We start from the raw sequence: 230,686 nt of genomic DNA on the forward strand, positions 1-230,686 counted from the left end.
CGTCGACGGCGAAGGGCGAGCCGATGTCCCGGGCCGTGAAGTCGGTGAACGACATCGCGAGCGAGCCGACGATCGGCACGATCATGAAGACCGCGAAGACGAGCACGAACGGCAGGGCGAAGCCCCACGCGATGAGGGCTCGGCGGCGACGGGCCGCGGCGAACATGCCGTCGCCGCGCCGCCCGTTCCCGCCGCCGGAGCCCGCGCGGGCTCCGGCGGCGGAGAGGACGGTGGCCGTCATCTCACTTCAGTCCGATCGTGTCGGCGTCCGACTGCAGCTTCTCGAGGGCGTCGGCGACCGAGACGCCGCCGCGGCGGATCGACTCGAGCGCCTGATCGCCCTTGGCCGCCACCTGCACCCAGGAGGTCGACACGGGCGGAGCCTTCGCCGTCTCCAGCTGGGTCCCGAAGGTCGCGAGGCTCGCGTCGGAGGAGACGGCCTTCTCCTCCCAGGCGGCCTTCGCCGCGGGCAGATCTCCCGTCGCCGCGTAGAACTCCGCCTGGATCTTCGGCTCGGCGAGCCAGCGCGCGAGCTTCCATGCCGAGGACGCGTTCTTGCTGCCGTCGAACACCACGAGGTTCGCGCCGCCGCTGAACGACACCGACGCCTTGTCCGCGGGGAGCACGGCCGTGGCGTACTTGTCCGCGAAGTCCGCTCCGCCGACCGAGGCGAGCTGACCCCGCAGGAACGGGCCCTCGACGACCATCGGCGTCGTGCCGGCGACGAACTCCGACTCGACGGCGCCGGCCGAGGTGTCGGCGTTCGGATCCGCGAGCTTCTTGTCGAAGAAGCTCTTGTAGTACTCGATGCCCTTGGTCATCTCCGGAGTGTCGAGCGTCCACTTCTTGCCGTCGGAGACCTCGGCGCCCGCCGACCACGGCATCCACAACGCACCCTGGAACGAGTCGTTGCCCGCGGGCATGCGGATGCCCCACTTCGTCCCGGCCTTGGCCTGCATGTCCCCCGCCATCTGCTGCAGCTCGTCCCAGGAGGTCGGAGCCTTGGTCCAGCCGGCCTTCGCGGCGAGGTCGGTGCGGTAGTACAGCACGCGGGTGTCGACGTACCAGGGGATCCCGGCGGCACGGTCGCCGATCTTGGTCGAGCTCACCGCGCCGTCGAAGAACCCGGACGTGTCGATCCCGTCCGGAACGGTTCCGAAGGCGTCGCCGAAGTCGGCCATCCAGGTCGTGCCCATCATCGCGATGTCGGGGGTGTTGCCGCCGGCGATCGCGGTCTGGATCTTGTTGTGCGCGGCGTCCCACGGGATCGCGGTCACCTTGACCGTGACTCCGGGGTTCGCCTTCTCGAAGGTCTTGACGAAGTCGGGCAGGGCCTCCCCCTCCGCGCCCATCGCCCACATCGTGATCGTCCCGGTGGCCGGCGCATCGTCGAGCTTCACCGCTGTCGCGCTCGGCCCGGACGAGCCGCCCTCCGCACGCCCGCACCCCGTGAGTGCGAGGCCGATCGCTGCGAGAGCCGCGATCCCGGCCAGAGCTGTCCTGCTTTTCACGTCTTCCTCCTTGAAGCGTCCATCGATCTGAATCTAAGCGCATAGATTCTCGCTCTTCCTCGATCTAAGCGCATAGATCTCAGGAAGGCAAGGATCGGAGACGACGAACGGCCCGCCACTCGCAGAAGTGGCGGGCCGTTCAGGCTTCCGGGCGGATCAGACCGCGGCGTCGAGGTCCTTCACGGGGATCACCGGGATCGCCGCCGTGATCGTCTCGAGGCCCGACAGGCGCGCGGGCGACAGCTGCTTGGTGACCTCTTCGCGGGACATCAGGCCCGCCTCGACCACGAGGTCGGCGACGTTGCGGTTCGTCAGCAGCGCGGTCTTGGCGAGCGCGGCCGACGCGGCGTAGCCGATGAACGGCGTGAGCGCGGTGATCACGCCGACCGAGGAGCCCACCATCGCACCCAGGCGGTCCCGGTTGGCGGTGATGCCGTCGACGCAGTTCACGCGCAGGGTCCACATGGCCTGGCGCATCCAGGTGATCGACTGGAAGATCGAGTGCGCGATGACGGGCTCGAAGGCGTTGAGCTGCAGCTGGCCGGCCTCGGACGCCATCGTGACCGTCACGTCCGCGCCCGCGACGGCGAAGGCCACCTGGTTCACGACCTCGGGGATCACCGGGTTCACCTTGCCCGGCATGATGCTGGATCCGGCCTGCATGGCGGGCAGGTTGATCTCGCCGAGACCGGCCTGGGGACCCGAGGAGAGCAGACGCAGGTCGTTGCAGATCTTGGAGAGCTTCATCGCGTTGCGCTTGAGCGAGGAGGAGAACGACATGAAGGATCCGGTGTCGCTCGTCGCCTCGACGAGGTCGCTCGCCGTGGCGAGGTCGAGGCCCGAGATCTCGCGCAGGTGCTTCAGCACGGCCGGGGCGTAGCTCGGGTGGGTCGTGATGCCCGTGCCGATCGCCGTCGCGCCCATGTTGATCTCGTACATGAGCCAGGCGTTCTCGGTGAGACGCGTGTGGTCGTAGCCCAGGGTCGAGGCGAAGCCGTGGAACTCCTGACCGAGCGTCATCGGCACGGCGTCCTGCAGCTGGGTGCGGCCGACCTTGAGCACGTCGTGGAACTCGCGCGCCTTGTTCAGGAAGGAAAGGCGCAGCAGGTCGAGCTCGTCCAGCAGGGAGCGCAGGTTGAGCGACAGGCCGATCTTGACGGCCGTGGGGTAGACGTCGTTGGTGGACTGGCTGCGGTTGGTGTGGTCGATCGGCGAGAGGAACGCGTAGTCGCCCTTCTCCCGGCCGGCGAGCTCGAGGGCGATGTTGGTGATGACCTCGTTCGCGTTCATGTTGGTCGAGGTGCCGGCCCCGCCCTGGATGACGCCCACGATGAACTGGTCGTGGAACTCGCCGTCGATCACCTTCTGCGCGGCGGCGTCGATGAGGTCGGCCTTGGCCGGGTCGAGGGCGCCGATCTCCTTGTTCGCACGCGCGCTGGCCTGCTTGACCATGGCGAGCGCCTCGATCAGCTCCGGGTAGACGGAGATCGGGCGCTTCGTGATCGGGAAGTTCTCAGCAGCGCGGAGCGTATGGATCCCCCAGTACGCGTCGGCAGGGATCTCCTTGCTTCCCAGGGAGTCGGTTTCGGTTCGGGTGGCAGGCGCAACGGCGGCCATGGACACATCCTCGTGGGTGATGGCGAACAGGGAAGGGGGATGCCTCCATCCTACCCATGGCGGCTCACCGTCCCGGCTTGCGCGAGAACGCCTCCAGGCGCTGCTCAGGAGTCAGCTGCGCCATCCGCTCCACCCATTCGGGGCCGAAAGTGTCGACGGGTGTCGCCTCCACCACCGGCACCACGGTGTGCGTGATCGTCTCCGGGCGCACGTGCACGAGCTGGAACGACTGCGCCGCATCCATGCCGTTCACCCGGTCCGCAGGACTCGCGACATCCATCGTGTAGCAGGTGGCGCCGGCGACGCTCACCGGGATGTCCGCGAACGTCGCGTGCAGGGAGTAGTGCAGATGCCCGGCGAGGATCCCGCGGACATCGGATCCGCGCAGGATGTCGGCCAGTTCGTCCTGGTGGCGGAGTTCGAGGATGTCGAAGAACGGGATGTGGCTCGGCACGGGCGGGTGGTGCATCGCGAGCAGCGTGCCGTGCGGGGCCGGTGTGCGCAGGAGGTCGGCGAGCCAGTCGCGCTGCCCCGCGTCGATGTCGCCGTGGTGCCACCCCGGGACGGTGGAGTCGAGGGCGATCACGCGCAGCCCGTGCAGATCCCACACGCCCGTCACCGGGTCCTCGCTGGGCGGGCCGTCGAGCAGGTGCTCGCGCAGCACGGGGCGCTCGTCATGGTTGCCCGCGACCCAGATCACGGGAGCGTCCAGGCGCTCCGAGACCGGTTCCACCGCGGCCCGGAGCCGCCGGTACGCGTCGGGCTCGCCGAGATCGGCGAGGTCCCCGGTCACGACGATCGCATCGGGACGCTCGACGGCGCTCTCGATCGCGGCGAGCGTGCGATCCAGGGTGCGATCGACGTCGAATCGTCCGCCGAGCGCCGCGCCCCCGGCGAGGAGGTGCGGGTCGCTCAGGTGCACGAGGGTGTGCGTGGGCGGCGCATAGCGGCCGAACTGCACTGTCATGCCCTCAGGCTAGCGGCGCGGCGCTCCTTCACGACCGCGGCGCTCCTTCACGACCGCGGCGCTACTTCACGACGATGAGCAGGATGCCGCCGAGCACGGCCGCCGCGCAGACGGCGAAGCACGCGTACGCCGCGATCTGGGCGAGCGTCTTCTGCCCTTCGCTGAGCGGGCTCTTGCGCGCGGCCTTCGCCGCGGCCTTGGCGGCACGCTTGGCCTCCTTCTCGCTGATCACCGTGATCGCGTCGGTGAACTCCGCGGGCGTGACCACGGGCACGCGACCGGCGCGGACCAGCATCCGCAGCCCCAGGGCGTAGAACCCCACGACGAGCAGCGTGCCGACCAGTGCGGCGCCGAGGACCTGGAAGAACGCCTCCCAGTGAATCGCGACGGTCATCGTCCCGCCCCCTTCTCACGCGCCTTGGCCCGCTCGCGCGCTCGCTGCGCCCTCGCCTGACGCGGGGTGAGCGGCGGCTCCTCGGGCACCTCGACGGCGAGACCGGAGTCGGCGACCTCGCTGAACGCGTTGTTGGCGGTGACCGCGTTGCGACGCGAGCGCAGGAACAGTCCGATGATCACGGCGAGCGCGAGGATCGCATCGATGAGCACGCCCCAGCCGCCGCCGATCACCACGATGAGCGCCGCGACCGCACCGACGGCTCCGGCCGCCGGGAGCGTGAGCACCCAGCCGATGGCGATGCGGCCCGCCGTACGCCAGCGCACGGCGGAACCCCGCCTGCCGAGTCCGGATCCGATCACGGATCCGGAGGCGACCTGCGTGGTGGACAGAGCGAAGCCGAGCGCGCTGGAGGCGAGGATCGTGGCGGCCGTGGACGTCTCCGCCGCGAAGCCCTGCGCGGGCTTGACGTCGGTGAGGCCCTTGCCGAGCGTGCGGATGATGCGCCATCCGCCGAGGTAGGTGCCGAGCGCGATCGTGCAGGCGCAGGCGATGATGACCCACAGCTGCGGCTCATGGTGCGCCCCCGACTGCCATCCGACCGTGATGAGGGCGAGGGTGATGACGCCCATCGTCTTCTGCGCGTCGTTCGTGCCGTGCGCGAGCGCGACCAGCGACGACGTGAAGATCTGGCCCCAGCGGAAGCCGCTGCGCCCGTCCGGCCTGCCGTCGTAGCGGCGGGTGACGAGGTACGCGAGCTTGGTGGCGAGGAACGCGATCAGCCCTGCGGTGACCGGGGCGATGAGGGCCGGCAGCACGACCTTCGACAGCACCGCGCCGAAGTCGATCCCGTTCATGCCGATGCCGACGAGCGTCGCACCGATCAGGCCGCCGAACAGCGCGTGCGAGGAGCTGGAGGGGAGACCGAGCAGCCAGGTGAGCATGTTCCAGGTGATCGCGCCGATGAGTCCGGCGAAGATCAGCGCCGGGAAGAGATCCCCGTGGATCTGGTCCTCCCGGACGATCCCGCCGGAGATGGTCTTGGAGACCTCCGTGGACAGGAACGCGCCGACCAGGTTCAGACCGGCCGCGAGCATGACCGCCGTGCGGGGCTTGAGGGCTCCCGTCGCGATGGGGGTCGCCATGGCGTTCGCCGTGTCGTGAAACCCGTTGGTGAAGTCGAAGAAGAGTGCCAGCAGGATCACCAGCACGACGATGAGGGCTGCGGTTTCCACCGTTCGCTTTCGTGAAGTGGAGGGACGTGACGAACGAAGAGTTCACCGGGGATTCAGCATCCGTTAACGGGCCGAGTGAATCCTCCCACCCCGACCCATGCCGGTCAACTCGAAGGCCGCTCCCCCGCATCCGGAGATCGGCCGCCCCGCCTCGGCTAGCGTGGTGACGTGACCTCCGTCTCCGCACCTTCCTCCCCCTCCCCGATCGCCCCGCCGCGCGCCGCGCGCCGGTCCCATCCGCGCACCCACCACGGCGACGTCTTCGACGACCCCTACGACTGGCTGCGGGCGAAGGAGGATCCCGAGGTGATCGCCCACCTCGAGGCGGAGAACGCGTACACCGACGCCCGTCTGGCGCACCTCGAGCCGCTGCGCGAGACGCTGTTCCAGGAGATCAAGAGCCGCGTGCAGGAGACCGACCTCTCCGTGCCGACCCGCCGCGGCGACTGGTGGTACTACGGCCGCACCGTCGAGGGGCAGCAGTACGGCCTGCAGTGCCGCGCGGCGGTGTCCGCCCCGGACGACTGGACGCCTCCGGTGCTGGACGCCGCCGCGCCCGTGCCCGGCGAGCAGATCCTGCTCGACGGCAACGCCGAGGCGGAGGGGCACGAGTTCTTCGCGATGGGCGCCTTCGACGTGTCGGACGACGCCACGAGGCTGCTCTGGTCCACCGACTTCGAGGGCGACGAGCGCTACACCGTGCGGGTGCGCGACCTCGGCACCGGCGAGACGCTTCCCGACGAGATCCCCGGCACGTCGGGGGCGTTCTTCACCCCCGACGGCACCGCCGTGCTCTACACGACCGTCGACGACTCGTGGCGACCGGACACCCTCTGGCTGCACCGGATCGGCACGCCGGTCTCCGAGGACGTGCAGCTGTTCCACGAGCCCGACGAGCGGTTCTGGCTCGGCGCCGGGATCACCCGCAGCCGCAAGTACCTGGTGATCGGCGTCGGCTCCTCGATCACGAGCGAGGAGCTGCTCGTCGACCTGGACGACCTCACCGCCCCGCCTCGCGTCGTGTGGCCTCGCCGCGAAGGCGTGGAGTACTCGGTCGAGCATGCGGTCGTGGCGGGGCGCGACGAGCTGCTCGTGCTGCACAACGACGACGCGCTCGACTTCGAGCTGGTCGCCGTTTCCGCCGACGACCCGCAGGGACCGCGCCGCGTCGTGCTCCCGCACACGCCCGGACGCCGCCTGCTGGACGTGGACGCCTTCCGGGACGTCACCGTCGTCGCGTACCGGTTCGAGGGACTCGAGCGGATCGCGCTGATGGATCCGGCGACCGGCGACCTCGAGGAGCTCGGCTTCGACGAGCCGCTGTTCTCGGCGGGTTTCGGCGGCAATCCGGAATGGGCTCCGCCGTTCCTGCGCCTCGGCTACGGCTCCTTCGTGACGCCGTCGACCGTGTACGACCTCGAGCTGGCGACGCGGACCCTGCATCTGCGCAAGCGCCAGCCGGTGCTCGGCGGCTACGATCCGTCCGCGTACGGGCAACGCCGCGACTGGGCCGTCGCGGAGGACGGCACGCTCGTGCCGATCTCGCTGGTGTGGAAGCGCTCGTTCGGCGAGCCGGGCGCCGCACCGCGCCCGGTGCACCTGTACGGCTACGGCTCCTATGAGCACTCGATCGACCCCGGCTTCTCGGTCATGCGCCTGAGCGCACTCGACCGCGGCGTGGTGTTCGCGGTGGCGCACGTGCGCGGCGGCGGCGAGATGGGCCGGCAGTGGTACGAGGACGGCAAGCTCGGGCAGAAGGTCAACTCCTTCACCGACTTCGTCGCCGCGGCCCGCCACCTCGTCTCCTCGGGCGTGACCGAGCCCGCCCGGTTGGTGGCCGAGGGCGGCAGCGCCGGCGGACTGCTCATGGGCGCTGTCGTGAACCTGGCGCCCGAGCTGTTCGGCGGCGTGCTCGCCTCGGTCCCCTTCGTCGACGCCCTCACCACGATCCTGGATCCCTCGCTCCCGCTCACCGTCATCGAATGGGACGAGTGGGGCGACCCGCTGCACGACGCCGAGGTGTACGCCTACATGAAGTCGTACACGCCCTACGAGAACGTGCGGGACGGCGTCGCCTACCCCTCGATCCTCGCCGTCACCTCGCTCAACGACACGCGCGTGCTCTACGTCGAGCCCGCGAAGTGGGTGGCCCGCCTGCGTGACGCGGGGGCCGAGGACGTGCTGCTGAAATGCGAGATGGTCGCGGGACACGGCGGCGTCAGCGGACGCTACAACTCCTGGCGCGAGCGCGCGTTCGAGCTCGCCTGGATCCTGGACCGGCTGGGAGCGACCGCGGCCTGACCACGCGACGTGCGCGTCGGGCTGCTCCGCCCCGGGCGAGGCGCTTCGACCGAGATCAGGCGGATCCGATTCGGATCCGCCTGATCTCGGTCGATCCACCTGTCCTCGGGAGGCGACACGTTCGTCCTCCACAATCGGAATCCCTCGATTCGCCTGTGGACAACCCCGAATCCGGGCGTCCGAGGGGTCACGCTGTCCCCATGGACCTGCTCTCCTGGCTCGCCGCGCACGACGGCGTCGCACACACCTCGGACCTGTACCGCGCCGGGTTCAGCAAGCACCTCATCGGCGCCGCGGCCGCCCAGGGGCTCGTCACCCGCGTCCGGCGATCGTGGATCCTGGGCCCGGGCGTCGATCAGGCGTCTGCGCACGCGGTCCGCTTCAGCGGACGGGTGACCTGCGTCACGCAGGCGAAGGCGCTGCAGCTCTGGGTGCCCGACGCGCCGGAGTCCCACATCGCCGTGCCTCCGAAGACCGCCGGCGCTCAGGATCCGGCCGTGCGGCTGCACTGGGCGAAAGGTCCCGCACCCTTCGCGCCGCGCGCGATCGCCGACCCTCTGATCAACGTGCTCTTCCAGGTGGCGCGCTGCCAGCCGACGGCGGATGCCCTGGCCATCTGGGAATCCGCGGTACGCAAGAACCTCATCAGCGCGGAGGTGCTCCAGCGCGTCGGGTGGCATTCCACACGCGCACACCTGCTCGCCTGATCGGTTGGCGCCCTCTCCGACTCCGGGCTGGAGACGCACTTCGTCGAGCTCATGCGTCAGATCGGCGTCCGGGTGCGCCAGCAGGTGTGGATCGACGGCCATCCCGTGGACATCCTCATCGGCGATCGCCTCATCGTGCAGCTCGACGGCTTCGAGCACCACCGCACGGCCGCGGATCGGAGGCGCGACATCCGCGCCGACGCGCGTCTCGCCGTGCGCGGATACACCGTGCTGCGGTTCGACTACGCGCAGGTCCTGTTCGAGAAGGCGTTCGTCCAGGAGAGCGTGCGGGCGGCCATGGCACAGGGCCTCCACCTCGCACGCTGACGGCCCGCCGCGACTCCCGAACCATGGCGGATCGACTGAGATCAGGCGGATCCGAGCGGATCCGCCTGATCTCGGGACATCGACCTGTTCTCGGGAGAAGCGCCGGTCGGCTCAGCCGAAGAGGGTCGCCGCCGCGTCGTAGCGGTTGCGGGGAACGGTGTTCAGCTCGCCGAGCGCATCGGCGAACGGCACGCGGACGATCTCGGTGCCGTGCAGCGCCACCATCTGGCCCCACGCCCCGTCGACGACCGCATCGGCGGCGTGCATGCCGAGGCGTGTCGCGAGGACGCGGTCGAAGGCCGACGGTGCGCCGCCTCGCTGGATGTGCCCCAGGATGGTCGCGCGGGTCTCGATGCCCGTGAGCCGCTCGATCTCCGGGGCGAGCAGATCGCCGATGCCGCCGAGGCGCGGACGGTTGAACGCGTCCAGCCCCTTGTCGCTGTACGCCTCCTCCATGTCCTTGAGCTTGAACCCCTCGGAGACGACGACGAGAGGCGCACGTCCGCGATCGTTCGCGCTGGTCACGAGGGCGGCGATCTCGTCGAGCGACATCGGCACCTCGGGAATGCAGATGACGTGCGCCCCGGCCGCCATGCCCGCGTGCAGAGCGATCCAGCCGACGTGACGGCCCATCACCTCGGCGACCATGCAGCGCCGGTGCGAATCACCGGTGGTGCGCAGACGGTCCATCGCCTCGGTGGCGATGTTGACGGCCGTGTCGAAGCCGAACGAGTAGTCCGTGGCCCGCAGATCGTTGTCGATGGTCTTGGGCACCCCGACGACGTTGATCCCCTCCTTGAACAGGCGGTCCGCCGCCGCGAGCGTGCCCTCGCCGCCGATCGCGATGATGCCGTCGATCCGGTGCCCGAACAGGGTCTTGGCGATGTTCTCGGCACCGCCGCGCGCCCCCTCGTAGGGGTTGGTGCGGCTCGTGCCGAGGATCGTTCCGCCGACCTTCGACAGGCCCTTGACCTCATGCCGGGTGAGCGGGAAGAAGTCGCCGTCGACGACGCCGCGCCAGCCGTCGCGGATGCCGACGAACTCGAGGTCGTACGCCTCGGTGCCCTTGAGCACGATGGCGCGGATGACCGCGTTCAGGCCGGGGCAGTCGCCGCCGCTGGTCAGGATGCCGATCTTCATAGGACGTCCTCGGGAGGGAAGGGAGAGGGAAGCGCGGCGCCGTTGCCACGTTCGACCCTAGTGCCGATTCCCGCTCCGACGCCATTCGACACCGCCGAAAACCCGGCTTCTTACACACCCACTCACCGAGTTCTCGCGTTCTTGACGAAGAACGGCACTCCATCGCCGAAAACCAGGCGAAGAAGTGCCGTTCTTTTCAGTTCCGGCGGGACTCGTGTCAGTTGCCGCCGAGCGCTTCCCGGAGCAGATGCATGAGCGCCGCCAGCTGCACCGACTCGCTCGCCCCCTCCTCCACGGCCTCGCCGTCGAGCGCCCGGGCCGCGAGGCCCTGCTTCTGGTCGATGAGCTCCGCGATCTTCGTGTCGAGGGTGTGCGCGGCGATGATCCGCCATGCGGTGACCGGCTCGTCCTGGCCGATGCGGTGGACGCGGTCGATCGCCTGGGTCTGCTCCGCGGCCGTCCAGCTGAGCTCGGCGAGCACCACGTTGGAGGCGGTCTGCAGGTTGACGCCGACTCCGGCGGCGGTCAGCGAGCAGACGGCGATGCCGACCTCGGGATCGCCGTTGAAGGCGTCGACCGCCTGCTGCCGGGCCACGGCGGTCTGGTCCCCGCGCAGCGACACCGAGCGGATCCCGGCCGCCGCGAAGTGCGCCTCGGCCTGATCCATCACGTCGACGTGCTTCGCGAAGAACACGACCTTGCCCACCGAACGCTGCAGCTGTGCCGCGTAGTCCGCCGCGAGCAGCGCCTTGGCCTGCCCGATCTTGCGCACCATCGTGAAGACGTTGTCGCCCCCGGTTCCGGCCGCCTTCGACTCCTCCAGCTCGCCGTGCGCGACGAGCCGGACGATGTCCTCGTCGATCTCGCCGTGCGCGAGGCCGCGCTCACCGCGTGCCTCGATGATCCGGCGGTACTTCGCCGCCATCCTCGCGCCCAGCTCGGCCTCCGCCTGCCTGATGCTGCGGCCGAACTCGTCGTCGAGCTGCACGGGCAGGTCGGCGATGAGCTTGTCCGGCAGATCGGCCGCGACGTCCTTCTTCTTGCGGCGCACGATGCCCATCGAGATGACCGCGTCCCTGGCCTCGCCGTAGAAGGCCTTGTCGGCCGGCGTGAGCCCGGTGGCGTCGAGCTTGTCCGCCAGCGCCGGAGAAGGCCGCTCGCCGTTCGTCCAGCCGAGGAAGCGCCAGATCGCGTCGAAGTCCTCGACGTCGTTGATCAGCGGCGTACCGGTCAGCGCCATGAGCAGCGGGCGCCCGTTCGGCGACTGCTCCCGGATCCGCGTCGCGAGGGCCAGGACGTTCTGCGAGCGCTGCGAGGACAGGTTCTTGATGAAGTGCGCCTCGTCGACGACCATGCCGCGCAGGCCGATCTCGCCGAGCCAGGACAGGTGACGGTCCAGGATCTCGTAGTTCACGATGAAGACGTCGGCGAAGGCGTCGACGTCCTGCCCGTCGCCCTGGATCACCGCGGCGCGGCGCTGCGGCGTCCACCGCTCCACCTCGCGCGCCCAGTTCATCTTCACGACGTTCGGCACCACGACGAGCAGCGGATACGCGTCCGCCACCGAGGCGGCGAGCACCGATTGCGCGGTCTTTCCGAGGCCCGGCTCGTCGGCGAGCAGGAACGAGCGGTGGCCTGCCCGCACGGATTCGAGGAACCGGGACTGGTGCACCATCACCTCCAGGCCCTTCGGCGAGATGTGGTCGTACTCGGGCAGCGGGGGCAGCTCCATCGACGCGGCGGATCCGCCCGCTCCCGACTCGAACGCCTTGTACAGCGGCCCCATCAGCTCCCAGCCGTCCAGGCGGCGGCGCGGGGTCACCGCAGGGCGGGGCGTGAGGTCGGGCGCCAGGAACGGGTTCGCCAGCATCCGCGACTCCACCGACGGCGGAGCGACCTGGCGCTCGGCCAGCGCGGCCGGGACGACCGGCGCCTGCTGCACGCGGGCGACGTCGGCGATCACGAGTTCCTCGGGCGCCAGCTCGGCGCCGGACTCCAGCAGCCAGTCGCGGCGCATGCGCTTCGCGACGGGGCTGGTCGCCTGATCCGCCTCGAGCAGCTGGATCAGCGAGGTGTCGCGGGCCGCGGTCTTCGCCAGGATCGTGGCCACGCCGTCCAGCCGCTTGAGCTGCTCGGCGCGCGCGGAGTCGCCGAGCTCCGCATCGCCCTTGACCCTGGCGCGCTCCTCGCGCACCAGGAAGGCGATCACCTGGAACTTGACGCGGTTGGTGGGCCCCAGCTTCCCGTGCTGGGCCTTCGCCTCGATCTCGCGGACCTTGCGCGCGAGAATCGGGATCAGCGGCGCGTCCTCGTCTCGGCGCGACGTCTTCTTCCGCCGGGTGGCGGTCGCCGTGGTCGGCATGCTCCTCCTGAGCGTGGATGCCGTCCCCTTGCGGACGGCGACTGATCCGAACAATGACCGTCCGGACGGCAGGACCTGCGGACGATGCGGTGTCCGCGGACGGCGGCTGTCGGTCGGCAGCGCGCGGACCGGGCGGACGGCGAACCCCGTAGGCGTGCATCGCGCACGTCGATCACAACGGGTTCGCGCTCAGCTTACGCCACTCCCGCCGTGGTGCGGTCACTCGGTGCGCGAGTCCGGGACGTCGGACGTGCCGAGCACCCCGGGCTTCGCCGGGACGCCCAGCAGCAGGCGCGCCTGCACGACGTCCGAGTCGATGCCCGCGATGAGCGACTCCAGGCTGTCGAACGCGGTCATGCCGCGCAGCCGATGGGTGAACTCCACCGTCACGTCGTGACCGTACAGGTCGAGTCCCGGGCTGTCGATCGCGTGCGCCTCCACCTGACGCTGCGCGACGTCGTCGAATGTGGGATTCGTCCCGACGGAGATGGCCGCAGGATGCACGATCCCCGTGGTGTGGTCCACGAGCCGTCCCGCGTAGACGCCGTCCGCCGGGACCATCTCGTCGAGAAGCGCCGGAAGGTTCGCCGTCGGGAAGCCCAGCTCACGCCCCCGCTTGAGCCCGTGCACCACTTCCCCGCGCACCGAGACGGGGCGCCCCAGCACCGCACCGGCCAGGGCGACGTCGCCGACCGACAGCAGTTCGCGCACCCATGACGAGGAGACGCGGCGGTCGGTGCCGTCGAGGAAGACGTCCTCGATCTCGTCGACCGTGAAGTCGTGCTGTGCACCGAGCTCGGCGAGCAGCGCGGGCGTTCCGCTGCCGCCGCGGCCGAAGCGGAAGTCCCGGCCGACGAGCACGGTGGCCACGTGCAGCGCGTCGACGAGGATCGACGTGACGAAGTCCGAGGCTTCGCGCGCCGCCAGCTGCTCGTCGAAGGTGAGCACCAGCACCGCATCCAGCCCGCAGTCCGCGAGCAGTTCGATCTTGCGCTGCACCGACACCAGGTCGTCGGGGCAGCGGTCGGGCCGCAGCACGCTGAGCGGATTGCGGTCGAACGTCACCGCGACGGTCTTCGCGCCGAGGCGCGCCGCATCCAGCTGCGCCCGTCGGAACACCGCGCGGTGGCCGGAGTGCACGCCGTCGAACTTGCCGATCGCGGCGACCGTGCGCCCGAAGTCTGCAGGGATCTCGGCCGGATCACGGAACACGATCATGCCGCGGCCTCCTCGGGTGCAGCCGCGGGTACTCGGCCCGACGGACGATGCACGACCAGCCACCACAATCCCGCCATGGGCAGGAACAGCGGGATCAGCACATACCCGAGGCCGAACTGCGACCACACGGTCTGATGCTGGAAGAGCGCGGGGTGCGTGAGGCTCAGGGTGCCGACGATCAGCACGCCGGCCAGCTCGAAGACGATGGCGACCCAGGCGACGCGGTACCAGCCGGGTCGGCCGGACCAGATCAGCGCGAGCGTCGCGACGATGTAGACCACCGCCGACACGGCGGACAGCGTGTAGGCGAGCGGAGCCTGGTCGAAGGCACGGGCGATCTGCACGAACGAGCGCCCGGTGGCGCCGAGCGCCATCACCGCGTACACGATCACGAGCACGCGGCCGATGCCCCGCATCCGGGGTCGGGTCGGTGCGGCGGACGATCCCTCGGGCTGAGAGGAGTCGGACGGGGTCGTGGGTCGCGCGGTGCTCATGGCGCTCCCCATTCTACGGACCCGGACGGACACGGCGTCCGCGCCTCGGCGCGGCGCTCAGCCGCCGACGGGCGTCGTCCAGATGACCTGCATCCGCCAGATCATCACGGCGAGCGAGAGCGCGACCACGCCCAGGATCACGGTGCTCCACCGCGACCGCTCGAGCAGCGCCCAGACCACCCCGCCGATCGGCAGCAGCACGGCGGACACGAGATACACCCCGTACTCCAGCGGATCGCCCAGCGCGGGGTTCCCGGCGAACGGCGACACGACCGCCATGACCACCTGCACGACGAGGAGCAGTTCGACGAGCGCCAGGGATCCGACCGTCCAGTCGTTCGGACGCTTCCCCGCGAAGCCCATGATGAGGCAGAAGAGCCCGGCCGCGACCGCGACCGCGAGCTGGACGACGGTGAACCACAGGATCATGACGCTCCCTCCGGCATGTTCATGGCGCTCTTCAGGTCGTCGCCGCGTCGCTCCACGATCCCGATCAGCACGCCGTCCGGATCGATCGCAGCGGCGCGCGCGCCTTCGAGCCGAGCCCGCTGGCCGACCAGGCGCTTGCCGTGCCGCAGATCGACGGCCTCCTGCGCGGAGACGGGGAGGACGGGGAGGATCCGCGCCGCCGCAGCGGCCGCTGTCAGCGGCTGCGCCCCGGCGAGATCGTCGAGCGCCACCGCCTCAGCCACGTCGAACGCACCGACCCTCGTGCGACGCAGCGCGGTGAGGTGCGCGCCGACGCCGAGAGCCGAGCCGAGGTCGCGGGCGAGGGCGCGGATATAGGTGCCGGAGGAGCAGTCGACGATCACGTCGAGATCGCGGGTCCCCCCATCGGCCGGGGAGTCGGAGAGCACCTCGAACCGTGAGACGAGCACGTCTCTGGCCGCGAGCACGACCTCCTCGCCCGCACGCACCCGGTCGTACGCCCTGCGCCCGTCGACCTTGATCGCCGAGACGGCGCTGGGCACCTGCGAGAGCTCTCCGGTCAGGGCGGCCACACCCTCGGCGATCTCAGCCGAGGTGATCGCGGCCACGCGCTCCGGGTCGGCGGTCGCGACGATCTCGCCGTCTGCGTCGTCCGTGCCGGTGCTCTGTCCGAGGCGGATGGTCGCCCGATACGTCTTGTCGGCGCCGACCACGAAGGTCAGCAGCCGCGTGGCCGCCTCGATGCCCACGACGAGCAGGCCGGTGGCCATCGGGTCGAGGGTGCCCGCGTGTCCGACCTTCCGGGTGCCGAACGCCCGGCGGGTGCGGGCGACGACGTCGTGACTCGTCATCCCGCCCGGCTTGTCGACGAGCAGGATGCCGCTGGTTGCCATCCTCCCAGCCTAGGGCGTGCGCGAGCCAGGCCCGGAACGGGGAGGTAGCGTGGAGTCCCGTGCCCGACTCCCCCGCCGCAGCATCCGTCGCGTCCGCGCTGATCCCGTGGTTCCGCGCGCACGCCAGGGATCTGCCCTGGCGCAGGGCCGACTACCTCAAGCGCTACGGCGCCTGGGGCGTGCTGGTGAGCGAGTTCATGCTCCAGCAGACCCCGGTGACGCGGGTGATCCCGCACCTGGAGGCCTGGCTCGCACGCTGGCCGGATCCGTCCTCGCTCGCATCCGCGACCGGCGCCGAGGTGCTCCAGCAGTGGGCGAACCTGGGGTACCCGCGGCGTGCGCTCTGGTTGCACGGCGCGGCGATCGCGATCCGCGATCAGCACGGCGGCTTCACGCCGCGCGAGGTGACGGAGCTGCTCGCACTGCCCGGCATCGGCGACTACACGGCGCGTGCCGTCGCGGCGTTCGCCTTCGGGGATCGCCATCCGGTCGTCGACACGAACACGCGCCGGGTGATCGCCCGCGCCGTGCACGGCAGGGCCCAGCCCGACGCGCCCGCACGGCGCGACCTGGACGACATGCTCGCGCTGCTCCCGTCCGAGCGCGACGGGGCGGCCGTCGTGAACGCCGCGACGATGGAGCTCGGCGCGACGGTGTGCACGGCCCGGAGTCCCGGCTGCGAACGCTGCCCTCTTGCGGCGCTCTGCGCCTGGCGCGCGGCCGGCTATCCCCCGAGTGAGGACCGGCGGCGCAAGCAGGCCCGCTACGAGGGCTCGGATCGGCAGGCGCGCGGCGGAGTGCTGCGCGCGCTCCGGCACGCCGACGATCATCGTCTGCCTGCGGAGGCGGTGCTCTCCGACTGGCCGGATCCGGCTCAGCGCGACCGTGCGATCGACTCGCTCATCGCGGACGGCCTGCTCGAGGCGACCGACGGCATGCTCCTGCTCCCGCGCTGACCCCCGCGCCGGACGCCCTGATGCGCCGCCGGGCGACCGGGATCGACGCGCCGCAGATCGGCGCCGCGACGGGAGGGCGCCGGACGATCAGAGGTGCTGGTCGGTGCGATGCGCGAGCACCGTCAGCTCATGCCGCGTGCGGACGTCGAGCTTGGCGAAGATCCGTCCGCCGTGCACTTCCACGGTCCGCACCGAGACGTGGAGCGTGTGGGCGATCTCCCGGTTGGGGCGCCCGTCCGCCATCAGCAGCGCGACCTCCATCTCCCGGGCGGTGAGGATCGGATCCCAGACGGCACGGCACACCTCCAGCGCGGGCTGCGCGCTGGAGGCCGCAGCGCCCCCGCCGACCGGGGCCCGCTCCCCCATCGCCCGCAGCCGCCGCTCGACCAGTCCGCGCCAGGCGTGCGCGCCGGCCTCCTCGAAGAGGCTCTGCGCCGCCCGCAGGTGCCGTACGCCGCGGCCGAGGTCACCGCGCGCGGCGCACGTCGATCCCAGCAGCGCCTCGACCCTCGCGCGTTCGAACGGCGAGCGGACCCCGCGGCTCTCTTCGGCGACGGTCTCGAGGTCGGCGCGCCAGGACGCCTCCCGTGCCGCCCGCACGCGCTCGCGCAGGTGGCGTGCCGTCGTGGTCTCCGGGGGCTCCAGGCCGCCCGAGACGCTCAGCGGACCGACCTCGTCGAGACCAGGCAGACCGAACCGCTCGGCGGGACGACCCCGGTCGTCCCAGAGCCGGAGGTGCACGGCGGCCTCGTCGCTGCGTCCCTGCAGATAGGCGCCGATGGCACGGTCCACGAAGCCGCCCGGCTCGCGTGCCCAGGGCGCTGCGGCCTCGAGGCTCTTCGACCACGCTCCGATCCGACCGTCGACCGCCAGATCGAGCCGGCGCGACAGCGACACCGCGAGACCGCCGAACGGGAACGCGACCGGCAGCCGATCGGCGGCGGAGCGCAGCAGGTCGCGCGCGATGCCGATCCTTCCGGCCCAGACGTGCAGCAGCGCCTCGGCGACGGCCCGGCGGGCACGGAGCAGCGGCCCCCGCACCGGAAGCCCCACGGCGACCTCCGGCGCGTCGCGGGGCTCCGGCTCGGCGAGAGCGCGCAGCCCGGCATCGGGGTCGCCCTGCAGCCCGGCGCACAGAGCGCGCGCGACCCGCCGGATCTCGTCGCCGTCACCGATGGCCGTCGCCCCCGTGCCCTCGCCCGCCAGGAGTTCGCACCAGGCCCGCAGCGCGATCTGGTCCTGAGAGGCGTGCTCGGCGCGGGCGCCCGCCGCGAGCCAGGCGATGGTGCGCTCATGGTCGCCGCGCTCGGCGCTGAGGGACGCCCCCAGCACCGCCGCATGGTGGAAGCCCGACACGGCCGGGTCGCCGGGGAGCAGTCTCTCGGGACCGGGAACGGTCCCGTGCCGCAGCGCATGCGCGAGCACGAACGTCGCCCGTGCCGCATCGCGATGCCCGCCGTCGAGTCGCAGCGCCCTCTCCGCGCACTCCAGGGCGTCGACGACGCAGCCTCCGGCCAGCGCCGCGTGCGCCGCGCAGAGCAGCGCCTCGGGGAGCGCGTCCGTGCCGGACTGCGCATGCTCCACGGCCTCCGTCGCGAACGCCCAGGCGCAATCCGCCGAACCGGCTCGCAGGGCGGCGCCGGCGCGGTCCAGGAGGGGCTCGACGAGCCGCGGGTCACCGCACACCGCGCCGCGGGCACGATGCCACAGCGCGGCGAGCGGGTCGCCGGTCTCCTCGAACGCGGACGCGAGCAGCCGGTGGGCGCCGATCCGTTCGCCCGTGGTCGATGCGGCGAGCACCGAAGCCCGCAGCGCCGGATCGGAGAGACGGAACGCGCCGCCGCGCAGGCGCACGAGACGACCGAGCGGGGACGCCGCGATCCGATCCGACGATGATCCGGTGAGCAGCCCCAGCACCGGCAGCCCTCCGACGCCGCACAGCGCGAGGGCGAGCAGCAGTCCCGCGTCGATGTCCTGCGGGACCGCCTGTCGGCGATAGGCGTCGAACGCGGGCACGTGCGGCAACGGGTCGGGCAGTGCGCGCCACCCTCGGCGCTGCTCAGGACTCAGCGCGGCCAGCACCTCCGCGGTCAGCGCAGGCTCGCCTCCGCACGCGGCGCGGACGGCGCTGTGCACATGCGGTGCGGTCTCGGCGCCGCCCCAATCGGACCCGCGCGGAGCCGGCTCCGGCGGCGGCACGGCAGGATCGGGTGCGACGCCCATCGGCGATCTCGACGGGTGAAGCGCCCCCAGGCGCGCTCGCGCCGTGCCATCCATCTCGTACAGCCCCCCGCTGTCGTCGATCGCGCGCGACACCGCGCGCGTCGTCGGATGCTAGCAAGGCGCGTTCCCCGCGCCAAAGTTCTTGAACCCTGTTGAGAATGCGGGTGCGGGTGCGTGAGATGGAACCGGGGCGCAACGCTGAAGGCCCCGGAAGCCATGCTCCCGGGGCCTTCAGCGAATGCGGTGCGCCGCACGGCGACCGGAGTCGCGGATGACGCGGCCTAGTCCTGAGGCTCTTCCTCCTCGACCCGGTACGGGTCGGCATCGCCGGCGTAGCTGCCTGAGGCCGCGAGCTTCGCGACCTCCTCATCGCGTTCCCGCGCCTGGCGGAGCAGATCGCTGATGTGGTCGGCGTTCTCGGGCAGCGCGTCCGGGATGAACTCGAGCGTGGGCACGAGCCGCACGCCGAGCTGAGCGCCGACCTCCTTGCGAAGGAGTCCGGTCGCGGAGGTCAGCGCAGCGCCCGAGGCCACGCGCTCCTCCTCCGAGCCGAGCACGGTGTAGAACACGGAGGCGTGCTGCAGATCGCCCGTCACGCGCACGTCCGTGATCGTCACGAAGCCGAGGCGCGGATCCCGCAGCCCCTTCTCCAGCCGCTCGGCGAGGATGACGCGGATCCGGTCCGCGAGTCGTGCCTGTCGTTCTCCGGCCATGTCCCTACCCTCTCACTTCTGTTCGTCCGACGCTGATCGACGGGCGGAGCAGGATGGCATCGTGTGGCGCCTGCCGGGGCGCCCGCGAAGCGGGCCGGGCCCCCGGCCAAGGCGACACACGATGCCATCCTGCGAAACCACGAGCCGATCAGGCGCGCGGCTTCTCCACCATCTCGGTCGTCTCGATCTCGTCGCCGACCTGGATGTCGTTGTACTTGCCGAGGCCGATACCGGCCTCGAAGTCCGTGCGGACCTCGGTGACGTCGTCCTTGAAGCGGCGCAGCGACTCGATGGCGAGGCCATCGGCGATGACCACGCCGTCGCGGATGACGCGCGCCTTGGCGTTGCGCGTGATCGTGCCGGAGCGGACGATGACACCCGCGATGTTGCCGAACTTGGAGGAGCGGAACACCTCGCGGATCTCGGCGACACCCGACTGGACCTCTTCGAACTCCGGCTTGAGCATGCCCTTGAGGGAGTTCTCGATCTCGTCGATCGCGTTGTAGATGACCGAGTAGAACCGCACGTCCACGCCCTCGCGGGACGCGGCCTCGCGGGCCTTGGTGTCGGGACGGACGTTGAAGCCCACGATGATCGCGTTGTCGATCGTCGCGAGGTTCACATCGGACTCGGTGATCGCGCCCACGCCGCGGTGGATGATGCGCAGCTGCACCGAGTCGTCGACCTCGATCTTGAGCAGTGACTCCTCCAGCGCCTCGACGGCACCGGACACGTCGCCCTTGATAATGAGGTTGAGCGTCTCGACCTTGCCCTCTTCGAGTGCACGGGTGAAGTCCTCGAGCGAGATGCGCTTGCGGGCCTTGGCCAGCTGTGCGTTGCGCTCGACGGCCTCGCGCTTCTCCGCGATCTGGCGCGCCATGCGGTCTTCCTCGGTGACGATGAAGACGTCGCCGGCACGCGGGACCGAGTTCAGACCCTGCACCTGGACCGGACGGGACGGAGCCGCGGCCTCGACCGCATCGCCGTTCTCGTCGATCATGGCGCGGACGCGTCCGTACGCGGTGCCCGCGACGATCGCGTCGCCGACGCGGAGCGTTCCGGACTGGATCAGCACCGTGGCGACCGAACCGCGGCCCTTGTCGAGCTTCGCCTCGATGGCGATGCCTCGTGCGGCCTTGTTCGGGTTGGCGGTGAGGTCCAGGCCGGCGTCCGCGGTGAGCAGCACGGCGTCCAGGAGCTCCTGGATGCCCGTGTTGGCCCGTGCCGAGACGTCGACGAACATGACGTCGCCGCCGTACTCCTCGGCGACCAGACCGTACTCGGTGAGCTGCTGGCGCACCTTGGCCGGGTTGGCCTCGGGCTTGTCGACCTTGTTGACCGCGACCACGATCGGCACGTTCGCCGCCTGGGCGTGGTTGAGGGCCTCCACCGTCTGCGGCATGATGCCGTCGTCGGCGGCGACCACGAGGATGGCGATGTCGGTCACCTGGGCGCCACGGGCACGCATGGCGGTGAACGCCTCGTGACCCGGGGTGTCGATGAAGGTGATCGCACGCTCGATGCCCTCGTGCTCGGTCCACACCTGGTACGCACCGATGTGCTGCGTGATGCCGCCGGCCTCGCCCTCGATGACGTTGGTCTGGCGGATCGCGTCGAGCAGTCGGGTCTTACCGTGGTCGACGTGGCCCATGACGGTGACCACCGGAGGACGGATCTCGAGGTCGTCCTCGCTCTCCGCCTCCAGCTCGGCCTCGAGGTCGAGACCGAAGCCCTCGAGGAGCTCTTTGTCCTCGTCCTCGGGCGAGACCATCTGGATCGTGTAGCCGAGCTCGGCGCCGAGCACCTCGAACGTCGCCTCGTCCAGCGACTCGGTGGCCGTGGCCATCTCGCCGAGGTTGAAGAGGATCGTCACGAGCGTGCCGGGCTGCACGGTGTAGCCGCGCAGGGCCTCGAGCTTGTCCGCGAAGTCGGCGATCGATGCGCCACGACGCAGGCGGATGATCTCGCCGTTGCCCTTGGAGACGTTGACGCCGCCGACGACCGGCGCCGACCGCATCTCGAACTCCTGCCGCTTCGCCCGCCGCGACTTGCGCTGCTTGCTCTTGCCGCCGCCCTTGCCGAACGCGCCGGCGGTACCCCCGCCGGGGCCGCGGCCGCGACCGCCACCGCCGCCGGGACGACCGGCGAAGCCGCCGGCCGGAGCGCCGCCGGGGCGCTGGAAGCCACCCGCACCGGCACCGGCGCCGCCGGGACGGCCGGGACCGCCGGTGCGCTGCTGGAACGGAGCGCCGGGACGACCGGCACCGCCCTGACCGGGACGGCCGGGACGACCGGCACCCTGGCCGGGACGAGGCGCGCCGACGCGCGGCGAACCGGGACGCGGAGCCTGCGGACGAGGAATGTTGCCCGGGGTCGGACGCTGACCCATCCCCTGCTGGGAGGCGAACGGGTTGTTGCCCGGTCGCGGACCGGCGGGACGCTGCCCCATGCCCTGCGACGAGGCGAACGGGTTGTTGCCGGGGCGCGGGGCTCCGGGCTTGGGCGCGGCGGATCCGCCGGGCTTGGGCGCAGACGACTTCTCGGCCGCCGGAGCAGCCGGAGCCGCGGGAGCCGCCGGTGCGGCGGGAGCCGCGGGCTTCTCCGCAGCCGGCGCCGGAGCAGCCTCGGCAGGCTTGGCGGGACCCGGCTTGGGACCGGGGGTCGGCGCCTTCGGACCGGGCTTGGGCGCGCCGGCGGTCGCCGGAGTCGCCGACGCGGAGCCGCCGGGCTTGGCCGCCGGAGACGGCGCGGGTGCGCCGCCGGCGGGCTTGTCGGCCTCGATCGCAGCACGCAGCTTGCGCGCCACCGGAGGCTCGATGGTCGATGAGGGGGACTTCACGAACTCTCCGAGCTCCTTGAGCTTCGCGAGAGCGAACTTGCTGTCGACGCCGAGTTCAGCGGCGATCTCGTGCACGCGTGGTTTACCAGCCACAATTCTCCTGTCAGGGTCGGTCCGCCCTGACGGGGCAGACCACTAGTCGCGGACGGGTCTCATTTCGAGCCGTTCACTTTGTTTCCATAGCCGTTCAGCCGTTTCTCGAGGGTCTGCATGTTCTCTGCTTCCGGGAATTCCAGCACAGGGGACACACGGAGCGCACGGGCGAAGGCGCGACGCCGCTGAGCGACCTCCACGCACTCCGGAGTCGGATGCACCCACGCACCCCGCCCCGGCAGCACGGCCTGCTCGTCGAAGACGAGCTGACCATTCCGGATGACCACCCTGAGCAGAGCGGCGCGAGATGCACGAGCGCGGCAACCGACACACGTTCGTACGGGTTCCATCTTACACCTCGGATCTGGACCGCCGGTGCGCGACCCGGCCGGGACGCGCTCAGGAAGCGAGCAGCGAGTCCGGCTGGATGTCGATCTTGGCGCCGGTGAGCTTCGCGGCCAGGCGGGCGTTCTGCCCTTCCTTGCCGATCGCGAGCGACAGCTGATAGTCGGGGACCAGGGCGCGGACGGCCTTCGTCCCCGCGTCCAGCACGAACGCGCTCGTCACCTTGGCCGGCGACAGCGCATGGGCGACGAAGGTCGCCAGATCCTGGTGGTAGTCGACGATGTCGATCTTCTCCCCCGCCAGCTCCTCGGTGACCGCACGGACACGCCGGCCCATCTCGCCGATGCAGGCGCCCTTGGCGTTGATCGCGGGATCGTTCGCCTTCACCGCGATCTTGCTGCGGTGCCCCGCCTCGCGCGCGAGCGCGACGATCTCCACCAGACCCGCGGCGATCTCCGGCACCTCGAGTGCGAAGAGCTTGCGGACGAGCCCGGGGTGCGTGCGAGAGACGGTGATCGCCGGGCCCTTCAGCCCCTTGGCGACCGACGTCACGTAGACGCGGATGCGGGTTCCGTGCGTGTACTCCTCACCGGGCACTTGCTCCTCGGGAGGGAGGATCGCCTCGACGGATCCGAGGTCCACGTGGATCATGCGCGGGTTCGGGCCCTGCTGGATGACGCCGGCGACGATGTCGCCCTCCTTGCCGCGGAACTCGCCGAGCACGGCGTCGTCGGCGATGTCGCGCAGGCGCTGGCCGATGACCTGCTTCGCGGCGAAAGCGGCGATGCGACCGAAGTCGTCGGGCGTCGAGTCCTCTTCGCCGATCACGGCTCCGTCGTCGTCGAGGACGGGCACCATCACGGCGACGTGGCCGGTCTTGCGGTCGAGCTCGACGCGCGTTCCGTCCGTGAGGGAGCCGTCGTGGGAGTCGTGCTTCGCGTACGCGGTCAGGACGGCCTGTTCGATGATCGCGATCAGCTCGTCGAAGGGGATCTCCTTCTCCCGCTCGATCGTGCGCAGCAATCCGAGATCGATATCCATGGCGGCCTCCCTGTTCAGCTCTCGTCGGCGCGCATCCGCACGCACGACATCCGTACAACGATACCCTGGCCCGGCTCCCGGCGCGATCGACGGCCGCCCGCGCGCGCCTTCGCCGCGGGGATCCGGAACCCCTGGCGCCGAAGTGCGCTCGCGGAGCGAAGCGCAGGTCTCAACCGCGCGACGCGGAGTCGAGCCCGTTGATGGCGTCGATGAGCCGGAACAGCCCTCCGACGGCTCGCTGGTCGAGGTGCAGCGTGAGCCGAGGGAGCTCGAGCGCGTCCTTGTCGGCCAGCTCCACCGGCAGCGGCCCGCTCGCCTCGATCCGCCCTGCCGCGAGCATCCATCCGAACTGCTCGTCGAGTCGAGCGATCTCCTCGGCCGTGGGGGCGTTCCGCAGCCGCAGCACCAGGACGTCCCCGACCCAGCGCAGCGAGTCGTAGTTGCGCCAGAAACCGGTGATCGCCGCGGTCGCCTCGGCGATGGAGTCGGTGATCCGCACCCGGTCGAAGTCGCCCGGCGAGATCACGCCGGTCGGCGCCAGATCCTCCTGTACGAAGCGCTCCAGACCGCGCCAGAACGTACCGCCGGTCGCGTCCAGCAGTACGATCGGCATCGGCTCCGCCTTGCCGGTCTGCTGCAGCGTGAGCAGCTCGAACATCTCGTCCAGGGTGCCGAAGCCGCCGGGCAGGCAGATGAACCCGCGCGACTCCTTCATGAGCATCAGCTTGCGCGTGAAGAAGTACTTCATCGCGACGATGTGCTCCTGGTCGGCGACGATCGCGTTCGCCTTCTCCTCGAACGGGAGGCGGATGGACACCCCGAGCGAGCGCTCGGGGCCGGCGCCCTCCGCGGCAGCCTGCATGATCCCGGGGCCGGCCCCGGTGACGACCATCCAGCCCTCTGCGGCGAGCGCGGCCGCGACGTCCCGCGCCTGCCGGTAGAGCGGATCGTCCTGCGCCGTGCGGGCCGATCCGAACACGGTCACCTTAGGCACGCCGCGGAACGGGGCGAACAGCCGGAACGCCTCGCGCATCTCGCTGAGCGCGGCGGACGCGATCTTCAGATCGAGCCGATCCGTGCGATCCTCGCCGAGCAGCACCGCGGTCTGCAGCAGCCGCAGCACGAGGCGGCGGTCGGCATGCACCCCGGCATCGTCGAGGACGGCGTTGATCTCGGCGCGCAGCGCCGGCGGGAGGATCTCCTCAGTCATGCCCCCAGCGTGTCACGGACGCGTGAACGCCCGGTGCTGCCGCGCCCGTCGATCGGATCCGGATCCGCATCCGCATCAGGCCCAGGGCATCGGCCGTTCCGGCAGGCGCGCGCTGTCGTCGGGCAGGTGCGGCAGCGCCTCGCCGCCGGCACGGATGCACAGCCAGCGCAGCTCGCCGGGGCTGTCCGGACGCGCACGCCAGGTCCGCGGCACGCCCTGGCCGACACGCACCACGGTGCCGGGCCCGACCTCGACGAGCTCGTCGCCGACGCCCATCTGGCCCTGTCCGGAGAGGAACACGTAGAGCTCCTCGATCCGCGAATGGGTGTGCCAGTACCCCGCCTCCTCCCCGGGGAGCAGGGCGTTGGCGGTCATCCCGATGTACTGCATCGTGAGTTCGTGGTCGACGACCCGCCGGCCGTCGCGCGACCGAGTCTCGTCGAACCCGCCGTGGAAGGCCCGCCACTCGTCCGGCCCCCCGATGTTCGTGATCTCGTAGTCGCTCATGCGCCCTTCCCCTCGTCCGCGCCGTCACGACCGCCCTCGCCGTCGCTCCAGGTTCGCAGCCAGCCGTTCCCGTGGCGGGCGTACACGATGCGGGTGTGCCGGCGATCCACCGCTCCCTGCCAGAACTCGATCCGGCTCGGCACGATCCGCCAGAGCACCCACTCCCCCTCCGCCACTCCGGTCCGTGCGGAAGCCGGACGCGCGGCGAGGTCCGCCGCACTCTCGCCCGCGGGGGCCTCCTGCACCGGGCCGCGCACGCGGACGGCGCGCATCACGGGCTGCCACCAGAAGTTCAGCGCGGCCGCGGGAGTCGCCTCGAGCTGGCGGCCCTTGGCCGAGGAGCGCGTTCCCGCGAACGCCCAGCCGCGCTCGTCGACGTCCTTGAGGATGAGCGTGCGCGCGTCGGGGACGCCGTCGGCATCGACCGTCGCCAGCGTCGCCGCGTGCGGCTCGGCGACACCCGCCTCGGCGGCCCCGGTGATCCAGTTCAGGAACAGGGCGAGCGGATCGCCCGTCACCGATTCGGGATGGAGCGCGGGCGGGGAGCCGGTCAGCGACGGGCGCGACCGCAACCAGGCGGCGGGCGTGGTGTGCATGCCCCCATCCTGCAGGATCCGCGCCCCGGGGCGCCTCAGCGCGCCGCGATCCGCGCCGCCGTCGCCCGGATCTCGTCGTGCGGGAGCGCGAAGCTCTCGTGGCCGTCCCGCCCCGTCATGTCCTCGGCGGCGACGAGGGCGTTCCAGACCGCCTCGTCGACGGCCTGCACCGCGGCCGTGAGGAACGGATCCATCCGCCCCCAGGGCACGAAGCGCAGCTCCTCGTACCCGGCCGGCTCGTCCGCGGGGAACGCCGAGCTCAGCGCACCGGAGTTGGCCGTCGACAGCGCCAGCACGATGTCGCCGGAGAAATGGCTGCCCGCGGTTCCGCTGCGACCGAGTCCCAGTGCGCCGCGGCGGGCGAGCGCCGCGCACTGCCCCGGCAGCAGCGGTGCATTCGTGACGATCACGACGATCGCGGACCCGGCTCCGCTCGCGGCACGCCCTCGGGCGCGGTCCTCGGCGAACCAGTCGGTGTCGTCCATCGGGTTCGGTGCCGCGGTCCGCTGCCCGAGCGGGATGCCGCCCAGGCGCAGTTCCGATCGGGAGCCGAAGTTCGCCTGGACCAGCGCGGCGACGACGTACTCGTCCTCCCCGTGCCGGACGACGCGGGAGGCCGTGCCCGTGCCGCCCTTGAAGCCGTAGCAGTTCATCCCGGTTCCGCCGCCGACGCTCCCCTCCTGGACCGGTCCGGCCTTCGCCGCATCCAGCGCCTCGGCCGCGTGCTCGGGACGCACGTGACCGCCGTTGATGTCGTTGAGGTACCCGTCCCAGGTCTCCCCCACGACCGGCAGCAGCCACTGCGCCGCGAGGTCGGGACGGGTCGCGGCGAGCCAGGCGTCGACACCGGCGTGCACGGCTCCCACCGCGTGCGAGTTGGTGATCGCGATCGGCAGGGCGAGGGATCCGGATTCGTCGATCCAGCTGCGCCCCGTGAGCTCCCCGTTGCCGTTGAACGAGTGCACCGCGGCCGCGCACGCGTCGCCCACGCCGGCGCGTCCGCGCGGCAGGATCGCGGTCACCCCGGAGCGCACGGCGTGGGCGCCCTCCCCCGTCACGAGCGTCGTGAAGCCGACCTCGAGGCCGGGGACATCGGTGATCGCGTCGAGCGCACCGGGTTCGCCGTCGAAGACGATGCCGAGGTCGCGGGCGCGCGGGCGCCGTTCCCGCTGCTGCGAGGAGGGACGTGACGTCATCATGGTTCCGATCTACTTTGAACGATTGTTCAGAAGTTTACGACAGATCCTCCTCATTTGCTTGACAGTATCGAGTTAACCCTCTTGAATCACTGTTCAAGCGCCGCGGCTGTCCCGATGCCACGGCGGATCCCACCAGGAGCCGATGATGTCTCGACCGTCCCCCGCCGATTCTTCGACCGCCGCCCCGCCGGACCCCGCGCTGACCGGCGGCACCGCACTCGCCCGCCGCCGCCTCGGCGTCTGGGCGATCGTCTTCTTCGTGATCTCCGCCGCGGCTCCGCTCACGGTGGTCGCCAGTGCCGCCCCCACCGACTTCCGCCTCGCCGGGATCGGCGGCCCCGGCGCGATGCTCGCCTCGGGCGTCGTCCTGATGCTGTTCGCGGTCGGCTTCACCGCGATGTCCCGGTACGTGCGCAACGCGGGAGCGTTCTACATCTACGGGGCGAAGGGTCTCGGCAAGCCGGTGGGGATCGGGATCGTGTTCGTCACGATCTTCTCCTATGCCGCCCTCTGCATCTGCTTCTACGGCTTCGTCGGGTTCTTCGGCGAGATGACCTTCGACGCGCTTTTCGGGATCAAGCTGCCCTGGACCGTATACGCGCTCATCGCCTTCCTCGCCGTCGGCATCCTCGGCTACCGCAAGATCGACGTGGGGGCGAAGGTGCTCGCCGTGCTGCTCACCGCCGAGGTCGCGATCCTGCTGGTCCTCGCCATCGGCGTGCTCGCCCAGGGCGGGCCCGAGCCGATCTCGTTCGCCGCCTTCGCCCCGCAGAACGTGTTCTTCGCCGCGGGCAGCGGCGCGCTGTTCGTGTTCGGATTCGGCGCCTACCTGGGCTTCGAGAGCACGGCGATCTACACGGAGGAGGCGATCCGGCCGGCCCGTGCGGTGCCGATGGCGACCTACATCGCGATCGCGTTCCTGGGCGTCTTCTACGCCTTCACGTTCTGGATCCTCACAGTCGCCTTCGGCGTCGACGGCGTGCTCAAGCTCGCTCAGCAGGACACCTTCCAGGACATGGTCTTCGATGCGGGCGAGCAGTACCTGGGTCTCTGGGCGTCGATCACGATGCGGATCCTCATCGTGACGAGCTTCTTCGCCTGCCTGCTCGCATTCCACAACGCCTGCACGCGCTATCTGTTCTCGATCGGACGCGAGCGCCTGCTGCCCGGCTGGCTCGCCCGCACCCAGATCAAGACCCAGGCGCCGCACCATGCCAGCCTCGTGATGAGCATCATCTCGCTCGCCGCGATCGTCATCACGCTCGCCACCGGCGCCGACCCGTTCCTCGGCTTCGCCCTGCCCGTCTACTCCGTCGGCGTGGCCGGCCTCGTGTTCGCGCAGGCGGTCGCCGCGATCGCCGTCGTGGGCTTCTTCCTGCGCGACCGTCGAGGACACAGCGTCTGGCGCGTGCTCGTCGCCCCGGCCCTCGGCGCGCTCGGCCTCATCGTCGGATGGATCCTCATCGCGACGAACTTCCGCCTCGTCTCCGGGGTGGAGGGGCCGATCAACCTGGCACTGCTCGCCCCGACACCCGTCCTGTTCCTCGCGGGGATCGTGATCGGGTTCGTGCTCAGGGTCCGCAACCCCCGGCACTATGCTGAGCTGACCACCGTGGTCGTCGACGACGAGAGCTGAGCCCACGGCCGCCGCATCCGGACACGGCGACCCGGTCACCACGCAGGAAGGGGTCGCCGTGCCGGCACCGCACAAGCACAGCGCACGGCGCGCCGAGCTGATCTCCGCGACCCGCCGCGTCGCGGGACGCAGCGGGTTGAACGCCACCAATGTGCGCGCCGTTGCCGCCGAGGCCTCGGTGAGCGCCGGCAGCGTGCTCTACTACTTCCCGAGCTTCGACGACCTCATGTATGCGACCGTCGAGGGCGTGCTCGAGGAGATGTACGAGCATCGCCGCACGATCGCCGAGCAGGAGCCGGATCCGATCCGGCGGCTCGCGAAGCTCGTCGAGGCCGGCGTTCCCGACGAGATCAGCGACCACCTGCGCATGGCCTACGAGAGCATCCCGCTGCTGCGGGAGCAGCCGCAGTACCGACCGCTGCATCGCTCGATCGTGGAGCGCCAGGTGGGCCTGTACCGGTCCACGATCGAGATCGGGGCGGCGCTCGGCGTCTTCCGGCCCGCCGCGGACCTCACGGTGATCGCACGCAACATCGTCGCGCTCGAGGACGCCTACGATCTGTATCCGCTGATCGGGCTCGACCTCGGCGCCCCGACCTACCGCGCGAACATCCTGTCCTACGCCTCCCTCGCGCTCGGCTGCGCCTTCGACGCGCAGGAGTGACCCGCACGGACGCCGAAGGCCCCGCGACCTTGGCGGGTCCCGGGGCCTTCGCGGTGCCGGTGCGTGGGTCAGCGCGCGGTGAGCGTCTGCAGTGCGTCGGCGAGGGAGATCGTGTCGCGATCGCCGCTGCGGCGGTCCCACAGCTCCACCTGGCCCTCGGCGGCACCGCGGCCGACGACGAGAACACGCGGGACGCCCACGAGCTCGGCGTCGCCGAACTTGACCCCGGGCGAGACCTTGGGGCGGTCGTCGTAGAGCACGTCGAGCCCCGCGGCCTCGAGCTGGGCCGCGGCGTCCGCGGCGACGTCGAAGGCGACCTGGTCGCGACCCGCGGCCACCACGTGCACGTCGAACGGCGCCACGGAGGCGGGCCAGATGAGCCCCTTCTCGTCGTTGTTGAGCTCGGCGATGATCGCGAGGATGCGCGTCACGCCGATGCCGTAGGAGCCCATGGTGACGGTCACGAGCTTGCCGTTCTCGTCGAGCACCTTGAGGCCCAGCGCTTCGGCGTACTTGCGGCCGAGCTGGAAGACGTGGCCGATCTCCATGCCCCGGGCGAGATGCACGGGACCGGATCCGTCCGGCGCGGGGTCGCCCTCGCGCACGTTCGCGATCTCCACCACGCCGTCGGAGGCGAAGTCGCGCCCGGCGACCACGGAGTGGGCGTGCTTCTGATCGATGTTCGCGCCGGTGATCCAGCTCGTGCCCTCGACGACGCGGGGGTCGAGGAGGTACCGGATCCCGGTCGCGGACTCCTCGCCCAGGATCGCGCCGGTGGGCGACCACGGGCCGATGTAGCCCTTGACCAGCAGCGGGTGCTTCTCGAAGTCATCTGCCGTCGCCGGCTCCACTTCGGCCGGAGCGAAGGCCACCTCGGCGCGCTTCTCGTCGACCTCGCGGTCGCCGGGGAGGCCGACCACGACGAGCTCGCGAGTGCCGTCGAGGTGGGTGAGCGCGAGCACGACGTTCTTCAGCGTGTCCGCCGCGGTGTATTCGCCGTCCAGCGCCGCATTCGCGTGCGCCACCAGGGTCTCGATGGTGGGAGTGTTCGGCGAATCGAAGATCACCGGGGTGCCGTCGACGTCGAACGGCACGGGAGCGGGGACCGCCGTCGTGTACGCCTCCACGTTGGCCGCGTAACCGCCCGCGGAGCGCACGAACGTGTCCTCGCCGACGGGAGTCGGGTGCAGGAACTCCTCGCTGCGGGACCCGCCCATCGCGCCGGCGTCGGCCTGCACGATGACGTATTCGAGTCCGAGGCGCTGGAAGATGCGCTCGTAGGCCTCCCGCTGCGCCTGATAGCTCGCGTCGAGTCCGGCGTCGGACGAGTCGAAGGAGTAGGCGTCCTTCATCGTGAACTCGCGACCGCGCAGCAGGCCGGCGCGGGGGCGCGCCTCGTCACGGTACTTGTCCTGGATCTGGTAGATCGTCAGCGGCAGGTCCTTGTACGAGGAGTACAGGTCCTTCACGAGCAGGGTGAACGCCTCCTCGTGCGTCGGCGCGAGCAGATAGTCGCCGCCCTTGCGGTCGTTCAGGCGGAACAGCAGGTCGCCGTATTCCTCCCAGCGGCCGGTCGCCTCGTATGCCTCGCGGGGCATGAGAGCCGGGAAGTGCACCTCCTGTGCGCCCGCGGCGGACATCTCCTCGCGGACGATGGTCTCGATCCTCGCCTTCACCCGCAACCCGAGCGGCAGCCAGGCGAAGATGCCTGCGGCCTGCGGTCGGATGTACCCGGCGCGGATCAGCAGCTTGTGGCTCGCGACCTCGGCGCCGGCCGGGTCTTCGCGGAGCGTGCGGAGGAAGAAGTTCGAGAGACGAGTCACCACGCCCACAAGTCTAGTGACGGCGATCGCCCCGCCCGTGCGGGGTGCGCGGGCGGGGCGATCGGAGGGGACGCGCTGTCGAGCGGCGCGCGCTGGTCAGTTCAGGGCGCGGGTGCTCGCCGGGATGACGCCTCCGGCGTAGATCTCGGCGGCGTTGTCCTGCAGCGCCGTCAGAGCCACGCGCTGCGGCAGCGGCCCGTAGGAGATGCGGGCGGCGCCCAGCGCCTCGTACTCGGTCGAGGTGAGCGCTCCGGGCAGGCCGATCACGCTGACCTTCCCGTGCCCGATCCCCTCGACGAGCGCGCGGGTGGTGTCGGCATCGAGGATGCCCGGCACGAAGACCGCGGTCGCGCCGGCGTCGAGGAAGGCCCGGCCGCGCTCGATCGCGTCGGCGAGGGACTCCTCCACCGGACGACCGCCGCCGCGGACGAAGGCGTCGGTGCGCGCGTTGAGCACGAACGGCACGCCCTCCGCCTCACCGGCGCGGATCATCGCCTCGACGTTCGCAGCGGCCTCGGTGAGGGGACGCAGCCGGTCCTCGACGTTGGCGCCGACGACGCCCGCGCCGATCGCGAGGCGCACGGTCTCCCCCGCGTCGCCGTAACCGTCGTCGAGATCGGCGGTCACGGGGAGCTCGACGGCGGCGGCGATGCGACCGACCATGTCGAGCATGAGCTCGCGCGGGATCGCGCCGTCGGCGTAGCCGTAGGACGAGGCGATGGAATGGCCGGCCGTGGCGATGGCCGTGGTCTCGGGCAGGGCGGCGATCGCCTGCGCGGACACGACGTCCCATACGTTCACGACGCGGAGGATCTCGGGTGCCGCGTAGAGCGCGGCGAGGGTGCGGGCCTTGTCAGCGGTGCTGGTCATGGACACCACGCTAACGCCCGTCTCGGCCGCACAGGGCGGCTTAGGCTGAACCCATGCCTCAGCGCCGATCGCACGTCGCCCCCTCCGCCGCGCAGTCGGAACTCGCCACGGCGCTCGCGGCCCTGCGCACCGAGATCGACGCGCCGGCCGAGTTCTCGCCCGAGGCGCTTGCGGAGGCCGCCTCTGCGACGGCACCGACGCCCGACCTGGATCTGCGCGACATCGCCTTCGCGACGCTGGATCCGGCGGGATCCATGGACCTCGACCAGGCGTTCCAGCTGGAGCGGAACGGGTCCGGATACACCGTGCGCTACGCGATCGCCGACGTGCCGTCGTTCGTCGCGCCCGGCGGCGCCCTCGATCTCGCCGCGCGTGCCCGCGGCGAGACCCTGTACGCGGCGGACGGCACGATCCCGCTGCACCCGCCCGTGCTCAGCGAAGACCATGCCTCGTTGCTGCCCGACCAGGACCGGCCGGCGCTGGTGTGGACCTTCACCCTGGACGCGGACGGATCCGCCACCGGCACGCGCCTCGAGCGTGCTCTCATCCGCTCGCGGGCGAAGCTCGACTACGCCTCGGTGCAGTCCGACCTCGACGCCGGACGGGACTCTCCGGCGGCGCTGCTGCCGGAGATCGGGCGCCTGCGCCTGGAGCAGGAGGCGCATCGGGGAGGCGCGAGCCTGAATCTGCCCGACGAGGAGGTCGTGCGCCACGACGACGGCTCCTACGCGATCGAGCGCCGCACGCCGCTGCCCGTGGAGGACTGGAACGCGCAGCTCTCGCTCCTGACCGGGATGGCCGCGGCGCAGCTCATGCTCGAGGCTAAGGTCGGGATCCTGCGCACGATGCCGCAGCCCGAAGACGCCGCCTTCGAGACCTTCCGCCGGCAGACGACGGTGCTCGGCACGCCGTGGACGACGGGCCGCTACGGCGACTATCTGCGCGGCCTCGACCGGGACGATCCGCGCACCCTGCCGATCCTGGAGGCGGCTTCCGCCCTCTTCCGCGGCGCCGGGTACGTCGCCTTCGACGGAGCGGCCCCCGCGGAGACCATGCAGGCGGCCATCGGCGCCCCCTACGCGCATGCCACTGCTCCGCTGCGGCGACTCGTCGACCGGTGGTCGCTGACGATCTCGCTCGCCGTGAGCCGCGGCGAGGAGATTCCGGGGTGGGTGCGGGAGAGCCTGCCGCTCGTGCCGGATCTCATGAGGGCCTCGGCGCAGCGCTCGTCAACGCTGAACGCGCGCACCCTCGACCTCGTGGAGGCGGCGCTGCTCGCCTCCCACGTCGGGGAGACGTTCGACGCGGTGGTGATCCGCCGCAACGGCGCACGCGGGACGGTGCAGATCGAGGAGCCGCCCGTCACGGCCTCGGTGACGCTGCCCGAGACGGCCGCTGCGGGGTCGACCGTCCGGCTCTCGCTCGGTGCGGTCGATGTCGCGAAGGGGCAGGTCTCCTTTGCCGTCGTCTGACCGCCCCGCCGACGCCCTCTCCGCGTGGATCCGCGACCGCGCGCGCCCGCTGCGCACGCTCGATCCGGACGACGTCGACGATTCCGACCTCGAACCGCTGCTCGAGATCGTCGGGGATGCGCGCGTCGTCGCGCTCGGCGAGTCGATGCACCGCGTGCACGAGTTCTTCGCTCTGCGCGACCGGATGTTCCGCTTCCTGCACCGGCGCGCCGGCTTCACGGCGTTCGTGACGGAGAGCGGGCTCCCGGAAGGGCGTCACGTCGACGACTGGATCCGCACAGGTCGCGGCGGCCTTCGGGACGCGCTGCGGGACGGGGTCTCCTACCGCTTCGGCGCCTGTCAGGAGATGCTGGATCAGCTCACCTGGATGCGCGAGCGCGCCGCGACCGCGCGTTCGATCCCGCGCTGGTACGGCATGGACCTGCCCGACTCCTCGGCGAGCGCGCTGCCCGGCGTGCAGGCCGCGCTGGAGCTGCTCGACGTCGTCGATGCGCACTATGCGGCGCATGTGCGGGCGACTCTGCTCCCCCGGTTCGGATATCTCCCCGCCGACCGCACCGGGCTGGCGCAGGCGGCGCCGACGATCCAGGCGTATCTGGCGCTGCCCGCAGCCGAGCGCGCCGCCCTCACCGTCGGCATCGCCGATCTCGCGGCTCGGATCCGCGCTCGCCGTCGTGAGCAGGTCGCCGCGCTGGGCGGCGGTGCCGAGGCCGAGGCGCGGGTGGACTTCGCGATCCACGCGGCGGAGAGCGCCCGCGCGGCCGATGCGTTCCTGCAGGCCATGACCGCCGGCCCCACCCGCACCTGGCCCGCCGCGAACATCCGCGACGCATGGATGGCCGACGCCGTGGAGGGGATCCTGCAGCGCGAGCCCCGCATCCTCGTCACTGCCGCCAACGGGCACGTTCAGCGCACGGCGTTCTCCGCTCCCCCGTTCGTCCCGGACCCGATGACGACGATGGGCGGGCACCTCGCCGACCGGCTCGGCGGCGACCTCGTCGTGATCGGCACCCTGTTCGGCGGCGGAGAGCAGTGGCTGCACCGCCCCGCTCCCGCCGACCCACCGGGCCACTCCCGCCCGTTCGTGTCCGCGCTCGCTCCCCTGGATCCTGCGAGTCTCGACGCCGCCGTCGAGCGCTCCGGGATCGGCGACGCGATCGTGGACCTGCGAAGTGCGCCGCCGACGGTGTCCGCGGCGCTCGATGCCACGACGGGGTGGCACAACGGCGACGTGGTCCAGCCGGGCCGAGCCCGCGACGCCTTCGACGCGGTGGCCTTCGTCCGCTCGGTATCGCCGTGGCAGACCTGGATCGACGAGCGGGGTCTGGATCGGCGGTGAGGACGTCTCACCCTGTCGTTCCGCGCGGAGCGGGGGGCGGAGAGGTTCTGCACAGATTCCGCAGCTCTCGTTCGACCGGCCGGTGCCGCTGCGAGGATCAGGCATGGAGATTTTCACCGAGGTCGACGCGCAGGTTCAGAACCTGCGCGCGCTCCTCGGCGATGCGCTCGAATCGGCCGATCTCGTCGCCGTCATCGAGGGGCTCGACGACATGCATGCCGTCGACACGATCACCGCGGCGACGGCGCTGATCCACTGCGGCGAGAGGATCCGCGCCGCGGCCACCGGAGTGATCGCGGCACGTTCCGCCCGGGACGCGGGGCAGGCCGGGCTCGCGCAGTCCCTCGGGCACAGGAATGTCGCCTCCCTCGTGCAGGAGATCACGGGATCGACGAGAGCAGAGGCGAAGCGGCAGGTGCGGATCGGTGAGTCGCTCCGCGCCTCGGCGACCACGACCGCTTCACCGGGCACGGCGGCGGACGGCGGATCGGCTGACGAGTCGGAGCCGGTCGCGCTCTGGCACGCCGGACTCGATCGCGCCCTGCTGCAGGGTCGACTCACGACCGCGCAGCACGACGCGATCCGCCAGGGACTCGCCGACCCTCCCCTGTCCGACGAGACGACGGAACGGCACGAAGAGAACGACGCGCTCATGCGAGACCTCTGGGAGATCGCCGCCGATCAGCTCATCGCCGCGGCGGCGCACGATACCCCGGAGACGCTGAGCGCCGCTGCGCGCTCCATCCGCGATCGGCTCGATTCCGAGGGCGCCGCGCGACGCTTCGAAGAACGGTACGCACGGCGCTCCTTCCGCGTCTGGACGACCCTCGACCGTCACAAGCGCGGTGCGATCGACTTCGACGACGAGGGCTACGCCTGGGCGGCGACGATCATCGCCAACGCCCTGCGCCCGCGCACCGGCGGCCCTCGGTTCGTCGACGCCGAGGAGAAGGCTCGCGCGAGATCGCTGGCAGATGACCCGCGCACGAACGATCAGCTCACCTACGACCTCCTCCGGGCCGGATCCCTCGCCGATGCCCCGGCCGTCTTCGGGACGCGGCGCGCCGGCGTCCGCGTCGTCCGGGTCGTGGGCGCCGACGACATCGCGGATCCGATCGCGCACACGGAGGATCACCTCCACACCTTCCCGGCCGCGGTCGCCGAGCAGCAGTCATGCGATGCCGGATCCGTATCCGTCACCGTCGACTCCCGAGGGAACCCGCTCGACGTCGGTCGGGAGCACCGGCTGTTCACCGCGAAGCAACGCGTCGCACTCGCGGTCCGAGACGGCGGATGCCGATGGGTCGGCTGCGACCGCCCCGCGTCCTTCTGCGAGGCTCACCACATCGACGAATGGGCTCGCGACGACGGGCACACCCACATCGACCGCGGAGTCCTGCTCTGCCGCTTCCATCACATGCAGCTGCATCACGGCGGCTGGCGCATCACACGCCACGGCAAGGACGACTTCGTCCTCCATCATCCGCGCGGCCAGACGTCTGCGCTCCCGCCCCGGCCAGCCCTCAAGTACGCCTGGACGGGGTTCGAACCGCCACCGAAGAGGTTCCGTCCGGTGGCGTGAGCCCCGGCCGCCCCGCCCCCGATCGGGAGAGGGCGACTACGCCGGAACCGAAGTCGTCGTCATCACGAGCAGCTGCGGATCCGACAGATCCAGTGACACCCGGATCGAAGCGAACTCCGCGAGCGACGACACGTGCGTGCCGCCGCACAGGATCGACGCCGTGCCCTCGGGCAGTCCGCACACCCAGCGACGACGGTCCACGATCGTCTCACCGTCGACCTCGATCCGGCTCGACGCTGCGGAGGCAACCCAGGCCGCGAGCTGCGTGTTGATGCGCTCCTCGCGTTCGGCCAGAGTTGCCGCGAAGCCCTCGGTGTCGAATCCCGCCTTGCGCAGGCTTTTGCCGAGACGGTATTCGTCCACCGAACCGCCCTCGTCGATGAAGCTCGTCTGGTTCGCACGCCCCTCGAAGTCGGGCGAGCCGAGCGCGTCGGATCCGGGATCCTTGCGCCAGAGGTCGGCGACCGCGAGATCCAGAGCCAGCGATGCCAGGTGGCAGGCCGTGTGCCCACGGCTCAGCCCCGCGCGACGCTCCGCATCCACCGTCGCCTCGGCGGAAGCTCCTGCGGCGAGCGCCGAGGGAACGGCCTCGACCCGGTGCCCGACGAGCCAGGTCCAGCCCGCGGCTCCCCGCTTGACCGGGATGTCCGAGCCGACCGCGACCACGCCCTCGTCGCTCACCGCCGCCATGACCGCCTCGGACACGGCGACCTCGACGTCGTCCACGCGCAGCGACCCCCGGTCTCCCGGCTGATCCGGCCAGGTGTGGTCGACGGGATGGAAAGGAGTCCGGTCCAGCACGACGACCGCACCGGTGTCCGACGGATGCACGCCCACGACGCGGGCGGACTCGACGAGGGATCCCGAAGGGAAGGTGACGACGGTGCTGGACGACACGGAGGCTCCTGACAGAGTGACGAGGGAAGGATCCCAACGTCAGTGCGACGGCGGGATGGTGAAGCTCGCGAGGCGATCGCCGGAGACCACGAAGATCCCGTCCGACTCGCCGGTGAAGACGCTGCTGCGCCAGTCGAAGCGGATCCTGGTCGTGTCGCCCTCGGTCTCCGCGGTCAGGACCGTCATGCGTGCGCCGGCGCCGATCGCGTCGGATGCGGCCCATGCCCGCACTCCCTCGGGACCCGTCTTGACGGTGCCCCAGTCGCTGACGAAGCCCTCCGGCGTGAAGGCGGCGACGAACGCCTCGGTGTCGGCCGCGTTGATGGCGTCGACCATGCGCTGCACGGCAGCGGGAAGCGCGAAGCCGCTCATCAGCTGGTGACGACCTGTGCGGTGCCGAGGGGGGCGTTCGGCCCCATCTCGTCGGCGATGCGGTTCGCCTCCTCGATGAGCGTCGCCACGATGTCCTCCTCCGGCACGGTCTTGATGACCTCGCCCTTGACGAAGATCTGACCCTTGCCGTTTCCGGAGGCGACGCCGAGGTCGGCCTCGCGGGCCTCCCCCGGGCCGTTCACGACACAGCCCATGACGGCCACGCGCAGGGGAACCGTCATGTCCTTGAGCCCTTCGGTGACGTTCTCCGCGAGGGTGTAGACGTCGACCTGGGCCCGACCGCACGAGGGGCAGGACACGATCTCGAGCTTGCGCTCGCGCAGGTTCAGCGACTGCAGGATCTGATGCCCGACCTTGACCTCCTCGGCCGGCGGGGCCGAGAGGGAGACGCGGATCGTGTCTCCGATGCCCTCGCCGAGCAGGATCCCGAAGGCCGTGGCGGACTTGATCGTGCCCTGGAACGCGGGGCCCGCCTCGGTCACGCCGAGGTGCAGCGGCCAGTCGCCCATCGCGGCGAGGAGGCGGTACGCCTTCACCATCACGACCGGGTCGTTGTGCTTGACGGAGATCTTGAAGTCGTGGAAGTCGTGCTCCTCGAACAGCGACGCCTCCCAGCGTGCGCTCTCGGCGAGTGCTTCCGGAGTGGCCTTGCCGTACTTCTCGAGCAGCCGGGGGTCGAGGGACCCGGCGTTCACGCCGATGCGCAGCGACACGCCGGCATCCTTCGCCGCCTTCGCGATGGCGCCGACCTGGTCGTCGAACTTGCGGATGTTGCCCGGATTCACGCGCACCGCGGCGCAGCCCGCGTCGATCGCCTGGAACACGTACTTCGGCTGGAAGTGGATGTCGGCGATGACCGGGATCTGGCTCTTCTTCGCGATGATGTGCAGCACATCGGCGTCGTCCTGCGACGGCACGGCGACGCGCACGATCTCGCATCCCGAGGCGGTGAGCTCGGCGATCTGCTGCAGCGTCCCGTTGATGTCGGTGGTCTTGGTCGTCGTCATCGACTGGACGCTGACGGGGGCTCCTCCCCCGACGAGCACCTTGCCGACCTTGATCTGGCGGCTCTTGCGACGCGGGGCGAGGACATCGGGGATCTTGGGCATCCCCAGGTTCACGGCTGGCACAGATCCAGGTTACCGGTGCGGGGCTGGACGGGATCCGCGTGCCGCCTGAGCAGACGCCGTGTCCGCGCCGTCACGAGGCGCACCCCTGCCGCGACGGTGTGATAGTTTCGGCGCATGTCCGCGAACCGCACCTGGTGGCCCGCCTCCTAGGCGGTGAGTTCGCGTACCACGATCCAGACCGCCTTCCGGGGCGGTCTTGTCGTTTCTGCCGCGTCGGATCCCCTGCTCAGGAGCCCCTTTGATGACCACCGCCGACCGGATCCATTCGCTCGATTCGTCCTTCGTGCTGCTCGCCCGTGAGGGCTCGGACAGCGTCGAGCTGCTCACCGGCACGATCGTCGACGTCGATCTCCTCGCCGACATCCCGCTCGACGCCGACGGAGCGCGCCGGGAGGTGTTCGCCCTGGTGCCGTTCCGCCAGGTGCGCGAGCGCGGCTTCGAGGCGCAGGACGACGGAGCGCCCCTGCGCTGCCTGCTGGTCGACGAGCATCTGCATCTGCCCGCGGCCGAGGTGCTCGCGGCTCTCCCGGCGACGCCCGTCCCGCTCCACGACGGCGGCTTCGACCTCAGCGACGATGAGTACGCCGCGATCGTGGAGCGGGTGATCGCCGACGAGATCGGCCGGGGCGAGGGTGCGAACTTCGTGATCCGACGCGACTACACGGCACGGATCGACGCCACGGACTCCGCCGCGGAGCGCACCGCGGCCCTCACCTGGTTCCGCGCGCTCCTCGAGCACGAGCGCGGTGCGTACTGGACTTTCGCGGTCGTCACCCCGGGGGTCATCGCGGTCGGCGCGAGCCCGGAGGCGCACGTCGTCGCGCAGGGCGGCGTGGTGACCATGAACCCCATCTCCGGCACCTTCCGCCACCCGGCGGGCGGCTCCACCACCGCGGCTCTCGGCGAGTTCCTCTCGTCCACGAAGGAGACCGAGGAGCTGTTCATGGTGGTGGACGAGGAGCTCAAGATGATGAGCGCGGTCTGCTCCGACGGCGGGCGGATCACCGGACCCCACCTCAAGCAGATGTCGCGGCTCACTCACACCGAGTACATGCTGCGCGGCAGCAGCCGGCTCGATCCACGCGACATCCTGCGCGAGACGATGTTCGCCCCCACCGTCACCGGGTCCCCGATGCAGAACGCCTGCACGGTGATCCGCCGGCACGAGCGCAAGCCGCGCGGCTACTACTCCGGTGTGGCGGCGCTCTTCACGCCCAACGACGCCGGGGGGCACGACCTGGACGCGCCGATCCTCATCCGGACCGTGTACCTCGACGACGGCAAGGTGAGCGTCCCGGTCGGCGCCACTCTCGTGCGCCACTCCGACCCCGCCGGCGAGGTCGGCGAGACGCACGGCAAGGCCGCGGGCGTGCTGGGTGCGATCGGCGCCGTGGCGCGGGACACCGCCGCCGAAGCCCGAGAGGATGCGGACGAGCCCGGAACGGGGACGACCCCCGCGGAGGATCCGGAGATCCAGGCGCTGCTCGCCTCCCGCAACGCCCGGCTCGCCGAGTTCTGGATCAACCCGCAGGACGGTGCCACCGAGACCACGGCGGCGGCGCCCTTCGCAGGACGCACGGCCGTGGTCGTCGATGCGGAGGACCGGTTCACGACGATGCTCGCGCACCAGCTGCGCCACCTCGGGCTCGACGTGCGGATCCTGCCGTGGGCCGAAGCCGACGACGCGGAGATCGACGCCGCCGACCTGCTCGTCGCGGGCCCCGGGCCCGGCGACCCGCGGGACGGATCCTCGCCGCGCATCGCCCGGATGCGCGCACTCGTCGCGCGGCGTCTCGCCGGTGGGCGCCCGCTGCTCGCCGTATGCCTCAGCCACCAGATCCTCGCGGACTCCCTCGGGATCGCGCTCGCACCGCTCGCCAGCCCGCATCAGGGACTGCAGAAGTCCGTGCCGGTGTTCGGCGAGAGCGCCTCGATCGGCTTCTACAACACGTTCACCGCGCGCGTCACGCCCGGCACGAGCGCCGTCGGCGTCGCCGAGGTCTCCGCGGATCCGACGTCGGGCGACGTCTACGCGCTGCGCGGACCGGGTTTCGCCTCGGTGCAGGGGCACCTCGAGTCGATCCTGTCCCGCGACGGGATGACGACGCTGCAGAGGCTGGTGGCGCACGCCCTCGACGGGCACTGAGCGCCGTCAGCCGATCGTCACCGGCCGGACGAGGTCGGCGACGATCAGCAGCGCCCCCATCGCGATGAGCAGACCGGCGACGACGATCGTCAGCGGCACGAGCCTCGTGGCGTCCACCGGCGCCGGCGGCGGCCGGCGGAACAGCTTCGCCCACGCCCGCTTCAGGCCGTCCCAGAGCGCGACCACGATGTGCCCCCCGTCCAAGGGCAGGAGCGGGATGAGGTTGAAGACGAAGAGCGCGATGTTCAGCGAGCCCATGAGGCTCAGCAGCACGGCGAAGCGGTTCAGCACCGGCGCATCGGCCGCGGCGACCTCGCCGGCGATCCGGCCCACCCCGACCACGCTCAGCGGGCCGTTGGGGTCACGCGGCGTACCGGTGACCAGCGAGACTCCGACGTCCCAGAGGCGCACCGGAAGAGTGCCGATGAGCTGCACCACGGATCCGGCGTTGGTCATGGCCTGCTCGAAACCGGCGCCCATGGGCTGCTGCACATAGGCGAGCTGCGCGGAGATCCCGGCATAGCCGACGGTGCGCACGACGGTGTGGCCCTTGTCGTCGACCACCGGCCGGCCGTTGCCGTCCACCTGCTGGCGCTGCGCCGCCACCGGGGTCAGCTGGAGCGTCACGTCGGCACCGCCACGCTCGACGACCAGCGGAAGGGTCTTCCCCGGCGAGGCCTGGATGATCGCGCTCGCCTCAGCGAAGGTCGACACGGCGGTGCCGCCGACCGAGACGATCCGGTCGCCCGGCTTGACGCCTGCCTCGGCCGCGGGCGCGACCGGATCCGAGGAGGTGCAGGAGGTCTGGGTGGATCCGGCCGGCAGCACGCACTCCGACAGCGAGGCGATCGTCGTGGTGCCCTGCTGCACCCCGATGCCGCTGAGGAGGATCGTCAACACGACGATGGCGAGCACCAGGTTCATGAACGGACCGCCGAACATGACGATGATCCGTTTCCACACCGGCAACAGGTAGAAGACGCGACCCGCACGCTGCGGATCGATGGTCTCGTCGTTGGCGGCCCTCGCATCCTGGATCAGCGAGCGGAACGCACCGCGCGATCGACTCTCCGAGGCGGCGCCGTCCGTGTCTTCGGCCGACGGCGGGTACATGCCCGACATCGAGATGAAGCCGCCGATCGGCAGCGCCTTCACGCCGTACTCCGTCTCGCCGATCTTCTTCGAGAACAGTCGCGGGCCGAAGCCGATCATGTACTGGCCGACGTGCACGCCGAACAGCTTCGCGGGCACCAGGTGTCCGAGCTCGTGCAGGGCGATCGAGACGCCGAGTCCGACCAGCACGAACAGCAGGCCGCCGACGTATAGCAGGATCTCCACCCCGCCACGCTACCGGTGCGGGGCTAGGAAACGGCCGTGCCGCGGCTGTGCGCGCCCGGTGCGCGCGGGCCTCAGGACGCCGCGGCGATCAACCGGTCGGCCGTTGCCCGCGCCCACGCCTCCGCGTCGGCGAGCGACGCGACCGCGAGGTCGTCCGGAGGCTCGTGCGCATCGACCACGCGCTGGATGATCTCGACGATCCCGAGGAACGAGAGGCGCCCCTCGTGGAACGCATCGACGGCCTGCTCGTTCGCGGCGTTGTAGACGGCGGGGAACGTGCGTCCGGCGCGTCCGACCTGCTTCGCCAGCGCCACCGACGGGAAGGCGGCGTTGTCGAGCGGCTCGAACGTCCAGCTCGCGGCCTTCGTCCAGTCGAGCGGGCGTCCGACCCCGCCGACCCGGTTCGGCCAGTCCAAGCCCAGCGAGATCGGGAGCCGCATGTCCGGCGGGGAGGCCTGCGCGATCGTCGAGCCGTCGACGAACTCGACCATGGAGTGGACGATCGACTGCGGATGAACGACCACGTCGATCCGTTCGTAGTCGACGTCGAACAGCAGGTGGGCCTCGATGACCTCGAGTCCCTTGTTCACGAGCGTGGCCGAGTTCGTCGTCACCATCCGTCCCATGTCCCAGGTCGGGTGGGCGAGCGCCTCGGCCGGCGTGACCGACGCCATCTCGTCGCGCGACCGGCCTCGGAACGGGCCGCCCGAAGCCGTGACGACCAGGCGGCGCACCTCCTGCGGGGTTCCGGAGCGGAGCGCCTGCGCCAGCGCCGAATGCTCGGAGTCCACCGGGACGATCTGCCCCGGTGCGGCGAGCGCCGTGACGAGGGCACCGCCCACGATCAGCGACTCCTTGTTCGCGAGCGCGAGCGTGCGACCGGCCCGGAGCGCGGCGAGCGTGGAGCCGAGGCCGATGGATCCCGTGATCGCGTTCAGCACCACGTCTGCCTCGACGTCGCGGACGAGCTGCTCCGCCTCGGCGGCGCCCAGCGCGGTGTCGTCGACGCCGAACTCCTCCGCCTGCTGCTCGAGAAGTTCTGCCTGCGTGCCCGCGGCGAGTCCCACGAGCTCGAATCGTTCGGGATTCGCCCGGATGACGTCGAGGGCCTGGGTGCCGATCGAGCCGGTGGATCCGAGGATGAGGACGCGACGCATGACCTCAGCCTAGGGTCACTGCGCCGGCGCCGCCGAAGGAACCGTGCCGAGGATGTCGATCACGAACACCAGCGTCGAGTTGGCGGGGATCCCGGACTGGGCCTGCGCGCCGTACCCCTCGGCGGGCGGGATCACGGCGAGCACCTGGGAGCCCACCTTCTGCCCCTCGAGCGCCTTCTTGAAACCCGTCACCACGCCGGTGGTCTGGAACTGCGCGGGCGTCCCGCGCTTCCAGCTGGAGTCGAACTCCTTGCCGTCGGCCCAGGTCACCCCGCGGTACTGCACGATCACGTAATCGCCGCTGGCCACGGTCGCGCCGTCGCCCTGCTTCAGCACGGAGATCTTCGTCTCGGTGGGCGGGTCGGTCTTGGGAATGGTGATCTCGGGCGCGCCGTCCTTGGCGAGCTTCACCGTCGGCATGCCCTCGACCGGGGCGACCGCGGTGCCGTCGGCGACCGTGGGGAGCTTCTTCGTCGCCTCGGCGTAGACGACGACAGACTTCCCGCCCTCGCCGAACATCTTCCCGGGGATCGCGGCGACGACCGCCGAGCCGAGCGGCTTGCACTCCAGAGCCGCCACGAACAGCGACTGCTGCTGCGGATCCAGCAGCACGGGGATCTGGTCGTCGGAGCCGCGCGAGCTGGAATCGAGGACGGCGCTGTCGGCGGCGTTCACGATCCGGTAGCGGACGGAGACGAGGTCTCCGGCCTTGACGTCCTTGCCGTCGCCCTTCTTCACGACCGTCCGCTCCACCGCGGTGGCCTTGTCGATGTCCGCACCGGAGGGCACGGTGACCTTCAGGTCCTTGCCCTCGCCTTCGACCTTGATCGCGTCCGATGCCTTGCCCGGCTTCGCATCGAGCAGGCACGACGAGGACGCGGAAGGGCTCGGCGACGCCGAAGGGCTCCCGGCGCCGGCGCAGCCGGAGAGCAGGAGAGCCGTCGCTGCGACGGCGGACAGGGCAGCGGCAATGCGGATGCGCACGAAGGACCTCGAGACGTAGAGACGAACCCGCCCATCCTGCCCTATCGGGCTTTGCCGCCGCTGGGAAGCACCGTCGCGCCACGCATTCCGATCGCGGAATGGATCCTGATCTAGCCTTGTCTGGTGACTCCGGAACACGAACCCGCGGCGTCTGCGGACCGCGACGATGCCGTCGCCGTGCAGCATCATCCCGAGGACGAGGTACGACGCGCGGGCGCGACGTACCTGCTCGGCCGGATGATCCTGATCCCGCTCACGCGGCTCATCTACCGCCCCCGCATCGAGGGGCGCGCGAACGTGCCGAAGGACGGACCGATCATCGTCGCGTCCAACCATCTCTCGTTCATCGACTCGATCGCGATCCCGGTGGCCGCTCCCCGGCGCGTCCACTTCCTCGCGAAGTCCAGCTACTTCGAGGGCACGAGTCTCAAGGGCCGGTTCGTCGCGAACTTCATGCGGGCCGTAGGCGCGATCCCGGTGCGCCGGGGTGCGGGCCAGGCGGCGCTCGACGCCCTGGACGAGCAGCGGAAGCTGCTGGACCAGGGCCTCGCCGTCGCGCTCTACCCCGAGGGCACGCGATCGACCGACGGTCGTCTCTACAAGGGCCGCACCGGTGTCGCGTTCCTCGCCCTCCAGACCGGCGCGAAGGTCGTGCCGGTCGGCGTGATCGGCACGGACAAGGCGATGCCCGTCGGAGCGAGCATGCCCAAGATCGGATCGAAGGTCACGATCCGCTTCGGCGAGCCCCTCGACCTCGCACACCACGGCCCTGCGACCTCCGGACGGGCCCGCCGCGGCGCCACGGACGAGATCATGGCGGCGATCCACGCCCTCAGCGAGCAGGAGCTCGCCGGCGTCTACAACGAGGTGCCCGCGCAGGGCGCGATCGAGAAGATCAAGCAGGCGCTGCCGCACGAACGGCGCTGATCCTTCGAGGATCCCTGCGGCGACCGCTCAGCGGGCGGGTGAGGCGACGAGGATCGTCGCCTCGTGGTGCACCGGGAAGGCGACGGAGTTGGCGATGAAGCACCAGGCGTTCGCCTGTGCGTGAGCCGCCTCGGCTGCCGCGCGCATCGACTCGTCGGCGATCGTGACGACCGGGTGCAGCGTCACCTCGGTGAACGCTCCCCCGCCGCGTCCGTCCTCCTCCATCGTGCCGGTCGCCTCGTCGCGATAGTCGAGCACCACGACGCCCGCGGTCACGCAGGCGTGCAGGTAGCTCAGCAGGTGGCATTCGCTCAGCGCCGCGAGCAGCATGTCCTCCGGGTTCCACCGCGTCGGATCCCCGCGGAACGGCTTGTCGGACGAGGCGAGCAGATCCGGTTTGCCCGCGATGCCGATCGTGCTCGCCCGGTCGTAGTCGCGGTACCCCGAGGTGCCGGTGCCGCGGTTGCCGGTCCAGGTCGTGGTGAGTGCGTAGTGGTGCGTGCCGAGGCCCATGGGTCCATCGTGCCAGGCCGGCGCGGCATGCGGCCAGGACGCGGCGCCCCAGGACCGACGCACACCCACGACGTCGCCGGATCAGCTACTAGGCTTGCCCTCGTGGTGCAGACTCTGACCGTCCAGGATGCCGTGGAACTCGCCGTCGTCGAACGGAATGGATTCATCGAATCCCGCCACATCGGAGCAGCCGTCGTGCTCTCGCCGGAGGGCGACGTCGTCGTGCGTCACGGCAATCCCGAGGCCCTCGTGCTGCCCCGCTCGAGCCTCAAGCCGCTGCAGGCCGTCGCCTGCCTCACCGCCGGTGCGCCCCTGGAGGGCGAGCAGCTGGGGCTCGCCACGGCGAGCCATGTCGGCACCGACCGGCACGTGGTCGTGGTGCGCGAGGTGCTCACCGCCGGCGGGCTCACCGAGGACGACCTGGGGTGCCCCGCGGACTGGCCGGGCGACTCGGCGACGCGCGACGAGCTCGTGCGCGACCATGCCGGCAAGGCGCGCATCCGGATGAACTGCTCGGGCAAGCACGCGACGATGCTGCGCGCCTGCGTCGCGAACGGCTGGCCGACCGCCGGCTACCTGGACGTGGACCATCCGCTCCAGGTGCACATCAAGGAGACGGTCGAGCGGCTCAGCGGCGAACGCGTGGCGGCCACCGCGATCGACGGCTGCGGCGCGCCGGTGCACGCCATCACCCTGCTGGGTCTCGCGCGCGCCCTGCATCGCATCGGGAGCGCGTCGGAGCGCTCCCCGTTCGCCCTGCATCGGGTCGCGGGCGCTCTGGTGCGCACGGTGCGGGAGAACCCGTGGACCATCGAGGGGCCCGGGCGCCCCGACACCGTCGCGATCGAGAAGCTGGGCGTGTTCGCCAAGCATGGCGCCGAGGGCGTGATGGTGATGATCGCCCCGGACGGCACCACGGTAGCCCTGAAGATGCTCGACGGATCCGGCCGTGCGGCCACGATCGTCGCAGCGACGCTGCTCGCCCGTGCGGGCGCGCTGACCGACGCGCAGGTGGACAGCCTCGCCTCGGCCCTCCCTCTTGCCGTCCTCGGTGGCGGCAGCGGCGTGGGGGCCATCCGCCCCGGCGCCGGAATCTGAACGCCCCCAGAAAGGGCCAGGACCCCGAGCCGGAAGGCTCGTCAGGGAAAGAAAGGAGCCACGATGAGGATCTCGGTCCCCAGCGAGGTGAAGAACAACGAGTTCCGCGTCGCGCTCACCCCCGCGGGGGTGCATGACCTCGTGCTCGCCGGTCATGACGTCTTCGTGCAGTCCGGCGCCGGTGCCGGCTCCTCGATGTCGGACGAGGACTACCGCGAAGCCGGCGCGACGCTGATCGACGACGCCGATGAGGTCTGGGCCCGCGCCGAGCTCGTCCTGAAGGTCAAGGAGCCGATCGCCAGCGAGTACCACCGCTTCCGCAGCGATCTGGTGCTGTTCACGTACCTGCATCTCGCGGCCGATCGCGCACTGACCGACCGGCTGGCCGAGTCCGGCATGACCGCGATCGCCTACGAGACCGTGCAGCTGGCCTCGGGAGCCCTCCCGCTGCTCGCCCCGATGAGCGAGGTCGCGGGACGTCTCGCCCCTCTCGTCGGAGCGAACACGCTGATGCGTTCGCACGGCGGCCTCGGCCTGCTGATGTCGGGCGTGCCTGGCACGCGTCCCGCGACCGTCACGGTGATCGGCGGCGGCGTCGCCGGCGCGAACGCCGCGGTGATCGCGGCCGGCATGGGCGCGGACGTGACGATCTTCGACACGAACATCGCCCGCCTGCGCTACCTGGACGACTTCTTCGGCGGACGCGTCAAGACCGCGGCATCGAACCCGCTGGACCTGCGCCGCGCCGTGGTCGGGTCGGACCTCGTCATCGGATCGGTGCTGATCCCGGGTGCGAAGGCTCCGAAGCTCGTCACGAACGACATGGTCGCCGAGATGCGTCCGGGCAGCGTGCTGGTCGACATCGCGGTGGATCAGGGCGGCTGCTTCGCGGACACGCACCCGACGACGCACGACGACCCGACGTTCCGCGTGCACGACACGGTGTTCTACTGCGTGGCCAACATGCCGGGCGCCGTGCCGAACACGTCGACCTCTGCGCTGACGAACGCGACGCTGCCCTACGTGCGGCAGATCGCGGCGCGCGGCTGGCAGGCGGCCCTGCGCGCCGACGCCGCCCTTGCCGGCGGCCTCAACGTCACCGGCGGGAAGATCGCCAACGCCGGGGTGGCCACCGCGCACGAGCTGCCGCTCACGCCGCTCGAGGAGCTGCTGGGCTGACCCCGCTCCGCGGGGCGGGCAGGATCACCCTGGACGGCCTTCCGTCCTCGTCCACGGTCCATGCCCGCCCCGCGAACGGGAGCGCGTACGGAGGGAGCTCGCGCACGCCGGCGAGCGTGCGCAGTTCCCGGGCCGCCTCCGCGAGCACCACGATCTCCCCCGTCCGTGCGATGCGCTGCCACAGCGTGAACTGGCGCTGCCAGGAGTCTGCATCGCCCACGAGCAGCTGAAGCTCCGCGCGATCCCTCACCCCCTCGTCGAGGACCGTCGGCGTCCCCTCCGAGATCACCTGGACAGCACCGCGTCCGAACCGGTCGGCGAGCATCTCGGCGGTGCGCACCGGCGCGGTGCTCACCAGACCGACCAGGCTCGTCCTCGGCTGCCAGACCGGGTGGGGAGCCTCATCGCCGGCGCCGGTGCGCCCCTCGGGCAGCACGAACTGCACCTCGGTTCCGTCGAGCAGGCCTCGCCCCGGCGGTCGCGACGGATCAAAAGTGCGGGGATCCCCGCCTGCTGCCAGGTGCTCGGTGCGGCTCGCCGATCGCAGCAGCGCCCGCGCGGGCAGCAGATCGGCGAGCAGCGCGAGCTGCGCCGTGCACCGCGACGCGCTGAGCAGCACCGTCGCCCCGCGCTCTCCGGCGTCGCGTATGACGCGCTGCAGCCGCTCCGCCCAGGCCGAGGCGTATTCCAGCGGCAGCGCGGCCAGCTGACGGTCCGCGTCGTCGACGGCCAGCAGACGAGGCAGCCTGCGGCCTCCGTCGGCCAGCTCGTCGATCACCTCCCAGGAGCGTTCGGGATCGGCCGGGAGCAGCAGCGCCCCGCTCGTCTGCTCGACGGCGTTCCGCAGCAGCGCGGTCTTGCCGGATGCCGGCCCTCCGAACACCACGAGCCCGCGGTCCTCCCCCGCGCGCAGCGTGCGCGGCACCTGACGCTGACGTTCGGGCTCGTCCGCGAGGCCGAGCACGATCTCACCCGGCATCGACGGAGGCAGATCGGCGCGATGCAGCCGCGGGGGCAGAACAGGCAGCCAGGGGCTGCGGGCTCGCTCCTCACCCCGCCGCCGCGCGGCGATGACTCCGAGGTCGCTCTCGCCCGTCCGCGCCACGCGGAACGCCGCCGGCGCTGCATCCTGCGCGCGCCGGACAAAGGCCAGTCCGCGTCCGGCGACATCCCCGGCCAGCAGCGCGGCGTCGTCGGTGCCGATCATGGCCCGACTGTCGGCGGCGTCGGTGACGCGCAGCGCGATCCGCAGCGGGCAGTTGGCGGCCAGAGCGTCACGGATCACGCCGGTCGCCCGTTGGGTGCCGAGGATGAGATGCATGCCCAGCGCACGGCCACGCGCGGCGATGTCGGTGAACACGAGCGCGAGGTCGGGGTGCTGCTGCACGAGCGCCGCGAACTCGTCGACCACGATCACGAGGCGGCCGAGCGCCCCGTCGGCCTCCGCGATGCTGCGCGCCCCGTGCTCGGAGAGCACCCCCTCCCGGCGCCGCAGTTCGGCGCGGAGACTGCGCACACCGCGCTCGGCACCGTCCGCGTCGAGATCGGTGATCACCGCTGCGACGTGGGGCAGGATCCGCAGCGGCTCGAACGCGGTGCCGCCCTTGAAGTCGGCGAGCACGAACGCGACCTCCGTCGCCGAGTGCGCCGCGGCCAGCGCGGAGACCCAGCTCACCAGCAGTTCGCTCTTGCCCGCGCCGGTGACGCCCGTCACGAGCGCGTGGGGGCCGTCGGCCACGAGATCGACGGCGACCGGCCCCTCGGCGTCCCGGCCCAGCGCGGCGATCAGTCGACCGAGAGACGCGCCGCGCTCGTGACTGTCGGACGATACCGTCGCCAGGACCTCCGCGATCCCGACCGCTGCGGGGATGACCGCCGCCTTATCGTGCTCGAGCATCTGTGCGCGCACGATCTCCTCCGCCTGCTCCCGGGAGATCCCCTCCACGGAGCACGCCCGGTCCCCCTCCGGCGTACGCAGGCGTGCGGCCGAGGGCTCCGTCACATCGAGGACTGCGCGATATCCCGCCGGGGGTGCGGCTCCCTGCCTCCGCACGCACAGACGAGGGCCCGTGAGCGCCGTTCGCCCCACGCCGACATGCACCGGGACTCCGGGGTGGTCCCTGCGCGCCTGCGGGAGGGCATCCAGTCCCACGACCGCGACGCCGTCGCCCTCGAAGCGGATCGCGCCGCTCGCGTGCCGTACGCAGAGCTGCAGCAGCAGGGCGCGCGTCACGGCCGCCGCCACGGGAAGAGGACCGCGTATGCAGAGGCCGTCCGCAAGCGACGTCGTCACGGGCACGGCGGGCAGAGTGCGGTGCCGCGCACGGAACGCCTCGGCTGCCGGTCCCGTGCCGGTGAATCGCAGCGGCGACGCGCCGTCGCCGCTGCCGACGGCGAGCTCGACGCCTTCCTCGAACGCGAGCGACCGCGTCGGGGGTTCCCCGAGGCATGCGGCGAGATCGGGAACGGCCCGCCGCCGGCGCGCCTGTTCCTCCGCCTCTCGCGCCGCCACGGTCTCCTCCACGCGCGCCCAGGCCTGCGTCTCCTCCGCCTTCGCGATGCGCAGGGCGCGACGACGCTGCCGCAGACCGTCCAGGAACGCCGCGAGGATCATGACCGGTCCCAGCGCGGCGAAGCAGAGCGAGAGCGCGGAGCCCGTCACGGCGAACAGCACCGCTCCCGATACGACCGGGACGATCGCGGCCACGAGCGGGAGCGACCCGCGTGCGGGCGTCACGGGAGCAGCGGGCAGGGAGATCGTCTCGACGGCGTGCATGCCGTCATCCCATCGCAGCCCGCACGCCTGCGGGCCGGCGTGCGCGGGATCGGTGCGCTAGACGACGGGAAGCGGGGCTGTGGAGGACGAGGCGTCGGCGGCGGGGATGCGGCGCACGTCCACCACGATGATGGTGACGTTGTCCCGTCCCCCGTTCTCCAGGGCTGCGCCGAGCATCGCGTCGACCGCAGCGTCCGGAGTCGGGTTGAGACCGAGGAAGTGCTGGATGCCGTAGTCGGTGAGCTCCTTCGTGAGCCCGTCCGAGCAGATCACGAAGCGGTCGCCGTCGCGCACGGAGAACTCGCGATAGTCCGGCGGCAGCGCCTCGCTCACGCCGACGGCACGGGTGATCACGTTGCTGTAGGGATGCCCCTCGGCCTCCTCGGGGCTCAGACGTCCCGCCGTGATGAGCTCCTGCACGACGGAGTGATCCGTCGTCACCTGGCTGAGCGCTCCGTCACGGAGCAGATACACCCGGGAATCGCCGATGTTGAGCGACACCCAGTGCGCGTCCCCGTCGATCAGCGCGAAGAACACGCCTGTGAGCGTGGTTCCGGTTCCCTCGTCCGTGGTGTCGGGATGGGCGGTGATGTCCTGCACCGCCGCAGTGAGCGCGGTCTCGATGGTGGCCGGGGAGATCTCACCCGCCCCGACCGCTTCCTGCAGACGGGCGACCGTGCGCTGGCTCGCGATCTCACCGCCCGCGTGACCGCCCATGCCGTCGGCGACGACGAAGAGCGGGTACTCGGTCAGCAGCGAATCCTGGTTGCTCTCGCGCCGACGACCGGTGTCGGTCGCCCCCGCCCAGCTCAGGATGACCGTGTCGCCGGACGCCAGCGCGACCTCGCGCGTGTGGGCCGTAGAACCCTGGCTCATCGCGATCCTCCCTCTCCTCGGGCGGTCGGAACGACCGCTGAAATCTCACACATCGTAATGGATCCGCACCGTCGACACGCGGCTCAGGCCGCCGGATCCGCCGGGAGCGGAAGCAGCGCGTCGATCGCGGCGACGTCCTCCGCTGTCGGAGTCCACGCCGCGCCGGCGCGGGCGTTCGCCTCGATCTGCGCCGCCGAGGTCGCTCCGGCGATCACCGACGCCACGCCGGGCTGCGCCAGCAGCCACCCGAAGGTCGCCTCGAGCATCGTCACACCCCGCTCGTCGCAGAACGCCCGGTATGCCTCGAGCGCATCCCACGGTGCGTCTTCCCAGAGGTGCGCCCTGGTCCGCATGATGCGGCTCTGCGCGGGCCCTCCCTCCCGGGTGAACTTCCCGGTGAGCAGGCCGTTGTGCAGCGGGAAGAACGGGAAGAAGCCGAGCCCGAAGCGGTTCACCGCCGGGAGGACCTCGCGCTCCGCGGCACGGGACAGCAGCGAGTACTGGTTCTGCGAGGAGATGAAGCACGCGCTGCGGGAGGCGCTCAGCTGCGCCTCCGCGATCTGCCAGCCGGTGAAGTTCGAGTGTCCGAAGTAGCGGATCTTGCCTTCGCGGACGAGCTCGTCGAGCGCGTCGAGCGTCTCCTCGATGGGCGTCTGCGGATCCGGCCAGTGCAGCTGGTAGAGGTCGATCCAGTCCGTGCGCAGGCGACGCAGCGACTCCGTGACCGCCCTGCGGATGTAGCGACGCGACCCGCGCGCGGCGGGGAAGTCGTAGCCCATGTCGAATCCGGCATAGCCGAACTTGGTCGCCAGCACGACGCGATCGCGGCGCCCCTCGAGCGCCTCGCCCATGAGGGTCTCGCTGAGGCCGGGAACCTTGCCGTAGATGTCCGCCGTGTCGAGGAAGGTGACCCCGTGGTCGATCGCGGCGTCGAGGACCTCGCGCGTACCCTGCAGGGTCTCGGTCGCGGTGCCCGCCCGTCCGAAGTTGTTGCATCCGAGTCCCACGGCGGAGACCAGGAGCCCGGACGATCCGACACGTCGTTCAGCGCTCATGCCTTCCAAACTACAGGGCGTGATCGCGCCCCGCGCCCGCACCCGGGAACGCCGGAGGCCCCGGTCCGAGGACCGGGGCCTCCGTGAGGAGCGTCAGGCCGGGGGCTGCTCACCCGTCTGCGGAGCGTCCGGGTTCGCCGCCGGCGGGGCCGGAGGAGCCGGAGGGGTCACCGGCGGCTGCGGCGCGGCCGGAGCCGGCGGAGCTGCCGGCGGCTGGAACGTCGGAGCCTGCGGCGCGGCGGGGGCCTGCGGCGCAGCCGGCTGGCCGTAGCCCGGCTGCTGCGGCGCTGCGTAGCCCTGGGCGGCCGGCGGCTGGTACCCCTGCGGGGCACCGTAACCGGGAGCCGGAGCCTGTGCCGACGGCTGCACGGGGATGCCCTGCCAGACCGTGCGGTCGGCGAGGAAGCCGTTGCCGGCCCAGGAGGCGGGGACGATGTTCGGGTTCCAGCGCGACTTGTCGAACGCGTTGATGCCGAGCCACACGATGCTGAGGAAGATGTAGAGCACGACCCAGGCACCGCTCTTCTGCAGCTTGAGGCCGACACGCCAGGCAGCCAGCACCATCAGCACGGCCATCGCGATACCCACGAGCCATCCGAGGAAGGGCACCCAGGTGAGCAGGAAGCCGAACGCGAGCCACGGGCTCAGGTCACCGAGCTTCAGGAAGATCATCACGTTGTAGAACGGCACCCACGCGCGCCACTTGCCTTCGACGCCGGCCTTCTCGAAGATCTTCATGAGGAAGAGCGAGCCGAGCACGTAGAAGACGACGGCGAAGATGAACCAGGTCAGGGCCGCGATCAGATAGGCAGCCGCGAGCGCGGTGCTGTCTCCGTAAGAGTCCATGTTTCCCTCCGGGATCGGTTGATGATGCATTTCGCATCGAGGAGCCCCAACTGAGAATTAGCTGGGTGCTTCGACGCGAAACACCCTACCGTGTCCGGACGTCGCACTCACGAACTATTTGCGGGCCGTCGCCTGATCCGTCACCAGTTCCACGACGCGGATCTCGTCCGCGACCCGGAGTTCGACCCCCGCGCGCGACGCCCAGTTCCGCAGGGTGCGCAGGGAGGTGATGTTCGGCCGCTCCTGCGCGAGGCGACGGACCAGCTCGCCCTTCGCGTGCTTGTTGAAGTGATTCAGCGCCTTGCCCTGCGCTGTCACGACCCTGACGTACGCCGACGGCAGCGCCTCCGGCACCGGTCCCAGCCCGACGTACGCCTCGGAGCGCAGGTCCAGCACGAAGCGGGGAGCCGCCGCCACGAGCTCCGCCGACACGGCGTCCGCCCACAGCCGCCGCAGAGCCGGGATCCCCGGCACGGATGCTCCGGCGCCGAGCCGATAGGACGGGATCGGATCCAGGGCTCCCACAGGCCCGAACGGAGCCGAGTGGATCCGGACATGAGCGCCGAGCCAGCGGCGTGCATACCCGTCCAGCGACCCGGCGTCCAGAGCATCGAACAGCACCCCGGTGTAGCGGTCCACGGCCGGCAGGATCGGGCCGTCAGCGAGGGCGGCGTTGTCCCGCACCGCCTCGGCGAGCTGGGCGTCGCTGAGCTTGAGCACGCGGCGCGTCGTCTCCGCATCCGCGGCCAGTGCCGTGAGCGCATCGCGCACCTGTTGGCGCTGCGAAAGGAGGCCCGGCAGCGCCCAGGCCAACGGATCCGCGGGCCCGCGCTTCCCGCCCGGGCGCTTGGTCTCGCTCGGCGGCAGCAGGATCATCATCGGCAGGACTCCTCGGACGACGGATGGGGACGCGCAAGCGCCGGACCCCCGCGGGGATCCGGCGCTTGCGTGAACGGTTCGATCAGGCGACGAGCGCCGCGTTGCCCGCGACGATGGTCAGGGCGTCACCCTCCATCGACACGAAGCCGTCGCGCGCGCTGGCCAGCACCTTGGTGCCGTCGAGCTGGGTGATGCGGACCTGACCCTCGGCGAGGATCGCCAGCACGGGCTCGTGCCCGGCCATGAAGCCCAGCTCGCCCTCGACGGTCTTCGCGACCACGAGGCTGGCCTCGCCGGTCCAGACCTCCGCGTCCGCGGAGACGAGGCTGACGTGCAGAGCCATGATCAGGCGTTCTCCTTCTGGATGCGTGCCCAGTTCTCCTCGACGTCCGAGATCGGGCCGACGTTGAAGAAGGCCTGCTCGGCGACGTGGTCGAAGTCACCGCGGCAGATCGCGTCGAACGACTCGATCGTGTCCTTGAGCGGAACCGTGGAGCCCTCGACACCGGTGAACTTCTTCGCCATGTAGGTGTTCTGGGAGAGGAACTGCTGGATGCGGCGGGCGCGGGCGACGACGATCTTGTCCTCTTCCGAGAGCTCGTCGACACCGAGGATCGCGATGATCTCCTGCAGTTCCTTGTTCTTCTGGAGGATCTGCTTGACCGTCGTGGCCACGCGGTAGTGGTCCTCGCCCAGGTAGCGGGGGTCCATGATCCGCGAGGTCGAGGTCAGCGGGTCGATCGCGGGGTACAGACCCTTCGAGGCGATCTCGCGCGAGAGCTCGGTCGTCGCATCGAGGTGCGCGAAGGTCGTCGCCGGGGCCGGGTCGGTGTAGTCGTCGGCCGGGACGTAGATCGCCTGCAGCGAGGTGATCGAGTGACCACGGGTCGAGGTGATGCGCTCCTGGAGCACACCCATCTCGTCGGCGAGGTTCGGCTGGTAGCCCACCGCGGACGGCATGCGGCCGAGCAGCGTGGAGACCTCGGAACCGGCCTGCGTGAAGCGGAAGATGTTGTCGATGAAGAGCAGCACGTCCTGCTTCTGCACATCGCGGAAGTACTCCGCCATGGTCAGGGCCGACAGGGCGACGCGCAGACGCGTCCCCGGCGGCTCGTCCATCTGGCCGAAGACGAGCGCGGTCTTGTCGAAGACGCCCGCCTCCTCCATCTCGCCGATGAGGTCGTTGCCCTCACGGGTGCGCTCGCCGACGCCCGCGAACACCGACACACCACCGTGGTCCTGCGCGACGCGCTGGATCATCTCCTGGATGAGGACGGTCTTGCCGACGCCCGCGCCGCCGAACAGGCCGATCTTGCCACCCTGCACGTACGGGGTGAGCAGGTCGATCGACTTGATGCCGGTTTCGAACATGCTGGTCTTCGACTCGAGCTGGTCGAAGTTCGGGGCCTTGCGGTGGATCGGCCAGCGCTCGGTGATCTCGATCTGCTCGCCGGGCTCGGCGTTGAGGACCTCGCCGATGACGTTGAAGACCTTGCCCTTGGTGACGTCGCCGACCGGGACCGAGATGGCCTCACCGGTGTCGCGCACCTCCTGGCCGCGGACCACGCCGTCGGTGGACTTCAGCGCGATGGCGCGCACCAGGTCGTCGCCGAGGTGCTGGGCGACCTCGAGGGTGATCTCGGTCGACTCTTCGCCGATCACGATCGTGGTCTTCAGGGCGTTGTAGATCTCGGGGATCGCGTCGTGCGGGAACTCGATGTCGACGACCGGGCCGTTGACGCGAGCAACGCGCCCGACGACCGTCGTAGCGGTGGCAGTCATAATTGGTCTCTCTCCTGAGGGGCTTATTTGCTCGACGCCAGAGCGTCGGCGCCGCCGACGATCTCGGCGATCTGCTGCGTGATCTCGGCCTGGCGCGCGTTGTTGCGCAGGCGGGTGTAGTCGGTGATGAGCTTGTCGGCGTTGTCGCTGGCCGACTTCATCGCCTTCTGCGTCGCGGCCTGCTTGGCGGCGGACGACTGCAGGAGGGCGTTGAAGACCCGGCTCTGGATGTACACCGGCAGGATCGCGTCGAGCACCGTCTCCGCATCCGGCTCGAACTCGTACAGCGGGTAGACCGCGGTCGAGGTGTCGGCCTCGTCGGCCTCGGCGATCTCCAGCGGAAGCAGCCGGACCGTCTCCGGCGACTGCGTCATCATGCTGACGAAGCGGTTGAAGACGAGGTGGATCTCGTCCACGCCGCCCTGGTCCCCGCCCCGATCGAACGCCTCGAGCAGCGTCGCCGAGATGGCCTCCGCCGTGTGGAACGACGGGGTGTCCGTGTCGCCGGTCCACTCCGCCGCCGCGTCGAGGCCGCGGAACTGGAAGTAGCCCACCGCCTTGCGTCCCACGAGGTAGAACACCGGCTCGCGGCCCTCGGAGCGCAGGAGCTCTGCGAGCTCCATGCCCTCACGGAGGATCTGCGAGTTGAAGGCGCCCGCGAGACCGCGATCCGACGAGAAGATCACGACCGCGGAGCGGCGGATGTTCTCGGGCTCACGGGTGAGCGGGTGGTCGACGTTGGAGTGCGTGGCCACGGCGGAGACGGCCCTCGTCACGGCCCGCGCGAAGGGCGAGGACGCGTTGACGCGCGCCATCGCCTTCTGGATGCGCGAAGCCGCGATGAGTTCCATCGCCTTCGTGATCTTCTTGGTCGTCTGAGCAGAAGAGATCTTCTGCTTGTAGACCCGGAGTTGTGCGCCCATAGCTCAGACTCCCCCGCGCTTACGCGCGACGGCCCTTGACGATCTTCTCCTGGTTCACGTCGTCGACGTCCGCGGCGCTGTGCTCCTCGTGGCCGGGAGCGCCGATGCCGTGACCGGTGCCGCCCTGGAACTCGAGGATGAAGGCGTCGGTGGCCTTGTCGAGCTCGGCGACCGTGTCGTCGTCGAGGACGTTGGTCTCACGCAGGCGATCGAGCACCGTGGTGTGACGACGGAGGTGGTCGAGCAGCTCCCGCTCGAAGCGCAGCACGTCCTCGACCTCGATGGTGTCGAGCTTGCCGTTGGTGCCGGCCCAGATCGACACGACCTGGTCCTCCACCGGGTACGGCGAGTACTGCGGCTGCTTGAGCAGCTCGGTCAGACGCGCGCCGCGCGCCAGCTGGCGCCGCGAGGCCTGGTCGAGGTCGGACGCGAACATCGCGAAGGCCTCGAGCGAGCGGTACTGCGCGAGCTCGAGCTTCAGCGTTCCCGACACCTTCTTGATCGACTTCACCTGGGCGTCACCACCGACGCGGGACACCGAGATGCCCACGTCGACAGCCGGACGCTGGTTCGCGTTGAACAGGTCGGACTGCAGGAAGATCTGGCCGTCGGTGATCGAGATCACGTTGGTCGGGATGTACGCCGAGACGTCGTTGGCCTTGGTCTCGATGATGGGCAGACCCGTCATCGAACCGGCGCCGAGCTCGTCGGACAGCTTCGCGCAGCGCTCCAGCAGGCGGGAGTGCAGGTAGAAGACGTCGCCGGGGTACGCCTCGCGGCCCGGCGGACGGCGCAGCAGCAGCGACACGGCGCGGTAGGCCTCGGCCTGCTTCGACAGGTCGTCGAAGATGATCAGGACGTGCTTGCCGCCGTACATCCAGTGCTGGCCGATGGCCGAACCGGTGTAGGGGGCGAGGTACTTGAAGCCGGCCGGGTCGGAGGCCGGGGCCGCGACGATGGTCGTGTACTCCAGGGCGCCGGCCTCTTCCAGCGCACCCTTGACGGAGGCGATGGTCGAGCCCTTCTGGCCGATGGCGACGTAGATGCAGCGGACCTGCTTGTTGACGTCGCCCGACTCCCAGTTGGCCTTCTGGTTGATGATCGTGTCGATCGCGATCGCCGTCTTGCCGGTCTGGCGGTCGCCGATGATGAGCTGGCGCTGGCCGCGGCCGACGGGGATCATCGCGTCGATGGCCTTGATGCCGGTCTGCATCGGCTCGTGCACGCTCTTGCGCTGCATGACGCCGGGCGCCTGCAGCTCGAGGGCGCGGACGCCGTCCGTCGCGATCTCGCCGAGACCGTCGATCGGGTTGCCGAGCGGGTCCACGACGCGGCCGAGGTAGCCGTCGCCGACCGGCACGGAGAGGACCTCACCGGTGCGGGTGACTTCCTGGCCGGCCTCGATGCCGGCGAAGTCGCCGAGGACGACGACGCCGATCTCGTGCTCGTCCAGGTTCAGCGCGAGTCCCTTGGTGCCGTCGGCGAAGGTCACGAGCTCGTTCGCCATGACGCCGGGCAGTCCCTCGACGTGCGCGATGCCGTCCGCTGCGTCGATGACGGTGCCGACCTCGGTCGCCGTGCCGGACGTCGGCTCGTACGCGGCGACGAAGTCCTTCAGCGCGTCACGGATGACGTCGGGGCTGATCGAAAGTTCTGCCATTGTCTTCCCTTTGTATCTGGTAGCGCGGCCTTACCGCGCGAAGTTCGTTTGTCAGCCCGCGAGCTTCTGCCGGAGATCGGCGAGGCGGGCGGCGATGCTGCCGTCGATGACATCGTCCGCGACCTGCACGCGCAGGCCTCCGACGACGGCGGAGTCGAGCACCTCGTTCAGCGCGATCTGACGGCCGTAACGGCCCGTCAGCACGGCGCGGAGACGGTCGCGCTGCGGCGCGCTGAGCGGAGCAGCCGTGTGCACGGTCGCGACGATCCGGTCGCGCTGCGCCGAGACGATCCGCATGGCGCGGCTCAGCAGACGGCGCACGCGGCGGCCGCGCGGCTCGCGCACCAGCGACGTGACGATGAGCGATGTCGCGGGGTGCAGGCTCGATCCGACCAGCTTCTGCACGAGCGCGGCCTTGCCCTCGCCGCCACCGAGGCGACCGCCCAGGGCCAGCTCGAGATCGGCGTTGTCCGCGACGAGACGCGAGACCGAGAACAGCTCGCCCTCGATGTCGGCGTCCGGCGAGGAGATCGCCGCCGCGCGCACCGCGAGCTCCTCCACACCGTCGACGAGGTCGGCGGCGGAGGACCAGCGCTGGGAGACGGCCGTGGTGAGCAGGCTCACCGTGATCGGAGACGCTCCGGCGAACACGCGCGACACCAGGGCGGCGCGGGCCTCGACGGGGGCGGACGGGTCGGCGAGCGCGCCGCTCAGCGCGGTGGACTCACCGATCAGGCGCGTGGCGGAGAACAGCTCTCCGGCGACGTCGAGGGTGATCCCCTGGGCGGCGGTCAGAGCACTGCTCGACGCCGTGAGGGCCTGAGCGGTCGCGCTGCCCATTACTTCGCCGCCTCGGAGGCCTCGAGGTCCGCCAGGAAGCGGTCCACGACGGCCGTCGCGCGTGCGTCGTCGGAGAGGGTCTCGCCGACCACGCCACCGGCGAGGTCGAGAGCGAGGCCGCCGACCTCGTTGCGCAGCGAGACGAACGCCGTCTGGCGCTCCGCCTCGATCTGCGAGTGGGCGGCGGCGGTCAGACGCGCAGCCTCGGCGACAGCGGTCTCCTTGGCCTCGGCGACGATCTTCTTGCCGTCCTCACGGGCGGTCTCGCGGATCGTGCCGGCCTCGGTGCGCGCCTCGGCGAGCTGACGGGTGTACTCCTCCAGCGCCGCCTCGGCCTGCTTCTGGGCCTCGTCCGCCTTGGCGATGTTGCCCTCGATGGCAGCGGAGCGCTCGTCGAGCATCTTCGTGAACCGCGGAAGGGCGTAGAACCACACCACGGCGAGGATCACGACGAACCACAGCGCCGACCAGACCAGGTCGTACCACGCCGGCAGGAGCGGGTTGTGAGCCGCCTCGCCCTCTGCCGCGAGGTTCGTGACAAGAGCGTTCAGCATCCTGTCTCCTTCGGGATTCGGGTGCGGATTACGGGAAGGGGATGAAGCCGACGGCGATGCCGACGAACGCGAGCGCCTCGGTGAAGGCGATGCCGATCCACATCAGAACCTGCAGGCGACCGGCCAGCTCGGGCTGACGGGCGACACCCTCGATCGTCTTGCCGACGACGATGCCCACGCCGATGGCCGGGCCGATGGCGGCGAGGCCGTAGCCGATCGCCGCGAGGTTGCCGTTGACTGCTGCGAGAACCGTAGTAGCGTCCACGGGTTTTTCCTTTCGTTGTGGGCGGCAGGTTCGCCGCCCGCAGGGGTTGTCAGTGCTCTTCTGCGACCGCGAGCTGGATGTAGACCGCGGTGAGGACGGTGAAGACGTAGGCCTGGAGGACGGCGACGAGGATCTCGAAGACCGAGAAGGCGCCGCCGAAGGCGAGGGTACCGACGCCGAGCGCAGCCCAGCCGCCGCCCGCCGTGAAGAAGAAGAACGCGGTGGCCGAGTAGCACAGCACGAGCAGCATGTGGCCGACGACCATGTTCATCAGAAGACGAAGGGTCAGGGTCACCGGGCGGATGATGAAGGTCGAGATGAACTCGATCGGCGTCACGATGATGTAGACCGGCCACGGCACACCGGCCGGGAAGAGCGCGTTCTTGAAGAAGTTCTTCGGGCTCTTCTTGATACCGGCGTAGATGAAGGTGATGTAGCTGATGACCGCGAGCAGCAGGGGAACGCCGATGATGCTCGTACCGGCGATGTTCAGGCCGGGGATGATGCCCGTGATGTTCATGAACAGCGTCATGAAGAAGATCGTGGTGAGGATCGGCAGGAACCGGTCGCCGTCCTTACGGCCGAGCAGGTCGTGCGCGATGCCGCCGCGGACGAAGCCGAGGCCCATCTCGACGACGCTCTGGAAGCGGCCGGGGACGATCTTCATCCGGCGGGTTCCGAGCACCAGGATCAGCACCACGGCCACGACCGAGACGAACTGAACGAGGTGGATCCTGTGGATCGGGACGCCGAAGACGTTGAACAGGATCTCGGGGAAGAACTCGTCCATCGACGGGCCGTGGAAACCGCTGTCGTCGGCCAGTCGAGGAATCATGGTCGCAGCAAGATTAAACAGCGCGGGCTCCAACTTCGGGGCACCGGGGGCTACCGGGGCGTCGGTCGATGTGCTTCACAGCGCAGCGCTCGCGGGACGAGCGGGCTCGGGTTCCAGCCTATCAGACGTGTGAGTTCCCTGAATCCGCGTCATGATCCCGCCCAGAGGGACTACGCTCCCCTGCCGACGGCGCCACGTCCTCGGGGGCGACGGTCGGCAGCGAGGTGTCGCTGACGACGGGCAGTCGCATCTTCAGGAACACGACGGCATCGATGCCGAGCGAGACCAGCACCCCCGCGAGCAGCGCCCAGAAGAAGACGACCGGCTCCAGCCAGGGCTGCCCGCGCAGCACGAGGATCAGCACGAAGAAGAGCGCGAGCTTCAGGAACCAGCCGCCCATCACGATCGCGAAGAAGAGCTGCACGTAGAGCTCCTGACCGAACCAGCGGTTCGCGATGAGGATGCTGCCGGCCGTGATCGCGCCGAACACCACCGCGATGAGGGCGCCGATCAGACCGCTCCACACGCCGGGGGCGCCCTTGACCGCTCCCCCGACGACTGCGGCGACCACGCCGAGCACGACGGCGGCGACGCCGGACGCGATCAGCGCGGTGCGCAGGATCGGGGTGCTGGTGACGGGATGGGGGCTCGCGGAGCTCATTTCGATTCCTTCTGCGGGGCGCGCGGGCGCGACGGGATGAGGGTGACAACGAGGCAGGCTCCCGCGCCGACGATGCCGAAGACCACGCCGGCGGCGTACTCGCCGAACCAGCCCTCCCGCGAGCCGATGTACATCAGTAGCACGGCGATCGAGATGACCGCGGTCCAGGCGTAGAAGATGAGCACCGCGTCGCGGCCCCGATGACCGAGGTCGAGCATGCGGTGGTGCAGGTGCTTGCGGTCGGGCGAGAACGGCGACTTGCCCGCGCGCATGCGGCGCAGCACCGCCAGCCCGAAGTCGAGCAGCGGCAGCAGCACCACGACGACCGGGAGCAGGATCGGGATGAACGCGCCGAGCAGCTGCGAACGGCCGATCTGCGCGTTGGTCAGCACCGCCGGGTTCAGCTGCCCCGTGATGGCGACGGCGCTGGTCGCCATGAGCAGACCGATCACGAGGGCCCCGGAGTCGCCCATGAACAGCTTCGCCGGGCTCCAGTTCAAGGGCAGGAAGCCGATGCAGGCGCCGATCAGCACGGCGGCGATGAACGGCGCGAGGCTGAAGTAGCTGGACTGCCCGATGTCCCGGGCGATGATGTACGAGTACGCGAAGAACACGCCGTTCGCGATGAGGCAGACGCCCGCGACGAGGCCGTCCAGGCCGTCGATGAAGTTGACCGCGTTCATCACGATGACGATCGCGAACATCGTGATGACGATGCTCAGCGCATTCGAGGCGATCACCGGCTCGGGCAGCGGGAGCGAGGCGATCTGCAGTCCGCCGACGATCGTGACCAGGCCCGCGGCGAGGAACTGGGCGCCGAGCTTGATCATCCAGTCCAGATCCCACAGGTCGTCGATGACGCCCACGACCGCGATGAGCAGCACGGCGCCGAGCACCGACCACATCGTCTGCGGCTGCGCCCAGATGATGTGGAAGAACGGGCTCGCGGCGCTTGCGGCGAACGCCGCGAGGATGCCGCAGAGCATCGCCACCCCGCCGAGCCGCGGCGTCGGAGTCGTGTGCACGTCGCGCTCGCGGATGCCGGGGTACAGCTTGAAGCGCAGGCTCAGCTGCCACACCGCCCAGGAGCAGGCGAGGGTGACGGCGGCCGTGAGGATCACGGTGAACAGGTACTGCTTCACGTCGTCGCTCTCATCCGAAGACCGTCAGGACGGCTCTTCGAGCAGATCCCCGAGCACGCGGGCGAGGTCGTCGCGGGACACGGCGCCTTCGCGGAGCACGCGGACCTTCGCATCGTCGCCGCCCGGGCGCACGAGGGAGGTGGCGTCGACGATCGTCGATGCGACGCCGCCGGTCGCGGGCCCCGCATCGAGGTAGACCGCGACGCTGTCGCCGAGCATGTCCTGCGCGCCCTGCGCCTCGACCGCGGCGGGCCGGCCGGTGAGGTTCGCGCTGGAGACGGCGAGCGGCCCGGTCTCCTCGAGCAGCGCCAGCGCGACCTTGTGGTCGGGCATCCGCACGGCGACCGTGCCGTGGGTCTCGCCGAGGTCCCAGACGAGCGAGGGCTGCGAGGGCAGCACGATCGTCAGGCCGCCCGGCCAGAACGCGTCCACGAGACGCTGCACCGGCTCCGGCACGCTCTCGACGAGAGCGGCGAGGGTGGCGGTGCTGCCGACGAGCACGGGAGGCGGCTGCTGGCGACCTCTCCCCTTCGCGTCGAGCAGGCGCTGGACGGCGGCGGGGCTGAACGCATCGGCGCCCACGCCGTAGACGGTGTCGGTGGGGAGCACGACCAGCTCGCCGCGGCCGATCGCCAGACGGGCCTGGCGCATGCCGGTGAGGATCTGATCCGCGTCGCGGCTATCGAAGAGGGAGGACATGACCGGCCCAGTCTACGGGGCGGAGCGTCCCGCCCTGCTGTGGGCGCGATGGGAGCCGGCTCGACGGCGGCGCGGAACGGGTTACGGACGTATCGCCGTCGTGGCCCGGTCGCGCCGGGTGAGGTCCTGATGCGTCGCGGTCGCGCGCCAGCCGTCCGCCGCGAGCAGCTCCCGGATCGCGGCTCCCTGCACCTCGGCATGCTCGAGCACCAGCGTGCCCCCGGGATGCAGCAGCGCCCAGGCTCGGCGGCTGATCGCCCGCACCACATCGAGTCCGTCCGGGCCGCCGTAGAGCGCGAGCGCCGGGTCGAACAGGCGCACCTCGGGGTCGCGAGGGATCGCGTCGTCCGGGACGTACGGCGGATTGGAGATGACGACGTCCACCGTGCCGTCCAGCTCGCCCAGAGCCTCGCGGAGGTCCCCGAGCACGAGCGCGAGGTTGCCCTGCATCGCGGTGTTGCGCTGCGCCCACGCGTGCGCCTCGGGCGACAGCTCCACCGCGTGCACCCGCGCATGCGGCACCTCGGTCGCGAGTGCGAGCGCGATCGCGCCGGATCCCGTGCACAGGTCGACGCCGACCGGCTCGGGCGATGCGGAGGCCAGCAGCGCGTCGATCGCGAACTGCGCGACGATCTCGGTCTCCGGCCGTGGCACGAAGACGCCAGGACCGACGGCGAGCTCGAGGTGGCGGAACGGAGCCGTTCCGGTGAGGTGCTGGAGCGGCTCGCGCGCCGCCCGCCGGGCGACCAGCGCCTCCAGCGCGTCGGTCTGGGTCTCGTCGAGCGCATCACCGCGGATCGTCGCCGCCTGCACCGCGCCGCGCCCCATTCCCAGGACGTGTCCCGCGAGCAGCTCGGCGTCGACGACGGGGTCGGGCACGCCGGCCTCGCCGAGGACGGTCGCGGCACGGCGGAGGGCTTCGGCGAGGGGCGCGGACATAGACCTCCAGCGTAATGCGGCCGTCACATTCACCGTGCGCACACGACCCCGGCCTAGGCTGTGCACGATCGTGTCCTCGTCGACTAGCGGGACGGGACCCGTCGCTCCACCCGACGCAGTGCGCCCATCGAAAGGTCCGTCATGGCAGGCATCCACTCCGACATCACCAGCACGTTCGGCAACACCCCGCTCGTCCGGCTGAACCACGTCACCGAGGGCCTCGACGCCACGGTTCTCGTCAAGCTCGAGTCGTTCAACCCGGCGTCCAGCGTCAAGGACCGCATCGGCATCGCCATCGTCGACGCCGCCGAGGCGTCGGGCGAGCTGAAGCCGGGCGGCACCATCGTCGAGGCCACCAGCGGCAACACCGGCATCGCGCTGGCGATGGTCGGCGCGGCCCGCGGCTACCGCGTGATCCTCACCATGCCCGCGTCCATGTCGAAGGAGCGGCGCGTGCTGCTCAAGGCGTTCGGCGCCGAGCTCGTGCTCACCGACCCCACGCTCGGCATGAAGGGCGCGATCGAGGAGCTCCAGAAGATCATCGCCGAGACCCCGGGCGCCGTGTGGGCCCGCCAGTTCGAGAACGCCGCGAACCCCCAGATCCACCGGGAGACCACCGCGCAGGAGATCCTGCGCGACACCGAGGGCAAGGTCGACGTCTTCGTCGCCGGCATCGGCACCGGTGGCACGATCACGGGCACGGGTCAGGCGCTCAAGGCGGTCAACCCCGAGGTGACCGTGATCGCCGTCGAGCCGACCGACTCCCCGCTGCTCAGCCAGGGCCACCCCGGACCGGCGAAGATCCAGGGCATCGGCCCCAACTTCGTCCCCGCGATCCTGGACCGCGACGTCATCGACGAGATCATCACGGCCGGCTTCGAGGAGTCCCTCGCCACCGCGCGCGACCTCGCCGCGAAGGAGGGACTGCTCGTCGGGATCTCCGCCGGCGCCGCCGTCGCCCAGGCGCTGAAGGTCGCGGCGCGCCCCGAGAGCGCCGGCAAGACCATCGTCGTGATCGCCCCGGACACCGGCGAGCGCTACCTGTCGACCGCCCTCTTCGAGGACCTGCGCGAAGACTGATGACCGTCTCCGAGACTCCCCGGGGGTCCGACATGTCGTGGGCCGGGCGGATGCGCGAGGACGTCGCGTCCGCCCGGCTGCGCGACCCCGCGGCGCGCGGCGGGCTCGAGATCGCGCTGCTCTATCCCGGCCTGCACGCCATCTGGGCGCACCGGCTCAACCACGCGCTGTGGAAGCGCGGACTGCGCTTCCCGGCACGGATGGGCTCGCAGGTCGCGCGCTGGCTCACCGGCATCGAGATCCACCCGGGCGCGCAGATCGGGCGGCGCTTCTTCATCGACCACGGCATGGGCGTCGTGATCGGAGAGACGGCCGAGGTCGGCGACGACGTGATGCTCTACCACGGGGTCACGCTCGGCGGCCGCACGCGCGACGCCGGCAAGCGCCACCCCACCCTCGAGGACGGCGTCGTCGTCGGCGCCGGCGCGAAGATCCTGGGACCCGTCGTGATCGGGGCGCGATCCGCGATCGGCGCCAATGCGGTCGTGACGAAGGACGCCCCCGCCGACTCCGTGCTCACCGGCGTGCCCGCGCGCGCCCGGCCCCGCATCGAGGGCGAGAGCACGGCACGGATCCTCTCCGTGCCGGACTACTCGATCTGACGCGCGCTCGCGGATCTCGCAAACGGGATCCGCGAGCGGGTTCAGCGCTTCTTCGCCGCGGCCTTCAGCGCCGCGGCCTCGCGCACCTCGCGCTTGATGAGCAGCAGCGGCAGCACGACCGTGCACAGCGCCGTGATGATCCAGACGACCACGGGACCGAGGATCCAGGCCAGCGCGTCGGTGATCCGCAGGCCCCCGATCGGCAGCAGGACGACGATGAGCAGCGCGACGAAGGTGGAGATGATCCCGATGCCGCCCAGGAGCGCGGGCGCGTAGCGGTTCGCCATCGAGGTGATCCATGGGGCGAGCAGGCTCTGCAGCACCGTGAAGATCAGCACGCACAGCACGAACCCCCACCACTTGCTCCATTCGATCGTGAAGCCCGGGAGCAGCAGGTCGGCCACGATGAGGCCGACGGCCGAGGAAGCCAGGAAGATCAGGGTGCGCGTGAAGAAGAGGCCCATGGCCGGAGCATAGCGCGGGACAGGTGCCGCCCTGCATGCGCCCCGCGTAGTGTCGAGGGCATGCACTGGGTGCTCCATGTGGACCTCGACCAGTTCATCGCGGCCGTCGAGGTGCTGCGTCGTCCCGAACTCGCCGGACTGCCGGTCATCGTGGGCGGCCGCGGGGATCCGGGCGAGCGCGCCGTCGTGTCCACGGCGTCCTACGAGGCGCGCGCGTTCGGCGTGGGCTCCGGCATGCCGCTGCGCATCGCGGCGCGCAAGGCGCCCGAGGCGGTGATCCTGCCGGTCGACGCCCCGGCGTACCTGGAGGCGTCGGCCGAGGTGATGGCGGAGCTGCGCGCCCAGCCCGGGGCCGTGGTGCAGGTGCTGGGCTGGGACGAGGCCTTCGTCGGCGTGGACACGGACTCCCCCGAGGCGTATGCGCGCCGTCTGCAGCAGGCGGTCCTGGCCCGCACGCGGCTGCACTGCAGCGTCGGCATCGGCGACACGCTCGTCCGCGCGAAGATCGCGACGGGGTTCGGCAAGCCGCGGGGCGTGTTCCGCCTCACCGCGGCGAACTGGGACGCGGTGATGGGCGAGCACGCGGTCGTCGACCTGTGGGGCGTCGGCCCGAAGGTCTCGAAGCGGCTGCTCGCCCTGGGCATCCGCACGGTGGCGGAGCTCGCCGCCGCGCCCGCGGATGCGCTCACCGCCGAGTTCGGTCCGCGGATGGGTCTCTGGTATCGCGAGCTCGGACAGGGCGGGAGCTCCGCGGTCGTCGACGATACGCCCTGGGTTCCGCGCGGACACAGCCGCGAGACCACGTATCAGACCGATCTCGCCGACCCCGCGGAGATCGAGCGGGCCGCTCTGGCGCTGCTGGACCAGGTGCTCGATGATGTGGCCGAAGACGGACGCGGCGTGATCGGCCTCGGCCTGAAGGTCCGCTACGCGCCCTTCACGACGAAGACGTTCACCAAGCGGATCCCGGAGACCGCCGATCGCGCCGTGATCGTCGAGAGGGCGCGGGAGCTCATCGCGCGGATCGCGCCGGACCGCGCCGTGCGGCTGCTCGGCGTGCGGGCGGAGATGACGCTGCCCGAGGACGCCCGGGACGGACGCACGCCGACCCGCGGGGCGTGGTGATCAGTCCGCGTTCGCGTCGGCGGTCTCCTGCGGATGCAGCACGAGGTTGCCCACCTTCCGGCCCGCGTCGACGCGCGCATGCGCCTCGGCGAGACGATCCAGCGCGAGCGCGCCGTCCCGGACGACGCGGAGCGCCCCGGAGCCGACCAGCTCGAGCAGGGTGGTGAAGTCCTCGGTGCGCTGCGGGGCCGTGCCCGTCTTGACCGGGCCGCGGGCGGTGACGATCTCGCCGAGGGTCGCGGCCGCGAGCAGCAGCCTGCCGCCCTCGGCGAGAAGCGGTCGTCCGGTCGCGGGACTCAGCGCGCCGACCGTGTCGAAGACGACGTCGAAGCGCTCACCGCGGTCCGCGAGGGCAGCGATCGGATCGACCCGGTAATCGATGACCCGGTCGGCCCCCAGCTCCCTGGAGAGCTCGGCGTTGCCCGCGCTGGTCACGGCGGTCACCGTGGCTCCGAGGTGCTTCGCGAGCTGCACCGCGTTCGTGCCCACCGCGCCAGAGGCGCCCACGACGAGCACCCGTTCGCCGGAGCGCACCGCGGCTCTGTCCCGCAGGAAGTACAGGGCCGTCGTGCCGCCGAAGAGCACCCCCGCGGCATCATCGAAGGAGACCTCGTCGGCGATGCGCACGAGCCGCGAGGCGGACACCGCGACGAGCTCGGCGTGCGCGCCCATGCGCGCCCCGGTCATCCCGCAGACGCGGTCGCCCACGGCGACGCCGTCCGCTTCCGCACCCGTCGCCTCGACGACACCGGCGAAGACCACCCCGAGCACCGACGCCCGCGGGCCCCGCAGCCCGAGGGCGAGCCTTCCCGGCAGTGCGAACCCGCGCGGAAAGCGGGCGCCCCGGATGCGCGCGTCGCCCGAGTTGACGGTCGACGCCATCACGCGCACGAGCACTTCGCCGCGTCCCGCGACCGGATCGGCCACCGTCTCGATCCGCACGACGGACGGAGGTCCGTATCGCTCGACCACACCTGCACGCATCCTGTCCCCTTACGCCCGTAAGTCTTTGTGCCGCTACGATAGCCTTACACCGGTAAGGGCGCAACCCGCGCCCGGAAGGGAGGCCGCGTGGCCCGGAGGACCCCGCTCAGCCGCGAGCGCATCGTCACCGCGGCGATGCAGGTCGCCGATGACGGCGGTCTGGGCGCGGTGAGCATGCGCAACGTCGGCAAGGAGCTCGGCGCCGAGGCGATGTCGCTCTACCACCACGTCTCCGGCAAGGAGGAGCTGCTCGACCTGCTCGCCGACGCGGCTTTCACGCAGATCCCGCTGCCCGAGATCGGCGCACCGTGGCGCGCCGCGATGACCTCGCGCGCCCACGCCATGCGTGCCGTGCTCAAGAGGCACTCCTGGGCTCTGACCCTGCTCGAGTCACGCGCGAACCCCGGCGAGGCCGTGATGCGGCACCACGACCGCGTGCTCGGGCTGCTCCGCGGGGACGGGTTCGACCTCGTGCTCGCCGCCCACGCGTACTCCGCGCTCGATGCGTACATCTACGGCTTCGTGCTCACGGAGCTGAGCCTCCCGTTCACCCCCGACACGGGTCCGGAGGAGTTCGCCGAGGGGCTGGAGCTCACCGCCTCCGAGTACCCGCATCTCGCCGAGATGCTCGAGCAGATGGTCGTCGGGCACGACTACGACTACGGGGACGAGTTCGGCTACGGCCTCGATCTCGTGCTCGATCAGCTCGAGCAGCGCAGAGCCGCCCTGGCCTGAGCCGCCGGCGCCTCCGGGAGTGCGCTCAGCCCTCGGAGCCGAGGGCCGCCAGCCGCGCCTCCTCGTCCGCATGGATCGCGGACTCGATGAGCGGCTCGAGGGCGCCGTCCATCACGGCGTCGAGGTTGTACGCCTTGAACCCGGTGCGGTGATCCGCGATGCGGTTCTCCGGGAAGTTGTAGGTGCGGATCCGCTCCGAGCGGTCCATGCCGCGGATCTGCGAGCGCCGGGCGTCGGAAGCCGCCGCATCGAGCTCCTCCTGCTGCTTCGCGAGCAGCCGGGCCCGCAGCACGCGCATGGCGGCCTCGCGGTTCTGCAGCTGCGACTTCTCGTTCTGCATCGACACGACGATCCCGCTCGGCAGGTGCGTGATGCGCACGGCCGAGTCGGTCGTGTTCACGGACTGCCCGCCCGGGCCGGAGGAGCGGAACACGTCGATCTTGAGGTCGTTCTGGTTGATCGCGATCTCATCGGGCTCGTCGACCTCGGGGAACACCAGGACCCCGGTCGTGGACGTGTGGATGCGCCCCTGCGACTCGGTCGCGGGGACCCGCTGCACCCGGTGCACGCCGCCCTCGTACTTGAGGTGGGCCCAGACGCCCTGCGAGGGATCCGTGGAGGATCCCTTGATCGCGACCTGCACGTCCTTGTACCCGCCGAGATCCGACTCGGTGCGCTCCAGGAGCTCGGTCTTCCAGCCCTTCGACGCGGCGTACTGCACGTACATGCGCAGCAGATCGGCGGCGAAGAGGGCGGATTCGGCTCCGCCCTCCCCCGCCTTGATCTCCATGATCACGTCGCGCGCGTCGTCGGGGTCCCGAGGGATCAACAGGCGCCGGAGCTTCTCCTGCGCGGCCTGCAGACCCTCCTCCATGCCGGGGATCTCGGCCGCGATCGACTCGTCCTCGCGGGCGAACTCGCGCGCGGTCTCGAGATCCTCCCCGGCGGCGATCCAGTCGTCATGCGCCTTCACGATGCGGCTGAGCTCGGCGTAGCGGCGGTTGACCCGCTTCGCGCGCGCGGCGTCGGCGTGCACCTCGGGGTCGGAGAGCTCCTTCTCCACCCTGCGATGCTCGTCGCGCAGCGCCTCGACCTGTTCGAACATGACGACCGGATCCCGGAGCAGTGGCTGTCCCGCAGAAGCGGGTCAGCGGATGCTGTTCTCGGAGGCGTGGCTGTGACCCGTGCCCGCGGTCGGCTTGCCCAGCTGCGCGTTCTGCATCTGCAGCAGGAACTCGACGTTGGAGTCGGTCTCCTTGAGCTTGCCCAGCACGACCTCGAGGGCCTGCTGCGGGTCGAGCCCGGCGAGGGCGCGGCGCAGCTTCCAGGTGATCTTGACCTCGTCGGGGCTCAGCAGCATCTCCTCGCGGCGGGTCGAGGACGCGTTGACGTCGACCGCCGGGAAGATCCGCTTGTCGGCCAGCGCACGGCTCAGGCGCAGCTCGCTGTTGCCGGTGCCCTTGAACTCCTCGAAGATGACCTCGTCCATCTTGGATCCGGTCTCGACCAGCGCGGTCGCGAGGATCGTGAGGGATCCGCCGTTCTCGATGTTGCGCGCGGCGCCGAAGAAGCGCTTCGGCGGGTAGAGCGCCGACGCGTCGACGCCACCCGTGAGCACGCGGCCCGAGGCGGGAGCGGCGATGTTGTACGCGCGGCCGAGGCGGGTGATCGAGTCGAGCAGCACGACGACGTCGCGGCCCAGCTCGACGAGGCGCTTGGCGCGCTCGATCGCGAGCTCGGCGACCGTGGTGTGGTCCTCCGCCGGACGGTCGAAGGTCGAGGCGATGACCTCGCCCTTGACCGTGCGCTGCATGTCGGTGACCTCTTCGGGGCGCTCGTCGACGAGCACGACCATGAGGTGCACCTCGGGGTTGTTCTGCGCGATCGCGTTGGCGATCTGCTGCAGGACGATGGTCTTGCCGGCCTTCGGAGGCGCGACGATGAGGCCGCGCTGGCCCTTGCCGATCGGTGCGACCAGGTCGATGATGCGCTGCGTCAGCTTCTCGGGAGCCGTCTCGAGGCGCAGGCGCTCCTGCGGGTACAGCGGGGTCAGCGCGGAGAACTCGACGCGAGCGGCGGCGTCCTCGGTGCTCAGGCCGTTGATGGAGTCGACCTTGACCAGCGCGTTGTACTTCTGGCGCCCCTGCTGCTCGCCCTCGCGAGGCTGCTTGATCGCGCCGACGACGGCGTCGCCCTTGCGCAGGTTGTACTTCTTGACCTGACCGAGCGAGACGTAGACGTCGCTCGGGCCGGAGAGGTAACCGGTGGTGCGCACGAAGGCGTAGTTGTCGAGCACGTCGAGGATGCCCGCGATCGGGATGAGGACGTCGTCCTCGCCGATCTCGGTCTCGAACTCGTCGACGTTCTGGTTGCCGCCACCGCGGCGCTTGTTGCGCTGACGGCTGCGGCTGCTGCCGCCGTCCTCGTCGGCGTCCGGCGCGGCACCGCCGCGGCCGGCCTGGCCGCCATTGCCGTTCTGACCGTTGCTCTGGTTGCCGCCGTTGCTCTGGTTGCCGCCGTTGTTCTGGTTGCCGGCCTGGCCGTCCTGGCCGTTGCGGTTGCGGCTGCGCGAGCGGGAACGGCTGCGGCTGCGGCCGGTCGGCTCCTCGCCGCCCTCCGCGGGTGCCTCGGCGGGCTGCTCGGAGGGAGCCGCGTCGGCCGGAGCCTCCTTGGCCGCCGGCTCCGCGGGCGCCGCGGCAGGCTGCTCGGAGGGAGCCGCGTCGGCCGGAGCCTCCTCGGTCTTCTTGGCGCGGCTGCGCCGGGGCGCCTTCGCCTTCGGCGCCTCCTCGGCCGGGGCGTCCGCCGCAGGTGCGGCATCGGCCGGAGCCGCCGCCTCGGCGGGGGCCGCGGCCTCGACGGGGGCCTCCTCGGTCTTCTTGGCACGGCTGCGCCGGGGCGCCTTCGCCTTCGGCGCCTCCTCCGCGGGAGCGTCGGCCGGAGCCGCCTCTGCGGGAGCCGCGACAGCAGCGCCCGCCTCGGCGGCCTGGGCGGCGCTCGCGGTGGTCGCGCGACGCGGGGCGCGCTTGCGCGGCGCCTTCGGGGCGTCCGCTGCGGACGCGGTCTCGGCCGGGGCCGAGGTCTCGATCTGGGTCTCGGAGATGGTCTCCACGAGTACTCCTCTTGTAAGTCGTGGGTGTTTCGACGCGCACACGGCAGATGCCGGGGCGCGACCGCACGATCATGCCGAGAACAGGCTGTCCCCTGCATGCCACCCGGAGAACACGCTCTCGACGAGCTCGATGACCGGCTCGCGGTGCGGTTTCGGATGCTGTGCGGCTGACGCAGGAAGTGCGTCGCGGGCCGGGATCACGATTGTGACGAAGAACCCTCCGCTCGTTCCCTCACTGTACCACCTCGCACATCGACGGCGACCATCTGCGGGATCCACGGAGTGTCCGTCGCGGCCTCGGCGATCCGGACCGCGTCGAGACGGCTGCCGGGTCCATCGCAGAGCACGAGCACGCTGGGGCCCGCCCCCGAGACGACCGCCGCGAAGCCCTCGGCCCGCAGGGCGCGCACCAGCCGGTTCGTCTCCGGCATCGCCGGTGCGCGGTAGTCCTGGTGCAGCCGGTCGTCGGTCGCGTCCAGCAGCACATCGGGGCTCTGGGTGAGGGCGGCGATGAGCAGGGCGGAGCGGGAGACGTTGAAGACCGCGTCCTCGCTGGGCACCTGATCCGGCTGCAGGCTGCGCGCCGCCTTCGTCGACATCGTGTACCCGGGCACGAGCACGAGCGGCGACACACCGCGGTGCACGAGCAGCTTCTTGTGCTGCGGGCCCCGCTCCCCTGTCCAGGCGATCGTGAGGCCGCCGAACAGGGCCGGAGCCACGTTGTCGGGGTGTCCCTCCAGCTCGGTGGCCAGGCGCAGGAGCGCGGCGTCGTCGAGCTCGACGATGCCCTCGAGCAGTCCCTGCGCGGCGAGGACGCCCGCCGCCACCGCGGCCCCGGACGACCCGAGTCCGCGTCCGTGGGGCACGCCGTTGCGCGCCACGAGGCGGATGCCGGGCATCGCGACCTCCGCATCGGCGAACACGTGCGCGATCGACCGGACGACGAGGTTCGATGCGTCGCGGGCGATCTCCTCCGCACCGGATCCGCTGACCTCGATCTCGTAGACCCCCGGCTCCAGGGCCGTCACCTCGAGCTCGTCGTACATGCTCAGCGCGAGCCCGAGGGTGTCGAACCCGGGACCGAGATTGGCGCTGGTGGCCGGGACGCGCACCTCGACGGTGCGCCCTTCGAGTGCCTCAGGGCCCGGCATCGGGCCTGCCGCAGCGCTCACGTCACTCCCCCTCGACGCGCAGCACCGACACCACGCGGGTGACGGCCTCGCTGTCGGCGAGCCGGGCGACGGTGTCGCTGAGCGCCTGCTCGGTCGCGCGATGCGTGCCGATCACGATGCGCGCGGTCGTACTGTCCTCGCCGCGCTCGATCGTCTGCAACGCGGTGGCGATGGAGACGCCGTGGTCGCTCAGCGTTCCGGCCACGGTCGCGAGAACGCCCGTGACGTCGGCGACCTCGATGGTGATCTGGTAGCGCGTGGTGATGTGACCGAACGGCGCGATCGGCAGGCTCTGCCGGGCCGACTCGCCCACGCCCACGCCGCCCGCGATGTGCCGGCGCGCCGCGGAGACGACGTCCCCGAGCACGGCGGACGCGGTCTGCACGCCGCCGGCGCCCGCTCCGTAGAACATGAGCGGCCCCGCCGCCTCCGCCTCGACGAACACGGCGTTGTTGCCGCCGTGCACGCTGGCCAGCGGATGCTCGCGATCGATGAGCGCCGGGTAGACGCGCACCGAGACCGCGTCGCCCTCCGGCTCCGAGAGGCGCTCGCACACGGCGAGCAGCTTGATCACGTACCCGGCGCGCCGGGCGTCGTCGATCATGTCGGCGGTCACCGACGAGATGCCGTCGCGGTGCACGTCGTCGATCGAGACCTGGGTGTGGAACGCGAGGCTCGCGAGGATCGCGGCCTTCTGCGCGGCGTCGTAGCCCTCGAGGTCCAGCGTCGGGTCGGCCTCGAGGTAGCCGAGCTCGGTCGCGATCCGCTGCGCCTCCTCGGCGCTCAGGCCCTGACGGTCCATCGAGTCGAGGATGAAGTTCGTGCTGCCGTTGACGATGCCGAAGATCCGCTCGATGCGATCGCCGGCGAGGGAGTCGCGCAGCGGCCGGATGATCGGGATCGCGGCGGCGACGGCCGCCTCGTACGAGACGGAAGCACCCACCTGGTCGGCGGCCTCGAAGATCTCGGCGCCGTGCGTCGCGAGCAGCGCCTTGTTGCCGGTCACGACGTCGGCGCCGCTCTGCAGCGCCTGGAGGACATAGCCGCGTGCCGGCTCGATCCCGCCCATGAGCTCGATCACGATGTCGGCGCCGAGGATCAGCGCATCGGCGTCGGTGGTGAGCAGCTCGCGCGGCAGCTCCGCGTCGCGCGGCGCGTCCACGTCGCGGACGAGGATCCCGGCGAGCTCGAGCGTCGCCCCGCTGCGCTCGGCGAGGTCGGCCTGGTGCTCGAGCAGCAGGCGCGCGACCTGGGATCCCACGGATCCGGCGCCGAGCAGGGCGACGCGGAGGGTGCGGCGGTGGCCGGCGAGTTCCGTCATGCTTCTCCTTCTCCGGTGCGGGCACCGGTGCGCTCCGCCCCCGACGCGGCGATGCCGGCGTCCCGGGACAGGAGGTCGGCGAGGGTCTCCCCCCGCACGATCACCCGCGCCTGGCCGTCGCGCACGGCGACGACCGCGGGGCGCGGGGTGTGGTTGTAGTTGCTGGACAGCGCGTAGCAGTATGCGCCGGTCGCCGGCACCGCGAGCAGGTCGCCCGGGGTGACGTCGGAGGGGAGGTACTCGTGATCGACGACGATGTCCCCCGATTCGCAGTGCGAGCCCACGACGCGGGCGAGCACGGGAGCGCCCGTGCCCTCGCGCGAGGCGATGCGTGCCGAGTACTGGGATCCGTAGAGGGCCGGCCGTGCGTTGTCGCTCATGCCGCCGTCCACGCTCACGTAGAGCCGCTCGCCGCGGTCGCCGAGCGAGACCTCCTTGGTCGTGCCGACCTCGTAGACCGTCACTCCGGCCTGGCCCACCACGGCACGGCCGGGCTCGAAGGCCAGCGTCGGGACCGGGATGCCGCGCACTTCGCACTCGCGCGCGACCGCGTCGACGATCGCGTCCGCGAGCTCTTCGATCGGGGTCGGGTCGTCGGCCGACGTATAGGCGATGCCGAAGCCTCCGCCGAGGTTGAGCAGGGGCAGCTCGCCGCCCTCCCGCAACGCCGCGTGCAGCTCGATCATCCGGGAGGCCGACTCGGCGAAGCCGCGGGATCCGAAGATCTGGGATCCGATGTGGCAGTGCAGGCCGCGCAGCTTGAGGCTGGGGATCTCGCGGATCCGCTCGACGAGCGCGGGCGCCGCCTCCAGCGGAGTCCCGAATTTCTGGTCCTCGTGCGCCGTGGCGAGGAAGTCGTGCGTCTCCGCGTGCACGCCGCTGTTGACGCGCAGCAGCACGCGCTGCACGGCGCCGCGGCGCTCCGCGATCGCTCCGAGGCGCTCGATCTCGATCGCGGAGTCGAGGATGATCGTGCCGACGCCCACCTCGACCGCGCGCTCCAGCTCGGACACGCTCTTGTTGTTGCCGTGGAAGCCGATCCGCGAAGGCTTGACGCCCGCGGCGAGGGCCGTCTCCAGCTCGCCGCGGCTGCAGACGTCGACCCGGAGCCCTTCCTGCGTCACCCAGCGCGCGACCTCGGTGCTGAGGAACGCCTTGCCCGCGTAGTACACGCGAGCCTTCGTCCCGTGGGCGGCCGCCGCGGCGTCGAACGCGCTCCTGATCCGGAGGGCGTGCGCGCGGACCTCGGCCTCGTCCAGCACGTAGAGGGGGGTGCCGAAACGGGCCCGGAGCTCCGCGACGCCGACGCCGCCGAGCTCCAGCTCTCCGTCGGCGTCCCGCCGGGCGGAAGCCGGCCACACCCCCGGGGCGAGATCGTTCGGATCGGCCGGTTCCTGCAGCCAGTCCGGGGCGAGCGCGTCGTCGGGCGATGCGGGAAGCACAGGGCACCAATCGTCGTGGGGGACTCGGGTTTCGAGCCCGACCCAGAGCGGGCCGGGTTCTGAGAATTCTAAGGCACCGCACCGCCTCGCCCCGACGGGTGTGACGGTGCGGTGCGCGCCTGCGGGTCGTCTGATTGGATGACGGGATGCGCGGCTTCCATCATGTCGAACTCTGGGTCGTCGACCTGGTACGCGCCGGCGCCGAGTGGGGCTGGCTGCTCGAGCAGATCGGGTTCGAGGCCGACGACGCCTGGGCCGACGGCTGTTCCTGGCGGGCGGGCGAGGCGTACCTCACGATCTGCTCCGCCCCCGCGCTGCATGGCGCGAGTCACGACCGGCGGCTCCCCGGCCTGAACCACCTGGCGTTCCACGGAGGCTCCCGCACCCAGGTCGATGCGCTGATGGCCGCCGCCGAGGCGCATGGATGGCGGACGTTGTACGGCGACCGCTACCCGCACGCCGGCGGGCCTGACCACTACGCCGGATGGCTCGAGAACAGCGACGGCTTCAAGGCGGAAGTCGTCGCGGGCCCCTGAGGTCCGTCGGCGCGCGCGGTGCGCTTCCGCCGGAGATGTGCACCTTCGACGGAGGGATCCGGCGATTTCCTCCGAAGCAGATGCACGACTCCGTGCGAAGCGCACGCCTCTCCGCGCGGGCCGGTGGTGCGCCCCGCCCTGCACCGCGCTTCTGCGGGCTGAGCTGACACGGAGCGGCCCCCGCGTCAAGCGCCTCCGTCCCGGCACTCTCCTCTCGCTACGCTCGACGCATGGGTACCCGCACCGACTCCGAGCACGCACCGGCCGAGAAGACGCGGATCCAGAAGGGGATCGAGGCCGTGCTCGGCCGCGTGCTGAGCTGGCGTGTCGCACGCGCCTGGCTGCTCTACTCCGAGAAGCACGGCCCCGCCCTGGCGGACGGGATCACCTACCGGGCCCTCTTCAGCGTGTTCGCCGCGGTGCTGCTCGGCTTCTCGGCCGCGGGACTGTGGCTGGCCGGGAACCCCGAGGCTCTCGCCGCGCTCGCCCGAGCGGTCGACGCCGCGGTGCCGGGGCTCGTCGGATCCGGCGGACTCATCGACCCGGCGAAGATCACCGCACCCACCGGTCTCTCGATCGCGGGGATCGTGTCGCTCGCCGGGCTCATCGGCGCGGCGCTGGGCGCGATCGGGTCGCTGCGCATCGCCCTGCGCACGCTCGCCGGCGCCCTCGCCGACGACGTGCAGTGGTACTGGGTGATCGCACGCAACCTCGGACTCGCGCTCGGGATCGGGATCGGCTTCGCGCTGAGCGCCGCGGCCACCGTGATCGGATCTGTGGGGCTGGACCAGATCGCCGACCTGCTCGGCTTCCGGCACTCCCCCGCGACGGCCTGGATCGAGCGGCTGCTGTCGCTGCTCATCGTGTTCGCGCTGGACACCGCGCTCATCGCGGGACTCTTCTCCGTGCTCTCCGGAGTGCGCGCCCGAGCGCGCACCCTCTGGGCGGGATCCCTCCTCGGCGGCCTCGGCCTGCTCGTGCTGCAGCAGCTGTCGACCCTGTTCGTCGGAGGCGCTGCGTCGAATCCCCTGCTCGCGTCGTTCGCCGCGCTCATCGCGCTGCTGCTGTGGCTGAACCTGTCCGCGCAGGTCGTGCTGCTGGCCGGCGCCTGGATCATCACGGGGGTGGAGGACGACGAGGACCGCACGTCCGGGCGACCGCGAACGTTCGAGGAGCGGCGGCTGGATCGGGCGGAGCGACTGCTCGCGGCGACCACCGCCGAACGCGATGCCGCGCGCGAGGCGGTCTCCGCGCAGCAGCGCCCGTCGCGCTGAGTCAGCTCGCCGGGCAGGTGCCGTTCTCGAGCAGCTTCGGGTCGGTCGTGATCGCGCTGTCCGCAGAGAACGTCGCGACCAGGGCGTCGCCGTCCACCCGGAGTCCGCTGAGGTGCACGCCCGCCGGCAGCCGGTCGGCGATGCACAGCTTCTGCGTGGCGAACAGCGGCTTGAGGGCGCTCGCGAAGGGCGAGGAGGTGTCGGAGGCATCGAGCGTCATGGCGCCGATCGTCGCCGAGGTGGGCGTGAAGGTGAGCTCGCCGTCCACCGCCCCCGGAGTGAGCGCGAGGGAGAGCGGGACGCTCGCACCGAACAGCGTCACGGATCCGGTCGCCTTCACGTCGGCGCCGACGAGTGTCACGGACTCGATCGGGGTGGATCCGGCGGCGGCCGTGATCGCCTTCTCGAGCTGATCCGCGGTGATCCGGAAGGTGCCCTTCGCGCTGCCCAGCTCGCCTCCGCGGATGGGCACGCCCGTCGCGTCGACCTGCACAGCGCTCGTGATCGGCCCGAGCGCGACGCTCTTCGAGGAGAGCCGGACGTCGTCCAGCCGCCCTGCCACCAGCTGCGGCAGCACGATCCCGCCCACGTTGACGTCCAGCTGCTGATCGGCGGGCAGCTTCAGCGCCGTGATCACCTGCGAGCGGATCTGCTGCGCGACGACCGCGCGCGCCACGAACTCCCCGCCGACGGCGAGCGCCGCGAGCACGACCACGACGATCCCCACCGCCCACGGCCAGCGAGCCCGTCGTCGCGGCGGCGGAACGGCGATGGGCGCGGACGGCAGCGGCCCGCCGGCGCGAGCCGGCGGAACGACGACGGGGTGCTCGGACCCGAGGTTCCGCGGATACGGCTCGGTCGGGTGCATGCCCTCCTCCGCGCCGCTCACGTCACATCCGCTCCGGAGCGGACACCCCGAGCAGGCCGAGCCCGTTGCGCAGCACCTGGCCGGTCGCGTCGTTCAGCCACAGGCGGGTGCGGTGCACGTCCTCGATCGGCTCGTCGCCCTGCGGGATCACCCGGCAGGTGTCGTACCAGCGGTGGTAGAGCCCGGCGAGCTCCTCCAGGTAGCGCGCGACGCGGTGCGGCTCGCGCACCTCGGCGGCGAAGGCCACGATCCGCGGGAACTCCTGCAGCGCGCCGAGCAGCGCGGACTCGGTCTCGTGGGTGAGCAGCTCCGGGGCGAACGCCGAGCGGTCCACGCCGGAGTCGGCCGCGTTGCGCGCCACGTTGTGCGTGCGGGCGTGCGCGTACTGCACGTAGAACACCGGGTTGTCGTTCGTCCGCTTCTGCAGGAGCTCGGGGTCCAGCGACAGCGGCGAGTCGGCCGGGAAGCGCCCGAGCGAGTACCGCAGCGCATCGGTGCCGAGCCACTCGCGCAGGTCGTCCATCTCGATGATGTTGCCCGCGCGCTTGCTGAGCCGCGCGCCGCCCACGGAGACGAGCTGGCCGATCAGCACCTCGACGTCCTTGTCCGGGTCGTCGCCGGCCGCGCCGGCGAGCGCCTTCAGGCGATGGACGTAGCCGTGGTGATCGGCGCCGAGCAGGTAGATCTTGTGCTCGAAGCCGCGATCGCCCTTGTTCAGGTAGTAGGCGGCATCCGCGGCGAAGTAGGTGTACTCGCCGTTGGAACGGCGGATGACGCGGTCCTTGTCGTCCCCGAAGTCCGTGGTGCGCACCCACACCGCGTCCTCCTGGTCGAAGACGTGCCCCTGCGCGCGCAGGCGGTCGACGGCCTGATCGACGAGGCTCGGCCCGCCGTCCTCGCCCTTGGCGTGCAGGATCCGCTCCGAGAACCACACGTCGAAGACGACGTTGAACTTCGCGAGCGACTCCTTCTGCTCCGCGAGCTGGTACCGGTAGCCGAGCTCGCGGGCGACGAGCTGCTGCTCGGCGTCATCGAGGGAGAGGAAGTCCGGTCGGTCCGCGAGCACGCGCTGCGCGATGTCGGCGATGTAACTGCCGGCGTAGCCGCCCTCCGGGGTCGGCTCCCCCTTCGCCGAGGCGACGATCGACCCGGCGAAGCGCTCCATCTGCGCGCCGGCGTCGTTGATGTAGAACTCGCGGGCGACGTTCGCGCCGCTCGCGTCCAGGAGCCGCGCGATGGCGTCGCCGAGGGCCGCCCAGCGGGTGTGCCCGATGTGCAGCGGCCCGGTGGGGTTCGCCGACACGAACTCGACGTTGATCGAGCGCCCGGCCTGCGAGTCGTTGCGCCCGTACGCCTCTCCCGCGTCGACGATGACCTTCGCCAGGGCGCCGGCGGCGCCGGCCTCGAGACGCACGTTCAGGAAACCGGGGCCGGCCACCTCGGCGGAGGCGATGCCGTCCACCGCGACGAGACCGTCGGCGATCTGCTGTGCGAGCTCACGCGGGTTCGCGCCGAGCTGCTTGGCCAGTCGCATGGCGACGTTGGTCGCCCAGTCGCCGTGATCCCGGTTGCGGGGGCGCTCGAGCACGATGTCGGTGGCGTCGAGCGCCAGCGGCTCCCCCGGTCGTCGCTCGTCCGCGATCGGGGCGAGGACGGACAGGATCGCTGCGGCGAGGGCTTCGGGGTTCATAGGACTCCGATTCTACGGCGTGCGCCTCGCTGCCACCGCCGTCCCCGCGCCCGGCGGGCCGACCGTCCGGTGCCCGATCCGGATGCGCCGCCGGGCTCCCGCCGTCAGGCGGGGATCCCGGCCCTGACCCGGCGCAGCGTCTCCTCGTCGACCTCGACGCCCGCGTGGCGCAGCGCGAGCATCGTCGCCCCGGCCGCGCCGCTGTCGACGAGCACGAACGACTGCCTGCCGAAAGCCGCGTCGAGGTGCGCGCGCAGCCGGTCCTGCGGGATCCCGCCGCGGGAGACGATGCTGCCGCCAGCGACGATCGGTCCCGGCGTCCCGCTCACGAGCTCGAGCGTCCGCACCAGCTGGTCTCCGGCTTCGGTGAGGATCCGCCTGGCCACGGGATCCTCCGCATCGGCCGCGTCGAACACGAGCGGGGCGAAGGCCGCGAGCTGCACCGGGCGCCGGGCGTAGAGCGCGCGGACGAGCTGCTCGAGGGCGACGGATCGTCCGTCCTCGCCGCCGTCCGCGTCGCGCGCCCCGGTCGCGCCGGTCGCCTGCAGCACGAGCGGCGTCAGCGCGGTCGCCGGTCCGAGCCCGTCGAGCTCGTCGACCGCCGCCGCGGCCGCGGCGCGTCCGATCCAGAAGCCGCTGCCGCGGTCGCCGAGCAGCCAGCCCAGGCCGTCCGCCGTGGCCACGATCCGGCCGCCCTCCACGCGCACCGCGCTCGCCCCGGTGCCGCACACCAGTCCATAGCCCACGGGGGCGACGGCGCCGCTCGCGTACATCGCGAGCAGATCGGACTCGAAGGTCAGCGTTCCCGCGAAGCCGTCCTGCGTGAGCGGATCCAGGATCCAGTCCGACGCGCCGCCGCGCGCATCGTGACCCGCCATGGCGACGACGATCCACGACACGTCGGCGAGAGTGGCTCCTGCCTCGTCCAGCGCGCCGGCGATCGCACGGCGGACCTCGGCGAGCGCCACGGGAATTCCCGATGACGTCGGATTTCCGCTGGCTCCGCGACCGAACCCGACGCACTCACCCCGGTCCGTCGCGAGCACCGCCCTGGTCGACGTCCCACCCGCGTCCACACCCATCACGAGCATGTTGAACCCCAATTTGTTATCTGTCCTACTTGATTTTTCATCCGCGACCTGATGAGAATGTTTTTCACCCGAACCATGTCGATCCACGACGCGTTTTCACCGGAGGCAATGGTGCCACTCATGCAGGACGTCGGCAACGAGTTGTCGATCACGCAGCGCATCTCGCTGCGGCGTCCGGCGATGCCCAGGGCCATGGCCAAGATCGCCGACGTGATCTCCGCCCACCCCACCGCCCCCGTCGAGCTCACCATCACCGAGCTGGCCGACCAGGCCGGCACCTCCGCCGCGACCGTCACCCGGTTCTGCCGGGCGATCGGCTTCGAGGGCTACACGCAGTTCCGCGTCGGAGTGGCCGCCGAGTCCGGGCGCGGCGACGCGGGCACCACCTGGCGCACCGACATCGCCGAGGACATCGGCCAGGATGACCCGGCGGACCGGGTGCTGCTGACGCTGCTCGGCCTGCACACGCGCAGCATGGAGGTCACCACCAGCCTGCTGGACCTCGACGACGTCCAGCTCGTGGCCGGCGCGATCGCCGAGGCCCGGCACGTCGACATCTACGGCGTCGGCGGCAGCGGCGTGATCGCCGACGAGTTCCGGGGCAGGCTCTACCGCATCGGCGTGAACGCGCACTCCTGGTCGGACGTGCACGACGGCCTCACCAGCGCGGTCCTGCAGGACGCCTCCTCCGTCGCCGTCGGCATCTCGAACACCGGCCGCACCGAGGAGACCATCGAGATGCTGTCCCACGCGCGAGCGGCGGGCGCACTCACGGTCGCGATCACCACCGACGCGGATTCCTGGCTCGCCTCCAGCGCCGACGTCGCCCTGATCACGGCCTCGGAGAACCCCGCCCAGCGCCCCGACGACCTCTCGATCAAGCACGCCCAGCTGCTCGTCATCGACCTGCTCTACGTGCTCGTCGCGCAGCGCACGCTCGGCGAGGCCGCCACCCGACTCGCGGCCAGCGCCATGGCCGTGTCCGCCCACCGCCGCGGACTGTCCGCCCAGGACAAGCACGGCACGAACCGTCAGAAGGAGTCACACCGATGAGCGCCTCCCCCCAGGATCTGCTCCGCGAAGCCGAGACCCGCCTCGAGCGACTCGCCGCCGACGCGCAGGACGGACGGCTGGATCCCGCGATCGAGCTGCTCGTCGCCGCGCTCCGCGACGGAGGCGTGATCCAGGCGTTCGGCACCGGGCACTCCGAGGCCTTCGCGATGGAGATCGCCGGCCGCGCGGGCGGGCTCATCCCCACCAACCGCATCGCCCTGCGCGACATCGTGCTGCACGGCGAGCGCAGCGCCGACGTGCTGACGGGCTCGCTCGAGCGCGAGCCGTGGGTCGTCGACGAGCTCATGGCCGTCTCCCCCGTGACGGAGAACGACGTGTTCGTGATCGCCTCCAACTCCGGCGTGAACGGATCCATCGTCGGCGTCGCCCTGTGGGCGAAGGAGCACGGCCACAAGGTCATCGCCGTCACCAGCCTCGAGCACACCGCACGGGTCGAGCCGAAGCACCCGAGCGGCAAGCGCCTCAGCGAGATCGCCGACGTCGTGATCGACAACCTGGCTCCCTACGGAGACTCCACGCTGCAGGTCACCGACACGATCTCGGCCGGGGCCATCTCGTCGATCACCGCCGCGTTCATCGCGCAGCTGCTCACGCTCGGCGTCGCCCGCACCCTCGCGGAGGCCGGCGAGGTTCCGCCGATGTACATCTCCGCCAACATCCCCGGCGGCGACGAGCACAACTCCGCGCTCGAAGCGCGCTACCTCGACCGGCTCCGCCGCGGCGCCTGAGCGCCCACAGACTCATCCTCACCCTCACCACCCACTAGGAAGGCAACAATCACATGGAAACCAAGGACGCTTCCATCATCAGCCGGCGTTCGCTGCTTCGCGGTGCGGCGCTCGCGGCGGTCATGGTGCCGCTCGGCGTCAGCCTGGCATCCTGCGCCGGTCCGAGCGGCGGCTCCGGCAGCGGCAGCGCCGGAGGCACGAAGTCGGCGGACAACCCGTTCGGCGTCGCGGCGAACTCCAAGGTCGACGCGGTGATCTTCGACGGCGGCTACGGCGTGGACTACGTCGAGAACGCGGCGAAGATCATGGGCGGCAACAAGAAGCTGGACGGCGCGACCGCCAAGATCTCCCCCTCCACCAAGATCGCCCAGGAGCTGCAGCCGCGGTTCGTCGGCGGCAACCCGCCGGACCTCATCGACAACTCCGGTGCGAACTCGATCGGCTGGAACACGATCCTCGACCAGCTCGAGGACCTGACCGACGTGCTCGAGTCGAACAACCTCGAGGGCACCAAGATCAGCGACACGCTCTACGGCGGCGTCAAGGATCCGGGCACCTTCGGCGGCAAGTTCGTGGCGATCAACTACTTCATGACCGTGTTCGGACTGTGGTACTCGTCGAGCCTGTTCGAGAAGGACGGCTACAAGGTCCCGACCAGCTGGCAGGACCTCAAGGACCTGGGCGCAGCGGCCAAGGCGAAGGGCAAGTACCTCTTCGTCTGGGGCAAGGAGGCGGCGACGTACTACCAGACGCTCGTCATCGACTCCGCGGTGATCCAGTCCGGCGACGACGTGCGCCTGCCGCTGGAGAACCTGAAGGAGAACTGCTGGTCGCACCCGACCCTGCAGTCGATCCTGACGATCCTGTACGACCTGATCCAGGCGGGCTACATGAAGCCCGGCGGATCCGGCACGCAGTTCACGCAGGCGCAGTCGCAGTGGAGCCTCGACGAGGCCGCCCTGCTCTACCCCTCGGGCTCGTGGATCGAGAACGAGATGAAGAAGCAGACCGCGGACGGCTTCAAGATGATGGGCATCCCGGAGCTCCCCCTCGACGACAAGCAGACCACGCCGAAGGGCACCATGCGCGCCGAGGCCGGCGAGCCGTTCGTCGTCCCGACCAAGGCGAAGAACGCCGCCGGCGGCAAGGAGCTGCTGCGCACGATGCTGTCGAAGGAGGCCGCGACCTGGACCGCCAAGTCGAAGTTCGCGCCGACCATCGTCAAGGGCACCGTCCCGGACGACGCCTTCGGCTCGACGGCGCTGGCCTCGCAGATCAAGATGCTGGACGCTGCGGGTGAGAACGTCTTCACCATCAAGTCGACCAACCTCTACGGCATGAACTCCGACCAGCTGCCGATCTGGAACTCGTTCCTGGACGGCAAGATGACGGTGGCCGAGATCACCAAGGCGCTGCAGGACCTGGTCGACAAGGTCCGTAACGACAGCTCTGTCACGAAGATCGAGATCAAGTAATGACCATAAGCGGTCCGGGAGTGTCCGGCGCGGAGTTGGACACCGCAGCCGTGACCGCTCCCCGCACGGGGCGCCGCAAGGCGCCCCGTGCGGGGCTTCCCCGGAAGCTCACCCCCGATTACATCTCGTTCCTCGCGGTCTTCTTCGTCCTCCCGGTCGCGCTCTTCCTGGTGTTCGTCATCTGGCCGTTCATCCAGGCGGTCTATGTCTCGCTCACGAACTGGACCGGCTTCTCGCCCAACATGTCTTTCGTGGGGCTCGACAACTTCGTCCGGCTGTTCCAGGACTCGGCGTTCATGCAGGCCATGGCGAACAACGCGCTGCTCGCCGTCGTCGTCCCGCTCGTCACGATCGTGATCGCGCTCCTGTTCGCCAGCCTGATCACCGTCGGCGGCCCGAGCCACGGCCAGGTCCGGGGGCTGAGGGGCTCGACCTTCTACCGCGTGGTGTCGTTCTTCCCGTACGTCATCCCCGCGATCGTCATCGCGATCCTGTGGAACATGATCTACGCCCCCAGTGGACTGCTCAACGGCGTCCTGGGCGTCTTCGGCATCGACACGAACCAGTTCGCGTGGCTGGGCGATCAGCGCACGGCGATGGCCGCCTCGATCTTCGTCATGGTCTGGGGAATGGTCGGCTTCTACATGGTGCTCTTCATCGCGGCCATCAAGGGGATCCCCGCGGAGACCCTCGAGGCCGCGCGCATCGACGGCGCCGGACGGTTCCGTACGGTGACGTCGATCATGCTGCCGCAGATCCGCGACAACGTGCAGACCTCGTACATCTACCTGGGCATCGCCGCACTGGATGCCTTCGTCTACATGGCCGGCCTGAACTCGACAGGCGGTCCCAACAACTCGACCCTGGTGATGAGCCAGTACCTGTTCCGCACGGCCTTCGAGAAGGGCCAGTTCGGTCTGGCGACCGCGATGGGCGTCGTGCTCGCCGTGCTCTCGCTGGCCTTCGCCGGAATCGTCATGCTGGTGTTCCGCCTCATCGGCGGCAAGGATGAAGGGGGACGCTCATGAGCCTCGACACGCGCGCCGCGGTCACGGTCGGACGCAAGACGAACGACGTCCACATCACGAAGTCGACGACGAGCGACAAGGTGGTCGGCGGCGTCTCGCACGTCGTGCTGGCGCTCTGGTCGCTGGTCGTGATCCTTCCCCTGGTGTGGACGATCATCGGCTCGTTCAAGACCACGAAAGAGATCTTCAAGTCGCCGTTCGGCCTGCCTGCGCAGTGGAACTTCGACAACTACGTCACCGCCTGGGTCGGGAACAACTTCGGCGGGATGTTCCTGAACACGGTCATCGTCGTCGGCTTCTCGCTCTTCTTCGTGATGCTGCTGGGCGCGATGTGCGCCTACGTGCTCGCGAGGTTCGAGGTGCCGGGCAGCCGGGTCGTCTACTACCTGATGCTCGCGGGGCTCACCTTCCCGGTGTTCCTCGCGATCGTGCCCCTGTTCGGGATCCTGCAGAACATCGGGCTGCTCGGGACCCTGCCCGGCCTGATCGTCGTGTACGTGGCCTACGCGCTGCCGTTCACCGTGTTCTTCCTGTACTCGTTCTTCAAGTCGCTGTCGTATGAGATCCAGGAGGCGGCCTACCTGGACGGCGCCAGCGAGTGGCGCACCTTCTTCCAGGTGATGCTGCCGATGGCCAAGCCCGGCCTCGCCGCGATCGCGATCATGAACTTCCTCGGCCTGTGGAACCAGTTCCTGCTCCCGATCGCGTTGAACCCGAACAAGGACAACTACGTGCTCAGCCAGGGCATGGCGTCGTTCGCCTCGTCGGCGGGCTACTCCCTCGACTTCGGCGCGATGTTCGCCGCGGTGATCATCACCATCATCCCGGTGCTGATCATCTACATCCTGTTCCAGCGCCAGCTGCAGGGATCCGTCTCGCAGGGCACCTCGAAGTAGTCCGTGGGACGGATGGCCTGGAGCCATCCGTCCCACCCCCTCGTCCGCAGCGCCGAGCGCTCGCACCCGCCGCGCCGCCGCCGGCGCACCCACTGGAGAACGATGTCGATTTCCGCAGACACCGCTGCACACCACCCGACCCCCGCACAGCTGCGCTGGCAGCGCGGCGGCATCGGGGTCTTCCTGCATTTCGGGCTGAACACCTTCGCCGGTGTGGAGTGGAGCGACGGAACGCTGTCCCCGGCGAGTTTCGACCCGCGACGGCTCGACGCCCGGCAGTGGGTCGCGGCAGCGCGGGTGGCGGGCGCGACCTACGTCGTGCTGACGGCCAAGCATCACGACGGCTTCTGCCTGTGGCCCACGTCCACGACCGACTACTCCGTGGCTTCGAGCCCCTGGCGCGACGGGGCGGGCGACGTCGTCCGGGAGCTCGCCGATGCGTGCGCCGAGGCGGGGATGGGCCTCGGGCTCTATCTCTCGCCGTGGGACCGTCACGAGCCCCGCTACTCCGACGCTGCGGCCTATGACGACTTCTACTGCGCGCAGCTCACCGAGCTGTGCACGCAGTACGGAGATCTCGTCGAGATCTGGTTCGACGGCGCAGGCTCCGCCGGCCGGAGCTACGACTGGAAGAAGATCATCGAGGTGGTCCGCACCCACCAGCCCGGCGCCGTGGTCTTCAACATGGGCGATCCCGACATCCGATGGGTCGGCAACGAAGACGGCCTCGCCGCGGATCCCGTCGAGTACGTCGTCGACGTGACGCGCAACGATGTCCACACCGACGAGGTCCTCGACTTCGGCGAGCGCTATCTGCCTCCCGAGTGCGACGTCTCGCTGCGCCACGGCTGGTTCTGGCACCCCGACGACGCCCCCAAGACCCTGGAGCACCTGCTGGCGATCCACTACCGGTCCGTGGGGCTGGGCGCCAACCTGCTGCTGAACGTTCCCCCGAACCGGGACGGACTCATCGACGATGCGGACCTGACCCGCCTGCAGGAGTATTCGGACGAGCTCGAACGCCGCTTCGCGGCACCGCGCACGGCCGCTCTCACGGCTGTCGCGCCCGGTCGGTGGCGGGCGGACTTCGGCTCCGAGGTCACGCTCGATCACCTCGAGCTCGTCGAGGATCTCGAGGGCGGTCAACGCGTCGCCGCGCACCGCATCGTGGCGTCCGGCGCGGAGATCGCCGCGGGTCAGACCATCGGCGCCGGACGACTGCACGCGTTCCCCGCGCTCACGCTGTCCGAGGTCGAGATCGAGCTGACCGGGCCCGATCCCGTCCTCACCTCGGTACGCGGTTTCCGCACCGGGAGCGAGAGCATCCCCGTTCCGCCCTCCGTCGAGGAGTACCGCGCGGCCGACGGGGACATGATCCTCATGTGACCCTCGTCACGAAAGCTCCCGCAGGGCGTTCGAAGCAGCGCTCTTCGACGAAGGAGGGCCGTCCCCTGGGGACGGCCCTCCTTCGTCGTCTCGGCCCGGACCCCGCTCAGCGGCGCGCGGGCTGGTGCGCCGCGAAGTAGGCGAGCACCTCGTCGGGCAGCGCAGGGATCTCCTGCGGACGGGATCCGGATCGGATCGAGATCGCGCCGGCGATCCCCGCGGCGACCGCGTCGCGCGCGGCCACCGGGCTGGTGTCGGTCGGGCTGCCGTGGCGCACGAAGGCGACGAACTCGGCGACCGTGAGCGGATCCGCTCCCCCGTGCCCTCCCTCGCCGCCGTCCTCGATCGGATAGCGCACGTGCCCCTTCTCGAGGTAGTCGCTGCGCGCGTTCCAGAGGCGGATCTCGCCGCCCGTGCCGTCGTCGAAGTTCTCGATGCGCCCCTCGGTGCCGATCACCGTGTAGTTGCGCCAATAGTCCGGCGTGAAGTGGCACTGCTGGTAGCTCAGGAGGACACCGGAGTCCGTCCGCATCATGATCATCGAGATGTCCTCGACGTCGATGACCGGATTCAGATCCTGCTGCGCACGCGGTGGCCAGCTGTCCATCGAGAACCAGTCCCCCATGCGCCGGTCGGAGTTGTCCCGCCGGGACTCGACATCCCCGTACACCGCGAGGTCGCCGACTCCGACCACCGTGCGGGACGACGTCCCCGCGAGCCAGTGCATGACGTCGATGTCGTGGGCGCCCTTCTGCAGCAGCAGGCTCATGGCCTTGTCCCGCTCGGCGTGCCAGTCCTTGAAGTAGTAATCGCCCCCGTGACCGACGAAGTGGCGGCACCAGATCGCCTTGACCTCGCCGACCTCGCCCCGGTCGACGATGTCCTTCATCATGCGCACCACTCGCATGTGCCGCATGTTGTGCCCCACGTAGAGCTTGGATCCCGTCCGATACGCGGTCTGCAGGATCCGATCGGCGTCCTCGATCGAGATCGCGAGGGGCTTCTCCAGGTAGACGGGGACGCCGCCCTCCAGAAGCTCGACAGAGATGTCGGCATGCGTGAAGTCGGGCGTCGTGACGAAGGCTCCGTCGAGCACGACGCCGGAGGCGAGCAGCTCGGTCACGGAGGCGAACACCGGCACGTCGCCGAACAGCTGCGCCGCCCGCGCACCGGACTGCGGTGCGGGGTCGACCGCAGCGACCACACGGCCGTCCACGGCCTCGACGTGCCGGGCGACCCCGGCCCGGGCCCCCACGCCGACCACCGCCGCGCGGAACGGCTCGGCCGACGGGGTCTGGTCGGGTTCTGTCATGTCTTTCCTTTCGGATCTGGTTCGGCGAGGCCGGACCGGCGGTCCCGGTCCGGCCTCCCGCGAGGGGACTATCGCACGGTCAGCGTCACGTACTGCGTCGTGTCACCCTGTGCCTGCTGCTCCAGCCGCATCCGCTCGTTGACGTACTGCAGAGCGAGGCCGCTGTTGCGGTTGACCAGGCGATAGGTGGTGGAGCCGTCGAGCGAGGTGCCGTCGGTCGCCACCCGCTGCAGGTACCACTGGTCGCTGCCGCCCGGGGTGCCGAGGCCCGCCGAGGTCAGCGGCTGGGCGTCGGCCTCCCGCGCCCCCACGGTGACGACGGCGTCGACCGCGCGCTTCGCGGCCGGGGTGCTGCCGGCGACCTGCAGGGTGCGGCCGGTGGACGAGTCGACGAGCCGGTAGAACCCGCTGTTCCCGCCGTCGCCCCTGGTGTCCTCGACCGGCTGGAGCTTCCAGGTGGAGACACCCGTCGCCGCACCGTTTCCGCCGTCCAGACCGGGCCCGCGGTTCGCGGTCACCGCCTTGCCTCCGACGCGCAGCACGTAGGCCGAGTCCGCGGTCACGGCATCGCCGGCAGTGTCCCGCGGCGCGTACTCCGTGCTCACGGCGGCGCTCCCGTCGCCGGCCGTCTGCGCGATGTCCACGACCTTGCCGTTCAGATCCGAGATCGTCAGGAAGGAGCGCCCCGTGACGTTCTGGTTCGTCAGGCTGCCGTTGTCGAGAGAGGTGAGATAGCCGCCGTTGGAGCCGGCGGGCATGAGCCCGACGACCTTCCAGGAGTTCGGATCGCCCAGATCCGCCGTCTCGTACACGTTTCCGTCGTACCCCACGATCCGGTAGAGCCCCGAGAACGCGTTGTAGGAGATCGCCGACTCGTTGTTCGCCGACGGCAGGTACAGATGCTTCGAGATCGGATCCTTGTAGTACGCGCTGTTCGTGATGAGGTCGACGGTCTGCGCGGCGCCGGAGGACGGGTCCGTCTGGGTGACGTAGATGCCGCCCGTGACGACCTTGACGCCGTTCTCGTACTTGTCGTCGACGGCCTTGAGGGTCATGTCCTGCCCCGTCACCGGGTCGCGGTAGGAGACCGTGCGATCCGGCGCGGACTGCCCCGTCGCGTCGTTCACGATCGTGTGCGCCAGGGTGTTCGCCGTGTACGTCGCGCCGGAGGCGTCGGCGAACGCGATCAGATGGTCGGCGCCGACCTTCGCCGCCTGGTACGAGGCGTCGGCGTGCTCCCCCGAGCCGCGCCAGGCGATGACGTCGGTCGTGGGGTCGTACGACACGTTCAGGCCGCCGATGGAGTTGACGTTCCCGTCGATGCCGCCGATCCCCGGCTGCGACCACGACCCGTCGTGCCACTTCTGCCAGGTGCCGCTGGCCATTCCGCCGCTGATCGGCGCGCGCGCCATCTCGGTCCAGCTGGCCAGGGTCGACGACGCCGGCTTCTTGTAGATCTTCACGTTGTAGGTGATGTAGAAGTAGCCGGTGGAGTAGTCGATGAACAGCCGGCACCCGGAGTTCCCGAACGGGTAGGACTGTCCCGGTGAGGCGGTGGCGTCGATGACCTGGTCGTCATCCCACGCCGACGTGAGCGCCGGCCCGGCGTACTGCCAGGTGCCGCCCTCGTCCTTGGAGGTCGCGAGCAGGATCCGGTTGTTGTGGTGGCCGGTGGAGACCTTGTCGGCGATCGTGGCGTTCGCGCCCTTGGTCTGCCAGGGGTCGAACTGGTACTCGTCGTTGAGCAGCGCATGCCAGGTGCCCTGGGGATCCACCCACACGCCGATGACGTCGCAGTGGTCGTCCTGCTGCGGCGACGGGATGGGGAACACCGGGTCCTTGTCGAGCTGGTAGCAGATCGTGCCCGCGTCGGCGTAGTACGCGGGCGCCTCCGCCTTCTGCGTCGTGGTGCCCATGCCGGCGGACACCGCGCTCATGTCGGTGTTCGTGAAGGTGCGGGCCCACGCACTGGCGGGGTTCGTGCTGTACGCCGTGAGCGCGTTGGTCCAGTGGAACCGTCCGTCTCTGCCGAGGTAGGCGGATCCGGCGATGTCGCTGGTCAGGCCGCCCTTCATCGTCGTGCTGCCCGCAGCGACGTACTGCGGCGGGGACGGGACGGTGTCGGCCTGCGCGGCGGCGGGCAGAGCGAGCGCGAGGACGGCGCCGGCGGCGAGAGCCGGGGTCATCCGCCACCAGCGGGCTTTGCGATGTGCGGTGCGGTGCGGTTTCATGGTGATGCCCTTTCCTTTTCCTCTTCGAAGCGGAGGGTTGGGGTGTGTCCTTCCCGTTCCCCACGTCGCAAGCGCGGAACGGGAAGGCGCCCGCTCATGCGTTCACACGAGCGCGACGTCGGGGTTGGGCTCGATCGGGCCGCTCGCCGGGGCCGCAGGCGCCGTCTCGAGCACGAGCACGGACGGCATGCCGGTCGATGCCGGTGCCGGGAGCTGGACGGTGTGGCCGTCCAGCGGGGTGAAGGGCAGCTCTGCGCCGTCGGCCAGGGCGCGCACGGCGCGGAGGGCGATGCCGGCGGGCAGCGCGATGGTGAGCAGACCGGACACCGGGATGCGGACGACGATCGCATGCACGACGCCCGCCGGTCCTCGTTCCGGGGTCCCCGTCCCGAGGGGCGCCGTGTAGAAGCCCCATCCGGGGTAGGCCCACCCGTCCGCGGGGCCGCTGTCGTGGACGGCCGCCCCGTTCGCCGCCATCCACGCGCCGACCTCGTCGGCCAGGGCGACCTCGACGGGGGCGAGGGAGCCGTCGCCGCGCGGCCCGAAGTTCAGCAGCAGGTTCCCGCCGAGGCTCACGGTCTGCGCGAGCTGCTCCACGACCTGCGCCGGGGTCTTGCGCCCGTGCTCGGCCCAGGCGGAGTCGTGGAAGCCCCAGCTCGCCTGCGTGAGCGTGGCGCAGGCCTCCCAGTCGTGCGCGGTCACGGACAGGTCCCAGGGTGCGGGGAGGCGCCGCTCGTAGCCGCTCTCGTAGTCGCCCATGAGGACGCCGTTCGAGTCGAAGTGCCGCGCTCCGCGATCGTCGGCGCGCAGGCGGCTGTTCACGATCGCCCCCGGGATCCGCTCCTTGAGCAGCCGCTCGATCTCGTGCGTCCAGCCGCCGCTCGCCTTGACCGACTCGTCCCAGGTGCCGTCGAACCAGAAGCCGCGCACGTGGGGATACCTCTCTGCGAGCTCGAGGAGCTGATCGGTCGCGAAGCGGAGGTAGCGCTCGAAGGCCTCGCGGTCCTCGTCGGACTCGAGGGCGGAGCGCCAGTCGGGGTGATGCCAGTCCAGCACCGAGTAGTAGAGGTGCGTGGAGAGTCCCTCGGCGCGATAGGCGTCGAGGATCTCGCCGAGCACATCTCGACCGGAGGGCGTGGCGGCGACGGAGAAGTCGGTGTAGGCGCTCGGCCACAGGCAGAAGCCGTCGTGGTGCTTGGTCGTGACGGTCACGTAGCGCGCGCCCATCCGCTTCGCCGTGCGCGCCCACTCACCGGGATCGAACCCCTCGAGGGTGAAGTCCGCGGTGAGCACCGCCCAGTCCTCGCGGCTCACGTCGGCGGACTGCATGAGGAACTCGGAGGCGAACTCGATCGTGCGCCCCCGCCAGGTGCCGGCGGGGAGCGCGTAGAGGCCCCAGTGCACGAACTGACCGAGCCGATCGGCGCGGAAGGCCCGCATCGTCGGATCCTCGCGGCGCCCGAGGCCGTCCGCGCCGTATTGCAGCGGGATCACCGCGCCTCCCCTCTCGGACCGGTGAGCCCGGGATGACCGTCCCAGGGGACGAAGGTCGCGAGGTCGAACTCCGCGCGGCGGCCCGAGGCCCAGTCGACGCGGACGTGCGTGCGGTCGACATGGACGCGGACCCGGTCGCGCCAGCCCTGCGGATCGACGGCGCCGCCCCGCTCCAGCACGTGAAGCGTCACGACGACGGTGTCGCCGGTGCCGGTCCGGCCCCGCAGCGCGGGGGTCGCGGAGTGCGAACCCATCGCGTTCGCGTCGCGGTAGGCGAACACCTGAGCGCGCTCCGGAGCCTCTCCCCCGGCAGCACCCGGTTCGGGGGCGTCCCAGCCGTGCAGCCCGATGACCGCGGCGAGCAGACCGTCGCGGCCCTGGGCCCATGCCCCGTCCTCGAAGACGCCGGCCGGGAGTCCGCGGTCATCCGCGACCATCCAGCCCCCCTCGCGCATCGGCCACGGCCGATCGGTCTGCACGAGATGCGCGCGCACCTCCGCCGTGCCGTCGCCCGCGGTCACCGTCGTCACGGCCGTCCCCGGCAGGGCGCGGCGGTGCAGCTGGGGCACGTGGACGGATCCGGCGAGCTCTCCCTCGACCCGCATGGCGCGCAGCGCACTGCGCCGGCTGCCGGCTCCCTCGTCGTCGAGGAGCGCGAGATGGGAGTCGATCGCGTCCTCCCAGGCCGCTCCCGTCCCCGGCGCCGTGTGCGTCGAGTAGGCGAACTTCGCGTAGTGCGGGTCGTCGCGGTCCTCGTCCTCGCCGACGGGCAGCGTGGCGTGGTCCGACCCGTGGTTCGCCATCCGCACGATGCCGTCCTCCGCGGCGCGGAGCACCCAGCCGACGGGCTCGACGGGCACGGTGAACGCGCCGCGATCGGCGGGCAGCGCCTCCTCCACCGCGGTCCAGACGGATGCGGTCGCGGGCTGCGCGAGCCCGAGGAACCCGATTCCCGCCAGGTACGGGGATCCGAAGCCGCTGTAGTCCTGGCACATCGGCTCGAACGCGTCGTACCACCCGAGGGTCAGCGGCGCGTCGACGCCGACCCCGTGGGCGGTGAAGCGCGCGAGCGCGCCGGAGGCGAGCCGCCGGGTCTGCCCGGGGGTGAGCGCGCTCGCCCCCGACGCGTCCGCGCACCAGAAGGCGGCGAGCGCGGCCGTGCGGTAGGTCAGCGACCGGCCCTGATGAAGGAGCGAGCCGTCGGCGGCGACCATGTGCGCCTGGGACGCGGTGAAGTCGTGCAGCCGCTCGAGGTGCCGCTGCCCCTCGGGCGTGTGCACGGCATCGGTCATGCGGTACCAGGCCCACAGGTAGGGATGGATCGCCCAGGCGTTGTAGTAGTCGACCGCGTGCTCGGGGCCGTCGGTGTACCAGCCGTCGCCGAGGTACCAGCTCTCCACCCGGGCCACGTTGCGGGGCGTCTGCAGACCGCGCACGTCTTCGCCGACCGAGCGCAGGAACCCCTCGGCCATCGCGGGGAACAGCTGCCAGTTGTTCTGCCACACCTCGCAGCGGGCGTGATGACGCAGCCACTCCGCGATCTGGAGTTGCTCAGGACGCGTGAGCCCCGCCCACAGCCGTTCCCGGCTGACGTGCAGGGAGAACGCGATGTTCGCGGCCTCGACGATCGAGTTCGTGATCCCGGTCAGCGGCAGCCGGCAGCTGACGCCCCGGGGCCACTCCTCCCCACCGCCGGGCCTGGTGCCGGCGAGGAGCGCCCGGGAGTAGTACTCCAGGTGCTCCTGGACCGCGGGCTCCGCGGGGTCGGCGGCACCGGCGATCCGCGGGGCGGCGAGCAGGAACGACCGGCCGACGGCCTCCATCCCCTCGCGGCGCACCCCGTCGCCCGTGATGCGTCCCGGCAGGCGCGGCAGGGCGCCCTCCGCGCTGGCGTGCCGGCGCACCTGGCCCAGCCAGTCGTCCGCCACCGCCTCCCAGCGCGCCCTGCCCCAGCCCGTGAACGGGGAGAGGACCGGATCCATCGCGATCGTCGTCGAGATGTCTTCCCTCACGGTTCCCACTCCTCTGTCGCCCTCTCCCGCGTCCACGGATCCTCTGCGTCTCAGGCGCTCGGGGACGGGCTGGCCGTCGCGCCGCTCAGCGCCTTCTGGAACTCGGAGCGGATGGTGTCGCCGCCCGCGCTCTTCCACGTGGAGATCGCGCTCTTCACATCGTTCAGCGAACCACGCCCGGCGATGAAGTTGGTCACCGCGTCCGAGACGGGCTTCGCGATCGTGAGGCCCTGCTTCGCGTTCGTCGGGCTGAACAGGCCCAGGGTCGGATCCGCGACGCCGATCGGCACGAGCTTCGCATACGCGTCGTGGAGCACCTTGATGGCGTCCGGGAACTGCGGCGAGTACAGCGTGTTCGGGCCCGCCGCGAGGTACTTCCACGGCACGGCGGTGTTCAGGGCCGCCGCGGGAGTCGGGATCGGGTTGCCCTTATCGTCGCGGGTGTAGTCGGTGCCCTCGGCGCCGTAGTTCATGAGGAGATACTCCTCGCTGCCGAACGGCGCCGCGAGGAAGTTCGCGACCTGCAGCACCTGCCTGATGTGGTCGGCGCTGCCCTTCTTCACCATCGTCCAGGCGAAGTCGATGTTGTCGAGCCAGACCGTGGCCTTGCCGCCCGTGGCGCTGAACGGGATGAACGGGACGACCTTGTTCGCGGGGTTCGCCGCGGGCACGGTCTGCTGATAGCCGCCCGGCTTTCCGAACGCCGGCAGCCCGTCGTAGATCTGCGCGACCTGGCCGGAGATGAACGCGTTCGACATCTGCGACTTCGTCCAGCCCTCGCTGCCGGGGGCGAAGCAGCCGGCAGCGTAGAGCTTCTGCACGAAGGACACCATCTCCAGGTACTCCGGCGTCTCGATGTCCTTCACCAGCTTGCCGTTCTTCATCGTCCAGTTGAACGGGACGTGGAAGATGTGCTCGAACGGGACGAGCCCGAACTTCGTGCTGCCGAGCGCCCAGCGGTTGGCGCCGGTGAGCTGCTTCGCGAGGGAGAGGTAGTCGTCCGCGTTCTTGATGGCCGACGTGTCCGTGACGCCCGCGGCCTCGAAGAACGTCTGGTTGATGAAACCGGATCCGCCGGTCATTCCGCGCGGGATCGGGATGCCGTAGAGCTTTCCGTTCTGCACCGCCGGCTTCCAGAACGCCTGCGGGATGTTGGCGAGGTTCGGGTAGTCCTTGGACTTGTCGCCTGCGAGGAACGGGGTGAGGTCCTGACAGGCCGACTCCAGGAAGCCGATGATGTCGGCGATCGCGGCGCCGTCGTTGAGCATGAGATCGGGCATGTCGCCACCCGCGATCACGGTGTTGAGCTTGGTGTCGTAGTCGTCGCTCGACACCGCGGTGATGTCGACCGTCCCGCCGAGGCGCTTGTCGATCTCCTGCCAGGCCGGGTTCGACGCCATCGGGGTCGGCGGCGGCCCGAAGATGTTCGTGATCGCGGTGATCTTCTGCCCCTTCAGGAACGGCGCCGGCACCGAGCGGAAGGGCTTCGCCGGGTAGTTGAAGAAGGCCGCGGGGACGCCCTCCGCGGTCCCGGCGAGGTCGGGCGTGGCGCCGTTCAGCGGGATGTACTTCGGCAGCACGGAGGCCGAGGCGGCGGACGCGTTCAGTGCGCCCTTCGTGCCGCAGCCGGCGAGCGAGCCCGCGGTGGCGACGCCGAGGACGCTGAGGGCGGCGAAGGACAGGAAGGTCCGCCGGTTCGTTTCGAGAGCCACGAGGGGCTCCTTTCTGTACAGGGTGGATCGATCGGGTGGAGCGGGCCTCAGCCCTTGACGGCGCCGGTGAGGACGCCCTTGGTGAAGTACTTCTGCAGAAACGGGTAGACGAGCAGGATCGGGATGACGCTGATCACGACGACGGCCATCTGGATCGCCTGGGACGGCGCGGAGATCTCGCCGACCGAGGCGGTGTCGAGCGGGGATCCCAGCAGCACGTACTGGCGCAGGATCATCGACAGCGGCCACATGTCGCTGTCGAGGTAGAGCATCGCGTTGAAGAACGCGTTCCAGTAGGCGACCGCGTAGAACAGGCCGACGACCGCGAGGACGCCCTTCGACAGCGGCAGCACGATCCTCACGAGGATGCGGAAGTCGCCGGCGCCGTCGATCCTCGCCGCTTCGAAGAGCTCCTGCGGAAGCCCCATGAAGAACGAGCGGACGACGACGAGGTTGAACGCCGAGATCAGCGTCGGCAGCACGAGCGCCGCATAGCTGCCGAGCAGTCCGAGCTGCTTGACCATGAGGAAGCTCGGGATGATGCCCGGCGTGAAGAGCATCGTGAACAGCGCCGTCAGCAGGATGAACCGGCCGAAGGCGAGATCGCGGCGGGAGAGCCCGTAGGCCATGCCGACCGTCGCGGCGAGCGAGCACAGCGTGCCGATCACGGTGATGAGCATGCTGCGCACGAGCGCGGCGGTGACGATGCCGCCCGAGAAGATCGTCTCGTAGGCCGCGAGCGTCGGGTGCAGCGGGAAGAGCACCAGGCCGTTGGCGTTCGCGATGTCGGTGCTGTCCGAGAGGCTCGTCGAGATCACCGTGAGGAACGGGTAGATGGTCGCGATGCAGATGAGCACGACGACGAGTGCTTTGCCCGCGGTCCCGAGGCGGCTGGGCTTCTCCATCCAGGCGGGCCGCGCGGACTCGGTCCTGCGCCGCCCGCGTCGCGTGCGGGGCATGACGACCGCCCTGGTCGTGAGCTGAGCGTCACTTGCCACGGGAGTACACCCCTTCCTGGCCGAACAGATGCGCGACCTTGTTGGCGCCGAGCACGAGCGCGAGGCCCACGACGCCCTTCACGAGACCGACGGCGGCCGCCGGGCCCCACTGCCCGTTCTGGATGCCGTGGTAGTAGACCCAGGTGTCGAGCACCTCGCCCGCGCCCGCGCCGACGTTGTCGCGCTGCAGGACGATCTGCTCGAAGCCGACGGAGAGGATGCTCCCCAGGTTCAGGATGAGCAGCAGGATGATGACCGGCATGATCCCGGGGATCGTGATCGTCTTCATGCGCTGCCAGGGACCCGCGCCGTCCACGGCGGCCGCCTCGTACAGCTCCTGGTCGATGTTCATGAGGGCGGCGAGGAAGATGATCGTGCCCCAGCCGGCGTCCTTCCAGGCGGACTGGATCGACACCAGGAACGGGAAGAACCAGGGCGTGGTCATCGCCTCGAACGGCTGCAGGCCCATCGCCTGCATGAGATGCGGCACGACCCCGGTCGCACCGAGCACCTGTCCGAAGATCGACACGATGATGACCCAGCCGAGGAAGTGCGGCAGGTAGACGACGCTCTGCACGAACTTGCGGATCCGGTTCGACATGATGCTGTTCAGCAGTAGCGCCAGCATGATCGGGATCGGGAAGAACAGCACGAGCTGGAGACCGGTGATCACCAGCGTGTTGCGCAGCGCCTGCCAGAACGTGGGATCCCCGAAGATCTTCACGAAGTTGTCGAATCCGACCCATGCGCTGTCGATGAAGCCGAGGTAGGGCTGGTAGTCCTCGAACGCGATGATGTTGCCCGGCAGCGGCAGCCAGTGGAACACGACGAAGTACAGGAATCCCGGGGCGATGAGCAGGAGCATCACCCGGTCGCGCTTGATCCGTTCCCAGAGGCTGCGCTTGCGGTGCGCCGGCACGCCGGCCGTCGCGGCGGTACGGCGGCGGCCCTTCGACGCGGGACGTGCGGGGTGCGCGGGGCGCATGTCCGCGGCGCCTTCGCCCGGAGTCGTCGTGCTCTGCACGAGCGGCTCGCTGTAACTGCTCATCTTCGACCTCGACCTGCGACGGGAAACTTCATCGTTGTCCGCAAGAGCTAGAAAGCGCTTGCTGTGTTGCGAACGTACCCGACGGGATCCGGGCTGTCAACGATCACGCGAGTTTTCGTCGAAACGTTGATTTTCAGAGCATCGGATCCCGCAAGTTCCACAACTGCGGTGGACGCACGGCATAGTATGCGCTTACTATCTGGATGCAGAAAGAAAGGATCGCCGTGGATCACACCGCCCCGTCCTCCCGTCCTTCCGCCGTGATCGTCATGGCGGAGCAGTCGTTCCGGGAGGTCTTCTCCGAGACCGCGCTCGCCCGGCTGAGCGCGGTCGTCGAGCTCGTGGGACCTCTGCCGATCACCGACCTCGACTCCCCCGCGAGCAGGGACGCCCTGCGCGCCGCGCGGGTCATGCTGACAGGCTGGGGAGCCCCCCGCATCGACGCCGCCGTGCTCGACGCCGCCCCGCGCCTGGAGGCCGTCGTGCACACCGCCGGCACGGTCAAGACCTTCCTCGACGCGGAGGCGTTCCGCCGCGGCATCCGGGTGAGCACGGCCGCCGCGGCGAACGCCACGCCCGTCGCGGAGTTCACGCTCGCCGCCATCGTGTTCGGTCTCAAGCGCGCGAGCCGGTTCGCCCACCAGCTGCGCACCACGCGACGTCATCGCTCCGTGGACGGCATGCCGCCGGTCGGCGCGAACGGCGTCACGATCGGCATCCTCGGCGCCTCCCGGGTGGGACGCGAGGTGATCCGGCTCGTCTCGCGCCTCGACGCCCGCATCCTCGTCTGCGATCCGTACCTGTCCGCCGCGGATGCCTCGCGGCTCGGCGTCGAAGCCGTCCCGCTCGACGAACTGTGCCGGCGCAGCGACGTCCTCACCCTCCACGCCCCGAGCACGCCGGACACCCGGCACATCATCGGAGCGGCGGAGCTGGCGCTGCTGCACGACGGCGCCGTCGTGGTGAACACCGCCCGCGGCGCCCTCATCGACACCGAGGCGCTCACCGCCGAGCTCGTCCGCGGCCGTCTGGACGCTTACCTGGATGTGACGGATCCCGAGCCGCTGCCGGGGGACTCCCCCCTCTATGCGCTGCCGAACGTCGTGCTCACGCCGCACATCGCGGGCGCGCTGGGCAACGAGATCCACCGGCTGGGCGACTCGGCCGTGCGCGAGGTCGAGCAGTACGTTGGTCGAGGGATCCTCGCGCACGAACTCCGTGCCGACGAGCTGGCGTACACCGCCTGACCGGTAGAACGCGCGATGAGACGGAGCGGACCTCGGGTCCACGAACGGAGGCTGGGATGAGGGCGCAGGAGGACCGCTCGGGAGCGGGCTCGGGGCACACCGTGACGATGTCCGACGTCGCCGAACGGGCCGGCGTCTCCTCGGCGACGGTCTCCCGGGTGCTCAACGGCAACTACCCCGTGGCGCAGGCCACGCGGGACGCGGTGAACCGGGCGATCGACGACCTCGGCTACACCGCGAACGCGCACGCGCGGGCGCTCGCCAGCTCGGCCACGCACAGCGTCGGCATCATCGTCAACGACCTCGTCGACCCGTTCTTCTCCTACATCGTGCGCGGTGTGGAGCAGGAGGCATCGACCACCGGCCGGCTGTGCATCGTGGCGGCATCGCAGGGCGACGTCGATCGTGAGATCGAGCTCATCGATCGCATGATCAGCCAGCGCACCGACGCGGTGATCGTGGTGGGCGGCGGCTACGACGATCCGCGCGCCCGCCGCCGCATGGCGGAGCGCGCCCGCACGCTCGCCGGCATCGGCTCCACCCTCGTGCTCTGCGGCCGCCCCTCCGTCGGGGAGCAGGCGCCGACGAAGATCGTGGGCTACGACAACGAGGGCGGCGCCTTCGCGGTCACCCAGCACCTCATCGCCCAGGGGCATCGCCGGATCCTCTATCTCGGCGGCCCGGTCGGCCTGTCCACGAGCGTCGCGCGGCTCGCCGGCTTCCGTCATGCGATGCAGTCCCACGGCTTCGAGGTGCCGCCGGAGCTCGTGCACCAGGGCGCCTTCGGACGCCGGTTCGGGCACGCGGCGATGAGCGAGATCCTGGACGGGCAGCCCGACTTCACGGCCGTGTTCGCCGCGAACGACCTCGTCGCCGCCGGCGCCCTCGACGCGATGACCGCGCGCGGGATCCGCGTGCCCGAGGACATGTCCCTCGTGGGCTACGACGACATCCCGCAGTCCAGCGAGCTCACGCCGAAGCTCACCACCGTGCACGTCCCGCTGGAGGACATGGGGCGGGAGAGCGTCCGCCTGGCGCTCAGCCGCACCGACGACGCCTTCGGACGTCACGCCGAGGGCGAGATCATCGTCGGCACCCGGCTCATCGTGCGGGACTCGGTCGCCGCTCCCCCCGCGACGCCGTGGCGTCCGGAGCGTTGAGGGAACGCGACTTGCCGGCAGGGCCAAGAGACGAAGAAGGCCGCCCGGATGGGCGGCCTTCTCTCTTCGTGCCCCCGACAGGAATCGAACCTGCGACCTACGGTACCGGAAACCGGCGCTCTATCCGCTGAGCTACGGAGGCGTACCGGACGAGCCTAGCATCGGATCCGCCTCCTCTCCGACCGTGGCGGATCCCGGTAGTGTCGCGAGGAGCCGACCGATCGATGAGGACCCGATGAGCGCTTCCGTTCCCCCTTCTCCCTGGCCTCCCGCCGTCGCCGCGGAGCCCCGTGTCCCCCACGGAACGCCGGTCTACACCGCTTGGGGATGGGTGACCGCCTGGACAACGGTGGCGGCGGTCGTCGCCTCGGCCCTCATGATGTGGCTGATGTCCGGGCCGACGCTCGACTACGTGCGACGCATCGTCGAGCTGAGCACCCTGTCTGCCACGGGAACGAGGGTGCCACCCGGCGTGGTCCTCTCGATCATGTCCGATGTGATGCCGGGTCTCGTGATGGCGTCGCTGGTCGGCACTCTCCTGAGCTGGGCCCTCTATGCGCTCGCCATCGTCGCCGGGTACCGTGACTACGTCGAACTCGGCCGTCTCGGCTATCCGAAGCGCTTCCACTGGGCGTGGAGCTTCCTCTCCCCGGTGTATCCGATCGGCCGCGCCGTCGTCGTGCGCCGGCAGGCGGGGGCGGGCTCGGCCACGATGTGGATCGCTCTCGCGGCGACCGCGGCGAGCCTCCTGGTCAGCTTCGGCTGGACGTTCTGGCTCATGTTCGCGATGTTCGACGTCATGCGCGCGGGACTGGGCACGATCGCCTGACCGCCGAGCGCCCTCCGTCCCGCCGCGCGCCGGTCAGACGAGCGCGAGGACCAGCAGCACCACCGCGATCAGGGGGAACAGTCCCTGCACGGCCGCCGCGCGCGCCTTGGACCGATCGGAGAGGATCAGCACGAGGGCGGCCGCGAGCATCGACCCCGTGGCGGCCAGCATCAGCACGAGGCCGGCGGTGGCGGAGCCGGCCGCGGCGAGCACGATGCCGATCACCGCGATGACGGCGAGGAACAGGTTGTAGAAGCCCTGGTTGAACGCCAGCGGCCGGGTGATCTCCGCGTCCTCGGCGGAGGTGCCGAAGACGCGCCGCGTGGAGGGATGCGTCCAGCGCACCGACTCCAGCACGAAGATGTAGACGTGGACCAGGGCGGCGAGCCCCGCGAAGACGGATCCGATCAGCAGGAACATGGTGCGATTGTCCCGCACCCGGCGCCTCAGGCCCGCGCGACGCGGCGGTACGCGAGGTCGCGGATGTCGCGTCCCTTCGCGATGCCCTTGCGCTCGAACGCGGTCATCACCCGCCCGTCGAAGCGCTCGGCCCACTCCCCCTCGAAGGCGCGCTCGAACTCGGGCGCCTCGTCGAGCACCTCGCGCATCTGCAGGGCGTAGTCCTCCCAGTCGGTCGCGAGGCGCAGCAGCCCGCCGTCGCGGAGCGCGGCGCCCGCGGTGGCGCCGAAGCCGGGGCGCACGAGGCGGCGCTTCGTGTGCCGCTTCTTGTGCCACGGGTCGGGGAAGAAGATCCACGCCTCGTCGGCCGCGCCCGCGGGAAGGTACGTCGCGAGCACCTCCGGGGCGTTGGCCTCGATCAGCCGGAGGTTGCGCACACCGTCGCGATCCGCATCGAGCATCGTCCGGGCGAGGCCGGCGCGGAACACCTCGACCGCGAGGAAGTCCCGCTCCGGATGCGCTGCGGCGGCGGAGACGATCGCGTGCCCCTGCCCCGAGCCGATCTCCACGGTCAACGGAGCCTCGCGTCCATACGCGGCGGCCGGATCGAGCCGCGCCTCCGGGTGCACCGAGGTCCAGGCGACGTCGCGGGGCACGTCCAGCACGTAGAACTCCGCGAGCTCGGCGAAGGCCCGCTCCTGTGCCTCGGACATGCGGCCGCTGCGGCGCACGAAGGAGACGGGCTCGTCGCGGAAGGTACGGGGTTCGGGCATCCCTCCAGGATATCCGCCGTCCCTCGCGTTCCCGGCTCTCCCGGCGCCCCGGGCCGACCGGCCGCTCATCGTCCTGCCCCCGGGGCGGCGGCGATCGGTTCCGTCACGAAGTCGATGAGCTCCTCCACGCGGCCCAGCAGCGACGGCTCCAGGTCGCGGTAGCTCGACACGCGGGACAGGATGCGCTTCCAGGCGTGCGCGATGTCGGCCTGCGAGTCCGCGGGCCAGCCGAACGCGCGGCAGATCCCGGTCTTCCAGTCGGTGCCGCGCGGGATCTGCGGCCACGCGCGGATGCCCATCGCCGCCGGCGTGACGCACTGCCACACGTCGATATAGGGGTGACCGACGATGCGCAGGTGCGCCCCGTGCGGTCCGCGCAGGATCTGCTCCACGATCCGGGTCTCCTTCGATCCCGGGACGAGGTGGTCCACGAGCACGCCGTACCGGCGATCGCGCCGCGGCGGAGCCTCGGCGAGGAGTTCCTCGAGCAGGTCGACCCCCTGCAGGTACTCGACGACCACGCCTTCGACCCGCAGGTCGTCCCCCCACACCTTCTCGACGAGCTCGGCGTCGTGCCGGCCCTCGACGAGGATCCGGCTCGGCAGAGCGGTGCGCGCGCGGGAGTCCGCGACGGCGAACGATCCCGAGGCGGTCCGCCGGGAGCCGCCGCCCGAGGCCTTGGACGGATGCACGAGCCGCACCGGCTCGCCGTCGATCATGAAACCCGCGCCGAGAGGGAAGAGCCGCCGACGGCCCTTGTAGTCCTCGAGCTCGACCTGGCCCGATTCGATGCGCGTCACCGCCCCGCAGAACCCGTCGACGGCGACCTCGACCACGAGATCGCGTTCGGCGGGGACGTCCACGGCGACCTTGGCGCCGCGCTCCCGCCATCCGGCTGCGAGCACATCGGATCCGTACCTGTCGTCCATCGGCTTCAGCCTACCGAGCGGACGCCCCGGCCCCGATGAGCTCCGGTCCGCGGCAGGGGAAACACAGGAAGACACGCCCTAGACTCGCTCCCAGGGGCTTTCCGGGCCCCGGGAGGAGCGAAGATGCGGGCGCGCTGGGCTGTCGTCGTGGGTGTGATCCTGGGTGTGCTGGGCCTGTCGCTCGCCGTCTCCCCCGCATCCGCCGCCCCTCGTGCGCCACTGACGACCTCCGTCCCCGCCACCGCTCCGGTGACCCTGGGCTCGGACTTCGTCACGGACCTCGTGGGCGCGCTCGGATCCTCGGAGACCGAGGAGCTGAACGGCCGGCTCGAAGAGCTGAGCCGCACGCAGAACATCCAGCTCTTCGTCGTCTTCGTCGACACGTTCACGACCCCCGCCAACAGCCAGGAGTGGACCAACCAGGTCGCGATCGACAACGGCCTCGGCCAGCAGCAGTACCTCCTGGCCGTCGCGACGCAGTCGCGGCAGTTCTATCTTTCCGCCGACAAGGCCGGCCCGGTCCCGCTGTCGCGCGTCGACCAGATCTCGCAGTCGCTCGTGAACGACCTGCGCACGAAAGACTGGGCGGGCGCCGTCCGCACCGCCGCCGACGGGTTCTCCGGATCCGGCTCCTCGGACATCGGCGGCATCCTGCTCATCGTCCTCTGCGTGCTCGCGGTGATCGGGGCGATCATCGTCCTGGTCGTGATGCGCCGCCGGGCGGCCGCCCGCGTCAGGCGGGCGACACCGACCCCGACGGGCGATCCCCTCGACGCCATCAGCGATGAGGAGCTGACCCGCCGGGCCGGTCTGGCCCTCGTGCACACCGACGACGCCATCACCTCGTCGACCGAGGACCTCGGCTTCGCGACGGCCCAGTTCGGCGAGACCGCGACGAGCTCGTTCACCGAGGTGGTGAACAAGGCGAAGGCCAAGCTCGACGAGGCGTTCTCGCTCAAGCAGAAGCTCGACGACGAGATCCCCGACACCGATCAGCAGCGCCGCGACTGGCTTCTCCAGATCATCCGGCTGTGCGAGAGCGCCGACACCGCGCTGGACGCGAACGTCACCGCCTTCGACGAGCTCCGCAAGCTGGAGCAGGACGCCGAGCAGGCCCTGACGCAGCTGAAGGCCCATCGGGAGGCCGCGGCCACCGCCGTCGCCGCCGCCCCCGCGGCCCTCCAGACGCTGTCGGCGGTTTACGACCCCACCGCCCTGCAGACCGTCGCGGGCAACCCCGCCGAAGCCGCGAGCCGGCTCGAGCTCGCCGACGCGAACATCGCCTCCGCCGGCGACCTCATCGCTCAGGGGAAGCGCGGCGAGGCGGCCTTCGCGATCCGCACCGGAGAGGAGGGCGTGCTGCAGGCCGCCCAGCTGGCCGGCGCCATCACGACGCTGCAGGCCGACCTCGCGGCGGCCGAGGCGCAGTCTCAGGCGCTCATCGCGAACCTGGAACAGGATCTCGCAGGCGCCGCGGCGCTGCCGGCCTCCCCCGAGCTGAACGCCGCGGTCGCCGCGACGCGCACCGCCCTCGACCAGGCCCGCACCGACGCGACCGGCACCGGCCGTCGCCCGCAGGCGGTGCTGGAGTCGCTCACGGCGGCGAACTCGCGCATCGACAGCACGGTGGATGCGATCCGCAACGCCCGGCAGCAGGCCGAGCGCGCGCAGCAGGTGCTGGAGCAGACGCTCACCCAGGCCCGCGCCGAGATCTCGACGGCGAACAGCTACATCACGACCCACCGAGGCGCGATCGGCCCCGACGCCCGTACCAGGGCCGCGCAGGCGTCCGCCGAGTACGACCAGGCCGAGGCAGCCCGCGTCGCGGATCCGAACGCGGCGCTGCAGCACGCGCAGCGCGCGATCGCGCTCGCCCGCGAGGCCACGCAGCTCGCCGCGGGCTCCATCGACTCGTGGGGCTCGGGCGGCGGCTGGGGCGGCGGAGGCGGCTGGAGCGGCGGAAACCGCAGCGGCATGGGCGACGCGATCCTCGGCGGCATCATCGGCGGCATCCTGTCCGGCGGAGGCGGAGGCAGGAGCAGCGGAGGCTGGGGCGGTGGAGGCGGCGGCTGGCGCTCCAGCGGCGGAGGCGGCGGATTCCGTCCCTCCAGCTTCGGAGGCGGCAGCCGCGGCGGATCGGGCGGTCGCTTCTGACAGCCGGATCCTGATCCCTTACACGTGCACGACCCATCGACCGGACATCTGGAAAGGACATCCCATGACCAAGCAGTCCATCTTCGGCCGCATCTCCACCCTGGTGAAGGCCAACGTCAACGCGCTCATCGATTCCGCGGAGGACCCGCAGAAGATGATCGATCAGCTGGTTCGCGACTACACCAACAACGTCGCGGACGCCGAGTCGGCCATCGCCGAGACCATCGGAAACCTGCGCCTCCTCGAGCGCGACCACCAGGAGGACGTGCAGTCCGCCGCGGAGTGGGGCAACAAGGCCCTCGCCGCCAGCCGCAAGGCCGACGAGCTGCGCGGGGCCGGCAACACCGCCGATGCCGACAAGTTCGACAACCTCGCCAAGGTCGCACTGCAGCGTCAGATCAGCTCCGAGCAGGAGGCGCGGACGGCCGAGCCGCAGATCGCGGCCCAGACCGAGATCGTCGACAAGCTCAAGACCGGCCTGAACGGCATGAAGGACAAGCTCGGCGAGCTCAAGAACAAGCGCAGCGAGCTGCTCGCCCGCGCCAAGGTCGCCGAGGCGCAGACCAAGGTGCAGGACGCGGTCTCGTCGATCAACGTGCTCGACCCGACCAGCGAGCTGGGGCGTTTCGAGGACAAGGTGCGCCGCCAGGAGGCCCTCGCCCAGGGCAAGGCGGAGCTTGCGGCGTCGAGCCTGGACGCGCAGTTCGAGAGCCTCGAGGACATCGGCCAGCTGACCGAGGTCGAAGCCCGCCTGGCGGAGCTGAAGGCCGGATCCACGAAGCCCCAGGAAGCCCTCGAGGGCTGAGATGACCCGCTTCCTCGTCGTCCCGCAGTGGCAGGGCTCCCCTGCCCCGCGGGCGATGCTGCTCACCGAGGGGGCCGCCGCCATCGCCGGCGACCTCCCCAGCGCGCGGACCACCGTGCTGGAGGTCCCGCTCGAGGCCGGAGACGCGGAGGGCACCGGCGTGCACAGGCTCAGCAGCCTGCGGCGCACCCGGGAGCTCATCGAGGAAGCGATCACGGCGCATGCCGAGCCCACGCTCGTGGTGGGCGGTGACTGCGGAGTCAGCGTGGCCGCGGTCGCCGCCCTCCCGGGCGCCCTGCACGACGTCGCGATCGTCTGGTTCGACGCGCACCCGGATCTGCACACCCCGGAGTCGTCGGTCTCCGGCGCCTATGCGGGCATGGCCCTGCGCGCCCTGCTCGGCCACGACTCGTTCCCGCTCGAGGGGCCGCCGGGCCTCAGCGCCGAGCGCACGGTGCTCGTCGGCGCGCGTTCGGAGGACGACGCGGAGACCGAGTACCTCGGCTCGTCGGAGATCGTGCGCATCGACGGGCTCGACGACGTCGAAGCGCTCGCCGAGGCGGTCGCCGCGACCGGCGCCACGCGGGTGTACGTGCACATCGACGTCGACGTGCTGGATCCGTCGGAGCTCGCCGGCGTCTCCTCCGCCGTGCCCTTCGGCCTGCGCACGGCCGACGTCGTCGGCGCGGTGAAGGCGCTGCGCGAGCGGCTGCCGCTCGCCGGAGCGACCATCGCGGGCTTCGCCCCGCGCTCCCCCGGCGATGCCGTGCAGGACCTGGGCGCCATCCTGCGCCTGATCGGCGCCCTCGCGTGACGGCGGGCGACGCCGCCCGCATCGCCGCGATCGAGGCCGAGGCCGCCGAGATCCTGGAGCGCGGACGTCGGCAGGACCTGCGCCTGCCGACGGTGCTGCTGCGCTCGCCGGTCAGCCGGATCGGCTACGCCTGGGGAATGGCCGTGGGCTGGATCTGGGGCGGCCTGTGGAGCACCGGTCCCGTGGAACGACGCGAGGGCCTGTGGATCTTCCGGGGCATGCCCGCGTGGACCTTCGCCCGGGGCGGCGTCTGCGTGGCGGGCTGCTACCTGACCGGCGACCACGTGCCGGACGACCGGGTGCTGCGGCACGAAGCCGTGCACAAGCGGCAATGGCTGCGCTACGGCTTCCTCATGCCGTTCCTGTACCTGTTCGCGGGGCGGGATCCGCTGCGCAACCGCTTCGAGATCGAAGCCGGCCTGGAGGACGGGCACTACCTGCCGCGCCGGTGACCCGCGCCCCGGACGCGGACCGCGGAGTCTTCCGACGCGCGCCGGGACGGGTGGACTCAGAGCAGGCCGACGCGCGCCGGGACGGATGGACTCAGAGCAGGCCGAAGCGCTCCGGGGCGGTGATGCGCTCGGGAGCCATGCCGAGGCGCTCGGTGAGGTGCTCGGCGATGTCGGCCGTGCCGAGGAAGCCGCCGAGCAGCGTGACCGTGGTGTGATCCTCGGCCCCGTCGCAGAGCATCTCGTCGGCCCAGGCGATCGCGGCGCGCGATGCCGCCGCCCCCGGGGTGCAGCGGCGTCCGGTCCCGGGCGCACCGCTGCGCGTCGCACGCGGCAGCCAGGTGACCGTCATCCGGGGCGGGACCGAGACCGCGGAGATCGAGGCGGCATCGGGCACCTCGATGAACACGCGGCCGGTCGCGCACAGCGGCAGGGTGGCCAGCACCGCCTCTAGCTCGGCGAAGGAGGCCTCGTCGGCGACGACGAGGTGCTGGGCCTTCGACGAGCGGCGCTGGGCGCGGCGTCCTGCGCGCGCTGTGGTGCGGATCGCGGTGGTCATGATGCCTCCAGGATACCACCGGATGAAGGGTTGCCTAACCTACCCCCGCACGGCCCGAGGGCCGCTCACCGTGATCATCCGACGAGCGCGGTCCCCAGCGCCTCGAGCTCCGCCCTCGTCAGGCCGGATGCCAGCAGGTAGTCGGCGGCGGATCCGTGCTCGGCGTCGATGGTCTCGAGCAGCTCGCGCATGACCGGCGCCGGAGACTGGGTCGCCACGGCGATGGCGTCGTGCGCGATCGGCAGGCGCTCCTCCAGCCACTTGGCGATCGCCCGATTGCGCGACTCCGGCAGCTGCGACGCGGTCAGCGCGTAGTCCTCCACGATCGCATCGCGATCGGCGCCGACCGCGGCGAGCGCGAGTGCGACGCTCACGCCGGTGCGGTCCTTGCCGAGCGTGCAGTGGACGAGCGTGGACTCCCCCTCGGAGAGGATCCGGACGACCTGCACGATGCGATCCGCGCCGCCGGTGACGATGTGGCGGTACAGCCCGGTCAGGCTCACGTCGCCGAGGAGGAAGGAGGCCACCGAACCCGAGAAGAGCGGCACGCGGTCGATCCGCAGTCCCGGCAGCGCACACGGCTCGGCGCCGACCTCGCTGTCGTCGCGGAGGTCGATGACCCGCGCGACCCGGGCGGCGAGGAACTCCTCCGCCTCCGCGCCGGCGTGCGCGAGGTTGCCGGAGCGGAACAGCACGCCCTCCCGGACGCGCGAGGAGCCGACGGGGATGCCTCCGACGTCGCGCAGGTTCGTGATCCCCGGCACCGTCAGGACCGTCATCCGCGCACCTCGGCTCCTTGCATCCGGATCATGGCTCCAGCCTAGGGTGTGCCCACCGGCGCCTGGGTCGCCCGCGGGACGCGTGCACGGGCGGGTGCGGAATCCTCTCGGGATCGATATGTCCACTCATCAATGTCAGATCATCGGGAAAGCGTCAGCTCTGGATGGCAACAGTTGGTCATATTGATCTCGCGAGTCGCGTCGGCAGCGCGACGGGAGCACAATGAAGGCGTGTCCCCCCTCGCATCAGAAGAGACCTCCGAGTTCTCCTTCCTCGCCGGTCAGGCCCGCGCCCTGCACGTCGAGGTGCCGCCCGTGCGCCGCGTGTCGCTGCCCCTCCCGGACGGCCGCACGCTGAGCGCGCTGCGCTACGGCGACGACCCCGTCGAGGTCACCCTGCTGCACGGCGCGGGACTGAACGCGCACACCTGGGACACCACCGTGCTCGCGCTCGGCCGTCCTGCCCTCTCGATCGACCTCGCCGGGCACGGCGACTCCTCGTGGCGCGAGGACGCCGACTACACCGGGCGGACGCTCGCCGCCGATGTCATCGAGGCGCTGCGCATCTGGACCGACCGACCGCAGGTGCTCGTCGGTCAGTCGCTCGGCGGCCTCACGGCCGCAGCCGTCGCCGCACACGCTCCGGAGCTCGTACGGGATCTCATCGTCGTCGACATCACGCCGGGTGTCGATCAGAGCGTCGGCCCCGCCGCGCTCCGGGAGTTCTACCGTGTGGTCGACGGCGCCTCCCGCGACGAGCTCGTCGACCGCGCCCAGCAGTTCGGGTTCGGCGGCTCCCGGGACGACACCGCCCGCGGCGTGTTCCTGAACACTCGGGTGCGCCCCGACGGCCGCGTGGAGTGGAAGCACCACTTCGCGCACATCGCCGCGCAACTGCTGACGGCGGCTCCCTCCGACGTCGCCTCGCCCGCCGCCACGACGGGCATCCTCGGCGAGCACGGCTGGTCGGATCTCGGGGCGGCCGCCGCTCCGATCGCCCTGGTGCGCGCTTCGCACGGCTTCGTCTCGGAGGATGCCGAGGCCGAGTTCCGCACCCGGGTGCCCTCCGCGCAGGTACTGCACCTCGACGGCAGCCACAACCTGCAGGAGACCGCCCCCACAGCTCTCGCCGAGATCATCCGCACCGCCGTCGACGCCCGTCCCTGAACGGTTTGTGACGCCGCGTTCCGCACCCGCGTCGACGAGGCACAGGCCCCGCCTAGGCTCGACCGCACAGCACCCACCGCACCACACAGCCCCCGCCCGAGAGGATCCCCTCATGCACCGCACCCGCGCTGCTCTCACCCCGCGCCGCCGCACCGTCGGCGCCGTGCTCGCCGGCCTCACCGCGGCCGCCCTGCTGTTCACCGCCTGCTCCGGATCCGCCTCGCCCTCGAAGAGCGGCGCGACCGGCGCCGCGGACGAGAACGCCACCCTCACCGTGGGTCTCGTGCTCGAGCCGTCGAGCCTCGACCTTCGGCACACCGCCGGGGCGGCGCTCGAGCAGGTGCTCGTCGACAACATCTACGAAGGCCTGGTCACCCGCACGCAGGACAACAAGATCGTCGACCGCCTCGCGAAGAGCCACGAGATCTCCGCGGACGGACTCACCTACACGTTCGTGCTGAACGACGGCATCACCTTCCACGACGGCGCGAAGCTCACTTCCGCAGACGTCGTCTCGTCGCTGCAGACGGCGAAGGACGACCCGACTGTGCAGGGTCACGCCGACCTCGCCGGCGTCGCATCGATCACCGCGACCGATGACAAGACCGTCACCATCACGCTCATCCAGCCGAGCCAGAACTTCCTGTTCAGCCTCACGGGCACCGCGGGTCTGGTGTTCCAGAAGGGCGACACCACCGACCTGCAGGCCGCGGAGAACGGCACCGGGCCGTTCACGCTCACCCAGTGGAAGAAGGGCGACTCGCTCACCTTCGCCCGCAACGACCAGTACTGGGGCACGAAGGCGGGTGTGAAGAGCATCGTGTTCGACTACATCCCCGACTTCACCGCGGGGGTCAACGCCGCGCAGAGCGGCACCCTGGACGTGCTCACCGCCGTCGACGCGAACCTCGCCCCGCAGCTGGAGAAGAAGTTCACCCTCACCAAGGGACGCACCACCGACAAGGGGACGCTCGCGTTCAACAACGCGAAGGCGCCGCTCGACGATCAGCGCGTGCGCGAGGCGCTGCGCCTCGCGATCGACCACAAGGCGATCATCGAGGCCCGCGGCATCGGCACGACGCTGTACGGCCCGATCCCCCAGCTCGACCCCGGCTACCAGGATCTCTCCGGCACCGCGCCGTACGACCCGGACAAGGCGAAGGCGCTGCTGAAGGAGGCCGGCCAGGAGAACCTCGCCCTCACCCTCACGATCCCGTCGTTCTACGGATCCACCGTCCCGCAGCTGCTCACCAGCGACTTCAAGAAGGTCGGCGTCAAGCTCACGGTGAACTCGGTCGAGTTCCCCGCCTGGCTCGACTCGGTGTACACGAAGCACGACTACGACCTCAGTTTCGTGCTGCACGTCGAGCCGCGCGACTTCGGCAACTTCGCCAACCCCGACTACTACTTCGGCTACGACAACCCCGAGGTGCAGAAGCTGTACGCGCAGTCGCAGACCGAGCTCGACGCGAAGAAGTCGGCGCAGCTGCTCTCCCAGGCGGCCGAGATCGTCGCGAAGGACGCCGCCGCCGACTGGCTGTACGAGGACGAGACCCTGACCGCGGTGCGCCCCGGGGTGCACGGCTTCCCGAAGGAGTCGATCAACTCGCGGCTGGATCTGCGCGGCGTGACCGTCACGAAGTAACCTCGGCCCTGTGCTCCGCTACGCGCTCACCCGGGGAGCCCTGCTCATCGTGGGGCTCCTCGTCGCGAGCGTGCTGATCTTCCTCGCGCTGCGGGTGTTCCCCGGCGACGTGGCGCAGCTGCTCGCCGGGGACAAGGCCACGCCGGCGCAGGTCGAGGCGATCCGTCAGGGACTCGGTCTGGATCAGCCCCTGGTGCTGCAGTACCTGGGCTGGATCGGCGGGGTGCTGCGCGGCGATCTCGGCACGTCGCAGCTCAACGGCGCCTCCGTCGCCGCCGAGCTCGCGCAGAAGGCGCAGGTGACCGTGCCGCTCGCCGCGCTCGCGCTGATCATCGCCCTGCTCATCGCGGTGCCTTCGGGCATCGGATCCGCGATGCTGCGCGGCCGGGCCGCCGGCACCGCGCTGAACGTCGCGGCGCAGGCCGTCGCGGCGGTGCCGGTCGTCTGGGCCGGCATGATGCTCGTCGTGGTGTTCGCGGTCTGGCTGGGCTGGCTGCCCGCCCAGGGCTTCCCGCGGGACGGCTGGGCGGATCCCGGCGCGGCGTTCCAGGCGCTCCTCCTGCCGGCGCTCACCATCGGCGTCGTCGAGGGCGCCCTGCTGCTGCGCTTCGTGCGCAGCGCGACCCTGCAGGCCGCCTCCCAGGACTTCGTGCGCACCGCGGCGGCGAAGGGCCTCACCCGCAACCGTGCCCTGCTGCTGCACGGGCTGCCCGCCGTCGGGCTCTCCGTCATCACCGTGCTCGGCATCCAGGTCGCGGGCATCATCGTCGGCTCGGTCGTCGTGGAGCAGCTGTTCACCCTGCCGGGCATCGGGCGCATGCTCGTCGCGGACGTCGGCACGCGCGACCTCGTGAAGGTGCAGGGCGAGCTGCTGGTGCTGACCGGCATGGTGCTGATCATCGGCTTCGTGGTCGACCTGGTGCACCGCGCCCTCGACCCGAGGCAGCGGGAGGCCGACGAATGACCGCGCTGCGACGGCTCTGCTCCTCTGCCGCGGGACTGTTCGGTCTGATCGTGGTGGCGCTCATCCTCGTCACGGCCCTGGTGTCGCTGTTCTGGACGCCGTTCGACCCCCGCGCGACGGATGTCACGTCCCGCTGGCTGCCGCCCGACTGGCCGCATCTGCTCGGCACCGATCTGACCGGCCGCGACATCCTGAGCCTGCTCATGGCGGGCGCACGCACGACCGTGCTCGTCTCGGCCGGGGCGGGCCTGGTGGCCACCCTGATCGGCATCGCGCTCGGCGCGCTGGGCGCCCTCACGGCACGCTGGGTGCGCGAAACGATCGCCGTGTTCGTCGACATCCTCATCGCCTTCCCCGTGCTGATCATCGCCATGCTCATCTCCACCGTGCAGGGAGGCTCCCTGTGGGTCGTCGTATGGGCGGTCGGGATCGGCTTCGGCGTCAACGTCGCCCGGGTGACCCGTCCGGAGCTGCGTCGCGTGCAGCACAGCGACTTCGTCGTCGCCGGACGGGCCTCCGGGCTGACCCCCGCGCAGAACCTCGTGCAGCACCTGCTGCCCAACGTCGCACCGGTGTTCATCGTGCAGCTGAGCTGGGCGATGGCGACCGCCGTGCTCGCCGAGGCCGGGCTCTCCTACCTCGGATTCGGCGCCTCCGTCGTGGATCCGTCCTGGGGGATCCTGCTGGCCGACCTGCAGCGCTACATCCAGGTGCGTCCGCTCTCGGTCGTGTGGCCCGGTCTCACGATCACGGTCACGGTGCTCGCCTTCAACCTGCTCGGCGACGCCCTGCGCGACGCCACGGATCCGACCCTGCGCACGGGGAAGCGCTCGGCCCGGCAAGGGCGTCGCGGCCCCGCGCCGCTCCCGGAGGTGACCGCATGAGCCTGGAGGTGACCGACCTGGTCGTCGAGATCGACGGCCGCCGGGTCGTCGACGGGGTGTCCTTCGCCGTTCCCGACGGCGCCCGCGTGGGGCTCATCGGCGAGTCCGGGTCGGGCAAGTCGCTCACCGCCCTCGCCGTCATGGGACTGCTTCCCGACGGCGCCACCGCATCCGGCAGCGTGCGCTGGAACGGCCGCGAGATCCTGGGGATGCCGGACCGCGAGCTCGCGGGCATCCGCGGCGACGAGATCGGGATGGTGTTCCAGGAGCCGCGCACCGCCCTCAACCCGATCCGCACGATCGGCCGTCAGATCGCGGAGACGATCCGGATCCACGAGCGGGTCGACCGGCGCGCGGCCCGCGCCCGCGCCGTCGCCGAGGCCGCGCGCGTCGCGCTGCCCGACCCCGAGCGGATCGTCGACCGCTACCCGCACCAGCTCAGCGGCGGTCAGCGCCAGCGGGCGGCGATCGCGATCGCGCTCGCGGCCCGTCCGCGGCTGCTCATCGCGGACGAGCCCACCACCGCCCTGGACGTCACGATCCAGGCGGGGGTGCTGCGGCTGCTGCTGTCGCTCGTGGAGTCGGACGGCATGTCGCTGGTGTTCATCACGCACGATCTCGCGGTGCTGGCCCAGGTCGCGACGCACGCGGTCGTGCTCGCACACGGCCGCGTGGTCGAGTCCGGGCCCCTCGAGGCGCTGCTCACCGCGCCGACCTCGCCGATCACGCAAGGGCTGCTGCGCGACGCCACCGCCACGCTGTGGCGCGGCGAGGAGGAGGCATGAGCGACGTGACGACGAACCCCGACGAGGCCTCCGCCCCGCCGCTGATCCGCGCCCGCGGGCTGCGCCGGGAGTATCTGGCCGCACGGAAGGAGCCGTTCGCCCGGCGCACACGCACGGTCGCGCTCGACGATGTCGACCTCGACGTCGCCGCGGGCCGCGCGCTCGGCATCATCGGCGAGTCCGGATCCGGCAAGTCCACGCTGATCCGGCTGCTGCTCGGCCTCGACCGGCCCACCGCGGGCACCGTGAGCGTCGGCGGCCGCCCGGTCGAGGCCTCGGCCTCGGCGCGGGCGCTGCACTGGCTGCGCCGCGAGACCGGGCTGGTGTTCCAGGATCCCTATGCATCGCTGGATCCGCGGCAGTCGGTGGGCCGCATCGTGTCCGAGCCGCTGCGCGCGCTCGGCATCGCGGGCGATCATCGCGCGCGCGTCGCCGAGGTGCTCGGGCGCGTGGGGCTGGACCCGGCGATGGCCGACCGCTACCCGCACGAGTTCTCCGGCGGCCAGCGTCAGCGCGTCGCCCTGGCCCGCGCGATCGCGCACCGGCCGCGCATCCTCGTCGGCGACGAGCCCATGTCGGCGCTCGACGTCACCGTGCGCGCGCAGATCCTCGATCTGCTCCGTGAGCTGAGCGCGGACGGCATGACGCTGGTGCTCGTCTCCCACGACATCGGCGTGGTGCAGAACCTCTGCGACGACGTCGCCGTGATGACCGAGGGCCGCATCGTCGAGCACGGGCCGACCGCGCGGGTGCTGCACCACCCCGCGCATGAGTACACCCAGCGGCTGCTCGCGGCGATCCCGGTCATCCCCGGGCGCTGAGCCGGGCGGACCGGAGCGCGGTCATCCCGCCGCGGCCCGCAGCGCCGCGGCGACGTGCAGGGCCGTGCTGGGGAACACACGCACCGAGACGTCCGTAGCCTTCACGAGCAGTTCGATCTCGGTGCAGCCCAGGACGATCCCCTCAGCACCCCGGCCCACGAGGTCCGCGATGACCTCCCGATAGCGATGCCGCGACTGCTCGAGGACCACGCCCTGAACGAGTTCGTCGTAGATGATCCGGTGCACGTCGCGACGGCCCTCCGCATCGGGGACGAGCACGTCGAAGCCGTGCTGGGCCAGCCGGTCACGATAGAACGGCTGCTCCATCGTGAAGGCGGTGCCGAGCAGGCCGATCGTACGGATGCCGCCGGCTCCCGCGATCGCCGTGGCCACGACGTCGGCGATGTGCAGGAAGGGCACGCCGAGCGCCGCCTCGATCTCGTCGGCGACGATGTGCATCGTGTTCGTGCAGAGCACGACGAGCTCCGCCCCTGCCTGTTCCAGTCGGACGGCGTGCGCTGCGAGGATTCGTCCCGCCGCTTCCCAGTCCCCTTCGGCCTGGAGCGCTTCGATCTCGGCGAAGTCGAGGGAGTCGAGCAGAATCGGAGCGGAGTGATATCCCCCGTGCTCCGCCCTCACCTGCTCGTTGGCCAGGCGGTACCACTCCAGGGAAGACTCCCAGCTCATGCCGCCGAGAACGCCGATCGTCTTCACTCCGGGTTCCCTGCGGCGTCGTCCCCCGTGCGCGGCAGCGATTTCTGCAGGAACAGCACGTCGAGCGAGCGCCCGAACTTGACGCCGACGTTCTTCAGGTGCCCGGCGTCCACGAAGCCGTAGCGGCGGTGCAGGGCGATGGACGCTCCGGCCGCCGTGGGCTCGATCATCGCGATGAGCTCGCGGAGCCCGGCCGCGGCGCTCGCGTCCAGCAGCGCCTCGAGCAGGGCCTTGCCGAGCCCGCGCCCCGCCGCCTCGGGGCTCAGGTAGATCGTGTTCTCGGCGCTGAACCGATAGGCCGACTTCGCACGCCAGTGCTGCGCGTACGCGAAGCCGAGCACGGCGCCGTCCGCGTCCTCGGCGGTGAGGAACGGCAGCCCGGTTTCCGCGAGCAGCTCGTGCTTGTGCTCCCAGACCGCCTGCTCCGTCTCCTCCTCGTCGAAGGTCACGGTGCTGGTGCGCACGTAGTGGTTGTAGATGTCGCGGATCGCGGCGAGATCGTCGGATCGGGTGGGCCGGATCCGGACCCCCTGACCCCCCTCGGCGGACGGCGCGGTCCCGGTGTCGCTCATGCGATCCTCCAGTCGACGGGCGCGGCGCCCTGCTCCTCGAGCAGCGCGTTCGCACGGGAGAACGGACGGGATCCGAAGAAGCCCCGGCTCGCCGACAGCGGCGACGGGTGGGCCGAGGAAATCACCGGCGTGTCGCCGAGCATCGGGCGCAGCCCCTCGGCGTCCCTCCCCCAGAGCACCGCGACGAGCGGCGCGTCCCGGGCGACGAGCGCGCGGATCGCGAGCTCGGTGACCTTCTCCCACCCCCAGCCGCGGTGCGAGGCGGGCGCGCCCGGTCGCACCGTGAGCACCCGGTTCAGCAGCAGCACGCCCTGATCGCTCCAGCTCGACAGGTCCCCGTGCGCGGCGGGCGGGATCCCGAGATCGCTCTCCAGCTCGCGGTAGATGTTGCCGAGACTGCGCGGCAGCGGCCGCACCTCGCGATCGACGGCGAAGGACAGGCCGATCGGATGCCCCGGCGTCGGATAGGGATCCTGGCCGACGATGAGCACCTTCACGTCGGCGAGCGGCCGGGAGAAGGCGCGCAGCACGTTCGCTCCGGCGGGGAGATAGCCGCGGCCCGCGGCGGTCTCGGCGCGCAGCCGGTCGCCGAGCTCCGCCACCAGCGGGGCGACCGGATCCAGTGCCTCCGCCCAGCCCGGATCGAGCTGTCCCTCGGCCGCGAGCGCGGCCAGCGACTTCGGCATCAGCGTGCGGCCCGGTCGCTCGAGACGGTCACGCCGTCGGATCCGGCGAAGACCCGCCACACGCTGCCCGCACCGGCGATGCGCAGCCCCTCGGCGTCCGCGATGAGGGCGGTGCTCTCATCGATGCCGACGCCGCCGTCCACGGCCGCGGACTCGGTCGCCGCGATGAGGCGGGTGAGCGTGCCCCACTGGGCGACGTGCACGTCGACCGAGACGTCGACGAGGCCGATGCCGGGCACAACGGTGATCTCGTCGAGGTCCTCCGCGGTCTCCTCGGGCGCGACGGCGACGCCGCCGATCCGCCAGCCGCCGAGGATCGCATGCTCGGCGGCGATCATCGCGCCCGCCGAGAAGCCGAGGTACGGGACTCCGCCCTGCACCGCGGCGCGGATGACGTCGTAGCCGCCCTCCAGCGCCGCATGGTAGGCCGGGGTGAGTCCGCCGCCGATGACGATGCCGTCGGCGCCGGCGAAGACGCCCGGATCGACGAAGTCGCTCTCCCCCACGGCGACGACCTTCGCGTCGACGGGGATCGCGCCGTCGTCGGTCAGCGCGTCGACGAGATCGCCGGCGTGCTTCGCCGACGCGTCCTCGCGCACCGTCACCACCACGACCGACGGCCGCTGCCGCCCGTCCGCCGCGGCGAGGGCGACGACCTCCGCCGTGAACGCGGCGAAAGCGGCACGGCCGAACCCGCCGCCGACCAGGTGCACCCCCACGGTCAGTCCTCCCCGCGCGGACGCAGCGGACCGCGCGCGAGCAGGTGCGCCGCGGCCTGCGCCACGGGCCGGATCACGACGAGATCGAGATTCACGTGGCCCGGCGCGTTGAGCGCGTACGCGATCACATCGGCCACGTCCTCGGCCAGGAGTGGAGCCTCGACGCCCGCGTAGACGGCCTCGGCGGCGACCGCATCGCCGCCGAGGCGGCGCAGGGCGAACTCCTCGGTGCGCACGAGACCCGGCGCGATCTCGGTCACCCGGATCGGCTCGCCGCTGAGCTCCTGGCGCAGCACCTGCGGGATCATCGCCTCGGCGGCCTTCGCGGCGTTGTAGCCCGCTCCGCCGGGGTACGCCTGACGCGCCGCAGTCGAAGTCAGGAACAGCAGATCGGCATGACCGCCGCCGCCCGCCGCCGCCCGCAGCTGCGGCAGCAGGGCCGCGGTGAGCTGCTGCACCGCGAGCACGTTCGCCTCGAACATCCAGCGCCAGGTCGAGGCGGAGCCGTCCTCCACGCGGTCCGTGCCGCGGGCGCCGCCGGCGACGTGCACGACGGCGTGCACGGGTCCCGTCTCGGCCAGGTGCGCGGCAAGTCCGGCGATCTGCTCCGGGTCGGTGAGGTCGGCGGCGTAGGCGGTGGATCCGGTCTCCGCGGCCAGCGCCTGCAGGCGGTCCTCGCGACGGGCGACGCCGACGACGTCCCAGCCACCGGCCCGGAGGGCCCGCACCGTCGCCTCGCCGATCCCGGTGCTCGCCCCGGTCACGACTGCTCGTCGGCGTTCTCCTGCCGCAGGAATGCTGGTGGTCATGCGACCACGCTACGGGATCCCCCTGTTACGTCACATTTCCCGCGCCTTGTTGACAGGTGCCCGCGGTTCGTACTCTCGATGCAATGCCGCGGCCCCCGAGCCCGTCGACGGGAGCGGCCCACCTACCCTGCGACGCGGTTCGGTGTCGCTCACCCCCAAGGAGACATCATGACCGCTGCCGAGAACTGGCGCTTCGAGACCAAGCAGATCCACTCGGGCGCCGCACCCGACCCGGTCACCAAGGCCCGGGCGACGCCGATCTACCAGACCACGTCGTACGTCTTCGACAACGCCGACCACGCGGCGAACCTCTTCGCGCTCGCCGAGTTCGGCAACATCTACACCCGGATCCAGAACCCCACCCAGGACGTGCTCGAGCAGCGCCTCGCCGCGCTCGAGGGCGGCACCGGTGCGCTCGTGCTCTCCAGCGGGCAGGCGGCCTCGACGTTCGCGATCCTCAACATCGCCCAGGCCGGCGACCACTTCGTGTCGAGCTCGTCGATCTACGGCGGCACCTACAACCTCTTCAAGTACACGCTCGCCAAGCTCGGCATCGAGGTCACGTTCGTCGAGAACCAGGACGACATCGACGAGTGGCGCCGCGCCGTCCGCCCGAACACGAAGCTGTTCTTCGCGGAGACCATCGGCAACCCGCAGATCAACGTGCTCGACATCCGCGGCGTGGCCGACGCCGCGCACGAGGCCGGCGTGCCCCTCATCGTCGACAACACGATCGCGACCCCGTACCTGATCCGCCCGTTCGAGCACGGCGCCGACATCGTCGTGCACTCCGTCACCAAGTTCCTCGGCGGCCACGGCACCACGATCGGCGGCGCGATCATCGACGGCGGGAAGTTCGCCTGGTCGCAGAACGTGGAGAAGTTCCCGGGCCTCACCGAGCCCGACCCCTCCTACCACGGCGCCAGCTACACCACCGCGGTCGGCGACGCCCTCGCCTACGTGATCAAGGCGCGCGTGCAGCTGCTCCGCGACCTCGGCTCCGCGATCGCGCCGCAGAGCGCCTGGAACCTCATCCAGGGCATCGAGACGCTGTCCCTGCGCATCGAGCGCCACGTGCAGAACGCCCAGGAGATCGCCGAGTGGCTCGACGCCCGCGACGACGTCGCCAGCGTCAACTACTCGGGCCTGCCCACCTCGCCCTGGTACGCCGCGGCGAACACCTACGCGCCGAAGGGCGTGGGCGCCGTGCTCTCGTTCGAGCTGAAGGGCGGCGTGGACGCCGGCCGCGAGTTCGTGAACAGCCTCACTCTGTTCAGCCACCTCGCCAACATCGGCGACGTGCGCTCGCTGGTCATCCACCCCGCCTCCACCACGCACGCCCAGCTCACCCCGGAGCAGCAGCTCACCACCGGCGTGACGCCGGGCCTGGTGCGCCTGTCGGTCGGCCTCGAGAACATCGACGACCTCAAGGCGGACCTCGACCAGGCCCTCGCCGCCGCGCGCAAGGTCTCCGAGGCCGCGCGCGCCTGACGACTCCTCCTCAGAGACGGGAGCGCCCCGGGTCTTCGGATCCGGGGCGCTCCCGTCTCTGCGCGCGCGCTTCGCGTCGACGGCCCCTCCATCTCCGCGTTTCCCTCCCCCGGTCGCCTTTCCCTCCCCTGGTTCGCGTCGCTGAGGGGAGGGAAAGAAGCTGCGGGGAGGGAAACAGGGGCTCGGGGGCAAGGGGCGGGGACGGACGGGTGTCGCTCCGCACACGGCTGCAGCCGGGCCGGCTCTCCACCGGGTTCGTGAACGACGTCCCCTGAGCTGTGCCGCCCACGCACGATCGCGTGATGACGAACCCTCTCGGGATCTCCGACGCCCGCGCGCTCCTGCGCACTCGTGCGCAGCTGCGTTCGGCCGGGACGAGCGAACGCGCGATCGACGCGGCCCTCGCGGCGGGCGAGCTGCTGCGGCTGCGACGCGATCGCTATGTCGATGCAGCCGCGTACGAGGCGCTGTGGAGCGAAGGCCGCCACCTCGTCCAGACCGTCGCCGCTGCGAAGAACCTGGACGATCACGGCGCAGTATTCTGGGGTCCGTCCGCCGCCGTGCTGCACGGCTTGCCGCTCTACCGCCTCCGCCCGGCGAGCGTGCACACGGTGATCCTCGGCGGCCACCACGGCCGCGTACGGGCCGGCGTCCGGCAGCACGAGGTGTCTCTCGGCGTCGGAGACGTGATCGACATCGACGGGATCCTGTGCACCTCGCTGGACCGCACGATCCTGGACCTCGCCTGCACGGTCCCGGCCGAGGCGGCCGTGTGCGCCGCCGACGCCGCGCAGCGCCGCGAGACGGTGGTGGGGAACGAGTTCCGCGCGGATCGCGCCGCACTCTGGCACGCGCGCCTGGCCGACCGCGCCGCAGCGAGCCGGGCGTGGGGCATCCGGGGCGCTCGCGAACTGCTCGCGTTCGCCGACGGCCGCGCGCAGCTGCCCGGAGAGAGCGTCAGCAGGCTGCAGCTGCATCGTCTCGGGTTTCGCGGTCTGCTCCTCCAGGTGCCGGTCACCGGTGCGGACGGCGATCGATACTGGCTGGATTTCGGATTTCCGCGTGCGAAGGTGTTCGGAGAGTTCGACGGCCGGGGCAAGTACCTCGACGATGATCTTCGCGAGGGGCGTGCCGCGGACGAGGTCGTCCTCGATGAGAAGCGGCGTGAAGATGACGTGCGCGGCGTGACCGGCTGGCGCTTCGCGCGCTGGGACAGCACGCACATCGGCACTGCGGAGATCCTGGGCCGACGCCTCGCCCGCTTCGGCGTGCGCCCGCCGGGATGAGTCGCGCTCACTCGCCCACTCCTGCGCCACGCCTGGGTTCGCATGTGCCGCGCTCGGGCACTTATTCTGCCGGGTGCAGGATCGTGTTTCCCTCCCTCGGCCGCCTTTCCCTCGCCTGATTTGCGCTGCTCCGGGGAGGGAAAGGCGACGGAGGGAGGGAAACACGAATGAGGCGAGGACACGGGGCAGGCGCCGACGCAACAAGCCCGCACCGCGATCCCCGCACCGCGATCCCCGCGACGCACGAGGATCCGTAACCTTCCGCGCTCTGCCGCCCGCACCCGCGAGAATGGATCCATGGACTGGCAGACGACCTCGGAGGACACGGTGCCCTCGGCGCGCGTCTCGGAGGCGGATGCCCGCCTGCTGCGTGCGCGTCCGCCGGCCACGGGCGCCTGGCGCGACGGCGATCCCGCCGGAGACCGCCGGTTCGAGGCATTCGGGCCGTTCCGCACCGAGGGCGGCGAGCAGCTGCCGCTCATCCGGCTCGCCTACGAGTCCTGGGGCGAGCTGAACGAGGCGCGGGACAACGCGATCCTGATCCTGCACGCGCTCACGGGCGACAGCCACGTGGTGGGCGAGGCCGGCCGCGGTCACGCGACGAGCGGCTGGTGGGGCGAGATCGTCGGACCCGGCTGCGCGATCGACACCGACGAGTGGTTCGTGATCGCGCCGAACATGCTCGGCGGATGCCAGGGGTCCACGGGCCCCTCCAGCATCGCGCCCGACGGCTACGAGTGGGCCTCGCGCTTCCCCTACCTCACGATCCGCGACCAGGTCGCCGCGCAGGTGCTGCTGGCCGACGCCCTCGGCATCGACCGCTGGGGGGCCGTGATCGGCGGATCCATGGGCGGCATGCACGCCCTGGAGTGGGCGGTCGGGCACCCCGACCGCGTCGAGCGTCTCGCCATCCTGTCCTCTCCCCCGGTGACGACGGCCGACCAGCTCGCACTGAACTTCGTACAGCTCGAGACGGTGCGGATGGATCCGCGCTTCGCCGGCGGCGAGTACTACGACGCGCCCGTCGGCGAGGGGCCCCACCGCGGCCTCGCGCTGGCGCGCCGCATGGCGCTGCTGAACTACCGCAGCCCGATCGAGCTGAACCAGCGGTTCCAGCGATCGTGGCAGTCCGACGTGTCGCCCCTCGGACAGGGCGGCCGGTTCGCCGTGGAGAGCTATCTCGACTTCCACGGCAACAAGTTCACCCGCCGCTTCGACGCGAACAGCTACCTGACGCTCGTGGAGGCGATGAACTCGCACGACATCGGGCGCGACCGCGGCGGTGTCGAGGACGCCCTGAAGCGGGTCAGCGCGACGACGCTCGTGCTCGGCATCGACACCGACCGGTTGTTCCCCGTGGACGGCCAGCACCGCATCGCCCGGGGCATCCCGCGGACGCTCGACGGAGCCGAGGCCGTGGTGCTCGCGAGCGACTTCGGCCACGACGGCTTCCTCATCGAGACCGACGAGGTCGGCCGGCACCTCACGAGGCTGCTCTCGTCCTGACGCCCTGGCGCGATCAGGGGCCTTCGAACCGCCAGACCGGATCCTCGGCGATCAACCGCTCGCGGGCGCCCTGCGGCGCTCCGGCGAGCTCGTCGCCGTCCCAGAAGAGCAGCATGCCCGCCTTCGTGGGCGTGGCCCGCGTGCGGAACAGGACTGCGTCGCCGACCCGTGCCAGGGCATGCTCCACCCGGGTCGTCCCCTGCAACGCGTGCAGGGTGCGCCAGGTCGGCGGCATGAGGGCGATCTCCCCCGCGTCCCGGGCGGCGAGCGCCGCCTCCGGAGTCAGCCAGCGGGTCTCGACGACCTCGTCCAGGGCCGGACGGATCGCCCCGCCGGGATCCGCGGCGACGAAGAACCAGGTGCGCACGCGCTTCGGGATGCCGGACGGCGGCACCCAGCACGACAGCAGCGCCAGGCGCTCCAGGGCGAGCCCGACCTCCTCGACGGTCTCGCGCACCGCGGCGCGTCCGGCGTCCTCGCTCTCGTCGGCGCCCGCGATCCGGTCCTCGGGCTCCACCATGCCCCCGGGGAACACCCATGCGCCCGCGAACGACCCTCTGTCCGGTCGCCGCAGCAGCAGCGCCTCGATGCCGTCCGCTGCGTCGCGCAGGATCACCGCGGTGCCCGCGACGGGCAGGTCGTCGTCCTCGGCGGAGCTCATCCGCCCATGCTAGGACGCACCCACGACGCGGTGCGCGACGACGGACCGATCCGGCCGGCTCAGGCCAGGTCGCGAACCCGCACGGATCCGGTCTCGGTGTGGTACCGGCGCTGCACCGCGTAGGACGCGATCGCGATTCCGAGACCGAGCACCGCAAGGCCGGCGCCCACCCAGGACGGCGCGGCGAAACCCCAGCCCCAGGCGATCACGAGCCCGCCGAGGAAGGCGCCCAGGCTGTTGCCGATGTTCAGCGCCGAGTGGTTCAGCGCCGCCGCGATGGACTGGTTGTCCCCCGCGACCTCCATGAGCCGCGTCTGGATCGCCGGGCTCAGGATCGAGGACAGCAGGGCCATGATGGACGAGAGCGGCACGAGCAGCCAGATCGAGAACGACAGGATCGCGAGCAGCACGAGCACGACGGCCATCGCCCCGAGGCCGACCAGCAGCGTGAGCCGGAGATTGCGGTCGCCGAAGACGCCGCCCAGCAGGTTGCCGACGGTCATCCCCAGCCCGAACACCACGAGCGTGATCGGCACCATCCATTCGGGAGCCCCCGCCCGCTCCGTGACGACGGGGGCGATGTAGCTGTAGACGGCGAAGAACCCGCCGAAGCCGATGGCGCCGGTCGCGAGCGCGAACCAGACCTGGGGACGCCGGAACACGCGCAGCTCCGCGCGGAACGTGCGTCCGGGATCCCCCTCGTGCTGCGGCACGAAGAAGGCGATGCACACCGTGGCGAGCGCGAACACGATCGTGACGACGAGGAACGCGCTGCGCCAGCCGACGTGCTGCCCGAGGTAGGTTCCCGCCGGCACGCCCACCACGTTCGCGATGGTGAGACCGGTGAGGATGAACGCCACGCCCTTGGCGCGCTTGCCCGGGCCGAGCACGTCGGAGGCCACGAGGGCGCCGATCCCGAAGTAGGCTCCGTGCGGCAGACCCGCGATGAAGCGCGCGAGGCCCACGGTCTCGAACGTGGGCAGCACCATGGCCAGGCCGTTGCCGAGGGTCAGCGCGATCGCGAGCCCGACCATCACGCGGTGGCGGGGGAAGCGCGCGACGAGGCCGGCGATGGTGGGAGCGCCGAGCACCACGCCCAGCGCGTAGAGCGACACCAGCAGGCCGGCGCGGCCGATCGCCTCGTCGGGGTTCTGCGCCCACAGCTCGGGCAGCAGGTCCTGCGCGATGTTGGGGAGCAGGCCCATGGCGACGAACTCGGTCATGCCGATGCCGAAGCTGCCGATGGCGAGGGAGAGGAGCGCCCGCATCGCCGCACCCCTCGAGAGGCTCGAGGGTTTCATCCGTCCAGCTTAGAGGCTGCCGGAGTCGTCGATCGCCCGCTCGAGGCGCGCGATCTTGCCGTCGATCTCGCCGGTGTAGCCCGGGCGGATGTCGGCCTTGAGCACGAGCGAGACGCGGGATCCGAACGGCATCACGGCCTCGGTGGCGCGCTTGACGACGTCCATGACCGTGTCCCAGTCGGGACCCTCGATCTCGGTGAACATGCTCGTGGTGCGGTGCGCGAGCCCGGAGGCGCGGACCACGGCCACCGCGGCGGCGACCGCGTCGTGCACCGAGGCATCGGCGCTCTCGGGGCGATCGGGGGCGGATCCGCTGGGGGCGACGGAGAAGGCGACGAGCATCAGGACCTCCTGGTTTCGGGGAGCTCGGGGGTGGGGGACGAGGGGCGGCGCACCGGCGTGCGCACGATCGCGCGGATCGCGACCACGCAGATGACCACGACGAGGATGTTGCGCGCGCTCAGCAGAGCGATCGGAAGCGCCTGCGCCGCCAGCAGCTGGTCGTACACGACCGGGTAGACCGCCTGGGTCAGCGCGTAGTCGACGAGGAGGAGGATCGCGGGGATCCGCACGCGAGGGCCGTCGAGCAGACACCACAGCACGACGGGGGCGAGCATCCACACCTGGAACTGCGGCGAGCCGACCTTGTTGCACGCGATCAGCACGGCGACCAGGGCGAGCATGGTCGCCGGCAGCAGGCGCCGCGCGGAGGCTCCGGCCCGGAGCTTCCACAGCGCCAGCGCGGCGATGACGACGACGCTGAGCGCCATCAGCGGGGTGAGCACGGCGGCGACGAGATCCACTCCGGGCCCGGTGAGCTGGAAGGTGAGGATGTCGCGGCTGTACTCGATCCGCGTCACGCCGATCTGGGTGAGCCACAGCAGCGGCGTCGCGCCGACCGCCTCGATCTGCAGGCCGCGGCCGCTCATCTGGCTGAGGAAGCCGAGGAGGTTCTTGGATCCGCCCAGCAGCACGAGGCCCAGCACGACGACGAAGGTCACGATCGCGGCGGAGGCGATCATCCGGATCCGCCCGCGCAGGAGCGCGAGACCGGCCACGAACAGGGCGCCAGGCCAGATCTTGATCCAGGCGCCGATCGTGAACAGGGCGCTCGCCACCGCCGGCCGGGAGAACAGCCACAGTCCGCCGATGATCGCGAGCGGCACGGTGATCGCGTCGATCCGGAACATCGCGATGGGACCGAGCAGCAGGAGCGCGAGCATCCAGAGCAGGGCCGCGGTCCTGCGGCCCCGGCTGCGGCGAGCCCGCGTGCCGCGCAGCAGGAACGCGAAGCCGATCGCGTCGAGCGCCGTCACCAGGATCGACCAGGCGACGACGTAGCTCGCGGATCCGACCGCGTACGCCCCCGGGAACAGCGGATGGATCAGCTGCGAGATCCCCTGCGCGATCAGCATGGGCACGAGCGCGAGCTGCGGGTAGACCCAGCTCTCGGTGACGCCGACGATCGCTCCCCCGCCGAGCGCGTTCCTCGCCCACGGCTCGTACACGAACACGGTGTCGCCCATCGGCAGCGCCGGCATCCACCACCCGATCATCGCGACGTACAGGTGCGCGACGACGAAGGCCAGCCAGAGCACCGAGAGCGGCAGGCCCGCCCGGCGCAGAGCCGCGGATGCGCGACGCTCGCCGCCTCGGGTCGGTTCGGCACGGGTCGCGCCCGTCGGCTCGGCACCGCTCACACGCGGCCCTCCTCGGTCTCTTCGTGGTGTTCGTTCTCGTCGGGGTCGCCATCGCCGGCGAGCACCCCCGCGATGGCGGCGGGCAGCGCCTCCGCGACGTCCAGGGCGACGAGGGGGTGCCCCGGGGATCCGTCCGCCGGGTCGGCCTCGGCGGCGATCCGTCCGGCCGCTCCGTGCAGCCACGCCGCACTCGCGGCGAGATCGGCCAGCGGAGTCCCACGCCCGGCGGCCCGATCGGCGGCGACGAGTGCGCCGAGCACACCCGCGAGCACGTCTCCGGTGCCCGCCGCGGCGAGCCAGGCGGTGCCGGCGTCCACCGCGATCGCATACCCGGCCCCGGACTCGGCGACGAGGGTCGTCGCGCCCTTGAGCAGCACGGTGCCGCCGAGCGCGCCCGCCGTCTCGACCACGGCCGCCGCGCGCCGGACGGGGTCGTCCAGGATCTCCGGCCCGGCGGAGGCCAGGCCCAGCGTCTCGCGCAGCCGGGCGAACTCCCCGGCGTGCGGGGTGGCGACCACCGGGGCGGAGGACGGGAGCAGCCCCAGCGCGCCGGCGTCGACGACGACCGCTGCAGTACCGGAGAGCACGCGGCGCAGCGCGTCCGTCTCCTCGGCGGAGCGCAGCGCGGGGTCGGTGCCGGATCCGATCACCCAGGCGTCGGCCCGTGCCTCCTCCCCCGCTGCCGGCTCGGAGACGACGGTCTCAGGGCGGCGTGCGAGCACCAGATCCACGGCACGGCGCGGTCCGACGTAGCGCACATAGCCCGATCCGGCGCGCCATGCCGCCTCGACGCCGAGCACGGCGGCACCGGGATACGCATCGGATCCGGTGCGCAGCGCGACGACGCCGCGACTGCGCTTGTCGTCGGTCCGGCCGGGCACGCGCAGCAGGTGGCGGACGTCCCGGCGCGTCCACACGAGGCGGCCGTGCGCGTCGAGGACGCCGGCGGGCGGAGAAGGCATGGGATCCACGGTACTGGGCCGCGGCTGTGCGCGCCGTCGCATCGCCTCGAGGCACGGAAACGACGACGACGGATCCGCACCCCCTCCACGGCGGGTAGCGTCGTCGCGTGAGCCTTCTGTTCTCCCCGATGACCATCCGCTCCCTCACCCTGCGCAACCGCCTGTGGGTCTCCCCCATGTGCATGTACAGCGCCGTCGACGGCCTGCCGCAGGAGTGGCACCACACGCACCTCGCGCAGTTCGCCTCGGGCGGCGCCGGCCTCATCGTCGCCGAAGCCACCGCGGTGCTGCCCGAGGGCCGGATCAGCCCGCGCGACACGGGTCTGTGGAACGACGCCCAGCGCGACGCCTGGGCGCCGATCGTGGCGGCCGCGCACGCCCGCGGCGCGCACATCGGCGTGCAGCTCGCCCACGCCGGACGCAAGGCGTCGACGTGGTGGCCGTGGGCCGGGGAGTCCGGATCGGTGCCCGCGACCGAGGGCGGATGGCCGACGGTCGCCCCGTCCGCGATCGCCTTCGAGGGCTTCGCGGAGCCTGCGGCACTCGACGACGCCGGGATCGCCGCCGTCGTCGCGGGTTTCGCCGACGCTGCGCGCCGCGCGCTGGACGCGGGCTTCGACGTGCTGGAGATCCACGGCGCGCACGGCTACCTGCTGCACCAGTTCCTGTCGCCGCTGAGCAACCACCGCGAGGACGCCTACGGCGGGACCCTGGAGAATCGCGCACGGCTGCTGCTCGAGGTCACCGCGGCCGTGCGCGCGGTCGCGGGCGAGGAGGTCCCCGTCTTCGTGCGGATCTCGGCCACCGACCACGCTCCCGGCGGCTTCACCCCCGACGAGGCGGCGATCGTGGCCGACTGGGCGGTGGCCCGCGGGGCCGATCTCATCGACGTGTCCAGCGGCGGGCTCGTCGCCCATCAGCGGATCGACGTGCACCCCGGGTATCAGGTCCCGCTCGCCGCCACGGTGCGCCAGGGCGGCCGCATCCCGTCCTCCGCGGTCGGACTGCTGACCGACGGCGCCCAGGCCGAGGCCGTGCTCCAGAGCGGCGCCGCCGACGCGGTCTTCGCGGGCCGGGAGTGGCTGCGCGACCCGCATTTCGGCCTGCGGGCCGCGCACGAGCTCGGCGACGCCGTCGCCTGGCCCGATCAGTACCTCCGCGCGCGCTGGCGCTGATCAGCGTCCGAAGCCGCGCCGCGTGATGTCGCGCACCTCGCCGACGAGCTCCTCGATGATGTCCTCCAGGAACAGGATCGCGGTGGTCTCGCCGGAGGCGTCGCGCACCTGCGCGAGGTGACGCCCCGCGCGCCGCATGATCGCGAGCGCGTCCTCCAGGTCGGTGTCCTCCTGCATCGGCACCATCTGATGGATCCGCTTCGCGGGGATCGGCAGCCCGGCCCGTGCCGCGGCCTCCGGCCCCTCGGCGGAGCGGATGACGTCCTTCAGGTGCACGTAGCCGACCGGCACCCCTTCGGCGTCGACCATCACATAGCGGGAGAAGCCGTGCTTGGCGACCGCGCGCTCCACGTCGTCCGGGGTCGCGCCGAGCGGCAGCGTCACCAGGTCCGCCAGCGGCACCGCGACGTCGCGCGCGTCCTTGTCGGTGAACTCCACCACCGCGCTCACCGTGCCCGCCGAGTCGGCGAGCACGCCCTCGCGCCGGGACTGGTCCACGATCGTCGCGACCTCGTCGAGCGTGAAGGTCGAGGCGGCCTCGTCCTTCGGCTCCACGCGGAACAGCCGCACGACGCCGTTGGCCGTCGCGTTCAGCCCGCGGATCACCGGGTAGAACACCTTCGAGATCCACACCAGCGGGGTCGCGAGGATGAGCACGGCGCGGTCCGGCACCGAGAAGGCGAGGTTCTTCGGCACCATCTCGCCGAAGACCACGTGCAGGAACGACACGATCACCAGGGTGATGATGAACGCGATCGCGTCCACCGCCGCCTCGGCGAGTCCGATGGCCCCCAGGGGCGCGGCGAGCAGGTGGTGCATCGCCGGTTCCGAGACGTTCAGGATCAGCAGCGAGCACACCGTGATGCCCAGCTGCGAGGTCGCGAGCATGAGCGTCGCATGCTCCATCGCGTACAGGGCGGTGCGCGCGGATCGGGATCCGCGTTCGGCGAGCGGCTCGATCTGCGAACGGCGCGCCGAGATCACCGCGAACTCCGCGGCGACGAAGAAGGCGTTGAAGGCGAGCAGCACGAACAGCCATGCGATTCCGGCCCAGTCGTTCATCGCTCACCCCCTTCCTCGACGGCCGGATCCGCGACGAAGCGGATCCGATCCACGCGGCGGCCCTGCATGCGCACGACGTGCAGCGTCCCGCCGGCCACGGGCACCTCGTCCCCGGCCTTGGGCAGGCGCTCGAGCACGCTCATCACGTACCCGCCGACGGTGTCGTAGACGTCGCCCTCCGGCACCTCGATGCCGGTGCTGGCCCGCAGCTCGTCGGGGCGCAGCTCGGCGGGGAAGGTGATGCCGTCACGGCCCCGGACCACGCCGGCGCGGGTGCGGTCGTGCTCGTCGGAGACCTCGCCGACGATCTCCTCGACCAGATCCTCGAGCGTGACGATCCCGGCGGTGCCGCCGTACTCGTCCACGACGATCGCGAGCTGGTAGCCGCCGCCGCGCAGCTCGGCCACGAGCGCGTCCAGGTGCACCGTCTCGGGCACCCGCAGCGGCTCGGAGGAGAGCGCGCCGACCGGCACCTCCGTGCGCCGGTCGCGCGGCACCGACACCGCGGCCTTGAGGTGCACGACGCCGGTGATGTCGTCGAGGTCCTCGTCGTACACGGGGAAGCGGCTGTGGCCGGTGCGCCGGGCCAGGCCGATCACGTCATCGGCGGACTCGGCGGCGGCGATCGCGTGCATGCTGGGGCGCGGGGTCATCACGTCGCCGGCGGTGAGGCGCGCGAACCCGAGGCTGCGGTCCAGCAGGGTCGCGGTGTCCTCCTCGAGAACGCCGGCGCTGGCGGAGCGTCGTACGAGCGAACTGAGCTCCTCGGCCGAGCGGGCGCCGCTGAGCTCCTCCTTGGGCTCGATGCCCATCGCCCGCAGCACCCCGTTCGCGCTGCCGTTGAGCAGCGCCACGATCGGCCGGAAGACCGTGGTGAAGGCGGTCTGGAACGGGATCACGACCTTCGCGGTCGCGACCGGCAGCGCCATCGCGAAGTTCTTCGGCACGAGCTCCCCGAGGATCATCGAGAGCATCGTGGCGACGGTCATGGCCACGATCACCGCGATGGTCACCGTGACCGGCTCGGGCAGGCCCCAGGACGACAGCACGGGGCGCAGCAGGTTCGACAGCGCCGGCTCCATGGTGAAACCGGTGAGCAGCGTCGTCAGGGTGATGCCCAGCTGCGCCGACGACAGATGCGTCGAGGTGATCTTGAGAGCGGCGATGGTCATGCCCAGCCGGCTCTCGCCGCGATCCCGCCGCGCCTCCAGATCGGCGCGGTCCAGGTTCACCAGCGCGAACTCGCTGGCGACGAACAGGCCCGTCCCGACGATGAGCAGAAGCCCCACGCCCAACCAGATGTAGTCCATCACGGTGTCACCTCCGACGAAGCGGAGAGCGGGCAGTGGGGCGAGGTACTACACGAGGGAGGGTCGTCCATGGTGGCACCGATTCTACTGTCCCTCGGCGGCGGCGAAGCTGAACGGATGCCCGATCGCTCCCGTGCTCACCAGCTGACCGGCAGCGCCTTGCCCTCTTCATACCCCGCGGCCGACTGCAGTCCGACCAGCGCCCGCTCGTGGAACTCCGGGACGGACGAGGCGCCCGCGTAGGTGAACGAGGACCGCACTCCCGAGGTGATCATGTCGACCAGGTCCTCGACGCCGGGCCGGAGCGGATCCAGGTAGATCCTCGACGACGAGATGCCCTCGGCGAACAGCTCCTTGCGCGCCCGCTCGTAGGCGTCGAGGCGTCCGAAGCGCGCCTGCACGGCCTTGGTCGACGCCATCCCCCAGGACTCCTTGTAGATCCGCCCCTCGGCGTCCGCCTGCAGCTCGCCCGGAGCCTCGATCGTGCCCGCGAACCAGGAGCCGATCATCACCGACGCGGCGCCCGCGGCGAGCGCCAGGGCGACGTCGCGCGGATAGCGCACCCCGCCGTCCGCCCACACGTGCGCGCCCAGCTCCGCGGCGGCCTGCGCCGTCTCCAGCACGGCCGAGAACTGCGGGCGGCCGACCGCCGTCATCATGCGGGTGGTGCACATCGCACCGGGTCCCACGCCGACCTTGAGGATCGATGCGCCGGCATCGACGAGATCGCGCACGCCGTCCGCCGTGACGATGTTGCCCGCCACGATCGGGATGCCCAGCTCGAGCGCCGCGACCGTGCGCAGGGCGCGCAGCATGCCCTCCTGGTGGCCGTGCGCCGTGTCCACCACGAGCACGTCGACACCGGCGGCCGCCAGCGCCCTCGCCTTGGCCGCGACGTCGCCGTTGATGCCGACCGCCGCGGCGACCGCGAGGCGCCCCGACGCGTCGACCGCCGGGCGGTACAGAGTGGAGCGCAGCGCGCCGCGCGCGGTCTGCGTGCCGACGAGGTGACCGTGCTGCAGCACCGTCACCATCTCGGCGTCCACGGCCGTGATCGCGTCGAATGCGGCACGCGGGTCCGCCACGTCCTCGGCGTCCAGGGACGGGGTGTCCGCGCGGGTCAGGTCGCCCAGCTGCGCGTCGCGCAGCGCGGTCGCGAGCCGGGCGGCCGGGAGGATTCCGTGGATCGCGTCGATGTGCAGGCCGTCCGGACCGCCGGGCGCCTCCGCGACGACGATGCCGTGCCCGTCGGTCGCCGGCATCAGCCGCAGCGCGTCCTCCACGGTCGCGAGCGGCGAGAGCACGATCGGGGTGTCCCAGGCGACCGGCTGGCGCTTGACCCAGCGGATCGCCTCGTCCAGCTCCTGCAGCGGCATGTCCTGCGGGAGCACGCCGATGCCCCCGCGGCGGGCCAGGGTGGCGGCGAGCCGGGGGCCGGTCACGGAGTTCATGTTCGAGGACACCAGCGGGATGGTCGCGGGGGTCCCGTCCTGCGGCGCCAGATCCACCTGCAGGCGGCTCGTCACATCGGAGCGACGCGGCACCAGGAACACGTCGGAGTAGGTGAGATCGACCATCGGGAGTTCGCCGGAGAACTGCATGCTCTCAGGGTAGCCGTCCCCCGCCGGAACGCCTCGGGTGCCGCGGGTGCCGGCTCGCCCGCCCTGCGGATCCGGAATGCCGTGATCCGGATCCGGAATGCCTCCCGTGACCGGGCCGTCGCGCGCCCATGTCGGCGACCGCGGAGCCCCGCAGACCCGTTAGGCTTGATACCCGGATGAGTGGCCATACCCGGAGATCACCGGGGACGGATCCCACCGCTTCAGCGACGAAAGAGGGCGATCGAGCGTGTCGAGCCAGGTGACCGGCGTCGGGACTTCTGGAGATGGAGAGTTCGGAGCCAATTCCTGGCTCGTCGACGAGCTGTACGAGCAGTTCAAGGTCGACCGCAACTCCGTCGACAAGGAGTGGTGGCCGGTTCTCGAGAACTACCGTCCGTCGGAAGCCGGATCCCCCGCCCCCGCCGCGTCGCCCGCACCGGCCGCGGCCGCCGAGGTCACGCACCCGGTGACGGCGCCGATCCCGGTGATCGGCCAGCAGCCGGTCGCCCGCACCACGACGAAGCCGGCCCGGCAGGCGCCGATCCCGGCACAGGCCCAGGACCGCACGGCCGCCGAGCCCGGCGCCGAGCAGCACGAGGACCTCGTGACGCCGCTGCGCGGCATGCCCAAGACCCTCGCCGCCAACATGGACGAGTCTCTGACCGTGCCCACCGCGACGAGCGTGCGCACCGTGCCGGCGAAGCTGATGATCGACAACCGGATCGTCATCAACAACCACATGTCCCGCACCCGCGGCGGCAAGGTCTCCTTCACGCACCTCATCGGCTGGGCGCTGATCCAGGCACTGAAGGAGTTCCCGAGCCAGAACGTGTACTACGCGGAGGTCGACGGCAAGCCGAGCGTGGTCGCACCCGCGCACGTCAACCTGGGCATCGCGATCGACATCCCCAAGCCCGACGGCACCCGCGCCCTCCTCGTCCCCTCGATCAAGCGCGCCGAGACGCTCACCTTCAGCGAGTACCTCTCCGCCTACGAGGACCTCATCGGGCGCGCCCGCGGCAACAAGCTGACGGCCGCCGACTTCCAGGGCACCACGCTCTCGCTCACCAACCCGGGCGGCATCGGCACCGTGCACTCGGTGCCGCGTCTGATGAAGGGCCAGGGCTGCATCATCGGCGCCGGCGCCCTCGAGTACCCGGCCGAGTTCCAGGGATCCAGCCAGAAGACGATCGACGTCCTCGGCATCGGCAAGACGATCACGCTCACCAGCACCTACGACCACCGGGTCATCCAGGGCGCCGGATCCGGCGAGTTCCTGAAGAAGGTGCACGAGCTCCTCATCGGCGAGCGCGGCTTCTACGAGGGTGTCTTCCGCGCGCTGCGCATCCCCTACGCTCCGATCCACTGGAGCAAGGACATCGCGGTCGACCTCGCCGAGCGCATCGACAAGACCGCACGCGTGCAGGAGCTCATCAACTCCTACCGGGTGCGCGGACATCTCATGGCCGACATCGACCCGCTCGAGTACGTGCAGCGCACGCACCCCGACCTCGAGATCGAGACCCACGGCCTGACGTTCTGGGACCTCGACCGAGAGTTCGTCACGAACGGCTTCGGCGGCCAGCGCCAGCTCAAGCTCCGCGAGATCCTCGGTGTCCTGCGCGACTCCTACTGCCGCACGATCGGCATCGAGTACATGCACATCCAGGATCCGGAGCAGCGCCGCTGGTTCCAGGACAAGGTCGAGGTCAAGTACGTCAAGCCCGGCCACGACGAGCAGCTGCGCGTGCTCAGCAAGCTCAACGAGGCCGAGGCCTTCGAGACCTTCCTGCAGACCAAGTACGTCGGCCAGAAGCGCTTCTCGCTCGAGGGCGCGGAGTCGCTCGTGCCGCTGCTCGACGAGATCCTGCAGGGCGCGGCCGGGGCGGGCCTCGACGGCGCCGCGATCGGCATGGCGCACCGAGGCCGGCTGAACGTGCTCGCGAACATCGCGGGCAAGACCTATGGTCAGGTCTTCCGCGAGTTCGAGGGCTCCATGCAGCCGGGCAACCAGCGCGGATCCGGCGACGTGAAGTACCACCTGGGTAAGGAAGGCACCTTCGTCGCCGATGACGGCGCCGAGCTGCCGATCCTCCTCGCGGCCAACCCGTCGCACCTGGAGACCGTGGACGGGGTGCTCGAGGGCATCACGCGGGCCAAGCAGGACCGCAAGCCGATCGGGACCTTCACCTGGCTGCCGATCCTCGTGCACGGCGACGCGGCCTTCGCCGGCCAGGGCGTCGTCGTGGAGACCCTGCAGATGTCGCAGCTGCGCGGCTACCGCACCGGCGGGACCGTGCACGTCGTGGTCAACAACCAGGTCGGCTTCACCACGCTGCCGAACGACTCGCGCACCTCCGTGTACGCGACCGACGTCGCCAAGACCATCCAGGCGCCCGTGCTGCACGTGAACGGCGACGACCCCGAGGCCGTGGTGCACGTCGCCCAGCTCGCCTTCGAGTACCGCGAGCGCTTCCACCGCGACATCGTGATCGACCTCGTCTGCTACCGCCGCCGCGGGCACAACGAGGGCGACGACCCGTCGATGACGCAGCCGCTGATGACCGACCTGATCCAGGCGAAGCGCTCCGTCCGCAGTCTGTACACGGACGCGCTCGTCGGCCGCGGCGACATCACCCAGGAAGAGTACGACCAGGCCAAGGCCGACTTCCAGAACCGCCTGGAGATCGCGTTCGCCGAGACGCACGCGGCGGAGACCGGCGCCACGCCGATCATGCCCGACCTTCCCCCGGTCGACGCGCAGACGGGATCCCTGGAGTTCTCCGGCGTGCCCGTCGAGGTCGTCCACCTCATCGGCGACGCGCACGCGAACAAGCCCGAGGGCTTCACCGTGCACCCGAAGCTGCAGCAGGCGATGGCCAAGCGCGTCGACATGAGCCGCAACGGCGGGATCGACTGGGGCTTCGGCGAGCTGCTCGCCTTCGGGTCCCTGCTGGTCGAGGGCATCCCGGTGCGCCTCGCCGGCCAGGACTCCCGTCGCGGCACCTTCGTGCAGCGCCACGCCGTGCTGCACGACCGCGCGAACGGCCAGGAGTGGCTGCCGCTGGCGAACCTCTCCGACAACCAGGCCCGCTTCTTCGTGTACGACTCGCTGCTCAGCGAGTACGCCGCGCTCGGCTTCGAGTACGGCTACTCGGTGGAGCGTCCCGAGGCGCTGGTGCTCTGGGAGGCGCAGTTCGGCGACTTCGTCAACGGCGCGCAGTCGGTCATCGACGAGTACATCTCCGCGGCCGAGCAGAAGTGGGGCCAGCAGTCGAGCGTCGTGCTGCTGCTGCCGCACGGCTACGAGGGTCAGGGACCGGACCACTCCTCGGCGCGCATGGAGCGCTTCCTGCAGCTGTGCGCGCAGGACAACATGACGGTCGCGCGCCCGTCCACCCCGGCAAGCTACTTCCACCTGCTCCGCCGGCAGGCGTACGCGCGTCCGCGCCGACCGCTGATCGTCTTCACGCCGAAGGCCATGCTGCGTCTGCGCGGCGCGACCAGCCCGGTGGAGGACTTCACGCAGGGCCGGTTCGAGACGGTGATCGACGACAGCCGCGAGCTGGACCGGAACGCCGTCAAGCGCGTGATCTTCCACTCCGGCAAGGTGCACTGGGACCTGGTGTCGGAGCTCGAGAAGAACCCCAACCCCGAGGTCGCCCTGGTGCGGGTCGAGCAGCTCTACCCGGTGCCGCTGCGCGCCCTGAAGACCGTAGCCGACACATACCCGAACGCCGAGATCGTCTGGGTCCAGGAGGAGCCGGAGAACCAGGGCGCCTGGCCGTTCCTCGCGCTGCACTTCCAGACCGTGCCGGGCCCGCGCGTCGTGCGCCCGATCACGCGCCCGGCCTCGGCCGCGCCGTCGACGGGTTCCTCGAAGGTGCACGCCGCGGAGCAGGCCGATCTGATCGCGCGGGCACTGACCCTCTGAGCCGCCCGCTCAGCCGTCCGACGCGGCGTCCCGGTTCTCCGGGGCGCCGCGTCGCCGTTTCCGGCCGCGGCGCACGAGGGTCACCGCGACGGCGATGACGGCGACCACGGCGGGCACCAGGAGCGCGGCGCCCGCGAGCAGGAGCAGCCCGATCGTGCACACCGAGGCGACCACGGCCATCCACCATCCGGGGGTGCGCCGCGGGAGGATCCTGATCGCGGCGATCATGCCGACCGTGTACACGGCGACCATGCTCGCCGTGTGGATGAGGATGAACGGCTGCAGGTCGAACCCCGTCGCCCAGGACACCGCGAAGTACGCGAGCACGAGCGTCATCGACAGCAGCAGCGCACGCCGGGGAACCGCGCCGGACTCGGCGCCGCGGGCGAACCACCGCGGCAGGTCGCCGTTCACGGCGAGCGACGCGCCGAGCTTGCCGAACGCCGCGAGGTAGACGTTGAGCACGCCGAGCGCCACGACCGCCGACACGACGCCGATGAGGGCCGGCGCCGCGCGCACACCGCCCGCCTCGGCGAGGTCCAGCAGCACGACGTCGCCGCGCCCCGATCGCTCCCCCAGCGCTCCGACCGTGACGATCTGCAGCGCCAGATAGCTCCCGCCCGCGAGCACCAGCGTGATCGCGGTCGCCAGCGGGATGGTGCGCCTCGGGCGGGCGAACTCGCCGGAGATGTGCGTGCCCACCTCCCAGCCCGCGAAGGCCCACACGAACATCACGATCGCCGTGCCGACGCCGCCCCAGCCGTGCGGCAGGAACGGCGTGAAGCTCTCCGGGCGCACGGCGGGCGCGGCGACCGCGACGACGATGACGACGATCGCGAGCAGCAGGCCGGTGAGCACGAGCTGGAGCCAGCCGGTGAGCCGCACCCCGAACAGGTTCGCGACGAACGGCACAACGAGGAATCCCAGGGCGAGCCACGGGATCGCCGCGCGGTCGATCCCGACGACGGTCGCGATGTACCGGGCGCCGAGGACGGCCACGACCGGGCCGCCCGCGGCCACGCCGAAGAGGAACCAGTAGCCCGTGGCCCGCGCCGCGGTGGGTCCGAGCGCGGTGCGCGCGTAGCTGGCGACGCCTCCGGGGTCGGGATGGCGCGCCGCGAGGGCGGCGAACGCGCCGGCGAGCGGCACGGCGAGCAGGGTGATGACCCCGACCGCGACGAGGCTGGCGGGGCCGGCGGTCGCGCTCGCGAGCCCGGGCAGCACCAGGAGCCCGGTGCCGAGCACGGACGCGAGATACAGGGCGATGCCCTGCGCGAGACCGAGCCCGGACGGCGCACCCGGCTGCGCGAGGCCGCCGAGATCGGTGCCGTCCGATCCCTCGGCGGGACGGAGTGCGGTCATGCCCTCACCCTAGGGAGGGGGCCGGACATTCAGTACCAGATGGTGAGCGCAGGCGCCGCGGCCGTGCCGAACGCGTCCTGGATCGACGCCGCCGCCTCCGCCGATGCGGAGATCCGCCCGGCGGCCCACAGCGCGATCGCGCTCACGCCGCCCAGGTACAGCGACGACAGCGCGTCGACCCCCAGCTCCACGTCCGGGGCGTCCGACGTCGCCTCCACGACCGCGTCGCCCTCCGCATCGACCCGCAGCCGCCAGGATCCCTCGGCGAGCCCGAGCGGATCCGTCACCCGCAGCACGAGATCGACCGGGGTGCGGTAGGCGCGCGCGGCGAGCGCCGCGGGGACGTCCAGGATCCGGAGCCAGCCGTGGTCGTGGACGGTCGTCTGCACGGCGCGCTGGTCGGCGACGAGCCAGGGCAGCGGATCGTCCAGCGGACGCAGGTCGGCGTGCACCGTGCGGATCAGATCGTGGTTCAGCGCGAAGGCCCAGAGGGCGCGCAGCGCCTCCGGGGTCTCTGCGTCGAGGTGGCGGATCGCGAGATCGGCGCCGAACTCGTCGGGGAGCATGTCGAGCGTGTAGGCCAGCACACCCCGGGTCACCCCGTCGGCGTCGACGGCCCTCACTCCGCGGACTGCCCGGGACCGCTCGTCCCCCGGCGTGAGTCCCGCCATGCGCAGCCAGCGCAGCGGCCACCCCGGGACATCGCCGGCCCGGCCGAGACGGGCGCGCTCGTGCACCTCGTCGAGGGCTTTCCTGAGGGCCTCCGGCTCGAGGTACTCGACCGTCGGGAGTGCGTCTGTCACCGGCAGCCGGATGCCGCCGGCGCGCCGGGCGTCGACGCGCAGGTGCGCGACCGGGATCGCGGGGCCGAAGCCGTAGCGCCCGTAGATCGTCGCCTCGGTGGCCGTGAGCCCCGCGATGGGAACGCCCGCGGCGGCCGCGGCGCGCAGCTCGCCCTCCAGGAGGTTGCGCGCGATGCCGCGCCGACGGTGGGTGGCCGCGACCGTGACGATGCTGATCGCCCACATGTCCACGTGCGCGCCGGGAGCGCCCGGCACCGTCATGGGCGTCACCCAGGAGTCGACGGTCGCCACCGGGAGCTCGATCCCCGGGGCGTAGACGCCGATGTTGCGCCGGAGCGCCATCATCTCGCCCATCAGGCGGATCGCGTCGTCGTCGGGCTCCTTGTCCAGGAAGCCCCTCGCGTCGGCACGGGCGAACCCGCGCAGCTGCGCCGGATCCGCCACATCGACCACGCGGTAGTCGAGCTGGGACGCGCTCAGCCGCTCCCGCGAGAGCGCGTCGACGGGGATGTCACGGGCGTCGAGGTCTGCCATGACCTCAGCCTAACCACGGCCGACGACGCGGCGTCGGCCTCCCGGCGCGGTGGGATGCGTCAGTGCGCGGCGGCCTGCACGGCCCGCAGGCGGGCGAGCACCTGATCGCGCAGCTCCTCGGGCGCGGTCTCCTTGCACGCTCGCGACACGACCTCGGTCAGCGTGGTGGCGACCAGCGCCTCCTCGGCGCAGGACGGGCAGTTGTCGAGATGCTCGCGGATGTCGGAATGCTCCGTCTTGCACATCTCGTTGCGGAGGTACTCCTCCAGGTCCTGCCGCGCCTTGGCGCATCCGCAGTCCGTCATTTCGTGCTCCTCGTGCCGGCCGCGGCGATGCCTCGCTCCGCGGCGTAGTCCGCCAGCAGCTCCCGCAGCATGCGTCGCCCGCGGTGCAGGCGGCTCATGACGGTGCCGATGGGGGTCTTCATGATGTCGGCGATCTCCTGGTAGGCGAAGCCCTCGACGTCCGCGAGGTACACCGCCAGCCGGAAGTCCTCCGGGACCGCCTGCAGCGCCTCCTTGACCACGGAGGCGGGCATGCGGTCGATCGCCTCGGCCTCGGCCGAGCGGCTGTGCGAGGCCGTGGTCGACTCGGCGCCGCCGAGCTGCCAGTCCTCGAGCTCGTCGATCGTGCCCTGATAGGGCTCGCGCTGCCGTTTGCGATAAATGTTGATATAGGTGTTCGTCAGGATCCGGTAGAGCCACGCCTTCAGGTTGGTGCCCTGAGTGAAGCTCGACCACGAGGCGAACGCCTTCACGAAGGTCTCCTGCACGAGGTCCGCGGCGTCGGCCGGATTGCGCGTCATGCGCATGGCGGCGGCGTAGAGCTGATCCATGAAGGGGATCGCCTGCTCCTCGAATTCCCGGCGCGCGGAAGACTCCGCGTCCGGCTGCGCGTCCAGCGGTGCCTGATCGTTCATCGCCAGCCAGTCTAGGCCGAAGACCTCCCCGGGCACCCGCTCGAGCGTCGCCAGCATGAACCCGTCCTTCTCCGTCTTCCCGCGGCCTCCGATCGGAGCCCTTCAGTAGGGTAGGAACCGATGAGCGCTTCGACGTATTCCCCCGCACCCCGCGGCCGCTGGATCGCGCCCCAGGCCACCGGCGCCGTGGACGCCCGGCTGCACGTGCCGGGATCCAAGTCGCTCACGAACAGGGAGCTCGTCCTCGCGGCGATCGCCGACGGCCCGGGGCTCGTCACCGCTCCCCTGCACTCGGACGACTCCGCACGCATGATCGACGCCCTGCGCGCCCTCGGGGTCGGCGTCGAGGAGCAGCCGGGATCGGGCGGGTTCGGGCCCGACCTGAGGATCTCCCCCGCGCGTCTGCGCGGCGGCGCGACGATCGACTGCGGCCAGGCCGGCACCGTCATGCGCTTCATCGCCCCGCTCGCCGGGCTCGCGGACGGCGACGTGCTGATCACCGCGCACGAGACCGCGCTGCACCGTCCGATGGGTGCGATGATCCACGCACTGCGCGACCTCGGTGTCGACGTCGAGGACCACGGCAGCTGGTCGCTGCCGTTCACGATCCGCGGGCGGGGCCACATCCGCGGGGGCCGCGTGGAGATCGACGCCTCCGCGTCCAGCCAGTTCGTCTCGGGCCTGCTGCTCGCCGCGCCCCGCTTCGACGTGGGCCTGCACCTGGTGCACACCGGCGCCCGGCTGCCCAGCATGCCGCACATCGACATGACGGTCGAGACGCTGACCCGACGCGGCATCAAGGTCTCCCGGCCGGCCCCGGGCGAATGGATGGTCGAGGCCGGCGTGCCGCGCGCCCGCGAGATCGCGATCGAGCCCGATCTCTCCAACGCGGCCCCCTTCCTGGCCGCGGCTCTCGTCCTCGGCGGCGAGGTCTCGATCTCGGGCTGGCCCGCCCGGTCCACGCAGCCCGGGGCACTGCTGCCGGAGCTGCTCACCCCCCTCGGTGCCGAGATCCACCGCGCGGGCGACGTGCTCACGGTGCGCGGCACCGGCGCGATCCGCGGCGGCGAGTTCGACCTGTCCGAGGCAGGCGAGCTCGCCCCCACCTTCGTCGGGCTGGCCGCCCTGGCCGACGGGCCGACCACGATCACCGGGATCGGGCACATCCGGCTGCACGAGACCGACCGGATCGCCGCGCTCGCCGGCAACCTGCGCGCCCTGGGCGGCGAGGCGGAGGAGCTCGAGGACGGCATCCGGATCCTTCCCCGCGCCCTCCGCGGCGGCACCTGGCCGGCCCATCACGACCACCGCATGGCGACGACCGGAGCGCTCATCGGCCTGCGCGTGCCCGGCGTCGAGATCGACGAGATCGGCACCACCGCGAAGACCCTGCCCGAGTTCACCCAGCTGTGGACCCGCCTGCTGGCCGCTCCCGCGACGAGGAGCGAGACCGCGTGAGCTGGCTGGACGACGACGGCGACGACGAGCTCGACGACTTCGACGAGTCGCAGATCCGGACGCGTCCGAATCCGAAGGCCAACCGGCCGCGCACCAAGCGCCGTCCCGCGCACGCGGACGCCGAGGTCGGACGCGTGCTGGGCGTGGACCGCGGACGCTACGCCGTGCTCCTCGGCGAGGGGACCGACGACGAGCGCACCATCACCGCGGCACGCGCGCGCGAGCTGCGCCGCACCCCGATCGTCACGGGCGACGCCGCGCGCGTGGTCGGAGACCTCACCGGCGAGGAGGGCACGCTCGGCAGGATCGTCGGAATACTCGACCGCTCCTCGCTGCTGCGTCGCAGCGCGGACGACACCGATCAGGTGGAGCGCGTCATCGTCGCGAACGCTGACCAGATGCTCATCGTGGTCGCCGCGGCGGATCCTGAGCCGCGTGAGCGGCTCGTGGACCGCTACCTCGTCGCGGCGCTCGACGCCGGGATCCGCCCGCTGCTCGTCGTCACCAAGACGGACCTGGCCGATCCTTCCGAGTTCCTGAAGCACTTCGACGGCCTCGATCTGCAGGTCTTCACGAGCGCTCAGGGCGAGATGCCCGTCGACGAGATCGGGGCGGCGCTCATCGGGCACTCCACGGTGTTCGTCGGGCACTCCGGAGTCGGCAAGTCCACGCTCGTCAACGCCCTCGTCCCGGGCGCCGGGCGTGCGACGGGCCACGTGAACGAGGTGACCGGGCGAGGCAGGCACACCTCCTCCTCGACGGTGTCGCTGCGCTACATCGCCCCGGAGCTCAGCCCCGGCACGCCCCTCGGCTCGGGCTGGGTCATCGACACCCCCGGCGTGCGGTCGTTCGGGCTCGGTCACGTGGATCCGCAGAACATCCTGGCGGCGTTCACCGAGCTCGCGACGATCGCCGAGAACTGCCCGCGCGGCTGCACGCACCGTGCGGACGCCGAGGACTGCGCGCTGAACGAGGCGGCCGCCGACGGCGCCCTCGGGGACGCGGGGCTGGCGCGGCTGGAGTCGCTGCAGCGGCTGCTCGCGACCTTCGCCGACAAGCTCTGACGGCCGACGCCCGGCGCCCGGGCCCCGTGCCCTGTGTCCCGTGCCCCGTCGACCCGACAACTGACCGCGAGACCGAACCTGCGTCGCGAGACCGCGTGATTCCGCCTCGGTCTCGCGACGCAGGTTCGGTCTCGCGGTTGGTGGATCCGGGTAGCCTGGACGGGTGACTGAGCAGCGCCTCGAACCCGGAAACACCGCCCCCGACTTCACCCTGCAGGATCAGGACGGCGCGTCCGTCTCCCTGCACGACCTGCGCGGCAGGAAGGTGATCCTGTACTTCTACCCGGCGGCGATGACGCCGGGCTGCACGACCGAGGCCTGCGACTTCCGCGACAGCCTGTCGTCGCTGCAGAGCGCGGGGTACGCCGTCCTCGGCGTCTCCCGCGACGAGGTCGCGAAGCTGAAGAAGTTCGCCGAGCGCGACGGGCTGTCCTTCCCCCTGCTCAGCGACGCCGACCTCGCCGTGCACCGCGCCTACGGGGTGTGGGGCGAGAAGAAGAACTACGGCAAGGTCGTCCAGGGCGTCATCCGCTCGACCTTCGTCATCGACGAGGACGGGGTCGTCGAGCACGCGCTGTACAACGTCAAGGCCACGGGCCACGTGGCCCGGATCCGCAAGCTGGTCGGGCTCGCCGCCTGACCGCGCCGCTCAGTCCTGCGCGGCGTCGCCGTGCCCGCGGGCCTCGGCCCCGGCGCGGCGCGTCAGCAGGAACAGCATCACGACGCCGAGCGCGGCGGGGATCAGCAGGGCCAGCACGAACGTCGTCGGGAACGGCCGGATGCCCACGGCGCTGAGCGCGACCGCGATCGCGAGGATCTGCACCACCATGCCCCCGCTGCGCCCGAAGGAGCGCTCCCGCAGCACGCCGTAGGCGAGCGCGCCCAGCCCGACGGCCCCGACCGCGCTGAGCCCGATGAGACCGAGCGCCGACGGCAGCGAGGTCGCAGTGCCGGAGCTCAGGCCGAACACCTCGACGAGCGTGACGACGAGCAGGGCGAGCGCCTCCAGGGCGAGCAGAGTCGCGGCGGCGATGGTCAGTCTCGACGGGCGCATACGGACTCCTGGGGATCATCGGGGGCGACAGCGGTTCGCTCGCGGTTCCCCTGCCGTTCACACCCGGTCCAGAAAAACCTTGATCGTTCGCCTTTCATGTAAGAGAATAGATCACAGCCATGTGCTCCCACAGCGGCGTGGGGCGAGCAACTGCTCGCATCACCAATGGGCGTCGGCCCCCGAACGCCGCCTACGAATTCCGGGCACGCGAACCTCGCGCACCCACGACATTTCCACACTGAGGAGCCCCCATGGATTGGCGCGACAAGGCCGCCTGTCTCACCGTCGACCCCGAGCTGTTCTTCCCCGTCGGGAACACCGGTCCGGCCGTCGATCAGATCGAGAAGGCGAAGGCCGTGTGCGCCCGGTGCACCGTCACCGAGGTCTGCCTGCAGTACGCCCTCGAGTCCAGCCAGGACTCGGGCGTCTGGGGAGGACTCAGCGAGGACGAGCGCCGCGCTCTCAAGCGCCGCGCCGCCCGCGCCCGCCGCGCCGGCTGATCCGCCGCGCCCGCGGACCGAGCCACAGGGCAGCCGAGGGCCTCGGCTCGTTCCGCCGTCGCGGGCCCGCTGCGCCCGTGAGCCCCGTCTCGACTCAGCCGTTCACCCAGCGCATCGGGATGTCGATCGTCACGGTCGTGCCCTCGCCGTCGGAGCCCTCCCACACGATCGTGCCGCCGAGCTCGCCCTGGATCAGCGTGCGGATGATCTGCGTGCCGAGCCCCTGACCGATCCGACCCTCCGGCAGGCCGTGCCCGGTGTCGCGGACGATCACCCTCAGGTTCTCGTCGGTGCGCTGCGCCTCGATCGTGACGAGGCCCTCCTGACCGGCCAGCCCGTGCTCGACCGCATTCGTGACGACCTCGGTGAGGGCGAGCGCGAGCGGCGTCGCGTACTCGCTCGGCAACACGCCGAAGCGCCCGGTCGACTGGGTGCGCGCCCGCGTGTTGGGCGCCGACGCCACCTCGGCCACGAGCTTGAGCACGCGCGCGAAGACCTCGTCGAAGTCGACCTTCTGCGCCAGCCCCCCGGCGAGCGTGTCGTGGACGACCGCGATCGACTCCACCCGGCGCATGGCCTGGGTGAGCGCGTCCCGCGCCTCCTCCGAGTGGGTGCGCCGGGCCTGGATCCGCAGCAGCGACGCGACGGTCTGCAGGTTGTTCTTGACGCGATGGTGGATCTCGCGGATCGTCGCGTCCTTCGTGATGAGCTCCTGCTCCTGGTGGCGCAGCTCCGACACGTCGCGGCAGAGCACGATCGCGCCGATCCGCGTGCCGTGGTCCTTGAGCGGGATCGCCCGCAGGGACACGGTGACCCCCCGCGCCTCCACGTCGGTGCGCCACGGCGCGCGTCCCGTCACCACCACGGGCAGGGACTCGTCGACCTGACGGGACGGCGGGATGATCCGCGTCGTGACCTCGACGAGCGACTCCCCCTCGAGCTCCTCGTCGAAGCCCATCCGGTTGAACGCGCTCAGGGCGTTCGGGCTCGCGAAGGTCACGACGCCGTCCACGTCGATGCGGATGAGACCGTCCGACGCTCTCGGGGCGCCGCGGCGCGGTGAGGTCGGCGCGGAGAGGTCGGGGAACTCGCCCACCGAGATCATGCCGAACAGGTCGTCGGCGGCCTCGTTGAAGGTGATCTGCTGACGGGAGGGCGTGCGCGCCTCGCCGAGGTTCGTGTGCCGGGTGAGCACGCCGATCGGCCGCGCCCCCTCGCCGTCCCTGCCGCGGACGCGCACGATCGGCACGGCGCGCACCCGGGTCGGCGTCTCCTCGAACCAGTCCGGGTTGGCGGAGTCGACGATCTCCGCGGTGTCGAAGGCGCCCTGCACCTGGGTGCGCCACTGCGGCCGCACCCGCTCCCCCACGATGTCCCGGTAGAACAGCGTCGCCGCGCCGCTCGGGCGCGTGTGCGCGACGGCGATGAAGGAGCCCTCGGCCGTCGCGATCCAGATCACGATGTCGGCGGAGGCGAGGTCGGCCAGCAGCTGTCCGTCGCCGGCGAGACGATGCAGCCACTCGACGTCTTCGTCGTCGAGGCAGCCCTGGGCCTGGGCGAGATCACTGAGAGTCGACACCCTGACAGCCTAAGGTGTCGACGAACGCGCTCCCTCCGCGCGACGCCCCGCGCGCGGAGGGCGGTCAGAGGATCGCCAGCGACGTGGCCCGCCAGCGCCGGTCCAGCCCCTCCAGGCGCACGGCCACCGCGCGCGTGCGCCCCGGCGTCTGCACGATCAGCGTCGCCTCGACGACGCCGTCGGCGGGCTCGGACACGTGCGTGGAGAGGATCCGGAAGACGGGACGAGCCGGAGCGACGCCGCGCGCACTGCGCGCCCGGGCGGAGAGGTTCGCTCGCGCCGTCAACGCCACGAAGGCCTCCTCCGTGAGCCAGCGCGCGAGCTGGTCGGTCTCCCGCACACCCGCGAGGACCTCGAGCACGCCGCGCGTCAGGCTCTGCAGCAGCGGGGTCGGATCCGGCAGGTCCGCGGTCGGCGTCGGCTGCCGCGCGAAGTCCTCGAACGTCACCATCGGCGTCCCCCCTCGGCACTCGAACATGGCGTGTCTGGCATTCGAGCACATCGGCGCACGGCTCGGGCGACGGCCGGCGAGGAATGTGGATAACCCGTACGCGGCGCGCGGCAGCCGCCTACGCTCGTCGCTATGGAATGGGATCGGCTCTTCGAGGATCTCGAGGATCAGATCGCCTCGGGGTGGGAGGCCGAGCGCGCGGCGCTCGACGCCGAGGCGGAGCGGCTGCGGATCGCGCGGCTCGATCTGCGCACCCGGCTCGGGGCGCTCGCCGACGAGGGGACCACGGTGACCGCGGTGCTCGCCGATGCGACGCGCGTGCACGGACGGCTGCGCGCGGTCGGTGCGGACTGGACCGCCGTGCAGCCGCAGGAAGGGGCCGGGCTGGCCCTGCTGCCCGCGCACGCCGTGGAACTGTGGTCGCTCGATCACGGGGCGCTCCTGTCCAGCGTCGGCGCCGCGCCGCTCTCCCCGCTCCGGGAGCGCATGACCTTCGGCTTCGTCGTGCGCGACCTCGCCCGACGCCGCGGCGGCGTCACCCTGCGCACACGCTCCGGGACGCTGCTGACGGGGACGATCGACCGGGCGGGAGCCGACCACCTCGACCTGGCGCTGCACGACGCCGGCGCCCCTCGCCGGGCACGCGCGGTCACGGGTTTCCGCATGGTGCCGTTCGCGTCCGTGCTCATGATCGGCGCCGACGCACCGGCGAGCGGGCCGGCCTGAGCACGACGCCCCGGGCTACTCCCCCCGGCGGAGCGGCGGACCCCACAGCTCGGGGAAGCTCGCCGCGTTCGCCTGCCGCCACAGCGCCCGGCGCCGGGCGTCCTCGGCCTGCTCCGCGAGGTAGTCGGAGATCGAGTCCTCCTCGACCCTCCAGGCGCCGGGGTCGCCGAGCCTGGCACCGCGGAGCCGCCCCTGCAGGATCAGCTCGACGACCTCGTCCGCCTGCACGCCGAGCAGCTCGGCGACCTGGGCGGGAGCGAGATGGCGCGGTGCAGCAGCGGATGCGTCGGGCATGCACCCATTGTGCTCCGCGCACGCCCGTGGATGATGCACCACCCGGGGCTGTGGACAACTTCTCCGGCGCGGATCCGGAATCTGTGACCATGTCCCCATGCGCACCCCACGAACAGGCCGACGCCCTTGGACCGATCTGCGATTCTTCATCGGCCTCCTGCTGATCGTGCTCTCCGTCGCCGGGGTGTGGCTGGCCGTCGGCGCGGCGCGGCAGACCAGCCCTGTCCTGCAGGCGGCGCGCACGATCGTGCCCGGCGAGCCGCTCACCTCCGCCGACGTGCGCGTGGTCGAGGTGATGCTGGGGACCGCGCGGACCGGCTATCTCACGCCGGCCACGCTCCAACCGGGTCTCATCGCGACCCGCACGATCGCCGAGGGCGAGCTCGTGCCGTCCTCCGCCGCGGCCGACGCGGATCAGGGGCGCACGACGTCGGTGGTCGTGCGCAGCACCGTGCCGGTCCCGGCGTCCGTCGAGACCGGCACGGTCGTGGAGGTGTGGGCAGCCGACCCGCGAGACGACGGGAAGGGCTTCGCGGAGCCCCGCGTGCTGCTCTCCGACGCCGTCGTCGCCTCCGTCGGCCGCGACGACGGGCCGCTCTCGGCGAATGCGACCACGCTCGAGCTCGTCGTCAGCCGGAGCACGGTCGGCGAGGTCCTCACCGCGCTCACCGGCGGAGCCTCGCTCTCCGTGGTCCCGGTCGGAGCCCGCTCGTGACCGCGGTGGTGCTGGCGGTCGCCCGCGAGAGAGCCGATGCGCTCGCCGACGAGCTGGAGCTCGCAGGCATCGAGGTGGTCTCGCGGCTCACGCCCGAGCGGGCGGCCGGACTCGCGCCGCACGCGGAAGAGCTGCGCGCCGCGGACGCCCTGCTGATCCCCGCGGACCGCGCCTGGCTCAGCGGAGCGCTGCGCGACGCCTGCGATCGCGCGGGTGTGCGGATCCTGACGCTCGGCGACGGCCCGACCGCCGCACGGATCGCCCGACGGCACGGCCTCGGCGCACCGCTGCCCGCCTCCGCGAGCGGCTGGGATGTCGCCGATGCGCTGCTGCCGCGCGACGACGGCGGCTCCCTCCGGGATGCGGCGGATGCCGCGGATCCGCCCGCGAGCCGTCTCATCGCCGTCTGGGGCCCGCACGGCGCGCCGGGACGCAGCACGGTGGCCGTGCAGCTGGCGGCGCTCCTCGCGGCGCCCGACCGCGGCGTCTCCCTCGTCGACGCCGACACGCACGCGCCCGCGATCGCCCTTCTGCTGGGTCTCACCGACGACGGCCCGGGGATCGCCGCGGCCTGCCGTCGCGCAGAGCTCGGGCTCCTCGACGCGGCGGAGCTCAGCCGCCTCGCGACTCCGGTCGAGACCGCGGCAGGCGCCGTCGACGTGCTGGTCGGGATCAACCGTCCCGCGCGCTGGCCCGAGCTCACCGCACCCCGGCTGCACGGCGCTCTCGAGGCGTGCCGGCAGTGGAGCGCGGTCACCGTGGTCGACGTCGCCGCCTCGCTCGAGGCCGACGAGGAGATCGTCAGCGACCTCGAGGGTCTGCGACGCAACACCGCGACGCTGACGGCGCTGCGCTGCGCCGACCGCATCGTCGCCGTCGCCTCGGCCGACCCGCTCGGCATCGCCCGCTTCGTCCGCGGCTACGCCGAGCTGCGGGCCGAGATCGGCGAGGCGCCGGTCACGGTCGCCGTCAACAAGGTGCGCCCCGGCCCGCTCGGCATCGATGCGCGCGGTCAGATCCGGCGGGCGCTGGACCGGTTCTCCAGGATCCGCGACGTGCACTTCCTGCCCTTCGACCCGCGCGCTCTCGACGCGGCCGCGCTGCACGCCCGCCCCGTCGCCGATGTGTCGGGGCGGGCGGCCTTCACGGTCTCGATGCGATCGCTGGCGGCGGCGCTGCTGCGCGACGAGCAGCCCCCCGCCGTCACGCGCAGAGCGCGACGCCGGGGGCCGCCACCGCGTGATCCGCAACGGGATCACTGCCGATAGCTCGCGAGGAAGTTGCCCAGACGCTCGATCGCCTCGGTGATCACCCGGGGCTCCGGCAGCGTGACGACGCGCAGATGGTCCGGCGTCGGCCAGTTGAACCCGGTGCCCTGCACGAGCAGGATCCGCTCCGCGACGAGCAGGTCGTAGATGAGCTTCGCGTCGTCGTGGATCTCGTGCACCTCGGGGTCGAGGCGGGGGAACGCATACAGCGCGCCGGCGGGCCGCACGCAGCTCACCCCGGGGATGGCGGACAGCCCTTCCCAGGCGGCATCGCGCTGCAGATGCAGCCGGCCGCTGGGGGCGATCAGCGACTCGATCGACTGCACCCCGCCGAGCGCCGCCTGCACCGCGTGCTGCGCCGGCACATTCGGGCAGAGCCGGGTCGAGGCGAGCAGCGTGATGCCCTCGATGAACCCCTTCGCGTGCTGCTGCGGGCCGGTGATGACGAGCCAGCCCGAGCGGTAGCCGGCCACGCGGTAGGTCTTGGAGAGCCCGTTGAAGGTCAGGCAGAGCAGGTCGGGGGCAAGGGTCGCGGTGGGGATGTGCTGCGCGTCGTCGAAGAGGATCCGGTCGTAGATCTCATCCGAGAGCAGCAGCAGGTCGTTCTCGCGCGCCACCTGCACGATGCCCTGGAGCACCTCGCGCGAGTACACGGCGCCCGTGGGGTTGTTCGGGTTGATGATGACGATGGCCTTGGTGCGCGGGGTCACCTTGGAACGCAGATCCTCCAGATCCGGGTTCCACCCGTTCTCCTCGTCGCACAGGTAGTGCACCGGAGTGCCGCCGGCGAGGCTGGTCATCGCGGTCCACAGCGGATAGTCCGGGGCGGGGATGAGCACCTCGTCGCCCTCGTCCAGCAGCGCCTGCATGGTCATGGTGATAAGTTCCGAGACGCCGTTGCCGAGGTAGACGTCCTCGGGATCGACGAGCGGGAATCCCTCGACCTGCTCGTAGCGGCTGACCACCGCCCGGCGGGCCGAGACGATGCCCTTGCTCTCGCTGTAGCCGTGGGCGCCGGGCAGCGTCGCGAGCATGTCGCGCACGATCTGCTGGGGAGCCTCGAAGCCGAAGATGGCGGGGTTGCCCGTGTTCAGCTTGAGCACCGAGTGACCTGCCGCCTCCAGCCGCGCCGCCTCGACCAGCGCGTTGCCGCGGATCTCGTAGAGGACGTTCTTCAGCTTGGACGACTGGTCGAAGGTACGTGGCATCTCGAAAGCCTATCCGCCGATCGATGCCCTGCCGTGCACACCGGGGCGCCGAAAGGGCCACGCACCGTCGATTGGACCGCGCCGGAGCGACCGGCCTTCACGCCCTGGCGCGGCGCGCTTCGACATGAGCGATGCGTGCCCGTCGGCTGCTCTCCACGTGGGCGGCGGCGAGGGCCGCCGCGCGCTCGCCGTCGCGCGCCTTGATCGCCTCGAAGAGCTCGCCGTGCTCCTCGCTGAAGTGCTGCAGATCGTCGTGCTGCGAGAGCGCCCAGCGCAACCGGCTGCGGATGCCCTTCATCATGTCGCTCAGCAGCTGGTTCTCCGCGAGGTCCGTGACAATCTCGTGGAAGTCGGCCGCGGCCCGACGGGATCCGATCCCGTCGCCGACGCGCGCACCGCTCTGCTCGGTCTCGATCGACTGCTGCAGGCGCGCCAGCCCGTCCCGCCGGTACCGTTCGGCGGCCAGCCGGAACGCCAGGGGCTCGAGCACGGCGCGCACCTCGTCGAGATCGGCGAGATCCGCGTCCGTGAACTCGCGCACCACCGCCCAGGTGTGCGGACGCAGTTCGACGAGTCCCTCCGCCACGAGCACCTTGAGCGCATCGCGCACCGGCACCCGGCTCACGCCGAACTCGGTCGCGAGGTCGCGCTCGATCAATCGGCTGCCGGGGGCCCGCACCCCGTCGAGGATCGCGTCGCGCAACCACACCGCGATCCTCGTGGATTCGAGCTGACGTTCTTCCGTGCTGGTCACGGGCCTATTCTTCCATCGAGAGTCGCGCCCTCCGCGACCATGGTGCGGCGACGGCGCGCCGGTCAGCCCGCCGGGGACTCGACCCAGCGGATCCCCTCCTTGAGCGAGGGCACGATCTCGGTGCCGATCGTGCGGGCGAGGAGGTCGTCCAGTCGGTCGAGGGGTCCGATGAGCGCGCGGCCGCCGGCCCGCGCGACACGGATCGCGGCGTCGATCTTCGGCTGCATCGACCCTTCGGCGAAGGCCATCGCCGCCACGGCGTCCGCCGACGCGGTGTGGATGTCGCGCTGCTCCGGCGTGCCCCAGTTCTCGCTGACGTAGTCCCCGTCGGTCAACATGATCAGGGTGTCGGCCTGGATGTCCTCGGCGAGCGCGGCGCTGGCCAGGTCCTTATCCACGACCGCCTGCACGCCGATGTGGCGTCCCCGGGAGTCGATGCGCACGGGCACCCCTCCGCCGCCGACGCAGACCGCGAGGCTGCCGGCTTCGAGCAGGCGGCGGATCAGCGGAGCCTGCACGATCGAGAGCGGCTGGGGCGAGGGCACGACCCGACGGAAGGCGTTCCCGTCCTTGGCGATCGTCCAGCGGTACTCCGCGGCGGCCTCGGCGGCGTCGTGCGCGGAGTACTGCGGGCCGATCAGCTTCGTGGGTCGCACGAAGGCGGGGTCGCTCTCGTCGACGACGGTCGTCGTGATGATGCCGGCGACCTCGCGCTCGCCGGCGAGCGCGTTGGAGAGCTCCTGCTGCACGACGTACCCGATCATGCCCTGGGTCTCGGCCCCGAGGATGTCCAGCGGATAGGCGGCGACGTCCTGATAGGCGAGGTTCTGCAGCGCGAGCAGGCCGACCTGCGGTCCGTTGCCGTGCGTGATGACGACCTCGTTGTCACGGGCGAAGGGCGCCAGCGCCTCGCACGCCGCCTTCACGTTGGCGCGCAGGTATTCGGCCGTCATCGGCTCGCCCCGACGGGCGAGGGCGTTGCCCCCGAGTGCGACTACGACACGCATCTGGTTTCTCCCTCATGCTGAGGCCGCGGACGCGACCGGTAGGTGATTCAGGAATGGTACTCCATTTCAAACAATGGTATACACGAGAGAGAACATGTGACCATCCTCCGACGCCGTGGACCACGGCCCGCGGAGATCCCGGAGAGAACACGATGCCCCCCGTCGCCACCCCCGTCGCCGTGCGCGCGCTCAGCTGGGACGCTGCACTCGAAGACACGCTCCCGAGCGGCGAGGACGGAGCATCGCTCCGTTCGGTGCTCACCCGCGTCCGCCCGGTGCCGCAGGCGGCATCCGCTCCGCTCCACCGGGTGCACTCCGTGCACCGCCGAGCCGTGAACCTGCACATCGCCGATGAGCTCGTGGCGCTCGTCTCCCCCGAGCTCGACGACGCGCCGGCCACGGTGCGGGTCCCCGTCCACGACTGGACGACGCTGCCGGTGCGGCCCGGGGACGAGGTGTGGATCGGATCCGACGGACTGCGGATCGAGACGGCGCTCGGTCCGGTCGCGGTCCTCACCGCTCCCGCCCGCCGCTGGCTCCCCGACGACGTCTGCCTCTGCAGCCTGTCGCCCGCACAGCTGCGACGCGCGGACGAGATCATCGGCCGCACCCCGGCGCCCTCCGCGCTGACCGCGTTCGGCCGGATCGCGGCCCCGCTGCTGGCCGAGCACGCCGACGCCTTCGAGACGGCCCTGCGGCACGGCGACCCCTCCGGGATCACGCAGGCGGCGATCCCTCTCCTCGGCCTCGGCGAAGGCCTCACGCCGTCCGGGGACGACGTCCTCACGGGCGTCGCGTTCCTGAGCGCTCAGCGCGGGATGCGATTGCACGCCGCCCGGGCCTCCCTCGCCGCCGCCGTCGACCACGCGGGCGCTGCGCGGACGACGCCGCTGAGCACGGCGACCATCCGGCACGCCCTGCGCGCCCGCGCCCCGCAGCGACTGCACGCCCTCGTCCAGGCGCTGCGCGACGACGACGCCGTGCGCCTCGGCAGCGCCGCCGCGCACGTCGCGGCGATCGGACACACCTCCGGGTCGGACATGCTCACGGGCGTTCGCCTGGCTCTGCGCACCGAGGCGGCCCTGCGCACCGCACCCCTCCCCGCGACGCCGGCGTCCGGGAACGTCCCCAAGGAGCACGTGTGATGACCAAGACAGCACCCGCGGAGAGCAGCACCTCGGAGTTCGAGCACGAACCCGTGCCGCAGAGTCACCGGAAGTCGCTCTTCACGGTCTCGGCCGTGTGGTTCGGCTTCCCCATGATCCTCACGAACGCCGTCCCCGGCGGTCTCGTCGTCGCGATGCTGGGATTCTGGCCGGGCGTCGGCGCGATCCTCACCGCGAACGCGATCATGTTCGTCTACGTGAGCCTGCTCAGCTGGCGTGCCGGCCGCACCGGCAAGAGCTTCTCGCTGCAGGCGACGGAGACCTTCGGCACCGCCGGTTATGCGATCGCCTCCGGGTTCCTGTCCACCGTCGTCGTGGGATGGTTCGCCTTCAATACCGGCGCCACCGGAGACAGCCTGAGCACCGCGTTCGGCTGGAACGAGACCCTGATCGCGGGGCTCGCCGGCCTCGTCTTCATCGCGGTGACCTACCTCGGCATCCGTGCCCTGTCCGTGCTCGGATCCATCGCCGCGCCGCTGTTCATCGCGGCCGTCATCATCGCGATCACCATCGCGGCGCAGAACCACGACTTCTCGGCCGTGTTCGGCTACCACGGCGTCGGCGGCGGGGCGATGTCGTTCGGCGTCGCGGTCACCGCGATCATGGCCACCTTCGCCGACTCCGGCACGATGACCGCCGACTTCACGCGCTGGGCGCGCAACGGCAAGGAGGCCGTGATCGCCACGGTCACCGCGTTCCCCGTGGCGAGCCTGGTCGCGCAGCTCAGCGGTGCACTGTTCGTCGCCGCCGGCGCGATCGCCGAGCCCGCCGTCAACGGCGGCAACTTCGCACCGATCCTCACGAGCACCCGCAACCCGCTGCTCGATGTGTTCCTGCTCCTCTTCGTCGTGATCAACCTCGGATCCGTCTGCACGCACTGCCTCTACAACGGCGCCCTGGGCTGGTCGCATCTGACGCGTTCGAAGATGCGGGTGCTGACGCTGATCCTCGGGGTCATCGGCACTCTCGTCGCCGTGCTCGGCGCGTGGCACTACTTCGTGAACTGGCTCGTCCTGCTGGGCGTGCTGGTGCCTCCGCTGGGCGCCGTGCTCATCGCCGATCAGATCATCCTCGCGAAGCGCAACGCGGGTCGCGCGCCGCAGCGGTTCCGCCTCACCGCGCTGCTGGCCTGGGCCATCGGTGCCGGCGCGGCGCTACTCTCGCACTTCTTCGCGCCTGTGCTGAGCGACGCCGTCGTCGGTCTGGTCGTGGGCTGCCTCGCCTATCTCGCCCTCGAGCAGATCCCCCGCTCGCAGGCCCCTCTCGCAAAGGAGACGAACCGATGACCGCTTCGATCGGCGCCGATGAGCGCTACCTCGCGGCAGCGGCGTCCGGCGACCTGGACGGCGTCCGCGCCGCCCTCGCCGACGGCGCGGACAAGGACGCGCAGGACCGCGAGGAGGCCTCGGCCATCCTGCACGCGGCACGCGGCGGTCACCTGGCCGTCGTGCGCGCTCTCATCGCAGAGGGAGTCGACATCGATGCGCAGGATCAGACATGCTCCAACCCGTTCCTGTACGGATGCATCAACGACGACCTCGAGCTCGTGCGGACCATGGCCGAAGCGGGCGCCGACCTCAAGCGGCTGACCCGGATGGGCGGGAACGGGCTCACCCCCTCGGCGGAGAAGGGCCATCTCGAAGTGGTCCGCTTTCTGCTCGAGAACACCCGCATCAACGTCAACCTCACCAACAACCTGGGCTGGACGGCCCTGATCGAGACGATCATCCTCGGCGACGGCGGATCCGTGCGCCAGCAGATCGTCGAGCTGCTGCTCGCGCACGGCGCCAAGCCCGGGATGCCCGATCCGTGGGGCGTCTCTCCCGCCGACCTGGCTCGCGAACGCGGATACGACGAGATCGTCGCGATCCTCGAGCGTCCCCGCGCCTGAGACCCCCGAAAGGAACACGATGACCAGACACATCGAAATCAGGAAGAACACCTACCTCGACTCGGTCTCGCTCATGTCCATGAGCACCAAGGCGAACGCCGTCGACGGCGTGACCCAGGCGCTGCTCGGCATGGCCACACCGATGAACAAGGAAGTGCTGCGCAACGTCGGCGTCCAGGATCCGGCGATCGACGAGGCCCGTCCGAGCGACCTCATGATCGTCGTCGACGCCTCGGACGACACCATCGCGGCGGCGATCCAGGCGGTCGACGACATCCTCGCGCGCAAGGACAAGAGCGCCGCCGGCACGGCCGAAGTGCGCTACCGCACCCTCGACGGCGCGTTCGCCGAGGTCCCCGACAGCAACCTCGTGCTCATCTCGGTGAACGGCGCCTTCGCCGCCCGCGAGGCGCGCAAGGCGCTGAACGCCGGGAAGCACGTGATGATCTTCTCCGACAACGTGTCGGTGGACGACGAGCGGGCCCTCAAGACCCTCGCGCACGAGAAGGGGCTGCTGGTCATGGGCCCCGACTGCGGCACCGCGATCATCAACGGCACCGGCCTCGCCTTCGCGAACGCCGTGCGCCGCGGATCCATCGGCATCGTGGGCGCCTCCGGCACCGGCAGCCAGGAGCTGAGCGTGCGGATCCACGACTTCGGCGGCGGCGTCTCGCAGCTGATCGGCACGGGCGGACGCGACCTCAGCACCGAGATCGGCGGCATCTCCATGATCGACGGCATCGCCGCCCTCGACGCGGATCCGGAGACCGCGGTGATCGTCGTCGTCTCCAAGCCCCCGGCCGAAGAGGTCGCGGACAAGGTGCTCGCCGCCGCCGGCGCCGCGTCCAAGCCCGTCGTGGTGACCTTCCTCGGGTCCACCCGCACCTCCAGCGGCTACGACAACGTGACGCTCGTCGCCGGCACCAAGCCGACCGCGATCGCGGCCGTCGTCGCGAGTGGCGTCGACGAGTCCACGCTCGACACCCATCCGCTCAACCTCGCCCTCATCGCGGAGGTGCGCGCCAAGCTCGCACCGGAGCAGACCTACGTGCGCGGACTGTTCTGCGGCGGCACGCTGTGCGACGAGGCGATGTTCGCGGCCCTTGCGACCTACGACGACGTGTACTCCAACATCCAGAAGGATCCGGCCCGCGTGATCGGCGCGACGGACGCCTCCCGTGCCCACACCTACCTCGACATGGGCGACGACGATTTCACCAACGGGCGCCCGCACCCGATGATCGACCCGACGCTGCGGCTGCAGCGCCTCGTCCAGGAGGCCGACGACCCCACCGTGGGCGTGATCGCGATGGACTTCATCCTCGGCTTCGGCGCGCATGAGGATCCCGTGGGCGTCACGATCCCGGCCATCCAGGAGGCGAAGGCGAAAGCCGCCGCGCGCGGACAGCACCTCGAGATCCTCGGCTACGTGCTCGGCACCGACCGGGACACCCCGGCGATCGCCGACCAGATCGCGAAGCTCCAGGCGGCCGGCGTCACGATCGCCTCCTCCTCCACCAACCTCGGGCTGCTGGCCCGCGAATTCGTCGCGAAGGGTGACCACTGATGAGCGTCAACGACCTGTTCGGATCCGCACTGAAGCCGGTCAACCTCGGCCTCGACATGTTCGCCGAGGACCTCGCGGCGCAGGGCGTCAGCCCGGTGCTCATGGACTGGACTCCCCCGGGCGGCGGCGACCCCGAGGTCATCGCCGCGCTCAGCCGGCTCGAGGACCCGGCCGTCGCGGCGAGGATCGATGCCGCCAACCAGGAGGCGCTGAGCCGCATCCTCGCCGCCCAGCCCTTCCTGGAGGGCTTCGGACAGGCGATCGACGTCGTTCCCGGGATGACCGCGAAGACGATCCTGCACGCGGGCCCCCCGATCGAGTTCCCGCGCATGTCGGGGCCGATGAAGGGCGCCGTCACCGGAGCGCTCGTCTTCGAGGGGCTCGCCGCGGATCTCGACGAGGCGTTCGAGCTCGCCGCCTCCGGCGAGATCACGTTCTCGCCCTGCCACGAGCACCAGTCGGTCGGCTCGATGGCCGGCGTCACGAGTGCGAGCATGTGGGTGCACCAGGTGCGCAACCGCACGCACGGCAACCTCGCCTTCACCAACCTGTCCGAGCAGCTGTCGAAGATCCTCCGCTTCGGCGCCAACGACCAGTCGGTGATCGACCGCCTGAACTGGATGCGCGACGTGTTCGGCCCCGTGCTGTCGGGCGCCATGACGCTGAACCAGGACGGCATCGATCTGCGGCTGATGCTCTCCCAGGCGCTGCACATGGGCGACGAGGCGCACAACCGCAACGTGGCCGGCACGACGCTGCTCATCCAGGCGCTGGCGCCCTACATCCTGGAGACCGACTTCACCACCCGGGAGAAGCGCGAGGTCTTCGACTTCGTCGCCTCGTCGGACTACTTCTCCGGACCGACCTGGATGGTCACGGCGAAGGCGTCGCTCGACGCGGCGAACGGGATCGAGGACTCCACGGTCGTGACCACGATGGCGCGCAACGGCGTCGACTTCGGCATCCGCGTCTCGGGCACCGGCGGACAGTGGTTCACCGGCCCCGCCCAGCAGGTCGTCGGTCCGATGTTCGCCGGGTACACGCCCGCCGACTCCGGGCTCGACATGGGCGACTCCGCGATCACCGAGACCTTCGGCATCGGCGGGTTCGCGATGGCCGCCGCCCCCGCGATCGTCGCCCTCGTCGGCGGCACCGTCGACGAGGCCATGGGCTACTCGCGCACCATGAACGACATCACGACCGGGAACAACCCGAACATCACCATCCCCGCACTCGACTTCATGGGCGTGCCCACCGGCATCGACGTGCGCAAGGTGATGGAGACCGGGATCCTGCCGATCATCAACACCGCGATCGCGCACAAGGATCCGGGCATCGGCATGATCGGCGCCGGCATCACCCACCCGCCCGTCGAGGCGTTCCAGCAGGCGCTCGTCGCGCTCGCCGACCGCATCGTCTGACCCCGGAACGAAGAGGCCGGCACCCCAACGGGGTGCCGGCCTCTTCGTCGTCTTACGACGCCTACTTCTTCTTGCCCTGGGCGCGGCGCTCGGCGCGATTCGCCGGAGCCGCGTCGCCGGCATCCACGCGCTGACCGAAGGCGCCGCGCGCCGCTGGCTGCGCCGGCTGCTCGTCGTCGCCGGCCTGAGCCTGAGCAGCCGCCTGGCGGAGGCGATCCGTGGCCGCCTGCTGCACCTGGCCGCGGTCGTTGCGCACCTCGACGTCGCCGGCGTCGTTGGGCGCCGAGTACTCGAGGCGCTGGTCGCCCGCGGATTCGGTGAGCCCCTTGGCCTCGACCTCGGTGATGCCCTCGTCGCCGGCCTGACGCACCTCGACCTCGAGGTTGTAGAGGTAGCCGACCGACTCCTCCTTGATCTGGCCCATCATCGCCTGGAACATCGAGTAGCCCTCGCGCTGGTACTCGACCAGAGGATCGCGCTGCGCCATCGCGCGCAGGCCGATGCCGTCCTTCAGGTAGTCCATCTCGTAGAGGTGGTCGCGCCAGCGGCGGTCCAGCACCTGCAGCACCACCCGGCGCTCCAGCTCACGGGTGGCGGCCTCGCCGAGCGACGCCTCGCGCTTCTCGTAGGCGACCATCGCGTCGGAGACGAGCTCGCGCTTGAGCCCCTCGGCGGTGATCCCGCCCTTGCGGCCGCCGGCTTCGGCGACGACCTCGTCGATCGTGACGTCGACCGGGTAGAGCGTCTTGAGCTCGGTCCACAGGCTGTCGAAGTCCCAGCTCTCGGTGTGGCCCTCGGCGGTGTGGTCGTCGACGACCGCGCCGATCGCGTCCTCCACGAAGTGCTTGACCCGGTCGGCGATGTCGTCGCCCTCCAGGATGTGCCGGCGGTCGGTGTAGATCGCCTCGCGCTGACGGTTGAGCACGTCGTCGTACTTGAGGACGTTCTTGCGCATCTCGGCGTTGCGCGCCTCGACCTGGCTCTGCGCGCTGCGGATCGCGCGGGTCACCAGACCCGACTCGATCGGCATGTCCTCCGGGAAGTTCGTGCGCGCGAGGATCGCCTCGGCGGCGCCCTGCTGGAAGAGCCGCATGAGGTCGTCGGTGAGGCTGAGGTAGAACCGGCTCTCGCCCGGGTCGCCCTGACGGCCCGAGCGGCCGCGCAGCTGGTTGTCGATGCGGCGCGATTCGTGGCGCTCGGTGCCGAGCACGTACAGTCCGCCGGCCTCGACGACCTTGGCGCCCTCGGTCTCGACCTTGGACTTCATCGCCTCGTAGGCCTCGTCCCAGGCCTGCTCGTACTCCTCCGGCGTCTCGACCGGATCCAGGCCCTTCGACTTCAGCTCCTGCACCGCCAGGAACTCGGCGTTGCCGCCGAGCATGATGTCGGTGCCTCGACCGGCCATGTTGGTGGCGACGGTGACCGCACCCAGGCGTCCGGCGCGGGCGACGATCTCGGCCTCGCGGGCGTGGTTCTTCGCGTTCAGGACCTCGTGCTTGATGCCCTTCTTGCTCAGCAGCCGGGAGAGGTACTCGCTCTTCTCGACGCTGACGGTTCCCACGAGCACGGGCTGGCCGTTCTCGTGCCGCGCAGCGATGTCCTCGACCACCTGGGCGAACTTGGCTGTCTCGTTCTTGTAGACGAGGTCGGCCTTGTCCTGGCGGATCATCGGCTTGTTGGTCGGGATCGGCACGACGCCGAGCTTGTACGTGGACATGAACTCGGCGGCCTCGGTGTCGGCCGTTCCGGTCATGCCGGCGAGCTTGTCGTACAGGCGGAAGTAGTTCTGCAGCGTGACGGTGGCGAGGGTCTGGTTCTCGGCCTTGACCGGCACGCCCTCCTTCGCCTCGATGGCCTGGTGGATGCCCTCGTTGTAGCGGCGCCCGACGAGGATGCGGCCGGTGTGCTCGTCGACGATCATGACCTCGTCGTTCATGACGACGTAGTCGGTGTCGCGCTTGAACAGGGCGAGCGCCTTGATCGAGTTGTTCAGGAACGAGATCAGCGGGGTGTTCGCCGACTCGTAGAGGTTGTCGATGCCGAGGTAGTCCTCGACCTTCTCGATGCCGGGCTCGAGCACGCCGACGGTGCGCTTCTTCTCGTCGACCTCGTAGTCCTCGCCCGCCTCGAGCGTGCGCGCGATCTTCGCGAACTCGGCGAACCAGCGGTTCGCCTCCCCGGACGACGGACCCGAGATGATCAGCGGCGTGCGCGCCTCGTCGATGAGGATCGAGTCGACCTCGTCGACGATGGCGAAGAAGTGGCCGCGCTGGACGAGGTCCTCCTTGCGCCACGCCATGTTGTCGCGCAGGTAGTCGAAGCCGAACTCGTTGTTCGTGCCATAGGTGATGTCGGCGTTGTACTGCTCGCGCCGCACCTCGGGCGTCTGCCCGGAGACGATCACTCCGGTGGTCATGCCGAGCGCGCGGTAGACACGGCCCATGAGCTCGGACTGGTAGGTCGCGAGGAAGTCGTTCACGGTGATGACGTGCACGCCCTGGCCGGCGATGGCGTTGAGGTACGACGGGAAGGTCGCCACGAGGGTCTTGCCCTCACCGGTCTTCATCTCGGCGATGTTGCCCTCGTGCAGGGCCGCGCCGCCCATGATCTGCACGTCGTAGGCGCGCATGCCCAGCGTGCGCTTGGCGGCCTCGCGCACCGCCGCGAAGGCCTCCGGCATGAGCTGGTCGAGGGTCTCGCCCTTCTCGAACCGCGCGCGCAGCTCGGCGGTCTCGTTGCGCAGGTCCTCGTCGCTGAGCTTCGCGAAGTCGTCCTCGAGCGCGTTCACGGCCTTGACGACGCCGTTCAGGCGGCGCAGGATCCGTCCCTCGCCCGCGCGCAGCAGCTTCTCAAGAGGATTCGCCACGGATTCCATCTCCCTCAGGGTGTCTCGTGCCGCGCGTCACGCGCACGGCATACGGGTTCATGTTACCGGGCCGTGACCTGTCGATCCTCTGGGCGGTCCGGCGCATGATCATCGACCGCGAGCTGCCGGTCTCGGCCGAGCCGATCCCGGACCGACGGCGGGCGGATCCGCCTCCGGTGATGCGCTCGGATCCGGACTCTCCCTCGCTTTCCCGGTATGCATATACTGCGAAAGCGATTCCGGGAAAGGAAAGACGATGTCGGTGCGTCAGAGTCTCCTCGCCATCCTCGACCAGGGCCCCTGCTACGGCTACCAATTGCGGGCGGAGTTCGACCGCCGCACCGGATCCACCTGGCCGCTCAACGTCGGACAGATCTACAACACCCTGGAGCGCCTGGAACGGGACGGACTCGTCGAACGCGGCGACGCCGACGAGCAGGGGCACGTGTACTGGGTCATCACCGACGCCGGATCCGCCGAGGTCGCCGGCTGGCTCTCCTCCCCCGTCGAGCGCGGAGCGGGAACCAGGGACGAGCTCGCGATCAAGCTCGCCGTCGCCGCGACGCTTCCCGGCGTCGACGTCACGAGCGTGATCCAGGCGCAGCGCCGGGCATCGCTGAGCAGGATGCAGGAGCTTCAGCGCGCGACGTACGCGGGCGCCCACTCCGACGGGCCCGAGGAGCTGGCCTGGACGCTCGTGATCGACTCCCTGATCTTCGCTGCGGAGGCCGAGCTCCGCTGGCTCGACCACACCGAGCGGCGGCTCGCCACCCGCCCCCGGTATGCGCGGGAGCTGGGGCTGTCCGCCGATCGTCCGAAGCGGGGGCGGCCGACGAAGAACGCGGCGACGACCGGAGCGCCGCCCGCGGTCTGATCGCCGAGGGCGTAGCGGATGCACAGCCGCCGCAGGGTCGCGGCCCATAGGATCGGCCCATGGCCGGTTTTTGGGGCAGACGCAAACGTGAACAGGACGAGCTGCAGGCGCAGGACGCGGATCTCGCGCGCCGCGCCGAGCAGGCGATCGTCGCCGCCGACGAGCGGATCCGCACCTCGGCCGACGAACTCGCCTTCGCGGCCGCAGAGCTCGGCGACGACATGACGGCGGATTTCCGCGCCGCGGTGGACGCCGTGCGCACGCACATGGGCGAGGCGTTCCAGCTGCACCAGCTGAACCACGACGAGATCCCGGATACGCCGGAGGAGCTGCGCACCCGCAACGCGCGCATCGTGCAGCTCTGCCAGTGGGCCGAGGATCTGATCGACGAGAAGTCGGCCGCGATCGCCGACGCGGTGAACCGGGTGCGCAACGCCCCGCAGGTCGTCGCCCGCGTGCGCGCCGATGCCGCCGCCCTCGAGACCCGGGTGCCACAGGCGCAGTCGTCCGTCGACCGCCTCGCCACCCGCTACTCCGACGCCGCCATGCAGCGCATCGCGCGAAGTGCGGAGGAGGCGGCGCAGCTCATCGTGTTCGCGTCGCACGGCGCGGACGTGTTCGAGCGTCGCCGCGACGCCGGGCGCAACCAGGAGGCCGTGCTGGCGCTCGAGACGGCGACCGAGGCCACCCGCCGCGCCGCGGCCCTGCTCGACGCGGTCGACGACTTCGAGATCGAGGCGCTGCGGGCCGAGTCCACGCTCGCCGAGGTCGTCGCCGATTCCCGCGGCGACCTGGCCGCCCTGTCCCAGGCGCCGGCCACTCCGGCGGTCTCCGCCGCGGCGGTCGCCCTGCAGCAGGCGCTGAACGAGCTCGCGCCGGCGGGGAGCCGCACGGATCCGTTCGGCGAGCTGACCCGGCTGCGCGCCGCGAACACCGCGCTGGACGCGGCCGTCGCCGACGCCCGCTACCGCGCGGAGCACCCGCTCCCGACGATCGCCGCCGTGCAGCACGCCCTGGACGACGCCGATCGCCAGCTGGGGATCGCACGCGGTCTGATCGAGGGGCACCGCGGCTGGATCGGCGCCGACGCCCGCACCCGTCTTGCCGAGGCCGAGCGCCTGCGCGTGGACGCGCCCTCGCTGCTGCCCGCGGAGGAGACGCGCGAGCAGGCGCTCAGCACCGCCCGGCGCGTCGCGCAGCTGGCCGCCGAGGCCCTGCAGCTCGCCCAGCACGACATCGACCGTTCCCGCCCCGATCAGGGCTGGGGCGGTGGCGGCGGCTGGGGCGGGGGCGGCGGCCGCGGCGGAGGCGGCGGCGATGTCGTCACCGGCGTGCTCGGCGGACTCGTGATCGGCGGCCTGCTCGGCGACATCTTCGACTGACCCCCGCACACGAAGCGGCCCGGGACCGAGGTCCCGGCCCGCTTCTGCGTCTAGGGGTGCGGTTCAGCCCACCAGTTCCTCGGCGGGAGCCGCCTGGGTGGTGAGCGAGATCACGCCGTAGTCCCAGCCCTTGCGGCGGTACACGACGCTCGGGTGGTCGCTACGGGCGTCCACGAACAGGAAGAAGTCATGGCCGACGAGCTCCATGCGGTCCACGGCCTCCTCCACGGTCATCCACTCCGCATCGAAGTTCTTCGTGCGGATCACGACCGGGGAGTACTCCTCCTCGCTCTCCAGCGTCGGGATCGCGCCGGTGGACACGGCGTGCAGCGTGTCGACGGAGACCGGTTGCACGTCGATGCCCGAGAGCTCGCCGGTGCCCTTCTCGAAGTGCGCGCCGCGCGGATGGTGCCGGCCGTCGATACGGCGCTCCTTGGCCCGCCGCACCTGCTCGATGAGCTTGTCGACGGCGAGGTCCAGCGCGGCGAACTTGTCCGCGTCACGCGCCTCGGCCCGGACCAGCGGGCCCTTGCCGTTGAGAGTGAGTTCGACGGTCTCATCCTCCACATGACCGCCGCGATAGGAACGATGGGTGACCTTCACGTCCAGGCTCGTCGCCTTCGTCGCGATAGTCGCGATCCGAGCGGTCTTCTCCTCGACCACCGCTCGGAATCGATCGCTGATGCCGACTCCGACACCGACGATGTTCGTTTCCATCCTGACCTCCTTTTTCCGGTCCGACCGGTAGGGGGCGGACCGTGGTCGCCTTTGTGAGTCCCCACCGTAGTCGCCGGATCCCGTGATGTCATCCACAATTCATCTGCGTGTCGTGGGGATCCGCTGCGAGCTCGGCCAGGATCTGCGGCGACGCCCGCCACGGCCCGTCCGGCAGGCTCACCGACGTCGCGGCGTCGCCGCCACGGCGACCGCGCCGACGACCGAGAAACCCGCGGCGCGCAGCGCCCGCGCGGCCTCTCCGCAGGTCGACCCGGTGGTGATCACGTCGTCCACGAGGACGGCCGAAGCACCGCCTCCGTCCCGGTTCGCGACGAAGGCGCCGGCCAGGTTCGTGCGCCGTGCCTGCACCCCGAGGAGGCGCTGGTCGGCCAAACGGCGGGCGGGCAGCAGCGCACGCTGCATCGGGACGCCGATCCCGCGTGCGAGGAGCTCGGGCAGCCGGAAGCCCCGGTGGCGGAACGCCGCCCGCGAGGTCGGCACGGGCACGACCACGTCGACCGGGAGCACCCGGCCGGATCCGGAGCACAGCGCCGTCACGGCCGCGGCGAGCGCCGGTCGCAGCGGCCGGATCAGCGACGTCTGCCCGTCCTCCTTGATCGCCCGCAGCGCCGTGGCGGCGACGCCGTCGAAGGCGAGCCCCGCGCATCCCGGCACGTCGCCGGTGCGCACCGGCACGACCCGCGGTGCGAGCGTCGCCTCGCACTCCGCGCACAGTGCCGTGCCGGGCGCACCGCATCCGGCGCACACGGAGGCGAGGGCGAAGTCGACGACCTCGCGGATCAGCCGGGCGCTGCCCTGAGGGAGGATCGGGAGGAGACGGTTCGCCGAGGACATCCCCCGAGTCTCGGACGCTCCCGAACCCCCGAAACGCCGCTCGCCGGAACCGGTGCACTGCGGAGCCCGGGACTCCCCGGTGCGGAACGACCCGGATCCGCCCCGCGAGCGCGGCAGTACGCCAGGGGCCGCGTCCAGGGCGGCTCCCCGGATTCAGCCGCCGACGCCGAGCTGCACCGCGAGCACCTTGACTCCTGTGCTCTCCTGCTGCCAGTTGGGGCCGCTGCGCTGGTACAGCACTCCGCCCCCGAGCACCCGGACGTTCGAGACCGGCGACGCCGGCGCGAAGCTCTGCGCGGCATCGGGCGCGTCGATCGTCTTGGCGGGCCCGCCCACCGGCTGCTCGTGCAGCACGAGGTTCGACCCATCGGTGCCGAGGATCCCCACCGTCGAATCGTCCAGCCACGCCACGTCCACGGCGCTGGTGGGCCAGGCGATCACATTGGCCGGGCCGAGCGCCGAAGGCGCTCCCCGGTCGTCACGGGTGATCGCGAAGACCTCGACCCGGGACTGCCCCCCGGCCACCACGGCCATCACGAGCCGCGCACCGTCCCTGCTCACCGCGAACGAGGTGACCCGGCCCGCGTCCGCCGGACCGGCGATCACGCGTGCGGTCGTCGACGACGCCGGCCACGCCGAGATCGACGCCGGGCTCTGCGCGGGCACGGTCCAGATGTACCCGAAGGGATCCAGTGTCGGGGCGATGAGATCGGGCCGCGCGTCGATCTGGTCGGTCTTGCCCCCGGCGACCGCGTACACCGCTCCGTCCCCGCCCTGCACGGCGACCCGCTGCGCGCCGCTGGCGGCGCTCATCGCCGTGATCGCCTGAGGGAAGTCCTCGATCTGCGTCGACACCCCGGGGACGGGCACGATCTCTCCGTTCGAGAGGAAACCGAAGCCCTTCTCCGTGAGCGCGAGAGGACGGGTGTCGACCGTCGTCGGCGCGACGGAGGCGGTCCCCGCGACCGTGTCGCGGCCGGCGATCGTGATCTTCACCTGCAGCACGCCGAGACCGCTCAGACTGTGCTCCAGCTGCGTGCGCATCCGCGACAGGGTGACCGAGTTCGCGACGAGCGCGGCGTCGTTGAGAGCGACCTCCGCGACCTGCGACTCCGGCGTCACCGTGTTCCGCGCGAGCGCGACATCGCCCGTGAACGCGGTGCGCACGCCGTTCGCGAGCCACGGGCTGGGCTTGCCGCCGATGAGCGACTGCACGATGCGGCTGGCCGTGTTCTCCCGCTTCGGGAACCACCGCACATCGGGCACGAGGTACGTCCAGGAGGGGTCGAAGTACTGCAGGGCATACGGCGCGAAGACGTCGGCTGCGGCGAACGAGTCGGCATCCAGCACGATCCCGTCGGGGGCCTGCGAGATCCGCCACTGGCCGTTCTTCGTCTTGGTGAGCGTGAAGGGAAGGTCGGCGGCGCGGTTGACGGGCTGGCCCGCATACGCGCCCGTCTCGTCGACGCTCGCCGTCTGCTGCAGACCGAGGCGCACCGTGGTGGAGGTCGTCTCCTTCGTCACGTCGGCGGCGTCGTAGTGCCGATCGGCGGAGCCGGTGTCGATCGTAACCCCCACGTCCGGCTTCCACTTCTGCGCCTCATCGGAGGTGAGGAACAGGCGGGCGATGCTCCAGCTGTCCTTCGGGCTGGAAGCCGCATCGATGAACCCGCGCACGATCTGCTTCGGATCCATGCCGTCGGAAGGTCCCTGCGGCACGAACGCCAGATCGGATCCGCTGTCGTTCTGACGCGCGGCGAGACCGGGGCGCACATCGCCCGTGACCGGCAGCGACGCGCAGGCGGTGAGCCCCAGCAGGGCGAGCGCGACGACCGCGCCGCGGATGATGCGTCCGATTCTCATGACTCCCCCTGATCCTCGTCCGTCTGGCGGAGGGCGGCGCCCGCCTCGGCGACGGCGAGCGGGGCCGTGCTCACGCCGAGCTCGGCGATCGGCTCGACCGCCTCCAGCGGGACCGGCGAAGCGCCGTCCAGGGGCCGCGACCCGCGCGGGAGCGTGAGCACGAAGTTGGTGCCCTCCCCCGGACGCGACCACACCGCCAGGGTTCCGCGATGCAGCCGCGCGTCACCCAGGGCGATCGAGAGCCCCAGCCCGGTGCCGCCGATCGTGCGCTGGCGGGACGGGTCCGCCCGCCAGAACCGGTCGAACACCCGCTCGGCGTCCTCCGCGGTCATCCCCATCCCCTGATCGCGCACGCCGACCGCCACCGCGTTCTGATTGCTGTCCACGGTGACCACGATCGGATGCCCCTCGCCGTGCTCGATGGCGTTGCCGATGAGGTTGCGCAGGATCCGGCGCACCCGGCGCGGATCGAGGTCGACGGGCGTGTGCCCGCCCGGGGCGACGAAGCGCAGCTCGGTGTCGTGGGTCTGCGCGAGCGGGCGCATCTCGTCGACCAGGTCCTCCGCCAGATGGGCGAGACTCGTGGCCTCGGTCTCCAGCTGCACGGAGCCGGCGTCGTAGCGGCTGATCTCCAGCAGGTCGGCGAGCAGCGTGTCGAACCGGTGCACCTGGGTCTGCAGCAGCTCCGCAGTGCGCGCCGTGGTCGGATCGAACTCCTCACGACGGTCGTTGAGCATCTCCGCCGCGAGCCGGATCGTGGTCAGCGGCGTGCGCAGCTCGTGCGAGACGTCGGAGACGAACCGCTGCTGCACGAGCGACAGCTCGCCGAGCTCCTTGATCTGCGCCTCGATGCTGTCGGCCATCGCGTTGAAGGAGCGGCCCAGCGTCGCGAGCTCGTCCTGGCCGTGCACCGGCAGGCGCACGTCGAGATCGCCTCCGGCGAAGCGCGCGCTCGTCTCGGCCGCCGCCGTGATCGGCTCGACGACGGTGCGCAGGGAGAACCACGCGATCGCGCCGATCAGCGCGACCAGCACGAGACCCGCGATCCACAGGCTCCCCTGCACGAGCGCGAGCGTCTGCTCGGTGTCGGCGAGATCGTAGGCGACGTAGAGGGCGTACGAGCCCGAGCCCGGCACCGTCAGCTGCTGCCCCACGAGGATTCCGGCGTGCTCGGATCCGTCCGCGTCGCGCAGCGCGACCGGCTGCCACCACTGCGTGCTGGCGTCCTTGGCCACCCGCTGCTGCAGCTGATCGCTGACGAGCTCGTCCCGGTTGAAGCCGCCCACCGCGATGCCCGGCACCAGCTGGTTCGGATCGAGCGGGAAGACGCCGAGCACGCGCGAGGCGGAGACCCCCTGCACGGTGTCCCGGACGTCGCGCATGAGTCCGAGCCCTGCCGTCTGCGACCCCTGGGTGTTCGCCGAGTACAGGACGGACTGAGCGGAGTTGGCGGCCCGCCAGGCATCGCGCAGCGCCTGGTCCTTGCGTGCGTCCCACAGCTGGTTCTGCACGGCGAGCGCCATCAGCACGCACGTGACGAGCACCGCGACGCTGGTGAGCGCCAGCGCGATCACCATCGTGCGGAACCGCAGCGACTGACGCCACAGTCGGGCCAGACGGCGCCCGTTGCGGCGAACGCCACGGGCGGCCGAGTTCGCCAGCGCCACGGTGTTCGTCATCGGCGGATCCTCATCGACGGGAGGGCTCTGCAGCGGCCGGGGCGCGGACGCCACCCGACCGGGTCAGACCACGCTCCCCGCGCGGTAGCCGACGCCGCGCACCGTGGTCACGATCCGCGGGTTGTCGGGGTCGAGCTCGACCTTGGCGCGCAGCCGCTGCACGTGCACGTTCACCAGGCGGGTGTCGGCCTTGTAGTGGTAGCCCCAGACCTGCTCCAGCAGCATCTCCCGGGAGAAGACCTGCTGGGGCTTCGAGGCGAGGGCGACGAGCAGCTGGAACTCGAGCGGGGTCAGCGCGATCGGCGCACTCCCGCGGCGCACCTCGTGCGCGTCCACATCGATCGTGAGGTCGCCGATCCGCAGCACCTCGCTGGTCGCCTGGGGCGTCGGGCGCAGCCGCGTGCGGATGCGGGCGACGAGCTCCTTCGGGTTGAACGGCTTGACCATGTAGTCGTCGGCGCCGACCTCGAGTCCGCGCACGACGTCGGCTGTGTCCCCGCGGGCGGTGAGCATGATCACCGGGACGCCGGACTCGGCACGGATGCGCGTGCAGATCTCGATGCCGTCCATGCCGGGCAGCATGAGATCCAGCAGCACCAGGTCGGGGCGCTGTGCCCGCCATTCGTCCACGGCCTTCGCGCCGTCCGCGCAGAACACGGGCTCGAAGCCCTCCGTGCGCAGCACGATGCCGATCATCTCGGCCAGAGCCGTGTCGTCATCGACCACGAGGATGCGTGAGGTCATGGGCGGCCAGTCGTCTTTCGGATCTCGCGGTGTTCGGATCTGTGTCGGACGTGCGGGCGCGTACCAGCGCCCCCACGTCGGTCCAGCGTACTTCACCACCCGCTGGAGTTCGCGGATCCCGGTGAGACCGCTCCTCCGCGCCGTCGCGGCCGTGGCCCCGTCGTCCTCCCCGGGGCGATGACGGTGTGACACGATGGACCCACACGCGAACCGGAGGACTCGTGAGCCAGCAGAGTGTCACCGCGCAGGGCTGGACCCCCGCGCCGAAGCCCGGCCTGATCCCGCTGCGGCCGCTCGGCTTCGGCACGATCCTCGGCAAGTCGTTCGCCGCGCTGCGGCACAACCCCAAGGTGCTGTTCGGCTTCGCCGTCGTGGTGCAGCTGGTCGTGATGGTCGCGGTCTTCTCCGTCGTCGGGGTGGTCTCGTTCGCGACCCTGAGCAGGCTCGACACGGTGCAGCCGGGCAGCGACGAGTGGCTCACGCTCTATCTGGGCTCGTTCGCCTTCATCGGCGGCGCCGGCCTGCTGATGGGACTGTTCTCCGTGGCCTTCACCGCGATCGTGCAGGGCATCGTCGCCGCCGACGTGCGCGCGGCCGTGCTGCGGGAGACGGCCACGCTCGGCGCCCTCTGGAAGCGCGTGCGGCCCGCGGCGTGGCGCCTGATCGGCTACACCCTGTTGTACGGCCTGGCCGGCGCGCTGGCCGCCGTGGTGATCCTGGGCGTCCCGTTCCTCGCGATCGGGCTGCCCACCGGCTTCGACAGCGCCGGCGTGGTCTTCACCGTGCTCGCCGTGCTGCTCGGGATCGGATGCCTCGTCGCCCTGTCGATCTGGATCGGGACGAAGCTCATGCTGGTCCCGTCGCTCCTGGTGATCGAGGGAGCCGGGCTCCGCGAGGCCCTCGTGCGGTCCTGGCGACTGACCCGCGGGCGGTTCTGGTTCGCGTTCGGGATCGTGTTCGTGATCGGCGCGATCATGTACATCGGCGCCCAGGCCGTCGGCATGATCGGCAGCATCGTCACGTCGCTGTTCGGCCCGGTCTTCAACCCCACCGGCATGACAGAGTTCTCCGCGAGCGCCGGCGCCCTCATCGGGCTCATCATCACCGAGATCATCGTCGTCGTGCTGCAGTCGATCAGCTCGGTCGTGCAGTCCACCGCGGGAGCGCTCGTCTACATCGACTGCCGAATGCGGTACGAGGGCCTCGACCAGGATCTGATGGCGGCCATGGAGCGCCGGGCCGCCGGTTTCGATGACGGGTCGGATCCGTTCCGTCCCGACGCGGCCAGAGCAGTCCGTGCGGGTTTCCGCCCGGCACGCCCCGCCGTGCCGTATCCCCTTCCTCCGGGCCCGGTTCCCGGTTACCCGACGCCGCAGGGCTACCCCGGGACGCAGGGCTACCCGATGCCGCAGGGCCAGCCCGGGAGGCAGGGCTACCCGGTGCCGCAGGGTTACCCGGCCGCCCCCGTGCCGGCCCCGGCGCCGGCGCCCGACGCGGCGACCCCGCCGCCCTCCTTCGCCCCGCCGCCGCCCGCCGCCCCGATCCCGCCCGCGCAGCAGAGCCCGTGGGCGACGCCGGACGAGGGCTGGGCCGCTCCCGGGTCCGATCGTCGATGACCGGATCCCCTCGTCGTCTCGCGCGTGCCGTCGGACCGGCGGCGCTGTGGTTCGGACTCGCGGCGATCCCGCTCATCCCCGACGGTGACGGCGCCAGGGAACTCGCCGAGAAGGAGCTCGCCAAGCCCGAGTACCAGGCGGCGAAGCCGACGCTCATCGACCAGTGGGCGCGCGCCGTCGTCGACTTCCTGATCCAGCTGTTCACCCCGCAGCGTGCGGTGGACCTGGGCCCCTGGGCCGCGATCGTCATCGGGGCCGTCCTCGTCGCGGCGCTGATCGCCGTGCTCCTGATCTGGGGTCGGCCCCGGCGCTCGCGCTCCCGCGCGTCGGGCGCCGTGCTGCTCGGCGCCGCGGACGACCGCTCCGCGGCGGAGCTGCGTGCGGACGCCGAGCGCGCCGCCCGCGCGGAGGACTGGGCCGAGGCCATCGTGCTGCGCTATCGCGCCGTCGCCCGCTCTCTCATCGAGCGCGACCTCATCTCGCCCGCGCCCGGGGCGACCGCGCAGACCATCGCGCGCGAGGCGGTGGTGCCGTTCCCCGGCGAAGGCGAGGCGCTGCACGACGCCGCGGTGGCGTTCGACGACGTCCGCTACCTCGGTCATGCGGGCTCCGCCGGGCTGTACCGCGCGCTCGCGCAGACCGACGATCGGCTCCGTGCGCTGAGGCCCGCCCTCCTGCCGGAGGCGGTCTCCGCATGACCGCCGCGCCTCCGTCGTCTCCGGCCCGCGCCGAGACGGATCCCCCAGCGGCACCTCAGCCGCGCGACACCCTGGTGCGCGTCCCCGGCCGGCTGCGGCGCGCCCTGGGCTGGGTGCTCGTCGTCGCCCTGGTGCTCATCGTCGGCGCCGCGGGGCTGCTGCTCGCCGTCCCCTCGTCCGCACAGCGCGACGGTCTCGACCCCGAACGCCCCGGCCCCGGAGGCATGCAGGCGCTCGCGCAGATCCTCCGGCAGCAGGGCGTGACGGTCGACGTCGTGCGCACCCGCGCCGAGGCCGAACGTCGCCTCGACGAGGACACGACGCTCGTGATGAGCGATCCGTACACGCTCAGCGACGCCGCCGTGGCCGAGCTGACCGACGCCGCGCACGACGTGGTGCTGACCTCCCCCAGCGCCCGCATGCTGCGCACGCTCGACCTCGGGAGCTACGCCTTCCCGTCCGCCCCGCCGACCGTCGGCGCCGACTGCGACGTATCGGCTTTCGCGCACGTCGGCACGATCGAGCCGGGGCAGCTCTTCCTCCCGGCCTCCGGGGTCACCGCCTGCTTCGGGGACGCCGACGGCGCGGCCGTGCTGATCTCGGAGGACGCCGGGCGACGCCGGGCGATCGTCGACGGCGCCGCCCTGTTCACCAACGAGCGGCTCGCCGAGAACGGCAACGCCGCCCTCGGCCTCGCCCTGCTCGGCGCCCGTGCGCACGTGGTCTGGTACGTGCCGTCCTTCGAGGACTCGGACCGCACGGACGTCGACGTGCCGAAGAGCCTCGCCGACCTCACGCCCGGCTGGGTGAGCCCGGTCGTCGCGCTCGGCATGATCACCGCCCTGCTCGCCGCCGTGTGGCGCGGGCGCCGGTTCGGCCCGCTCGTCGCCGAGACCCTCCCGGTGACCGTGCGCGCGTCGGAGACGATGCTCGGCCGCGCCCGGCTCACCGCGAAGGCGGCCGACGCGACGCATGCGGCCGAAGCGCTCCGCGCCGGCACGCTCGCCCGGCTCGCGCTGCGCCTCGGCCTCGCCGCCCGCGCCGACCCCGGTGCCGTCGCCGACGCCGCGGCGGACCGCATCAGGGTCGATCGGGCCGACTGCCGCGCCCTGCTCGTCGGCCCCCTCCCCGGCGCCGACGCCGAACTCGTGCCCTACGCCCGCCGACTCGCCGAGCTCGAGACCGCGGTCGAGAACGCCGTCCGCATCGAAAGGAGCAGCCCGTGACCGATCATCCCGGCTACGACCCCGCAGGATCCGCCGCCCCGGGGCGTCCTCCGTCCCCGCCCGCTCCCCCGGCGGCGCCGGCTCCGGCGCCCCACGCCGGTGCCGCACCGACGACGACCGCTGCACCGGCGCCCGCGGCGGCGAGCGCCCCCGCGTCCGAGGATGCCGCGCTGCGCCAGGCCATGCAGCGGGTGCGCGCCGAGGTGGACAAGGCCGTGGTGGGCCAGGCCGGCACCGTCACCGGGCTCCTCGTCGCGCTGCTCGCGCGCGGGCACGTGCTGCTGGAGGGCGTGCCCGGTGTCGCGAAGACCCTCGTGGTGCGCTCGTTCTCCCGGGCGCTCGGGCTCGACACGAAGCGCGTCCAGTTCACGCCCGACCTGATGCCCGGCGATGTCACGGGCTCGCTCGTCTACGACGCGCGCACCGGGGAGTTCGAGTTCCGACGCGGTCCCGTGTTCACGAACATCCTGCTCGCCGACGAGATCAACCGCACCCCTCCGAAGACGCAGGCCGCACTGCTGGAGGCCATGGAGGAGCGCCAGGTCTCCTCCGACGGCGCCAGCCTGCCGCTTCCGGATCCGTTCCTCGTCGCCGCGACGCAGAACCCGATCGAGCACGAGGGCACCTACTCGCTGCCGGAGGCGCAGCTGGACCGGTTCCTCATGAAGCTCGTGGTCGGCCTGCCCGAACGCGATGCCGAGGTGTCGGTGCTGCGCCGCCACGCCGACGGCTTCTCGCCGCGCGAGCTCACGGATCTGCACCCCGTCGTGACGGCCGAGGAGATCCTCGCCGCGCAGCAGGCCGCGGGGCGCGTGCAGGTGACCGACGACGTGCTCGGCTACGTGGTCGACCTCGCACGCGCCACCCGCCAGTCCCCCTCGGTGCAGCTGGGCGCGAGCCCCCGCGCCTCGACCGCCCTGCTCGCGGCGGCGAAGGCCTGGGCGTGGCTGAACGGATCGAGCGCGGTCACCCCCGACCACGTGCAGACCATGCTGATCCCGGTGTGGCGCCACCGCCTGCAGCTGCGGCCCGACGCCGAGATGGAGGGCGTCTCCGCCGATGCCGTGCTCACGAGCGTCGTGCAGCAGACCCGCGTCCCGATCTGAGCCCGGAGACCACCCCCGTCATGTTCCTCACCGGCCGCCTCGTGATCGTCGCCGCGCTCGGCGTCGTCCCGCTCGTGCTGCTCGACGCCCTCAGGATCCCGCCGTGGTTCGTGCTGATCGGCTGGCTCGCGCTGTGCGCGGCGCTCGTCGGCGTCGACGTGCTGCTGGCGGCGCCGGTGGGCGCGCTGCGGATCACCCGCGAGGTGCCGAGCCGCGGCCGCCAGCTCGAGCCGGTGACGGCGACCGTGATCGTGCAGAACCTCGGCACGCGCCGGTTGCGCGGCCGGATCCGCGACGGCTGGCAGCCGACCGCCGACGCCGCGGAGCACGGAAGGGCACGGCTGGATCTTCCCGCCGGCGAGCGGCGACGACTGCCCATCGCGCTGCTGCCCCGGCGCCGGGGCGAACTCTCCAGCGAGTTCGTCGCCGTGCGCTCGACCGGGCCGCTGGGCGTCGCCGGTCGTCAGGGACGCCACCGCGTGCGCGGGGCGATCCGGATCCTGCCCCCGTTCGCCTCCCGTCGCCACCTGCCGTCGCGGCTGGCGCGCCTGCGCGAGCTCGACGGCAACACGAGCGTGCAGGTGCGCGGCCAGGGCACCGAGTTCGACTCGCTGCGCGAGTACGTGCGCGGCGACGACGTGCGCTCGATCGACTGGCGTGCCACGGCACGCGCCGGCACGACCATGCTGCGCACCTGGCGCCCGGAGCGCGACCGGCACGTGGTGATCCTCATCGACACCGGGCGCACCTCGGCCGCCCGTGTCGGAGACGGCACGCGGCTCGACGCCGCCTATGAGTCCGCGCTGCTGCTGGCCGCGCTCGCGCAGCGCGCCGGCGACCACGTGCACCTGCTGCTGTTCGACCGCGCCGTGCGCGGACGGGTCAGCGGCGTCGAGGGCACCGCCCTGCTGCCCGCGCTCTCGGACGCGATGGCCCCGGTGCACGCGCGACTCGTCGACACCGACTGGGGCTCCGCGTTCGCCGCGATCCGCACGGTGACCACGCGCCCGTCGCTCGTCGTCGTGCTCACCGCACAGGATGCGGTCGAGAGCGCACGCTCCTTCCTCGGGGCGTTCCCGAACGTCTCCCGCGCGACCACGGTGCTGGTCGGGTCCGCCACCGACGTCTCGATCGACGCCCTCGCCCGCGCGCGCGACTCCCGGGAGGACGTGTACCTCGCCGCGGCGGCCGAGCGCACCCTGGCCGATGCGGCCCGCGTCGCTGACGCGATCCGGAGGGCGGGTGCCGAGCCGCTCGCCGCGGACCCGGACGACCTCCCGCCGCGCATCGCGGATCGCTACCTCGAGCTCAAAGCGGCCGGCCGGCTCTGAGCGTGCGGCAGGGGTGCGACACGCCTAGCCGCCTGACGTTTTCCTGAATCATTCAGAAAAAGCTAGAGTGGCCTCATGGACACCTCGGCGATCCTCCGCGCGGCAGGGCTGCGCGTCACGGTGCAGCGCATCGCGGTGCTTCAGGCCCTGGCCCTCGCCCCGCACAGCCCCGCGGACCGGATCCACACGGCCGTCGAAGGCTCCGGCATCGCGCTGCCGACCGTGCACGCGATCCTCGGCGACCTGGCCACGGCGGGCATCATCCGCCGGGTGAGCCTGCCCGACGCCGATCGCGCACTGTTCGAGGTCGAGCCCGACGACAACCACCATCACATGCAGTGCGTGCGCTGCGGCCGGCTGGAGGTCGTCGCATGTGCCGTCGGCGCCTCCCCCTGCCTGCATCCCTCCGAGGATCACGGCATGCGCCTGCTCGAGGCCTCCGTCACCTACCGGGCGATCTGCGCCGCCTGCGACGAGGTGCACACGGCCGCCTGACCCCGACCCGCGCCGACCGCCCCGGTATCCGACCGCCTGGGACCGGTGTTCGGCGCGCCATCGACCGACCCCAGAAGAGAAAGGATCTGCCATGTCTGAGATCAGCACTGCATCTGAGAACACCGCGGAATGCCCCATCGACCACGCCGGACGCTCCTCGCGCCCCACCGGCGGACGCACCGGGAACACGGACTGGTGGCCCGAGCGCCTGAACCTCCGCCAGCTCGCGAAGAACCCCGCCGTGGGAGACCCGCACGGCGCGGACTTCGACTACCGCGCCGCCTTCGAGGCACTCGACCTCGATGCCGTGAAGCGCGACATCGCCGCCCTGCTCACCCAGTCGCAGCCGTGGTGGCCCGCCGACTTCGGCAACTACGGTCCGCTCATGATCCGCATGGCCTGGCACTCCGCCGGCACGTACCGGGTCTTCGACGGCCGCGGGGGCGGCGGCACCGGGCAGCAGCGGTTCGCCCCGCTGAACAGCTGGCCGGACAACGTGGGCCTGGACAAGGCCCGCCGTCTGCTCTGGCCCGTCAAGAAGACCTACGGCAAGGCGCTCAGCTGGGGCGACCTGATGATCCTCGCCGGCAACGTCGCGCATGAGCAGATGGGCATGCCCACCTTCGGCTTCGCCGGCGGACGCGCCGACGTCTGGGAGCCGGACGACGACGTGTACTGGGGGTCCGAGAAGATCTGGCTCGACTCGAGCGCCCGCATCTCGACCGACGAGGCCGGCGAGCGCTCGCTCGAGAAGCCGCTCGCGGCCACCATGATGGGCCTCATCTACGTCAACCCGGAGGGCCCGGAGGGCAACCCGGATCCGCTTCTCGCCGCGAAGGACATCCGGGAGACCTTCGGCCGCATGGCGATGAACGACGAGGAGACCGTCGCGCTCATCGCCGGCGGGCACACCTTCGGCAAGACGCACGGCGCCGCCCCCGAGGCGGGCAACGTCGGCGAGTCGCCCGAAGGCTCCCCGATGGAGCAGATGGGCCTCGGCTGGAAGAGCAGCCACGGCGCCGGTCACGGCAACGACACCATCGGATCCGGTCTCGAGGTCACCTGGACCTATCACCCCACCCGCTGGGACAACGAGTTCTTCCACATCCTCTTCGCCTACGACTGGGAGCTCACCACGGGCCCCGGCGGCGGCAAGCACTGGAAGCCGGTCGACGGCGCCGGCTCCGACATGGTCCCCGAGGCGCAGGGCGAGGGGCGTCGCGAACCGCGCATGCTCACCACCGACCTGTCGCTGCGCGAGGATCCGATCTACCGCGAGATCTCGCTGCGCTTCAAGGACAACCAGGCCGCGTTCACCGACGCCTACAGCCGCGCCTGGTTCAAGCTCACCCACCGCGACCTGGGGCCGAAGGCGCGCTACCTCGGCGCCGAGGTGCCGGCGGAGGACCTGCTCTGGCAGGATCCGCTGCCCGCGCGCACCGGCGCGCTCATCGGAGCCGCGGAGATCGCCGAGCTCGAACGGCGCATCGCCGAGACCGGGCTCAGCGTGTCCGACCTCGTGTCGACCGCGTGGGCCGCGGCGGCCTCGTTCCGCGGCAGCGACAAGCGCGGCGGCGCGAACGGCGGCCGGATCCGCCTCGAGCCGCAGCGCAGCTGGGAGGTCAACCGCCCCGCCGAGCTCGCCCGGGTGATCGCCGCGCTCGAGGGCGTGCAGGAGGCGTTCAACGCCGCCGGAGGCGCGCAGGTCTCGTTCGCCGACCTCGTGGTGCTCGCCGGCAACGTCGGCGTGAAGCAGGCCGCGGCCGCCGGCGGGCGGGCCGTCGAGATCCCGTTCACGCCGGGACGCACCGACGCCACTCAGGAGCAGACCGACGTCGAGTCCTTCCAGTACCTGAACCCGCAGGCCGACGGCTTCCGCAACTACGTCAGCGACGTGGCGCGGGGCATCCCCGCGGAGCACCTGCTCGTCGATCGGGCAGGACTGCTGACGCTGTCCGCGCCCGAGATGACGGTGCTGGTCGGCGGGCTGCGCGTGCTGGGCGCGAACTGGGACGGATCCGCCTACGGCGCCTTCACCCGCACGCCGGGCGTGCTCACGAACGACTTCTTCGTGAACGTGCTGGATCTGAACACGACGTGGAAGCCCCTGGATCCCGGATCCCACGCGTTCCAGGCCACCGACGACGCGACCGGCGAGAAGACCTGGGTGGGAACTCGCACCGATCTCGTCTTCGGCTCCAACTCCGAGCTGCGGGCCCTCGCCGAGGTGTACGCCAGCGACGACGCGAGCGCGACGTTCGTGGACGACTTCGTGAAGGCCTGGGTCAAGGTCGCCGAGCTCGACCGCTACGACGTGCGCTGAGCGGATCCGCATGACCGACGGCCCGTCCCGATCCCGGGGCGGGCCGTCGGCGTTGCCGCGCCGTTCCGGGCATCGCGGGTAGTCTCGCTCACGGACAGCGGCGCCCGCACGGCGCCCGAGAGCAAGGAGCCCCATGTCCTCCTCCCCCATCGACGCGCCGGAGCTCCCCGCCCCGGCATCGCCCCTCGCCGCGCGCCTCGTCGCCGAGGGACTCGGCACGTTCCTGCTCGTCGTCGCGGCCATGGGCACCGCGCTGTTCGCGTCGAGCCACTTCACCGATCCCGGTGCGCAGGGCTCCGTCTATCTGGCGGTGGCCCTGGCGGTCGGGCTGTCCGTGCTGGTGGGCGTCTACGCCTTCGGCCCCATCTCCGGCGGCCACTTCAATCCCGCGGTCACCCTCGGCGCGGCGGCGGCGGGACGGATCGCCTGGAAGGACACCGGCCCGTACATCGTCGCGCAGTGCGTCGGCGGCCTCGTGGCCTCGACCGTGCTGACGCTGATCGGCACGTTCGGCCCGGACGGCTGGCTGCCCCGCGCGCAGGACGCGGGTTTCGCGAGCAACGGCTGGGGCGCGCTCTCCCCCGGAGGGTTCGGAATCTGGGCGGCCATCATCGTCGAAGTGGTGTTCACCGCGCTGTTCCTGTTCGTGATCCTCGGAGTCACCCACCCGCTGCGCGGCACACCGTTCGCCGGTATCGCGATCGGTCTGACCCTCACGCTCGGAGTGCTCGCGACCCTGCCCGTCGACAACGCCTCGCTGAACCCCGCACGTTCGCTGTCCACGGCGATCTACGGCGGAGTCGCACCGCTCACCCAGCTGTGGGTCTTCCTCGTCTTCCCGGTCCTCGGCGCCCTCATCGCCGGCTTCACCTATCGCGCGCTGTTCGACGGTCGAGGCGCGACGGCCGCGCAGGGCTAAGACTTCCGACGTAGAACGCATCGTCGCGCATCAGGCAAGGCAGCAGACGTCCTCACGTGGAGATGGACCGCAGCCATCACCACTACCCGCGCAGCTCCAAGAATCGGCTCGGGATGCTTCCCGCCAACCAGACGAGGTCGTTGCCCTTGTAGAACGCGATACCTGCCGAAGCAGCCGCTTCCGCATCGACCTCGATGATCACCGGTTGTTCGCTCTTGCGCCGGCCCACCGAGAGTGCGACAGCTCGATCCACGGACAGGTGCACGAACTGGCGCGCCATCGGCAGCAGACCGCTGGATTCGATCTCGGGCCAGGCCTCCGGGGCCGTTCCGCGGAACAACACAGCAGGGGGCGTCGACGGCAGCTTGTGAACTCCACCTGGCACCGAGTGACCGTAGAGAGCGCGAATGCGGTCGCCATCGAGTTCGTGCCGACGCTTGGTCGCATTCGTCAACATCCTTTCGAGCGCGTCACGATCAACCTCTTGCCAATCACGACCCTTCTCGTTCAACGCTGCGAGCAACTGACCAACCGGCACCCAGCCCTCTTCATCTAGCTCGAGCTCGTACACCCATGGCTCATGTCGAAGCGCATGGGAGACAGCTCGACTCAGCTCTTGATCGCGCTCACCGCCATCGCCTTACCTTCCTCGACCAAAAGCCCTCGAAAATGGTCCGAAACAATAGGGACCTTCGCATCCCGCCAACATGGCTGCGGAAATCGTGACCCAAGTCAACAGAATCGTTAATCGTTGTGCGTAAGAAATGGTTCTACCAGCATGATCCGCAGCCCCCTCCGGGCGTGGCAGTGAGATCGAGATCTATCAAGATTCGCGGAGCACAGATCGAATACGTTCAGCCATCCGACGAATGTCACGCCCATGGACGGAACCACCGTCGTGTCCACCGTGCCGCCCAGGCCCGAGAACAGCCATGTCACCGTCGTGCGCGCCTACCCGCCTTCGCAGACACTGATTCCCCGCATCTACACCCGCCGCGACCCGCAACGCGCCCGCGCACGGGCCATTCGAGACCTCGAAAACCTCGGCTACCAGGTAGTCGTCACCCCAGCTGCCGCCAGAACCCCACGTCCAACTCTCGTACTAGCCAGTGTCGCGACCGGAAGAGACTACACTCCCGTTCGAATCACATCAAAATCGCTCACACCACTTCCTCCGTGCCACCTCTTCGACGATCCGCCATTCGCGCAAATGTCACGACACAGAATGTCATGCTTGCAGCACCAAAGAGCGCGAGGGTGGCCGACACAGGAAGAGAGAGCCAAATCGGCATCATACCCCAGGAAAAGACGAGCACGACAGGAACTGCGCATGCGCCGTTTGATGCGATCGCGTACCGGAACATCTTCCGTCGATCGCGAATCTTTCGCCCATCTAGTGAGCCCGCAAAAATAGCCAGGGGCACAAGTCCCGCAATCGAGAAGACTAGCGCCGTAAACATTGTGTCAGAGAATGATTGCTGCAACGTAGGTTGATTCATCAAAGGAAAAGACCTAGGGTACAAGAATTGGTACAGGAAGCTCCACGTTGTTGCCGCGAACAACGTTCCAGGTAACGCGATGAGGAACACTTGGAAGAACCCCCACTCACTTGACCGGTCTGCAGTTTGCATCGCGCCCCGCTCTTGAGCTCTTTGCAGCCGTCGATGACGAATGGACGATCAACACGCCCCTGCCATTCCTGGACTAGATCTCCCAGCTCGAACTGGGCATGCTCGGGCGCGTTCGTATCAGACTCCGAAGCCGCTGGGCCACAGGACGCTCGGATCGAAGAACTCGCCTTCATCTTCATTGTGGACAAAGGCGCTCGCAACGATATGCCCGAAGTAGCTTCCCGACTGTATTTGATAGCAGATCGCCTTGCCAGACGAATACGATCCAAGGCTCTTCATCACGCCCAGATCACCTACGGCCTCCGACATTACAAGCCCAGGCAGCGAAGCAGCAAGAGATATCGCACGGACGTCCTGGAAAAGGATGTCTATGCGTGTCGAAAGAACTTCGTTCTTTGTGCTTCGCAACAGAAGCCGCCCCATACTTACCGAGTACGCCCAGATCTGAAAATCTCGATCAGGAAGATCAATCAAATATTCGCTCATGGTATGAATGGATTCACTACTAGAAGGCCGTCACGCAAGAAGGCGACATCTGGAAGCCTTCCCATCTGGTACAAGACACTCATTTCCCAGTCGGTTGCTGACCCTGCGCCGGATGCGCCGCGTTGAGCTGCGCCCATTATCTGATTGTACGTCCCAGTCCCTGTCATACCGTCGAGATTCACAGTGAATCTTGTGGACGAGTCCGCAGCGGCCTTTTGCAGCGACTCCATCCACTTCGCGTCCGCCAAGAGAGTACGACCGCCAACGGATCCGGCTACGTCATCCAGCCCCTCACGGAGCCCCAGGACAATATGATCTCCAGGTTTCGAATGCGCCGCCCATGGGTCGGCCCTCTCTTCGAGACACTTAAGGATTGGCGGGCACTTGGGATCCGCGGGGGTCGATACGGCGGGTTGGTTCGCGCGTGCTTGTGCGTCGGCGCGGGCGGTGGACGAGTCCCCACTGAGGGAGAGCAACATGCCAAGGATTGCCAAGACCGCGACTGCTGTACCAGCGGCTGCCGCAGCCTCAGCGGCACCAGCGCCGGCTGCGGCCCAGTCGATCACAGGGATCGCGGGTAACGCGACGGTCGTTATGACTACCGCGGCCACTGGCGTTGGCGCGCGGAGCAACGGAGGCGCCTGCACATTCTGGTTGGGAAGGCTGAAGACCAGTCCGGGTGAGCCGCATCCGCCCGCGTAGGCGCCACAATCATCCAACCTCAGCCCGGTCGGGTCGCTAAAGGTGATCGGGTTGTTGTTGGCGTACGAGTACCCATTCACCTGTTGAGGGCTGTCGGGGTCGCCCACCGGGTCCACCGAGGTGAACTTCCCCAGCACGGGGTCATACGTGCGCGCCCCCACCGTGGTGAGCTTGCTCGATGCGGTCACGGGTTTGCCGAGGAACCCGGTCCCGTCACCCCAGACCCCGCTCGCACCACCGAGAGGGACACCGAACGGATCACGGAAGGTACGCTGCACCACACCCGACGACGGAACCACAGTCGTATCGACAGTGCCGTCCAGGCCCGTGAACACCCACGTCACCGTCGTGCCTGCGGTGCCCGTCTTCGCGGACCGCTGCGCCACTGGCTTCCCATCGAACCCAGAGTATGTGCGTACCCCCGAGGTGACGGTGCTGCCCGCCGACTGCTGAAGCGTCGTATCCCCCACGAACAACGCCGCACCCTCCACCGACGACACCCGCAACAACAAAGACCCATCCGGGCTATACACATTCGACTGCGACGCCGAACCCGTGACGACCTTCGAGACCTTCCCGACCTCGTTGTACGTCAGCGTCTGACCCGGCCGGGTGATCTGATTCCCCGCAGCGTCATACCCATACGACCCCGCACCCAAATCCACCGGCCCCGACACCGAACCCACCCCATGCGGACGCGCCGCCGTCGCAGCCGGATACGTGTACGCCACCGACGAAGCGACCCCCGTCGAAGAGTGATAGCTCAGCCCGGTCCGGTTGCCGGTCTTCGTGTCATAGGTGTAGTCGTTCCACATCGGAGCGATCCCGCCCATCGCCCCCGCCGACGGAACCGTCGCACACGTCGACGACGCATTCGGAGTCCACGCCCGCGTCAACTCCCGCAACCCGTCATACGAATAGCAGGTCTTCTGCGTGCCCGCGGTCGGCAACTCCGACACCACCGTCGACGACGTCACGTTCCCCACCGGGTCCCTCGTGAACGCACGCGACGCGACCGCATGCCCCGCACCGGAGAACTGCGCCACGTCATCGATCGACAGCACTGCCCCCGTCGCCGGGTCATACCCATATGTCGAGTATCCGCCATTCGATCCCGAGAGCCGATTGAACTGCGACAGCTGCCCGATCGGGGTGAACACCGTCCCGCCCAGCACGATGCTCGACCCACGCACCCCGGACAAGCGCCCCCATGCGTCATACGAGTACTTCACCGTCTCCGCAGGCAACCCGCCCATCGACGGCACAGACTTGGCCTGCAAGGATGAATCGTCGTTGTAGTAGAGGTCCGTGGTGTAGCTAGTACCCGCGAACGCCGGAGCCCCCGCCGGAATCGAAAGAGTCGTCTTCGTCGGATTACCCGCGACGTCATACGACCCCACCGTCGTCGAATATGCCTTCCCCGGGGTACCAGGGATCCCCAGCGCCCCCGACCCGGAATCCGTGTACGCCGTCGTCGTGGTCACCAGACCCTTCTTGACCGTGTCATACGTCCACGACGCCAACAGCGGCCCCAGCGTGTCACCCGAGAACATCTTCGTCTTGCGATTCAGCTCGTCATACGTGGTCGTGACCAGCTGTCCGCGCGCATCCGTCGTCGAGGTCATGTTCCCGAGCACGTCATACGTCGCCGACGACACCCCCGAATCGGGATCCTTCTGCCCCACACGATGCCCGAGCAGGTCATACGTCCACGACCAGGCGTTGCCCGCCGGATCCGACATCCCAGTCATCCGCCCGGCGCCGTCGTACCCGTACGTGGTCGCCTGCCCCGTGCCGCTGATCGCCCCGGCCAGATATTGCACCAGCTTCGTCTTCTGCCCGAGCGTATTCGTGAACGTGCTCGTGGCCGTGCCCCCAGAAGGCGGTACCAGATCCACCCGATCCGCACCCGGGTACGCGGTCGTGGTTACCGACCGCACAGCGCCCAGAGTCTTCAACGTGGAGCTCGTCGCGCGGCCGACCGCGTCGTATCCGGTCACCACCTGGGACGGAATGCTGCTCTCGCTCGTCGGCACGAAGTAGCCCGAACCCGGTGCGACCGACGACGTCCAGTAGTCGTTGTCCACGAAATACGCACGCCCGTGATCGTCATAGCTCGTGGACTTCACCACGGTGCCACCGCCGCCGGCGAGGGACTGCGACTGCACGCTGCGCCCAAGACCATCGAAGAGCTCGAAGCTCTCCACCGCCGCGTTCCCGGTGAGCTTCACCGTGCGCACCGTGTTCGGCGCAGTCTGCGACAGCGTGTAGGTGAACCCGAGCGATGCCTGCGACGGGAACGCGGCCTTGGTGTGCAGCGGCAGCCAGACGTTGCTCGTGCGACCCAGCGCATCGACCGTGATCGTCGTCAACGCGCCGTTCGGATCAGTGATCGAGGCTGTCGTGCCCGTCGTCGGCTCGAACGTGGTGGTCGTCGCCCACGAGAACGGCGCGGTGTTCGTCTGCACCGTGCTCAGCAACGGGAAGGTCGCGGCCGGGGTGTACGCCGTCGAGGTCGTGCGTCCGAGCGCATCGGTGGTCACCAGCGCGCGACCCAACGCGTCATAAGTCGTCGAGCCGGTGCCGACCCAGTGCGGTGTCGAACCGGTGTACCGGTCCACGGCCTGCGTCGACGTCGCAAGACCCCGCGTGGCTGCCGCGCCCCACGCGCCCCCGTCGTACGTCGTCTTCACGTCGCTGACCAGATCCTGCGGGAACACCGCCCCGCCCGCATCGGCGCAGGTCTTCGCGACCGTGCGCACCTCGCTCGGCAGCCCGATCACCCAGGCGCTCGTGTTCGGCGCCGCATAGGTCGTGGTCGTGCACCGGCCCGCCGCGTCGGACGGGATGGTCGACACCGTCAACGGATGCCCGTAGGTGCCGTCGAAAGTCGTCCGCGTCTCCAGGGTCCGGTTGCCGCCCGTCGAGAGCGGCTCGGTCAGCACCGTCTTCTTCACACCCGTCAGCCGGGCATCTCTGGTGCCGTCATCGGCCGTCACCGCCGACGCCCATGGCGTGTTCACCTGATCGGACAGGATCGCTCCGCCGACGCCGTTGCGCGTCTTCTGCCGGTGGATCTGCCCGGCGAACCACCGCTCATCTGCGATCGACGTGCCGGTCACATCGACGGACTTCTCCCCGCCGCTGTCGGACGCCCGATCACCGTTCATGCCCTGGTAGTACGTGTACTCGGTCACCTTCTGGGCGGCAGGAGCCGCCGGATCGCCCGAATACACCTCGACCGTGTCGACCCCGGCGAAGACGTTCCACGTGCGCACGTTCGCAACTGTCAACGGAGAGTCGTTGTAGCGCCACTGGGGGGTGCCGTACTCGTAGTCGGTCCTCTGCACCTTGCTGAGCGGACCTCCCGTGCGCGGATCCACCAGCACACTTCTCGCCGGATACTTCTGGAACAGGTCCATCCGGCCGGCCAGGGGGATGTCCGAGTCCGGCACCCACCACTCGGGGAAGCACCAATCCGCATTGTTCGGCAGATCCGCGAGGATCCCCGGCGCCATCGCAGCGGAGCACTGCGGCTCCTGATAGTTCACGCTCACCACCGCGCCCAGGCTCGTCTGGATCGACGAGAGCCGCCACTTGTCCAAGGGGGCAAGACCATCGGCCACCTTCACCCGGTTCTGCATCGTCACCCCCTGGAAGATCGTCGCCGGTTCGGTGACCGCCGACTGCCCCACCGCCGTGCCGGTACGCTGCACATCGGTCAGCCACAACGCCGCCGATGTGCCGTCGCCGGGATCCGGGAACGACTGCGACAGCGCCCACGAGTTGACCGTCGAGTACGAACTCGAGACCAGAGCCTGCGTCGCCACCGTGGTCAGGCGCGCGTTCGTGAAGAAGCTCGGTGCGATCTGCGACGCGGAGCACGAGACACCCGTGCACAGCCGATCCCACGGCACGTCCGGATACGCCCCCGGATCCTCCGGCTCGGCCACGTCGTCGAGGCTTCCCGTGGAGCAGGTCTCCCCCGTGTCGTCGTTGCAGCGGCCCCAAGGGTCGTACGAGAACAGGACTCGATAGCCGGCGGCCTTCGTGCCGTAGACGTTGCTCGCCCGCAGCCCGTAGTCGATCCGCACCAGCGCGCCGCCGCGCTGATACTCCGTCGCGCCCGATCCGCCCTGCGCGTACTGGTTCGACTCGGCGGAGTAGTACAGCGCCTCGGCGTTGCCATGCACATCGACGATGTAGTCGAGATTCCACCGCCACGCCTGCATGCAGGAGGATGCGGCGAACGTCGCCTCGTGACAAGGCTCTCCCGGATCATTGCCGTACACCGGGACCGTGAACACCGAGTCCGTCATCGTCTTCCCCGGTGACCAGCCCGGGAGTCGGTTCAGCCCGAAGAAGTACTGTGTGCCGTCTGTCGTCGTCATCTTCCAGCAGTCCGTGGCATCAGTGCCGTTCTCTGCGCACCCGTCTCCGGTGCCGCTCAGATGCTCGAACCGGGTCCCATCGTCGCGCTCCAGGCGCCAGACGCCGGCCTCCTCGTCCTCGACCAGAGGTCCAGCGTGTCCGGCGAAAGACACCGTCGCGTTCTCCGAGGTCCAGCAGAGATCTCCGGACGTGGCCACCGCGCCGGTCTCCCCGTCGTCCTTCGCACAGGGCACATACCGGCGCTCGATGAACCCCGACCCCATCAGATCCCACCCCTCGCCGACCGCGGATGGCTGGTTGTTGGTCGATCCGGTCTCGCCATCCACCGACTGCGAGTTGTACGACAGGCCCACCTTCGGCGCCGGGCCCGCACCGGGCACGGGAACCGGCATATCGTAGGTCCACGTGAACGCGCCGGTCTGACCGCTCACGTCCCAGGCCGACGATGACTTCAACGGCGTCGCGCTGAAGTCCCCCGTCCCCGCCGTCGAGGTCGTCGTCGTCATCGCAGCGAGCAGCATCGGCTGGGCTCCGACGACGGGAGTCAGTACCGTCGCCTCCCCGCTGTGCGCGCTCGCAACGGGAATCGGGTTGCTCTTGCGGCTTTTCACGTCAGTCGTGCGCTTCCCCGTGTCGTCCGGGACCTGGACCCACCGGATACGGGAGGCGTAGTCGGCTCCGAAGCGCGACACCAGATCATCAGGGATCGACACGGCGACCGGCTGCGCAGTCTGGGCACCCGCACGCACGAGCGAGACGACCACGCCGTCGAACCCTGCGGCCGTGGCCTGCTTCTCGCTCAGCACGCCTGCCTCGACCACGTCCGCTGCACCTTCCGCCCCATCGACAGGCGCCGTCGGTGTCGTGGACGGAACCGGTGTCTCCGTCGGGGACGGACTGAGCTCCGGAGACGGCGACGGGGACGGCGCGGGAGTCGAGGACGGCATCTCGGTCGGCGCCGGCGACGGCGCTGTCTTCGCGCCAACTGTCGCGTCGCCCGACATCTCGGCATCGGGCGACGCCGCCGAGATGCGGATCCCCGAGCCGCCCAGCGACTGCCATTCCCCGACCACCGCCGCCGGCGTACTCCCGTCCTTCCCGACCGTGACGAGAGACACGCTCCGCTTCCGCGACAGCCCTCCCTCGTCGGTTTTCAAAAGCGGCAACGAGACGGGCTCCGCCGCCACGGCCTCCACCGGCTTCACCTCGGGCACCGGCACGCTCGACGACGACGACGCGCCCGCTGTGCCCGGCACCTCGACCGCCACCGAGCCGGGCACCGGGTCTCCGAAGTCGGGGACCGGTGCGGACAGCTCCTTCGCCTGTACGGTTCCGGGGAAGGCGAGCAGCAGTCCAGCGATCAGCGAGACCACGGTCGCCCCGACCGGCCACCCCCGCCGGCGCATCGTCATCGTCCGCGAAGACTTCTTCGTCATCATCGTCCTGTCCTTCGACTCACTCCGTGAACGGCAGCGAGAACGCCGCCAACTGCGCCAACTGGCCCTGGGCGATCACCGCGGGCAGCATGGCCGGGTTCGCCACGAGACCCGAGAATCGGTTCGCCGCGGGCGGCGGCCCCAGCACCAGCGGCCCGTTCGCGCTCCAGTCGCCCGAGCCCACCACATGCCCGACCGCCCCCACGGGAACCATCGAGGTGCCGATCAGCAGCCGCAGCTGCTGGTTGGCCGCGTCCCAGACGCCCGTGACCAGCTGCCACGTCCCCGCCTTGACCGTGCCACCCGCAGCGCAGTTGCTGACCGGCCGCCCGTTGTCATCCGCAGCGGGCGCACCCGTGAGGCAGAACGAGTAGTTCCCCGTGCTGAGAACCTTCAGCTGCACCGAACCCCGTCCCGTACCTGCCTGCTGCGCGATGATCTGGTCCGCTGAGGGGACCGCAGTCATCTTCACCCACATGCTGAGCGAGAAGCTGTTCGTCGCGTTCACCGGGGCCGCGCTCGTGGCGATCGCATCGCTGTTGGACGTCAACGGCCCGGTCTTGAGCACCGGCGACGACCCCGGGGGATCGATCGGATCCGTGGTGGTCGTATCGGCCGCCGCGGGGATCAGCAGGTCGACTGCTCCCGCTCCGATCCACGGGTTCGCGTCGGGCACGGTGCTCGGCAGCGGAGAGGTCATCGCCGTGACTGCCATTCATGCCCGGCGTCCACGTTCGCAGCCATCGCGGGGTTCGACACCGATGAGTACAGCGCCAGCCCCGTCGCCGCCGACTGATTGCCCGCCTTGTCATAGGCGGAGACCCACAGTGTAGACAGGCCGTCCAGCGGCGCCGGCATCACCGTCACCGCGGTGGCGCCGGCACTGCACGCCCATCGCACGTTCGCCGTGACCCGCCCGTTGCAGTCCGGCCGCGCGACTGTCGTCGATACCGTCCCATCGACCGGCACCGCGGGTGCGGGGCTCGTCAACTTCGACGGTGCAACCCAGTACACGTACCCGGCGACGTCCGACGCACCGGACAACGACACGTTCACCGGGGCGCCCACCGTGAACGACGACGCCGTGGTCGACACCGTCGGCACCGGCGGACTCGTGGTGTCGACCGTGAAGTAGCACCACGGCGTGTACCCCACCCCGTCCGCCATCCAATCACTGCCGATCGCGCGCCATGCGTAGGTCACGCCCTCCGTCAGCCCGGTGAACGTCGCCGAGCGCGGCCCCTGGGCCAGCAGACCCGACGCGTGCTCCTGGACGACCTTGTTCAACTTGGATGCTTTGACGAGGTCGAAGTTCGTGTCGACGTTGCCCGGATCCGGATCGGTCTGATCGACCTGCACCGTCACGCTCGTCGCGCTGACCGCCGCCGGCACGGCCGCCGTCCCGCACACCGCCGCCGGGGAGATCATCCGCGGGTCCGTCGGCACGTCGGGCGGGTTGTTGTACTCGACGATCAGCGTCGCGTCACGGCTGAAGTGCTTGCGCGACATGCCGTCCTCGCCCGTGAAGCCGAAATGCACCCATTCCGCACCGGTGTCCACGATCGCCGCGACCTCGTCGGTCATCGTCCACCCGAGCGGTGTCGGCCCTGCCCCGCAGCCCGCGCCCTGCTTCGACTCGATCGTCCCCGACCACCACATGTCGCCGGACTGCTTCCACGCCTGCTCCTGGTTCCAGGTGTAACCCGGCGTGAAGATCGTCACGTAGTGACTGCTGATCCATCCCGGCGGGCAGGCGGCGGTCGCCACCTGCGTCGTGTTCAGCACCGCGTCCAGCACATCCGAACCCTCGAGGTCCAGCGGGAACTCGAAGAACATGTCCGACCGATACGGTGCGTAGTTGCCCACCCGCAGCACATCCGAGGCGCCCGCCGTCAGGTACGACGCGTTCGGATACGCCGCGTCCGTGTACCAGGAGTCCGACATGCCGGTGCTCCAGTCCGGATCCACGAAGAGCGGATACACCAGATCCTTCGCGCTGCCGGTCTCCGCCTGGGCGACCGACGAGCCGACGTCCATCGTCAGCTGGTCCTCCGCGAGACGGTGCGACACCGGCGCCGGCGGTGCCTCCTCCCCCGGCTCGCGATAGGTCCCCCCGCCGGACGAGTCCCACCACAGCGGCTGCGCGGCGATCAACGACGACCCGTCGTCCGCGGTCGCCGCGACACGGCCCTGGTCGGGACTCGTGAGCTCTGCGCCGTCGACGGCGATCTGCAGGGACGCCAGGCCGCTGCTCTTCGCCGCCTCAGCCGACTTCACGACGTAGATCGACGCCATGCCGGTCTTGGTGGCGACGAGCTTCAGGTCCACACCCGGCATGACCTCCGGATACGTCGCCGTGTCGCCCTGGACCACCGGCGCGGGCAGCGTCCCGAACTTCGACGACTCCGACACCCACTCGCCCGATGCCGTGCGCGTCTGCGCCATCAGCTCCGAGCCGCCCGGCGAGAACCGCACCTGCGCCGCCGACGCTGTCGGAACCCACCAGTCGCCCTCTGCGACGAGATCGGTGTCCACCGGAACCCACTGATCACCCTGCTGCACCCGCACCGGACGCGTCGAAAGCTCTCGGCGCATCCGGCCGTCGGGCAGGGCCGTGGTCAGCTCCGTCGGCGTCGTCAGCTCATCCACCACCACCGGCGATCCCGACGCCACGGCCCGCTGCAGTGCGGCAGCCTGGGGCGCCCGCTGGGGTGCCGCGCTCTGCGAGGCCGCCCCGCCGCCACCGCTGTGACCCGCCACCTGGCTCGCCGACACGCTCGTCACCGCCCCCGCGCCCGGTGCGACACCCGCCCCCAGACCGAAAACGACCGCGACGATAGAAAGACCCCGAACAAGACGCATGCGTCCCCCCAGTTCCGCCTCACGCGGAATCACGCTCACGACCGGCGCCATCGCCGACCGACTGCGCATCAAGCTAGCCCATCAGCCAACTCAAAGGGAACACCCAGTCAAAAGATAGTCACGCAAACGGTCGAAACGCCGCTCGCGCGTGGCCAGTCAGCCTGCGACGAGCGTCGGCGTCCCGGCTTCGAACTCGGTGAGGTCTCCGGTCTCGCCCAGGCGGTGCGCACGCCGTCCGACGAGGAGCATGTACGCGAGGAACACGGCCAGCGCGAGCGCGCCGATGCCGATCTTCACGGGCCAGGGCAGGCCCCAGCCGGTCACGAACCCTTCGACGAGCCCGGAGAGACCGAGCGCGAAGACGAGACCGATCGCGACCGTCGCCAGGGAGCGCCCGGCGGCCGCGAGCGCCGCGCCTCTGCTGCGCGCGCCCGGCACCATCCAGGCCCAGAAGATGTGCAGACCGCCGGCGGCCGCGACGAAGATGCAGGTCAGCTCGAGCATGCCGTGCGGCAGCAGGTAGAGCACCACGACGTCGCCGCGACCGTAGGCGAACATGATCCCGACGGCGAGGCCGACGTTCACGGCGTTCTGCATGAGCACCATGATCGGCCAGATGCCGGTGATCCCCAGAAGGACGCACTGCGCGGCGATCCACGCGTTGTTCGTCCACACCATGCCGGCGAACTCCGCCGCCGGGTTCTCCGTGTAGTAGTCGGTGAACGCGTGCTCCGTGTAGTACCGCAGGTCGGCCTGGGATCCGAGCGCTGCGACGAGCGCCGGATCCGAGCCGATCCAGATCGCCACGCCGACGATCACGGCGAGGCTGGCGAGCGCGATGACCAGGGTGGTCCACCGCAGGCCGTACAGGGCCGCGGGGAGCTGCCGGGTGAAGAAGCGCCCGGTCTGGCGCAGCACGTTGTCGCTCTGCCCGGTGAGCCGCAGCCGCGCACGGGCGAGGATCGTGGAGACGTGTGCGCTCTGCGGGGAGGACCCGACCGAGCTGCGCAGGTCGGCGAGATCCGCGGAGGCCGCGCGGTAGCGCGTGATCAGCTCGTCGATGCCCGCACCGTCGAGGCGCTGCCGGCTGAGTTCGTCCAGGCGCGCCCACTCTCGGCTCCTGGCATCGGCGAGTGCGTCGGCGTCCACCTGCTTTACTGTACTCATGTCGGATGCCAGCGCCCCGAACCCGGGGGCGAACGCGCATTCAGCGGCCATCGACCACGATGACGAGGTGCTGTCCGGCGAGGCCGTCGCGATCGAGGTGCAGCCGGTCGGGCTCTTCTTCCGGGCCCTGGGCGCGCTGATCGACGGCGCGCTGTGCTGGGCGATCTACATCGGCTACATCGTCGTGCGGTTCTGGCTGCTCGCCGCGCTCGCGGATCCCGCCCTCGACCGGATCCTGGGCGTGCTGGCACTGGTCACCGCGTTCGTCATCGTGCCGTGCGCCGTCGAGACTCTCAGTCACGGGCGCAGCCTCGGCAAGCTCGCGGTCGGCGGCCGGATCGTGCGCGTGGACGGGGGCGCCTCCGGATTCCGGCACGCGCTCATCCGGGCGCTCCTCGGCGTCTTCGAGCTCTATCTGACCTTCGGAGCCGTGGCGTTCCTCACCGCGGCGTTCACGGCGCGGTCCCAGCGCCTCGGCGACCTCGTCGCCGGCACCTACAGCCAGAAGGTGCGCACCCCGAGACTCGCCCCGCGGCCGATCCTCATGCCCGCCGGGCTCGAAGCCTGGGCGGCGATCGCCGATGTCGCCCGGATGCCCGATCGACTCGCCCGACGCATCTCGCAGTTCCTCGACAGCGCACCGCAGCTGCTGCCCGCCGCACGCGCCAGGATCGCGCACGAGCTGCTGACCGAGGCATCGGCCTACATCTCCCCGATCCCCGCCGCACCGCCCGAGATCGTCCTCATCGCCGCCACCGTGCTGCGCCGGGACCGCGAGACCCGCGCCCTGCGGATCGCCGACGAGCGCGTGCAGAAGCTCAGCGGAGTGCGCGTCGGCGTCTGAGGCGATCGAGGATCCAGATCCTTCGTTCCGGGATCTCAGCGCCCGTCGCCCTGGACCGGCCCGTCAGGCCTGCAGCGTCTCGTGACGCACGACGATCCATCCGGACGGGACCGAGAGACGTTCGGCATGGATCGCGCACAGGTCGTGCGCATGCGGGTCGTTCTCGACGCCGAGCGGGCCGACGGCCGCCATCTGGTCGCCGTAGTCGTAGGTGAGGGTCGCCACGGCCTCGCGTGCGCAGCCCACCTTGGAGCAGAGTCGTCCGTACATCCCCTTCAGAGTAGCCGTGGGGCTCCCCGGCGCCGCTTAGACTTGCCGCATGCGCCGTCTCCGTGGATCCCGCCGCACCGCGGCCGTCCCGCGTCGCGGCGACCGGCACGGCAGGCACGGCCGCCTCGGACGCAGCTCCGTGGTGCGCCCGCCCCTGCCGCCCCTGGACGGACGCCTCGACACCTTCGACCTGCACGTCGGCTCGGCCGTGGAGCTGCTGCGTTCGATGTGGCCCGATCTGCGTCCGGTGCGCATCGAGATCGCCGCGATGCCCGCGCACTCCGACCCCGACGGCCTCCCGCGCTGGCTGGTCGACACCGCGGCGCAGCGCATCGTGCTCTTCCGCGTACCCATCGAGCGGCTGCTCGAACCCGGCCACGACGACGCGGCCCACCGCCGCCTCGCGATCGAGGGCGCGGTCTTCCGCGCCGCGGCCCAGTACATCGGCCGCGAGCCCTGGGAGATGGACCAGCGCGGCTTCGACGCGGACGAGTGACGGCGCGTTCCCGGAATCCGGGTCCGCGCTTCCGTCCCTGCGACGCCTACCGCTGATACACGGTGATCGGCGCCGCCGCGGCGTCTGACGCCCACACCGGGTATCCCGCAAGCAGCCCGATCCCCGAGTAGACGACCGCCGCGCGCACGGCCGTCGGAGACGACAGCGTGTACACCGCCGAGGCGCCGAGCGACACCGTGGCCGCACCGCCCGCCTTCAGCGCGACGCGCTGCGATGCACCGCCGTCGATGGGCGCGACCTCGACGGTCGCCGGCTGGTCGGACGCGTTCTGCAGGTGCAGCTGCGGCGAGGGGCCGTCGGCCACGGCGAACGCCGTCTCCCCGGTGATCACCGGGGCCGGCGTCATCCAGGCGAAGTCCGAGCCCTTGACGAAGCCCGTGCTCTGCCACGCCGCCGCGACGACCGGCGAGGTCGCCTTGACGTCGATCGCGTACAGCCCGGGCTTCAGCGCCGAGAAGTTCACGGATCCCACCTGGCCCGCTGTGAGCTTCACCGTCTTCGGTTCCCCCACCTTGGATCCGTCCGCGGCGCTGCGCGGCTGCAGGGTCACGGTGGCGTCGGCATCCGGGGCAAGCAGGCGCACGGCCGTGGACGCGTTGTCGTCGTCATCGGATCCGACGACGGCGCGCACGCCCAGGAGCGAGAACTGCGGGAGCGGCTGGGCGATCGCATCCTGCACATCGATGCCGACCGGATCCAGCGTGCGGATCAGGCTCGACTGCAGGGCCGCGCGCACCGCCGCACCGCTCGAGGTCACCTTCACGACGGGGCTGCTCTCGCCCGCCGATCCGGCGACCAGCGGCACGGTCGCCTGCGTTCCCGGCGCCACCACGAGCTCGGAGGAATGCGTGCCCCCCTGGGACCCGTACTCGGTGAAGACCACGTTCGCCGTCACGGTGCCCGGGTTCGCGATCATCAGGATGTCGCTCGAGCCGGTCGTGCCGGCTCCGCCGACGATCCACGACTCCATGCTCGGCGGGCGGCACGCGGAGGCGGCGAACCCCGAGAGGTCATCGGCGCTCACGGTCAGCGACTGGGCCGCCGCGGCCAGGGCGGGCTTGCGGCCGTCCGGCGGCGCGCTGAACCCCGGGGCGGAGCCGCCGTTCAGCACCTCGGGCATGCCGAGCTGCATCGTCGTGAGTGCGGAGCCCGCCGTGCCGCTGACGAGCCGCGGCGTCGCCGCGACGCTCAACTGCGACGCCTGGGTCGCGTCGCGGCCCAGCGCGAGGAAGGATCCGGTGCAGCTGAGCAGCGTGTCGCCGGCGACCGGAGTGATCGTCGCGTGCGCGGGGGTGCGCTCGAGGGTCGGCCACATCGTCGGAACCGCGAAGGCTGCGCCGGCGACGCACGCGGCGGAGACCGCCACGCCGGCGATCAGGCGGGCGCCGGTGGCGACGACTCGCGTGGACGTCTTGCTGCTCATCGTTCCTCGGCCTCCTTCGCGGGCGCGGATTCCTGTTCGAGGGGCGCGGCGCTCTCGTGCTCCGTCGGCGCTGCGGAGTCACCCCCCGCGTCGGCGGCGGGGGCACTCGGCTGCGTCTTCGAGGCGTCCGCCGTCGGATCTTCCGGGACCTGCGCCTCCGCTTCGATCGCGGCACTCGTCGCCTCGGGCGCGGGATCGGCCGCGGTCTCCGGTGCAGGGGCGGCGGCCGGCTCCGTCTCCGGCGCGGAGGCCGTCTCCGGAGCCGCAGCGGTCGAGGTCTCCAGCGCGGACACAGGGATCACGAGCGACGGAGCCGCGGCCTTGGCCTTCCGGGACGGGCGCGCCTTCCGTTCGCGTTCGGGCTTGACGGGGCGCGGCGCGCGCTCCGGGAGCACGCCCACCGCGCGCGGAACCGCGCGCGCGGCGCGGCGCGAGGCCCGGGTCGGGATCGAGAGCAGCAGGGCCGCGAGCAGCACGATGAGCTCCACCGTGACCACCAGCTGCGCCGTGGCCCGCTGACCGACGCTCGGCCCGGGCCGCGCCGCCGGCTCCGCCTCCATGCGCCAGAGCACTCCGCGGGGGGTCTCCCCCACGCGGACGAACCCGGCACGCTGATCCAGGGCCGTCGCCGACTGCAGCCGCAGCGAGCGCGCCGCCGAGGTCTCCTTCCCCTGGGCCGGCTCCAGGAGCACGAAGCGCACTCCGAGAGCTCCGAGCGCCTTCGGGGCGTCGAACTGCCGCGCCGACACCAGATCGACCGAGAGCTCGGTGAGGTCGGCGCCCTGCGGGGTGTCCGCCGTGGTGATCATGGTGGCCTGGGCTCCGAGCGTCGCGCTCTCGCCCCAGACGACGGTGGTGGCGAGCTCGCCGCCGGGCTGAGCGGTGAGCACCAGGGTGCCCAGCTCCCGATCGGCGCGCGCCTGCGCGTTCACATAAGCGGGCAGGGTGGTCAGTTCGCCGCGGTGGATCGCCGCCTGACCCGTGACCAGCGCGACCCCGGTCGGCACGGCGCACACCACGATCCCGGCGACCGTCACGGCGACGGCGAGGCCGCGCCACAGCGGGCGGGTGATGGCGCAGTCCAGCGTGACGAGCGCGCCGCCGAGCGCGCCGATCCAGGCGAGGCTGAGGGCGGATCCGGGCCAGATCGGCACGGTCTGGGACTGTGCGAACGCGACCGCGATGCCGACCACGCCGAAGGCCGTCGCGAGCCCCGAGGCCGCGACGAGCAGGGAGCCGACCCCGACGCTCCAGCGCCGGGTGATCGTCGAGACCAGTGCGAGCAGGCCGAGCGGCGCCGCGAGCCAGAGGACCCAGGGGGCGCCGCCCTGCACATGCAGCAGCGCGGGCCAGCCGGCCTCGTCCATCGTCGGCAGCCCGCCGAGGAGCGCCAGCCGCCCGGCCGGATCCGCCGCCGCCTGCGGCGCCGCGACGATCGCACCGGGGTCGGACAGCAGCGCCCACAGAGAGCCGCGCGTCGCCTGCCAGATGGCGAGGGGTGCGAACACCACGACGGCGGGGACGAGGATCCACACCATGCGGACCGCTCCGCGCACGGACCGCCGGGCGAGCAGCCATACGATCCCGATCAGCCACAGCAGCACGAACGCGGGAGCGAGCGAGGGAGAGCAGGCGAGGCTCGCGGCGGTCACCAGCGATGCGGCCCCCGCCGCACCCCAGGAGCGGTGCGCCGCCAGCGCGGTGTGGAACACCCAGGGCAGCAGCAGGTGCAGCAGCACGGCGGCGGGACGCCCCTCGGACAGCGCGATGAGGAACGTCGGCGCCAGCGCCCACACCGCTCCGGCGAGGATCCGCAGCCCCGCACGATCGGTGATGCGCGTCGCGGCGAACCAGCCGCCGAGCATCGCGAGCGGAAGTGCGGCGACCCAGAGCAGCACGAGCGCATACGAGGGCGCACCCGGCCAGAGCGAGCCGAGCACGGCGAGCACGCCGGAGAACGGATCCGCGGGGCCGACCACGTCGACCCCGAAACCGCGCTGTCCGTAGGCGGCGTCGCGCCACAGCGCCGCGACGGTCTGCCGCATCGGCAGCAGCGCACCGCCGCCCAGGGCGGGCCATGCAAGGAGCGAGACGAACAGCGCCACCCCGGCCACCAGAGCGGCCAGCACCGCCCACGCTCCACCCCCGGAGAAGAAGCCCAGCTCCTCGTGCACGCCGGCGTCCGTGCCGTGGCCGTCGTCGAGGCGCTCGCGCAGCTGCGCCCGTGTCGTGCGCAGCGGTGCGATGCTCGCCCAGCTCGCGCTGCGGCTCGCGCGGATCGCCCGCCGGGAACGCGCCACCGCCGAGCCCGAGACCATCGCCACGCCGGCTGCCCCCCATTCCGGCAGCACCGCTGCGGGACGCTTGCCGGTGAGGTGGGTGATCGAACGCCAGAGCGCGAGCGGCAGCAGCGAGAGCCAGTGCAGCGGCACGGCGACCGCGGGGGCGTAGCTCAGCCGCCGGTGCAGCTGCGCACGCCGTCGGGCGAACGCGTCCGACGCGGTCCCCTCGCCGCCGGCGTCGTCGACCGCGATGCGCGCGCCCGCAGCCAGGACGATGCGCCCGCCGGCCAGGCGGGCGCGGATGCCGAGGTCGAGCCCTTCGTCGCGACCGCCCAGGCCGGGATCGGGCCGGAGCCCCCGACCGGCGCGCACCAGCAGGCCTCGCACATCCGCTCCGAGCGTGTCGTCCTGGCCGTCGAGCTGGCCCTGGTCGAGCTCGCCCCGCGCGGGATCGACCGCGCGACCGAGGCGGGTCATGCTCTGCCCGAACGAGGCGATGCGATGCTCGTCCACGTCGCTGAGCAGCTTGGGCGCCGCGATCGATGCGGCGGGCGAGCGCTCCAGCGCTCCGGCGAGCTGCTCCAGCGCCGCGGGGGCGGGCGCGCAGTCCTCGGTGAGGATCCAGAGCGCGGCGTCATCCGCCACACGAGGGAGCGCCAGCGCCACGGCCGCGGCGAGCGTGGTGGAGGCCCTCGTCTCGATGACGGCCTCTGCGGCCTGCGCGACGCGGGCGCTGCCGCGCAGCGCCGTGGAGGAACCGCAGGCGACGATCGTCAGCGCATCCGGCTGGCGGGTCTGCGCGGCGAGCGCATCGAGGGCGCGCAGCAGGCGCGCCAGGGAGGTCGACCCCGAACGGGCGACGAGGACGGCGTGTACTCGGGCAGACATGACGGGGTCAGCCTAAGCGGGAGGACCGGACGGATCGGCTACCGGCTGGGCGCGTCACCGTTTTCCCGGTGAATGCATGGGGAGAGGAGGCCGGGTTCACCGGCGGCGGGCCTGCTCGGCGATGGCCGGGGCCGTCGACGCGTGATCGTCGACCGAGCGCCTCAGACGGCGCGGCGCTTGAGCTTGCGGCGCTCGCGCTCGGACAGACCGCCCCAGATGCCGAATCGCTCGTCGTTGCTCAGGGCGTACTCCAGGCACTCGCCACGGACGTCGCAGGAGGTGCAGATCCGCTTCGCGTCGCGGGTGGACCCGCCCTTCTCCGGGAAGAAGGCCTCAGGATCCGTCTGCGCGCACAGCGCCTCGCTCTGCCAGGCCAGCGTGTTGTCGTCGCCCTCGGTCGGACGACGGACGCCCGGAACCCCCAACTGGACCGGATCGACGAACCAGTCGTCGGGAACGTCTGAACGGTAAGCCGTCATGTCGCCCTCTCCCTCGTTTCCCCCCGGGTGCCCCGCGGGCCGCGTTGCACTACTAATTACACCCGTGTCATTCGCGTGGGTCAAGTCGCGGATCGTAAACCCTCAATCACCCGTTGAACGTTCTTCGGCGCGCTCGGCGTGTCGCCTCGGCGTGTCGGATAGCCGCGCAACGCCGGCCCTCCGGCTCCGGATCGGGTCCCGATGCGGTGCGCGCGATACTCTGAACCACGATGGCGCAGCACTCCCGACTCTCCACGGCACCTCCGCCGACAGCTCCGGCGCGCGAGTCCACGGGGCACCTCCTGCTGCGCGCGCACATCGTGCTGCTGGTGTTCTGCGTGTTCGCGCACACGGCCGTGTTCAACCTGCTCGGCGTCGATGGAGCCGCCGTCGTCCTGGGCGTACTGCTCCTGGGCACGCTCGGGCTGGCCGTGCCGAGGATCGCGCTGGCGCGCCCCGCACGCTTCCCCTGGCGCCGGATGCCGTGGGCCGCGCTCGGCTATCTCGTGTTCGCCCTGCTGTCGGTGCTCTGGTCGGGCTGGCCCTGGGCGACCCTGCTCACCTGGACGCTGCAGGCCTCGATCACGGTGGTCGCACTGTTCATCGCGTTCACCCTGAGCTGGCATGAGATCGCGCGAGCGCTCTCCAGCGCCCTCAAATGGGTGATCGGGCTGTCGCTGCTGCTCGAGCTCTGGGTCGCGCTCGTGCTGCGGCACCCGCTGCTCCCGTTCTTCTCCGACCTTCCCGCGGGCAAGCCGGATCCGCACTGGTACTGGGTGCGCGGCGACCTCTTCGACGGCGGCCGGCTGCAGGGCATCGTCGGCAACTCGAACACCCTCGGGATCCTGTGCGCCTTCGCCCTGGTGGTCTTCGGCCTGCTGTACGCGCAGGGCGCGCGGCGCCGGCCGGCGCTGCTCGTCTGGCTCGTCCTCGCGGCCTTCCTCTTCCTGCGCGCCGGATCCGCCACGGCGTTCGCGTCCCTGGGCGTCGGGGCACTGGTGCTCGGCGCCGCCCTGCTCATGCGCCGAACCAGGACGCCGGGGGGCCGCAGCCGGATGTACGCGCTGTTCGCCGGACTCGCCGTCGCCGGCGGGGCGGCCGCGTGGTTCGCGCGCGATGCGCTGTTCGGGGCGCTCGGCAAGTCGTCCGACCTCACCGGTCGCGTGGAGATCTGGCGCAAGGTGTGGGAGCGCGCCGTGCAGCGTCCCGTGTTCGGAAACGGGTTCTCCTCGCCGTGGGTGCCGTGGGATCCGGCCTTCCACGACTGGATCATCGATCACCGCATCACCGTGTTCATGGCGCACAACATGTGGCTCGACGTGTTCCTGCAGCTGGGGGCCCTCGGCGTCGTGCTGATCGCCGTCGTGTTCTTCGCCTTCGCCTGGCGGGCCTGGTTCTTCGCGATCGACCGCCCGCGCTGGGACCTCGTCAAGGATCGCCCCTATGCGGCGCTCTCCCTGCTGCCGACCGTCCTCGTGGCGATGCTGCTCGTGCTCGGACTCGCCGAGTCGACGCCGATCATGCTGTGGGGCTGGCTGCTCGTGATCCTGCTGTCCTTCAAGCTGAAGATCTCGCCGTTCGTGGGATCCGGTCCGGGAGAGGGCGCGCCTCCGCAGTCGCGCCGGCAGACCGCATGACCACTCCGCGGCGACGCCTGGCGAGGCTACTCGCCTCCGTCGAGATGGCCCGCGCCTACACGACCTGCGCCCTGCTGGCCGTGTTCGGCTCCTTCGCGATCGGCGCGTTCACCTCCTCCGCCACCCGGAACACGATCATCGCCGTGCTCTGCGTGATCGGCGTCGGGATCCTCTGGGTGCGCCGCGACGAGCTCAGCCCGCTGCGCATCGCGCCGTCGACGCTCCTCGCGTTCCTCGCCTGGACGCTCGCCAGCGCGGTATGGTCCACGGCGTCGGCGGCGACGCTCAAGGCGTGGGCCGCGCTGGCCGGCTACGCGGTGATCGCCATCGTCGTCGGCCACATCAGGGACACCCTGCAGACCGTGCGGGCGCTCGGCGACGCGCTGCGGATCCTGCTCGCCGCGTCGCTGATCGCCGAGGTCATGAGCGGCATCCTCCTCGACATGCCGTTCCGGTTCCTCGGCATCCAGGGCGAACTGGCCCAGGGCGGCCCCATCCAGGGGCTCTTCGGAACCCGCAACATGCTGGGCCTCATCGCCGTGATCGCGGTGATCACCTTCGTCGTGGAGTGGCGTTCGCAGTCGCTCTCGGCTTCCGTGGCCGTCCCGTCCGTGGTCGTGGCGGGATTCCTGGCCCTGTTCTCCGCCTCTCCCACCGTGCTCGTGCTCGCAGCGGTGGTGGGCATCGCGGCCGTGGCGCTCGTGATGGTCCGCCAGGCGCCCCCGGCGAAGCGCCGGCCGCTGCAGTGGTCGATCGGCGGCGTCGTGCTGGCCGCCCTGATCGCCGTGGCCGTGTTCCGGCAGCGCATCGTCGTCCTGCTCGACGCCGGGAGCGACTTCAACACCCGGGTCGAACTGTGGACGACGCTTCTCGGCTATGCGCAGCAGCGCCCCGCTCAGGGCTGGGGCTGGTTCGGGCTGTGGAGCGATGATCTGTATCCGTTCAACAGCATCAACTACTTCACCAACGACCATCACGGCAGCGCCCTGAACGCGTTCCTCGACACCCTGCTTCAGGTGGGCGGCGGCGGTCTGCTGCTGTTCTGCCTGCTCGGCGGGATCGCCCTGGTGCGCTCGTGGCTGGTCGCGAGCGTGCGCCGCTCCGTCGTCTACGCCTGGGCGCCTCTCGTACTGGTGGCCCTGGCGATGGACTCGGTGTTCGAGAGCTTCACGCTGGTCGGCCCCGGGTGGTTCCTGCTCGTGCTGTGCGCCCTGCGCGCCGGTCAGTCGCGATCCTGGCGCGAGAACATCGACGCGGTCCAGACGAGCTCCACCCCGCTCCCGGATCGCTAGAGGGCGCCGCGGCGGCGGCCGGTGCGCGGCACGCGCAGTCGTTCGCAGGGTCGCCCGGGCATCCCCCGGTAGGCTGGAGGCCTCCCTCACCCCTCTCTGGAGCGACATCCGTGACCCCTGACCCGCAGAACGCCGCCGCCGGCTTCGATCCGGCCACCGCGACGATCGTCGTCGTCACCTACAACCGCTCGCATCTGCTGACGGGGCTGCTGGACAGCATCGTGCGGATGGACCCGAAGCCGGGACGCGTCGTCATCATCGACAACGCCTCCTCGGACGACACCACAGACGTCGTCGACTCCTTCCGCCCGCGGCTCGGCACCGAGATCGTGTACCGGCGCCTCGAGACCAACACCGGCGGATCCGGCGGGTTCAGCGAGGGCATGCGCACCGCGTACGAGCTCGGATCCGAATGGATCTGGATGATGGACGACGACGTCGAGGTGCTGCCCGACGGCCTCGCTCGGATGGGCGCCTGGGCTCCGCGCTTCAAGAGCATCCAAGGGCGGCGCTACGACTACGACGGCAGCGCCTTCTACTGGCAGTACCGGATCGCGGAGCGCATGGCGATCCCGATCCCGTTCGCGCCCGCCGGCTTCGACGCGACCGGCTTCAAGCCGATGAACAGCGGCTGCTTCGAGGGGATGTTCATCCACCGCTCGATCGTCAAGGAGATCGGCCTCCCCGATCCGCGCTTCTTCATCTACTGGGACGACCAGATGTACGGCTGGCTCGCATCGCGCAAGACGCAGGCCGTGATCGTGGACGAGTTCGTGCTGCGTCGCACCCGCGAGATCAAGCAGTGGGACATGGGCATCCGCCACATGAACGCGTCCAGCAACGCGTACCGCTACTACATCATGCGCAACCGCGCCTACCTGAAGCAGTACTACCGCCGCCACGAGGTCTACAACCCGGTGCTGTTCGGCCTCGGCACCACGATGACGTTCGCCAAGGAGCTCATCCGGCTGTTCTTCGTCGAGCGCACCGTGCGCGGCACGAGCAACCTGTTCCGAGGGCTCCGCGACGGCGGGAAGATCGGACGCGACCGCAGCTGGCGCCCCATGCCCGCACTGGAGGACTGAGGACAGATGAGCGAGCAGAAGCCCGAAGCCGTCTGGGTCTTCCCCGAGGAGCCGAAGAACCGCGGTGGGCGGATCGCGCTCGTCGTCGGACTCGTCGTGGCGGCGCTGGTCGCCGCGGGCGTCGTGGTGCTGTTCCTGATCCCGCACGGCGACGGCGCTCCTACGCCGACGCCGAGCCCCACGACGTCGGCGACGAGCACCCCGAAGCCGACGGTCTCCCCCACGTCCACGCCCACCACGGTCCCGACCGACCTGCCGACCGCGCCGGTCACGTCGCCGCCCCCGGTCCCCGACCCCTCGGTCGCTCAGTTCCGCGGCGTGGTGCAGCCTCGCCTGGACGACGCGTCGACCGGTCTGGACCTGGCTCAGAACCAGAGCGGCGACGCCGCGGTGCAGATCGTGGACTCGCTGCAGAACGATGCGCAGAACCTGGCGAGCCAGCCCGCTCCGTCCTCGATCTCCGCGGCGTGGAGCGACGGCGTCACGTCCTACTCCGCGAAGCTGCAGGCTCTGCGCGCGGCGTTCTCCGGAGGATCCGACGCATCCGCGGCTCTCGCCGACGCCCGTGCGGCGCTCGGACAGCTGCGGGCGCTCGTCGGGCTCTGATCGAGCCCGATCCCTCGATCGGCGGCTGCCCCCGTCAGCGCACCGCTGAGGTGCGGTCGGCGTCGGATCAGGAGTTGTCGGCGTTGTAGCGGTCGAGCACCTCGCCGATCGGGCCGTCCAGCACGAGCCCTCCCTTGTCGAGGTAGAGGCCCCGGGTGCAGAACCGACGCAGGTCCTTCTCGTTGTGCGACACGAAGAAGAGAGTGCGCCCCTCGGCGAGCAGTTCGTCGATGCGCCGGTAGCACTTGTCCCGGAACGCCTTGTCGCCCACGGCCAGCACCTCGTCGACGAGCAGGATCGGCTCGTCGAGCAGGGAGACCACGGAGAACGCGAGACGCACCTTCATCCCGTTCGAGAGGTGCTTGTACGGGGTGTCCTGGAACTTCGCGAGCTCCGCGAACGCGATCATCTCGTCGTAGCGCGCCGCCACCTCGGCCCGGCTCATCCCGTGCAGCCCCGCGGTGAGCCGCACGTTCTCGCGCACGGTCAGATCTCCCACGAACCCGCCGGTCAGCTCGATGAGCGGCGCGACGCCGCCGTTCACCCGCACGCGGCCCTCGTCGGGCAGCAGCACGCCCGCCACGAGCTTGAGCAGCGTCGACTTGCCTTGGCCGTTGCGGCCGACGACGCCGATCGCCTCGCCCTGGTGTACGGTGAACGACACCTCGCGCAGCGCCCAGAACTCCCCGGGCCGGTTGCGCCGTTTCGCTCCGGCGAAGAGATCCTTGAAGCTGCGTCGACCACGGCGGCCCAGCCGGAACCGCACTCCGAGCCCCTCGACATCGATCGCCGGCTCCCGCTCGCCCATCACAGCTCCTTCAGGACGTCGCGCTCGAGCGAGCGGAAGGTGAACAGGCCGAGCCCCAGGAAGACGAGCGTCACGATCGCACCCACGAGCACGGGCTCGGTGTGCCACTGCCCCGGGAACAGCCCGACGCGGTACAGGGTGAAGATGCCGGAGAGCGGGTTCAGGGCCCCGATGAAGTGCAGCGGCCCCGGAAGGTCCTTGAAGCCGTAGATGATCGGCGAGACGTAGAACAGCGCGCGCAGGATGAGCGCCGTCGTCCGCTCCAGATCGGCCCAGAGCACGCAGAGCGGGGCCACGAGCAGGCCGAGCCCGACCAGCAGGAGCGTCTGCCAGATCATCGCCACGGGGAAGAGCAGCAGCGACCAGTTCGCCTTCGCGCCGGCGAACAGCGCGAACAGCACCAGGACGGGGATCGCGAACACGAACTCCAGGCCCTTGGTGAGGATCACCCGCAGGATCCAGATCGACCGCGGGATGGCCGTGGACCGGATCAGCCGGGCGTCCTTCTTGAAGGCGCGCGTGAACTCCCCCACCGAGGTGTTGAACCACACCCACGGCAGCAGGGCCGTGATGAGGAAGACGATGTAAGGCTGCTCGCCCACCGCACCGCGGTGGAAGACCTGCGTGAACACGAACCAGTAGATCGCGCTCATCACCAGCGGGTCGAGCACCGACCACAGGTAGCCGAGGATGCTCGTCGCGTAGCGCACGCGGAGGTCCCGGGCCGACAGCAGCCACAGCGAATGCAGATAGCGCCGAGGCGTGCCGGGGGCGGCGACCGTCGTGTGACTCACGGTTCCGAGTCTAGGCGGCAGGGCGTTGCTCACCTGTGCGAGGCGGTCAGGTAGTCGCCGAGCTGCCTGCTCAGCGCGGGAGCGAGCGACTTCACGAACGGGAAGCTGAGATGGTTGGTGTCGAGATAGACCGCCACGTGCCCCATCTCCGTCAGGCAGAGCCCGTTCGGGCAGATCCAGGGCGTGAAGTCGATCGGGGTGATCCGGTCGCCGAGGGCAAGGGCCGGGTTGTCCGCGGCGAGCGCGTTCTCGACCGGGAAGTCGCACGGCTCGTGCGAGATCGCGCACTCGTAGTAGTTCGAGACCGCGGATCGGGGGTTGTCCCGCACACCGAAGACCTTGATCCCCGCGGAGGTGAAGGCGTCGACCGTCTCCTCGGCGCCGTCGATGAGACGCTCGTCGGCGGAGTCGGGTGATGCCGCCGTCACGATCGTGAACACCGCGTCCGGCTTGAGGGAGAGCACCTTCTTGACCGCCTCGCGCTGCCAGGCATCGCAGTAGTCGGCCAGCTCCGTTCCCTCCTCGTGCGATTCCAGCGAGCACCAGGGCCTCATGAGCATCACGACGCCCCAGCCGCGCTCGTCCGCCACAGGACGCAGGGCACCGGAGAACTGGTTCGCATGGGAGTCGCCGATCACGACGACCAGGTGCTCCGCATTCGCGGCGTTCTCGGTCTGGGAGCAGCTCTCCTGCACGGTGGCCACCTTCGAAGCGAACCTTCCGGTGCAGGATCCGTCCAAGCGCGACCAGCGTTCCCGGTCGCCGGCCCCGGGCGCCGGGACGAGCGGGATCTGCCCGTCTTCCTTGGCGGTGTCGCCTCCCATGGCTCCCGTGTAGGTCTTCGCGTACTGCCGCTGCAGCTCTGCGTTGCGCACGTTGGTCCCGATCTGCCACGGGAGCAGCACGGCCGCGACCAGGGCGATGCAGAGGCCGATCACGCCGAGATTGCGCAGGACGGTTCCCCGCTCCCCCGCCGGCAGCCGCAGCGGGCGCTCCACGAAGAGCGTCACCAGGCGCGCGAGCACGAGCGAGACCACGATCACCAGGAGGCCCCCCGGAATCGACGTACGGGTCTCGTCGCGCCAGGTGAGCCACAGGATGAGCACCGGCCAGTGCACCAGGTAGAGCGCGTAGGCGTCACGGCCGAGTGCGAGGACCGGGCGGGTCGCCAGCAGACGGTCCGGGCCGAAGCTGCGGAGCTCGGGATGCTCGCCGCGCGGCCTGGTCCCCGCCACGATGACGAGCGCTGCCGAGACGATCGGCCAGAGCGCGAGATAGCCCGGGAAACCCCCCTGCACGTCGATGACCATTCCGCAGACGACGATCCCGATCAGACCGAGCCAGCCCAGCACGGCGCGGAGCACCCGTGGCACGCGCAGATGCGGCAGCGCGATCGCCAGCAGCGAGCCGGCCGCGAACTCCCAGAGCCGGGCCGACGTGTCGAAGTACGCGAACGTCTGGACCGTCTCCGTCTCGTAGACGGAGAAGGCCAGGGAACCCGCGAACACGACTCCGAAGAGCACGCTCATGACGGTCGCCGGCGACCAGCGGGTCCAGCGGACGAGGAGAGCGCCGAGCAGGAAGAGGAGGGCCCACAGCACGAAGACCTGACCCTGCACCGAGAGCGACCAGAAGTGCTGCAGCGGGGACGCGAGGGCCGCGTCGTGCGCGTAGTAGTCGACTCCGTCGAAGGCGAGCACCCAGTTCTGCACGTAGCCGAGGGAGGCCCACCCCTCCTTCCAGAGCTGAGGCCACATCGTCTCGGGCATCATGACCCAGCAGACGCCGAGCGTCGCGGCGAGGACGACCGCCGCGGCAGGCATCAGACGGCGGAACCGGCTGATCAGGAAGCGGCCGGCTTCGATGGGCCGGTCGGCCTGCATCCTGCGGAGGAAGGATCCCGTGAGGAAGAACGCCGAGATCATCAGGAAGATGTCGACACCGCCGGACACCCGCCCGATCCACACGTGATAGATCACGACCAAGAGGATCGCCACGGCGCGGAGGCCGTCGATGTCGCGGCGGTAGGCGCCGCGGGTCTCCGACGTCTTCAGCGAACGCCGTGTCGTCGTGTCGATGGTCATGGGAGGAAGTCCTTCAACTGCTCGTCGAGCGCAGGCCCGAGAGTCGCCAGGAACTGCGCGCTGAGATGATTCATGTCGAGATAGACGGCGATGTGCCCGATCACCGTGTAACAGGTCCCGTCCGGACAGATCCAGGGCGTGAAGTCCACGAGCCTCATCCGATCCGCATACGGCAGGGCGGGGTTCTCCGCGGCGAGGACGTCCGCCACCGGGCGATCGCAGGGCAGGCGGTCCACCGCGCACGTGAAGAAGTTGGTCACGGCCGACCGCGGGTTGTCCCGGACGCCGACGACGGGGATGCCCGCCGCATCGAAGGTGTCGAGCACCACATCCAGTCCCGTCGCCACCTGCTCGTCGGGGCTGTCCGGGCTCGCGGCCGTCGCGAGCAGGAAGACCGCGTCGGGATGGATCTCCACCACGTGGTCGCGGGCGGCGCCCTGCCACTCGTCGCAGCGGGTATCGGTCCCCGGCTCGTTCTCGTCGAGCAGGCACCAGTCCCGGTAGACCAGGACCACGCCCCATCCCCGCTTCTTGGCGACGGCGTCGACCGCCGTTCCCAGCTGCTGGGCGTGCGAATTGCCCATGACCACGACCACGTGTTCCGCCGTCGCAGCATCGGAGGTCTGGCGACAGCTCTCCTGGACGACGTCGACGGAGGAGGCGAACCGGCCGGTGCAGGGCCCGTCCAGCCATGTCCACTTCTCCGGCTCCGGGGTGTTCACGCCGGGGATCACCGGCACGGGGTCGCTCTTCGGCGGTGTTCCCGCAGCACCCATCGCCCCGAGATAGACGTTCTTGTGCGCCCGCTGCTGCGCGACTGCCGTGCTCGTCGCGCCCCACTGCCAGGGGACGAGGACGGCCGCGACCAGAGCCACGCAGCCGGCGATCACGGCCGCGTTCCGCCAGGGCCCGCCGTTGCTGCCGGAGCGCAGGCGCAACGGGCGTTCCACGCAGATCGTGACCAGGCGCGCGAGCAGCAGCGAGGCCACGACGATGATCAGCCCCTCGAACAGCGACGGCCTGGGCTCCTTGCGCACGGCGAGCCACAGCGTGAGCAGCGGCCAGTGCACGAGGTACAGCGCATAGGCATCGCGTCCGAGAGCGCGCACCGGCCGCAGGGTCAGGAACGCCCCGGCGCCGAGATCGCGCTGCTCCCCCGAGTCGCCGGGGGGCCGGGTTCCGCCCACGATGACGAGGACGGCTCCGAGAATGGGCCACAGCGCGAGGTAGCCGGGGAACCCGCCGCGCACGTCGAGCACCATCCCGCACACGACGATCGCGACCAGGCCGGTCCACCCCAGGACCGCGCGCAGCACTCGCCCCAGCCTCAGCTGCGGTAGCGCGATCGCGAGGAGCGAGCCCGCCGCGAACTCCCACAGCCGGGCACGCGTGTCGAAGTAGGCGAAGCTCTGCTGCGCGCTCGTCTCCACCACGGAGAAGGCGAGGGAGGCGACGAACACCAGACCGAACAGGACGGCCATCACAGCCCCGGGCCGCCCGGTCCGCCGGGCGATGAGGGCACCGAGCAGGAACAGCAGGGACCAGAGCACGAACGCCTGCCCCTGGATCGAGAGCGACCAGTAGTGCTGCAGCGGAGAGAGCAGCGTGCTGCCGCGGGCGTAGTAGTCGACCCCTTCTGCGCCGAGCACCCAGTTCTGCACGTACCCGAGGCTCGCCCAGCCTTGACGCCACAGCTGCGGCCAGCTCGTCTGCGAGAGCAGCAGCCAGGAGGCCAGCAGGGTCGCGGCGAGCACCACGGACGAGGCGGGCATGAGACGGCGGAAGCGGCCGAGCAGGAAGCCGCCGACCGCGAGGGGCGCGCCGGCCCGCATCCGCCGCAGGAACGAGCCGGTGAGGAAGAACGCCGAGATCATCAGGAACACGTCGACGCCGCCGGACACGCGGCCGATCCACACGTGATAGACCACGACCAGGAGGATCGCGACCGCGCGCAGCCCTTCGATGTCCTGGCGGTACGAGGGCGCGCCCGATCCGGCCCGGGCCCTGCTCGCGCGCCGGGTCTCCCGGTGGACCGTCATGCCAGCTGGTTGTTCCACATCGACAGGGCGGATCCGATGGCCATGTGCATGTCGAGGTACTGGTAGGTGCCCAGACGTCCGCCGAAGTGCACGTCGCGCTCGCCCTTGCCGAGCTCGCGGTACGCGAGAAGCCCCTCGCGGTCCGTCGACGTGTTCACCGGGTAGTACGGCTCGTCACCGCGCTCGGCGAATCGGGAGAACTCCCGCATGATCACGGTCTTGTCCGTCGGATATCGATCGGCGCGCTCGGGGTGGAAGTGGCGGAACTCGTGGATGCGCGTGTACGGCACCTCCGCGTCCGGATAGTTCATCACGCTCGTGCCCTGGAAATCGCCGATGTCCAGGACCTCCTGCTCGAGGTCGATCGTGCGCCAGCCCAGCTCTCCCTCGGCGTAGTCGAAGTAGCGATCCACCGGCCCGGTGTACACGATCGGCAGCTGCCCGACCGTCGCCTTCTTGTTCAGCGGCTGCGACTCGTCGAAGAAGTCGACGTTCAGCGCGACCTCGATGTTCGGGTGGTCGGCCATCCGCTCGAGCCACGCGGTGTAGCCGTCCGTGGGCAGCCCCTCCCACGTGTCGTTGAAGTAGCGGTTGTCGTAGTTGTAGCGCACCGGCAGGCGGCTGATGATCGACGCCGGCAGCTCCCGCGCATCGGTCTGCCACTGCTTCGCCGTGTAGTCGCGGATAAACGCCTCGAACAACGGTCGCCCGATCAGCGCGATCCCGCGCTCCTCCAGGTTCTTCGCCTCGTGCGCGTCGAACTCCCCCGCCTGCCCGGCGATGAGTGCCCTCGCCTCGTCGGGCGTGTAGGCCGCACGGAAGAACTGGTTGATCGTGCCGAGGTTGATCGGCAGCGGATAGACCTCGCCCTTGTGCGTCGAGTAGACGCGGTGCACATAGTTCGTGAACGTCGTGAACCGGTTGACGTACTCCCAGACCGTGGGATTGGAGGTGTGGAACAGGTGCGCCCCGTATCGATGCACCTCGATGCCGGTGAGCGGCTCGTCCTCGCTGTAAGCGTTGCCGCCGATGTGGTGACGGCGATCGATGACGGTGACCTTGCGGCCCGCGGCGGCGGCGCGCTCCGCGATGGTGAGGCCGAAGAAGCCCGACCCGACGATGAGGAGATCCATCAGAGCTCTCCGTCCGGCGTGGGATCCTGGGGGCGTTCCGGCGAGCGCAGCGCGATCTGCCGCGCGAGCTGGGTGATCTGCGCGTCCTGCGCGCGCCGGTGCCGCACGGCCGTGAGCGCGTTGCCCACGAAGACGACGATGAAGGCGTAGAGCAGCAGATCGGTGCCTCGCCCCACGCCGACGCTCAGCGCGAGGTCGTTGATGATGCCGGGGAACAGCACGGCGAAGACCGCCGCCACCAGCAGGAGCAGCAGGGTGATGGTGCGGATCGCCTGGTTGCGCGCGGATCCGCCCGGCCGCAGCAGGATGAGGCCGAAGATGACGAAGGCCCCGATGAGGAGGACCTTGATGATGATCTGATCGAACATGCGGGGTCCTACTTGATGAAGAGTTCGCTGAGGATGTTCACGGAGTTCCAGAGCGACTGCCCCTTCGACCGTGAATAGTCGGTGTAGACGATGTGCACGGGCTGCTCGGCGTAGCGGAGCTTGTGCTCGCCGATCTGCGCGACGATCTCGCTGGCGTGCGCCATCCGGTTCTGGCGGATCCGCAGTTTGCCCGCCGCCACGCGGTTGAACGCCCGGAGCCCGTTGTGGGCATCCGTGAGACGGACTCCCGTGCTCATGCGCTCGAAGAGCACGGCGAGCCGGAGGACGAACTTCTTCAGGGCGCTCGCGTTGGTACGGCCGTCCAGGAAGCGCGAGCCGACGATGATGTCGTAGGGCTCGGTGCGCAGGCGTTGCACCATCGCGACCACGTCGTCGACCTGGTGCTGGCCGTCCGAGTCGAAGGTGACGAAGTACTCGGCCCCGGGCTGGGCGCGAGCGAACTCGATCCCGGTCTGCAGCGCGGCCCCCTGCCCGAGGTTGATCGGGTGGCGAAGCACCACCGCGCCTCCGGCCAGGGCCTCTTCGGCCGAGCCGTCACTGCTGCCGTCGTCGATGCAGACGATGTTCGGGAAGGTGCGCCGGGCTTCGCGGACGACGTCCTGCACGACCGTCGCCTCGTTGTACAGCGGGACGATCAGCCACGTGTCGGCGTAGGGGGAGTTCATATGTGTGCGCATCGGAATCCCATCGATCATACCGGCCGTGCTCTCGCCGGCTTCTCAGCCCGCACACACCTCCGCCGGTCGGCGCGGGCCGCCGCTCCCCCGCCGCCGGCCGCCTTCCGCGGTCACCCCGTCCACACCTCGAACTCGGCGAGACCGACGTTGGCCGTGGCCGAGCTCACCGTCGTCGTGGTCAGCTTGACCCACGTCGCGGTGCGAGCCGGGAACGACACGGTCGTGGCGGAACCCGAGTTGTTCAGCGAACCGACCGCCACGCTCGACCCGTCGGAGAACGTCAGCGTCGCGCCGGTGATCTGATCGGAGCTGTTCGGCCGATCGTAGAGGACCACCTTCGACATGCTCTGGGGGCCGGACCAGGTCAGCTGGATCCAGCTGCCGGCCTTGCCGCCGGACGTCGCCCACTCCTTGCTCGAATCCGTCGGATAGCCCTGGGCCACGCCGTCGATCGCCTTCGCCGCCGTCTGCCCGGTCGTGGTGTTCTGCGAGGAGGCCGTGGCGGAGGCCTGGCGAGCGATGTTCGTCGGGGTGGGCGGCGCCTGCGACACGGTGACCGTGGTGGAGGCGGTCGCGGACAGGGAGCCGTTCGACACCGTCAGGGAGAAGACGTAGCTGCCCGCGGCGGCCGGGGTGAACGTCGGCTTCGCGTTGTTGGCGCCGACGAGGCCGACCGTCGGGCCGGACGTCTGCGTCCACGCGTAGGTGAGCGTGCGGCCATTCGGGTCGCTGGATCCGGATCCGTTGAGAGTGACCTGCGCACCGGTGAAGCCCTGCTGATCGGCCCCGGCGCTGGCGATGGGGGGAAGCACCGCCGGCGGGGTGGAGCTGAGGTACCCCCAGGCCTCGAACTCGGCCAGGCCCACGCTGTAGGTGGTGCCGCTGACGCCGGTCACGGTGAGGCGCGCCCAGGTGACGACGCGCGCCGGGAACGTGACGGTCGTGGCGGTCCCGCTGTTGTTGAGCGCCCCGACCGCGACGCTCGAACCGTCGGAGAACGTCAGCGTCCCACCCGTGATCTGGTCGTCGGCGTTGGGCCGGTCATAGAGAATCGCCTTGGAGAGGGTCAGGGCCGAGCTCCAGTTCAGCTGGATCCAGCTGCCGGCCCTGCCGCCGGCGGTCGCCCACTCCTTGCTCGAGTCCGTCGGGTAGCCCTGCGCGACGCCGTCGATCGCCTTCCCCGCCGTCTGACCGCTCGCCGTGTTCTGGGACGAAGCCGTCGCCGCGGCGGATCGGGCGACGTTCGTGAGGACCGGGTCCGTCACGGTGACGGTCACGGTGTCCGTCGCGGAGAGGCCCCCGTCCGACACGGTGAGCGTGAAGGCGTAACTGCCCGCCGCGGTGGGCGTCAGCGTCGCCGACGACGTGCCCGCGCCGGTCAGCACCACCGGCGCGCCGGCGGTCTGCGCCCACGCGTACGTCAGGACGTCGCCATCGGGATCGCTCGATCCGGTGCCGTCGAGGGTGAGACGTGTTCCCGTGAGCCCCGTCTGCGCTCCCCCGGCCTTCGCCACGGGTGCCCGGTTCGCCGGGGTCACCGTGAGGGTCACGTCTGCGGTGCCGGTCAGCGCTCCGTCCGAGACCACGAGCCGGAACACATAGGTGCCCACGACCGTCGGCGTCACCGCGGCCTTCGCCTGCGCCGCAGCACCGAGCGACACCCCGGGGCCCGAGACCTGGCTCCAGGCGTAGCTGAGGGCGGTCCCATCGGGGTCGGAGGAGCCGGAGCCGTCCAGCGTCACGGCGGTTCCGGCGGTCACCGTACGCGACGGCCCCGCGTTGGCCGTCGGAGGACGGTTGGCCTGCACGACAGTGACCGTGACGTCGGCGCTCGCCGACAGGTAGGCGTTGCGCACCGTCACGCGGAACGTGTACGAACCCGGGCTCGTCGGCGTGAACGTCGGCTTCACGTCGGCAGGGTCGGACAGCGCCACGGACGCACCGGCCGTCTGCTCCCAGGAGTAGGTGAGTGCGAGGTTCTGCGGATCCGAGGAGGCCGACGCGTCCAGGTGGACGAGCGTTCCGGTCGTCACGCTCTGCGCGCTCCCGGCATCCGCCGCAGGCGGCAGCGTTCCCGGAGGCGACACCGCGACGGTCACCTGGGAGGTGGATGCGAGCCCGCCGGGATCGGTCGCCGTCAGCGTGAATGCGAACACCCCCGGCGAGGACGCCACGAAGGACGACTGTGCGGCGTCCGTCGCGGCGAGGGCCATCGCCGGCGTCCCGCCGACCTGCGCCCAGGCGTATGTCAGGGAGTCTCCGTCGGGATCCGTCGCCGAGCCGCTGAGCGACACCGTGGCGCCGACGACGACCGACTGGCTCGGCCCGGCGGACGCACTCGGCGCGCGATTGGCGGGCAGCACGGTGATCGTCACCGATGCGCTGCTGGTCGCCGCTCCATCCGAGACGGTGAGGGCGAAGACGTAGCTCCCCTCGGCGGACGGCGTGAAGGTCGGCGCGGCCGTGGCCGGACCGGTCAGCGTCGTGCCGGGTCCGCCGGTCTGCGCCCAGGAGAAGCTCAGAGCCGTCCCGTCCGGATCGGCCGATCCCGCGCCGTTCAGCGTGACGAGCGTGCCGGCCTTGACCGTCTGGGGCGGTCCCGCGTCCGCGACCGGCAGGCCGTTCGCCGGGAGGACCGTGATCGTGACCTGCGACGCGGCACTGCCGACCGTGCCGTCGCTGACGGTGAGCGCGAAGACGTAGCTGCCCGCCGTGGCCGGCGTGAACGTCGGCTTGGCCGCGGTGGCGCTGCTCAACGTCACCGCAGGCCCCGAGACCTGCGACCACGCGTACGTGAGCGGATTGCCGTCGGGATCGCTGGACGCCATGCCGTCGAGCTGCACGGGGTTCCCCGCCGTCGTCGTCTGTGCGGGCCCCGCGTTCGCGATCGGAGCACGGTTCTGCGCCAGGACGGTGATGGTCACGGTGCCCGTGGCGCTGAGCGAGCCGTCGCCCACGGTCAGGGTGAACACGTACACCCCCGCGGTCGCGGGCACGAACGTGGGGCGTGCGGTGGTCGCACCGCTGAGCGACGTCGCCGGCCCGGAGGACTGCACCCACGAGTAGCTCGCGGTACGGCCGCTCTGCACGGTCGATGCGCTGCCGTCCAGGGTGACGGTGCTGCCGGCGGTGACCGTCTGGGCCGGGCCCGCGTTCGCCACCGGCGGCACGCCGTTCACGCCCCACGCCTCCAGCTCGGCGAGCCCGACGCTGGAGGTGCTCGACGACACCGCGGTGACGGTGAGACGCACGGTGGTGGTGGTGATCGCAGGGATGTCGACGGCGACCGCGCTGCCGTCGTTGGCGAGCGAGGGCACGGGGACGCTCGCGCCGTTCGAGAAGGTCAGCGTGCCCCCGGTGATCTGGTCATCGAGATTCGGCCGGTCGTACAGGACGACCTGACTGAGCGTCACGGGGTTCGGCCAGGTGAGCTGGATCCAGCTGCCCGTCTTGCCGCCGGACGTCGCCCACTCCTTGCTCGAATCCGTCGGATAGCCCTGCGCGACGCCGTCCACGGCCTTCGTGAGACCCTGCCCCGATGCCGTCGCCTGACTCGACCCGGTCACGACCGTGCCCGCCACCCGGGCGAGGTTCTGCTGGGAGGCGTCGCGGATCGTGACCGTCACGCTGTCCGACGCCGACGCGCCGCTCTTGCGGCCCACGAGAGTGAACACGTAGCGGCCGGGCGCGGTGGGCGTGAAGCCCGCCACCGCAGCGGTGGGGGTGCTGATGGTGACGGCGGGCCCGGAGACCTGCGTCCACTGATAGGTGGTGGCGGAGGACGCGGACCCGTCCAGCGTCACCGCTGTGCCGGTCGTCCCGGTGCGGTCCGGACCGGCGTTGACCCGAAGGCCGCTCGTGTCCGCGTACTGCGTGGTGTCGTCGACGTACTGGCGCGCCCCCCAGTTCGACCATTCGGAGCCGGTCTTCCACTCGTCGTGGACGGCATAGGCGTTGAAGGCGGCGCGCTTGGCGGTGAGATCCGCACCGGAGACGTTGGCCGCTTTGTCCTGGGTCTGATATCCCGTGTAGCCGGTGATCCGACGCCCGGTGGTGAGCACCTGGTTGGCGTCGAAGGTCAGATAGGCGCTCGCGTGATGGTCGGAATGATCGCCGTCGTCCCAGCCCCCGCCGTAATTCAGCGCGCGGATCTGCGTCGCGCCCTGTTGCGCGGCGAGGGAGGCGATGACCGTGACCAGCTCGTCGCGCGTGTAGCTCGCCGACCCGTCGATCGCGGAGATGCGCCCGATCTGCCCCGTCAGCAGCTTCTCCAGGCTCGCGTATCCGGTCGCGGAGAAGCCGGATCCGATCACCGCGCCGTCCGGCAGGTAGAGCGACACGATCGACACATTCGGCTTCGTGGCCAGCGTGCGACGGACGATGCTCTCCCCCGGCACACCGGCGTCCGACGTCGTCCAGGAGTTCGGCACGCCGAGCATCGTCGCGTACGCGGCCTCGGGGCCGATGGCGCGCTCGCGCGCGTACGACAGCCCGTGCCCGGAGTCGCCCGCGGTCACGTAGATCGTCTGCAGGCATGCACCGGCGGCCGCGTCGTGCAGCACGTCGGGATTCTGGAACAGCAGATCGTCGTCTTGATGTGCGACCACCTGCGTCGCTCCCCCCACACAGGGCGCCGCCCATGCTGCGGAGGGCTCGACGAGCATCGTCGCGACAGCCCCAAGGAGTACACCCCAGATCCCCAGGGCGTGCGTGTACGCACGCCGAACAGCCATACTTCGCCCCAGATTCCCCAAGAGACTCCATCTGAGAGGGTTCCCATACCACTCTCAGAAGCGGGAGTCGCCGCCAGTATAGGCCGTTCCGGCGGTCGCGCGCGACCGCCGGAACGGTTCAACGGAAGTTGGCGTCGATCCAGGCGATCCGGTCCGACAGCCAGGCGCGCAGGGCGTTCGCATCCGTGCTGTACGAGCCCAGACCCCACAGCGCGTGATCCGCATCTGCCGACGCCTTCAACGCCGGCTGCTGGACGCCCAGCCACGCCGTCGCATCCTTCAGCTGCGGCGACACCTGCTGCCAGCGAGCCTTCGCCGCGGCCTTGAACTCAGGGTCCTGGAACAGCCGGTTCATCCACGTCACGGAGGCCTGCCGCGGAGCGTCGTTGGAGTCCCGCATCCACCATCCCGAGGTGGACGCCTGGCCCGCGCCGTAGTCGGCGTTCCCCTGGCCCGTGTCGAAGTCCCAGAGCGGGCCGTGGTACAGCTTGCCGACCGTCGTGGTCCCGTCCGGGTTCAGCACGTCGCGAGCCTTGTACATCCAGGCGCTCGACCGGTAGTTCGCACCATAGTTCTTGGTGACCTCGTTGACGATCCAGAAGTCGATCGCCGAGGACTCGTCGATGTACTTGCGCCAGCCGTTGTCCGGATCCAGCCACGTCGCGTCGTCGAAGAGCACCCTGTCGGCCTCGTCCATCCAGTCCGCGATGTACTGCTCCTGCGCCGGGGTGATCTCGCCCGCGGCCGCATCGGGCTCCTTCAGGTAGAGGCCGCCGCGGTCCGTGGTGATGTCGGGCGGTTCGACGCCCGCGTCCCCGGCCTGCCCGTGGTTCCACTCCATCAGGTAGCCGCCGGTCACTTCGGGCGCCGCGTCCTGTGCTCCCGGAGCGGAAGGATCGATCTTCAGCTCGTCGATGTCGACCCGGGTGGCGCCGATCGTGATCCGCTCGGCGAGCAGATACTGGCCCTTGTAGCTTCCGTTCAGGTAGAGGTCTACCGGATGCGTCCGCGGCGTCCAGGCGAGCCCGTCCAACTGCGACCCCATCTGCAGGGCGACCATGTTCCGCATGAGCGACACGTCTTCATAGTTCGCCAGCAGCGCCCACTTCTTGCCCGCGGGGATGCCGCAGAGCGCCGTCTTCTTGTCCGTCGAGAACTTGTACGGCCGCTTCGGCAGATTCCAGGTCGAGTTGCCGCGGCCGGCTGCCTTGACCTTGGTGTCCCGCGGCACCGCGGTGCAGGCCGGCCAGTTGCCGGAGCCGGGCACCAGCTGGATCGCGCCCTCGTGGTCGGTGTCCCGGTCGCTGATGGCGGCGCTCTCGTTGGTGTCGAGGTACAGCGCCGGCAACCCGAGATTCTTGTTGGGACGCACCGCCGCGTAGGGGACCGTGTTCGTCGGGCTGTCGATCCCGCCCGACGAGACCACTGCCCGGTACTGATGGGTCACCTCATAGGGATCCGCCACCGTGACCGTGCCCGCCCCGGAGGAGTTCAGGACCACCGTCCCGAGGGGCTTCCAGGTCGACGTCGGGTTCTCCGTCGTCATGGTGGTGGCGATGGTCTGCACCTGCAGCGTCGCCGTCTTGCCGGCGAACGCGGAGCCGTAGCCGATCGCGAACGAGCCTGCCGCACCGGCATCGGTCGCGGTGACCGTCGCCGGCGGACTCACCGTCACGACGACCGTCCCCGACGCGCTCTGGCCCCCGGGATCGCGCACCGTGAGCCGGAACGTCAGCGGGGTCACCGCGGTCACGGCGGGGGCGTCGAACGTCGAGATCGCGGTCGTCGCACCGCTCAACGTCACGGGAGTCCCGGCCGTCTGCGCCCACTCGTAGGTGAGAGCCCCGCCCTCGGGATCCCGCGACGCCGAGCCGTTCAGCGTCACGCCCGTCTGCGCGGAGGCCACGGTCTGTGCGGTGCCGGCGTTCACGACCGGAGGGAGGTCGACGGGGCCCGCCGCGTTGCCCCACGCCTCGAACTCCGCCAGGCCCACGTTGTGCGTGGTCGCGGAGACCTTGTCGACGGTCAGCCGCACCCAGGTCACCGTGCGCGCCGGGAACGTCACCGGAACCCCCGCGGCCGATCCCGCGCTGCCGCTGGTGTTGGTCAGGGCGCCCACGGCGACGGACGAGCCGTCGGAGAAGGTGAGCGTCCCCCCGGTGATCTGATCGTCGCTGTTCGGCCGGTCGTAGAGCACGACCTTGCCGAGCGAGACGGGTGCGGGCCAGGCGAGCTGGATCCAGCTGCCTGCCTTGCCGCCCTTCGTGGCCCACTCCTTCGTCGAGTCGGCCGGGTACCCCTGCGCGACGCCGTCCACGGCCTTCGCCGCCTGCTGGTTCGTCGCGACGTTGTCCGATGACGCCGTCACCGCCGACTGCCCGGCCAGGTTCAGCGGCACGACGGGCGCGTCGGTGACGGTGATCCTGACCTGGTCGGCCGGGGAGACCGCGCCCTTGTCATCCGTCACGACCAGTCCGAAGACATACGCGCCGACCGCGGTCGGCGTGAACGTCGGCTTGGCCGCGGAGGTGCTGGACAGTGACGCCACGGGTCCGGACACCTGGGCCCAGGCGTACGCCGCGATCGTGCCGTCGGGGTCGGCGGATGCCGCGCCGGTCAGAGTCACAGAGCTGTTGACGCTCACCGTCTGGTCCGGGCCGGCATCCGCCTTGGGCGGCTGGTTCGGCGGCGGCGGGGTCACCGTCACCGTGACGGTGGCCTTGCTCGAGGAAGCTCCCGCGTTGTCCGTCACGACCAGGCCGAACACATAGGTGCCGGCCACCGCGGGCGTGAACGACGGGCTCGCCGTGTTCGCGAGCGACACCGAGGAACCGCTCGGCTGCGATTCGACCGTCCAGGTGTACGACGCGACCGAGCCGTCCGGATCCTTCGACTTCGAGCCGTCGAGCTTCGTCGACTTTCCGACGACGCTCGAGAAGGAGGCTCCGGCGTCCGCCGTGGGCTTCTGGTTCTCCGCCGGCGCTTCGGTGCCGAACACCTCGATCTCGGCGAGGCCGGCGTTGTAGGTCGTCGAGGCGACAGAGGTGACCGTGAACGTCACCTTGGTGATCCTCTTCGGCGTGCTGAAGGATGCCGCGGTGACCGCAGTGCCGTTGTTCGTGAGGGAGCCCACGGCGGCGGTGGAGCCGTCGTCGAAGGTGAACGTCCCGCCGGTGATCCGGTCGTCGAGGTTGGGGCGATCGTACAGCCGGATCTGGTCGACGAAGACCGCAGCGGGCCAGGTCAGCGTGATCGCCGTCCCGGACTTGCCGCCCACGCTCGCCCACTCCTTCGTGGCGTCGACCGGGTACCCCTGAGCGACCCCGTCCACGGCCTTGGCCGCCGTCTGGCTCGTCGCCGTGTTCTGCGAGGTCGCGGTGACCGTCGCCTTCGATGCGAGGTTCACGCTCGCGGCGGCGGCCGGCAGCGCCTGCACCCCGGTCAGCAGCAGAGCCGCGACGACACCCGCCCCGGCGATCCTCGATCCGCGTGCTCGGCTCCCGATCACGTCTGTCCCCTTTCTCAGCCGCGGGTCCCCGCCCGCGGCGCTTCCGCGGCGGCGGTCAGATCCTCCTGACCGCCGCCGCGATCGTCATCGCAACTGGGAGTCCATCCAGCTCGTCCGTCCTGCGATCCACGTCTTCAGGTAGGCGACCTCGTTCGAGAAGCCGCCCTTGATGACCTGCACGTCCTCCAGCCGCTGGTTCGGGTCCCAGATCGAGAAGTTCGCCGCGGCCGACTTGCCGATCAGGGCCGCCTGCTGGTCGACCGAGGCCGGGAGGCCGTCGAACACGGGCTTCAGCTGCTGCCAGCGGGCCTTCACCGCCGCACGGAACGAGGAGTCCTCGTTCAGCCGGTCGAACCAGGTCTTGCCCGACTGCACCGTCTGCTTCGCATAGGTGTCCGTCTGGTCGCGCAGATACCAGCCGGAGGTGGAGCCCTGTCCCCCTTCGTAGGCGGCATCGCCCAGGCTGGTGTCGTAGTCCCAGGCAGGCCCGAGGAAGAGCTTGCCGGGGCCGGCGTCCGAGTCCCGTGTCTTGTACATGTAGACCGACGTGTACATGTTCGAGTCGAGGTTCTTCGTGTACTCCTGGATCAGGTAGTAATCGACCGCGGAGGCCTCGTCGATGTACTTCCGCCAGCCGTTGACCGGATCGGCGAAGCCTGACGAGAACAGGGCGGAGTTCGCGCTGTTCAGGTAGCCGGAGATGTAGCTCTTCTGAACCGTCGTCACCCCGGTCCCGTCAGTCTCGTTCTGCGGCGAGGCCAGCGAGACCAGCGCCTGATCCGGGCCCACCGTGACCACGGCATCGCCCGCGGCGGGATCCGCCCGGTAGTCCCACTCCAGCAGGTAGCCGCCGGAGAGGTTCGGCTGCACGTCGTTCGCGCCGGTCTGGTTGTCCTTCAGCTCGTCGATGTCGACGCGGCTGCTGTCCACCTCGACGCGCTCGATCAGGTTGTAGGCGCCGACGTACGATCCGTTGACGTACAGGTCGACGGGGACGAGGTGCGGGGTCCACGCCAGACCGCTCAGCTGCTGCCCCAGGTTCAGGCTGATCGTCGTGCGCAGCAGCGAGCGATCGTAGTGGTTCGCCAGCAGCGCCCACTTCTTGCTCTTCGCCATGCCGCACAGCGACGCCTTCGAACCGAGGTTGACCTTGTACGGCTTCTTGTCGAGCGTCCAGGTGTAGTTGCCGCGGCCGGACGTCTTGACGATCGACTCGCCGGTGCCGGTGGTGCAGCTGCTCGTCCCTGCCACGATCGTCATCGTGCCCTCGCGGTCGACGTCCTTCGAGTCGATCGCCGCGCCCTCGTTCGTGTTGAGGTAGACCGTCGCGAGCCCGGTGTTCTTGTTCTGCTTCGGCGCGGCGTAGGTGATCACGTTCGTGGGGTTGTCCGTCCCCGAGACGGTGACCACGGCCCGATAGGAGTGCGTGGCGCCGTAGGGCTTGGCCACCGTGACCTTGCCCGCACCGGAGCCGTCGAGTTTGACCATTCCGACCGCTTTCCAGACGCTGGCCGGATTCTCCGTGGTGAGCGTCGTGGCGATGGTCTGCACCTGCAGGGTCGCAGTCCTCCCCGCGAACGAGGGGTCGTAGGTGATCGTGAAGGATCCCGACGTCCCGGAGTCGGCTGCCACGATCGTCGCGGGAGCCGTCACCGTGATCGTGACGGCGGCCGATGCGGTCGCACCCCCGGAGTCTGTCACCGTGAGCTGGAACGCCAGCGCCGTCGTCTGCGCGACCTGCGGCGCGGTGAAGGTCGGGGCCGCCGCCGTCGCATCCGAGAGCGCGACGGCGGGTCCCGCCGTCTGCGCCCAGGCGAAGCCGGCGATCGTGCCCTCCAGGTCGGAGGACCCTCGCCCGTCGAGGGTCACCGGGGAGCCGGCCGCGACCGTCTGCGACGCGCCCGCGTTCGCGGTCGGCGGCCAGTTCCCCGACCCCGCCGGAGAGCCCCACACCTCGATCTCGGCGAGGCCGACGTTGACGGTGCTCGCCGAGACGGCGGTCGCGGTGAAGCGCACCGACGTGACCGCGCGAGCGGGGAAGGACACGGTGACGCCGGCGCCGGAGTTCGTCAGCGCGCCCACCGGTACCGACGATCCGTCGGAGAAGGTGAGGGTGCCGGCGGTCGCCTGATCGCTGGTGTTCGGCCGATCGTAGAGCACGACCTTCGTCAGCACGACCGGCGTGCCGTAGCCGATCTCGAGCCAGGATCCGCCGCGGCCGCCCGCGGTCACCCACTCCTTGGTGTAGTCGGCCGGATAGCCCTGCGCCACCCCGTCGACGGCCTTCGCCGCAGTCTGGCCTGTGGCGGTGTTCTGCGACGAGGCGGTCGCGCTCCCCTTCGCCGCGATGTTCGCGACGACGATCGGGGCATCGACCGCGGTCACCGTGACCGTGACCGGCGCCGAGGCCGTGCCCTTGTCATCGGTGACGACGAGGGAGAACACATAGCCGCCCGTCTCGGTCGGAGTGAAGGTCGGCTTGGCCGTTCCCGCGCCGGTGAGCGCCACGGCAGGACCGGACGTCTGCGTCCACGACCAGGAGACGACGGTTCCGTCGGGATCGGTCGACCTCGAGCCGTCGAGCGTGACGGTCGTCTTGATCGGAGCGGAGAAGGCCGCCCCGGGATCGGCGACCGGCGGCTGGTTCGGCGCGGGCGGGGTCACGGTGATCGTCACCGTCGCCGGCGACGAGGAAGCCCCCCGATCGTCCGTGACGACGAGCCGGAACACGTAGGTTCCCGCCGCACTCGGCGTGAACGACGGCGTCGCGATGTTCGGGTTGCTCAGAGTGACCGAGGCGCCCGAGGTCTGCGTCCAGGTGTACGCCTTCACCTGGCCGTCCGAGTCCGCCGACTTCGTCCCGTCGAGGGTGACCGAGGTGCCGACCGGCACGGAACGGTTCGACCCGGCGTTGGCGGTCGGCGGCTGGTTCGGCCCCGGCTGCGTCGAGCCGAAGGCCTCGAACTCCGCGAGCCCCACGTTGAAGGTGGTCGAGGCCACGGACGTCACGGTCAGCTTCGCCCAGGTGACCGTGCGCGCCGTGAAGGTGATCGTCACGCCGGCGCCGGAGTTGGTCAGCGATCCGACCGGCACCGAGGATCCGTCCGAGAAGGTCAGGGTCGCCCCGGTGATCCGGTCATCGGCGTTCGGCCGGTCGTAGAGCACCACCTTGTTGAGCGACACCGCCTGCGCCCACGTCAGCTGGATCCAGGATCCGGACTTCCCGCCGACCGTCGACCACTCCTTGGAGGAGTCCGCGGGATACCCCGACGGCACGCCGTCGATCGCCTTCGCCGCCGTCTGGCCCGTCCCCGTGTTCTGCGAGGAGGCGGTGACCGCTGCGGAGGGGGCGAGGTTCGAGTCGGCCGCCTGCGCAGCACCGGCGCCGAGCACCGAAATGAGGAGTGCGAGCGCCGTGACGCACGCGAGAATCCAGATCCGCGGGGCCGTTCCCGGCCTTTCGGCGACTCGCGCCCCAGCGCTTCTAGTCGACATACCTGATGATCTCCCCTGCGAAATCCATGCGTGCCCCCAGAATCACACACGCGATGACAAATCGTTGCACGCGATCGAGGTAGGATTTCGCCTCAAGTGCCGAGAAGCGCACCGAGTGGGCCACTCCGTCATGCAATCGTTACTTTTCGCCAGCGGAAACCCGGGGGCGATCCCGCCCTGGGAGGTTCAGTGTCGACGTCCGCCATCCCCGCACGCCGCGACCGGGAGCGCCGGCGCACACCCCGGAGACTGAGGCTGCTGTGGCTCCTCGTGCCGGCGGTCGCCGTCCTCGTCGCGGCCGGGTTCCTGGTGGCCCCGCGCTTCTTCTATGCAGCGCCGAGTCCCTATCAGTCGAGCGTCGCCGCAGGCGGCAGCTTCACCTGCGCGATCACCGCCGAGCAGGAGGTGAAGTGCTGGGGCGCGAACGACTCCGGGCAGCTCGGCGACGGGACGTTCACCGACAGCCCTGCGCCGGTCGCCGCCATCGGCGCATCCCGCGCCGTCGCACTGTCCGCAGGCTCGGGATCGCACGTGTGCGCACTCCTCGAGGACGGCTCGATGATGTGCTGGGGCGCGAACGACGACGGGCAGCTCGGCGACGGCACGACCACCTCCAGCCCGACACCCCGAACGGTCAAGGGCCTGCCGTCCCCGGTGACGGCGATCGCCGTCGGTCGTCAGCACACCTGCGCCCTCGCGTCCGGGCAGGTGTACTGCTGGGGGTACAACGCCAGCGCCGAGCTCGGCATCGGGGGCACCGATCCGACGCCGGTGCCGACCCGGGTATCCGGACTCGGGACCGCCGTCGCCGTGTCGGCGGGGACGAGCCTGACCTGTGCGCTCACCGACCGGGGACGGGCACGCTGCTGGGGTGACAGCGGCGACGGCCAGGCCGGTGCGCCACGCGGCGTGCAGGAGGGGCCGCAGCCGATCGCGCCCGCTGAACGGTTCGGCCAGATCGCGGCGGGGGACACGAATTCCTGCGCCGTCGCCACGAACGGGCGTGTCTGGTGCTGGGGTGCGAACGACGGCGGCCAGCTCGGCGTCGGCGACACGCGCCGCCGCTCCGGGCCCGTCGCGGTGCGGGGCATCGAGGACGCCGTCTCCGTGTCGTCGGGGTACCGGCGGTCCTGCGCCGTCTCCTCGGCCGGGGCGGTTCGGTGCTGGGGCGGCGAGACCGATGGCGCGCCGTTCCCGTCGTCGACGGCCCCGACCGCCGTGGCGGGGCTGACCTCGGGTTACGGCTCGGTCAGCGTCGGCGGGATGCACACCTGCGCCATCGCCCGGGACCGTTCCCGGGTCGAATGCTGGGGGGCGAACTCCGCCGGACAGCTCGGCACGGGTACCGCGGAGGACAGCGGCACACCCGTGCGCGTCGTCGGATTCTGAACGGGCCGAGCCCGATCAGGAGGCGGAGACGAGCTCCAGATAGAACATCTGCAGATCCGCCGCCGCTCCCGTGGCGTATCCCACCGTGACGCCCTGGGTCCACACCATCGTGCTCTGGCCGTCATCGTCGTAGTACCAGTACTGGCCGTCGGGCGGAACCCCCACGGTTCCCGACTTCTGCAGCGTTCCGGCGGCCTGCGCCTGGAGCGTCTCGGCGTACTGCGCCGCGTCCTCGGGCGTCTCCCACGCCGATCGCCGGAGCTCGATGTCGCCCTGCGGCCCGGTGTAGGTGGTGCTGCCGGAATCCACCGCGCCCGCGTCGTCGGCATCCGGGTCGGGAGCGACGTCCCCCGCCTCGTAACCGCCCCGTACGGTGTCGGGCACGAGCGTGATCGGCGGCTCGTCCGGTGCGGTGGGCGGCGGTGTGAAGACCGGGGTCGGCCTCGGGCTGTAGGTGGGCGCGACCGTCTGGCCGTCGATCACGATCTCCGGCGGCACGCCGGAGGGCGAGGGACCTGCCCCGGCCTGTCCGGCCGCCCAGCTCCAGCCCAGCGCGGCGAGGATGACGACGACCGTCTGCGCCACGCCGACGACGATCGCCACGATCGCATGGCGACGTCGATCGGCAGTCGCCGCACGTCGCAGCCCGAGGGCTCCGAGCACGATGCCCGCGGGCCCCACAAGAATTCCTGCACCGATGCCGATCGCTCCCAAATCCACTCCTGCGTCGCGCTGCGAGGCCATCTCCGACGATTCCATGACGGCACCACCTTCCTCGGCATGCTGCTGTGGTCGATGCTACGCCTGAGACCGCGTCCCAGCTGATAGCGTCAGGCAGGCCCGGACACCGAAGGATGGTGCGCATGGTCGCAGAGGAGCCCCCGCCCCCGCTCCGCCTCCGCGAGCGGCCGCGGCTCCTTCTCGCCGCGTCGGCGCTCGTCGTCGTGGCGGCCGCCGTGATCCTCGCCGTGATCGTCCTTCCGCGTTACGTCTACCTGCCGCCCGCGCCGTACCGCTCGACGATCGCCGCCGGCGCGGACTTCAGCTGTGCGGTGACGGACGCCGGTGCGGTGCGGTGCTGGGGCGCGAACGACGACGGGCAGCTCGGGGACGGCACCTTTGCGCCGCACCCGCGACCCGTCGCGGTCCAGGGGGTCAGCGGTGCCGTCGCCGTCACCGCGGGCGACGGCACGCACGCGTGCGCGCTGACCGCCGCGGGCGCCGTCTGGTGCTGGGGCGCGAACGCCTCGGGTCAGCTCGGGGATGCGACGACGACCACGCACCCCATCCCGCAGCCGGTGCAGGGCCTTCCCGGACGGGCCTCCGCGGTCTCCGCCGGCCGCGCGCACACCTGTGCGCTCGTCGGCGCCGACCTCTACTGCTGGGGATCGAACACCGCGGGCGAACTGGGGGCGCGCGCGTCGACGGATCCCGTCCTGCAGCCCCGACGCGTGCAGGGCCTGCCCGGCGGCGTGGTGGCGGCATCCGCGGGCACAGGATTCACCTGCGCGGTGACCGATCGCGGACGCGCGTTCTGCTGGGGCGAGAACGGCGACGGCCAGCTGGGCGGCCCGGGCGTCGCCTCGTCGGCCGTTCCCGTGCAGGTGCCTGTGCCCGATGCGCGTTTCGACGCCATCACGGCCGGCGACACCCATGCCTGCGCCCTGACCCGCGGCGACGTCTTCTGCTGGGGCGCGAACGCCGGCGGGGAACGCGGCGACGGCACGCGCATCCCCTCCCCCGCACCGAATCGCGTCGCGGGGCTGACCGGCGCTGAGAGCGTCTCCGCGGGTCATGCCCGCACATGCGCGACGACCTCCGAACAGAGCGTTCTCTGCTGGGGCGACGCCGGCGCCGACGACATCGACGCCCCGCGACCCGTTCCCGTTCCGCAGATTCCCGCTCCGGTCTCCGGCGTCGCCGTCGGCAGGTTCCATGTGTGCACGCTCTCCTCCCGGGATCGGGTGTCCTGCTGGGGCGTCAACACCACCGGACAGCTCGGCGACGGCAGCACGACGGATCGACGCGAGCCCGTCTCGGTGTCGATCGACTGACGTCGGCCCTCCGCGGCCGCCCCGGGCCCGGCATCGGGCTCCGATAGAGTCGAGAAGCCCGATGCCGACCTGGATGAAAGGCGCCAGCAGAGTGCCCGAAGTACCCGAGCGACACCTCCTCGTCGTCACGACGAACTACGCCGAGACCGAGGGCGGGGTCGAGATGCATCTGCGCTCGCTCCTTCCTCTCCTGGTCGCGCGCGGTGTGGCCGTCACGGTCGTCTATCTCGGCAGCGATCGCGAGGCATGGACGGAGCCGTCCGGCGTGCGCGTCGTCCCGGTGCCGCGCACGTACGACTTCCGCTCGATCATGGCCCTCCCCTCGGCCCGCGACTGGCGCGCCTTCGTCCGCTCGGCGGCAGGCGCACAGACGCCGATCACGCATGTCGCCACCCACACCCGCTTCTTCCCGCTCAGCTGGCTGGGGATCCGGCTCGCGCGGCGGCAGGGGGTGCCCAGCATCCACACCGAGCACGGCGGCGGTTTCGTGGTCACCTCGTCCCCGCTGGTCCGCGTGGCGAGCCGCCTCGTCGACCGGACCATGGGACGAAGGGTGCTCCGCCGAGCGGACCGCGTCCTCGGCGTCTCGGATGCGGCGGCGGAGTTCGTCCGGGAGCTGTCCGGCGTGGACGCCGGCGTCTTCGGCAACGGCATCGCGCTGCGGCAGTGGCTCCCGGACGAGGGCCAGCCACCGGCGGTCGGAGACGAACGGCGCCTCGTCTTCGTCGGGCGCGTCGTCGAGGAGAAGGGCTGGCGCACCTTCGTCGATGTCGTCGCGGCCTGCCGCGCGGACGGCTGGCGCGGCGAGGCGTGGCTCATCGGCCCGGGCGAGCGGGACGCCGCCCAGGCGTACGCCGCCGAGCGCGGCGTGGAGGATCTGCACACGCCGGGACGATGGGACTCCGACGCGGTGCGGGAGAAGCTGCGCGGCGCGGTCTACGTGAACCCCTCCGTCGCCGCCGAGGGCTTCCAGCTCACCCAGCTCGAGGCACTGGCGGCCGGCGCCGCCCTCGTGACCTACGAGGTCGGGATCGCTTCGGCGCTCGCCGCCATCCCCGACGCGCGCGTCGCGGTCGTCCCCTCGGGCGACGCCGGGGCACTCATCGCAGCCGCGCGGCAGGAGCTCGGACGGCCGGCGCCCCAGCCCCGATACGAGCAGTTCGCCGCATGGGACTGGGACCGCCTGGCCGATCGCTACGTGCAGGAGCTCGACCGGCTCTGAGCCGCGCAGCGCGCGCCGGGCGTGGGCATCGCCTCGTCAGTGGCGCAGGACGAACACGAGCGCCACGATGCCGCGCACTCCGATCGCGGCGGCGAGCGCCCAGAAGCCTCCGGCGAGCCCCCAGATCGGGATCAGGACCGCGCAGAGGATCGCCGAGACGACGACCGCCGCCGCGCTCAGCGCCAGCACGTGCGTGTAGCGGTTCTGAATGCTCACGGTGATCGCGGTGAAGTGCGCGAACGGCAGGAGCACGATCGCACACCCGAGCGGGACCGCCTCGGCGATGCCGAACCCGAACGCGGGGCCGAAGAGGAGGGGCAGCAGCATCGCGCCCAGCCAGAGGCCGAACACCGTCGCGGGGAGGAAGAGCGCCGTCCACAGCAGCACCGGACGCGCCAGCCAGCGTCGGGGCTCGCCCGTCTCATACGAGCGCCGCCCGGTGGGGATCCATGCCTGTGCGAGGCTCATGCCCGCGATGTCGGCCACGGCGTACATGTACAGCATGACCGCGAACCGTCCGGCGACGGCCTGGCCGATCACACCCGCGAGGACGTACTGCGGCAGGACCGACATGAGCGACATGATCGCGATCGCGACCCCCATCGGCACACCGGCGCGGACCACCCTGGCGCGGGTGTCCGCGTCGGCGCGCCACGACCAGGTGCCCGCCTCCCGCTCCGCGCGGCGCACCGGCAGATAGAGGAACGGAAGCGCGGCGCAGAGCGTCCCCGCGGCGAGAGCGACGAGGCTCACCACCACCGACCCCGTCGCCAGCAGCCCCGCCGCCGCGAACGCGAGCGATCCCGCCCCCACCGCCAGGCTGGCCCAGAAGATCCGCCGCTCCCGGCCCGCCGCCTGCAGCGGGCCGGAGAGCAGGTCGACGTAGGCGTCCATGATCTTGCCGAGCGCCGCGGCGGCGAGCAGCGGCAGCAGCGCGGCCTGGAAGACCCCGCCGATGATGCCGGTCACGATCGCGGCGAACAGCAGCGCGGCCGCCTGGACGCCGAGCAGCACGGCGATCCGGACCGGCGGCCTGATCGTGAGGTAGACGGTGCGCAGGCTCAGCTGCGCGAAGACGAACATCGGCGTCACGATCGCGAGCGAGAGCGTGTAGGCGCCGACCGTGTCGGGCGTCGTGAACTGGGCGAGGAGCACCAGCATGCCCAGTGGACCGACGTAGCGCAGGACGTT

The 230,686-nt window shown here is 70.9% G+C and carries 195 protein-coding genes and 1 tRNA gene (2 of these 196 only partly in view); 74 read left to right on the forward strand and 122 right to left on the reverse strand.

The genetic code is table 11. The annotated features are described in order from the left end of the window. The 6 genes from J8G10_RS11310 to J8G10_RS11335 form a co-directional block, all read right to left on the reverse strand. On the reverse strand, nt 1-241 hold the 5' portion of the coding sequence (locus J8G10_RS11310) for a carbohydrate ABC transporter permease (protein ID WP_251444581.1). Its footprint begins 719 nt before the window's first position; the window shows 241 of its 960 coding nt (coding positions 1-241); its start codon is at nt 239-241; its stop codon lies beyond the left edge, outside the window. A gap of 1 nt (nt 242) precedes the next feature. Continuing rightward, a complete protein-coding gene (locus J8G10_RS11315; RefSeq protein ID WP_251444583.1) occupies nt 243-1,511 on the reverse strand; it encodes an extracellular solute-binding protein in 1,269 nt (422 codons plus the stop codon). 156 nt (nt 1,512-1,667) lie between these two features. Continuing rightward, complete coding sequence (locus J8G10_RS11320; protein ID WP_251444585.1) at nt 1,668-3,128, reverse strand: aspartate ammonia-lyase; 1,461 nt, start codon at nt 3,126-3,128, stop codon at nt 1,668-1,670. A gap of 64 nt (nt 3,129-3,192) precedes the next feature. After that, a complete protein-coding gene (locus J8G10_RS11325; protein ID WP_251444587.1) occupies nt 3,193-4,095 on the reverse strand; it encodes a metallophosphoesterase in 903 nt (300 codons plus the stop codon). 61 nt (nt 4,096-4,156) lie between these two features. Further along, entirely contained in the window at nt 4,157-4,489 is a 333-nt protein-coding gene (locus J8G10_RS11330; RefSeq protein ID WP_251444589.1) for a peptidase, read from the reverse strand. Continuing rightward, nucleotides 4,486-5,724, reverse strand: a complete 1,239-nt coding sequence (locus J8G10_RS11335; protein WP_251444591.1) for an inorganic phosphate transporter — start codon at nt 5,722-5,724, stop codon at nt 4,486-4,488. Before J8G10_RS11335 ends, J8G10_RS11330 begins: the two co-directional genes overlap by 4 nt. 204 nt (nt 5,725-5,928) lie before the next feature. Here J8G10_RS11335 and J8G10_RS11340 point away from each other — a divergent pair, with 204 nt between their 5' ends. From J8G10_RS11340 to J8G10_RS11350, 3 genes are all read left to right on the forward strand, one after another. Then, a complete protein-coding gene (locus J8G10_RS11340) occupies nt 5,929-8,025 on the forward strand; it encodes a S9 family peptidase (RefSeq protein ID WP_374208779.1) in 2,097 nt (698 codons plus the stop codon). A gap of 200 nt (nt 8,026-8,225) precedes the next feature. Next, nucleotides 8,226-8,732 (forward strand): hypothetical protein, encoded by a 507-nt coding sequence (locus tag J8G10_RS11345; RefSeq protein WP_251444595.1) that lies wholly within the window; start codon nt 8,226-8,228, stop codon nt 8,730-8,732. Nucleotides 8,733-8,783: 51 nt separating this feature from the next. Then, complete coding sequence (locus J8G10_RS11350) at nt 8,784-9,059, forward strand: DUF559 domain-containing protein (RefSeq protein ID WP_251444597.1); 276 nt, start codon at nt 8,784-8,786, stop codon at nt 9,057-9,059. Nucleotides 9,060-9,170: 111 nt separating this feature from the next. On the opposite strand, the gene J8G10_RS11355 is transcribed toward J8G10_RS11350, so the two are convergent. The 6 genes from J8G10_RS11355 to truB all read right to left on the reverse strand — a co-directional run bounded on the left by J8G10_RS11355 (nt 9,171) and on the right by truB (nt 15,595). Next, nucleotides 9,171-10,199: a 6-phosphofructokinase gene (locus tag J8G10_RS11355; RefSeq protein WP_251444599.1), complete on the reverse strand. Its 1,029-nt coding sequence runs from the start codon at nt 10,197-10,199 to the stop codon at nt 9,171-9,173. Nucleotides 10,200-10,416: 217 nt separating this feature from the next. After that, on the reverse strand, nt 10,417-12,561 hold the full coding sequence (locus J8G10_RS11360) for a DEAD/DEAH box helicase (protein WP_251444601.1): 2,145 nt from the start codon (nt 12,559-12,561) through the stop codon (nt 10,417-10,419). 219 nt (nt 12,562-12,780) lie between these two features. Then, nucleotides 12,781-13,779 carry a bifunctional riboflavin kinase/FAD synthetase gene (locus J8G10_RS11365; RefSeq protein ID WP_251444603.1) on the reverse strand — a complete coding sequence of 333 codons (999 nt, stop codon included), beginning with the start codon at nt 13,777-13,779 and terminating at the stop codon, nt 12,781-12,783. After that, nucleotides 13,776-14,195 (reverse strand): hypothetical protein, encoded by a 420-nt coding sequence (locus J8G10_RS11370; RefSeq protein ID WP_251445376.1) that lies wholly within the window; start codon nt 14,193-14,195, stop codon nt 13,776-13,778. The genes J8G10_RS11365 and J8G10_RS11370 overlap by 4 nt, the downstream gene beginning before the upstream one ends. A 135-nt stretch (nt 14,196-14,330) precedes the next feature. Next, nucleotides 14,331-14,702, reverse strand: coding sequence for a hypothetical protein (locus J8G10_RS11375; RefSeq protein WP_251444605.1), 372 nt, complete (start codon nt 14,700-14,702; stop codon nt 14,331-14,333). After that, nucleotides 14,699-15,595, reverse strand: coding sequence for a tRNA pseudouridine(55) synthase TruB (truB, locus tag J8G10_RS11380; RefSeq protein WP_251444607.1), 897 nt, complete (start codon nt 15,593-15,595; stop codon nt 14,699-14,701). Before truB ends, J8G10_RS11375 begins: the two co-directional genes overlap by 4 nt. A gap of 59 nt (nt 15,596-15,654) precedes the next feature. Here truB and J8G10_RS11385 point away from each other — a divergent pair, with 59 nt between their 5' ends. After that, the gene (locus tag J8G10_RS11385; RefSeq protein ID WP_251444610.1) at nt 15,655-16,551 is read left to right on the forward strand and encodes an A/G-specific adenine glycosylase; all 897 of its coding nucleotides are present in this window, start codon (nt 15,655-15,657) and stop codon (nt 16,549-16,551) included. Nucleotides 16,552-16,638: 87 nt separating this feature from the next. On the opposite strand, the gene J8G10_RS11390 is transcribed toward J8G10_RS11385, so the two are convergent. The 9 genes from J8G10_RS11390 to J8G10_RS11430 all read right to left on the reverse strand — a co-directional run bounded on the left by J8G10_RS11390 (nt 16,639) and on the right by J8G10_RS11430 (nt 27,317). After that, entirely contained in the window at nt 16,639-18,774 is a 2,136-nt protein-coding gene (locus J8G10_RS11390; protein WP_251444612.1) for a LuxR family transcriptional regulator, read from the reverse strand. Nucleotides 18,775-19,055: 281 nt separating this feature from the next. Beyond that, nucleotides 19,056-19,487: a 30S ribosome-binding factor RbfA gene (gene rbfA / locus J8G10_RS11395; RefSeq protein ID WP_251444614.1), complete on the reverse strand. Its 432-nt coding sequence runs from the start codon at nt 19,485-19,487 to the stop codon at nt 19,056-19,058. A 148-nt stretch (nt 19,488-19,635) separates the two neighbouring features. Next, the gene (infB, locus tag J8G10_RS11400; protein WP_251444616.1) at nt 19,636-22,419 is read right to left on the reverse strand and encodes a translation initiation factor IF-2; all 2,784 of its coding nucleotides are present in this window, start codon (nt 22,417-22,419) and stop codon (nt 19,636-19,638) included. Between the two features lie 59 nt (nt 22,420-22,478). Next, a complete protein-coding gene (locus J8G10_RS11405; protein ID WP_251444618.1) occupies nt 22,479-22,769 on the reverse strand; it encodes a YlxR family protein in 291 nt (96 codons plus the stop codon). Nucleotides 22,770-22,818: 49 nt separating this feature from the next. After that, entirely contained in the window at nt 22,819-23,805 is a 987-nt protein-coding gene (nusA, locus tag J8G10_RS11410; protein ID WP_251444620.1) for a transcription termination factor NusA, read from the reverse strand. A gap of 169 nt (nt 23,806-23,974) precedes the next feature. Continuing rightward, complete coding sequence (locus J8G10_RS11415; RefSeq protein ID WP_251444622.1) at nt 23,975-25,015, reverse strand: TIGR00730 family Rossman fold protein; 1,041 nt, start codon at nt 25,013-25,015, stop codon at nt 23,975-23,977. A 75-nt stretch (nt 25,016-25,090) separates the two neighbouring features. Next, nucleotides 25,091-25,522: a cupin domain-containing protein gene (locus J8G10_RS11420; RefSeq protein ID WP_251444624.1), complete on the reverse strand. Its 432-nt coding sequence runs from the start codon at nt 25,520-25,522 to the stop codon at nt 25,091-25,093. Continuing rightward, nucleotides 25,519-26,118: a pyridoxal 5'-phosphate synthase gene (locus tag J8G10_RS11425; RefSeq protein WP_251444626.1), complete on the reverse strand. Its 600-nt coding sequence runs from the start codon at nt 26,116-26,118 to the stop codon at nt 25,519-25,521. The genes J8G10_RS11420 and J8G10_RS11425 overlap by 4 nt, the downstream gene beginning before the upstream one ends. Nucleotides 26,119-26,153: 35 nt before the next feature. Further along, nucleotides 26,154-27,317 carry a P1 family peptidase gene (locus J8G10_RS11430; RefSeq protein ID WP_251444628.1) on the reverse strand — a complete coding sequence of 388 codons (1,164 nt, stop codon included), beginning with the start codon at nt 27,315-27,317 and terminating at the stop codon, nt 26,154-26,156. Nucleotides 27,318-27,462: 145 nt separating this feature from the next. Here J8G10_RS11430 and J8G10_RS11435 point away from each other — a divergent pair, with 145 nt between their 5' ends. Continuing rightward, entirely contained in the window at nt 27,463-28,953 is a 1,491-nt protein-coding gene (locus J8G10_RS11435) for an APC family permease (protein WP_251444630.1), read from the forward strand. Nucleotides 28,954-29,011: 58 nt separating this feature from the next. After that, a complete protein-coding gene (locus tag J8G10_RS11440) occupies nt 29,012-29,617 on the forward strand; it encodes a TetR family transcriptional regulator (protein WP_251444632.1) in 606 nt (201 codons plus the stop codon). Between the two features lie 68 nt (nt 29,618-29,685). Here the strand turns inward: J8G10_RS11440 and J8G10_RS11445 are convergent, their stop codons facing one another. After that, a complete protein-coding gene (locus tag J8G10_RS11445; RefSeq protein WP_251444634.1) occupies nt 29,686-31,443 on the reverse strand; it encodes a proline--tRNA ligase in 1,758 nt (585 codons plus the stop codon). A gap of 93 nt (nt 31,444-31,536) precedes the next feature. Next, nucleotides 31,537-32,310 carry an isocitrate lyase/phosphoenolpyruvate mutase family protein gene (locus tag J8G10_RS11450; RefSeq protein ID WP_251444636.1) on the reverse strand — a complete coding sequence of 258 codons (774 nt, stop codon included), beginning with the start codon at nt 32,308-32,310 and terminating at the stop codon, nt 31,537-31,539. A gap of 53 nt (nt 32,311-32,363) precedes the next feature. Here J8G10_RS11450 and J8G10_RS11455 point away from each other — a divergent pair, with 53 nt between their 5' ends. The 3 genes from J8G10_RS11455 (at nt 32,364) to J8G10_RS11465 (ending at nt 36,703) form a co-directional block, all read left to right on the forward strand. Further along, the gene (locus J8G10_RS11455; RefSeq protein WP_251444638.1) at nt 32,364-33,782 is read left to right on the forward strand and encodes an RNB domain-containing ribonuclease; all 1,419 of its coding nucleotides are present in this window, start codon (nt 32,364-32,366) and stop codon (nt 33,780-33,782) included. Beyond that, nucleotides 33,769-35,121 carry an erythromycin esterase family protein gene (locus J8G10_RS11460; protein WP_251444640.1) on the forward strand — a complete coding sequence of 451 codons (1,353 nt, stop codon included), beginning with the start codon at nt 33,769-33,771 and terminating at the stop codon, nt 35,119-35,121. The genes J8G10_RS11455 and J8G10_RS11460 overlap by 14 nt, the downstream gene beginning before the upstream one ends. A gap of 103 nt (nt 35,122-35,224) precedes the next feature. Continuing rightward, the gene (locus tag J8G10_RS11465; RefSeq protein WP_251444642.1) at nt 35,225-36,703 is read left to right on the forward strand and encodes an HNH endonuclease signature motif containing protein; all 1,479 of its coding nucleotides are present in this window, start codon (nt 35,225-35,227) and stop codon (nt 36,701-36,703) included. 36 nt (nt 36,704-36,739) lie between these two features. On the opposite strand, the gene J8G10_RS11470 is transcribed toward J8G10_RS11465, so the two are convergent. The 3 genes from J8G10_RS11470 to ispG are packed head-to-tail and all read right to left on the reverse strand — an operon-like array spanning nt 36,740 to nt 39,123. Further along, a complete protein-coding gene (locus J8G10_RS11470) occupies nt 36,740-37,600 on the reverse strand; it encodes a hypothetical protein (protein WP_251444645.1) in 861 nt (286 codons plus the stop codon). A 39-nt stretch (nt 37,601-37,639) separates the two neighbouring features. Continuing rightward, nucleotides 37,640-37,972 carry a nuclear transport factor 2 family protein gene (locus J8G10_RS11475; protein WP_251444646.1) on the reverse strand — a complete coding sequence of 111 codons (333 nt, stop codon included), beginning with the start codon at nt 37,970-37,972 and terminating at the stop codon, nt 37,640-37,642. Further along, nucleotides 37,972-39,123, reverse strand: a complete 1,152-nt coding sequence (ispG, locus tag J8G10_RS11480) for a flavodoxin-dependent (E)-4-hydroxy-3-methylbut-2-enyl-diphosphate synthase (RefSeq protein ID WP_251444648.1) — start codon at nt 39,121-39,123, stop codon at nt 37,972-37,974. Before ispG ends, J8G10_RS11475 begins: the two co-directional genes overlap by 1 nt. A 241-nt stretch (nt 39,124-39,364) precedes the next feature. On the opposite strand from ispG, the gene J8G10_RS11485 reads away from it, so the two are divergent. After that, complete coding sequence (locus J8G10_RS11485; RefSeq protein WP_251444650.1) at nt 39,365-41,269, forward strand: anthranilate synthase family protein; 1,905 nt, start codon at nt 39,365-39,367, stop codon at nt 41,267-41,269. A gap of 6 nt (nt 41,270-41,275) precedes the next feature. Here J8G10_RS11485 and J8G10_RS11490 read toward each other — a convergent pair whose 3' ends face one another. The 3 genes from J8G10_RS11490 to J8G10_RS11500 all read right to left on the reverse strand — a co-directional run bounded on the left by J8G10_RS11490 (nt 41,276) and on the right by J8G10_RS11500 (nt 44,748). After that, nucleotides 41,276-42,607, reverse strand: a complete 1,332-nt coding sequence (locus J8G10_RS11490; RefSeq protein WP_251444651.1) for a site-2 protease family protein — start codon at nt 42,605-42,607, stop codon at nt 41,276-41,278. Between the two features lie 71 nt (nt 42,608-42,678). Next, entirely contained in the window at nt 42,679-43,764 is a 1,086-nt protein-coding gene (dxr, locus tag J8G10_RS11495) for a 1-deoxy-D-xylulose-5-phosphate reductoisomerase (protein WP_251444654.1), read from the reverse strand. A gap of 15 nt (nt 43,765-43,779) precedes the next feature. After that, entirely contained in the window at nt 43,780-44,748 is a 969-nt protein-coding gene (locus J8G10_RS11500) for an FKBP-type peptidyl-prolyl cis-trans isomerase (protein ID WP_251444656.1), read from the reverse strand. 237 nt (nt 44,749-44,985) lie between these two features. Here J8G10_RS11500 and J8G10_RS11505 point away from each other — a divergent pair, with 237 nt between their 5' ends. Beyond that, a complete protein-coding gene (locus J8G10_RS11505; protein ID WP_251445379.1) occupies nt 44,986-45,675 on the forward strand; it encodes a 1-acyl-sn-glycerol-3-phosphate acyltransferase in 690 nt (229 codons plus the stop codon). A gap of 27 nt (nt 45,676-45,702) precedes the next feature. On the opposite strand, the gene J8G10_RS11510 is transcribed toward J8G10_RS11505, so the two are convergent. Then, a complete protein-coding gene (locus tag J8G10_RS11510; protein WP_251444658.1) occupies nt 45,703-46,188 on the reverse strand; it encodes an OsmC family protein in 486 nt (161 codons plus the stop codon). Between the two features lie 102 nt (nt 46,189-46,290). On the opposite strand from J8G10_RS11510, the gene J8G10_RS11515 reads away from it, so the two are divergent. Continuing rightward, the gene (locus J8G10_RS11515; protein WP_251444660.1) at nt 46,291-47,286 is read left to right on the forward strand and encodes an asparaginase; all 996 of its coding nucleotides are present in this window, start codon (nt 46,291-46,293) and stop codon (nt 47,284-47,286) included. Nucleotides 47,287-47,349: 63 nt separating this feature from the next. After that, the gene (gene ald, locus J8G10_RS11520; RefSeq protein ID WP_251444661.1) at nt 47,350-48,465 is read left to right on the forward strand and encodes an alanine dehydrogenase; all 1,116 of its coding nucleotides are present in this window, start codon (nt 47,350-47,352) and stop codon (nt 48,463-48,465) included. Here ald and J8G10_RS11525 read toward each other — a convergent pair. From J8G10_RS11525 to prmC, 17 genes are all read right to left on the reverse strand, one after another. Further along, the gene (locus J8G10_RS11525; protein WP_251444662.1) at nt 48,437-51,241 is read right to left on the reverse strand and encodes an FtsK/SpoIIIE domain-containing protein; all 2,805 of its coding nucleotides are present in this window, start codon (nt 51,239-51,241) and stop codon (nt 48,437-48,439) included. The genes ald and J8G10_RS11525 overlap by 29 nt on opposite strands. 57 nt (nt 51,242-51,298) lie before the next feature. After that, nucleotides 51,299-52,117, reverse strand: coding sequence for a PP2C family serine/threonine-protein phosphatase (locus J8G10_RS11530; RefSeq protein WP_251444663.1), 819 nt, complete (start codon nt 52,115-52,117; stop codon nt 51,299-51,301). 83 nt (nt 52,118-52,200) lie between these two features. Continuing rightward, nucleotides 52,201-53,172: an aldo/keto reductase gene (locus tag J8G10_RS11535; protein ID WP_251444664.1), complete on the reverse strand. Its 972-nt coding sequence runs from the start codon at nt 53,170-53,172 to the stop codon at nt 52,201-52,203. Between the two features lie 93 nt (nt 53,173-53,265). Further along, entirely contained in the window at nt 53,266-54,018 is a 753-nt protein-coding gene (locus tag J8G10_RS11540; protein ID WP_251444665.1) for a large exoprotein, read from the reverse strand. Between the two features lie 114 nt (nt 54,019-54,132). After that, the gene (locus tag J8G10_RS11545; protein WP_251444666.1) at nt 54,133-54,897 is read right to left on the reverse strand and encodes a YaaA family protein; all 765 of its coding nucleotides are present in this window, start codon (nt 54,895-54,897) and stop codon (nt 54,133-54,135) included. Nucleotides 54,898-54,979: 82 nt separating this feature from the next. Next, nucleotides 54,980-55,240, reverse strand: a complete 261-nt coding sequence (locus tag J8G10_RS11550) for a F0F1 ATP synthase subunit epsilon (protein ID WP_233310707.1) — start codon at nt 55,238-55,240, stop codon at nt 54,980-54,982. Nucleotides 55,241-55,242: 2 nt separating this feature from the next. Next, nucleotides 55,243-56,679, reverse strand: coding sequence for a F0F1 ATP synthase subunit beta (gene atpD, locus J8G10_RS11555; RefSeq protein ID WP_251444668.1), 1,437 nt, complete (start codon nt 56,677-56,679; stop codon nt 55,243-55,245). Between the two features lie 23 nt (nt 56,680-56,702). Then, nucleotides 56,703-57,602, reverse strand: coding sequence for a F0F1 ATP synthase subunit gamma (locus J8G10_RS11560; protein ID WP_251444670.1), 900 nt, complete (start codon nt 57,600-57,602; stop codon nt 56,703-56,705). A gap of 19 nt (nt 57,603-57,621) precedes the next feature. Further along, a complete protein-coding gene (gene atpA, locus J8G10_RS11565; protein ID WP_251444672.1) occupies nt 57,622-59,262 on the reverse strand; it encodes a F0F1 ATP synthase subunit alpha in 1,641 nt (546 codons plus the stop codon). 51 nt (nt 59,263-59,313) lie between these two features. Beyond that, nucleotides 59,314-60,102 (reverse strand): F0F1 ATP synthase subunit delta, encoded by a 789-nt coding sequence (locus J8G10_RS11570; protein WP_251444675.1) that lies wholly within the window; start codon nt 60,100-60,102, stop codon nt 59,314-59,316. Beyond that, nucleotides 60,102-60,656 carry a F0F1 ATP synthase subunit B gene (locus J8G10_RS11575; RefSeq protein ID WP_251444678.1) on the reverse strand — a complete coding sequence of 185 codons (555 nt, stop codon included), beginning with the start codon at nt 60,654-60,656 and terminating at the stop codon, nt 60,102-60,104. The genes J8G10_RS11570 and J8G10_RS11575 overlap by 1 nt, the downstream gene beginning before the upstream one ends. 28 nt (nt 60,657-60,684) lie before the next feature. Further along, on the reverse strand, nt 60,685-60,921 hold the full coding sequence (gene atpE, locus J8G10_RS11580) for an ATP synthase F0 subunit C (RefSeq protein WP_045251710.1): 237 nt from the start codon (nt 60,919-60,921) through the stop codon (nt 60,685-60,687). Nucleotides 60,922-60,970: 49 nt separating this feature from the next. Beyond that, on the reverse strand, nt 60,971-61,756 hold the full coding sequence (gene atpB / locus J8G10_RS11585) for a F0F1 ATP synthase subunit A (RefSeq protein ID WP_251444681.1): 786 nt from the start codon (nt 61,754-61,756) through the stop codon (nt 60,971-60,973). Between the two features lie 121 nt (nt 61,757-61,877). Further along, entirely contained in the window at nt 61,878-62,417 is a 540-nt protein-coding gene (locus J8G10_RS11590; RefSeq protein ID WP_251444684.1) for a hypothetical protein, read from the reverse strand. Beyond that, nucleotides 62,414-63,559, reverse strand: a complete 1,146-nt coding sequence (locus tag J8G10_RS11595) for an MraY family glycosyltransferase (RefSeq protein ID WP_251444687.1) — start codon at nt 63,557-63,559, stop codon at nt 62,414-62,416. The genes J8G10_RS11590 and J8G10_RS11595 overlap by 4 nt, the downstream gene beginning before the upstream one ends. Nucleotides 63,560-63,583: 24 nt before the next feature. Beyond that, on the reverse strand, nt 63,584-64,258 hold the full coding sequence (locus tag J8G10_RS11600) for an L-threonylcarbamoyladenylate synthase (RefSeq protein WP_251444690.1): 675 nt from the start codon (nt 64,256-64,258) through the stop codon (nt 63,584-63,586). 81 nt (nt 64,259-64,339) lie between these two features. Further along, nucleotides 64,340-65,197 carry a peptide chain release factor N(5)-glutamine methyltransferase gene (prmC, locus tag J8G10_RS11605; protein WP_251444693.1) on the reverse strand — a complete coding sequence of 286 codons (858 nt, stop codon included), beginning with the start codon at nt 65,195-65,197 and terminating at the stop codon, nt 64,340-64,342. Nucleotides 65,198-65,338: 141 nt separating this feature from the next. On the opposite strand from prmC, the gene cysK reads away from it, so the two are divergent. Beyond that, nucleotides 65,339-66,277: a cysteine synthase A gene (cysK, locus tag J8G10_RS11610; RefSeq protein WP_251444696.1), complete on the forward strand. Its 939-nt coding sequence runs from the start codon at nt 65,339-65,341 to the stop codon at nt 66,275-66,277. Then, a complete protein-coding gene (gene epsC / locus J8G10_RS11615; RefSeq protein WP_251444700.1) occupies nt 66,277-66,879 on the forward strand; it encodes a serine O-acetyltransferase EpsC in 603 nt (200 codons plus the stop codon). Before cysK ends, epsC begins: the two co-directional genes overlap by 1 nt. Nucleotides 66,880-66,920: 41 nt before the next feature. On the opposite strand, the gene J8G10_RS11620 is transcribed toward epsC, so the two are convergent. Beyond that, nucleotides 66,921-67,343: a phage holin family protein gene (locus J8G10_RS11620; RefSeq protein WP_251444703.1), complete on the reverse strand. Its 423-nt coding sequence runs from the start codon at nt 67,341-67,343 to the stop codon at nt 66,921-66,923. Between the two features lie 60 nt (nt 67,344-67,403). Between J8G10_RS11620 and J8G10_RS11625 the strand changes: the two genes are divergently transcribed. Next, entirely contained in the window at nt 67,404-68,468 is a 1,065-nt protein-coding gene (locus J8G10_RS11625; RefSeq protein ID WP_251444706.1) for a DNA polymerase IV, read from the forward strand. On the opposite strand, the gene J8G10_RS11630 is transcribed toward J8G10_RS11625, so the two are convergent. Continuing rightward, complete coding sequence (locus tag J8G10_RS11630) at nt 68,469-69,452, reverse strand: NAD(P)-dependent alcohol dehydrogenase (RefSeq protein WP_251444710.1); 984 nt, start codon at nt 69,450-69,452, stop codon at nt 68,469-68,471. It lies immediately after the preceding gene. Nucleotides 69,453-69,539: 87 nt separating this feature from the next. Between J8G10_RS11630 and J8G10_RS11635 the strand changes: the two genes are divergently transcribed. Next, complete coding sequence (locus J8G10_RS11635) at nt 69,540-70,187, forward strand: TetR/AcrR family transcriptional regulator (protein WP_251444713.1); 648 nt, start codon at nt 69,540-69,542, stop codon at nt 70,185-70,187. Nucleotides 70,188-70,212: 25 nt separating this feature from the next. Here the strand turns inward: J8G10_RS11635 and prfA are convergent, their stop codons facing one another. From prfA to lysA, 5 genes are all read right to left on the reverse strand, one after another. Continuing rightward, nucleotides 70,213-71,292: a peptide chain release factor 1 gene (gene prfA / locus J8G10_RS11640; RefSeq protein ID WP_251444716.1), complete on the reverse strand. Its 1,080-nt coding sequence runs from the start codon at nt 71,290-71,292 to the stop codon at nt 70,213-70,215. Nucleotides 71,293-71,334: 42 nt separating this feature from the next. Further along, a complete protein-coding gene (rho, locus tag J8G10_RS11645) occupies nt 71,335-73,296 on the reverse strand; it encodes a transcription termination factor Rho (RefSeq protein ID WP_251444719.1) in 1,962 nt (653 codons plus the stop codon). Nucleotides 73,297-73,493: 197 nt separating this feature from the next. Then, on the reverse strand, nt 73,494-74,447 hold the full coding sequence (gene thrB, locus J8G10_RS11650; protein WP_251445383.1) for a homoserine kinase: 954 nt from the start codon (nt 74,445-74,447) through the stop codon (nt 73,494-73,496). Nucleotides 74,448-74,469: 22 nt separating this feature from the next. Further along, on the reverse strand, nt 74,470-75,789 hold the full coding sequence (locus J8G10_RS11655) for a homoserine dehydrogenase (protein ID WP_251444721.1): 1,320 nt from the start codon (nt 75,787-75,789) through the stop codon (nt 74,470-74,472). Beyond that, nucleotides 75,786-77,231: a diaminopimelate decarboxylase gene (lysA, locus tag J8G10_RS11660; protein ID WP_251444724.1), complete on the reverse strand. Its 1,446-nt coding sequence runs from the start codon at nt 77,229-77,231 to the stop codon at nt 75,786-75,788. Before lysA ends, J8G10_RS11655 begins: the two co-directional genes overlap by 4 nt. A 146-nt stretch (nt 77,232-77,377) precedes the next feature. Between lysA and J8G10_RS11665 the strand changes: the two genes are divergently transcribed. Both J8G10_RS11665 and J8G10_RS11670 read left to right on the forward strand, forming a co-directional pair. Then, nucleotides 77,378-77,767 carry a VOC family protein gene (locus J8G10_RS11665; protein ID WP_251444728.1) on the forward strand — a complete coding sequence of 130 codons (390 nt, stop codon included), beginning with the start codon at nt 77,378-77,380 and terminating at the stop codon, nt 77,765-77,767. 230 nt (nt 77,768-77,997) lie between these two features. Beyond that, on the forward strand, nt 77,998-79,041 hold the full coding sequence (locus J8G10_RS11670) for a YhjD/YihY/BrkB family envelope integrity protein (protein ID WP_251444731.1): 1,044 nt from the start codon (nt 77,998-78,000) through the stop codon (nt 79,039-79,041). 1 nt (nt 79,042) lies between these two features. Here J8G10_RS11670 and J8G10_RS11675 read toward each other — a convergent pair whose 3' ends face one another. From J8G10_RS11675 to J8G10_RS11685, 3 genes are all read right to left on the reverse strand, one after another. Beyond that, nucleotides 79,043-79,930: a DUF2993 domain-containing protein gene (locus tag J8G10_RS11675; protein ID WP_251444734.1), complete on the reverse strand. Its 888-nt coding sequence runs from the start codon at nt 79,928-79,930 to the stop codon at nt 79,043-79,045. A 1-nt stretch (nt 79,931) separates the two neighbouring features. Then, on the reverse strand, nt 79,932-81,599 hold the full coding sequence (argS, locus tag J8G10_RS11680; RefSeq protein WP_251444735.1) for an arginine--tRNA ligase: 1,668 nt from the start codon (nt 81,597-81,599) through the stop codon (nt 79,932-79,934). Nucleotides 81,600-81,703: 104 nt separating this feature from the next. Next, the gene (locus tag J8G10_RS11685) at nt 81,704-82,690 is read right to left on the reverse strand and encodes a BadF/BadG/BcrA/BcrD ATPase family protein (RefSeq protein ID WP_308220696.1); all 987 of its coding nucleotides are present in this window, start codon (nt 82,688-82,690) and stop codon (nt 81,704-81,706) included. 120 nt (nt 82,691-82,810) lie between these two features. Here J8G10_RS11685 and J8G10_RS11690 point away from each other — a divergent pair, with 120 nt between their 5' ends. The 6 genes from J8G10_RS11690 (at nt 82,811) to J8G10_RS11715 (ending at nt 89,277) form a co-directional block, all read left to right on the forward strand. After that, a complete protein-coding gene (locus J8G10_RS11690) occupies nt 82,811-83,743 on the forward strand; it encodes a MurR/RpiR family transcriptional regulator (RefSeq protein WP_251445389.1) in 933 nt (310 codons plus the stop codon). Beyond that, nucleotides 83,740-84,492, forward strand: coding sequence for a sugar isomerase domain-containing protein (locus J8G10_RS11695; RefSeq protein ID WP_251444738.1), 753 nt, complete (start codon nt 83,740-83,742; stop codon nt 84,490-84,492). The genes J8G10_RS11690 and J8G10_RS11695 overlap by 4 nt, the downstream gene beginning before the upstream one ends. Nucleotides 84,493-84,545: 53 nt before the next feature. Beyond that, nucleotides 84,546-85,967: an N-acetylglucosamine/diacetylchitobiose ABC transporter substrate-binding protein gene (gene ngcE, locus J8G10_RS11700; RefSeq protein ID WP_251444743.1), complete on the forward strand. Its 1,422-nt coding sequence runs from the start codon at nt 84,546-84,548 to the stop codon at nt 85,965-85,967. Nucleotides 85,968-86,017: 50 nt separating this feature from the next. After that, complete coding sequence (locus J8G10_RS11705; protein ID WP_251444745.1) at nt 86,018-86,995, forward strand: carbohydrate ABC transporter permease; 978 nt, start codon at nt 86,018-86,020, stop codon at nt 86,993-86,995. After that, nucleotides 86,992-87,891, forward strand: a complete 900-nt coding sequence (locus J8G10_RS11710) for a carbohydrate ABC transporter permease (protein ID WP_251444748.1) — start codon at nt 86,992-86,994, stop codon at nt 87,889-87,891. The genes J8G10_RS11705 and J8G10_RS11710 overlap by 4 nt, the downstream gene beginning before the upstream one ends. 102 nt (nt 87,892-87,993) lie before the next feature. After that, nucleotides 87,994-89,277 (forward strand): alpha-L-fucosidase, encoded by a 1,284-nt coding sequence (locus J8G10_RS11715; RefSeq protein ID WP_251444751.1) that lies wholly within the window; start codon nt 87,994-87,996, stop codon nt 89,275-89,277. A gap of 106 nt (nt 89,278-89,383) precedes the next feature. Here J8G10_RS11715 and J8G10_RS11720 read toward each other — a convergent pair whose 3' ends face one another. The 7 genes from J8G10_RS11720 to J8G10_RS11750 all read right to left on the reverse strand — a co-directional run bounded on the left by J8G10_RS11720 (nt 89,384) and on the right by J8G10_RS11750 (nt 100,084). Continuing rightward, entirely contained in the window at nt 89,384-90,589 is a 1,206-nt protein-coding gene (locus J8G10_RS11720; protein WP_251444754.1) for a Gfo/Idh/MocA family protein, read from the reverse strand. Between the two features lie 68 nt (nt 90,590-90,657). Further along, nucleotides 90,658-92,820 (reverse strand): hypothetical protein, encoded by a 2,163-nt coding sequence (locus J8G10_RS11725; RefSeq protein ID WP_251444757.1) that lies wholly within the window; start codon nt 92,818-92,820, stop codon nt 90,658-90,660. Between the two features lie 102 nt (nt 92,821-92,922). Next, the gene (locus J8G10_RS11730; RefSeq protein ID WP_251444760.1) at nt 92,923-94,314 is read right to left on the reverse strand and encodes an alpha-L-fucosidase; all 1,392 of its coding nucleotides are present in this window, start codon (nt 94,312-94,314) and stop codon (nt 92,923-92,925) included. Next, nucleotides 94,311-96,326: a DUF2264 domain-containing protein gene (locus J8G10_RS11735; protein WP_251444763.1), complete on the reverse strand. Its 2,016-nt coding sequence runs from the start codon at nt 96,324-96,326 to the stop codon at nt 94,311-94,313. Before J8G10_RS11735 ends, J8G10_RS11730 begins: the two co-directional genes overlap by 4 nt. A gap of 50 nt (nt 96,327-96,376) precedes the next feature. After that, entirely contained in the window at nt 96,377-98,038 is a 1,662-nt protein-coding gene (locus J8G10_RS11740) for an extracellular solute-binding protein (RefSeq protein ID WP_251444766.1), read from the reverse strand. A gap of 47 nt (nt 98,039-98,085) precedes the next feature. Then, nucleotides 98,086-99,036: a carbohydrate ABC transporter permease gene (locus J8G10_RS11745; RefSeq protein WP_251444769.1), complete on the reverse strand. Its 951-nt coding sequence runs from the start codon at nt 99,034-99,036 to the stop codon at nt 98,086-98,088. Continuing rightward, entirely contained in the window at nt 99,026-100,084 is a 1,059-nt protein-coding gene (locus J8G10_RS11750) for a sugar ABC transporter permease (RefSeq protein ID WP_251444772.1), read from the reverse strand. Before J8G10_RS11750 ends, J8G10_RS11745 begins: the two co-directional genes overlap by 11 nt. A gap of 224 nt (nt 100,085-100,308) precedes the next feature. Between J8G10_RS11750 and J8G10_RS11755 the strand changes: the two genes are divergently transcribed. Both J8G10_RS11755 and J8G10_RS11760 read left to right on the forward strand, forming a co-directional pair. Beyond that, a complete protein-coding gene (locus J8G10_RS11755; protein WP_251444775.1) occupies nt 100,309-101,331 on the forward strand; it encodes a hydroxyacid dehydrogenase in 1,023 nt (340 codons plus the stop codon). Nucleotides 101,332-101,387: 56 nt separating this feature from the next. Continuing rightward, on the forward strand, nt 101,388-102,491 hold the full coding sequence (locus J8G10_RS11760) for a LacI family DNA-binding transcriptional regulator (protein WP_251444778.1): 1,104 nt from the start codon (nt 101,388-101,390) through the stop codon (nt 102,489-102,491). Nucleotides 102,492-102,560: 69 nt separating this feature from the next. Here J8G10_RS11760 and J8G10_RS11765 read toward each other — a convergent pair. Further along, nucleotides 102,561-102,633 (reverse strand) — tRNA-Arg (locus J8G10_RS11765). A gap of 189 nt (nt 102,634-102,822) precedes the next feature. On the opposite strand from J8G10_RS11765, the gene J8G10_RS11770 reads away from it, so the two are divergent. Beyond that, nucleotides 102,823-103,320, forward strand: coding sequence for a hypothetical protein (locus tag J8G10_RS11770; RefSeq protein WP_251444781.1), 498 nt, complete (start codon nt 102,823-102,825; stop codon nt 103,318-103,320). Nucleotides 103,321-103,353: 33 nt separating this feature from the next. On the opposite strand, the gene J8G10_RS11775 is transcribed toward J8G10_RS11770, so the two are convergent. The 3 genes from J8G10_RS11775 to J8G10_RS11785 form a co-directional block, all read right to left on the reverse strand. Continuing rightward, entirely contained in the window at nt 103,354-103,740 is a 387-nt protein-coding gene (locus J8G10_RS11775; RefSeq protein WP_251444784.1) for a DUF1304 domain-containing protein, read from the reverse strand. A gap of 26 nt (nt 103,741-103,766) precedes the next feature. Further along, nucleotides 103,767-104,492 (reverse strand): tRNA (guanosine(46)-N7)-methyltransferase TrmB, encoded by a 726-nt coding sequence (gene trmB / locus J8G10_RS11780; RefSeq protein ID WP_251444787.1) that lies wholly within the window; start codon nt 104,490-104,492, stop codon nt 103,767-103,769. Between the two features lie 65 nt (nt 104,493-104,557). Next, nucleotides 104,558-105,421, reverse strand: coding sequence for a DUF3097 domain-containing protein (locus tag J8G10_RS11785; protein WP_251444791.1), 864 nt, complete (start codon nt 105,419-105,421; stop codon nt 104,558-104,560). A gap of 123 nt (nt 105,422-105,544) precedes the next feature. Between J8G10_RS11785 and J8G10_RS11790 the strand changes: the two genes are divergently transcribed. The 4 genes from J8G10_RS11790 to J8G10_RS11805 all read left to right on the forward strand — a co-directional run bounded on the left by J8G10_RS11790 (nt 105,545) and on the right by J8G10_RS11805 (nt 109,646). Beyond that, nucleotides 105,545-107,575 carry a TPM domain-containing protein gene (locus tag J8G10_RS11790; protein WP_251444794.1) on the forward strand — a complete coding sequence of 677 codons (2,031 nt, stop codon included), beginning with the start codon at nt 105,545-105,547 and terminating at the stop codon, nt 107,573-107,575. A gap of 64 nt (nt 107,576-107,639) precedes the next feature. Next, nucleotides 107,640-108,380, forward strand: coding sequence for a PspA/IM30 family protein (locus J8G10_RS11795; RefSeq protein WP_251444796.1), 741 nt, complete (start codon nt 107,640-107,642; stop codon nt 108,378-108,380). 1 nt (nt 108,381) lies between these two features. Next, entirely contained in the window at nt 108,382-109,194 is an 813-nt protein-coding gene (locus tag J8G10_RS11800) for an arginase family protein (protein ID WP_251444799.1), read from the forward strand. Next, on the forward strand, nt 109,191-109,646 hold the full coding sequence (locus J8G10_RS11805) for a Fe-S oxidoreductase (protein WP_251444802.1): 456 nt from the start codon (nt 109,191-109,193) through the stop codon (nt 109,644-109,646). The genes J8G10_RS11800 and J8G10_RS11805 overlap by 4 nt, the downstream gene beginning before the upstream one ends. A gap of 91 nt (nt 109,647-109,737) precedes the next feature. Here the strand turns inward: J8G10_RS11805 and J8G10_RS11810 are convergent, their stop codons facing one another. Together J8G10_RS11810 and J8G10_RS11815 are read right to left on the reverse strand one after the other, a co-directional pair. After that, a complete protein-coding gene (locus tag J8G10_RS11810) occupies nt 109,738-110,202 on the reverse strand; it encodes an SIP domain-containing protein (protein ID WP_251444804.1) in 465 nt (154 codons plus the stop codon). Between the two features lie 74 nt (nt 110,203-110,276). Next, nucleotides 110,277-110,981 (reverse strand): tyrosine-protein phosphatase, encoded by a 705-nt coding sequence (locus tag J8G10_RS11815; protein ID WP_251444807.1) that lies wholly within the window; start codon nt 110,979-110,981, stop codon nt 110,277-110,279. Nucleotides 110,982-111,212: 231 nt separating this feature from the next. Between J8G10_RS11815 and J8G10_RS11820 the strand changes: the two genes are divergently transcribed. The 6 genes from J8G10_RS11820 (at nt 111,213) to J8G10_RS11845 (ending at nt 117,247) form a co-directional block, all read left to right on the forward strand. Then, nucleotides 111,213-112,148, forward strand: coding sequence for an alpha/beta fold hydrolase (locus tag J8G10_RS11820; protein WP_251444810.1), 936 nt, complete (start codon nt 111,213-111,215; stop codon nt 112,146-112,148). Nucleotides 112,149-112,260: 112 nt separating this feature from the next. Beyond that, nucleotides 112,261-113,793, forward strand: a complete 1,533-nt coding sequence (locus J8G10_RS11825; RefSeq protein ID WP_251444813.1) for an ABC transporter substrate-binding protein — start codon at nt 112,261-112,263, stop codon at nt 113,791-113,793. Nucleotides 113,794-113,803: 10 nt separating this feature from the next. Beyond that, nucleotides 113,804-114,757 (forward strand): ABC transporter permease, encoded by a 954-nt coding sequence (locus J8G10_RS11830; RefSeq protein ID WP_251444816.1) that lies wholly within the window; start codon nt 113,804-113,806, stop codon nt 114,755-114,757. Further along, the gene (locus J8G10_RS11835; RefSeq protein WP_251444819.1) at nt 114,754-115,641 is read left to right on the forward strand and encodes an ABC transporter permease; all 888 of its coding nucleotides are present in this window, start codon (nt 114,754-114,756) and stop codon (nt 115,639-115,641) included. Before J8G10_RS11830 ends, J8G10_RS11835 begins: the two co-directional genes overlap by 4 nt. Next, entirely contained in the window at nt 115,638-116,426 is a 789-nt protein-coding gene (locus tag J8G10_RS11840; protein ID WP_251444822.1) for an ABC transporter ATP-binding protein, read from the forward strand. Before J8G10_RS11835 ends, J8G10_RS11840 begins: the two co-directional genes overlap by 4 nt. Further along, entirely contained in the window at nt 116,423-117,247 is an 825-nt protein-coding gene (locus J8G10_RS11845) for an ABC transporter ATP-binding protein (RefSeq protein WP_251444825.1), read from the forward strand. Before J8G10_RS11840 ends, J8G10_RS11845 begins: the two co-directional genes overlap by 4 nt. A gap of 21 nt (nt 117,248-117,268) precedes the next feature. Here J8G10_RS11845 and J8G10_RS11850 read toward each other — a convergent pair whose 3' ends face one another. Genes J8G10_RS11850 through J8G10_RS11870 form a run of 5 tightly spaced genes read right to left on the reverse strand, consistent with a single transcriptional unit; the run spans nt 117,269 to nt 120,747 of the window. Further along, a complete protein-coding gene (locus J8G10_RS11850) occupies nt 117,269-117,961 on the reverse strand; it encodes an aspartate/glutamate racemase family protein (RefSeq protein ID WP_251444828.1) in 693 nt (230 codons plus the stop codon). Beyond that, nucleotides 117,958-118,533 carry a GNAT family N-acetyltransferase gene (locus J8G10_RS11855; protein WP_251444831.1) on the reverse strand — a complete coding sequence of 192 codons (576 nt, stop codon included), beginning with the start codon at nt 118,531-118,533 and terminating at the stop codon, nt 117,958-117,960. Before J8G10_RS11855 ends, J8G10_RS11850 begins: the two co-directional genes overlap by 4 nt. Continuing rightward, on the reverse strand, nt 118,530-119,219 hold the full coding sequence (locus J8G10_RS11860; protein ID WP_251444834.1) for a uracil-DNA glycosylase: 690 nt from the start codon (nt 119,217-119,219) through the stop codon (nt 118,530-118,532). The genes J8G10_RS11855 and J8G10_RS11860 overlap by 4 nt, the downstream gene beginning before the upstream one ends. Further along, nucleotides 119,219-119,938: a Type 1 glutamine amidotransferase-like domain-containing protein gene (locus J8G10_RS11865; RefSeq protein ID WP_251444837.1), complete on the reverse strand. Its 720-nt coding sequence runs from the start codon at nt 119,936-119,938 to the stop codon at nt 119,219-119,221. Before J8G10_RS11865 ends, J8G10_RS11860 begins: the two co-directional genes overlap by 1 nt. Nucleotides 119,939-119,940: 2 nt before the next feature. Continuing rightward, nucleotides 119,941-120,747, reverse strand: a complete 807-nt coding sequence (locus tag J8G10_RS11870) for an SDR family oxidoreductase (protein WP_251444840.1) — start codon at nt 120,745-120,747, stop codon at nt 119,941-119,943. 168 nt (nt 120,748-120,915) lie between these two features. Here J8G10_RS11870 and J8G10_RS11875 point away from each other — a divergent pair, with 168 nt between their 5' ends. The 3 genes from J8G10_RS11875 (at nt 120,916) to J8G10_RS11885 (ending at nt 125,030) form a co-directional block, all read left to right on the forward strand. Further along, nucleotides 120,916-122,238: a bifunctional o-acetylhomoserine/o-acetylserine sulfhydrylase gene (locus tag J8G10_RS11875; RefSeq protein WP_251444843.1), complete on the forward strand. Its 1,323-nt coding sequence runs from the start codon at nt 120,916-120,918 to the stop codon at nt 122,236-122,238. 302 nt (nt 122,239-122,540) lie between these two features. Then, nucleotides 122,541-123,524: a hypothetical protein gene (locus J8G10_RS11880; protein ID WP_251444846.1), complete on the forward strand. Its 984-nt coding sequence runs from the start codon at nt 122,541-122,543 to the stop codon at nt 123,522-123,524. Between the two features lie 297 nt (nt 123,525-123,821). Next, nucleotides 123,822-125,030 (forward strand): homoserine O-acetyltransferase, encoded by a 1,209-nt coding sequence (locus J8G10_RS11885; RefSeq protein WP_251444849.1) that lies wholly within the window; start codon nt 123,822-123,824, stop codon nt 125,028-125,030. Between the two features lie 13 nt (nt 125,031-125,043). Here the strand turns inward: J8G10_RS11885 and J8G10_RS11890 are convergent, their stop codons facing one another. The 5 genes from J8G10_RS11890 to J8G10_RS11910 are packed head-to-tail and all read right to left on the reverse strand — an operon-like array spanning nt 125,044 to nt 129,654. Beyond that, nucleotides 125,044-125,691, reverse strand: coding sequence for an NUDIX domain-containing protein (locus J8G10_RS11890; RefSeq protein WP_251444851.1), 648 nt, complete (start codon nt 125,689-125,691; stop codon nt 125,044-125,046). Between the two features lie 59 nt (nt 125,692-125,750). Next, nucleotides 125,751-126,992, reverse strand: coding sequence for an MFS transporter (locus J8G10_RS11895; RefSeq protein ID WP_251444854.1), 1,242 nt, complete (start codon nt 126,990-126,992; stop codon nt 125,751-125,753). A 9-nt stretch (nt 126,993-127,001) separates the two neighbouring features. Beyond that, complete coding sequence (locus J8G10_RS11900) at nt 127,002-127,334, reverse strand: thiamine-binding protein (protein WP_251444857.1); 333 nt, start codon at nt 127,332-127,334, stop codon at nt 127,002-127,004. Continuing rightward, the gene (locus J8G10_RS11905) at nt 127,334-128,692 is read right to left on the reverse strand and encodes a hypothetical protein (RefSeq protein WP_251444860.1); all 1,359 of its coding nucleotides are present in this window, start codon (nt 128,690-128,692) and stop codon (nt 127,334-127,336) included. The genes J8G10_RS11900 and J8G10_RS11905 overlap by 1 nt, the downstream gene beginning before the upstream one ends. After that, the gene (locus tag J8G10_RS11910; RefSeq protein ID WP_251444863.1) at nt 128,689-129,654 is read right to left on the reverse strand and encodes an ADP/ATP-dependent (S)-NAD(P)H-hydrate dehydratase; all 966 of its coding nucleotides are present in this window, start codon (nt 129,652-129,654) and stop codon (nt 128,689-128,691) included. The genes J8G10_RS11905 and J8G10_RS11910 overlap by 4 nt, the downstream gene beginning before the upstream one ends. Nucleotides 129,655-129,761: 107 nt before the next feature. Here J8G10_RS11910 and J8G10_RS11915 point away from each other — a divergent pair, with 107 nt between their 5' ends. Beyond that, complete coding sequence (locus J8G10_RS11915) at nt 129,762-130,829, forward strand: NADH:flavin oxidoreductase/NADH oxidase (RefSeq protein WP_251444866.1); 1,068 nt, start codon at nt 129,762-129,764, stop codon at nt 130,827-130,829. Here the strand turns inward: J8G10_RS11915 and J8G10_RS11920 are convergent, their stop codons facing one another. The 3 genes from J8G10_RS11920 to J8G10_RS11930 all read right to left on the reverse strand — a co-directional run bounded on the left by J8G10_RS11920 (nt 130,830) and on the right by J8G10_RS11930 (nt 134,802). Next, complete coding sequence (locus tag J8G10_RS11920; protein ID WP_251444869.1) at nt 130,830-131,891, reverse strand: hemolysin family protein; 1,062 nt, start codon at nt 131,889-131,891, stop codon at nt 130,830-130,832. It lies immediately after the preceding gene. Further along, nucleotides 131,888-133,201 carry a hemolysin family protein gene (locus J8G10_RS11925; RefSeq protein WP_251445392.1) on the reverse strand — a complete coding sequence of 438 codons (1,314 nt, stop codon included), beginning with the start codon at nt 133,199-133,201 and terminating at the stop codon, nt 131,888-131,890. The genes J8G10_RS11920 and J8G10_RS11925 overlap by 4 nt, the downstream gene beginning before the upstream one ends. Nucleotides 133,202-133,338: 137 nt before the next feature. Further along, the gene (locus J8G10_RS11930) at nt 133,339-134,802 is read right to left on the reverse strand and encodes a GuaB1 family IMP dehydrogenase-related protein (RefSeq protein WP_251444872.1); all 1,464 of its coding nucleotides are present in this window, start codon (nt 134,800-134,802) and stop codon (nt 133,339-133,341) included. Between the two features lie 247 nt (nt 134,803-135,049). Between J8G10_RS11930 and J8G10_RS11935 the strand changes: the two genes are divergently transcribed. Beyond that, entirely contained in the window at nt 135,050-138,736 is a 3,687-nt protein-coding gene (locus tag J8G10_RS11935) for a multifunctional oxoglutarate decarboxylase/oxoglutarate dehydrogenase thiamine pyrophosphate-binding subunit/dihydrolipoyllysine-residue succinyltransferase subunit (RefSeq protein ID WP_251444875.1), read from the forward strand. Nucleotides 138,737-138,745: 9 nt separating this feature from the next. On the opposite strand, the gene J8G10_RS11940 is transcribed toward J8G10_RS11935, so the two are convergent. From J8G10_RS11940 to J8G10_RS11955, 4 genes are read right to left on the reverse strand one after another with little or no spacing between them, the layout of a single operon-like run. Then, nucleotides 138,746-140,098: an APC family permease gene (locus J8G10_RS11940; protein WP_251444878.1), complete on the reverse strand. Its 1,353-nt coding sequence runs from the start codon at nt 140,096-140,098 to the stop codon at nt 138,746-138,748. A 29-nt stretch (nt 140,099-140,127) separates the two neighbouring features. Next, on the reverse strand, nt 140,128-141,435 hold the full coding sequence (locus J8G10_RS11945; protein ID WP_251444881.1) for a GNAT family N-acetyltransferase: 1,308 nt from the start codon (nt 141,433-141,435) through the stop codon (nt 140,128-140,130). Between the two features lie 59 nt (nt 141,436-141,494). Then, the gene (rsrA, locus tag J8G10_RS11950; protein ID WP_251444884.1) at nt 141,495-141,740 is read right to left on the reverse strand and encodes a mycothiol system anti-sigma-R factor; all 246 of its coding nucleotides are present in this window, start codon (nt 141,738-141,740) and stop codon (nt 141,495-141,497) included. After that, entirely contained in the window at nt 141,737-142,411 is a 675-nt protein-coding gene (locus J8G10_RS11955) for a sigma-70 family RNA polymerase sigma factor (RefSeq protein ID WP_374208776.1), read from the reverse strand. The genes rsrA and J8G10_RS11955 overlap by 4 nt, the downstream gene beginning before the upstream one ends. A 63-nt stretch (nt 142,412-142,474) precedes the next feature. On the opposite strand from J8G10_RS11955, the gene aroA reads away from it, so the two are divergent. The 3 genes from aroA to bcp all read left to right on the forward strand — a co-directional run bounded on the left by aroA (nt 142,475) and on the right by bcp (nt 145,516). After that, nucleotides 142,475-143,812: a 3-phosphoshikimate 1-carboxyvinyltransferase gene (aroA, locus tag J8G10_RS11960; protein ID WP_251444887.1), complete on the forward strand. Its 1,338-nt coding sequence runs from the start codon at nt 142,475-142,477 to the stop codon at nt 143,810-143,812. Next, nucleotides 143,809-144,876: a ribosome small subunit-dependent GTPase A gene (gene rsgA / locus J8G10_RS11965; RefSeq protein ID WP_251444890.1), complete on the forward strand. Its 1,068-nt coding sequence runs from the start codon at nt 143,809-143,811 to the stop codon at nt 144,874-144,876. Before aroA ends, rsgA begins: the two co-directional genes overlap by 4 nt. Before the next feature lie 163 nt (nt 144,877-145,039). After that, a complete protein-coding gene (gene bcp, locus J8G10_RS11970; protein WP_251444893.1) occupies nt 145,040-145,516 on the forward strand; it encodes a thioredoxin-dependent thiol peroxidase in 477 nt (158 codons plus the stop codon). Between the two features lie 9 nt (nt 145,517-145,525). Here bcp and J8G10_RS11975 read toward each other — a convergent pair whose 3' ends face one another. Then, on the reverse strand, nt 145,526-145,930 hold the full coding sequence (locus J8G10_RS11975) for a hypothetical protein (protein ID WP_251444896.1): 405 nt from the start codon (nt 145,928-145,930) through the stop codon (nt 145,526-145,528). 251 nt (nt 145,931-146,181) lie between these two features. On the opposite strand from J8G10_RS11975, the gene J8G10_RS11980 reads away from it, so the two are divergent. Then, entirely contained in the window at nt 146,182-146,430 is a 249-nt protein-coding gene (locus tag J8G10_RS11980) for a WhiB family transcriptional regulator (protein ID WP_045249333.1), read from the forward strand. Between the two features lie 94 nt (nt 146,431-146,524). Here J8G10_RS11980 and J8G10_RS11985 read toward each other — a convergent pair whose 3' ends face one another. Both J8G10_RS11985 and J8G10_RS11990 read right to left on the reverse strand, forming a co-directional pair. Next, nucleotides 146,525-148,009, reverse strand: coding sequence for a PAS domain-containing sensor histidine kinase (locus J8G10_RS11985; RefSeq protein ID WP_251444899.1), 1,485 nt, complete (start codon nt 148,007-148,009; stop codon nt 146,525-146,527). Nucleotides 148,010-148,073: 64 nt separating this feature from the next. Next, the gene (locus J8G10_RS11990) at nt 148,074-148,460 is read right to left on the reverse strand and encodes an Rv3235 family protein (protein ID WP_251444902.1); all 387 of its coding nucleotides are present in this window, start codon (nt 148,458-148,460) and stop codon (nt 148,074-148,076) included. A 132-nt stretch (nt 148,461-148,592) separates the two neighbouring features. On the opposite strand from J8G10_RS11990, the gene J8G10_RS11995 reads away from it, so the two are divergent. After that, entirely contained in the window at nt 148,593-149,186 is a 594-nt protein-coding gene (locus J8G10_RS11995; RefSeq protein WP_251444906.1) for a hypothetical protein, read from the forward strand. A 15-nt stretch (nt 149,187-149,201) separates the two neighbouring features. On the opposite strand, the gene J8G10_RS12000 is transcribed toward J8G10_RS11995, so the two are convergent. Continuing rightward, complete coding sequence (locus tag J8G10_RS12000) at nt 149,202-149,480, reverse strand: helix-turn-helix domain-containing protein (RefSeq protein ID WP_251444910.1); 279 nt, start codon at nt 149,478-149,480, stop codon at nt 149,202-149,204. 97 nt (nt 149,481-149,577) lie between these two features. Between J8G10_RS12000 and J8G10_RS12005 the strand changes: the two genes are divergently transcribed. Beyond that, nucleotides 149,578-150,195 carry an SAF domain-containing protein gene (locus tag J8G10_RS12005; protein ID WP_251444913.1) on the forward strand — a complete coding sequence of 206 codons (618 nt, stop codon included), beginning with the start codon at nt 149,578-149,580 and terminating at the stop codon, nt 150,193-150,195. Then, a complete protein-coding gene (locus J8G10_RS12010) occupies nt 150,192-151,463 on the forward strand; it encodes a P-loop NTPase (RefSeq protein ID WP_251444916.1) in 1,272 nt (423 codons plus the stop codon). Before J8G10_RS12005 ends, J8G10_RS12010 begins: the two co-directional genes overlap by 4 nt. On the opposite strand, the gene J8G10_RS12015 is transcribed toward J8G10_RS12010, so the two are convergent. The 3 genes from J8G10_RS12015 to J8G10_RS12025 all read right to left on the reverse strand — a co-directional run bounded on the left by J8G10_RS12015 (nt 151,451) and on the right by J8G10_RS12025 (nt 154,432). After that, complete coding sequence (locus tag J8G10_RS12015; RefSeq protein ID WP_251444920.1) at nt 151,451-152,671, reverse strand: pyridoxal phosphate-dependent aminotransferase; 1,221 nt, start codon at nt 152,669-152,671, stop codon at nt 151,451-151,453. The genes J8G10_RS12010 and J8G10_RS12015 overlap by 13 nt on opposite strands. A 97-nt stretch (nt 152,672-152,768) precedes the next feature. Next, nucleotides 152,769-153,425: a GntR family transcriptional regulator gene (locus J8G10_RS12020; RefSeq protein WP_251444923.1), complete on the reverse strand. Its 657-nt coding sequence runs from the start codon at nt 153,423-153,425 to the stop codon at nt 152,769-152,771. Between the two features lie 62 nt (nt 153,426-153,487). Next, nucleotides 153,488-154,432, reverse strand: coding sequence for a carbamate kinase (locus J8G10_RS12025; protein WP_251444926.1), 945 nt, complete (start codon nt 154,430-154,432; stop codon nt 153,488-153,490). A gap of 152 nt (nt 154,433-154,584) precedes the next feature. Here J8G10_RS12025 and J8G10_RS12030 point away from each other — a divergent pair, with 152 nt between their 5' ends. From J8G10_RS12030 to J8G10_RS12050, 5 genes are read left to right on the forward strand one after another with little or no spacing between them, the layout of a single operon-like run. Next, nucleotides 154,585-155,577, forward strand: a complete 993-nt coding sequence (locus J8G10_RS12030) for a DUF2877 domain-containing protein (RefSeq protein ID WP_251444928.1) — start codon at nt 154,585-154,587, stop codon at nt 155,575-155,577. Beyond that, nucleotides 155,577-156,884, forward strand: coding sequence for a cytosine permease (locus J8G10_RS12035; protein WP_251444931.1), 1,308 nt, complete (start codon nt 155,577-155,579; stop codon nt 156,882-156,884). The genes J8G10_RS12030 and J8G10_RS12035 overlap by 1 nt, the downstream gene beginning before the upstream one ends. Next, complete coding sequence (locus J8G10_RS12040; RefSeq protein WP_251444934.1) at nt 156,881-157,489, forward strand: ankyrin repeat domain-containing protein; 609 nt, start codon at nt 156,881-156,883, stop codon at nt 157,487-157,489. The genes J8G10_RS12035 and J8G10_RS12040 overlap by 4 nt, the downstream gene beginning before the upstream one ends. A 19-nt stretch (nt 157,490-157,508) precedes the next feature. Further along, on the forward strand, nt 157,509-159,056 hold the full coding sequence (gene fdrA / locus J8G10_RS12045) for an acyl-CoA synthetase FdrA (protein WP_251444937.1): 1,548 nt from the start codon (nt 157,509-157,511) through the stop codon (nt 159,054-159,056). Beyond that, nucleotides 159,056-160,477: a DUF1116 domain-containing protein gene (locus J8G10_RS12050; RefSeq protein ID WP_251444940.1), complete on the forward strand. Its 1,422-nt coding sequence runs from the start codon at nt 159,056-159,058 to the stop codon at nt 160,475-160,477. The genes fdrA and J8G10_RS12050 overlap by 1 nt, the downstream gene beginning before the upstream one ends. 61 nt (nt 160,478-160,538) lie before the next feature. Here J8G10_RS12050 and secA read toward each other — a convergent pair whose 3' ends face one another. Further along, a complete protein-coding gene (secA, locus tag J8G10_RS12055; RefSeq protein WP_251444943.1) occupies nt 160,539-163,343 on the reverse strand; it encodes a preprotein translocase subunit SecA in 2,805 nt (934 codons plus the stop codon). A gap of 256 nt (nt 163,344-163,599) precedes the next feature. Here secA and J8G10_RS12060 point away from each other — a divergent pair, with 256 nt between their 5' ends. Together J8G10_RS12060 and J8G10_RS12065 are read left to right on the forward strand one after the other, a co-directional pair. Next, on the forward strand, nt 163,600-164,217 hold the full coding sequence (locus J8G10_RS12060; protein ID WP_251444946.1) for a PadR family transcriptional regulator: 618 nt from the start codon (nt 163,600-163,602) through the stop codon (nt 164,215-164,217). A 59-nt stretch (nt 164,218-164,276) separates the two neighbouring features. After that, the gene (locus J8G10_RS12065; RefSeq protein ID WP_251444949.1) at nt 164,277-165,599 is read left to right on the forward strand and encodes a hypothetical protein; all 1,323 of its coding nucleotides are present in this window, start codon (nt 164,277-164,279) and stop codon (nt 165,597-165,599) included. Nucleotides 165,600-165,662: 63 nt separating this feature from the next. Here the strand turns inward: J8G10_RS12065 and hpf are convergent, their stop codons facing one another. The 5 genes from hpf to mtrA all read right to left on the reverse strand — a co-directional run bounded on the left by hpf (nt 165,663) and on the right by mtrA (nt 171,457). Beyond that, nucleotides 165,663-166,316, reverse strand: a complete 654-nt coding sequence (hpf, locus tag J8G10_RS12070; RefSeq protein ID WP_251444952.1) for a ribosome hibernation-promoting factor, HPF/YfiA family — start codon at nt 166,314-166,316, stop codon at nt 165,663-165,665. Between the two features lie 177 nt (nt 166,317-166,493). Continuing rightward, complete coding sequence (locus tag J8G10_RS12075) at nt 166,494-167,171, reverse strand: ComF family protein (protein ID WP_251444955.1); 678 nt, start codon at nt 167,169-167,171, stop codon at nt 166,494-166,496. Between the two features lie 153 nt (nt 167,172-167,324). Beyond that, complete coding sequence (locus J8G10_RS12080) at nt 167,325-169,034, reverse strand: LpqB family beta-propeller domain-containing protein (protein ID WP_251444958.1); 1,710 nt, start codon at nt 169,032-169,034, stop codon at nt 167,325-167,327. Next, the gene (gene mtrB / locus J8G10_RS12085; protein ID WP_251444961.1) at nt 169,031-170,713 is read right to left on the reverse strand and encodes an MtrAB system histidine kinase MtrB; all 1,683 of its coding nucleotides are present in this window, start codon (nt 170,711-170,713) and stop codon (nt 169,031-169,033) included. The genes J8G10_RS12080 and mtrB overlap by 4 nt, the downstream gene beginning before the upstream one ends. Nucleotides 170,714-170,776: 63 nt before the next feature. Then, entirely contained in the window at nt 170,777-171,457 is a 681-nt protein-coding gene (gene mtrA, locus J8G10_RS12090; RefSeq protein ID WP_251444966.1) for an MtrAB system response regulator MtrA, read from the reverse strand. Between the two features lie 221 nt (nt 171,458-171,678). On the opposite strand from mtrA, the gene J8G10_RS12095 reads away from it, so the two are divergent. The 8 genes from J8G10_RS12095 to J8G10_RS12130 all read left to right on the forward strand — a co-directional run bounded on the left by J8G10_RS12095 (nt 171,679) and on the right by J8G10_RS12130 (nt 181,171). After that, nucleotides 171,679-173,073 (forward strand): glycerophosphoryl diester phosphodiesterase membrane domain-containing protein, encoded by a 1,395-nt coding sequence (locus J8G10_RS12095; RefSeq protein ID WP_251444969.1) that lies wholly within the window; start codon nt 171,679-171,681, stop codon nt 173,071-173,073. After that, a complete protein-coding gene (locus J8G10_RS12100) occupies nt 173,070-173,771 on the forward strand; it encodes a DUF4129 domain-containing protein (RefSeq protein ID WP_251444972.1) in 702 nt (233 codons plus the stop codon). The genes J8G10_RS12095 and J8G10_RS12100 overlap by 4 nt, the downstream gene beginning before the upstream one ends. Next, entirely contained in the window at nt 173,768-174,997 is a 1,230-nt protein-coding gene (locus J8G10_RS12105) for a DUF4350 domain-containing protein (protein ID WP_251444975.1), read from the forward strand. The genes J8G10_RS12100 and J8G10_RS12105 overlap by 4 nt, the downstream gene beginning before the upstream one ends. A 182-nt stretch (nt 174,998-175,179) precedes the next feature. Further along, a complete protein-coding gene (locus J8G10_RS12110; protein ID WP_251445398.1) occupies nt 175,180-176,103 on the forward strand; it encodes a MoxR family ATPase in 924 nt (307 codons plus the stop codon). A gap of 20 nt (nt 176,104-176,123) precedes the next feature. Further along, nucleotides 176,124-177,434: a DUF58 domain-containing protein gene (locus tag J8G10_RS12115; RefSeq protein WP_251444978.1), complete on the forward strand. Its 1,311-nt coding sequence runs from the start codon at nt 176,124-176,126 to the stop codon at nt 177,432-177,434. Nucleotides 177,435-177,509: 75 nt separating this feature from the next. Further along, nucleotides 177,510-177,929 carry a Fur family transcriptional regulator gene (locus tag J8G10_RS12120; protein WP_251444981.1) on the forward strand — a complete coding sequence of 140 codons (420 nt, stop codon included), beginning with the start codon at nt 177,510-177,512 and terminating at the stop codon, nt 177,927-177,929. Between the two features lie 91 nt (nt 177,930-178,020). Continuing rightward, nucleotides 178,021-180,252, forward strand: a complete 2,232-nt coding sequence (gene katG / locus J8G10_RS12125; RefSeq protein WP_251444984.1) for a catalase/peroxidase HPI — start codon at nt 178,021-178,023, stop codon at nt 180,250-180,252. A gap of 133 nt (nt 180,253-180,385) precedes the next feature. Beyond that, entirely contained in the window at nt 180,386-181,171 is a 786-nt protein-coding gene (locus tag J8G10_RS12130; protein WP_251444987.1) for an aquaporin, read from the forward strand. A gap of 82 nt (nt 181,172-181,253) precedes the next feature. Here the strand turns inward: J8G10_RS12130 and J8G10_RS12135 are convergent, their stop codons facing one another. The 6 genes from J8G10_RS12135 to J8G10_RS12160 all read right to left on the reverse strand — a co-directional run bounded on the left by J8G10_RS12135 (nt 181,254) and on the right by J8G10_RS12160 (nt 193,829). Beyond that, on the reverse strand, nt 181,254-181,784 hold the full coding sequence (locus J8G10_RS12135) for an RNA 2'-phosphotransferase (RefSeq protein WP_285814309.1): 531 nt from the start codon (nt 181,782-181,784) through the stop codon (nt 181,254-181,256). Between the two features lie 1,135 nt (nt 181,785-182,919). Next, nucleotides 182,920-183,288 carry a hypothetical protein gene (locus tag J8G10_RS12140; protein ID WP_251444993.1) on the reverse strand — a complete coding sequence of 123 codons (369 nt, stop codon included), beginning with the start codon at nt 183,286-183,288 and terminating at the stop codon, nt 182,920-182,922. Next, nucleotides 183,285-189,821: an RHS repeat domain-containing protein gene (locus J8G10_RS12145; protein WP_251444996.1), complete on the reverse strand. Its 6,537-nt coding sequence runs from the start codon at nt 189,819-189,821 to the stop codon at nt 183,285-183,287. The genes J8G10_RS12140 and J8G10_RS12145 overlap by 4 nt, the downstream gene beginning before the upstream one ends. A gap of 16 nt (nt 189,822-189,837) precedes the next feature. After that, the gene (locus J8G10_RS12150; RefSeq protein ID WP_251444999.1) at nt 189,838-190,518 is read right to left on the reverse strand and encodes a LamG domain-containing protein; all 681 of its coding nucleotides are present in this window, start codon (nt 190,516-190,518) and stop codon (nt 189,838-189,840) included. Further along, on the reverse strand, nt 190,515-192,593 hold the full coding sequence (locus tag J8G10_RS12155; RefSeq protein ID WP_251445002.1) for a hypothetical protein: 2,079 nt from the start codon (nt 192,591-192,593) through the stop codon (nt 190,515-190,517). Before J8G10_RS12155 ends, J8G10_RS12150 begins: the two co-directional genes overlap by 4 nt. 243 nt (nt 192,594-192,836) lie before the next feature. After that, nucleotides 192,837-193,829 carry a stage II sporulation protein M gene (locus J8G10_RS12160; RefSeq protein WP_251445005.1) on the reverse strand — a complete coding sequence of 331 codons (993 nt, stop codon included), beginning with the start codon at nt 193,827-193,829 and terminating at the stop codon, nt 192,837-192,839. Nucleotides 193,830-193,845: 16 nt separating this feature from the next. On the opposite strand from J8G10_RS12160, the gene J8G10_RS12165 reads away from it, so the two are divergent. Continuing rightward, entirely contained in the window at nt 193,846-194,691 is an 846-nt protein-coding gene (locus J8G10_RS12165) for an RDD family protein (protein WP_251445008.1), read from the forward strand. A 63-nt stretch (nt 194,692-194,754) separates the two neighbouring features. On the opposite strand, the gene J8G10_RS12170 is transcribed toward J8G10_RS12165, so the two are convergent. Then, complete coding sequence (locus J8G10_RS12170; protein ID WP_251445011.1) at nt 194,755-194,961, reverse strand: DUF3499 family protein; 207 nt, start codon at nt 194,959-194,961, stop codon at nt 194,755-194,757. Between the two features lie 49 nt (nt 194,962-195,010). On the opposite strand from J8G10_RS12170, the gene J8G10_RS12175 reads away from it, so the two are divergent. Then, the gene (locus J8G10_RS12175) at nt 195,011-195,457 is read left to right on the forward strand and encodes a hypothetical protein (RefSeq protein WP_285814262.1); all 447 of its coding nucleotides are present in this window, start codon (nt 195,011-195,013) and stop codon (nt 195,455-195,457) included. A gap of 46 nt (nt 195,458-195,503) precedes the next feature. On the opposite strand, the gene J8G10_RS12180 is transcribed toward J8G10_RS12175, so the two are convergent. The 3 genes from J8G10_RS12180 to J8G10_RS12190 all read right to left on the reverse strand — a co-directional run bounded on the left by J8G10_RS12180 (nt 195,504) and on the right by J8G10_RS12190 (nt 200,550). After that, nucleotides 195,504-196,901, reverse strand: a complete 1,398-nt coding sequence (locus tag J8G10_RS12180; RefSeq protein ID WP_251445014.1) for a DUF5719 family protein — start codon at nt 196,899-196,901, stop codon at nt 195,504-195,506. Further along, nucleotides 196,898-200,071, reverse strand: coding sequence for a glycosyl transferase (locus tag J8G10_RS12185; RefSeq protein ID WP_251445017.1), 3,174 nt, complete (start codon nt 200,069-200,071; stop codon nt 196,898-196,900). Before J8G10_RS12185 ends, J8G10_RS12180 begins: the two co-directional genes overlap by 4 nt. Nucleotides 200,072-200,232: 161 nt before the next feature. Continuing rightward, nucleotides 200,233-200,550, reverse strand: coding sequence for a WhiB family transcriptional regulator (locus tag J8G10_RS12190; RefSeq protein WP_251445020.1), 318 nt, complete (start codon nt 200,548-200,550; stop codon nt 200,233-200,235). A 230-nt stretch (nt 200,551-200,780) separates the two neighbouring features. On the opposite strand from J8G10_RS12190, the gene J8G10_RS12195 reads away from it, so the two are divergent. From J8G10_RS12195 to J8G10_RS12210, 4 genes are all read left to right on the forward strand, one after another. Further along, nucleotides 200,781-202,187 carry an O-antigen ligase gene (locus J8G10_RS12195; RefSeq protein ID WP_251445022.1) on the forward strand — a complete coding sequence of 469 codons (1,407 nt, stop codon included), beginning with the start codon at nt 200,781-200,783 and terminating at the stop codon, nt 202,185-202,187. Continuing rightward, complete coding sequence (locus tag J8G10_RS12200) at nt 202,184-203,479, forward strand: O-antigen ligase family protein (RefSeq protein ID WP_251445025.1); 1,296 nt, start codon at nt 202,184-202,186, stop codon at nt 203,477-203,479. Before J8G10_RS12195 ends, J8G10_RS12200 begins: the two co-directional genes overlap by 4 nt. Nucleotides 203,480-203,589: 110 nt before the next feature. After that, nucleotides 203,590-204,564: a glycosyltransferase family 2 protein gene (locus tag J8G10_RS12205; RefSeq protein WP_251445029.1), complete on the forward strand. Its 975-nt coding sequence runs from the start codon at nt 203,590-203,592 to the stop codon at nt 204,562-204,564. Nucleotides 204,565-204,570: 6 nt separating this feature from the next. Next, nucleotides 204,571-205,170 (forward strand): hypothetical protein, encoded by a 600-nt coding sequence (locus J8G10_RS12210; protein WP_251445033.1) that lies wholly within the window; start codon nt 204,571-204,573, stop codon nt 205,168-205,170. 67 nt (nt 205,171-205,237) lie between these two features. Here J8G10_RS12210 and J8G10_RS12215 read toward each other — a convergent pair whose 3' ends face one another. From J8G10_RS12215 to J8G10_RS12260, 10 genes are all read right to left on the reverse strand, one after another. Then, nucleotides 205,238-205,978, reverse strand: coding sequence for an ABC transporter ATP-binding protein (locus tag J8G10_RS12215; protein ID WP_251445036.1), 741 nt, complete (start codon nt 205,976-205,978; stop codon nt 205,238-205,240). Next, the gene (locus J8G10_RS12220) at nt 205,978-206,772 is read right to left on the reverse strand and encodes an ABC transporter permease (protein WP_251445039.1); all 795 of its coding nucleotides are present in this window, start codon (nt 206,770-206,772) and stop codon (nt 205,978-205,980) included. The genes J8G10_RS12215 and J8G10_RS12220 overlap by 1 nt, the downstream gene beginning before the upstream one ends. 29 nt (nt 206,773-206,801) lie before the next feature. Then, entirely contained in the window at nt 206,802-208,856 is a 2,055-nt protein-coding gene (locus J8G10_RS12225) for an acyltransferase family protein (RefSeq protein WP_251445042.1), read from the reverse strand. Continuing rightward, complete coding sequence (locus J8G10_RS12230) at nt 208,853-210,895, reverse strand: acyltransferase family protein (RefSeq protein ID WP_251445045.1); 2,043 nt, start codon at nt 210,893-210,895, stop codon at nt 208,853-208,855. The genes J8G10_RS12225 and J8G10_RS12230 overlap by 4 nt, the downstream gene beginning before the upstream one ends. Then, the gene (gene glf, locus J8G10_RS12235) at nt 210,892-212,028 is read right to left on the reverse strand and encodes a UDP-galactopyranose mutase (protein WP_251445048.1); all 1,137 of its coding nucleotides are present in this window, start codon (nt 212,026-212,028) and stop codon (nt 210,892-210,894) included. The genes J8G10_RS12230 and glf overlap by 4 nt, the downstream gene beginning before the upstream one ends. Next, a complete protein-coding gene (locus J8G10_RS12240) occupies nt 212,028-212,396 on the reverse strand; it encodes a DUF2304 domain-containing protein (RefSeq protein ID WP_251445051.1) in 369 nt (122 codons plus the stop codon). Before J8G10_RS12240 ends, glf begins: the two co-directional genes overlap by 1 nt. An 8-nt stretch (nt 212,397-212,404) precedes the next feature. Beyond that, nucleotides 212,405-213,082 (reverse strand): glycosyltransferase family 2 protein, encoded by a 678-nt coding sequence (locus J8G10_RS12245; RefSeq protein ID WP_251445054.1) that lies wholly within the window; start codon nt 213,080-213,082, stop codon nt 212,405-212,407. Nucleotides 213,083-213,204: 122 nt separating this feature from the next. After that, on the reverse strand, nt 213,205-217,701 hold the full coding sequence (locus tag J8G10_RS12250) for a PKD domain-containing protein (protein ID WP_251445057.1): 4,497 nt from the start codon (nt 217,699-217,701) through the stop codon (nt 213,205-213,207). Nucleotides 217,702-217,945: 244 nt separating this feature from the next. Beyond that, nucleotides 217,946-221,335 (reverse strand): CotH kinase family protein, encoded by a 3,390-nt coding sequence (locus J8G10_RS12255; RefSeq protein WP_251445060.1) that lies wholly within the window; start codon nt 221,333-221,335, stop codon nt 217,946-217,948. A gap of 84 nt (nt 221,336-221,419) precedes the next feature. Further along, on the reverse strand, nt 221,420-224,728 hold the full coding sequence (locus J8G10_RS12260) for a CotH kinase family protein (protein WP_251445063.1): 3,309 nt from the start codon (nt 224,726-224,728) through the stop codon (nt 221,420-221,422). A gap of 291 nt (nt 224,729-225,019) precedes the next feature. Here J8G10_RS12260 and J8G10_RS12265 point away from each other — a divergent pair, with 291 nt between their 5' ends. Beyond that, nucleotides 225,020-226,219 (forward strand): RCC1 domain-containing protein, encoded by a 1,200-nt coding sequence (locus J8G10_RS12265; RefSeq protein WP_251445066.1) that lies wholly within the window; start codon nt 225,020-225,022, stop codon nt 226,217-226,219. Between the two features lie 15 nt (nt 226,220-226,234). Here the strand turns inward: J8G10_RS12265 and J8G10_RS12270 are convergent, their stop codons facing one another. Further along, nucleotides 226,235-226,978, reverse strand: a complete 744-nt coding sequence (locus J8G10_RS12270; protein ID WP_251445069.1) for a hypothetical protein — start codon at nt 226,976-226,978, stop codon at nt 226,235-226,237. Nucleotides 226,979-227,082: 104 nt separating this feature from the next. On the opposite strand from J8G10_RS12270, the gene J8G10_RS12275 reads away from it, so the two are divergent. Further along, on the forward strand, nt 227,083-228,273 hold the full coding sequence (locus J8G10_RS12275) for a hypothetical protein (protein WP_251445072.1): 1,191 nt from the start codon (nt 227,083-227,085) through the stop codon (nt 228,271-228,273). A 91-nt stretch (nt 228,274-228,364) separates the two neighbouring features. Then, entirely contained in the window at nt 228,365-229,495 is a 1,131-nt protein-coding gene (locus J8G10_RS12280) for a glycosyltransferase family 4 protein (protein ID WP_251445075.1), read from the forward strand. Nucleotides 229,496-229,531: 36 nt separating this feature from the next. Here J8G10_RS12280 and J8G10_RS12285 read toward each other — a convergent pair whose 3' ends face one another. After that, nucleotides 229,532-230,686, reverse strand: the 3' portion of a protein-coding gene (locus J8G10_RS12285) for a lipopolysaccharide biosynthesis protein (RefSeq protein WP_251445077.1). 69 nt of this gene lie beyond the right edge of the window; 1,155 of the gene's 1,224 nt are visible here — the last part of the coding sequence; the start codon falls outside the window, past its right edge; it ends in the stop codon at nt 229,532-229,534.

The organism is Microbacterium sp. USTB-Y (genome assembly GCF_023703415.1).
Taxonomy (GTDB): Bacteria; Actinomycetota; Actinomycetes; order Actinomycetales; family Microbacteriaceae; genus Microbacterium.

Excerpts from the sequence above, each read along its gene's own strand:
- J8G10_RS11320 (WP_251444585.1), bottom strand. The coding sequence starts at position 3,128 with ATGGCCGCCGTTGCGCCTGCCACCCGAACCGAAACCGACTCCCTGGGA.
- J8G10_RS11325 (WP_251444587.1), bottom strand. The coding sequence starts at position 4,095 with ATGACAGTGCAGTTCGGCCGCTATGCGCCGCCCACGCACACCCTCGTG.
- J8G10_RS11330 (WP_251444589.1), bottom strand. The coding sequence starts at position 4,489 with ATGACCGTCGCGATTCACTGGGAGGCGTTCTTCCAGGTCCTCGGCGCC.
- J8G10_RS11345 (WP_251444595.1), top strand. The coding sequence starts at position 8,226 with ATGGACCTGCTCTCCTGGCTCGCCGCGCACGACGGCGTCGCACACACC.
- J8G10_RS11350 (WP_251444597.1), top strand. The coding sequence starts at position 8,784 with ATGCGTCAGATCGGCGTCCGGGTGCGCCAGCAGGTGTGGATCGACGGC.
- J8G10_RS11355 (WP_251444599.1), bottom strand. The coding sequence starts at position 10,199 with ATGAAGATCGGCATCCTGACCAGCGGCGGCGACTGCCCCGGCCTGAAC.
- J8G10_RS11360 (WP_251444601.1), bottom strand. The coding sequence starts at position 12,561 with ATGCCGACCACGGCGACCGCCACCCGGCGGAAGAAGACGTCGCGCCGA.
- J8G10_RS11365 (WP_251444603.1), bottom strand. The coding sequence starts at position 13,779 with ATGATCGTGTTCCGTGATCCGGCCGAGATCCCTGCAGACTTCGGGCGC.
- J8G10_RS11370 (WP_251445376.1), bottom strand. The coding sequence starts at position 14,195 with ATGCGGGGCATCGGCCGCGTGCTCGTGATCGTGTACGCGGTGATGGCG.
- J8G10_RS11375 (WP_251444605.1), bottom strand. The coding sequence starts at position 14,702 with ATGATCCTGTGGTTCACCGTCGTCCAGCTCGCGGTCGCGGTCGCGGCC.
- truB (WP_251444607.1), bottom strand. The coding sequence starts at position 15,595 with ATGGCAACCAGCGGCATCCTGCTCGTCGACAAGCCGGGCGGGATGACG.
- J8G10_RS11390 (WP_251444612.1), bottom strand. The coding sequence starts at position 18,774 with ATGGGCGTCGCACCCGATCCTGCCGTGCCGCCGCCGGAGCCGGCTCCG.
- rbfA (WP_251444614.1), bottom strand. The coding sequence starts at position 19,487 with ATGGCCGGAGAACGACAGGCACGACTCGCGGACCGGATCCGCGTCATC.
- J8G10_RS11405 (WP_251444618.1), bottom strand. The coding sequence starts at position 22,769 with ATGGAACCCGTACGAACGTGTGTCGGTTGCCGCGCTCGTGCATCTCGC.
- nusA (WP_251444620.1), bottom strand. The coding sequence starts at position 23,805 with ATGGATATCGATCTCGGATTGCTGCGCACGATCGAGCGGGAGAAGGAG.
- J8G10_RS11415 (WP_251444622.1), bottom strand. The coding sequence starts at position 25,015 with ATGACTGAGGAGATCCTCCCGCCGGCGCTGCGCGCCGAGATCAACGCC.
- J8G10_RS11420 (WP_251444624.1), bottom strand. The coding sequence starts at position 25,522 with ATGAGCGACTACGAGATCACGAACATCGGGGGGCCGGACGAGTGGCGG.
- J8G10_RS11425 (WP_251444626.1), bottom strand. The coding sequence starts at position 26,118 with ATGCACACCACGCCCGCCGCCTGGTTGCGGTCGCGCCCGTCGCTGACC.
- J8G10_RS11430 (WP_251444628.1), bottom strand. The coding sequence starts at position 27,317 with ATGATGACGTCACGTCCCTCCTCGCAGCAGCGGGAACGGCGCCCGCGC.
- J8G10_RS11435 (WP_251444630.1), top strand. The coding sequence starts at position 27,463 with ATGTCTCGACCGTCCCCCGCCGATTCTTCGACCGCCGCCCCGCCGGAC.
- J8G10_RS11450 (WP_251444636.1), bottom strand. The coding sequence starts at position 32,310 with ATGACCAGCACCGCTGACAAGGCCCGCACCCTCGCCGCGCTCTACGCG.
- J8G10_RS11455 (WP_251444638.1), top strand. The coding sequence starts at position 32,364 with ATGCCTCAGCGCCGATCGCACGTCGCCCCCTCCGCCGCGCAGTCGGAA.
- J8G10_RS11465 (WP_251444642.1), top strand. The coding sequence starts at position 35,225 with ATGGAGATTTTCACCGAGGTCGACGCGCAGGTTCAGAACCTGCGCGCG.
- J8G10_RS11475 (WP_251444646.1), bottom strand. The coding sequence starts at position 37,972 with ATGAGCGGCTTCGCGCTTCCCGCTGCCGTGCAGCGCATGGTCGACGCC.
- J8G10_RS11485 (WP_251444650.1), top strand. The coding sequence starts at position 39,365 with ATGACCACCGCCGACCGGATCCATTCGCTCGATTCGTCCTTCGTGCTG.
- dxr (WP_251444654.1), bottom strand. The coding sequence starts at position 43,764 with ATGCGTCGCGTCCTCATCCTCGGATCCACCGGCTCGATCGGCACCCAG.
- J8G10_RS11505 (WP_251445379.1), top strand. The coding sequence starts at position 44,986 with ATGATCCTGATCCCGCTCACGCGGCTCATCTACCGCCCCCGCATCGAG.
- J8G10_RS11510 (WP_251444658.1), bottom strand. The coding sequence starts at position 46,188 with ATGGGCCTCGGCACGCACCACTACGCACTCACCACGACCTGGACCGGC.
- ald (WP_251444661.1), top strand. The coding sequence starts at position 47,350 with ATGAGGATCTCGGTCCCCAGCGAGGTGAAGAACAACGAGTTCCGCGTC.
- J8G10_RS11525 (WP_251444662.1), bottom strand. The coding sequence starts at position 51,241 with ATGCACGCCGTCGAGACGATCTCCCTGCCCGCTGCTCCCGTGACGCCC.
- J8G10_RS11530 (WP_251444663.1), bottom strand. The coding sequence starts at position 52,117 with ATGAGCCAGGGTTCTACGGCCCACACGCGCGAGGTCGCGCTGGCGTCC.
- J8G10_RS11535 (WP_251444664.1), bottom strand. The coding sequence starts at position 53,172 with ATGAGCGCTGAACGACGTGTCGGATCGTCCGGGCTCCTGGTCTCCGCC.
- J8G10_RS11540 (WP_251444665.1), bottom strand. The coding sequence starts at position 54,018 with ATGGACTCTTACGGAGACAGCACCGCGCTCGCGGCTGCCTATCTGATC.
- J8G10_RS11545 (WP_251444666.1), bottom strand. The coding sequence starts at position 54,897 with ATGATGATCCTGCTGCCGCCGAGCGAGACCAAGCGCCCGGGCGGGAAG.
- J8G10_RS11550 (WP_233310707.1), bottom strand. The coding sequence starts at position 55,240 with ATGGCTCTGCACGTCAGCCTCGTCTCCGCGGACGCGGAGGTCTGGACC.
- atpD (WP_251444668.1), bottom strand. The coding sequence starts at position 56,679 with ATGACTGCCACCGCTACGACGGTCGTCGGGCGCGTTGCTCGCGTCAAC.
- J8G10_RS11560 (WP_251444670.1), bottom strand. The coding sequence starts at position 57,602 with ATGGGCGCACAACTCCGGGTCTACAAGCAGAAGATCTCTTCTGCTCAG.
- atpA (WP_251444672.1), bottom strand. The coding sequence starts at position 59,262 with ATGGCAGAACTTTCGATCAGCCCCGACGTCATCCGTGACGCGCTGAAG.
- J8G10_RS11570 (WP_251444675.1), bottom strand. The coding sequence starts at position 60,102 with ATGGGCAGCGCGACCGCTCAGGCCCTCACGGCGTCGAGCAGTGCTCTG.
- J8G10_RS11575 (WP_251444678.1), bottom strand. The coding sequence starts at position 60,656 with ATGCTGAACGCTCTTGTCACGAACCTCGCGGCAGAGGGCGAGGCGGCT.
- atpB (WP_251444681.1), bottom strand. The coding sequence starts at position 61,756 with ATGATTCCTCGACTGGCCGACGACAGCGGTTTCCACGGCCCGTCGATG.
- J8G10_RS11590 (WP_251444684.1), bottom strand. The coding sequence starts at position 62,417 with ATGAGCTCCGCGAGCCCCCATCCCGTCACCAGCACCCCGATCCTGCGC.
- J8G10_RS11600 (WP_251444690.1), bottom strand. The coding sequence starts at position 64,258 with ATGTCCTCCCTCTTCGATAGCCGCGACGCGGATCAGATCCTCACCGGC.
- prmC (WP_251444693.1), bottom strand. The coding sequence starts at position 65,197 with ATGTCCGCGCCCCTCGCCGAAGCCCTCCGCCGTGCCGCGACCGTCCTC.
- cysK (WP_251444696.1), top strand. The coding sequence starts at position 65,339 with ATGGCAGGCATCCACTCCGACATCACCAGCACGTTCGGCAACACCCCG.
- epsC (WP_251444700.1), top strand. The coding sequence starts at position 66,277 with ATGACCGTCTCCGAGACTCCCCGGGGGTCCGACATGTCGTGGGCCGGG.
- J8G10_RS11620 (WP_251444703.1), bottom strand. The coding sequence starts at position 67,343 with ATGGGCCTCTTCTTCACGCGCACCCTGATCTTCCTGGCTTCCTCGGCC.
- J8G10_RS11625 (WP_251444706.1), top strand. The coding sequence starts at position 67,404 with ATGCACTGGGTGCTCCATGTGGACCTCGACCAGTTCATCGCGGCCGTC.
- J8G10_RS11630 (WP_251444710.1), bottom strand. The coding sequence starts at position 69,452 with ATGCGTGCAGGTGTGGTCGAGCGATACGGACCTCCGTCCGTCGTGCGG.
- prfA (WP_251444716.1), bottom strand. The coding sequence starts at position 71,292 with ATGTTCGAACAGGTCGAGGCGCTGCGCGACGAGCATCGCAGGGTGGAG.
- thrB (WP_251445383.1), bottom strand. The coding sequence starts at position 74,447 with ATGCCGGGCCCTGAGGCACTCGAAGGGCGCACCGTCGAGGTGCGCGTC.
- J8G10_RS11655 (WP_251444721.1), bottom strand. The coding sequence starts at position 75,789 with ATGACGGAACTCGCCGGCCACCGCCGCACCCTCCGCGTCGCCCTGCTC.
- J8G10_RS11665 (WP_251444728.1), top strand. The coding sequence starts at position 77,378 with ATGCGCGGCTTCCATCATGTCGAACTCTGGGTCGTCGACCTGGTACGC.
- J8G10_RS11670 (WP_251444731.1), top strand. The coding sequence starts at position 77,998 with ATGGGTACCCGCACCGACTCCGAGCACGCACCGGCCGAGAAGACGCGG.
- argS (WP_251444735.1), bottom strand. The coding sequence starts at position 81,599 with ATGAACCCCGAAGCCCTCGCCGCAGCGATCCTGTCCGTCCTCGCCCCG.
- J8G10_RS11685 (WP_308220696.1), bottom strand. The coding sequence starts at position 82,690 with ATGCTCGTGATGGGTGTGGACGCGGGTGGGACGTCGACCAGGGCGGTG.
- J8G10_RS11690 (WP_251445389.1), top strand. The coding sequence starts at position 82,811 with ATGCAGGACGTCGGCAACGAGTTGTCGATCACGCAGCGCATCTCGCTG.
- J8G10_RS11695 (WP_251444738.1), top strand. The coding sequence starts at position 83,740 with ATGAGCGCCTCCCCCCAGGATCTGCTCCGCGAAGCCGAGACCCGCCTC.
- ngcE (WP_251444743.1), top strand. The coding sequence starts at position 84,546 with ATGGAAACCAAGGACGCTTCCATCATCAGCCGGCGTTCGCTGCTTCGC.
- J8G10_RS11710 (WP_251444748.1), top strand. The coding sequence starts at position 86,992 with ATGAGCCTCGACACGCGCGCCGCGGTCACGGTCGGACGCAAGACGAAC.
- J8G10_RS11715 (WP_251444751.1), top strand. The coding sequence starts at position 87,994 with ATGTCGATTTCCGCAGACACCGCTGCACACCACCCGACCCCCGCACAG.
- J8G10_RS11720 (WP_251444754.1), bottom strand. The coding sequence starts at position 90,589 with ATGACAGAACCCGACCAGACCCCGTCGGCCGAGCCGTTCCGCGCGGCG.
- J8G10_RS11725 (WP_251444757.1), bottom strand. The coding sequence starts at position 92,820 with ATGAAACCGCACCGCACCGCACATCGCAAAGCCCGCTGGTGGCGGATG.
- J8G10_RS11750 (WP_251444772.1), bottom strand. The coding sequence starts at position 100,084 with ATGAGCAGTTACAGCGAGCCGCTCGTGCAGAGCACGACGACTCCGGGC.
- J8G10_RS11760 (WP_251444778.1), top strand. The coding sequence starts at position 101,388 with ATGAGGGCGCAGGAGGACCGCTCGGGAGCGGGCTCGGGGCACACCGTG.
- J8G10_RS11775 (WP_251444784.1), bottom strand. The coding sequence starts at position 103,740 with ATGTTCCTGCTGATCGGATCCGTCTTCGCGGGGCTCGCCGCCCTGGTC.
- trmB (WP_251444787.1), bottom strand. The coding sequence starts at position 104,492 with ATGCCCGAACCCCGTACCTTCCGCGACGAGCCCGTCTCCTTCGTGCGC.
- J8G10_RS11785 (WP_251444791.1), bottom strand. The coding sequence starts at position 105,421 with ATGGACGACAGGTACGGATCCGATGTGCTCGCAGCCGGATGGCGGGAG.
- J8G10_RS11790 (WP_251444794.1), top strand. The coding sequence starts at position 105,545 with ATGCGGGCGCGCTGGGCTGTCGTCGTGGGTGTGATCCTGGGTGTGCTG.
- J8G10_RS11795 (WP_251444796.1), top strand. The coding sequence starts at position 107,640 with ATGACCAAGCAGTCCATCTTCGGCCGCATCTCCACCCTGGTGAAGGCC.
- J8G10_RS11800 (WP_251444799.1), top strand. The coding sequence starts at position 108,382 with ATGACCCGCTTCCTCGTCGTCCCGCAGTGGCAGGGCTCCCCTGCCCCG.
- J8G10_RS11810 (WP_251444804.1), bottom strand. The coding sequence starts at position 110,202 with ATGACCACCGCGATCCGCACCACAGCGCGCGCAGGACGCCGCGCCCAG.
- J8G10_RS11815 (WP_251444807.1), bottom strand. The coding sequence starts at position 110,981 with ATGACGGTCCTGACGGTGCCGGGGATCACGAACCTGCGCGACGTCGGA.
- J8G10_RS11825 (WP_251444813.1), top strand. The coding sequence starts at position 112,261 with ATGCACCGCACCCGCGCTGCTCTCACCCCGCGCCGCCGCACCGTCGGC.
- J8G10_RS11835 (WP_251444819.1), top strand. The coding sequence starts at position 114,754 with ATGACCGCGCTGCGACGGCTCTGCTCCTCTGCCGCGGGACTGTTCGGT.
- J8G10_RS11840 (WP_251444822.1), top strand. The coding sequence starts at position 115,638 with ATGAGCCTGGAGGTGACCGACCTGGTCGTCGAGATCGACGGCCGCCGG.
- J8G10_RS11845 (WP_251444825.1), top strand. The coding sequence starts at position 116,423 with ATGAGCGACGTGACGACGAACCCCGACGAGGCCTCCGCCCCGCCGCTG.
- J8G10_RS11855 (WP_251444831.1), bottom strand. The coding sequence starts at position 118,533 with ATGAGCGACACCGGGACCGCGCCGTCCGCCGAGGGGGGTCAGGGGGTC.
- J8G10_RS11860 (WP_251444834.1), bottom strand. The coding sequence starts at position 119,219 with ATGCCGAAGTCGCTGGCCGCGCTCGCGGCCGAGGGACAGCTCGATCCG.
- J8G10_RS11870 (WP_251444840.1), bottom strand. The coding sequence starts at position 120,747 with ATGACCACCAGCATTCCTGCGGCAGGAGAACGCCGACGAGCAGTCGTG.
- J8G10_RS11875 (WP_251444843.1), top strand. The coding sequence starts at position 120,916 with ATGACCGCTGCCGAGAACTGGCGCTTCGAGACCAAGCAGATCCACTCG.
- J8G10_RS11880 (WP_251444846.1), top strand. The coding sequence starts at position 122,541 with ATGACGAACCCTCTCGGGATCTCCGACGCCCGCGCGCTCCTGCGCACT.
- J8G10_RS11885 (WP_251444849.1), top strand. The coding sequence starts at position 123,822 with ATGGACTGGCAGACGACCTCGGAGGACACGGTGCCCTCGGCGCGCGTC.
- J8G10_RS11890 (WP_251444851.1), bottom strand. The coding sequence starts at position 125,691 with ATGAGCTCCGCCGAGGACGACGACCTGCCCGTCGCGGGCACCGCGGTG.
- J8G10_RS11895 (WP_251444854.1), bottom strand. The coding sequence starts at position 126,992 with ATGAAACCCTCGAGCCTCTCGAGGGGTGCGGCGATGCGGGCGCTCCTC.
- J8G10_RS11900 (WP_251444857.1), bottom strand. The coding sequence starts at position 127,334 with ATGCTCGTCGCCTTCTCCGTCGCCCCCAGCGGATCCGCCCCCGATCGC.
- J8G10_RS11910 (WP_251444863.1), bottom strand. The coding sequence starts at position 129,654 with ATGCCTTCTCCGCCCGCCGGCGTCCTCGACGCGCACGGCCGCCTCGTG.
- J8G10_RS11920 (WP_251444869.1), bottom strand. The coding sequence starts at position 131,891 with ATGAACGACTGGGCCGGAATCGCATGGCTGTTCGTGCTGCTCGCCTTC.
- J8G10_RS11925 (WP_251445392.1), bottom strand. The coding sequence starts at position 133,201 with ATGGACTACATCTGGTTGGGCGTGGGGCTTCTGCTCATCGTCGGGACG.
- J8G10_RS11930 (WP_251444872.1), bottom strand. The coding sequence starts at position 134,802 with ATGCAGTTCTCCGGCGAACTCCCGATGGTCGATCTCACCTACTCCGAC.
- J8G10_RS11940 (WP_251444878.1), bottom strand. The coding sequence starts at position 140,098 with ATGACCGCACTCCGTCCCGCCGAGGGATCGGACGGCACCGATCTCGGC.
- J8G10_RS11945 (WP_251444881.1), bottom strand. The coding sequence starts at position 141,435 with ATGGCAGACCTCGACGCCCGTGACATCCCCGTCGACGCGCTCTCGCGG.
- rsrA (WP_251444884.1), bottom strand. The coding sequence starts at position 141,740 with ATGACGGACTGCGGATGCGCCAAGGCGCGGCAGGACCTGGAGGAGTAC.
- J8G10_RS11955 (WP_374208776.1), bottom strand. The coding sequence starts at position 142,411 with ATGCTGGCGACGCTCGAGCGGGTGCCCGGGGAGGTCTTCGGCCTAGAC.
- aroA (WP_251444887.1), top strand. The coding sequence starts at position 142,475 with ATGAGCGCTTCGACGTATTCCCCCGCACCCCGCGGCCGCTGGATCGCG.
- J8G10_RS11975 (WP_251444896.1), bottom strand. The coding sequence starts at position 145,930 with ATGCGCCCGTCGAGACTGACCATCGCCGCCGCGACTCTGCTCGCCCTG.
- J8G10_RS11980 (WP_045249333.1), top strand. The coding sequence starts at position 146,182 with ATGGATTGGCGCGACAAGGCCGCCTGTCTCACCGTCGACCCCGAGCTG.
- J8G10_RS11990 (WP_251444902.1), bottom strand. The coding sequence starts at position 148,460 with ATGGTGACGTTCGAGGACTTCGCGCGGCAGCCGACGCCGACCGCGGAC.
- J8G10_RS11995 (WP_251444906.1), top strand. The coding sequence starts at position 148,593 with ATGGAATGGGATCGGCTCTTCGAGGATCTCGAGGATCAGATCGCCTCG.
- J8G10_RS12000 (WP_251444910.1), bottom strand. The coding sequence starts at position 149,480 with ATGCCCGACGCATCCGCTGCTGCACCGCGCCATCTCGCTCCCGCCCAG.
- J8G10_RS12005 (WP_251444913.1), top strand. The coding sequence starts at position 149,578 with ATGCGCACCCCACGAACAGGCCGACGCCCTTGGACCGATCTGCGATTC.
- J8G10_RS12015 (WP_251444920.1), bottom strand. The coding sequence starts at position 152,671 with ATGCCACGTACCTTCGACCAGTCGTCCAAGCTGAAGAACGTCCTCTAC.
- J8G10_RS12025 (WP_251444926.1), bottom strand. The coding sequence starts at position 154,432 with ATGCGTGTCGTAGTCGCACTCGGGGGCAACGCCCTCGCCCGTCGGGGC.
- J8G10_RS12030 (WP_251444928.1), top strand. The coding sequence starts at position 154,585 with ATGCCCCCCGTCGCCACCCCCGTCGCCGTGCGCGCGCTCAGCTGGGAC.
- J8G10_RS12035 (WP_251444931.1), top strand. The coding sequence starts at position 155,577 with ATGACCAAGACAGCACCCGCGGAGAGCAGCACCTCGGAGTTCGAGCAC.
- J8G10_RS12040 (WP_251444934.1), top strand. The coding sequence starts at position 156,881 with ATGACCGCTTCGATCGGCGCCGATGAGCGCTACCTCGCGGCAGCGGCG.
- fdrA (WP_251444937.1), top strand. The coding sequence starts at position 157,509 with ATGACCAGACACATCGAAATCAGGAAGAACACCTACCTCGACTCGGTC.
- J8G10_RS12050 (WP_251444940.1), top strand. The coding sequence starts at position 159,056 with ATGAGCGTCAACGACCTGTTCGGATCCGCACTGAAGCCGGTCAACCTC.
- J8G10_RS12060 (WP_251444946.1), top strand. The coding sequence starts at position 163,600 with ATGTCGGTGCGTCAGAGTCTCCTCGCCATCCTCGACCAGGGCCCCTGC.
- J8G10_RS12065 (WP_251444949.1), top strand. The coding sequence starts at position 164,277 with ATGGCCGGTTTTTGGGGCAGACGCAAACGTGAACAGGACGAGCTGCAG.
- hpf (WP_251444952.1), bottom strand. The coding sequence starts at position 166,316 with ATGGAAACGAACATCGTCGGTGTCGGAGTCGGCATCAGCGATCGATTC.
- J8G10_RS12075 (WP_251444955.1), bottom strand. The coding sequence starts at position 167,171 with ATGTCCTCGGCGAACCGTCTCCTCCCGATCCTCCCTCAGGGCAGCGCC.
- J8G10_RS12080 (WP_251444958.1), bottom strand. The coding sequence starts at position 169,034 with ATGAGAATCGGACGCATCATCCGCGGCGCGGTCGTCGCGCTCGCCCTG.
- mtrB (WP_251444961.1), bottom strand. The coding sequence starts at position 170,713 with ATGACGAACACCGTGGCGCTGGCGAACTCGGCCGCCCGTGGCGTTCGC.
- mtrA (WP_251444966.1), bottom strand. The coding sequence starts at position 171,457 with ATGACCTCACGCATCCTCGTGGTCGATGACGACACGGCTCTGGCCGAG.
- J8G10_RS12100 (WP_251444972.1), top strand. The coding sequence starts at position 173,070 with ATGACCGGATCCCCTCGTCGTCTCGCGCGTGCCGTCGGACCGGCGGCG.
- J8G10_RS12105 (WP_251444975.1), top strand. The coding sequence starts at position 173,768 with ATGACCGCCGCGCCTCCGTCGTCTCCGGCCCGCGCCGAGACGGATCCC.
- J8G10_RS12110 (WP_251445398.1), top strand. The coding sequence starts at position 175,180 with ATGCAGCGGGTGCGCGCCGAGGTGGACAAGGCCGTGGTGGGCCAGGCC.
- J8G10_RS12115 (WP_251444978.1), top strand. The coding sequence starts at position 176,124 with ATGTTCCTCACCGGCCGCCTCGTGATCGTCGCCGCGCTCGGCGTCGTC.
- J8G10_RS12120 (WP_251444981.1), top strand. The coding sequence starts at position 177,510 with ATGGACACCTCGGCGATCCTCCGCGCGGCAGGGCTGCGCGTCACGGTG.
- katG (WP_251444984.1), top strand. The coding sequence starts at position 178,021 with ATGTCTGAGATCAGCACTGCATCTGAGAACACCGCGGAATGCCCCATC.
- J8G10_RS12130 (WP_251444987.1), top strand. The coding sequence starts at position 180,386 with ATGTCCTCCTCCCCCATCGACGCGCCGGAGCTCCCCGCCCCGGCATCG.
- J8G10_RS12140 (WP_251444993.1), bottom strand. The coding sequence starts at position 183,288 with ATGAGCGAATATTTGATTGATCTTCCTGATCGAGATTTTCAGATCTGG.
- J8G10_RS12145 (WP_251444996.1), bottom strand. The coding sequence starts at position 189,821 with ATGATGACGAAGAAGTCTTCGCGGACGATGACGATGCGCCGGCGGGGG.
- J8G10_RS12150 (WP_251444999.1), bottom strand. The coding sequence starts at position 190,518 with ATGACCTCTCCGCTGCCGAGCACCGTGCCCGACGCGAACCCGTGGATC.
- J8G10_RS12165 (WP_251445008.1), top strand. The coding sequence starts at position 193,846 with ATGTCGGATGCCAGCGCCCCGAACCCGGGGGCGAACGCGCATTCAGCG.
- J8G10_RS12170 (WP_251445011.1), bottom strand. The coding sequence starts at position 194,961 with ATGTACGGACGACTCTGCTCCAAGGTGGGCTGCGCACGCGAGGCCGTG.
- J8G10_RS12175 (WP_285814262.1), top strand. The coding sequence starts at position 195,011 with ATGCGCCGTCTCCGTGGATCCCGCCGCACCGCGGCCGTCCCGCGTCGC.
- J8G10_RS12180 (WP_251445014.1), bottom strand. The coding sequence starts at position 196,901 with ATGAGCAGCAAGACGTCCACGCGAGTCGTCGCCACCGGCGCCCGCCTG.
- J8G10_RS12185 (WP_251445017.1), bottom strand. The coding sequence starts at position 200,071 with ATGTCTGCCCGAGTACACGCCGTCCTCGTCGCCCGTTCGGGGTCGACC.
- J8G10_RS12190 (WP_251445020.1), bottom strand. The coding sequence starts at position 200,550 with ATGACGGCTTACCGTTCAGACGTTCCCGACGACTGGTTCGTCGATCCG.
- J8G10_RS12195 (WP_251445022.1), top strand. The coding sequence starts at position 200,781 with ATGGCGCAGCACTCCCGACTCTCCACGGCACCTCCGCCGACAGCTCCG.
- J8G10_RS12200 (WP_251445025.1), top strand. The coding sequence starts at position 202,184 with ATGACCACTCCGCGGCGACGCCTGGCGAGGCTACTCGCCTCCGTCGAG.
- J8G10_RS12210 (WP_251445033.1), top strand. The coding sequence starts at position 204,571 with ATGAGCGAGCAGAAGCCCGAAGCCGTCTGGGTCTTCCCCGAGGAGCCG.
- J8G10_RS12215 (WP_251445036.1), bottom strand. The coding sequence starts at position 205,978 with ATGGGCGAGCGGGAGCCGGCGATCGATGTCGAGGGGCTCGGAGTGCGG.
- J8G10_RS12225 (WP_251445042.1), bottom strand. The coding sequence starts at position 208,856 with ATGACCATCGACACGACGACACGGCGTTCGCTGAAGACGTCGGAGACC.
- J8G10_RS12230 (WP_251445045.1), bottom strand. The coding sequence starts at position 210,895 with ATGACGGTCCACCGGGAGACCCGGCGCGCGAGCAGGGCCCGGGCCGGA.
- glf (WP_251445048.1), bottom strand. The coding sequence starts at position 212,028 with ATGGATCTCCTCATCGTCGGGTCGGGCTTCTTCGGCCTCACCATCGCG.
- J8G10_RS12240 (WP_251445051.1), bottom strand. The coding sequence starts at position 212,396 with ATGTTCGATCAGATCATCATCAAGGTCCTCCTCATCGGGGCCTTCGTC.
- J8G10_RS12245 (WP_251445054.1), bottom strand. The coding sequence starts at position 213,082 with ATGAACTCCCCCTACGCCGACACGTGGCTGATCGTCCCGCTGTACAAC.
- J8G10_RS12270 (WP_251445069.1), bottom strand. The coding sequence starts at position 226,978 with ATGGAATCGTCGGAGATGGCCTCGCAGCGCGACGCAGGAGTGGATTTG.
- J8G10_RS12275 (WP_251445072.1), top strand. The coding sequence starts at position 227,083 with ATGGTCGCAGAGGAGCCCCCGCCCCCGCTCCGCCTCCGCGAGCGGCCG.